Origin of the sequence: Collinsella sp. LCP19S3_B11 (assembly GCF_052121915.1) — a bacterium.
In the GTDB taxonomy this organism is placed as follows: Bacteria; Actinomycetota; Coriobacteriia; order Coriobacteriales; family Coriobacteriaceae; genus Collinsella.
This window is the reverse complement of record NZ_JBQKDI010000001.1, coordinates 115,344-346,029: the sequence shown is the minus strand read 5'-3', so window position 1 is coordinate 346,029 and position 230,686 is coordinate 115,344. Positions and strand designations below refer to the sequence as shown.

The following is a 230,686-nucleotide window of genomic DNA, read 5'->3' as shown; positions in this document are numbered from 1 at the left end:
CACTCTTATGGCCGGCTTGGTCTCGAGTGGCGGCGAGCGTTTGACCTCGCCGGGCCTTAAGGTGACGCCCGGTCTGCCCCTGCACGTGAAGGGCCGTATTCCCTACGTGGGGCGCGGCGGGCTCAAGCTCGAGGGCGCGCTCGATGCGTTTGGGATCGATCCCATGGGCCTTGCTTGCCTCGATGTGGGCTGCTCCACGGGCGGCTTTACCGATTGCCTGCTCAAGCGTGGCGCCGCAACGGTTGTTTCGGTCGATGTGGGTCGCGCTCAGTTTGATTGGTCGCTGCGCCAAGACGAGCGCGTGAGGCTCCATGAGCGCACCAACGTGACACAACTGCCCGAGCTTGGCTACGGCGGCGCTATCGACTTGGCTGTCTGCGATGTGTCGTTTACGAGTATCGCGAATATCATCGACGCCGTGTTGGCGTGCCTGAAGCCTTTGGGTTCGTTCTGCACGCTCGTAAAGCCGCAGTTTGAGGCGCCGGCTGCGCTGGTGGGCGAGGGCGGTATCGTGACCGACCCCTCCGTCCGCCGCGATACGCTTGTGGCGGCGATTGAGCTCTTTGCCGCCAAGGGCCTGTTCCCGCTCGACGTGTGCGTGTCGCCCATCCATGGCGCCAAGGGCAACGTCGAGTTTTTCCTGTACGGCACGAGGTTTTCCTCTGGCGAGCGCGCCGACGATGAGCTGCAATCACAGGTAACGGCTTTGAGCGAGAAAGCTGCAACGCTATGAAGGTCTTTCTGGTTCCCAATTACTACAAGCAAGAGGCGGTCGAGAGCGGCCTGATGCTCGAGCTTTGGCTTTCGCGCCAGGGCTACGAGGTCGCATGGGCTGCCGATCAGCGTTCCAAGATCCAGCGTGCGCCCGATGTTGACGATGCCGACCTGGTCATTACGCTCGGCGGCGACGGCACGCTGTTGCGGGCCGCCCGCATTCTCAACTACCGCGAGATCCCCATTCTGGGCCTTTCCTATGGTCATTTGGGTTTTTTGACGGCTGCGAGCCCCGAGGATCGCGATATTTTGCAGGTCGTGAGCGATGCCCTTTCCGGTGAGCTCCATGTGAGTCGCCGCGCCACCCTCGCCGCGGATATCGTTTCGGTGCGCGAAGATGGCACGAAGGATGTCGTGCGCACGTTTGCCCTTAACGATATGGCGCTTACGCGCGGGCCCCTGTCCGATATGGTTGAGTTCGACATCACGGTGTCCGGCCATCATATCGACCGCCTGCGCGGTGACGGCGTCGTCGTTTCGACAGCGACCGGTTCCACCGGCTACGCGCTTTCCGCCGGCGGCCCCATCGTCAGTCCCGATTACACGGGCATGGTTTGCGTGCCCATCGCCCCACATACCATTCAGGCTCGCGCCTTTTTGACCTCGCCAAGCGATGTCGTCGAGATTTTTATGTCCGATGACCGCCCGAGCGTGCCTGCGATCGCCATCGATGGACAGTTTATTACCTGCGATGGCACGGTCGAGAGCGTGGCCGTGCGTCGCGGTCCCGGCGATGTTCTGCTGCTGGATTACGGCCCCGAGAGCTTCTATAACTCGGTGAGCCGCGTGTTCTACGGAGTGCGTCATGATCGATGAGCTGCAGGTTTCCAACATTGCCCTCATTCGCGAGGCGACGTTGGTTCCGAGCGCGGGCTTAACGGTTCTGACCGGAGAAACCGGCGCCGGCAAGACCGCTTTGCTCTCGGCGCTTAAGCTCATTCTGGGCGAGCGCGCGGATTCGTCGACGGTGCGCGAGGGCGAGACGCTCGCCAACGTCGAGGCGCGCCTGTTTGACGGTCCGCACGACACGGAGGGCTTCACCGTGCAGCGCAGCCTTTCTGCCGAGGGCCGCAGCCGCGTAAAAATTGACGGCCGCATCGCCAGCGTGCGTGAGCTTTCGGAGCGCGTCGGCGTGATGATGGATCTTTGCGGCCAGCACGAGCACCAGCGCCTGCTCGACCCCGCGCATCATGTTGCCATGGTCGATGCATGGGCGGGGCGCCCGGCGCTCGAGGCGCTCGATCGCTATCGTGCTTGCCTTAAGGCATCGCGCGCGGCTGCCAAAGAGGTCCGTCGCGTCGAAGAGGCCTCGCGTGCGCAGGGGAGTCGTGTCGAGGAGGCGCGCTTCGCTCTGGAGCGCATCGCCGAGGTCGACCCCAAGCCGGGTGAGTATGAGGAGCTCGAGGAGCTGCTGCCGCGCTCCGAGCATGCCGAGGTGCTGGTGGCAACGGCCAACGATGCCCATGCGTCGCTTGCTGCCGAAGGGGGAGCACTCGATGCCGTGAACAGTGCCGTCGCGGAGCTTTCGCGCATGGCTACTGTCGATCGCAAGTTGGGTGATATCGCCGATGCGCTTTCGGATGCCTGCATCTCGCTCGAGGATTGTGCCAACGAGCTGCGCGCCTATCGAGATGGGGTCGCCTTCGATCCGCGCGAGCTGGCTCGTATGCGCGAGCGGTATTCCGATCTTAAGGGACTTTTGCGTCAGTGGGGTCCCACCATGGACGACGTGTTTGCCATGCGCGATAGCTCGCGAGAGCTGTTGTCGCTGGTAGACGATGGTGATGAGCAGATTAAGAAGGCGCGCGAAGCGCTTGGCGCGGCGGAGCGCGAACTGTTCTCCGCCGCCAAGGCACTTAAGCGCGCACGCAATACGGCAGCCCCGCGCTTTTGCCACGAGGTTGGCCGTCAGATGGCGCGCCTGGAGATGGGCGGCGCCGAGCTCGTTTGGGACTCGCGCGATCTTCCGCGCGCCGAGTGGACGCCGGCGGGCCCTTCGAGCTACGAGCTTTTGTATCGTAGCGGTGCCGGATTGACGCCGCGCCCCCTGCGCCGCATTGCGTCCGGCGGCGAGCTGAGCCGTGTCATGTTGGCGAGCAAGGTTGTTTTGGGTAACGCGGACGGCGTGGATACGTTGGTGTTCGACGAGGTCGATGCCGGTGTTGGTGGCTCTACTGCACGCGCCCTTGCGAGCGTTCTGGCAGATCTTGCCGCAACGCATCAGGTGATTGTCGTAACGCACCTGGCGCAGGTCGCCGTCATGGCCGACAAACATTACGTGGTGAGCAAAGAGCCCGGCGACGTTCCCCAAACCCATCTGGATGAGGTGGCCGGGGACGCCCGTACCGCAGAGATCGCCCGTATGCTGAGCGGCGATCAATCGGAGGCAAGCTTGGCGCACGCAAAGCAGATGCTCGAGGAAGCGCATGCTTAGGCCGAGCCGTTACATGTATGTTCGACCCGGCCGCCACGAAACCGGCCCATCTACTACGTTTAATAGGCTGTCGGCAACCACGCCTTGAATTGCAAAAAGAAAACCGCAGGTAGAACGCCTGCGGTTTTTCTATTTTCGGTTTGTGGTTGGGCCATACTGATAAAACGTAGTAGATGGGCCGGTTTCGTGGCGAGTGGCGTTTGTCGGCTTGCCATAATTTCTATTCCACGACCTTATCCGGCTGGATAAGCTCCTCGTAGTAGCTGATGTGCTCTCGGGCGTCCTCGATTTCGGGCAGCAGGAAGTTGTAGATAACCTCGATGATCATCGTGGCGCTGATCTTGGAGAACGCAAAGTCGCCCGTGGTGAGCAGCGCCTCGTGGTTCACGGTATTAAAGGTGTAGTCGGCTAGGCGGGCAAGCGGAGACTTGCTGTCGCTGCTGATGACGACTACGGTGGCACCACAGCCTCGAGCCGCTTTTGCCATGCGATTCAGTCGACGCGACTTGCCAGAGTTCGAGATCAGCACGATAACGTCGCCGGGGCGCAACGTGAGCGCAAAACCAATCGAGGTTTCACTGATGGTGCTTGACATACAGCGAAGGCCCAGTTGCGAAAACTTAAACGTCGCGTCAAGCGCAACGGCGTTGGTATTACCTACGGCTGCAAACTCGATAGCCCCTGCGTTCTTAAACGCGTGCACGACGGCTGCCAGTGTATCGTGATCAATGCCATCGATGGTCGCATTGAGTTCACTGACCTTTGCGGCGAGGATGTTTTTGAGGCTCTGCTCCATGTTATCGAGCGAGACCTCGTCTGTGAGGCCTTCACTGCGCTGACTCTCCAGATCGCGCGCCAGCGAAAACTGAAAGCTGCGAAAGCTTCCAAAGCCCAGCTTGCGGCAGAAGCGCGAGACGGTGGCCTCGGAGGTTGCGGCGGCGCGCGAGAGTTGCGCGGCTGTTAGGAGCGGTGCCTCGGACTGGTGCTCTAGGATATAGTCGACAATGCGCTGCTCGGACTCGCTGTATCCCTTGTGCGTGCTAATAAGGGAGAGTGCGCTCTTGCTGCTATCGGACATGGATGACTCCTGGTTGGCATTAAAACCTGTCTTGTTGTGTGCCGCTCTAGTATACGGGGATTTCAATTACAAGATACACCTTGCTGTTTCAAAAGTTGATGGTAAACTTTCATCGACCGTTTACGGTTGTGAAAGAACCTTTCACCGGAGAAATAGGCTTGATTGCTTCTCATATAAGCGGTGGCTTGGTATCTTTCAGGAGTGGAAAAGCGCGCACCGTAGCGCGTGTAGGGGAGCGCCCGCGGGCGCAGTACTCAAGAAGGAGGGACACATGGCTAAGTTTGACATCATCGCCGCCACCGGTTGCCCGACCGGCATCGCGCACACCTTCATGGCGAAGGAGGCGCTGGAGAAGGCAGCTGCCGAGCGCGGTCTGACCATTAAGGTCGAGACCCATGGCCAGGTCGGTGTCGAGAACGAACTCACGAAGGGTGAGATCGCCGGTGCTAAGGCCGTCGTCGTCGCAGCCGATAAGGATGTCCAGGCGGAGCGTTTCGCCGGTAAGCCCATGGTTTCCGTCGGTGTTTCCAAGGCCCTGTCCGTCGAGGCTGCCGGCAAGCTGATCGACCGTGCTCTCGCCGCCAAGGGCGACGACACGGTTGCGGCTGCTGCCGATGTCGAGGATGAGGTCGAGGAGAAGGAGTCCATCGGTCACATCATCTATAAGCACCTCATGAACGGCGTCAGCCACATGCTGGTCTTCGTCGTTGCCGGTGGTGTTCTGACCGCCGTTTCGTTCCTGTGGGGCATCACGTCCTTCGACTCGACGGCTGCCGACTACAACAGCTTTGCCGCTATGCTCAAGATCATCGGCGGCATCGCCATGAACCTCATGGTTCCCGTGCTTTCCGCCTATATCGCCGAGTCCATCGGCAAGCGCCCGGCGCTCGTTCCCGGCTTTGTCGCCGGTATGATCGCCATCCAGGGCCTGCCCGTTAATGCCGAGACCGGCATGATCGATGCCGGCGGTGCCGGCGTGGGCTTCGGCTTCCTGGGCGGCATCGTCGGCGGCTTCCTCTCTGGCTATGTCATCCTGCTGCTCGAGAAGGTTTTTGCCAAGCTGCCCAAGAACCTGGACGGCCTCAAGGCTATCTTCCTGTACCCGCTGTTCTCGACCGCCATCGTCGGCCTGGTCATGCTCGGCATCTCCGGCCCCATGGCTGCCATTAACACCGCCATGATGGACTTCCTCAAGGGTCTGTCTGCCTCTGGCGCTGTTGTCCTGGGTCTTGCCATTGGCTGCATGTGCGCCTTTGATATGGGCGGCCCGGTCAACAAGGCTGCTTACGTCACCGGTACCGCTATGCTCACCGAGGCCCTGGCTGCCGGTGTCGGCACCGACACTTATAACTTCGGTACCAACTTCATGGCTGCCGTCTCCGCCGCCTGCATCGTTCCGCCGCTGATCACCACCTTCGCCGTCATCGTCGGCAAGAAGTACTTCAGCCAGGAGGATCATGACGCCGGTATCGTCAACCTCATCCTTGGCTGCACCCACATCACCGAGGGCGCCATTCCGTTCATGACCAAGAACATCTGGCCCGTCATGCCCATCATGATGCTCGGTTCCTCCATCGCCTCGATCCTGACCATTATGTTCAACGTCCACGATCCGGCGCCTCACGGTGGTTTCCTGGTCCTGCCCGTTGTCGAGAACGGTCCGCTGTGGGTCCTCGCGATCCTCATCGGCGCCGTGGTCGGTGGCATCCTGTTCGTTGCTTTCAAGAAGTATGACTTCGAGAAGAAGCAGAAGGCCGCTCCCGCCGCTGCCGCTAAGCCGGTCGAGGCTCCCAAGGCCGCTGCCGTCGAGGCCCCCAAGGCTGAGGCTTCCGACTTCGTGAAGGTCGAGAACGTTTTTGTCGCCGAGGATTTTGCTTCTCGTGACGAGGCCCTGAGCTTTGTCTCCAACCAGGCTGTCAAGGCCGGTATCGCTGACGACGCCGACGCCGTAATGAACGCCTTCCTGGCCCGCGAGGCCGAGGGCACCACGGGCATGATGGAGGGCTTCGCTATTCCGCATGCCAAGTCTGATGCCATTACCGAGGCCGCCGTCATCGTCGTCAAGGACGACTCTGGCGTGACCGGTTGGGACACTATGGACGGCGCTCCCGTCAACGTGGCTATTGCCCTGCTCATCCCCGGTGCCCAGGCCGGCACCACGCACCTCAAGATCCTGTCCAAGGTCGCCGAGGCGCTCATGGACGAGGGCTTCCGTGCCACCGTTAAGGGTTCCACCGACGCTGCCGAGATCGCTAAGACGATCAACGCCCGTCTGGTCTAATCCCGCAGCTTGCGAATAACATCGCCCCCTGTATATAAGGCGGAGACTCCATCAGGGGTCCCCGCCTTTTTTCAAGTTACCCGGTACTGAGGGACATTTCCTTCCTGCCGACAGTTCGGGATACTCCTCAGTTCACAGGAGGGTATAGACAACCGCATCAACCAGATCAACCAGGCGAACAAATTATCAGCCAGAATTTCGTTCGCACGATATTGCTCTGGACCGACCGAGTTTCCGCAGCTCGCCTGCCGGGCGGGGCGGTTAAGTTTGTCGCGAGTTCCGCACGCAAAGGAAAGCACTTGATGTGCTTTCCGTCTTGCGCAGGACTGTAGAGCAGCAAACTTAACCGCCCCGCCCGGCAGGCGAGCATGCAGGAACGACATCTGTCCAACAATTCGTGCGAAACATAATGAAAAACCGTTTGATGTGAGTTAATATAATCAACGTCGTGAATATGGCTCCTGTCGCATTGCTGATAGGGGTTAAACACAAAAAAGGAGTCAATTATGGTTTCTGAGAAGGCTACCCTCGTTAATCCTCAGGGTCTTCACATGCGTCCGGCTGGCCTCTTCGCCTCCACCATGGGCAAGTACGCCTGCGACGTGACGGTCGTCACCCCCGAGAAGGAGGTCAACGGCAAGTCCCCGATGGCCCTCATGGCTGCCGGCATCCCCTGCGGTACCGAGGTCGAGGTCAAGTGCGACGGCGCTGACGAGGCCGAGGCTCTGGCTGCTGCCATCGAGCTCATCAAGAGCGGTCTTGGCGAGTAGAACTCAAACGGGTCGCATGTTGAACAACTAAGTTCATATTTGGGGGCGCAGTGACCTGTTTAAAGGGAACTGCGCTCTTTTGTCATGGATATGGCAAAACGCTTTATCACATGACACGGAGAGAGGAATAGGAATGTATCAGGGAGTCAACGCTTCCGAGGGCATCGGTATCGGCACCGTCATGGTTGCCGTCGAACCCGACTTGACGTTTGAGCCGCACGAGGTTGCTGATTCGGCAGCAGAGAAGGAGCGCTATCAGACCGCCCTTTCGGTCTTCTGCGAGAAGACCCAGGCTCAGGCCGACCACATGAAGGAGACGGTGGGCGAGGCCGAGGCCGAGATCATGAGCGGACACATCGTCCTGGCTCAGGACCCGGGCATGACCGACGCCATCAACGCCGCCATTGACGGCGGCACCTGCGCCGAGCAGGCGCTCATGGACACCTCGACCATGTTTGAGAACATGTTCCTGTCCATGGACGATGAGATGTTCCGCCTGCGCGCGGCAGACATCGCCGACATCCGCACCGGTATTCTGGCCGAGCTTTTGGGCAAGGAGGTCGTCGATCTTTCCGTCCTGCCCGAAAACACTGTCGTTGTCGTGCATGACCTTACGCCGTCCATGACCGCCACGATCGATAAGGCCCACGTTGCCGGTATCGTCACCGAGACCGGTGGCCGCACGTCGCACTCCGCGATCATCGCTCGCGCCCTCGAGATTCCGGCTGTCCTTTCGGTTGCCAACAGCTGCACCGCGCTGCGCAACGGCATGACCGTTGTCGTCGACGGTGGCAAGGGTATCGTCGAGGCCGATCCCGACGAGGAGACGCTCGCCGCCTACACCGCCAAGGCCGAGGCTTTCGCTGCCGAGAAGGCAGCCCTCGAGGCTTTCCGTGGCAAGCCGTCCGTGACTGCCGATGGTATCAAGAAGATCATTGCCTGCAACATCGGTAACCCCGATGACGTGCCCAACGCGCTCGATCACGACGCCGAGGCCATTGGCCTGTTCCGCTCCGAGTTCCTGTTCATGGATTCCGCCGAGCTTCCTTCCGAGGAGGAGCAGTTCAACGCCTATCGCAAGGTTGCCAGCGCGCTCAATGGCGCTCCGGTCATCATCCGCACGCTCGACGTGGGTGGCGACAAAGAGATCCCGTACCTGCATATGGTCAAGGAAGAGAACCCCTTCATGGGCTTCCGTGCCGTGCGTTACTGCCTGGCCAACCCCGACCAGTACAAGGTACAGCTCCGCGCTCTGCTGCGCGCCAGCGCCTTCGGTGATGTCAAGATCATGATCCCGCTCGTCACTTGCGTCGAGGAGGTCTTGGCCGTTAAGGAGCTCGTCGAGGAGTGCAAGTCCGAGCTGACCGAAGAGGGCCGCAAGTTCAACGAGAACATCGAGGTCGGCATTATGGTCGAGACGCCGGCCGCATCGCTGATCGCTGACCGCCTGGCCGAGGTCGCCGACTTCTTCTCGATCGGCACCAACGACCTGATCGGCTACACCATGTGTGCCGACCGTGGTAACGACACCATTTCTAACCTGTACCAGGTGTACTATCCCGCCGTGCTTCGCTCGCTCAAGAAGATCATCGAGAGCGGCGTCAAGGCTGGCATCATGGTCGGTATGTGCGGCGAGGCCGCTGCCGATCCGCTGCTTGAGCCGCTGCTGATCAGCTGGGGCCTCGAGGAGTTCTCGATGAGCGCTCCGTCTATCCTGCGCGCCCGCAAGACCATCAGCCAGTGGACCAAGGCCGAGTGCGACGATCTCGCCGAGAAGGCGCTCGCCTGCACCACTGCCGAAGAGGTCAAGGCGCTGCTTGAGGCTGCCGCTCGCTAATTTGGTATCAGAGGTAACCGCGTGGTTGGAATGGGCTGGCCGCGCGGCCCTCAAATATACAGGGGGTACTGTAAATGTTCTACACGCTAACCGCTAACCCGGCTGTCGACATGACGGTTTCGAGCTCTCCGCTCGAGCCCGACGAGAACGTCCGCACCGGCTCGGCCAGCTACACGGCTAACGGCAAGGGCCTCGACGTGTCCTTCGCCTTTAAGAAGATGGGCGTCGACACCGTCGCGCTCGGCTTCTTCGCCGGCTTCACGGGCAAGTTCATCGTCGAGGAGGTCATGAACCTGGGTTGCCTGTGCCGCCCGGTTTGGACCGACGGCATCACGCGTATCAACACCTATGTCAACGATGGCCAGCACGAGTACGGCATCCTTAACCCCGGCGCCCCGATTACGCCGGAGCACCAGAAGGAGCTCTACAACATCCTGGACACCGCGGGCGATCTTGAGTGCCTGATCGTCTCCGGCTCCGTGCCTCCCAAAGCTACGCCCGACTTCCTGGCTCAGGTCATGGATCACGCTCAGGCTCGTGGCGCCGACGTCGTCCTGGACCTGTCTTCCGACAAGCTCAAGGAGCTCGCTCACAAGAAGCCGCTGCTCATCAAGCCGAACCATCACGAGATGAAGGCCATCTTTGGCGTGCAAGTCGACACCGACGACGAGGTCCGCGTTGCTATGAAGATGGCTCACGATGCCGGCGTCCAGAACGTGCTGCTCACCCGTGGTAGCCGCGGCGACGCTTACTTCTCCAACGGCGAGGACATCTGGTACGCTAAGCGTGAGTTCAACATCAAGCTGGTTTCTTCCGTCTGCGCCGGCGACTGCACGCTCGCTGCGTTCCTGCACAAGTGGTACAGGGATCGCGATAACGTCGAGGAGGCCATGAAGCTCGCTATGGCCACTGGCGCCAACGTTGCCGAGTCCGTGGGCATCGGCGACTTCGGTCACGTCGATGAGTATAGTAAGCGCGTTGCTGTCCGCAAGCTCGATCGCAAGTAAGCGAAACGCTACATATTCGTGGCTATATGGCGCCCCGGTTTAAGCCGGGGCGCTTATTTGTAAATTGCAAATGAGCTTCAGGGCAAGCACTCCTGATTTTTTTGCCCCGCCTTGCTGCTTTTCTGTCGACCTGCACGCGTTCTACACCGTTCGCCGAGTTGCTATGGTCTTTTCACAAGGTGTGGAATATACTTTCATTATCACGTTGCTTTGTGAAAGGAACATTCATGATTTACACGCTCACTGCAAATCCCGCCATTGATTACAACATTTCCTGCGACGGACTTTCCGCCAACACCGTCACCCGCACGCGCAACGCGGTCTATACGCCCAATGGCAAGGGTCTCAACGTTTCGTTCACCCTCGATCACTACGGTGTCGACACCACGATCTTGGGCTTTTTTGCCGGCTTCTCAGGCGAGTATATCGTCAAGGGCGCCGAGGCCCTGGGTGTGCCCGTCAAGCCCGTGTGGACTGACGGCATCACGCGCGTCAACGTTTTCCTCAACGCCGGTCCCGATACCGAGTACAACATGGTCAATGCAGGCGCTGCCATCAATGCTGCCAACGAGCAGGAGATGTTTGAGCTCATCGACTCGCTCGACGACATGACCTGCCTGGTCATTAGCGGCTCGCTGCCCCCCAACACCTCCGAGGGTTTCCTGGCCGAGGTTCTTCGCCGTGTTAAGGCAAAGGGTGCCGAGTTCGTGCTCGATATTTCGAGCCATCAGCTGGCCGATCTCATTGCCATGGAGCCGTTGCTCATTAAGCCCAACGACGACGAGCTGCTCGACATCTTTGGCATTAAGGTGAGCGGTGGCGACGACGAGTCCGTTAAGTGCGCTATGGCTGAGCTGCACGCCAAGGGCGCTAAGAATGTGCTGCTGACCCTTGGTGGCGATGGCGCGTACTTCTCCAACGGCGAGCACATTTGGTTTGCCAAACGCACCTTTGAGGTCAAGCTGCTCTCGACGGTCTGCGCCGGTGATTCCTCGCTTGCCGCCTTCCTGTCCGTGTGGCACGATGCCCCCGAGTGCGTCGAGGACGCCCTGCGCCTCTCGATGGCAACCGGTGCCAACGTGGTCGAGTGCCCTGGTTTGGGCGATTTTGCCAAGGTGGACGAATATAAGAAGCACATCGACGTTCGCCAGGTCTGCTAACCGTTTAGACACATCGTTGCCGAACACCCGCTTTGGATCTCCGAGGCGGGTGTTTTTATCTGTTGGCCGCATGGGCTCTGCTGTCTCGTTCGCGCGAACCGACGATGTGATTTCATGTGCGCTCATGCTTGTTTCTTGCTAGACTGCTTGAGAACCATCGTTTAACGCTCGCAAGCGTAGGAGGCCATAGGTATGTGTAATGTTTCGCTCAACGGTACGCAGCCCACAGATGCCTCCCTGCGTGTGCTACGTGCGCTTGAGGACGCCGGTCTCGAGGCCTGGTTCGTAGGCGGTTGGGTGCGTGACGCCCTGATGGGACGTCCCAGCCACGATGTTGACATGTGCTGTAGCGGCCTGTGGCAAGAGTCCAAGGCAGCGCTCGAGGCAGCCGGCATTGCGGTGGTTGAGTCGGGCATAAAATTTGGCGGCATTACCGCCCTTTGTGACGATGAGCGTATTGAGGTCACGACGTATCGCCTGGACGGTTTTTACACTGATGGTCGCCATCCTCAGAGTGTGGAGCGTGCGGCGTCGCTTGAGGACGATCTGGCACGTCGTGACTTTACCGTTAACGCCATGGCTTGGCATCCCCAGCGCGGTCTTGTCGACCGTTATGATGGCCAGGGCGACCTGGAGCGTAAGCTGATTCGTGCCGTTGGAGATCCCAAGCGTCGCTTTAACGAGGATGCGCTTCGTATGCTGCGCGCCGTGCGTTTTGCCTGCCGTCTGGATTTTATGATCGAGCCTAAGACCAAACAGGCGCTTGCCGAGTGCTCGCCGCTGCTCGATGCCGTGGCTCGCGAACGCGTGGGCATTGAGCTTGAGGGGATTCTATCGACCGGTCACGGGGGAGACGCGATGCTACGCTACCCCGAGCTTGTTTGCGCCGCCGTGCCCGAGCTTGCGCCGGCTCGTGGGTTTGACCAGCGCAGCGTCTACCACGCCTTTAATGTCTACGAACATATCGCTCGCGTTTTGACGGTAGCGGGGGAGCTGGCACTGTGTGACGGCGTGGCGCCTTCGTCGAGCTTAATGTGGGCAGCGTTTTTGCACGATGTCTCCAAGCCCGATTGCTTTACGGTCGATCATGCGGGCAGCGGCCACTTTTACGGTCATCCTGAGCTTGGTGCCAAGAAAGCGCGCGCTATTATGGATCGCTTGGCGCTTTCGCACGATTTGGTTCGCGACGTGTGTCTGCTTATCAGGTATCACGATAAGCCGTTGCGCCCCGAGCGCTCCTGTTTGCTCAATATGATGCGCTCGCTTTCGGGTGAGGGCGTCGACACGCCGCGTTTGATTGACGAGCTTATGGACCTTAAGCGTGCCGATACGCTGGGTAAGGCACCGTCGTGCTTCTATTACGTCGAGACGATCGAGGAGATGCGTTCGCTCGCCCACGAACTGTTGGAAGCGGGGGAGCCCTATACGCTTAAGATGCTTGGCATCAACGGAGGGGACCTGATTCGCGCCGGCGTCAAACCGGGGCCTGAGCTGGGACAGCTTCTCAACGTCGCCCTCGACGCTGTGATCGAAGACAACGTCCCCAACACCCGCGAGGCCCTTCTGGCCCACCTCAACCTGGGGTAGCTCTTTTGGGACGGGGCTTTTTTAGCTACCCCCGCTGTCAATAGGACGAACAATCGTGATTCTGGCAGGGGTAGCTAAAAAAGCCCCGTCCCAAATTAGCTACCAGGTTGACCTGTGTGTTCCATAACCTCACGACAAAATTTGGCCAATTTGGAATTTCTTCTTGCGTTCGCGTTTTTTGTCCCGTAATATATGTCCTCGCAGCACGGCAGTGCAGATGTCATGTGGCCCGTTCGTCTAGCGGTTTAGGACGCCGCCCTCTCAAGGCGGAGATCACCAGTTCGAATCTGGTACGGGCTACCACTTCTTTTCTGCTGAGGCTTATGGCCCGTTCGTCTAGCGGTTTAGGACGCCGCCCTCTCAAGGCGGAGATCACCAGTTCGAATCTGGTACGGGCTACCAAGTTTTGGATACCCGACCTTCTTTTCGAAGGTCGGGTTTTTTATTACATGCGGGCTTGTCTGTTCATCCCATTTGCCCCATAGCTTTACGTTTTGCTTATCTCCCATACGGGTACAATAGGCCAGATACATTGACGGTCAGAAGGAGCCTCATGACGGAGTCCTCTCAGCATACCCCAAAGCCTCAAGTCGATGTTTCGGGCGGCGATGACAACAAGAGCGCACGTCGTGGTGCCATCTTTATTGGCATTGTGCTGGTGGGCTATATCGTCTATTTGGTCGTGACCGGTCAGATGGGTCAGTTCTGGGCCGCCATGGCTAGCGTTCAGGCGCCGTGGCTCGCTGCCGCGTGCTTCTGCATGTTCCTATACTTGTTTTTTGGCATCGTGGCGTACGCGATTGCCGTATGGCTCGATCCCAATTCGCCTGTCGGCATCCGCGACCTCATTTCGGTCGAGGCGAGCGGCATCTTCTTTGGCAACCTGACGCCCATGATGATGGGCTCCACGCCTGCCCAGATTTATCGCCTGACCAAAGCCGGCCAAAATGTGGGCGAAGCGGGTGCCACGCAGTTCACCCGCTTTATCGTGTACCAGTTTGGTTTGGTGGCATGGGGTGCCATTCTGCTGCTCGCCCGCATGCCGTTTTTCGCCGAGCGCTATGGCGACATGACGCTGCTTTGCGTCTTTAGTTTTGGCGGCCACTGCTGCATTCTTCTCGGCATCTTTGCCGTGGCGTTGATGCCCAAGACCGTCACGCGCGTCGCACATTGTATTATCAATTGGCTCGAGCGCATGGGCGTTTCAGCTACTAAGATCGAGGGCTGGCGCACCTTTGTCGATGGCGAGATCTACTCGTTCTCCGAGAAATTCAAACTCTCTGCCGGCCATTTTTCGTCCATGCTGCTCACGGTCGTCATCACCATGTTGCAGCTGGCGTTTTTCTACCTGGTTCCGTATTTTTTGATGCTTGCCTTTGGTCAGTACGACGTTGACTTTTTCTCGGTCATGGCGGCGAGTGCTTTTGTACAGCTGTTGAGTTCCGCCGTCCCGCTGCCTGGCGGCACTGGTGGTGCCGAGGGCGGCTTCGCGCTGTTCCTGGGTCACTTTTTTGGCACGGCAGCGACTGCCGGCTATCTGCTTTGGCGTCTGATCACCTTTATCGCGCCTACCATTTTGGCCGCCCCTCTTTTGGGCCTTAAGAGCGCTCATAACGAGAGTATCCATGCGCGCTGGGACCGTATGATGTGCAAGCTCGGGCGCACTCCTCAGAAGCCTTCTGCGTCCGTTAAGGCACATCCAACCTCTCAGGTTACCGTGGACCCCAATCAGCATGCTCAAAAGACTGCTGTGGCCTCTAAACCGGCACGGAAGACCTATGTTCGTCAGACTGGCGACGGTATCCGCGTTTCCCCTGCGGCGCTCAATAAAAAGAAGCGGCCTTAGAGCCCAGTTGGTGAGTCGTGCGTTCTTAATGATGCTCGTCATTGCGATGCTAGATGTAGGATAATCCTCTTACGTTGATTATCTCCCACTTGTACAGGAGCTATAGGTGGGCAGTTGACATGAAGGGGACACGTCTATGGCCACCACTAAACCGCGCCTTGACCGCCGTATCGTTCGCAGTCGCAATGCGATTCTTTCGGCATTTGAGCGACTGCTGATGGAAAAGCCCCTCGCCGATATTACGGTGAGCGCCATCGCGCGCGAGGCAAATGTCGACCGTAAGACCTTCTACGTGCACTTTGGCACGGTGGACGGCTTGCTCGATGCCATTGCCGTGGATGTGGTCGAGATGATTGTCGACTCAGTCGAGAAGACGCTTTCCTCTATGGGCGGTAACACCAACGAGCGAGCACTCGGAGCGGCGGCGACCTTCTTCAAAACCGTTAACGAGGCGCTGTGCAACAATTTGGTGCTCAATCGCCAGCTGATTGAAAACATTCCGCTCGACGATTTTATGACGCGCTTGCGTGTGCCGCTCGAGAACGAGATTGCCGAGCGCGACCTGCTGCCCGATGGCTTAAAGGACGAGCTGTTCGACTATTATCTGGCGTTTTTGCTTTCGGGCATTATCGGCATTTACCGCACGTGGGCACTCTCCGATGGCTCGGTGCCCATCGAGCGCATTTCGGAGGTCGCTAACAATCTGACGTTGAACGGGCTATCGAGTCTGGAATCTCGTTTCGAATAGCACTAGCGCCTTATCCCCTCCGAGTTGCGGTGAAATAAGGACTGAATAGGCCTTTTAACGGCTAAAACACTCCCTATTTCACCGCAACTCAGGGGGGGGATTGCATTACTGGTAGCGCAGGCACTCCACGGGGTCGAGTTTTGCGGCCCGGCGGGCGGGGTAGAAGCCAAAGATTACGCCGATGCCGACGGAGACCGCAAAGGCCAGCAGCACCGTGGCGATCGAAAAACTCGGCGTTATGGTACCGCTGGCACCGAGTTCGCCAAGCACGCCGGAACCCGCGGCGAACATCGCTAGGCCCCAGGCAAGCAGGTAGCCAATCAGGACACCTAGCAGACCGCCGGTGATGCACAGCGCCGAAGACTCGGCCAAAAACTGTGCGGTGATATCGCGACGGCTGGCACCCAAGGCTCGACGAATACCGATCTCGCGGATGCGTTCGGTCACATTGGTGAGCATCATGTTCATGATGCCGATACCGCCCACGAGCAGCGAAATGCTGGCAACGGCGCCCATGATGAGCGAAAACGCGCCCATAAAGGAGTTGAGGGCGTCGATGGCGCTTTTCATTGAGGTCGCCGACACGCTGTCATATTCGTCGTCATCCGCGATGTCCTTCATGCTGCGCACCTTGGATTCAATCGTCTTGCACAGCTCATCCATGTCCGTACCCTCGACGGTGAGCGCCGTTACGCTGGGAAAAGACGGGTTCTCGTCGCCAAAGAGGCCCGAGATGGTCTCGCGCGGCATGTAGAGCGTGAGTGAGCCCATGGAGTCGCTGCCGCCGTCGATAACGCCGATAATCTGCACCTCGCCGTTCGACACCTTGATGGTCTTGCCGAGCGCGTCCTGTTCGTTGCCGTACAGCTGGTCCGCGCCGCCGCGGTTGATGAGCGCCACGCGTGCGCCAGATTGGGACTCAGCCTGCGTATAGGTGCGCCCCGCGACGAGCTTGCTGGCGCCCACTGCGTCGAGCATGTCGCTATCGACGCCCTGCGCCATGACGTTATAGCTTTTGTCACCGGCCTTGTACTCGGTATAGGCACTGTCCACGATACCGATCTGCTCGATCTGCGGCACCATCTTGCGAAGATTCTCAACGTCCGACTCGGTGAGCTCTTGCGACGAATAAATCTGCACCATACGCGCGGCGTTGAGGCCCAGGCTGTTGACCAGGCTGTTTTGGATACCGCCGATAAGCGAGGTCATGGCAATGACGGAGGCGATGCCAATAACAATGCCCAGGATGGTGAGTAGGCTGCGTCCCTTGTTGGCCTCGAGGGAGTGAAGGGCTTCTTGGATAAGGTCGCGCGTGCTCATGCCTTCACTCCTTTCGTCGGATTGGCGTGTGCGGAAATCATGGGCAGGTTATCAATGGCGCCGTGCAGGGTCTGCGGTGCGTGCGCGATGTACGCGCCGTCGTGGATTCGGCCGTCGCGAATGGTTACGGCACGGTCGGCCTCGGCGGCGATACCGGGATCATGCGTGATGAGCACAATGGTCTTGCCACGTTCCTGGAGTTTGTGGAAGGTCTCCATCACGAGCGCTCCGGTGGCGGAGTCCAGGTTTCCCGTCGGCTCGTCCGCCAGGATGATGGGCGGGTCGTTGACGAGGGCGCGCGCGATGGCAACCCTCTGCATCTGTCCGCCTGAGAGCTCGGAGATGCGGTGGTCCCAGTGGTCGACCGGCAGCGTGACGGCTTGCAGCGCATGAACGGCGCGCATCTCACGCTGAGCCCGCGGCACGTTGGTGTACGACAGCGGCAGCATGACGTTTTCGATGACCGATAGGCGCGGCAGCAGGTTAAAGCTCTGAAAGACAAAGCCGATGCTCAGGGCGCGGACTTCGGTGAGCTCGTCATCGTCGAGCTCCGCCACGTTGAGGCCCTGCAGGTAATAATCGCCTGCCGTTGGCTTGTCCAGGCAGCCCAGGATGTTCATGAGCGTTGACTTGCCCGAGCCAGAAGGGCCGGTAATGGCCACGAATTCGCCGGGATTCACTGCCAGGCTCACGTTATGCAGGATATGGGCGCAGCCGGCTTCGCTCTCAAAAATGCGATGAACGTTGCGGATGTTGATGACGGGACGCATTACAAGCCCTCGTCGGCAGACATGCTGCCAGAGTCGTCGCCGTCGGCCGTCATGCCTGCGCCGGTGTCCACGATGAGGGTGTCGCCGTCGCGCAGCTTGGTAACCGGTACGTCTGCGTTGATCTCATTGCCCTGGTCGTCGCGCTTGACCTGCGTCTTGCCGACCACGGCGTCGTTATCGTTTTGCGTCACAATGGTCACCTTCACGCGGCACATCTCCTTGCCTTCACCGTCGGTTGCCACTTTGACGTAATAGTGCTCGCCATCCTCGGTCATGAGCGCCATGGTCGGCACCATCACCACATCGTCGAGCTGCTCGGTTACCACCGAGACCTCGGCGGTCATGCCCGGCTTGAGGCGCGCGTCGGGCGCGTCGATCAAAATATCGACGTTATAGGTCACGCTACCGCCGCCACCGTAGGTGGAGTCGGAGTTTGCCACCGAAGCGATTGTCGTGACCGTTCCCTGGCTCACGATATCGGGAAAGGCCGGATAGGTGACGTTGGCGCTCTGGCCCACTGCGATCTTGGCGATATCCTTTTCGCCCACCTGAACGGTGACCTTCATCTTGGAGAGGTCAGCGATCTGCATGCACTGCTTGCCGCCGGTCGTATCGCCTTCGCCCATAATCATGCCGCCCGTCACCGTGGCGCCGACCTTGGCGTTGAGCTCGACGATGCTGCCCGAGCTGGGCGCGGTCACAGTGCGCTCGGCGGCTTTGGCGTTGGCCTGGTCCAGGGTCGCCTGGGCCGAGGCCAGGTTACGTTGGGCGCTCGAGATGGCGCTCGTGTCGGCACTCGTGCCGGTGCTGCCGCTGGCGCCACTTGCGCCTGCCGCATCTGTGTCAGTCGCCGGAGCGGCTTGGGCGGCAGCTACCGCTTTCTGCGCGTTGGCGAGGTCTTCCTGTGCCGCCGCCACCGCGCGCTGCGCCTCGGCAACGTTGCGATCGAGCTCGTCATTTTTAATGGTCATGAGCACATCGCCCTCGTTAACGGACTGGCCGGCTGATACGTTGATCGATGCTACCGTGCCGTCGACAGAAGGGGAGACCACCGAAGCCGAGATAGGCTTGAGCTGGCCTTTAGCCTCGACGGTGGTCGTAAATGTACCCTCGGTGACCATGTCGGTCACCGGCCCGTTGGTACCTGCGGGCCGTGCGTTAATGACGAAGGTTACGACAACGGCGATGAGCACAATGGCGGCCACGACGCCGGCCGCAATGCCGCGTCGGATGAGCTTTTTGCGCCGACGCTCGGCACGCTTCGCCTTGAGCTTGGCGTAGGCCTCTTCGTCAGAAATCTCGGTTGCATCGCTTGTGCTGCCGTTTTGCTGTGTGGCGCGCATGTTTGTTATGAGGGGAAGCGTTTCGGTGGCACCCTCGGGCGCTCGCTCGGTATCATTCGGTCCCGGGGTGATGGTGGGGACATTCGACATGGCGTCTCCTTTATAGAAAGTTCTTCGATAAGTATATGCGCCCGTCGCGAGAAGCGGGCGCATATGGCGGATTCTTTCGGAACTGTTAGATTGGAGCGTCAGTTCCCCGTTGTGCGAAGGCGTGTTTCCCTACGAGTGCACGACCACGCATAGGCCTACGTTGATGCAATCGTGGAGTGCCTTGGCGTCGGCCAGACGCAAGTTGATGCAACCGTGGCTGCCGCACCATTTGTACGAATTTGGGTCGTTAAAGCTCTGATCGTTTTGCCATGTTGCATCATGGAAACCAACCATGTTGCCTTCAAACGGCATCCAATATGACACGGGGCTTTCGTATTTTGGTTTTCCGGTCTTTGGGTCTTTGGCACCGATGAGCTTGCTTGCGCCGTCATTGCTATTGATCTGCCAAACTCCCTCGGGGGTGGCATCCTCTCCCGGTTTGCCCGAGATAAAGTTGGCTTCCCAAACGATATTACCGTTCTCGTCATAGTAGCGCGCGTGCTGCTCGGACAGGTCGACGTCGATATACGCCTTCCAGTCGGGCTCTCCCTTTGCGGTATAGGTGTCGGCCTTCTGGGAGTACTTAATCTCGATTTCGCCGGTCTGCTTGTTGTTAATGGCGTCCTCGACCTGCTTGGCAAGCGCGTCGCTATCGACGGACCAGCCAAAGTCACCGCCCTCGACGGCACATTCTTTGCCGTCGGCACGCGTCCACCAGCGGGTGGTGCCCACGGTATTAAAGCCGTTGGCGAGCTCGGCTGCCCAGCTACCGATCTGCGACGTATCGAGTGTGGGGTTGGCCGGATCGGCAAAGCTGATCCACTGCAACACGGAGCTGCCGTCGACCTTGCCGGCATCCTCGCCGTTGAGCTTGAGGGTCACGTTGACGCCCAAGAAGTTGTTGGCGGCATCGCATGCGGCCTGAATCTGATCATTGGTCAGCGTTCCATTGAGCGGCTCATAGGCATCGTTGCCGAGCTTGGTAAGATCTACGGTCTCGGCCAGCGAGGCAAGCTCGAGCTCGGCATACTTAATGACATGCTCGCGGTTGAGTTTTTCGTTGGAGCGCGCCTTCTCGACGGTAAACTTGCCGGCTTGCTCGTCATAGGAGCTATTGGCCTCGAACGTGCCCGAACGGCCCTCGTTAAACTCGTCAATGGCTGCGCCCAGATCCTCCTCAAACTTCTTTTGGTCAAAGGTGTCAGAGAGCATGGACAGGTCGACGTCTTGTTCAAGATCGACTTCGTTGGAGGTAGCGGTTGTTTTGGTCTTGCCGCTTAAGGATTCCACAAGGCGGACCGGCCATATAAAGGCTTCGTTGCGGCTGATGATTTCTTTTGCGGCAGCTTCGCCGTCGACGATGGGTTCATCGGACTCGGGCTGATAGGTCCAGTTAAAGTCATCGCCTGTCACGGTGAGCTTATAGTGCTTCCATGCCGAGTTGACCTTAGTGGCAGCAGACGAAGCGTTGGAGAACGAGACGTCGACGCCGGCAATGGTGGTGTTGGGGTAGGCTACCTGCGAAAATGCGACAACGCCAACAATGTAAACGACAACAATGAGGCCCAGAGCAACGTAAAGGGTCATTTTGGCCCCGGATTTTTTCCCGTTGGCGTGGTTCTCTGACCCACGGGGGCCCTTGTGATGGTTTTGCGTGTGTGAAGGCGCGTGCTTAGTCGCTTTATTGCTCTGACGCTGCTGATACGCATGGGGGTTCTGGCGCTGTGAGGTGTTTCCCGAACCATGCTTTGTGCTATGCGTTGGCGTAATGGGGCGCGGCGACTGAACGCCGCCGGTAGGCCTAGAAGGCTGCTGCGGATCGGGAATCAGTTGAGTGCGGTCGTTTTGCGACATCGTATGCATATCCTTCGAGTTTCGCCTTGCGGCTCATCGTGTTTTTACTGGGCTTGCATTATAGCGATTACCTAGTTGTTTGTGGTATTGAAACGGTGGCATTGGCAAGAGGTTGGACATTTGTCCCACCTCTTGTTTTGGACTGCTCTTTATCCGCACACACCGCATTTTGCACAGGCCGAAAGCGCGGCCGGAGCCTGCGCGATGCCGCCCTTTGCCGTCTCGCGCAGCGTGGCCGGCAACGCGTGGCCCACCGAGAGCATGACGTGTGCCATCTGGTCAAACGGCACCAGGCTCTTAATGCCGGCAAGGGCGAGCTGCGCCGAGCTAAATGCGGCCGCCACGCCGATCGCGTTGCGGTTTTGGCATGGCACTTCGACAAGGCCGCCCACGGGATCGCATACAAGACCAAGCAGATTGCTCAGTGCGATAGAGCTAGCGTCGAGTGCCTGCTCGGGCGTGCCGCCCAGCATCTGGACTAGCGCGGCAGCGGCCATGGCGGCGGCGCTGCCCACCTCAGCCTGACATCCGCCTTCGGCACCCGCGACGCAGGCACTTGTGGTGAGGTTGAGACCAATCGCGGCAGAGCAGTAGAGTGCGTCCATGACCTGTTCGTCATCGAGCTGTAGATGGTCGGCGAGCGCCAACACGCAGCCGGGCACGACGCCCGCAGAGCCGGCCGTGGGGGCGGCGACGATGACGCCCATGGTGGCAGAGCGCTCAAGCACGGCCATGGCGCGGGCTACGGCTTCGGTTTGGACGGCGCCCATCAGGTTTGTGCTCAGATCGTTGCGGCGTGTGGCGTCGACGAGTTTTGCCTCGCCGCCGATAAGCCCGCCGAGCGAGCGCTGCGGTGCGGCGATGGGCGCCGTTGTCTCCTCGCGCATGACCTCGAGTACGCGGCGCATGGCGGCGACGGCGTGCTGCTCGCCGGTCAGGCGGGCTTCGCGTACGGCCATGACGGCGCCGATGTTGAGGCCCAGTTCGGCGCAGGCGTCGAGGAGCTGTTCGCCATCGTCGAAGATTTCCTTGGCGGAAACGCCGGGGGAGAGCGATGAGGCCGAGCCGGGAAGCTCAATGAAGGTGGCGTAATCGACATTGTCGAGCATGCGTAGCATGGGAACGACGATGTCATCGGGGGTGCCGTCGGTCTCAAAGACGGAATAAGCTTGGCCGCCCACCTCGGTGCGGTAGGTGCGGCAGAAGGCAATGTTTACGTGTGCGTAGGCGAGCTGGTTCGTGAGCGCGGCGAGAACGCCGGGGACGTCCTGGTGCGCCACAAACAGGGTGGAATACATGCCCGAGATATCGACGCCGACGCCGTTGATGCGGCTGATGCGCATCTTGCCGCCGCCAAGGCTCTCGCCGCGGACCTGCGCCGTGGCGCCCGTGTCATCGACCATGTCGATGTCGACGGTGTTGGGGTGGATGGAGGCGTCGTCGCCCTTAATGTCAAAGTGATAGCTGAGGCCCTGCTCGCGCGCGAGGTCAAAGGCGTGCTTGATGTTCTCGTCGTCGGTATCGAGGCCCAAGATGCCCGCGACGAGTGCGCGGTCGGTGCCATGGCCGCGGTAGGTGTGGGCAAAGGAGTTCCACAGGCCAAAGGTGACTTTGGTGACGCGGCCTTCCAGCAGGCTGGCGGCAACCTGGGCGCAACGCAGGGCGCCGGCGGTGTGCGATGAGCTGGGGCCGACCATGATGGGGCCCAAGATCTCGAATGCCGAGGTCGTAGCTAGTGTTTGCGGCTTGCCTGCCATGGCTGCTCCTTCTCTATCTCGTCGTCCCGAGGGGCGGGGCATACGCTGTCCCGCCGTTCCGAGGGCTTTAGTATTTGGTCGCCTGCTCGGACAGTCCTGACTCGCACGGAGAGCACATTAAGTGCTCTCCGGCTCGTGCGGAACTCGCGATCGACCAAATACTAAAGTCCTCGGAACTTAGGATACATGGTTGGAGTCGCTCTGCTGCAAAATTTATCGGCCTGTGACCTATTCCATGTCCCAGGTCGGCTCATCTTCACCACCTTTAAATAAAAAAGAGGTACCGGTTGTTCCGGTACCTCTTTTTGGTGCGTTTTTATTTGGCTGTGGCTTTTGCCGCTGGCTTACAGGCCGCAGGCAGCTTTGAGTTCGTCGACGCGGTCCGTTTTCTCCCAGGTAAAGTCGGCGTCTTCGCGGCCAAAGTGACCGTAGGCTGCCGTCTTTTCATAGATGGGGCGACGCAGGTCCAGGTCGCGGATGATTGCGCCCGGGCGCAGGTCAAAGGTCTTCTCCACGGCCTCGACGATCTTGTCCTCGGCAATATGCGCGGTGCCAAAGGTGTCGACCATGATCGACAACGGCTTGGACACGCCGATGGCGTAGGCCAGCTCGACCTCGCAGCGATCGGCCAGGCCGGCGGCGACTACGTTCTTGGCGACCCAGCGAGCGGCGTACGCGGCAGAGCGGTCGACCTTGGTGCAGTCTTTGCCGCTAAAGGCGCCGCCGCCGTGACGGCCGTAGCCGCCGTAGGTGTCGACGATGATCTTGCGGCCGGTCAGGCCCGTGTCGCCCATGGGGCCGCCCACGACAAAGCGTCCGGTGGGGTTCACATAGATATCGGCGCCATCCCACGGCATGTTCTCGGCATCCATGACGGGTGCGATGACATGCTCGATAAGGTCGGCCTTGATCTTGCCCATGTCCTCAACTTCGGCAGCGTGCTGCGTGGAGATGACGATGGTTGTGACCTCCACGGGCTTTCCGTCCTCGTAGCGCACGGTGACCTGGGTCTTGCCGTCGGGGCGCAGATAGGGCAGGGTGCCGTCGTGGCGCACGGCGGACAGGCGTTCCGCCAGGCGGCTTGCCAGGTAGTGCGGCATGGGCATGAGGGTCTTGGTCTCGTTGGAGGCGTAGCCAAACATCATGCCCTGGTCGCCGGCACCGATCAGGTCGATCGGGTCGGTGGTGGCGCCGGTCTGGGTCTCAAATGACTCGTCGACGCCCTGGGCGATATCGGGGGACTGCTCGTGGATGAGGCTCATGACGCCGCAGGTATCGCAGTCAAAGCCAAACTTGGCGCGGTTGTAGCCGATGCGGCGGATGACGCCACGGGCGATTTCCTGCACGTCGACGTATGCCTGGGTGCGAATCTCTCCGGCGACGATGACGGTGCCGGTGGTCACGAGGGTCTCGCAGGCGCAGCGGACGTTTTCCACGTTGGCGGGCACGCCGTTGGGCGCAATATAGCCCTGCTCCTGCAGCTCTATTTCTTTGGCGAGGATTGCGTCGAGGACGGCATCGCTGATCTGGTCGGCGATCTTATCGGGATGGCCTTCGGTCACCGACTCCGACGTAAACACAAAAGACCCCTGCTGGGGCGGGATGGAACGAAGCTCTTCTGACATGATTGTCCTTTCGAATAACGTGTCCCAGCGACCGTTACCATTCCGCTGGGCTCTGTATGCAGGGGCACATCATAGCGCGTAAATCCAACATTCACACCCTTTCCGCACCTACTCATGAGGTAGCTAATTTGGGACGGGGCTTTTTTAGCTACCCCGGCTGATTGTTTGCTGGTTTAGCCGATAGCCTGCCGGGGCAGCTAAAAAAGCCCCGTCCCAAATTAGCTACCCAGCTTCGATGGCTGGGTCGGTGCCCTTTGTGCGGAGGTGGGCATTGTTGCTTTATACTGGTGCGGTTAGACATCCATCCTGCAATCGAGGAGATTTCCATGGCATCAGACGTTCGCGTCCGCTTTGCACCCTCACCGACGGGCAAGCTGCACATCGGCGGCGCCCGCACCGCTATCTATAACTGGGCTTTTGCCCGCGCAAACGGCGGCACGTTCATCCTGCGCATCGACGACACCGATCCCACCCGCTCTACCGACGAGAACACGCAGATCATTCTGCGCGCTATGCGTTGGCTGGGCTTGGACTGGGACGAGGGTCTCGAGGTTGGTGGCGACTATGGCCCCTATGCCCAGACCGAGCGCCTGGACCTGTACAAGCAGGCCGCCCAGAAGCTTTGGGACGAGGGCAAGGCCTATCCCTGCTTCTGCACCAAGGAGCAGCTCGAGGCCGACCGTAAGGCCGCCCAGGAGCGTAAAGACCCCTTCCAGGGCTATCAGCGCCGCTGTCGCGATCTCGATCCCGAGGAGGCACGCCGCCGCATCGAGGCCGGCGAGCCCTACGTCCTTCGCATCAAGGTGCCCGAGGACCGCGGCGATGTCGTCATCCACGACGCCGTCCACGGCGAGGTCACCTTCGATGCCAAGGAGCTCGACGACTTCGTCATCTTCCGCTCCGATGGCACGCCCACGTATAACTTCGCGACCGTCGTCGATGACGCCATGATGAAGATCACCCATGTCATCCGCGGCGACGACCATCTGTCCAACACCCCGCGCCAGGTCATAGTTTACGAGGCCCTCGGCGCCCCCGTTCCCACATTCGCCCACATCTCCATGATCTTGGGTGCCGACGGCAAGAAGCTCTCCAAACGCCACGGCGCCACCTCGGTGGAGGAGTACCGCGACGCCGGCTACCTGTCCGACGCGTTCGTTAACTACCTGGCGCTGCTCGGCTGGTCGCTCGACGGCGAGACCACGATCATCCCGCGCGATGTTCTGGCCAGCAAGTTCTCGCTCGACCGCATCTCTAAGAACCCGGCGACCTTCGACCCCAAAAAGCTCGACTGGGTCAATGCCGAGTATATCAACAACATGTCCGACGCCCAGTTTGCCGACGAGATCATGGTCCCTGAGCTGCACGAGGCCGGTATGATCGAGGGTAACATCGAGTACGGCGAGGACTGGATCGACGCGCTTGCCGCCATCGTCAAGCCGCGCACCAAGATGCCGGCCGACGCCGTGACCGTCGCCGCTCCCATCTTTGCCACGGCCGAGACGCTCGAGTATGACGAGAAGTCTGTCAACAAGGGTCTGGCCAAGGAAGGCATGGGCGCCATTCTGGATGCCGCCAAGGCCGCGCTCGAGGGCGTGGATGAGTGGGCGGCTGACAACATCGACGCCGCGCTTGAGCCGCTGCCCGAGCAGATGGACCTCAAGAAGCGCGTGGTGTTCCAAGCTGTGCGCGTCGCCGTCTGCGGTAACATGGTGAGCCCCCCGCTGGGCGAGACCATGGCGCTCGTCGGTCGCGACGACTGCTTGGCGCGTATCGACCGCGCCCGTACGATGGCGCTGTAGCAGCTGCGTAAACGCATGTATCCGAGCCCCGTTCACCCGAGCGGGGCTCTTGTTTCTAAAGACGTATGGGATGGGAGGTACAGAGACCATGGCCGAGCAACTGTCGCTGTTTGGTTCGCCGGAACCTAAGGAAGCTCCGAAGTCCACGGCCCCTGCCGCCGCCCCGGCGCAGCCCGAGCTCGCACCCGAACCCGTCTCCGCCTACGCGAGCGTGGTCCTCGACATCCCGACCCGTGCGCTCTCCGAGCCATTCGACTACGGCATCCCGCAGTCCCTTGCCAACGATGCCCAGATCGGGTCCACGGTCCTGGTCTACTTTGGCAACCGTGCGGCCGCGGGCTATATCGTCGATATCGCGCCCGAGCTGGGCGACCTGCAAGGCAACGACACCCTCGACCCCTTGCGCATCAAGCCCATCGAGGCCATCCTCAGCAAGCCGCTCTTTACCGCCGAGGCTGCACGCATTGCGCGCTGGATGAGCCACGAGTACGTCGCGACGCTTTCCGAGTGCCTGCGTCTGTTCTTGCCTCCGGGCGGCAGCCCGCGTGTCGTGAAGGGCGATGACGGCGTGTGGACCGTTGAGCGCCCCGCCGTAAAACCCATCCAAAACCGTTGGGTCATGCTCACGCCCGAGGGATTCGACTACACGCCGCCCAAGACAGCGGTCCGTCAGCGTCAGCTCATCGACGCGCTCCAATGCGGCCCGGTCACGACGCGCGACCTCAACCTGCTCTACAACAGCATGTCGGCGACCATTAAAGCGCTCGAAAAACGCGGCGTCGTGGTGGTGGAGGAGCGCCGCGCCTGGCGTGGGTGTAGCGAGCAGACCACGTTGTCCTCGGCAAGCGGCAAGGCGCCGGTTTCTCTCACCAACGGCCAGCAGCAGGCGCTCGCCCAGATTGAACGCGCCCGCCTTGATGCCCATGGCGACGTGGTCCTTGTCGATGGCGTCACCGGTTCCGGCAAAACCGAGGTTTACCTCTCGGCGATTGAGCGCGTGCTGGCGGCCGGCCGTTCGGCCTGCGTGCTCGTGCCCGAGATTTCGCTGACGGCCCAGACCGTAGGCCGCTTCCGCTCGCGCTTTGGCGAGACGGTCGCGGTCTTCCACTCGCGTCTTTCGGCCGGCGAGCGTCTGGACCAGTGGGATATGGTTGCCAGCGGTGCCGCGCGTGTGGTCGTGGGCGCCCGCTCGGCACTCTTTTGCCCGCTCAGCGATCTTGGTCTCATCATCATCGACGAGGAGCACGAGACCAGCTACAAGCAGGGCTCCAGCCCGCGCTACCATGCGCGCGAGGTGGCTGCCGAGATGGCGCGCCGCTATCGGTGCCCGCTCGTGTTGGGCTCCGCCACGCCCTCGGCCGAGGCCCTCGACCGCTGTCGCCGCGGTATGTATAACGGTGCCACCTGGACGCGTGTCGAGATGCCCGAGCGCCCGGGACACGCCGTGCTGCCCACGGTCCGCATTGCCGACCTACGCCGCGAGTTCGCGCACGGCAGCCGCTCCATGTTCTCTAAACCGCTGATGGAGGGCTTGGAACGCTTGGTCGAGCGCCGCGAGAAGGCCGTACTGCTGCACAACCGCCGCGGTTTTGCTCCGTTTTTGATGTGCCGTGAGTGCGGCTGCGTCCCCACCTGCAACCACTGTTCTACCGCGCTCACGTACCACGAGCGCACGCACACGCTGCAGTGCCACACCTGCGGATCGTCCTGGCGCGTGCAGCCCTATCCGGCGCCCACGAGTCGTTGTCCCAAGTGCGGCAGCCGCTACCTGGCAAAAATGGGCCTGGGTACGCAGCAGATCGAGGACGCCCTACACCAGATACTGCCCGAGGATGTCGCCATCATTCGCATGGACGCCGATTCCACACGCGGCAAGGATACGCACAAAAAACTACTCGAGCAGTTCGATGCCGCCGATTGCGCGGTGCTGCTGGGTACCCAGATGATTGCCAAGGGCCTCGATTTTCCTGAGGTCACGCTCGTGGGCGTGGTCAATGCCGACTTTGCGTTAAAGCTGCCCGATTTTAGGGCGGGGGAGCGCGCCTACGATTTGCTGGAACAGGTCGCCGGTCGCGCCGGTCGCGGCGATCGTCCCGGCGAGGTTATCATCCAGACGTATCTGCCCGAAGACCCGGTCATTCGCGCCGTCGCAGAGCACGATCGTTCGATCTTTACCGACTACGACCTGGACCAGCGCCGAGACGCGCTGTACCCGCCGTTCGTGCGCCTGGCCAACATCTTGGTATGGTCGACGAACGCGGATGACGCGCAGGACTACATTGGGCGCATCGCAAAGCTTCTCAAGCGCCGCTGGCATGCCGCCGCGCCTGACTTTTTGCGGGCCGGAAGTGTCGTGCCGCAGGTGCTGGGCCCCGCTTCGTGTGTAATCGAGAGAGCCAAAGACCGTTACCGCTTCCATCTGCTTGTAAAGTCGCCGGTAGGGTACCATGTCTCTGATGATATCGACGCCTGCCTCAAAGAGGTGGGCTCCGTGCGCGGCGTGAGCGTGAGCGTTGACGTCGACGCCTATGATTTGATGTAACAACCCGAAAGGATGGCCATGGAAGCCAACGGAATCGTATTGTCGCCCGACCCTCGTCTGCGCCAGGAGTGCGCCGTCATCGAGGAGATCACCCCGGCGATCGAGGCGCTTGCCGAGAAGATGAAGAAGATGATGTTCGACAACGGCGGTTGCGGCCTGGCCGCCCCGCAGATCGGCGAGCTCATCCAGCTCGTCACCATCGACTGCGACTACACCGACAAGAACGACTATGACCCGTACGTGCTCATCAACCCTGTCATTGTTGAGCAGAGTGACCATCTGGTGCCGTTTAGCGAGGGCTGCCTTTCCATCCCTGGCATTAGCTGCGAGATCGAGCGTCCCGACCATGTCGTTGTCGAGGCATACGATCTGGACGCCAATCTGATTCGCTATGAGGCCTCGGGCGACCTGTTCTGCGTGTGCCTGCAGCACGAGATCGATCACTTGCACGGCAACACCATGTTCGAGCGACTCAAGCCGATGCAGCGCATCAAGGCCGTCAAGGAGTACCAGGACGCCCTGGCCCGCGGCGCTCGACCGGGCGAGACTGAATAAGGTCGTCCGTCCCTGGGGCTGGCCGCCTATATATCGTCCCGCGCGCAGTTTCGCAGCGCAGCGAGAATGTTTGAGCACGGGATGATATATAGGCGGCCAGCCCCAGGGACTACTAGTTCTTGGCTCGGTTCGCCCGGGTGTCGTCGGGCCAGGGAGGGGCGTCTTCGCTGATAATTGCTTTGTTGGAAGAGCTGCTTTTATTGCGGCTCTTTCTTTGGTTTTGGGTATATTTGTTCTTGTTGAATTGTTATTGCGGATGGGCTGGCGACTTGGCTTTCCGCTGTTATTTGTAGCCGTCTCGGTTTTGTTTGAGGGGAGACGTTCTTGATGCGTATTGTGTTTATGGGTACGCCCGATTTCGCGGTGCCGTCGCTGACTTCGCTTGTTGAGGCTGGGAATGAGATTGCGCTGGTAATTACGCGTCCCGATGCTGTTCGCGGGCGTGGTAAAAAGCTGGAGCCGTCTCCTGTTAAGGCCAAGGCGCTTGAGCTTGGTCTGCCCGTTGTTGAGGCAAATCGTATGACGCCGGATGTTATTGATCGGCTTAAGGCTGCTGATGCCGATATTTTCTGTGTGGCTGCCTATGGCTGCATTTTGCCCGATGAGGTGCTGCATATGGCGCCGCTCGGTATTGTGAATGTTCATGCTTCGCTGCTGCCCCGTTGGCGTGGCGCTGCTCCCATTCAGCGTGCCATTCTTGCTGCTGACGAGGTTGCCGGCGTTTCCATTATGCGCATTGGGCATGGCGTGGATACGGGCGCTTATTGCGCGCAGGTGTCGACCTCGGTTGCCGGTAAACATGCCGAGGCACTGACCATGGAGCTTGGTGAGCTGGGCGGTAAGTTGCTTGCCGATACGCTTCCCTCGCTTGCCGATGGCTCGGCCGTTTGGACTGAGCAGGATGAGTTCCTTGTCACGCATGCTGCCAAGATTTCCAAGCAGGAGATGCGTCTGGATCCGCAGATGGGGGCGCTTGATTGCGTGCGTCATGTGCTTGCCTCTTCCGACACCGCTCCCGCTCGCTGCGTGATTGCCGGCAAGACCGTGCGCGTGCTCGATGCCGCACCGGCAGATGTATTGCTTGGCGAGGGGCTCGTCGCCGTTCGGGCCAAGCGCGTCTACCTGGGCCTGTCCGATGGCGCGGTCGAATTGCTCGAGGTTAAGCCCGATGGTAAGCGTGCTATGGCTGCTTCTGCCTGGGCTGCCGGCCTGCAGGGTGCGGATCTTTCGTGGGGTGTTTTGTCATGAGTAGGCTTTCCCCCGCGCGCAAGCTCGCGCTTGATGTTTTGATGGAGGCCGACCGCCGCGGCATGTACGCGCGTGACGTGCTCTCGTCCCGTGCCTCGGCCAAGGCCATTGACCAGCGCGATTCTGCTTTCGCCGCTCGTTTGGCGCTGGGCGTTGCAGCCACCCAGGGCATTTTGGATGAGCTGCTCGACCAGTTTCTCGATAAGCCCAAAAAGGTCGCGCCCCGTGTGCGCATGGCACTTCGTATCTCGGCCTTCGAGATGCTCTACCTGCATACCCCGGGTCGCGTTGCGGTGAGTCAGGGCGTTGAGCTCGTGCGCAGCGGTGCTAAGTCTGCCGCCGGTCTGGCGAACGCCGTGCTGCATAAGGTTGCGAACAACGTCGAGGACTTTGCCACTGCGGCGGATGCGGATGAGTCCGAGCGCCGTTTGGTTCGCCTATCTCGCCTGATGGGCATGCCGCGCTGGCTGTGCACTCGCATTATGGCGTCGTTCGATACACCCGAGGGCGCGCTCGGCTTTGCCGGCAATCTGGCGCCCGCGCCGCTGGCTTTGCACGAGAATGCCTTTGCAACCAAACCCGATCCGTACATTTCTCAGCTTGTGGCACCCGTGTTCCCGGGTTGCCATGCGCCGGTCGACGCGCAGGCCACGGTTGCGTCGGGTGTGTTTGAGCGCGCAGCTGCCGTGGCCTCGGACCTTAACGCCCAGCTCATCGCTACCGCGGCGACCCGTCCCGGGCGTTGTCTAGAGATTGGCGCCGGTCGTGGCACCAAGACCTATGTGATGATGTGCCAGGCCAAGCGTGCCGGTTACGACCGTCAGCACACCGCACTCGATTTGCACGACCGCAAGTGCGACCAGAATCTCGCACGTCTGCATAAGGCGGGTATTACGGGTGTTCGTACCGTGTCGGGCGATGCCTGCGAGCTCAATGAGGTGCTCACGTCCTTTGACGCGATGCTTGGCGAGCCTGCCCTGTTCGACACGGTGTTTATCGATGCTCCGTGCTCGGGCACCGGCACCATGCGCCGTCATCCCGAGATACCGTGGCGCCTTGCCGAGAACGACGTTACGACTGAGTTGCCCCGCCTGCAGCTGACGATGCTCAAGGAAGCAGCCGCGCGCGTGGCTGCCGGCGGTGAGCTTATCTATGCCACCTGCTCGGTCTTCGATGAGGAGAACACGCAGGTCGTTGATGCCTTCCTAGCCTCTCCCGAGGGCGCCGGCTTTACCGTGGCACCGCTCTCCGAAGCCCAGATTCTGCAGCTGCCCGAGTTCGCCCAGGCCAAGAAACTCGTCACCCTGCGCCAAAACGCTCGAGGCCTCTTCCAAAGTGTGCCCGTTAATGCGGACTCCTACGACGGCCACTTCTGCGCCAGACTGGTCCGCAAGTAAAACGGATTCCAAGGGTAGCTAATTTGGGACGGGGCTTTTTTAGCTGCCCTGGCCGCCAGTCGGCCAAACATTTGCGTTATCAGCTGGGGCAGCTAAAAAAGCCCCGTCCCAAATTAGCTAAAGAGTGGGAAAAATAGCCCCGTTTCATATTTGCTGCTATCAAAAGTAGAGCGGATTACGGGGCAAGATTGGTGATGCCTGACCACAGCAAAAATGGCCTAAATAAAACCGCAGGTAGATGGTTTGTTGAAATTTGCAAATTACCGGAATGGATAGAGGTTGCCAATTCGGCCCCGTAATCCGGCAGGGTTTTGAAATGTTACAAACTTAGCATCAGCCCGAAATCCCATCTAAAGAAAAGTTGCGGTGAAATGGATCCTGTTTGGCCGTTGAAAGGGCTGATTCAGGAACTATTTCACCGCAACTCATCAGGAAGCCTGGGTGTCAGGACCGCTTGTCGCTAGTGGTTATGTGGGCAGTCGGCGCAGCAGCCACTGGTGGCGCTGGTGCTGGACCCGCCACTGCGCTGGTCGGTGTTGTAGAAACCGCTGCCGTCGAACTTAATGCCGCTGGCCGAGAACGTCTTGGATGCCGGGGCGCCGCAGCTGGGGCATACGACCTCGGGAGTCTCGGACATGGGGTGCTCAACCTCAAAAACGTTGCCGCAGCTCGTGCACTTGTATTCGTAGCGCGCCATAATACTTCCTTTTCAGCACAAAGCGGGCAGATCGCTCTGCCCGCAAAAATTCAAACAGCAGTAACTGTACCCTATATCGAGGGTTTTATCACGCTTCGCCCCAGAATCTATGGGTGCTGCGCAGGAGCTTCGCAGTTTTCTCTTCGGCCTCCGCAACGTCTGCCTCTTGTGCCTGCCACGTCCAGTTGCCTGTGGCTACACCCGGCACGTTCATACGTGCGTCGTCGCCCAGCCCCAGCACATCCTGCAGCGGCATCATCACCAGGGGGGCGTCGCTTGCGAGCGCGTCGCCCATCAGCTTGGCCGCCACCTCAGCACCGCTCGACTCGTCGCCGCCTGCAAAGGAGCGCGTGCACCAGCCAGCGAGCGTCGAAGTGTCGTGCGTCGAGGTGTACAGGATTTTGCCCGGCGTGGGATGAATTCCGCAGCGAACGTCGTAGTCACTAAACTCCAGTACGTCCATGCCGGGAAAACCGCAGGTCGAAGCCATAGCGCGAACGCCAGGCGTCAGATAGCCCAGATCCTCGGCAATAAAATTGAGCGGACCCAGCTCGTCGTAGGCGGTCTGGAACAGGTCCTTGCCCGGACCAGCAAGCCAGCGGCCGTCGGCACAGGCTTTGCCAGCGGGAATGCTAAAGTAGTTGTGGAAGCCCAGGAAGTGGTCCAGGCGCACGCGGTCGTAGAGCGCGAACGCTCGGCGCAGGCGATCGAGCCACCAGCGATAGCCGCTCTCCTTCATGTGGTCCCAGCGGAAGGTGGGATTTCCCCACACCTGACCTTCGGGCGCAAAGTTGTCGGGCGGCGCACCGGAGATCTCGATTGCCTTGCCGGTATCGGACAGCCAGAAGTTCTCGGGCTCGCTCCACGCATCTGCCGAATCGTCCGATACATACATCGGGATATCGCCGATGACCTCGATGCCCTTCTTGTGCGCATAGTTCATGAGCTCGCACCAAGCCAGGTCAAAGCGGTACTGCATGTACGCCTGAAGCTCGGTCTCGTCGTGGAAGCGCTTGTCGTCGATCAGATGCTCGTTGTAGCGCGCGACATCTGCCGGCCAATTGTGGCGCGACTCGCCCTCAAAGTATTTCTTAACGGCCATGTAGACGCAGTACTTCTCGAGCCAATCGGCATTGCGATGTTTAAACGCGGTGTACAGCGGGTCGGCATCTTCGCCACCGTGGGCCTTCCAAGAAGCGAAGTCGGCGGCCAGCTCCTCGTGACTCTCGGGCAGCAGGTCGATGTTACCCGCAAAAGCCGAGGGTCCGGCATAGGGGGAGCGGAAGAAATCCGTCGGGTTGACGGGCAGGACCTGCCAGTAGCGTATGCCCATGGCGGCCAGGTGGTCGATAAAGCGGCGCGTGGGTGCGCCGATCGTACCCGGCTTGCCATCGTCAGTCGGCACCGAGGTAATGTGGCACACGACGCCCGCGCCATGATCGAGCGGCTCTTGCAGGCGCCTCTCGGCATGGTGATAGATGATCGAAGAGCCCAGCGGGCACAGGTCGAGCGTGACCGTGCCGTTGTGGATCTCGCACTCGTGGCCGCTGATCACGTCACTCGCGCATTCACCGAGCGCCGGAATCGTCACGCGGTGCGAATTGCGCAGGCTGCGGTTGACGATAACGGTCGCAGCCTCGCCGTCTTTGCCCGTGCGGGTGTAGGCTAGGACGTCATCGTTAAGCGCGAAGGCCTTGATCTCGCCGTCAACCATAAAAGGCAACGCGCGGCGCAGGGCGGATGCGTTCTTCACGATGGCCAACGTATCGAAATCGTGGAGCTGGTCCTTTGTCGGCAGGGTACGGCGGTTGCCCGGATCGGTGAGGCCCTCCAGGCCGTACTCATCGCCATAATAGATCGAGGGCACGCCGGGGAAGGTCATCTGCATGAGCGTCGCCAACCAAAAGCGCCTCTTGGCCAGGTCCATGGAGTTCTCGTCCAAGCGCCATTTGCTACGCTCGCTCTCGGGTAGCTGCGACTCGTCGGGACCACCGCCGAGCACCGAGATAATGCGCGGACGGTCGTGGCTCGAAAGCAGATTGAGCGCGCAGGCCAGTGCCTCGCGCGGGTAGTTCTCGCGCAGTGTCTCGATGTCCTCGGCAGCCTGATAGGCGTTCTTGTAGCCCATCAAAAAGCCGATGACCATGTCGCGGAAGGGGTAGTCCATGACGGAATCGAGTTCGGAGCCCTGCAGATAACGGCGCAGATGGTCATAGCTGATCTTGTTGGAGGCGTCCTCCCAGACTTCGCCGAGCAGCAGCGCATCGGGCTTCTCTTCGAGCACGGCGGCCTTGATATCGGCCAGGAAGTCATCGGAAAGCTCGTCGGCCACATCGAGTCGCCAGCCGTGGGCACCGGCGCGCAGCCACTTGCGAATGACGCCGTCCTTGCCCAGAAGCTTTTTACGCACGAGCTCGGAATTCTCGTTGAGGGCGGGCATGTTGCTCACGCCCCACCAGCAGTCATACGTGCCGTCCTCGTGGAAGGTAAACGCATCGCGCCACGGGGAGTCCTCGCTCTGCCACGCGCCGACGCCGGGATAGTTGCCGTAGCGGTTAAAGTAGATTGAGTCGTCGCCCGTATGGTTGAAGACGCCGTCCAGGATGATGGAAATGCCGAGCTTCTCGGCCGCCTCGCACAGCTCCGTAAAGTCCTGCTCGGTTCCCAGAATCGGGTCGATCTTGGTGTAATCGGCTGTGTCGTAGCGGTGGTTGCTCGCGGCCTCAAAGATCGGGTTGAGGTAGATGGCCGTAAAGCCCAGCTCGGCGATGCGGGGCAGGTCATTTTGGATACCCTTGAGAGAGCCGCCGTAAAAATCCCAGGTCTTGATGGATCCGTCCTCGGCACGCTCGTACACGGGCGGCTCGTTCCAGTCCTCGACCATGCGACGCTGGATTCCCTTACGCGGTTTTTCGACCTCGGCCAGCGTGCGTTCGCGCCAGTTTTCGTCGCGGGCGTAGCGGTCGGGGAAAATCTGGTAGACCATGCCGTGCTCGTACCAGGTGGGACGGTTCTCGCGGTGCTTGTAGACGGTAATCTGGAAGGACGGAACCTCGGCGTAGTTGTATACAACGCCCTCGCCGCCGGTGCGACCCTGCGGCGCACCCAAGCGGACCTCGGGCTGGCCTTCGATATTGCATATAAAGCTGTACCATACAAGACAGGGCTCGGCGCAGTTGAGCTCCCCGGTAAAGATGCCATCGCCCTTGTGCTCCATGGGGATTAAGGTCTCTCCGATGCCGTCGACCCAGGTGCGCAGGGTGAGCGTTGCCTGGTTGGGGTCGGCATCCTCCAAAATCACCGAAAGCGAAACGGAAGTTCCAGTGGTCACAGCGCCAAAAGGAGTGCGAAACTGCGTCAGGCGGCTGTTGTGTATCAATCTCATAGTACGGTCCAGTTCTATACAATCATGGCCAGCGGGTCATGGGCTTAACGCACAGTGCATAAGTATATCCGTTGCACTTTAGTTGTATAAACTACAGTCGCTCACTATCGGCGAACGGTTTTCCTAGAAAATCGTTTTACCAACTATCTACAGAGAAGGGGCGCCCGGTTGGAGCGCCCCTTGTTTAGGGTTTTTATTAGGTTTTAGATCGTCTGTGGACTAGCGGCGCTTGCGGGTGGCCGTTGCCTTGCGGACGGAGGTCTTCTTGGTCGGAGCCTTTTCCTCGGCTGGAGCGGCGGGGGAGACCGGGGCCTTCTTGGCGGGTTCGGTCTTTACCGTAGCCTTTGGAGCGGCTGTCTTGGTCGTAGCCTTTTTGGCCGTTGTCGTGGCGCGCTTGCGTGTGGTGGTCTTGGCGGCCGGCTTTGCCTCGACAGCTGCCTCGGCCTTGGGCTCGGAGGGCGCCTCCTCGACCTTGACGGCGGGCTTTGCATCAGCCTTCGGGGCCGTCTTCGCGGCGGCCTTCGTCGTAGCAGCCTTGGTCGCCGGCGACTTCGTAGCCGTGGCCTTCTTGGCGGTCGCGGTCTTGGTCGCGGTCGTCTTCTTGGCAGCGGTCTTGGCCGGAGCCTTTGCCGCGGTCTTTGCCTCGGCAGTGGTAGCCTCAGCGGTGGCCTCGGCCTTTACCTCGGGAGCGGCCTCGGCTTCGACGGCCTTCTTGGCAGCGGCGGTCGTACGCTTACGCGTGGTGGTTGCCTTGGCAGTGGTGGTCTTGCTCGTAGCGGCCTTCGTGGTCGTGGCCTTCTTAGCCGTCGTCTTGCGGGTCGTCTTCTTGGCGGCAGGCTTCGCCGTGGGCTTTACCTCGCCGTCGACAGCCGGCTTCTCCTCGGCCTTGGGCTCCTCGGCAGCAGCGGGCTCCTTAACGGGTGCCGCAGGCTCGGCCTCGGCAGCAGCGGGCTCCTTAACGGGTGCCGCAGGCTCGGCCTCAGCGGCAACCGGCTCCTCCACAGCCGCAGCAGCTTCCACTGCCACCGGCCTCTCAATCTCTGGATGCATAAAGAAGTACAGGTCCAGATACTTATCGGCCGAACGTGTCCAGCTAAAGTCCTGGCTCATGGCCTGCGTGACCAGCTGATTCCAGGCCTCGCGGTTATCCCAGAACAGGCGAGCCGCGCGGAACACCGCGTCGCCCATCTCGTCGCCGTTAAAGTGACTAAATGAGAAGCCCGTGCCCTCGCCGGTAAACTCGTTGTACGGTTGCACGGTGTCCTTCAGGCCACCGGTCTCGCGCACAATGGGCAGGGTGCCGTAGCGCATGGCGATGATCTGCGACAGGCCACAGGGCTCAAACTTCGAAGGCATCAGGAACATATCGGCGGCGGCGTACATGCGCTGCGAAAGCGCCGGGTCAAACTCGATACGCGCCGCCATGGTGCCGGGGTATTTGCCCTGGAAGTAGCGAAGGCCGTCCTCGTAGTCGCGGTCGCCGGTACCCAGCACGGCCACCTGAACGCCACCGGACAGGATGCGGTCGAGCGCGTACATGACCAGGTCCATGCCCTTCTGTCGCGTCAGGCGCGTGACCATCACCATAAGCGGGCGGTCGTCGCGAATCTCGAGCCCCAACTCCTCCTGCAGTTTGGCCTTGCATACGGCCTTCCCCGCGCGGTCATCAACCGTGTAGTTGGCGGCAATGCGCTTGTCGGTCGCCGGATCAAAACCCACTACGTCAATGCCGTTGAGGATACCCTGCAGAGCGTACGAACGCTCGCGCAGCACGCCGTCCAGGCCCTCGCCAAACTCGGGCGTCTGGATCTCGCCCGCATAGGTGGGGCTCACCGTGGTGATGGCATCGGCATAGTGCAGCGCGCCCAGCATATAGTTAATGCTGCAGGCGTCACAGCGCAACTGCGTGGCGGCTGCCGGAATATGCGCCATACCCAGTATGTCTTCCATCACGGTATCGCTAAACTGACCCTGGAACGCCACATTGTGGATCGAGAACACGGTCTTGACGCGGTCGTACAGCGGCAGGCCTTGGTAGAACTCTCGCAAGAACACGGGCGCCAGCGCCGTCTGCCAGTCGTTGCAGTGCAGGATGTCGCACTCAAAGCCTTCGGGCAGGTGCTGCAGGCTCTCGGTGATGGCCTTGGAGAAAAACGCGAAGCGCTCGCCGTCGTCAAAGAAGCCGTAGGGATAGTCGCGCGCAAAGTAGTGCTCGTTGTCCACGAACATATAGGTGACGCCGTCGTGCTCGAGCTTCTCCAACCCGCAGTACTCGTTGCGCCAGCTCAGGCTCACGTAAAAGTCGGCAAAGTGCTCCATCTGCGCCTTGTACTCGTCCTTGATGGTGGCGTACTTGGGCACCATCACAATGACTTCGGCGCCAGCGCGCACGAGTGCCGCAGGCAGCGAGCCCGCCACGTCACCCAAGCCACCGGTCTTAACAAACGGCGCGCACTCTGCCGAGGCAAACACGATCTGCATCTTTTTGCTGGTTTGTGCCATTTTGTCTCCCATGTTGCAATTCTAGAATAGCCGCCTGGCGCTAACCGGGCGACTATTCTACAAGTTACGTGCGATTATGTGGTGCCAACGTTAACGAGCGATGGTGGTATCGGAAGTTAACGGAGCCTTGCCCAGCACCAGGATGTTCTCGGGCGTACCGCGAAGCTCGGTGTTGGTGGGAACCACGTTGTTCTTGTCCAGGATGGCGTTCTCAACACGGGCGCCGCTCTTGATGATGCAGCTCTGGTTGATGATCGAGTTGGTCACCGAGGCGCCTTCCTCGATCACAACGCCGCGCGACAGGATCGAGTTGCGCACGGTGCCCTTGATGATGCAGCCGGCCGAGATGATCGAGTTGCAGGCGTGGCTGCCGGTCGCGTAACGCGAAGGCGGCACGTCGTGGGCCTTGGTCAGGATCGGGCGCTCGGGGTCAAAGAGCTGATCGGCCACGGTCTGGTCGAGCAGGTCCATGCTGCGACGATACAGCGACTTCTCGCTAAACACGCCCACGACCTCGCCCTTGTACTCATAGCTGCACACGTCGATGTTGCCAAAGTCGCCCTGGAGCGCCTCGAGCAGGTCCAGATAGTCGGCGGCCTGGTAGTGGTCGATGATCTGGAGCAGCGTCTCGCGGTTGACGATGCAGCAGTCCATAGAGGCGTTGTCGCCGTACGCGACGCCGGCGCTCACGCCCGTCAGGCGGCCGTTCTCGTTGATATCGAGCTTGGTCTCGTCTTCGATGTTGTGCGTGGCCTTGCAGTACACCACGGTCATCTGGGCACCGGATTTCTCGTGCGCCTCGATAATGGTGTTGAGGTCCATGTTAAAGATGACGTTGGTGCCCATCATCACAACATAGGGCTTGTCCGAGCGCTGGAACAGCGTCTTGTTGGAGATGATGTCGCGGAGCAAGAAGCGCATGCCGCCCTTGGTGGTGCCATACGCGTTGCCGGGCACCATGAACAGGCCGCCGTTCTTGCGGTCCAGGCCCCAGTCCTTGCCCGAGCCCACGTGGTCGATCAGCGAGCGGTAGTTGCCCGGCATGACAACGCCGACGGTCTTAATGCCGGCATTCATCATGTTGGACAGCGGAAAGTCGATCAGGCGGTAGCGGCCCAAAAACGGAACGGACGCGATGGGGCGATCCTTGAGCAGCACGCTGCCGTAGGTCGAAGAGTAGTTAGCGGTGATATAGCCGATGGCCTTGCGATTGATCATCGGATCATTCCCCCTTCCCGACAACGACGTCATTTCCAACGACGGCCGTATCCTTGGTGGTATCGACAGAGCCGAGCTTCACGCCCTCTTCGACCGTGGAGTTCTCGCCCAAAATAGCGCGGCAAATGTGCGCGCCGCTCTTAACATGCGCACCCGGCAGCAGCACGGAGTCCTCGACCACGGCGCGCTCCTCGATGATGACATCGGTCGAAAGGATCGAGTGGCGAGCGGTGCCGTAGATCTTGCAACCATTGGAGACCAGGCAGTCGTCCAGGCGACCGTCCGGGCCAATGTAGTGCGGCGGACGCGTGGTGATGTTGGACATGATGGGGAAGCTCTTGTCAAACAGATCGAACTCGGGGTTGTTGCCCAGCAGGTCCATCGAGGTCTCGTGGAAGCTGGCGATGGTGCCAACATCCTTCCAAAAGCCGTGGAACTCGTAGCTGTACAGGCGCTTGTTCTCGCCGAGCAGCTTGGGGATGATGTCCTTGCCAAAGTCGTGGCTTGAGCGCTGGTCCAGAGCGTCCTCCTCGAGCGCCTTGATCAGCACGTCGGCCGAGAAGATGTAGATGCCCATGGACGCGAGGTTCGAATCGGGCTTCTCGGGCTTCTCCGTGAACTTGGTGATGCGGCCGTCCTCGGGGTCGGTGGTCAGGATGCCAAAGCGGCTGGCCTCCTCCCACGGCACGGGCATAACGCTCACCGTGAGGTCGGCGTTGTTCTCAATGTGCGTCTTGAGCATCTTGCGGTAGTCCATGCGATACAGATGATCGCCCGAAAGAATCAGGACGTACTTGGGGTCGTTGGACTTGATGTAGTTGAGGTTCTGCGTGATGGCGTCGGCCGTGCCCGCATACCATGCGCCACCGGTTTGCGTTTCGTACGGCGGCAGGATCGACACGCCACCGTCGCGGCTGTCCAGATCCCACGCCTCGCCAGAGCCCACGTAGGCATGCAGCAGGTAGGGACGATACTGCGTCAGAACGCCCACCGTGTCGATGCCCGAATTGGAGCAGTTGGACAGCGAAAAGTCGATAATGCGGAACTTGCCACCAAAGCTAACCGCCGGTTTAGCGATCTTTTGGGTGAGTGCCCCCAATCGGCTTCCCTGTCCTCCTGCGAGGAGCATCGCGATGCATTCTTTCTTACTCATCGAATTCTCCTTCTGTCATCGATGTTCCTAAACCCATTAGCGACGGGCGCGGCGCTCGGTCGCGCCCGTCGAGTAATGCCGTGCGGCAAAGGGAACTCGCGGCCTTTAAGCGTGCCAGATCTCGTCGCGGTACTCGCGAATGGTGCGGTCGCTCGAGAACCAGCCGCTCGAGGCGGTGTTGAGCAGCGCCTTGCGGTTCCAGGTCTCCTGGTCGCCATAGCTGCCCGTGAGCTTCTCCCATGCATCTACGTAGCTGCGGAAGTCTGCCATAACCAGGTCGGGGTCGTTGTTGTTCATAAGCTCGTTGTAGATGCTCTCAAAGTTACCCGAAAGGCCGGCAAACGTGTTGTCCTTGAGCTCATCCATCACGCGGCCCAGACGTTCGCGATCATTGTTGAGCGTATCCCACGCAAAGTAGCTGTTCGATGCCCAGAGCTGCTCGACCTCGGGAGCGGTCAGGCCAAAGATCGCCTCGTTCTCGCGGCCGGCTAAATCGGCGATTTCGATGTTGGCACCGTCGAGGGTGCCCAGCGTAATGGCACCGTTCATCATGAGCTTCATGTTGGACGTGCCCGAGGCCTCCTTGCCGGCCGTGGAGATCTGCTCCGAGATCTCGGCGGCGGGGTAGATGAGCTGGGCGTTGCTCACGCGGAAGTTGGGGATAAAGCAGACCTTCATGACTTCGTTGACGCGCGGGTCGTTGTTGATGACCTCGGCCACCGAGTTGATCAGGCGGATGGTTTCCTTGGCAAAGGTGTAGCTCGAGGCAGCCTTGCCGCTAAAGATAAAGGTCGTCGGTGTTACGTGGAAGTTGGGATTGGCGATGCGACGGTTGTAGATGTCCATCACCTTCATGATGTTCATGAGCTGGCGCTTGTAGGCATGAAAACGCTTTACCTGAACATCGAAGACGGTGTTGGGGTCAATGACCAGACCGGTCTCGGCCTTAACGTAGGCGGCAAGACGCTCCTTGTTGGCGCGCTTGGAGGCACCCACGGCCTTAAGGAACTCGGTGTCGTTCTGAAAACCTTTAAGTTTCTCCAGCTCAAAGGCGTCCTTGAGCCAGCCGTCGCCAATGGCCTCGGTCACGAGCTTGGCGTAGGTGGGGTTGGCCTCGGCAAAGAAGCGACGGTGCGAGATGCCGTTGGTCTTGTTGTTGAACTTCTCGGGCGTTAAGGCATAGAAGTCCTTGAGCACATTGTTCTTGATGATATCGGAGTGAATCTTGGCTACGCCGTTGACGCTGTGGCTGCAGATCACGGACAGGTTGGCCATGCGAACCTCGCCGTCCCATAGGATGGCGGTCTGGCGCAGACGCTCCTGCCAGCCTTCCTGCGTCGTATCGAACGACTCATGCCAACGACGGCTGATTTCGTCGATGATCTGGTACACACGGGGGAGGAGCTTGGAGAACGTGCCGATGGGCCACTTCTCCAGGGCCTCGGGCAGGATGGTGTGGTTGGTGTAGCTCACGACCTGCGTCACGATGTTCCAGGCGTCATCCCACTCGAGCTTCTTCTCGTCGATGAGGATGCGCATGAGCTCGGGGCCGCACATGGCGGGGTGCGTATCGTTGGTGTGGATGGCCACAAACTGCGGCAGCAGCTCCCAGTTCGCGCCGTGTTCCTTCTCAAAGGTGTCAAGCAGGCTATAGATGCCGGCCGAGACAAACAGGTATTCCTGCTTCAGACGAAGCAGACGGCCGTGCTCGCCGGCGTCGTTGGGGTAGAGGATGGCGCTGATGGCCTCGGCCTCGGCGCGCTCGGCGTCGGCCAGGGCGTAGTCGCCGCGGTTGAAGGCCTCCAGATCGAAGTGCTCCTCGACCGGCTCAGCGGCCCAGACGCGCAGCTTGTTGACGGTCTCGCCGGCATAGCCCACCACGGGGATGTCGTAAGGGACGGCCAGGATGTCCTGCGTGTCCACGGTTCGATAGAACGTGCGGCCGTTCTCCTCAAAGCCCTCGACGCGGCCACCAAACTTAATGGTCACGGCCTTGTCCTGACGACGGACCTCCCAGGGATAGCCGTTGGTGAGCCACTCGTCGGTGGTTTCGACCTGGCTGCCGTTGACGATCTCCTGTTTAAACAGGCCGTAGCGGTAGCGCATGCCGTTGCCGTAGCCGGCAATGCCCTCGGCTGCCATGGAATCCAGGAAGCATGCGGCCAGACGACCCAGGCCACCGTTGCCCAGCGCCGGATCGGGCTCCTGGCTCTCGATGACGGACAGGTCAAGGCCCATATCGTCGAGCGCCTCGGCGACCATGTCGCGCACGCCAAAGTTGAGCAGGTAGTTGTCGAGCAGGCGGCCGATCAAAAACTCGATCGAGAAGTAGTACACGCGCTTCTTGCCCTCGGCGGTGGCGCGGGCGTCGCTCTTGGTGGCAACGGTGCGGGCCTTCTCGGCCACGAGCTTGGCCAGGGCGTTAAAGCGATCCAGATCGCTGGCTGCCTCGACGCTCTTGCCGCTAATGCTCATGACGGCATCGCGATAGAGCTCGGTAAACTCCTGCTTGTTGTCGAAGATCTTATTCATACGTTCCTTTCCCCCGGGGATGTTTCTCCCGGAACGGTTGTGACTTGTATCCTACGCCCCGCTAGGGCGGGTAATTACAGCTGTAACGGCTTTGTTACGCATCCTTAGGTGATGACTTAACAGAAGCAGACTTGGCTTTGGTAGCGGCCTTTTTGGCAGCCGGCTTCTTGGTCGCGGTAGCCTTGGCAGCGGGCTTTGCTGCGGCCTTAGCCTTGGCCTTGGTCGTCGTAGCCTTTGCCTTGGCCGGAGCCTTCTTGGCGGCCGCTGGCTTGGGCTTTACCGAGGACGCACGCTTGCGGGTCGCCTTCTTGGGCTCCTCGACCACGGGCGGCTTATAGCTGCTGGGGCCGCGACGCTTAAGCACCACGCCTGCCAGGCTGGGCACCTTAATCTCGATGGAGTCCATCTGCCCGTTCCAGGGATAGGGCTCGCTCGAGCAGGTGTAGGGCTCCTCGCCAGCATAGCCGCTGCCGCCAAACTCGGGACGGTCGGAGTCAAAGATGACCTCCCAGTCGCCCTCACGCGGCACGCCCACACGGAAGCTCTCGTAGGCCGCCGGGTCAAAGTTGATCAGGATCACGAGGTCGTCATCGACGTTCTCGCCCTGACGCACAAAGCTCACGATGGACTGCTTGGAGTTGTCCGCGTCGATCCAGGTAAAGCCGTCGTCGTTGTAGCCGCGCTCGTACAGGGCGGGCTCGGCGGTATACAGGTGGTTGAGCGCCTTAATGAACGCCTGATGGTGTGCATGGGTCTCATACTGCTCGGTCAAGAACCACTGAATAGATTCGTAGTAGCGCCACTCGATAAACTGGCCGATCTCGTTGCCCATAAAGTTGAGCTTGGCACCGGGGTGCGTCATCTGGTAGAAGGCGAGCGTGCGCAGGCCGGCAAACTGGCGCCACCAGTCACCCGGCATGCGGCCGATGAGCGAGCACTTGCCGTGCACGACCTCGTCATGGCTCAGCGGGCAGATAAAGTTCTCGGTAAAGGCGTACATGATGGAGAACGTGAGCAAGCCATGGTTGCCGGGGCGCCACGGAAAATCGGTCTGCATGTAGTGCAGGGTGTCGTTCATCCAGCCCATGTCCCACTTGTAGTGGAAGCCCAGGCCGCCGTCCTGCGGCGGATAGGTCACAAGCGGCCACGCGGTGGACTCCTCGGCCATCATCATCACGTCGGGGTAGTGCGCCTCAACAGCGCAGTTGACCTGACGGATAAACGCGCTGGCGTCCAGGTCCTCCTCGGTACCGTACTTGTTGAACTTCTTTTGGCCAGGATCGTCAATGCCAAAGTTGAGGTACAGCATGCTGGACACGCCGTCCATGCGAATGCCGTCCACATGGAAGTTCTCGATCCAGTACAGCACGTTGGAGACCAAGAAGGAGCGGACCTCGCCGCGGGCGAAGTCAAACTTGTGCGTGCCCCAGTTGGGGTGAATCTCGTGCTCAAACAGCATGTGGCCGTTAAAGGTGGCAAGGCCGTGGGAGTCGGCGCAAAAACCGCCGGGCACCCAGTCCATGATCACGCCGATGCCCGCCTCGTGGCACGCATCGATAAAGTGCATGAGCTGCTGCGGGTTGCCGTAGCGCGACGTGGCGGCAAAGTAGCCGGTCGTCTGGTAGCCCCAGGAGCCATCGAAGGGGTGCTCCATAAGCGGCATGACCTCGATATGCGTGTAGCCCATATCGCGCACGTAGTCCACGAGCTCCACCGACAGGTCGTCGTAAGTGTAAAACTCGCCGCGCTGCGCAGGGAAGGGGTCCATGGGACCGGGGTAGTTGCCGTACTCGTCCGGCTCGCCCTGTGGCTCGTCTCCGTGGCGCTTCCACGAGCCAATATGCACCTCGTAGATGTTGAGCGGCTGCGACATGTGGTTGTGGCCGGCGCGGCGCTTGAGCCACGCGGCGTCGTTCCACTGGTAGCCATCGAGGGTCCACAGCACGCTCGCCGTTCCCGGAGGGCACTCGGCCTTAAAGGCGTACGGATCGGCCTTGTAGAGCTTTTCGCCCTCGTTGGTCTCGATGAGGTATTTATAGAGCTGGCCCTGCTCGGCGCCAGGAATAAAGCCTTCCCAGATAGCGCTCGTGTGTACGGGCACCAGCGGGTTGGCTTGTTCGTCCCAATTGTTGAATTCACCGATAACGTGGACGCTCTTAACGTCGGGCGCCCAAACGCAAAAACGCCAGCCGCGCGTGCGCTGCTGCGTGTCGGGATGCGCGCCCATCTTTTCCCAGCTGCGCTCCCACATTCCAATGCCAAACAGATAGACATCGTCCTTGGTGAGCTCCGGTGCGTGCGGGGCGGCTTTACGGGTAGCGGGCTTTTTGGTTGCTGGCTTTAGCTTTGTATCGCTCACGTTTGATCCCATCATGACGCGGCAGCGTGTTGCCTTGGTGACTAGATGCGAAAGGTCCAAGGCTGCACGAATCGAAGGGACGGCGATAGCTCTATGAGTCGTCCCACCTCGCGTGCACGGTGGAACTTTCGGCAAAAACCACAATAACACCTGTCCGTTACTTTTATGGACGAAAGTGGATTTACGGTGGCGTTTAATCGGTGAGCGCCATGTTTATGCCACTGACAGAATTGCGATGGTAAAACTCTTGACAGTTTTACCAATTAGGGTTTCAAGATTTGTAGATTTACGTTTGGTAAAACGTTTTTAGCAGGTTGTTTACCATTTGACATTGAAAGGTTTGCGAATGAACCACACAGCCGCCTCTAATGTTGCTTTTATTTTTGATTGCGACGGCACACTGGTAAATAGCACCCCCGTTTGGGGCTATGCGCAGCCCGAGTTATTGCACCGTCACGGCATTGATGTAACGGTTGACGATTTTGCCCAGTTTGAGCATTTGTCGCTCGAGGACGAGTGCCAGGCCTATCACGACACCTGGGGCATTGGCGAAAATGGCGAGGAGCTGTATCACGAGCTGAGTGACATCCTGATCGATGGCTACTCCAAGGTGCCGCCGCGCGAGGGGCTCCTCGCGTTTCTGGAGCAGGCGAAGTCGGCCGGCATTGCTATGTGCGTGGCCACGTCCACGCCGGCCGAGCTGGTGCAGTCCGCACTCGCGGGTGCGGGGCTCGACGCCTATATGGAGTTTATTACCACGACGGGCGAGGCGGGCCGCTCCAAGCAGTTCCCCGATGTGTACGAGCTGGCGCTGCGCCGCCTTGAGGAGCGCCACGGTCACCAGTTTGAGCGCGCGTGGGTGTTTGAGGACGCCGTCTTTGGCCTTAAGAGCTCTGGCACTGCAGGCTTTAAGCGCGTGGGCATTTATGACCCGCACGGCCGTATGGAGCGCGACGAGGTTCGCGACAACTGCGATATCTTTATCGATAGCTATGAGGACCTGGATCGAGCCCGTGTGCTTGCGTTTAAGGGCTAGGCGAGGGCCGTGGCTTGCAAAGTATTAGTTGTTTGCGGCTCACCGGTGGTGGCGAGCGCGGATCTGTTGCGTCGACTAGCGGGGGAGTGCGACCACGTTGTCGCCGTGGACCGCGGGCTCGACGCGCTGCTAGGCGCTGGCCTGGGTTGCGACGTGTATGTAGGAGATGCCGACACGGTGAGCGACACCGGTCGCGCGTTGGTCGATACCGCCGAGGCCTTTGAGGTAGAGGGTCACGACCCCTACAAGGACTATACCGATCTAGCGTTGGCACTCGATTCGGTCCGACGTCGCTGGCCGGGCGCCGAGGTGGTTGCGACCTGCGCCACCGGCGGTCGCCCGGACATGGCCCTGTCTGTGTTAGGGCTACTGGCAGGCTATGCGGACGCCCCCGTCTGGATCGAAGAAGACGAAGTGACGGCCAGAATCCTGCACCAGGACGAGACCTGGACCATCGAGGGTGCCGAGGGCAAAACCTTCTCCATCATTTCCGTAGCCCCTGGGACAGTAGTAAGCGAACACGGCCTAGAGTGGGAACTGGACCACAGCCCTCTAGGCCTGTTAGCTGACACGGGCATCTCTAATGTCGTAAGGAAAACGGCCAAGATCCAAGTCCACCAAGGCATCGCGATCGCCTTCCTCTACAAGTGAGGCATCGCCGCGTGAGGGTTTTATCGGGACGGTGGGTTAATTAGCTGGTTTTGGCTTAGCCAAAACCAGCTAATTAACCCACCGTCCCAGGAAAACCCGTAAGAAAAAGTTTCAACAAAAATCTCTTGCATCAAGCAAAACATTCCCCTATAGTACTGCCTCGTCACGGGGGCGTAGCTCAGCTGGGAGAGCGCTTGACTGGCAGTCAAGAGGTCAGGGGTTCGATCCCCCTCGTCTCCACCATCGTGAATGCAAAGGCCTTCGGAAAACCGGAGGCTTTTTTTCTTATAAAGAGGCTCAATTGGTTGACTGTGTTCGCGGCGGGCGTTTCGGCGCGAGTCTATAAAAAGGTTTAATCATTTCAATAAATGGTGGTGTGGTCCAGCGGGATTTACGAGTACGAGCATCCCAAGATCTTCGACACCTATTACGAGAAGGTCTTGCCGTATGAAAATTGGTTTAGCTGCTGGTTTTGACGACGAGTGTAGGAACAGGTCGTTGTGCTGCAAGTATGCCGTAAACACGGATTGCTCCGGAGCGGTTTGGCATACGATTTTACAATCGAAGCCAAAAAGTTCTTGGTAATCCTCGCGTTGCTATGTTAGTATCTCTTTTGCCGAAAGGCGACGGGCGATTGGCTCAGGGGTAGAGCATATCCTTCACACGGATGGGGTCACAAGTTCGAATCTTGTATCGCCCACCATCAAAAGCACAGGTCAGAGGTGATAAGCCTCTGGCCTTTTTCTTTTTGACACAGAGAGTGTGATCAAAAAAGTTTCTTCAAAATTGTTCTTGCACCCTTGGAGGAGTTCCCGTATAGTACTTCTTCGCACGGGGGCGTAGCTCAGCTGGGAGAGCGCTTGACTGGCAGTCAAGAGGTCAGGGGTTCGATCCCCCTCGTCTCCACCCGAGCATTGAATGAGGCTCCAACGCAAGTTGGGGCCTTTTTTCATATAGGCACACAAGGTCAAAGGCAGGACCATGATCCTTCCGATCGAAAAGATCGTGCGTTGAATGACCATTGCGCGCATGGTAGTATTTCACGTCGTGGTGCAACGACACGCTAAATGGAACTTCTCCATTGCCTTTGCAACCACTAATATAAAGGGCTCTTGGCGCAACGGTTAGCGCAGGGGACTCATAATCCCTGGGTTCTGGGTTCGAATCCCGGAGGGCCCACCAGGTTTTTCAACAGGTCAGGCAATTTGTCTGGCCTGTTTCTTTTTCATGGCAACATTTTCTTGCAAGTAGCTTGTTTGCCCACTTCCAAACGCCTTGGGTCGCGTTCATGGCGGGAGGTCCCCGGGGGCGACCGGGCTGGAGCCGGAAAGGCGGGCTGCGGCAGCACCGCACGCCTTAGGGCGCGCCCCGCGGGCATGGCCAGGCATCGCGGACCCTCGATCCTGTGCGGGTCCGCGCCCCCGCGCCGCGACGGCGAAAGTTTTTCTAAAATTGTCCTTGCATCGCCGTCCGAGTTCCCGTATAGTACTTCTTCGCACGGGGGCGTAGCTCAGCTGGGAGAGCGCTTGACTGGCAGTCAAGAGGTCAGGGGTTCGATCCCCCTCGTCTCCACCCGAGCATTGAATGAGGCTCCAACGCAAGTTGGGGCCTTTTTTCATATAGGCACACAAGGTCAAAGGCGGCACCATGATCCTCCTGGTCGACAAGATCGAAAAAAGCTTCGGCGCGCGCGTCCTCTTTAGCGGCGCGTCCTTTCAGATCAACCCCGGCGAGCGCTTTGCGCTCGTGGGACCCAACGGCGCCGGCAAAACCACCATGCTCAAAATCATCATGGGTATCGACAGCCCCGACGCCGGCCAGGTCCAGTACTCCAAGGACTGTCAGGTGGGCTACCTCGAGCAGGAAACCAACCTGGAGCACAAGGACACGACCATCCTCGCCGAGGTCATGGCCGCCGCCAAGGAAATCCGCCGCATGGGCGAGCGCGCCAACGAGCTGCAGGCCCAGATCACCGAGCTCTCTGAGCAGGGCAAGGACGTCGACGCGCTCCTTAACGAGTACGGCCAGGTCCAGGACCGCTTTGAGCACTTGGGCGGCTACGAGCTCGAGAGCAATGCCCGCAAGATCCTGTCCGGTCTGGGCTTTAAGGTCACCGACTTTGAGCGCCCGTGTTCCGAGTTCTCGGGCGGCTGGCAGATGCGCATCGCGCTGGCTAAGCTCTTCCTGCGCCATCCCGACCTGCTGCTTCTGGACGAGCCCACCAACCACCTGGACCTCGAAAGCGTCCAGTGGTTGCGCGGCTTTATCGCCAACTACGACGGCGCCGTGCTCATCGTCAGCCACGACCGCGCCTTTATGGACGCCTGCGTCGACCACGTCGCCGCGCTCGAGAACCGCCGCGTGACCACCTACACCGGCAATTACAGCAGCTACCTCAAGCAGCGCGAGGACAACCTGGAGCAGATGCGCGCCAAACGTGCCGCCCAGGAGCGCGACATCGCCCACATGCAGGTTTTCGTCGACAAGTTCCGCTACAAGCCCACCAAAGCCGCCCAGGCGCAGGAGCGCATCCGCAAGATCGAGCAGATCAAAAAGGAGCTCGTCATCCTGCCCGAAGGCCACAAGCACATCGACTTTAAGTTCCCCGACCCGCCGCGCTCGGGCGACATGGTCGTGGGCCTGGAGGGCATGTCCAAGTCCTACGGCAACAAGCACATCTATAGCGATATCGACCTCAAACTCTACCGCGGCGAGCACGTGGCGCTCGTCGGCCCCAACGGTGCCGGCAAGTCCACCCTCATGAAGATCATCGCCGGGCTGGAGCCGCCCACTACCGGCGCGCGCGACCTGGGTACCAACGTGGGCGTGGCCTATTACGCCCAGCACGCGCTCGAAGGCATGACCGAGTCCAACACCGTCCTGCAAGAAATCGACACCGTCACGCCCAAGTGGACCGTGCCGCAGCAGCGCAGCCTGCTGGGCGCCTTCCTGTTTAGCGACAACGATTCCATCGAAAAGCAGGTTCGCGTTCTTTCCGGCGGCGAAAAGGCACGTCTGGCCCTGGCTAAGATGCTCGTGGCCCCCGAGGCACTTCTGTGCCTGGACGAGCCCACCAACCACTTGGACATCGACTCGGTGGACATGCTCGAGAACGCCCTGCAAAACTTCCCCGGCACCATCGTGCTGATTAGCCACGACGAGCACCTGGTGCGAGCCGTGGCCAACCGCGTGATCGACATCCGCGATGGCAAGGTCACGGTCTATGACGGCGACTACGACTACTACCTCTACAAGCGCGAGGATCTCGCGGCCCGCGCCGCCGAGGCGGCAGGGGAGAGTACGCCTTCCGCGGCCAAGCCCACCAAAGCCAGCGCCACCCAGGCCGATACCCCCGCTGCGGCCCCCAAGCCTGCCGAGGGCAAAAAGACTAAGGAGCAAAAGCGCGCCGAGGCCCAGGCCCGCGCTGCACTCAACAAAAAGCTCAAGGGCGTGCGCAACCAGCTCAAGAAGATCGAGGCCGAGCTCGACAAAAAGCGCGCCCGCTATGACGAGCTTATGGAATTGATGGCAAGCGAAGAGCTTTATGCCGATCAGGATAAGTTCAACGCCGCCCTGGGGGAATATAACGGGCTTAAGCAAGAGCTGCCCAAGCTCGAGGACGAATGGCTCGAGCTTTCCACCCAGATCGAAGAGGAGACCGCGCGTGAACTCTCGTAAGGCCGCTGCCGTGGCGATGAGCATCATCGCCATCGCGTGCCGCATCTGCGGCATCTTTATGAGCGCGATGACCGTGCTGCTGTGCTTTAGCGGCCTTACCGCCAAGCTGCAGATTGTGGGCTTTGTCGTTGAGCTTTCGCGCGCGCTGCCGAGCGCTATCGCGGGCTACGGCGTCATCACATCGCCCTTTGGCGGTGTGTTCCGCCTGGATTACGCCATCGTGGCCGTCATCCTGTTTGTGGCCGACTACCTGCTTTCGCGCGCCTCGCGCCGCGTCCGCTAGGGGAGCGCCATGTCCAGCAGCTACCTCATGAACCTGCTTGCCAGCGCCGTCGCCGTCATCGTGGGCATCGTGATCCACGAGAGCGCACACGCCGCCGCGGCCTGGGCGCTCGGCGACAAAACGGCCCGTTCGCGCGGCCGCGTCTCGCTCAACCCGCTCAACCATATCGACCCGTTTGGCACCGTCCTCCTGCCGCTGCTCATGCTCGCGGCCGGCGGCCCGGTGTTCGCCTTCGCCAAGCCCGTGCCCGTCTACCTCAACAACCTCAAGCACCCCAAGCGCGACGAGGTCTTGGTGAGCGCGGCCGGCCCCGTATCGAACATCGCACTGGCGTGCCTTGCCGCGGCCCTCATGCACGCAGCATACGGCAACCTCTACACCAGCATGTCCTTTGCCGTAGCGTCCCAAATCATGAACTTCGGCGCCACCTTTATCGTGGTCAACCTGTCGCTCGCGTTTTTTAACCTCATCCCGATCCCGCCGCTTGACGGCTCGTCGATCATCGTGCCGTTCCTCAAAGGCAAGGCGCTCACCAACTACTACCAACTGCAGCAATACGCCATGCCGATTCTTATCATCGTGCTGTATCTGCTGCCCATGTGGACCGGCATCGATGTGATCGGCCGGTATTTCGACGTTACCGTGTATCCGCTCGCTGGGCAGCTGCTTAACTTCGCAATCGCCGGCATCTAGGGTAAACTTACAGGTCGACCGTGCAAAACGGTCGCAACATGCACCCAAACCGCGCCGCGAAGGCGCCGTCAAAGGAGGTCGAAGATGTCGTATCGCGTGTCGACGCAGGTCTACAGCGGACCGTTCGACCTGCTGCTGCAGCTGGTAACCCGCCAAAAAGTTGATATCGGCGCCATCTCGATCAGCGAGGTGGCCGAGCAGTACCTTGCCGAGGTCGAGCGTATTGAGGCGCTGGACCTGGACGTGGCGAGTGACTTTCTGCTGGTCGCGGCAACCCTTTTGGACATCAAGGCCGCCTCGCTGGTGCCCCAGGAGGCCCCGCACAAAGCCGACGACGATGACGAGATTGACGAAGACCTCGAGGAACTCAGCGCACTCGACGGCGACGCCCTGCGCGAGGTCCTGATCCAGCGCCTGATCGCCTACAAGCAGTTTAAGGGCGCGGCGGCGGCCCTTGGCGCGCGCATGCAGGCCGAAAGCCGCATGCATCCGCGTGTGGCCGGCCCCGACCCCGAGTTTTTGGGCCTTATGCCCGACTACCTGGCCGGCATTACCCTGCGCGGCCTCGCCGTCATCTGCGCCGACCTGGACGGCAAGCGCCAGACCTTCTTGCTGGAGGCCGAGCACGTGGCACCGCATCGCGTGCCGCTCGACTTGACGGTGGCCTCGGTCGACCGCTTTACCATGGCGCACCAAACCTGCACCTTCCGCGAGCTGTTGGATGGCGACGCCACCACCGAGCAGCTCGTCGTCACCTTCCTGGCCATGCTGGAGCTCGCCAAGCGAGGCTCGCTCACCCTGAGCCAGGACGAGATCTTTGGAACCATCTGCATCAACCGCGTCGAGGGCGCCGAGGCCTACGTACCCGGCGAGGGCCCCGAGCTCACCGAATAGGAGCGGCAACCATGTCAACCCTTTCTACGCTAGAGGCAAACAGCCTCAAAGGCGCCCTCGAGGCGCTCCTGCTGGTTTCGAGCGATCCGGTGAGCGCGCCCGCGCTGGCAGATGCGCTGGATATCGCCCCGGGCGAGTGCGCGTCGCTTTTGGCCGAGCTCAAAGTTGAGTACGAGGAGGCCAATCGCGGCTTTCAGCTGCGCGAGGTCGCCGGCGGCTGGCGCCTGTTTACGCACCCCGCCTACCACGATGTGGTCGAGTCCTATGTGCTGAGCTGGGACACGCAAAAGCTGTCGCAGGCGGCGCTCGAGACCCTTGCTGTGATCGCCTACCACCAGCCCGTCACGCGCGAGGTGGTCAAGGGCATCCGCGGCGTCAACTCCGACGGCGTCATCGCGTCGCTCGTTGACAAGGGTCTGGTGCGCGAGCTCGGCCGCGACCCCCAGCGCGGTCAGGCCATCATTTACGGCACGACCAACGCCTTTTTGGAGAAGTTTGGTCTGCGGTCCACCCGCGACCTTCCCGATCTGGAGCAGTTTGCCCCCGACGAGCAGTCGCGCCAGTTTATCCGCGAGCGCCTGAGCGGCCGCAGCATTCAGTCTACGCTCGAGGAGCAGGTCGAGGACCTAGACGAAGAGCGCGAGCTGCTGGATACCGATGTTGAGGATGTCGAGGCAGTCGGTGGCGAGGAAACACTTGCCACCGACGACGCTGCGGAGGATACGCATGACGAGGACTAGCGAAGCAGGGGAGACGCGCGCCGCCGGTGCCACGGGCGCACCCGCGACCGACGCCCAGCCCGTCTACCCGCACACCATGCGCCTGCAGCGCTTTTTGGCGCGCGCGGGCGTGGCGAGCCGCCGCGGCTCGGAGGACCTGATGACCGCCGGCCGCGTGACCGTCAACGGCCAGGTCGCGACCGAACTGGGCACCAAGGTCGATGTGGACCGCGACCATATCGAGCTTGACGGCATGCCCGTCAAGCTCAACCAGGGCGCCGTGTACCTGATGCTCTACAAGCCGACCGGCTATCTCACCACCATGAGCGATCCGCAGGAGCGCCCCTGCGTGGCCGACCTTGTCCCGCGCGACCGTTTTCCGGGGCTCTTCCCGGTGGGTCGCCTGGACCGAGACACCACGGGCCTTTTGCTCTTTACCACCGATGGCGACCTGTCGCAGGACCTGCTGCACCCCAGCAAGCACGTCTACAAGACCTACCAGGCGCTCGTTGACGGCCACCTGACCGATCGCGACTTGGAACCGCTGCGCCGCGGCATCGAGCTCGACGACGGCCTGTGCCAGCCGGCGATCTGCCGCGTCATTACCGCGCGCGAGGCCGAAGCGGTGGCCCAGCAGGGTGTGAAGCCCGGAACAACCGCCGTGGAGGTCATCATCCGCGAGGGCCGCAAGAACCAGGTCAAGCGCATGCTGAGCAAGATCCACCATCCGGTGATCCGCCTGCACCGCTGTAACTTTGCCGGCCTGGAGCTCAAGGACGTGGCCAAGGGCTCGTGGCGCGAGCTCACCGACCGCGAGGTGCAGATCCTCAAGGCCGGCGGCATCCCGCCCAAGCAGGCCGGCGCCAAGCGCGGCGCTGCGCCGGCGACCAACACTGCGACCCGCACGCGCCACCACGGCAGCCACGGCTCCGCGCCCAAGCGCAACACCTACCGCGAGCGCTACACGGGCTAGCCAGTCCGCCAAGCCCCAGCGCCCGCGTCCCATACCAGCACGTCAACCACCGAAAGGAAGCATTGCATGATCGTCGCCATCGACGGCCCCGCCGGATCCGGCAAGTCCACCATCGCCAAGGAGATCGCCCGCCAGCTGAGCTTTAACAAGCTCGACACGGGCGCCATGTATCGGGCCGTCACCTTCGCCGCGCTCGACCGCGGCATCGATCTGGACGACGAGGCTGCCATCGACGCCCTCGCCGAGCAGATCGAGATCCGCTTTACCAACGGCACCGGCGAGGACACGCGCCTGACCATTGACGGCCAGGACGCCTCGGCTGCCATTCGCACCCCGCAGGTGGACGCCAACGTCTCCAAGGTCTCGGCCTACCCGGGCGTACGCGCCGCCATGCTCATCCATCAGCGCCGCGCCGCCGAGGACCGCGATATCGTGGCCGAGGGTCGCGACATCGGCACCGTCGTGTTCCCCAACGCGCAGGTCAAGGTGTTCCTGACCGCCGATCCGCGCGAGCGCGCCCGTCGCCGCGTGCTGCAGCGCCACCAAAACGACGCCCAGCCGCCCACCGAAGAGCAGCTCGAGGCCGAGGTCGACGAGACGCTCGACGCCCTCAAGCAGCGCGACAAGCTCGACAGCAGCCGCGAGGTCGCGCCGCTCGTGCCCGCCGAGGACGCCATGCACGTCGACTCCACCGCACATACCATCGACGAGGTCGTCTCGATAATCGAGGACCTCATCAACCAAAGGAGGTAGCTCATGCGCCTGTTTAAGCAGACGCCCGAGGATTACTACAACGCGCCATATGCCGAGTTCCCCGTGCTCATCCGCGGCACCGTCTTTGTGGTCATGGGCATCCTGTGGGTCTTCTCCAAGCTCATGTGGCGCTGGAAGGTAGAGGACGCCGACCTGCTGTTTGAGCGCCAGGAAGGCCGCGGCAGCGTGGTCATCTGCAACCACACCTCGATGGCCGAGCTCCTGGCTGTAGAGACGGCGCTATTCTTTGGCGGCCGCCGCATCCGCCCCATTTTTAAATCTGAGTTTGCCAAGAGCAAGATCGTGCGCTGGGCCTTTAGCCGCGTGGGCGGCATTCCCGTCGAGCGCGGCACCGCCGACATGAAGTGCCTACGTGCCGCCCAGCACGCGCTGCAGCGCGGCGAGGACGTCCTGATCTTCCCCGAGGGCACGCGCATCCGCTCGCGCGAGATTAAGCCCGAGGTCCACGGCGGCTTTGCGCTCATCGCCCAGATGGGCAAGGCACCCGTCAACCCGCTCGCCATCTGCGGCTGGTCCGATATCACGCCTGCGGGCAAAAAGCTTATGCGCCCCAAAAAGTGCTGGATCCGTGCCGGCAAGGCCATCTCACTATCCGATGCACCGGCCGAGCTCAAGCGCAAGGAGCGCCTGGCATGGTTTGAGTCCGAGGCCATGAGCCGCGTCTACGCCATGCGCGACGACCTGTGCGCCGAGCACCCCGGCAGGTTCTAGCCATGGGCGAGATCGTCATGAATACCGCCGCGACTGCGTCCGACCAGGCCGCCGCCCCCACCATCGAAATCGCAGCGCATGCCGGCACCTGCTACGGCGTGCAGCGCGCGCTCGACATGGCATTGGCCGCCGCGCCGCAGGCAGGGGAGAGCGCTCAGGTCCACACGCTGGGTCCGCTCATCCATAACCCCATCGTTGTGCGCGAGCTCGCCGAGGCAGGCGTTGATCTGGCAGACACCTTGGACGACGCCGCATCGGGCACCGTGGTCATTCGCGCGCACGGCGTGGTGCCGCAGGTCATCGAGGCTGCTCGCGAACGCGGCCTTACCGTGGTCGATGCCACCTGCCCCTACGTCAAGAAGGTCCATGTGGCGGCCGAGCGCCTGGTGCGCGAGGGCTACCGTGTGATCGTCGTGGGCGAGCCGGGCCACCCCGAGGTCGAGGGCATCCTGGGCCACGCCGGCGATGACGCGCAGGTCGTGAGTTGCGCCGCCGATGCGGACGCGCTGCCGCTCAAGGGCAAGGTGGGCCTGGTTGTGCAGACCACCCAAACCGCGCAAAACCTGGCCGAGGTCGTGGCCTCCATCACCCCGCGTGTGCAGGAGCTGCGTGTGATCAACACGATCTGCGCTGCCACGAGCGAGCGCCAGCAGGCGGCGGCAACCCTCGCCAACCGCTGTGATTGCATGGTCGTCGTGGGCGGCAAAAATTCGGGCAATACGCGCCGCCTGGCACAGATTTGTGCCGATGTCTGCGAGCACACCCATCACATCGAGGAAGCATCCGAGCTTGAGGCCGCATGGTTTGCCGACGCGCGCCGCATCGGCATCACCGCCGGAGCCTCAACTCCGCAAGAACACATCGAACGCGCCGTTGCGCGCATCAAGGAGCTTTGTCGCTAATCATGGACCAGACCGTACCCGCATACGCCGCCGAGGTGGCCGATTACGGGCGCAGCCGCGACCCCGAGCCGGGTGAAGGCGCGCTCGTAAAAAACGTGCGTCCCGAATCGCCCGCATGGGATGTAGGTATCGAGCCGGGCATGCGCGTGCTCACGGTCAACGGCGAGCAGCTGACCGATATGATCGTGTGGCTCTGGGAGGCCGACGAGGACACCGTCGAACTTGAGGTTCTCGACCCGCGCGACGGCACCGTCACCCCCGTTGAGCTCGACCGCTTTCCCGGCGAGGACTGGGGCCTTGAGTTCGATGGCCCCATCTTCGACGGCATGCGTACCTGTGTGAACGCCTGCGTGTTCTGCTTTATGACCATGCTGCCCAAGGGCGGCCGCTCCACGCTCTATATTCGCGATGACGACTACCGCTTGAGCTTTTTACAGGGCAACTTTGTCACGCTGACCAATCTTTCCGACGAGGACGTGCAAAACGTTATCGACCGCAATATGAGTCCCATGAACGTGTCGGTCCATGCCGTAAGCCCCGACGTCCGCCGCCGCATGATGGGCCGCAACGCCCAGCGCGGCATGGACGTGCTCGAGACCATCATGGCCGCCGGCATCGAGATCCACGCGCAGATTGTGCTGTGTCCCGGCATGAACGACGGCGAGGAGCTGCAAAAGACCCTACGCTTTTGCGAGGAGCACGAACAGATCACGAGTCTGGGCATTGTGCCACTGGGCTTTACCAAGCACCAGAGACGCTTTACCTGGTCATACAGCGACAAACCTGAGCTCGCGCGCGAAACCATTGCCATGATCCGTCCCTTCCAGGATCGTGCCTACAAGCGCTTTGGCCGCCACACCTTCCAGATGAGCGACGAGTTCTATCTGGACGCCGGCATCGAGCCACCCCAGGCCGATTTTTACGACGGCTACCCGCAGTATTACGACGGCATCGGTATGATCCGCTCGTATCTGGACGAGACTGACGATGTGCTCACCGCCGATGCCGAGCGTCTGAGCCTCGTTCGCGAGGCAATCGCCGCCCGTGGCCAGCGCCTCCTGTGCCTCTCCGGCGCCAGCGCGCGCGACACCGTTGCCCGCTTTGTGGAGTCGCCACGGGGCCTTGCCGGCACCGTCACCGCTATCGAAAACCGTTACTTTGGCGGCAACGTGGACGTGACCGGCCTCATCGTCGCCTGCGACATTCTGGAGCAGCTGCCGCAGGACCTCTCGGGGGTTATGCTCTTTGTGCCTAAGCTCATGTTCAACGCTGACGGCATGACGCTTGACGAGTATCATCGTGACGATTTACTCGCAAGCCTTGAAGCTCGCGGCGCCGAGGTTCATGTGGTATCGACCATGCCGCATGAGCTGCTCGATACCCTGGAGCATATCCTTGGCATTGTGCCCGCAGGCTCTACTAATTCCGCTGACCCTACCCATTAAAGGAGTGCAGATGAAACCTATCGTCGCCGTCGTCGGACGCCCCAACGTGGGCAAGTCCACGCTCGTTAACCGCCTGGCCCAGACCTCGGACGCCATCGTCCATGAGTCCCGCGGCGTAACGCGCGACCGCTCCTACCACACGGCCGATTGGAACGGCCGCGAGTTCACCATCGTCGACACGGGTGGCATCGAGCCGCTCAAGAGCGATGACGTCTTTGCCACGTCCATCCGCGACCAGGCCCTCGCCGCCGCCGAGGAAGCCGCCGTCATCCTGTTTGTGGTCGACGGCCGCACCGGCGTCACCGAGGAGGATGAGTCGGTCGCCCGCATGCTCAAGCGCTGCGACAAGCCGGTCTTTCTGCTGGTGAACAAGCTCGACAACCCCGATCGCGAAAACGACAGCATCTGGGAGTTTTATTCGCTCGGCATCGGCGAGCCAACGCCGCTCTCGGCCCTGCACGGCCACGGCACGGGCGACCTGCTCGACGACATCGTTGCCCTGTTGCCCGAGGAGGAGGACGAGGTCGCCGACGAGTTCCCCGACGCGCTGAACGTCGCCATCATCGGCCGCCCCAATGCCGGTAAGTCCTCGCTGTTCAACCGCATCCTGGGTGCCGACCGCTCTATCGTGTCCAACATTGCCGGCACGACGCGCGACGCCATCGACACCGTCGTGGAGCGCAACGGCAAGCACTACCGCATGGTCGACACCGCGGGCATTCGCAAGAAGAGCACCGTGTACGAGAACATCGAGTACTACTCCATGGTCCGCGGCCTGCGCGCCATCGACCGTGCTGACGTGGCACTGCTCGTCGTCGACGCCTCCGTGGGCGTTACCGAGCAGGACCAGAAGGTCATGGGTCTTGCCATCGAACGCGGCTGCGCCATCGTCGTTCTGCTCAACAAGTGGGATCTGCTCGACGACGACCGCAAGCGCGAGGCCTGCATGGAGACCGTCGACCGCCGTCTGGGCGTCATGGCTCCCTGGGCCCAGTACCTGCGCATCTCTGCCCTGACCGGCCGTAGCGTCGAGAAGATCTGGGCGATGGTCGATGCTGCCGAGAAGACGCGCTCACAAAAGATCACCACCTCGCGCCTCAACACCTTCCTCACCGACCTGCGCGAGTTTGGCCACACCGTGGTGGACGGCAAGCGTCGCCTGCGCATGCACTACGTGACCCAGACGGGCGTCAACCCGCCGACGTTTACGTTCTTCGTCAACCACAGCGACCTGGTCAACGACACCTACCAGCGCTACGTGGAGAACCGTATGCGCTCGACCTTCGACTTTTCCGGCACGCCCATTCGACTCTTCTTTAGGAAGAAGGAGCAAAAGGATGCATAATCCGATTCTGCTGACCGCCATCTGCGCCGTGGTCTCGTTCTTTATCGGAGCGATTCCGTTTGGCCTGATCCTGGGCCGCGTGTTCAACCACACGGATATTCGCAAGGCGGGCTCCGGCAACATCGGCACCACCAACGCCCTGCGCGTAGCCGGCCCCAAGGTCGCCGCGCTCACGCTGCTGCTCGACTGCTTGAAGGGCGCCATCTGCGTCCTTATCGCGCGTCCGCTCATCGCGAGCGTGGGCTATGGCTTCCCGGTGAGCATCATGGCTCCCGGTGCCGCCGGCGACTGGATGCTCGGCGTCATTTGCCTGGCTGCCGTGTGGGGACACATCTTCTCGCCCTACCTCAACTTCCGTGGCGGCAAGGGCATCGCTGTGGGGCTGGGCGTCATACTCGCCTGGTACTGGCCCATCGGACTTTCGCTGCTGGGCATGTTTATCGTGGCCGTCGCCATCACCAAGTATGTGTCGGTGGGCTCGCTTGCCGCGGCCATCGGTCTTCCCATCGCCGCCTGCGCGGTCTTTCCGTACAGCAGCCTGGGCCTCAAGTTTTGCATGGCGATGATCGGCATCACCGTGGTGTGGGCTCATCGCGCGAACATCAAAAAGCTCATGACGGGCAAGGAGTCCAAGCTCTCGTTTACCAAGCGCGTCACCGAGCCCGACGATAAGTAGGAGAGAGTCATGAATGTTGCGCTGATTGGCTCCGGCTCCTGGGGAACCGCCGTCGCCGGCCTTGCCGCCGGGCGAGCCGAGCGCGTGACCATGTGGGCCCATAGCGAGCAGACGGCCGTCGGCATTAACGGCGAGCACCGCAACCCGCGCTATCTGGTGGACTACGTGCTGCCGGAAAACGTTGTCGCCACGACGGACCTGGCCCAGGCGCTCGACGGCGCCGATGCGATCATCTTTGCCGTGCCCTCCATGCACCTGCGCGACGTCTGCCACCAGGCGGCACCCTTTATCGCCGCCGACACCCCCGCCTTGTGCCTTACCAAGGGCATCGAGCCCGAGTCCGGCATGCTCATGAGCCAGGTCATCGCCAGCGAGATCGGCAACGAGGCGCGTGTGGCGGCGCTCTCGGGCCCCAACCATGCCGAGGAGATATGCCGCGGCGGACTTTCCGCCGCCGTCATCGCCAGCAAAGACTCGCAGGTAGGGGAGACCTTTAAGGACCTGCTCCTATCCACGGCCTTCCGCATCTACCTGTCGCAGGACATGACCGGCGTCGAGGTTTGCGGCGCCATGAAAAACGTCATCGCCATCGTGTGCGGTATTTCCGCCGGTACCGGCGCGGGCGACAACACGCTCGCCCTTATCATGACGCGCGGCCTGGCAGAAATCAGCCGTCTGGTGCACGCCCGCGGCGGCCAGGCCATGACGTGCATGGGTCTTGCCGGCATGGGTGACCTTATTGCCACCTGCACCTCCGAGCATTCGCGCAACCGCACCTTCGGCTACGAGTTTGCCCACGGCGTATCGCTCGACGAGTACCAGGCGCGCACGCATATGGTGGTCGAGGGCGCCGTCGCCGCCCGCAGCGTGAGCGAGCTCGCCCGTTCGCTGGGCGTAGACATTCCGCTCACCTTTGCCGTGGAGCAAACGCTCTACAACGGTGTTACTTTGGATAGGGCGCTCGAGATCCTTACCGACCGCGTCCCCTCTCAAGAGTTCTACGGACTCACCGACTAGCGCAGAAAGGCTACTACCATGGGTTCCATCAAAATCGCTCCGTCCGTCCTTTCGGCTGACATGGCCAACCTCAAGGGCGAGCTCGACAAGATCGCCGGTGCCGACTACGTGCACTTCGACGTCATGGACGGACACTTTACCGGCAACCTCACCTTTGGCGTCGATATCCTCAAGGCCGTCAAGCGCTCCACCAAGGTGCCGGTCGACGCGCACCTGATGGTGTCGAACCCCGACGAGACCGTCGATTGGTACGCCGACGCCGGCGCCGATATGATCACCGTGCACTACGAGGCCTCCACGCACCTGCACCGCACGCTCACGCACCTACAGCAGCGCGGCGTCAAGGCCGGCGTGGTGCTCAACCCCGCCACCCCCGTCTGCGTGCTCGAGAGCATCATCGAGGTCGTCGACATGGTGCTGCTCATGAGCGTGAACCCCGGCTTTGGAGGCCAGAGCTTTATCCCGGGCACGCTGCATAAGCTCCACGAGCTCAAGGCCATGTGCGAGCGCCACGGCGTGTCGCCCATGATCGAGGTCGACGGCGGCATCTCTTCCAAAAACATCGCCGAGGTCGTCAAGGCCGGTGCCGATGTCCTGGTGGCCGGCTCAGCCGTATTTAAGTCCGAAGACCCCGCCGCCGAGGTTGCGCTGCTGCAGAAGCTGGGCAACGAGGCCGCACAGGAGGCATAAACCCTTATGACCGCAGGTCAAAACCGCATACCCGTGAATCTTGACTATGCCGCCTCGACGCCCATGCGCGCCGAGGCGCTCCTTGCGCAGCGCGAGTACGACGAAAGCGAGCTTGCAGGCGTCAACCCCAACTCGCTGCACTCGCTTGGCCGCAAGGCTGCCGCACGTCTGGAGGTTGCACGCCGCGAGATCGCCCGCAGCTTTGGCGCGCGCGTTCGCCCGTCCGAGATTGTCCTAACCAACGGCGGTACCGAGGCCAACCAGCTGGCGCTCCTCGGACTTGCCGAGGGTGCTCGTCAGCGCGATCGTAAGCGCGAGCGCGTGATTGTGTCTGCGATCGAGCATGATTCGATCCTGGACAACCTATCGCTGCTGCGAGCCGCGGGCTTTACCGTCGACCTGGTGCAGCCCTGCCGTGCGGGCTACATCGAGCCTGCCGCGCTGAGCGACTTGTTGGGCGACGACGTCGCGCTCGTGAGCATCATGGCCGCCAACAACGAGACCGGCGTGGTGCAGCCTATCCGCGAGCTTGCCGCGGCTGCGCACACCGCGGGTGCCCTGTTCCACACCGATGCCATCCAGGGCTATCTGCATATTCCGCTCGATGTGACCGAGCTGGGCGTCGATGCTATGACCGTTGCAGCACACAAGATTGGCGGCCCCGTAGCCTCCGGCGCGTTATACCTAAAAAGCCGCACGCCGCTGCGCCCCCGCATCTTTGGCGGAGGACAGGAAGCCGGACGTCGTGCCGGCACGCAGGACCTGCGCACGCAGCTGGCCTTTGCCGCTGCCGCCTCGTCTCTGGCGCCCCATGTGGCTCAGGAGCGCGAGAAGCTGCAAGCCCTTTCCGACAAGCTCTACGCCACGCTTACGGCCCATCCACGCATTCACGCCACCATGGGCGACTACACGCAGGCCGACCGTCTGCCCGGCATGGTATCGATCTATATTGACGGCATGGACTCCGAGGAGCTCATCATCAAGCTCGACGCCGCCGGTTTTGAGGTTTCGGCCGGATCGGCTTGCTCGAGCGGCAGCATGGATCCGAGCCACGTGCTCAGCGCCATGGGCATTGGTCGCGAGCAGGCGCTGGGCGCACTGCGCATCTCCTTCGATGACCGCGTGAATCCGAGCGATCTGGACGACTTTGCCCAGACGCTGCTCTCGATCGTAGGTGCCGCATGATCGTCGCCGAGCTCGAGCGCGCCCTGCTGGCACGCTATCCCAAGACGGACGCCGAGCCCTGGGACCACATAGGCTTATCCGTTGGCGACCCCGACGGCGAAATCCGCGGCGTTGCCTGCGCGCTTGACGCTACCAGGGACAACGTGCAGCGCGCCTTGGAAGCCGGAGCCAACGTGTTGCTCACGCATCATCCCGTCTACATCAAGGCGCCCGAGTCGTTTTGCCCGCCCAGCGCAACGCGCCCCCAATGCAGCGCGGCGCTCTACGAGGCGGCCCGCTGCGGGGTGAGCATTATCTCGCTCCACACCAACCTGGACCGCTCGCACGAGGCACGTATCTGCCTAAGTAAGCTGTTGGACGCGGCGCCTGCAAGCTCATTGGAGCACGTGGACGACCCCGAAGCCTGCGGCCTGGGAGTTTTTGCGACACTCAACGACCCGTGCCCGCTGCGCGATCTTGCCGCCCGTGCTGCCACGGCCTTTGGCAGCGACCCACGCGTATGGGGCGATGCCGAGCGCCCGTGCCGCACCGTCGCCATTCTGGGCGGCTCCCTCGGCGACTTTGGCGAGCTTGCCATCGCCGCCGGTGCGGATGTCATCGTGACGGGCGAGGCGGGCTATCACGTGGCGCAAGACCTTGCCTTGCGCGGGCTGAGCGTGATCTTGCTCGGCCACGATCGCTCCGAAGAGCCGTTCGTGGATATCTTGATGAACTCTGCGGTTGACGCCGGGGTCGACCCCCGTCATGCGATTAAAATACTGAACCCTTGCCAATGGTGGACTGTGACAAAAGGAGAGAACTTATGAGCGCCGGCGCTACGCTACTCAAGCTGCAACAGATCGATTTGGAGCTCGCCCGCAACAAGAGCGAACTTGCCAATATGCCGGAGCTCAAGGAGCTCGCCTCAAAGCGCAAAACCTATGTAAAGCTTAAGTCCGAAATGACCAAGCTCTATGCTCAGCGCAAGGACCTCGACATTGAGCTGGACGATCTCAACACCACCGAGATCCAGACCAACAACGCCATCGAGGCCGCCAAGAAACGCCACTTCGACGGCTCTGACTACCGCGAGGTCCAGGATCTGGAAAACGAGCTCGCCACCCTGGCCAAGCGCCTGGACAAGATTGAGCACACCCGCAAGGATGTCGTTGTCGCCCACAAGGAGGCGCTCGACCGTGAGGCTCGCGCGCAGGCCATCATCGCCAAATTCGAGGAGGGCGTGAAGGCCGACACCAAGGCTGCCCGTGCCAAAGCCGCCGACCTCCAGGCCCAGATTGATGCCGCCACCAAGGAGCGCACCGCGCTTGCCGCCACGCTGCCGACCGACGTGCTCACCGACTACGAGCGTCTACTCAAGCAGTTCCGTGGCCTGGCCGTCGAGACCATCAAGGGCAACATCCCCACGGTCTGCCACACCGCGCTGCAGGCGTCGTCCATGAGCGACCTCAACCACGACGGTAGTGAGATTACGCACTGCCCGTACTGCCACCGCCTGCTCGTGCTCCCCAACAAGGAAGCCTAACAATGACGACGGCACCCGACAATTCAATGCAACTTGAGGGAAAAACGATCCTGCTGGGCGTTACCGGCGGGATCGCCGCCTATAAGACGTGCAATATCGTGCGCCTGTTGCAAAAGCGCGGCGCCCGCGTCAAGGTCGTTATGAGCGAGCATGCCACGGAGTTTGTGGGCCCGCTCACCTTTCGCGCGCTCACGGGCGAGCCGGTCGCTGTGGGTCTGTTCGACGACCCCTCCGACCCCATCCACCATATCTCGCTGGCGCAGGAGCCCGACTTGGTGGTCGTGGCGCCCGCGACGGCCAATATCATCGCCAAGATGGCCAACGGCATCGCCGATGACCTCATCTCCACTACGTTGCTTGCCACGCCGCGTCCTATCGTGGTCGCACCGGCCATGAACAATGGCATGTGGAAGGCGCCGGCCACGCAGGCCAACATGACCACGCTGCGCGAGCGCGGTGTCCACGTTGTGGGCCCGGGCAGCGGCTACCTTGCCTGCGGCGATGTGGACACGGGACGCATGAGCGAGCCCGAGGACATCGTTGAGGCCGTCTGCAAGCTGCTCGACCCCGCTCCTCAGGACCTTGTGGACAAGCGCATCGTGATCACCGCCGGCCCCACGCACGAGCCGATCGACCCCGTGCGCTTCATTGGCAACCGTTCATCGGGCAAGATGGGCATCGCCCTGGCGGGGGAGGCCGCGCGCCGCGGTGCCGCCGTCACGCTTGTGCTGGGACCGACATCGCTCGACGTTCCCCGTGGTGTAGCGTGCGTGCGCGTACAAACCGCCGCAGAAATGCTCCAGGCTGCGCTGAGCGCCTTCCAGACGGCCGACGCGGCCATTTGTGCCGCCGCCGTCGCCGACTACACGCCTGCGGCCCCGGCGAACCATAAACTCAAAAAGGCCAACGAGCGCCTGGATCGAATTGAGCTCGTCGAGACCGTTGACATCCTGGCCGAACTCTCACGCCAAAAGGGCGATCGCCGTGTGATCGGCTTTGCGGCCGAGACCGATAACGTCGTGGAGTACGCGCAGCGCAAACTCGTGCGCAAGGGTTGCGATGCCATTATCGCCAACGATGTCTCGCGCGCCGATTCGGGCTTTGGGACCGATACCAACAAGGCCTGGATAGTGAGTACAGCGGGCACGCAAGAACTTCCCGTACTAACAAAACCCCAGCTCGCAGATACAATTTTAGACTTGCTTCAAAATTTGTAAAAAAAGTTCTTGCACAAGGACAAAGTTTCGGGTTACTATACTCCCTGTTGCGAGCGAGAGCAGAGCAACAAACAAGAGCTTCGGGACGTGGCGCAGCTTGGTAGCGCACTTGACTGGGGGTCAAGGGGTCGCTGGTTCGAATCCAGTCGTCCCGACCAGAAGTTTGCAGGTCAGGCACCTAGTGCCTGACCTTTTTTTATCAGGAATCATCAGGGAATCACCGGAGAATCACCGGCTGTTTTTTAGCCAATAAAGACACGCCCTTCTACCTGCACTTTTGTAGAATCTCGGTTTTAATGGATCCCCCCTTCACTTTCTTTCCATATTTGTTGAATTCACTGATTCGTTTTGATTCCACATTTGTAGTCTATCTAGCCTAAATTTTTCTACATACGCGAAAATCACCTACCTGTGCCTAGCTACTGCGGCTACGACATCCAAGCCAACTGTCCCGCCCTGCTTCACTAATTCCCCGCACGTTCGCACGGAACCCCGACACCGCCCAAGGGCCGCGATACTTTTTCGATTTCTTTCGGCAGCGAGAGGAAGGCTTCCGTGCCTGCCGAAACAAGGCACTGCGCTCCAAAAAGCTAACGCCGCGGGTATTAAGCCGACACCGCTACGGTGCCACCGGCCATCGCTGCGGGCACCTGCGGCGTAATCGCCCCAGAGTCCGCCATCTGGGCCGCCATGCCGGCGAAGTCCTAGGCGACGGCGTGAGCGTGCGGCTCAGGGCGGCGTTCGCGCCGTCATTCTCGTGCGACCTCAAGAGGGTGCGTCGGCGCGGGCTCGACTAGGGCGAGCTCGCCACCGTCATCGACTTCATCGTCGAGAACGCCCCGAAGCGCTGGAGGAACTACATAGACGCCGCATGCGCACGCTCAAGGGCGCATTGAGGGGCAGGGCTGAGGGCTTGAAGATCGAGGCATGGGACTAGAAGGGAGCTCGGAATTCGCGGGCCAGGATCCGAACATCGACCCGCGCGCTTGGCGATTCTTACCAGTTCAGACGGTTTGCAGGCTATTCGCGCTGCGGGAGAGACTCGCACCACTGCAGCAATGCGCTCAACATAGTGGGCTTGTCTTGCACGAACTGCTCACGCTTCACACCGCGGCGCGGCTCAAAGCGAATGTCGTAACCCCTGTTGTCCAGGTACACGACATAGCTTTCGGGGGTGCCGGGCAGGTTCAGCGCTGCATGGCGCGTGCTGCCAATGCGCTGCGGCGCTTCCATAAGAGACTCGTTGGGCAGCTGACCGCCGTATACCTCCTCTAGTGCGCGGAAGCGGCGCCTAAATCTCAGGTAACCGTGGCAGCCCTCGTCTGCATGCCCGGCACAACAGGTCTGCGTTTCATAACCCTTATCGTTCAGCATGCGCACGTGGGGCTGCAGCTCGTGGTCGATCGCTACCAGGTGATCAGGGCGCTTGCCGCATTCGCATTCGCCCAAGGGCTTAAAGCACTTCGGGCACACGAACAGCATGCACTTCATGGTTTGCTCGGGCGTGAGCTCCCTGATTCCCAGGGCTGCGATTTCTGCCGCAGGGGCTTCGGGCTGCACGCAGGGGCAGCCGCTTGCGCGCAGAATTGCGTCGATGCGAGCCACGGTGGTGCGCTCCATTTTCAGGGCGATGGCTTCGTCGCGCATCGCGCCAAACGCTTCGATGTCTTTCGTAACTGCAGAAAGCGGGGTTCGCCGAGAGATGTACACGAATGCGTTCTTTTCCCTCGCAGCGGGTTCGCCCTCAATCTTCACCGTGACGCCGGCTTTTGCATAGGTGCCGTACTGCACGCCATTCGCTTTGTCCAGCGTCTGGACCTCGCCCCGCGTGAGACCATGCCACAGCACGCCTTCCACAAACGATCCTTCCATGCGCATGATGGTGGGACGGCCCTTCGCGTCGCACGCCAGCGTGTAGCCATAGAGCTTCGCCTTGGTTGCATAAACATGGTGACCGCCCTCGAGCTTTTTGGCAATGCGGTCATGGCTGATGTCAAATCCATATGCGAAGTACGGGGTTTCCGCATACTCGCGGGTGTCGGCGGAGTGTTCGCGCGCGCTGAACACCGGGACAGAGGGACGATTAAAGTTGTGCACGTCAAACTCAGGCAGGCTGTTGCACCAGCCGAGCAGGGTGCGCAGCAGGGCCTTGCGCTGCTTTTCGAACTCATCCAGCGTAAGGGAGTAACTAAGGTCTGCCTGCAGCGCAGGGTCGCTGCTGCGCACTGCGCGGAACCCTTCGGGGACGTCAATCTTGTAACCGAACTCGCCTGGGGTCTTGATTGCCAAGTAGATGCGGTGCGACCCGCAGAAGGTGGCCTCACTCGCTTCCATCACCTGGTAGCGCTTAGAGCGCAGGATGCGTCCATGCTGCTGAAGGCCACGGGGGAAACGGCGTGCGTAGTAACCGGTGTAACGGCATGTGCAATCGGCGATCTGGTGACCTTCACCGCACACGAAGTCGGCGTATTCGCGTGCAGCGGGGAGGTCGATCTTGGCTGCGCCATACGCCGCCGACTCTTCTTGCGCGCGCAAGCGGTCCAGGCTGTCGGCGCGCATGTCGGACATCTGCGCCAAGGTTGCCTCATCAAGCTGCATCACGCGGCCGGCTTCGACCACGCGGTCGATGTAATCGTACTTTTCGGTGTACCTGCGCAGCGGGGTGCGCTCAGAGATGTAGACCATCGCCTCAAGGGTTGCGGGAACCACATCGCCTTCGCGCCCGACGGTCACGGTTTCCTTGCGGTAGCAACCAGATGCAACGCCTTCGTAGCGGTCGAGAGACGCCACGTGAGAGCTATCGAGCGCCCACAGCGCGCCTTGCACATGCGACTCCTCGCGCTTGGTGATGGTGAGGTATCCGGCGGTATCGAACGCCAGCTCATAGCCGTTCAGGGTCGCTTTGCCCAGCAGCACCGCGCCGGGGCAGCGGGTTTCAACTTGATGGATGTCAAGGTTGCTGCCGTACGCGAAGTTGATGGTCGAGGGTGCAGTCTCGGGGTGACGGGCTGAGGCGTTGTTGCGCTTCTCGTTGTACTTCATGGTTCATGCCTTTCGGTGTTGCGATGGGCTTCGGTCGCTCGAGCTGATTGCAGCATACGACCTGAAGCCGAAAAGGCGTGAAAACCTGAGGTTGACATTTTAAGAAATAGAACGAAAAGGACGGCCATGCACGAAATCGCGCAGGCAGAAAGCGCTGTTCGAGGCGCATCCTGCGAAAGGATACCCGTTCAGAAGGGTTGTTGCCAGTTTTTATCGATTCGTTTTTTTTTACGAGCGCACGAAGAGGTTGCGTTTAGAAAAACGCAAGGGCGGCTGTTTCGCCTGTAAGCAAACATGAAATCGGCCGCAGCGGTACCGCCTGGGAGGGCGGACGAGGGACTTGGCCGCAACCTAATCCCCGGGTGCGGCTGCTACGCTCACTACTTGAGAATCGTCGACCGCCCAGTATCTGCCATCCAAAAGTTTAAACACGATATAGCTGCCGTCTTTGCTTATTTCGGCGGCGTTTACGCATTTCTGAAGATCGGCGTGGTGCGCGAAGCAGCCGACGAGCACATCTCCATTTACAAGCCCGACTTTAAGATTGAGACCCATCTTCTCATACATAACGATACGATCCGAATCGTCCACGCCCTTGCTTGAGTCGAAGTCGGGCCTTAGCCCAGCGAGGCGAACCCCTCGCTCATCCAACGCTTTGTCGATTCCGCCCTTGGCGTAGTCGCTCAGCTGGTAATAGATTCTGCGCGCGAGATCATCTGCCACGACGCGCTCTGGGTCCCCGCCTGACCGTTCCGCTCGAAACTCGCCTAATGCCGACAGCATCAGGTACACCTCATGCAATCGCAGCGGCAGAAAGATTGGGTGGGCCGTCGACTTCAGGCCGCCGCGGCTTGTCGGCTCGGCCTTGATGAAGGAGTCGCCAAAACGCACGCCGTCTGCCAGGGCGCTCAGGCGCTTTTGCACCGCCGTGCGCGAGCAGCCCAGGTACGCGGCGATCGCTTGCTGGGTCATTCCCTTATGCGCCGCTTTGAGCAGCATGAGATTTGCCTCGTCCGTGCCTATGAACGATTTGTCCAGGTTGTAGTGGCGCTTTTTTGGGGCGCCGCCGATCTCGTTGCCCTTTTCGAACAGCTCGTGCACGCTCAGGAACAATTCATGGCGGCCGTTGCTTTGGGGGCCTTCCTCTGAGTTGGCATAATCTGCCAGCGCCTTGCAAAACAAGCGATAGTTTTCGTCAGTGACGAAAGTGGGCCACTGCATGTTGTGAAAGCGTGTGCCTTCACGTGTGTCGGCGAATTTCGCATACGCAGACTCAGGATCGCAACCGACCCTTTCCGCAATTTCCGCAACTCTCATGCCAATCCCTTCCGCAACCCAATCACACGCACGAAAAACCTATCAAGCCAGAAGATTGATGTGGCAAAAAAGAAGAAGAGGCATTACACCCCTCCTTCTGGACAGCCTGCACCCCGGTTCCCTGCCTGCCAGTTCGCCCCCCGAAGCCCTCGGGGCGCTGTGGGGTCGAACCCCTCCGCATGGAAAATTCTATCGCGGCCATGCCCGCTATGCGTGTCACGCACACCACGCCAAACGTCAGGTTTACCAGCCGGGACTGAGCCCTCTTTCGAGAGCAGGGTTATATTAGCATCTACAAACTCGAAAAACCCTGCCGCATTTGAGGAGTACCAAGAAAACGGTCTACACCTTGAATATCAACCTCATCCGAACACCTCCCGCATTCACACGAACATGTACGGATGAATGCGGGAATCCGATACCCTGAGGGCCGGATCGGCCGGCCCACTGGGCACGAGCGGGACACGGTCCAGAGGATGCCGGAGCGCAGGGTCCCGTGCAGGGAGATCGCGGGGGAGCCGGGCAGGTCGCCCTAGACGGTGAGCGCCGAGGTGCCGTCGCGCCCACCCATGAAAAGAGGGTTTCTTTGCGGGCGCCGCATCCGCACGCCCCCGCAAAGAAACCCTCGCACTCGCATCTCTACCTGCGAACCCGCACGCGCCCTCGCGCACGCGCCGCGGCAGCTGCTAGTCGCGGTAGAACGAGCCCATGTAGCGGATGTACTCGTCCTCGGTGTGGTTGGCCTTCCAGTCGTGGACGGAGTCCTTGTTGCGCTGGCCGGCGATGACGGAGAGCTCCTTACCCAGCTTCTCAAAGGCCTCGTCGACGCACTCCTCGGGGGTGAGGGCGATCTTCATGACGGCCTCGCCCTGCGGGCCGCCGGGGAGGTTGGACAGCAGGCTGGGGGTTAGGGTGGTGCCGAGGGTGATAACCTCGACGTCGACACCGGTGCCCTCGCACTCGCAGGCCACGGCCTCGGTCATCTTGAGGATGAAGGCCTTGCCCGCGCCGTACTGGCCGTTCCAGGGGCTGGAGCTGATGCCGGTCATCGACGAGACGTTGATCACGGCGCCGCGGTCCTGGGCGGCAAAGATCCGCATGTAGTGGTGGAAGCACTTGAGGAAGGTCACGACGTTGACGTTGATCATGGCCTCGTGCTTCTCCCAGGGAGTGTCCTGGATCTTGCCGAAGCTGTGCAGGCAGGCCACGTAGCTCATGAAGCCCATGTCCAGGCCCTCGGTCGCGGCGAAGACGGTCTCGGCAGCGTCGGGCTGGCTAAAGTCGGCGCGCACGACCTTGGTCTCCACGCCGTAGGTCTCACGGATCTCGCCGGCGAGCACGTTCAGCTTCTCCTCGCGACGGCCGACCATGACGACATTCATGCCGCCGGCGGCGATCTTCTCGCAGAACGCCTTGCCGACGCCCTCGGTCGCGCCCAGGATCAGGCCCCACTCACCGTACTTTTCCCTCAGGTTCATACTGCATCCTCTCTCTCGATGCCCATGCGGGCACCTCTCCTTTAGCGTGCGGCCGCTCAGCCGCATACGGTGCGCCATTATGCGCTGAACAAGAGGGGAGTGCGTTCACGACTTTGCGAACGAGCCCGAAACAACGATGAACGGTGTCGGTCTATCACCACAATGAAACCCTTGCAGTATCAAGAGGGGAGGTGCTGGCGGGTGGAACCAAAAGGTGAACGCCGCCCTGGCGTGAGCGGCGTTCGATGTGGTTTTACCCACCTTGGTAGCTATTCACCAGGAGGGCATTGCGACCTCCGGTCGCCTTTGCTGTATCCCCTTGTGTGCCCATGTACAAAGGGATGCATCGCTATTCTGCGCCGGTGCTCGACGTCACCGCTTCGGTAGGCTCGGCAAATACGTTTCTCGCAATGTTCATGGTCGGCGTGATGCTCGATGTGCACATCGATACCGAAGACCTGGGACCTCATGCGCCTCATCGACTACGTTGCGGCGCGCGGCGCGTGGAGTCTGCGCGAACTCGGCTGCGTCGGCTTTTCCGGCGGTGCCATGCAGACGCTCTGCCTCGCTGCGCTCGACGAGCGCGTGCGCTGGGCGCTCATCAGCGGCTACCTCTACGGCGTGCGCGACGCGCTGCTCACCCTCAACAATAACTGTAGCTGCAACTACCAACATAGCCCTCGCGGCTACTTCCTGTGAGAGTTTTTTGTTAAAGCAACGGCACGAGAGTCCTCGTGGCACCCAGCAGCGTCCTCCACATGTCTGGACTCTCTATGCTTACGCTGGATAGACATCGCCAGAACGGGTATAGTATCGAGAGTTTTGTCGTTTACCAGCGGGGGAGTCCTGTGGGCATCAAAAAGAAGATCAAAAAGGAGCTTATCGGCACCTCCGATTACCCGTCGAATAAGATTTTCACGATCTCCAATTTCATTACCTTCACGCGCCTGATCCTCACGCTGGTCTTCCTGTACCTGTTTGTGACGGACAACAACCGTGTCGTCGCCATTGTCATCTATGCCATCGCGGCCTCCACCGACTGGATGGACGGTCAGATTGCCCGCATGACTAAAACGGTCTCGTGGCTCGGCAAGGTTATGGATCCCATCTGCGACCGTGCTCTGCTATTTACAGGCGTTTTAGGTCTCGTGGTTCGCGGCGAGCTTCCCATCTGGGTCTGCGTGCTCATCATCGGTCGCGATATCTACCTGGGCATCGGCACGCTCATCGTGCGCCACTACCACCGCCGCCCCATCGACGTAGTGTTTCCCGGCAAGATTGCCACGGCGCTGCTCATGACCGGCTTCTCGCTCATGCTGCTGGGCTTTCCCACCGTGGATGGCTGGCATCTGCTGCCCGCCACGTTCACGGCCTTCCCGGGCCTCAACGGCAGCTCGGTACCGCTTGGCATCTTCTTTGTGTATGGCGGCGTCATCTTCTCCATGCTCACCGCTGTCATCTATTCCATTAAGGGTGGAGCGGCCATTAAACAGGCTGTTGCGCATCCAGAGGACGAAGACGTCGACTTTCTTAACCCCGAAATCGAAGACTAAGCCATTGGGGTATTATTACGTACAGTTCATTCTTTGCGGCATGTCCGCGTTAAGTTAGGGGTTGTCATGGACAACATGGTTAACAATATGCCTCAAAACGATAAGACTGCCGACGCAACCTGCGTCTTCCGTGTGCCTTCGAGCGACGTTACCGTTCCCGATCTTATGGCGAACGTTCGCATCACTGCCCCCGTTCTGTCTATTGTCAAGGGGCCGCAGACCGGTGCTGCCTTTGAACTCGAGGATGATGTGACCACCATTGGCCGCGATCCGGCAAACGGCATTTTCCTCAATGACATGACCGTATCGCGTAGCCACGCACGCATTATTCGCGAGGGTCTGGCTGCTCGCATCGAGGACTTAGGCTCGCTCAACGGCACGTGGGTTGACGGCGCTATCGTCAATGCCGCCCCGCTGCACGACGGATCTTCCGTCCAGATCGGTACGTTCACGCTCATCTACCACGAGAGCACGCCGGAGCGCATCGAAACCGGTGAGTAGGGCATGGCCGAACGCAACTATCTGAGTATCGGCCAAGTCGTCAATTTACTTCGAGGCGCATACCCCGATCTTTCGAACTCAAAAATTAGATTTCTAGAAGATGAGGGGCTCATCACCCCTCATCGTACGCCAAAGGGGTATCGCCAATACTCCAAGGAGGACGTTGACCGTCTAGAGGTCATTCTGCACCTGCAGAAGACTCGCTACATGCCGCTCAACGTGATCAAGCAACGCCTGGAAAACGCTACAGATCTCTCCACGCTTGCCTACGAGGTGGGTCTGCTGTCCGATGTTCCGCTCAAGACGGAACCAAAGGAAACCAAGCAGAAACTGCACCCCATCGAGACCATTCCGGATATGTTGGGCGTCGAGATCTCGTTTATTCGCTCCTTGGCCGAAAACGACCTTATTCGCATTATCAAGAGTCCGCAGAACCGCGAGCTCGTCGACGGGCGCGATTTTCCGATTATCCGCTACTGTTCTGAACTGTCACGCTTTCATATCGAGCCGCGAAACCTTCGTCAGTACGTGTCATCCGCCAACCGCGAGTCTTCGATGTTCGAGCAAGTGCTCGTGAGTATGCTTGGCATGGACACCTCAGATGACGAACGTGATGCCAAGCTCGAACGCGCGTTTAAGAAGTTACATGACCTCACCGAGGGCGTGCATACTGCGCTGCTCAAAAACCGCGTATTTGAGTCACTCAACGCCGTAGTCGAGGACGCCGATATCGATGCCCTCGATGAGGAGATCGCACGCTCCGAATCAACCAAGGCCAAAAGCGAAGAGGCATCTGCCTCTGCGGTCCCCGTGCGCGAGGAATCCCTCGTGCAGCCGCTTAAGGTTGTCGCCCCCTCGCACACCGGCACCGCCAGCGCGGACAAATAAACGCTTCTACAAACCAGCCTCCCATGAAAGGTCACGCCATGTACGACTTCGAATCTCACATCGTCGACATCCCCGACTATCCCGAGCCCGGAGTCGTCTTTAAGGACATCACGCCGCTCTTTAGCAATCCCGAAGCGCTTAAAGCCATGGTCGACGCGCTAGCGGAGCATTTCTCCGGCATGGGCATCACTAAGGTTGTAGGACCCGAGGCTCGCGGTTTTATGGTAGGCGTGCCTGTTGCCGTGGCACTCGGCGCGGGCTTTGTTCCTGCACGTAAACCGGGAAAACTGCCACGTAAGACCGTTAGCCAGGAATACGAGCTCGAATATGGAACCGATTCGATTGAGATTCACGTCGATGCCATCAGCTCTAAAGATACCGTGTTGATTCTTGATGACTTGGTCGCGACAGGCGGAACCGTTGAGGCAACAGGTAAACTAGTGCGAGATATGGGCGCAAAGCTCGTAGGTTATGGTTGTATCCTTGAGCTTGCGTTTCTTAATCCGCGCAAGAAGCTCACGCCTTCTAACGAGGACGTTGAGCTCTTTAGCCTGGTAACGGTGGACTAGCCGCTACCCTTAGATACTGGAAAGGAAGCTCCATGCGCACAGCAAACACGCACAAAAACATGGCACGCTGCGCAGCTACGGCAACCCTCGCTTGTGTTTTGGGCTTGGGCCTCGCGGCTCCTGCCTATGCCGATACCGCGTCCGATCTTGCCGCTGCTCGTACCAAACTCGAGCAGATCGGTACGCAAACCCAGCAGATTCATGAAGAACTCTCCGCTCAGACGCAGGAGCTTGATCAGACTGCAGGCGAGATCACGCAAAAGCAGCAAGAGATTGCCGAGGGTCAGGCAAAGCTTTCGAGCTACGTTGCCGGTGAGTACAAGACCGGCGGTCTGAGTCTCCTTCAGGTTCTGACGGGCGTCGACGATCTGGGCGATATGCTCAACCGTTTGTTCTACTACGGCAAGGTTTCCGACAAGCAGGCCCAGACCATTCAGGAGGTCAAGGACCTTAAGCAGCAGCTCACCGATAAGCAGGCCGAGCAGGAGAAGAACGTCGCCGCGACGCAGAAGAAGGTCGACGAACTCAACGCCCAGCAGGCTGAGGCCCAGAGTGTCGTGAACTCCCTGGATTCACAGCTGCAGGCCGAGCTTGCTGCCGAGGCCGAGGCGAACGCCGCGCTGCAGGCTGGCATAAATGCCAGTACCGCCGAAAAGGCCACGGTGAGCAACGACACCGCCGGTACGACCGAGAACACCAACAATGGTGGCGGTACGACCAACAACGGCGGCGGCAACACGCCTGCGCCCGCGCCCGCTCCTGCTCCCACGCCGCAGCCCTCGACGCCCGCCCCGGCACCGGCCCCTTCCGCGCCGAGCCAGTCCGTTGACGGCGGCAGCGTTGTCTCTCGCGCTTATAGCAAGCTTGGTTGCGCTTATTCCTGGGGCGGTATTGGCCCGAACAGCTTTGACTGCTCCGGCTTTGTAAGCTACTGCCTCACCGGTCGCTACTGCCGCCTGGGCACTACCGGCACCTTCATGGGTTGGCCCCGTGTTTCTGATCCTCAGCCTGGCGACGTCGTGGTTAACTCTTACCACACCGGCATCTACATTGGTAACGGCCAGATGATCCATGCTTCCGACTACAGCACGGGCGTTATCATCAGCTCCGTTGCCGCTGGCATGAACAACAATTATATTTTCGTTCGCTATTAAGTGTTTTTAACTCAGCTAACGAAAGTGGACCTCGTATCCTTTGGGAGCGAGGTCCATTGTTTTATCTCGACCGCTCATTTTGTGTGTAAACTACAATCTAGTTTTGAATACTAGATATGCGCAGCATCTGTCCAAAAGATAGCTATAATTGTTGAGGTACAACTAGAAAGGACCCTCAATGAGCTGGGCACTCATCTCAGATTCGAGCTGCAATCTTCGCGATTGGCAACCAACCGCACCTCATACCACCTTTGCATTTGCACCCCTTAAGATCCGAGTGGGGGAGCGTGAATTTGTCGACGATCTCTCGCTCGATGTTCACGAGCTTAATTGTGCCGTGCAGGCGGAGTCGAGCGCTTCTTCGAGCTCCTGCCCAAGCGTAGGGGAGTGGGCTGAGCTCTTTAAGCTCGCCGACAAGACGATCTGCATGCCCATCTCCGAGGGCGTCTCGGGAAGCTACAATGCCGCGGCCACTGCGCGTGACATGGTGCTTGCCGAAGAGCCCAATCGTAAGATTCACCTGGTTAATTCGCGCGCAGCAGGCGGCAAGATGGACCTGATCTTCTTACTGTTTGATCGCTATCTTGCAAGTAAACCGGATGCCTCCTTTGAGGAAGCCTGCGCCTACTTCGATAGCTTGGAGCAGAACAGCAAGATCCTCTTTAGTTTATGCAATTACGAAAACCTTGCGAAGGCCGGACGTATCCCCAAGGCGGCCGGTGTTATTGCCAACAAGCTCAACATCCGCATTTTGGGCACGGCGAGCGAAGCGGGCGAAATTGAACTCGTTGGGCATACGCGAGGCGAAAAGAAGATGCTCACCAAGATTGTCGACACCATGGAGGCCGAGGGTTTCACGGGCGGCGAGGTCATCATCGATCACGTTGAGAACGAAGCTGGAGCCCAGGCGCTTGCTGACCGCATTGTGGAGCACTGGCCAGGCTCCAAGACTATCATCATGCCCTGCAACGGCCTAGATTCCTATTACGCCGAGATGCATGGTCTCATCATCGGCTACGGCATGGGCGTGGCTTCGGGCCAATAAAGCCCAACCAAGCAAAAACGCGGACGGGACAAAGTGACTGATGGCTCTTTATCCCGCCCGCGTTATACGTCGCCTAGCTATTAAACCCATTAAACTTTAGGTAGCTCATCAGATACGCCTTCGATACAAAGGACGAAACCGCACTGCGTACGAGCAATGACTCGCGCGTAACCTGATGTGCGGTATCGGGCACCGGAGTCTGCACAAGGGAAAAAGCCGCACGAATCGATGCCTCAAGTTGATCGACTACATAATCGAAAGCCGTCGGAGCGTCGTAGCTCAAGCGCTGAATATTAAAGAGCGCCTGAACCGCAGCGATGGGCAGCACCTGCTTAAAGATACAAATGGCGATGAGACGCGCAATCTGCTCACGGCCATACTGCTTTTTAACCGGAGCAGGAACGAGGCCGACCTTTACGTAGTTATTGATCATCGAAGGCGTGATAACGGGCTGCTCTACGCAAATCGAAAGCGGCTCCATCCACAGCGCAACATACTCAATGACCTGATCGCGATAGAGCGTTACGTTGGGCAGCTGGTCATAGCGCGGCAGGCAGAGCGTATTGAGCTTGCGAACCATATCGGACTGAATAAATGCATCCGGCAGCACCGTCGGCTGAATATCCTCCGGCTTAATGCTGACCGATGTATCGGACATCGGGATAACATGTTTGACGTGGTTCATAAGAGACCTCCGTTCGTTTTCTATATTGTATTCTAGATTATCTAGTTTTGCATACCATATAGCCGCTAACTAAAAGTGGTTGGACAGCACATTAACCACCGTCCAACCACTTTGTATAAAGATAGCAACCTTACATAAGATATATTATCGTACTTATCCTCGTAAGAAGGTGTATGCGCTGGTTGCCGCTATGGCTCCGTCCGAAACGGCGGTCACAACCTGGCGTAAACGCTTGGAACGGATATCGCCGGCAGCAAACAAACCCGGCGTGCGCGTGGCCATCGAGTCGTCGGTAACGATACCGCCGTCAGGCGCCAGATCCACCAGATGCTGTACAAGCTCGGTATGGGGCTGTGTTCCGGCAAAGACAAAGATACCAAACGAACCTGGATCGAAGGACTCGGAATAGGTATCACCGGTGGCGTTGTCCTTAAACGTGATAGTTGTAGGCATGGCCTCGCCCGATAGCTCCACAATACTAGTTTGGTACCTAACAGAAATATTATCTTTAGCGAGCACCTTTTGAACCACGCCATCGGGAGCACGGAACCGATCGCGGCGCAAGACGATGGTCACGCTGCTGGCAATTTCTGATAAGAACAGGGCTTCCTCGCAGGCAGCATTACCGCCGCCAATGACAAAGACCTGTTTGCCACGAAAGAACATGCCGTCGCATGTGGCGCAATACGAAACGCCGCGACCGCGATACGTATCCTCCCCAACAAAACCAGCAGAGCGCGGCGTGGCGCCCATGCAAGCGATAACACTCGAGGCCAGCGTATCGCCCGTATCGTGATGCACCGTAAACAGCGCCGCATCCGCATCGTAATCGATACCCGTCACCACGCTCCATGCAACCTGTGCTCCCAGGCCCTCTGCATGCTGCTGAAAACGCTCGCCGAGTTCGGCACCGCTCAAGAGCGGAATGCCCGGATAGTTTTCGACCTCATTGGTTGTGGCGATCTGTCCTCCCGACATGCCCTGTTCAATCACGGTCGTCGTTAGATTGGATCGCGCAGCATAAATGGCTGCAGCATAGCCCGCTGGGCCGCCGCCGATAATCGCAACATCGATCGGCTGAATGGTAGTCATGGAGTGTCCTCTCATCGAAACATTGGCGTTCTTTGCGCTCATACCCAAATTTAGGAGAACATGACAGTCATGCACTACAATGATTCTTTGCGAAACAACGATGAAGGGGAGTTATCGATGGATCAAACGCAGATGGGCAATGACGCTCCCCTGCCCACGCAAAGCGCCCCTCAATCGGAGCAATTGATGCCGTCACCTGTACAAAAGCCCTTAGTGACCATTGTCCATGCATCGGTTGGTTCGGGACACAAAGCGGCAGCCAATGCTATCGCGCAAGCATTCGAGCTTATACGCGGCACCAAGGGCATACCGCAGGATGTCGAGATTGAGGTCTTGGATATCCTCGATTTTGGACGCATAAAATTCGACGGCAACAAAACGGCCGCATCGTTTACCGGCGCCACACGCCCAATTTATGACTTGACCTGGCGATATACCCTTACCGGACACCTGCTTTGGGGCGGCGGCACGGCATGGTCGCGCATTATGTTCCCCGCATTTAACGAATACGTTCGCACTCGTAGGCCTATTGCCGTGGTCGCCACACATATCACGGCAGCCAACGTTGCGGTTGGTGCGCGCGTCATTACGGGCATCGACTATCCCGTCATTTGCGTGCCGACCGATTACGAAGTCGAGGGCTGGTGGCCCCATAAGGATACTGACTTATTCTGCGTGGCAAACGAGTTTATGGCCGAGACGCTCCGCCCACGCAAGGTACCTGAGGCAAAGATACGCATTACGGGCATCCCTATTCGCGCTGGATTTGACACGGATTACAATCGTGAGGAAGAACTCGAGAAGTTCAATCTCCCTACCGACAAGACCATTGTGCTGGTAATGGCCGGCGCCAGTTTGCCTCAACCGTACGTTCGCTTTCGCGCGGCGATGGACCAAACCCTCCCCTTCCTCCGTAGCTTCGAGGACATGCACTTTGTCTTTTTGCCGGGCAAGGACACGGAATACGCCACGCGCCTGAAAACGCTCTTCGAAGCCATGAAACTCGAAAACGTCACGGTCCTTGACTATGTCGATGACATGGCAGCGCTCATGCACGGCTGCGATCTGGCAATTCTCAAATCGGGCGGACTCACTGTTACCGAATGCCTGTGTGCACACCTGCCGATGATTCTGCTGGGCAAGTCCTATGGCCAGGAAAAGGCCAACACCACCATGCTCACCGACTTGGGCGCCAGCATGCATGTCACCACCGCACGCGAGCTCATCGTGACGCTGCGCCATCTCCACGATCATCCCGAGTCGCTCAAGGCACTGCTCATCAATGGCGAAGTGCTACGCCGTCCACACGCGGCCGAGGACATCGCCATCGCAACCATGGAACTTGTAGGCAAGCCCCAAAAGCGCAAACGAGCCTTCTGCCGCTTCTACTGGGGCGGAAAACCAGCCCATATCCGCTAGGCGAAAGTCCGCTGCTCGGCGGGAGCCGCCCATATATCATTCCATGCTCAAACATTCTCGCTGCGCTGCGAAACTGCGCGTGGAACGATATATGGGCGGCTCCCGCCGAGCAGCTACGTTTACGTGCTAGCAGCTATGCCAGATTCCCCACCATTAGAATCTGCAAAGGCCAAACCGGAAAATATAAATACAGTAAGCCGACACGACAAAGGTGGCGTCCCTTTGTCGCGTCGGCTTACTAGAAAGATTGTTATATCTCAAGCATGTAGCCCTTTCGCCTGAGCCCCATACATATCGTCCCGCGCGCAGTTTCGCAGCGAAGCGAGAATGTTTGAGCACGGGATGATATGTATGGGGCTCAGGCGAAAGCGGAATCCATGCGCCCCTGCGATGCGAGAATGTTTGAGCATGGAATGATATGTGTGAGAGGCGGGCGGGAGGGATACGAGCGCCCCCGCGAGAATGTTTGAGCATGGGATGATATATAGGCGGGTCGGGCCGGTCAGCGGACAGTACGTAAACGACTAAGCGACGCCGCTGGAGCCGAAGCCTCCGTTGCCTCGGTCGGTTTCGTCTAGTTCGTCTACCTCCACGAGATTGACCGTGGGAACTTCTTGGATGACGAGTTGAGCGATTCGGTCACCCTTGTTGATCTGGATTTCATTGGATGGATCCAGGTTGATAAGGATGACTTTAAGCTCACCTCGATAGTGGGCGTCTATAAGACCGGGCGTGTTGACTATAGACAGACCCTGCTTAATAGCCAGGCCACTGCGAGGCTGAACGAAGCCAGCGTATCCATCGGGCAGCGCGATCGCAAGACCAGTAGAGACCAAGCGTCGCTCGAAGGGCTTAAGGGTACAGTCCTCATTGGCACGGAGGTCCAAACCGGCATCTGAGGGATGGGCGTATTTGGGAAGCTCGATCGTAGGGTCGAGACGCTTAATGTTGACCGTAATGTTGGACATAAAATCACCTTAGCTTGTCGAGCTCTTGCAAAAACTCATCGATGTCTTTGAAATCGCGATAGACCGAGGCAAAGCGAATGTAGGCCACCTTGTCGATCTTGGCCAGGCGCTTAAGCACCATGTCGCCCAGGTCGTGGGACGTAACGGCCGTCAGTGTACGGGAACGCAGCTCAACCTCGATGTCATCGATAAGCTCATTGAGCTTTTTCGTGTCGATGTCGCGCTTAATCGTAGCGCGCATTAAGCCGACCAGCAGCTTATTGCGATCGAACCGCTGCCTTGACCCGTCAGATTTGATGACCTCGATGGGGTCTTCGCATCGCTCGAATGTTGTGAAGCGATAGTTGCACGAACAACATTCACGACGGCGTTTAATGGTGTTATTAGATTCCTGCATACGGGAATCGACAACACGGGTATGTGCATTGCCGCATCTGGGACAGCGCATGGTACCTCCTCCAAAACGATAACAAGGGTACCATGTGCCGGAGTATAAATCTTACGAACGCGCAGGAACTTTAAGAACGTCACCCGCATCGAGTGACCCATGCACCAGATGATTAACACTGCGAATTATGTCAGAAGTCTCCTGCGTAGAAAGACCGTCAACGGAATGCTCCTGAGCAAGCGACCACAAGGAATCGCCAGGCTGAACACGGACGGTCTCATAGGTAACGTTAGATGCCGACTCGGCATATGCGGCGTGACGAGCGCTGAAGATCGAGGTAGCAAGTACAAAGAAGAACGTGAGCGCAACGGCCAGGGCGACAATCGTCGAGGCCTTCAGAGCAACGGGGGCCGAAGTCGTGGCGACGCACTGGCTGCGGACGGGCTTGCCAGGCAGTGTTTGAAAACCAGATCGGCCGCCTTTGACAACCGTGAAAGCCGGCACCGCAGGCGACTCGAGCTTAAGGGCGAGGTTTCCCTGGACCATATCCGTTGCATTCATCATGTTCTCCTCTCGCGTTTTTTGACGAGAACTGTTTTATCAAGCCGCGAGGACAAAAAAGTCTAGCGCGGGAACGAGTGTTCGGTTATTATTATCTTCGAACAGTTGTTCCTGTCAAGCAAACATAGAACATTTGTTTGGGTTAGGTAGAGAGGAATCCCTGATGGCTCGCAAAATTACCAAGCGACAGCAGCAGATTTACGACTTCATCAAGGAGTATCAGCAGGAAAAGGGCTATCCGCCCAGCGTGCGTGAGATGGCTTCGGCTGTGGGTCTTTCCTCCCCTAGCACCGTACATGCACATCTCTCCGCACTGGAAGCACGCGGCCTGCTCAAACGTGACGCCACCAAGCCTCGTGCCCTAGAGCTCTTTGACGAGGACGGAGCCTCCGTCTCCATTTCAAAGTCCGATGAGCCCACGGCACCCCGCGGAACCGTATCGCTACCCCTCGTGGGCCGTGTTGCCGCAGGGATCCCCATCCTTGCCGAGCAGAATATCGAGGACACCTTTACCATCCCGACCGAGATCGCAACGGACCAGGGGTCTTTTATCCTCGAGGTCCACGGCAATTCGATGATTAACGTCGGTATCCTTAACGGCGACTATATCATCGTTCGCGAACAGAAGAGTGCCATGAATGGCGAGATCGTTGTGGCCATGATCGATGGCTCCGCAACGGTCAAAACGTTCTACAAGGAGCAGGGACGAGTTCGCTTGCAGCCCGAAAACGACACCATGGAGCCCATCTATGCGACAAATCCGACGATCCTGGGCAAGGTCGTTGGATTGATGCGCCGGTTCTCGTAATGCAAAACCGCATCACGGTCTTTGATACCATTCGCGGATTTACCATGCTGTCGATGGCAGGATTTCATGCTTGCTACGATCTTGCCTATCTTTATGGTTGGGATATGCCCTGGTTTACTCAGACCATCTTCCAAGACATCTGGCGTGCCAGCATCAGTTGGATTTTTTTGTTTATTGCCGGCTGGATGTGCACCCTCTCGCGCAACAACATCAAGCGTGCCGTCAAATATGCCGCTGCCGCTTTTGTTGTATGGGTCGCGACGACGCTCGTCTCAGTCGATGACTCGGTGAACTTCGGCATCATGTTCTGCATGGCGGCCTGCACCGCCATTGTCGCGCTCGCGCGTCCGGTGATCGTTAAAGTGCCGTCGGTATGGGGTATAGCAATTTGCCTCACACTTTTTACCCTTACCTGGAGCATTCCTAAAACGGTTTATCCTATCCCCTATTTAGCTTGGCTGGGTTTCCCAAGTCCAGACTTTGTCTCTGGTGATTACTATCCAGTCATACCATTCTTATTTATGTACCTTGCAGGCTTCTTTGCCGCCCACACGACTCAGGAAGCAAACTATGAGGCGCCGGGATGGGCCTATGCGAATCCCATCCCGGCGCTCGCAAGTCTCGGGCGCCATGCGCTGCCGTTCTACCTGCTTCATCAACCGGTTATCTTGGGTATACTGGAGCTGATTTACTCTGTTCGATAACGCTCGAGACGCGGTGCGATACGGGCTGGAAGCTTTGCCACAATACGAACGCCGTCCTCGAGGTATTCCTCGTGCAGAAGGGTTCCCTGTTCGTGCACAAGCGTGATTAACGCGCCCTCTCGATACGGGATATCGGCCGAGAGCAACACGTCCGTAGCGGCCGCTTCACGAGCAATGCGATCGACTAAGTCATCAAGGCCCTCATCCGTCTGAGCCGAGAACAATACCGCCTCGGGATAGCGCCGGCGAAAGCTCAAGCGGTCGACGCTATCGAGCAGATCGATTTTATTGAACACGGTAAGCGTCAGGCGCTCACCGGCACCAATCTCGTCAAGGACACGATCAACCGCCTCAAGCTGACGCTCGTAATCCTCATCGGAAGCATCCACAACTTTAAGAACCAAATCGGCGCCGAGCACCTCGGAAAGCGTAGATTTAAACGCGTCGACCAGGCCATGGGGCAGCTTTTGAATAAAGCCAACGGTATCAGTGATCGTCATGCCACGGCCACCGGGTAAACGATACGAACGCGTCGTGGGATCGAGCGTGGCAAACAGCTTATCCTGCGAAAGTACCGTGGATCCCGTCAATCGATTAAGCAACGTCGACTTACCGGCATTGGTGTAGCCAGCCAACGCTACGCGAAACGCCGGCGATTCAATACGGCTTTTCGATTGCACATCACGACGTTGTTCAACCTGTTTCAATTCGCGGCGAAGCGCAGCGATCTTATCGCGAATCAGGCGACGGTCGACCTCGAGCTGGCTTTCGCCCTGGCCAAAACGCGATCCAATGCCGCCACGCGTCTGTTCCTTAGCAAGGTGGCTCCACATACCTCGCAGACGGGGCAGCAGATACTGCAACTGAGCCAGCTGCACCTGTAAGCGACCCTCACGCGTCTGAGCATGCAGGCCAAAGATATCCAAAATCAACGCCGTACGGTCAATAATCTTGACCGGTTCGCCCACGGCTTTCTCAAGATAGGACTGCTGTGAAGGAGTCAAGTCGTCGTCGAAGATTACAACATCCGCATCCATACGATGCACCAAACCGCATAGCTCCTCGACCTTACCGGAGCCGATAAACGATTTGGGATAAGGTTTGACCAGACGCTGAGACAAGCGTGCCACGCATTGGGCTCCAGCAGTGTGAGCCAAGCGCTCGAGCTCGTCGAGCGAACGGTCGAGCGGCCAGGCGTTATCGCGCCACTCAACACCAACCAAGACGGCACGCTCAGGTTCAGGCGCCGTGGGAACCAAGGGAAAACGTGCCATTAGGCAGCCTCGATACGACGGTAGATATCATCGACGACCTCATCGATCGTAAACTCATCCATATCGAACCACACGATGCGATCGTCACGCTTAAACCAGGAAAGTTGGCGCTTGGCATAGCGACGTGAGCGCATCTTAATAAGCTCGCGGGCCTCATCCATGGTAATAGCGCCTCGCAAGGCATCAATAATCTCTTTGTAACCGATTGCCTGCATCGACGTGAGTGCATCACCCAGGCCCTGGTCAATAAGGCCACGGACCTCATCAACCAGCCCCTGCTCAAACATAAGGTCGACACGCAGGTTAATGCGCTCATACAGCACTTCACGGCTACGCGTCAGACCAAACCACAAGGCATGATAACGCTCACGTGGAACGCTGAATTTCGACTTCTGCTGGGCATACGACACACCTTCATCGTGCATCTCGAGCGCACGGATCACGCGGCGCACGTTATGAGGATGAATCACGGCAGCCGATTCCGGATCACGCTCGGCAAGCAGGGCATGCATAGCTTTCTCGCCAATACGCTCGGCAAGCTCCTGATAACCCGCGCGACGTTCGTCCTCGAGCTCTCCCGAAGGAAAATCCATTTCATCGAGTGCAGCCTTAAGATACAAGCCCGTGCCACCGCAAAAGACCGGAAGCCGTTGCTCACCAAGCAAACGCTCGATATGCGCCCGGGCATCAGACTGATAGAGCGCAGCAGAATACGCGACGCCCGGGTCCACGATATCGACAAGGCGCAGGGGCACCGAGCACTCCTCGGGCATCATCTTGGCCGTACCGATATCCATACCGCGATAGATTTGCATCGCGTCACACGATAACACTTCAGACGACAGACGAGAGGCCAGGCGGTCGGCAACATCACTCTTGCCGACCGCCGTCGGACCGACGATCGCTACGGCAGAAAGGTTTGTGCCGGGGGAAACCATTAGCGAGGCTCACCCACAACGGAGCCAGACAGATACCACGTCTTGGCGACATCCACATCGACGTCGACGATTTTGCCTATAAGCTGATCGATGCTATAGCCAGCGGGAATCGGCGCATGCACTGTCTGGTTCTTAGGACTTTTACCAAGAAGGACAGCGTCGTTTTTCTTGCTCGTGCCCTCAATAAGCGCAGGCACCACGGTGTGAAGCTCGCCCTGGTTATACTCGTATGCCGTCGTCTCGATAACCTTGACCAGACGGTTAAAGCGCTCAAGGATAACCTCATGCGGGGTGGGATCATAAATCTCAGCTGCCGGGGTACCGGCGCGCTTGGAGTAAATAAACGTGTAGGCCTGGGCATAGCGCACCGTCTCGGCAAGCGAGAGCGTCTGCTCAAAGTCTTGCTCGGTCTCGCCCGGGAAGCCCACGATGATGTCGGTCGAAAGCGCAATTTCGGGCATACGGTTACGAATGCGATCGACCAGGCCCAGATAATCCTCGCGCGTGTACCGACGATTCATCTCTTTAAGGATACGCGTGGAACCCGACTGAACGGCTAGGTGAAGCTGCGGCATAACGGCAGGTGTCTCGGCCATAGCATCGATGGTCTCGGGAAGCAAATCCTTGGGGTGCGAAGAAGTAAAGAAGATACGCTCGACGCCCGTATCACCCACGGCGCGCAGCAGGTCGGCAAAGCGCGGCTTGCCAAAGAGATCGCGACCGTAGGAGTTAACGTTTTGTCCCAGCAGCGTAATCTCGCGCACACCCTGACGCACCAGACCCGTCACCTCGTCGACAATCTCCTCGAAGGGGCGGCTCTTCTCGCGACCACGGACGTACGGCACGATGCAGTACGTGCAGAAGTTGTTGCAGCCCGTCATGATGGGCACCCATGCATGATACTGCGTCTCGCGATGCCACGGCATACTCATGGCGTCCGTATCTTCATGCTCATTCGTGCGGATATGGCGCTTGCCATCCATAAACGCCTCGGCGATAAGCTCCGCCACGTGCGCAATCGAATGCGTACCAAAAATAACGTTGACGTTATCGACGTTGGTGAGCAAGCCCTCGCCATCGCGCTGAGCGATGCAACCACCCACGGCGACCACACGCTTGCCCGAAGGAGAAGGAGGAAGACTCTTGCAGGAATTGCACTGACCGTACAGGCGCGTATCGGCAGCCTCGCGCACACAGCACGTCATGAATACGACAATATCGGCATGTTCCGGATCGAGCGCCATAAGACAACCATAGGAATCGAGCAAACCGCTCACGCGCTCGGAGTCGTGCTGATTCATCTGGCAGCCGAATGTGCGGATAAAATAGGTTTTACCGGCAAGAATATCGCGTACGAAACGCTGGTCCATGAGCTTACATCCTAACGATGATATCGACGGGGCACAAAGGTGCTACAAATGTGCGAAAACTCGCTTACGCAACAGGCTTAACGTCGTCCATGACGACATTGTCCACAGCAGCCCGATTAATCTGGTGAACGTAGATAGAGAGACGGATTGCCGTGCGAGACTCCCCGTTAATGAGGATGTCAGAGAACACCGGCGCACAAGAGACATCAAAGCCAGTCGGAATCAGAAAACCTCGCGCAATGGCAACGGCCTTTATGGCCTGGTTGACGGCGCCGGCACCGACGCACTGAATGTTGACGGGAACGCCATCTTTGACCATACCGGCAATGGCGCCGGCAACGGACGCGGGCGATGATTTGCTTGATACCTTCAGGCAATCCATGAAGAAACTCCTGCGTTTAAAAGTACGTTTTAACTGCAATAACTGTATCGTACCGAGCGGACTCGGTAAAGATGCTACTCCTCTTTGGCAAGATCGAACGTCACGGTGATGCGATCACGTGAAACGCGAATCTTAGGGTCGCCGCACAGATTGAGGTAATACCGGGCGGCGAGGTCATTGAAGTCGCGCTCAACAGCACGCGAAAACTGCGCCATGTCATCCTTGGCAATGCGAAGGCCTCGACGGTCCTTGGCAAGATCGACTGGAGCCGGCAAATGCGAGGTGGAATCGCGCTCGCGCAGCAGACGCGCGCACACACCGCGAACGGGCTTAATCTGTCCTGACAGAATACGGTGGGCAGTACGCTCGGACATCTCGAGACCCAGCCCGGAGCAAATCCGGATAAAGTCCTCGGCATCCGAGGCAAGACCTAAACGATCGATAACCGGAAGCTCACACTCGTCATCGATAAAGAGCAGGCGTGACGTATCGAGACGACTGGAAGCCTGGGCATACAGGGTCGCAGCGATCTCGGACGGAGAGCCCAGATACACGTCGCAGTCGCGCAGCTCCTCAAGGGCAAACTCGCAGGCTGCGCGAATGATGTTGTGAGGACCGCGAGCGCATACATAGCGGCCGTCTTCGTCTTTAACCGCCTGAGGCCAGCTCGACTGATCGGCGCGCTCAGCCAAGCGATCGGTATCAACACACACCTTAAACGCTGAGCCCAAATCGACGCCCGATGTAACAACGCGTGCCTCATCGGTGTTCTGCTTGATAGAGAACAGCGCCATACCACGACCGTGAACACCCCAACGGTCCATCTTCATGCTCTCGAGCTTGGAGGTGACACGGGCATCGAAGATACGCTCCTGCATATCCTGCGGCACACCCGAACCGTTATCCAGGAAGAGGAGGGTACGAACACCCTCCTCCTTGGTCGTGGCTAGATAGACCTTATCGGCTCCGGCATCGCGAGCATTACGCAGCATCTCGATGACAATGTCCTCTACATGCTGAATGTCATGCTTGGCCTGACGGCGCTCGGCCTCCGAAACGCGGAGGCGGACATACCCCTCGCCAAGGTTTTCCTCGACGCGAAGGTTGCCCTCCCCCGACATCGACGCGATAAATGAGATGAGCTCGTTCGCGTCGTTCATGTTATTTAGCGATATCGACGGCACGGCTCTCGCGAATCACGACAACGCGCACCTGACCGGGATACTCCATCTCTTCCTCGATCTGATGGGCGATATCGTGCGCAAGCACCGTGGACTGGGCATCGGAAATCTTGTCCGGCTGAACCATGACATGGACCTCGCGACCGGCCTGCATAGCATAGGTACGCTCGACGCCGTCATAAGAGTTGGCAATCTCCTCGAGCTTCTCAAGGCGCTTGATGTAGCTCTCGGCCGACTCGCGACGGGCGCCGGGACGAGAAGCGGAAACAGCATCGGCAGCCTGGACCAGAACGTCGAGCACCGTGTTGGGGTCGACATCGGCATGATGGGCCTCGATTGCGTGGACGATAACGGGCTTCTCGCCATAACGGCGGGCAAGCTCGGCGCCAATCACAGCATGCGGACCCTCAACGTCGTGGTCGATGGCCTTGCCCAGGTCATGCAGAAGACCCGCGCGCTTGGCGGTCACAACATCCAGACCAAGCTCGGAGGCCATGATGCCGCACAGGTCGGAGACCTCAAGCGAGTGCTGTAGCACGTTCTGACCAAACGAGGTGCGGTAGCGCAGAGCGCCCAGGGTTTTGACAATCTCGGGATGCAGGTCGTGGATTCCGGTATCGAAGGCGGCCTGCTCGCCGGCTTCGAGCACACGCTGCTGAACCAAGTCAGCGGCCTTGTGGTACATCTCCTCGATGCGGGCGGGGTGAATACGACCGTCGGCAATGAGGTTCTCGAGCGCCACGCGGGCGGTCTCACGACGGACCGGATCAAAGCTCGAAAGCACGACGGTCTCGGGGGTGTCGTCGATCACAAGGTTGACGCCGGAAACCTGCTCGAAAGTACGGATGTTACGACCCTCGCGACCGATGATGCGGCCCTTAAGGTCATCGGAGGGAATATGAACGGACGTGACGGTGACCTCGGCGGTATGGTCGGCGGCACAACGCTGGATCGCCAGGGAGAGAATCTCCTGAGCGGTCTTGTGGCACTCGGCGCGGACCTGTTGCTCGGACTCACGGATGATGGTGGCCGCCTCATGGGTAACCTCACCGCGGACCTTGTCGAGCAGCTCCTTGTGAGCATCCTCGCGCGTAAGGTCGGCAATACGCTCGAGCTCGGAGGTCTGCTTGGCGCAAAGCTCCTCAAGTTCGCGAGAGCGCTTCTCGACCTGACCGGCCTGGCTGGACAGCTGATGCTCGCGCTTATCGAGCGCATCGTTGCGTCTGTCGAGCGATTCCTCGCGCTGCATCACGCGATTTTCGAGCGCGCGAATCTCGCTCTTACGCTGCTTGTCCTCGGCCTCGGCGGCCTGTTTGTTCTTGATGATTTCTTCCTTAGCCTCGAGCAGAGCCTCTTTTTTGAGGGTCTCGGCCTGACGCTTAGCATCACCGATCAGGGACTCTGCCTGCGCGTGTGCCGACTGAATCTTTTCTTCGGCCTCGTGAAGACTACCCTGCTTGGCGGTGCGCATGTAGACAATGGCGACGATGGCACCCAAAACAATGCCAACGAGCGCTGCAATGATAGGCGGCATGCTCACTCCTTTTTATGGATTCGTTACACAACAAAGCGAACCGTCCATACGAACGGCTCGCGACATTTGAGTAATATGGGCGCAGCTTATGCGGGTCGGATACAGATAAACATATAAACAAACTCATCGCAGATGAGCACATATCACAATGCAAATGACAGTAATTATCCTACGTTGAACCGCAACAACTGTCAAATTAACGCACCCAGCACGGCGCCTATCGAGCGGTGAACGGCAGGAGCGTAACGTGCGCATGCTTAAACGTCGCATTTCTCGCTTAAGGCATCGAGGCGCGCCTTAACGGCATCGGCGGCAATGTGATAGGAAAAGCCCTTGCCCATCAAAAATCTGACGAGCTTTTCGAATGCACGTGCCTCGGGAACGCGACGCTTAGCGAGCAAAGCCGATGCGCGAGCCAAGTCGTCATCCTCGGCAAAATAAGCCTCGGGATACCCTGGAATCTCATCAAGTGCAACATGGCGACGCTTAAGTTCAGTCTCGATTTTGCGCTGTCCCCAACCACGACGCTTACGCTCCTCGATAAAGTACGAGCTAAAGCGGTTCTCATCTAAAAAACGATACTCGATGGCACGATTGACGGCAAAGTCGATCGCGGGCTGACGAAAGCCATAGCGCGCCAACTTATCGCGCACCTCGCCCGTAGCATGATCGCGACGCGAAAGCATCTCGGTCACCATGGTAAGCGCACATTTGCATTCGATAAGCTGCACCGCCTCGCGAAAGTCATCCCAGTCGCAGGGAAGATCGAGACGGTTCTGAACGTACACACGTGCCACACGCACGGGAATCCAAATGGACCGTTCAAAACCGCCCTCCAGATCGCAATCGATATGTGCACAGGGCTTTTTAGACGCATAACCGCTCGAGAACGAGGAGGCCGTCTTCTTATCCGGAAAAACGACCCTAGCCTCGGTCACCGTATACGACATGTCGGCATCCGTTACTCGTCGTCATCGTCGAGCATCGCGGAGCCATCGATGGCATACAGCTCGTCAAACTCCTCGGGGGCGGGCTGATCGGTCAACTCAACCTCGGAGGGGGCATCATCGTCATACTCAAGACCGCAGGCAAGACGAACCTTGTGCTCGATCTCGTCGGCGCAATCGGGATGCTCGTGCAGGAACGTCTTAGCGGCCTCGCGACCGTTGCCGAGTTTGTCCTCACCATAGGCAAACCAAGACCCCATCTTTTTGCATATGCCGCACTCGACAGCCATATCCAGAATCGAGCCCTCTTTAGAAATGCCGGTGCCATACATGATGTCAAATTCGGCCGAGCGGAACGGAGCAGCCACCTTGTTCTTAACGACCTTGGCACGTACGCGATTGCCGATAACCTCGTCCTTGAGCTTGATGGTATCGATTTTGCGAATATCGATACGCACGGAAGAGAAGAACTTGAGTGCGCGGCCGCCTGTGGTGGTCTCGGGGTTGCCGAACATGACGCCGATCTTCTCGCGCAATTGGTTAATGAAGATGCAGGTTGTGTTGGACTTGGCAAGCGAGCCGGCGAGCTTGCGGAGCGCCTGACTCATCAAGCGAGCCTGCAGACCCACCGTCGTGTCACCGATCTCGCCCTCGATTTCGGCACGTGGAGTCAAAGCGGCAACAGAGTCGACGACGATGGCGTCGATGGCACCGGAACGCACAAGCATGTCAACGATCTCGAGCGCCTGTTCACCCGTATCGGGCTGGGAAATCAGCACCTCGTCGATATCGACGCCGATGCGCGCGGCGTAGGTGGGATCAAGCGCATGCTCAGCGTCGATAAAAGCCACGACACCGCCCATGGCCTGAGCCTCTGCAAGAATCTCGAGCGAAAGCGTTGTCTTACCGGAGGACTCGGGGCCATAAATCTCAACGATACGGCCGCGTGGCACGCCGCCGATACCCAAGGCGGCATCGAGCGCCAGAGAGCCCGTCGGAATAGCCTCGACCTCGAGCTCGGGACCGCCGTCGCCATACCTCATAATAGAACCCTGGCCGAACTTCTTCTCGATCTCGGCCTTGGTAGTGGCGATCATCTCGTCGCGCTCTTTACCCGTCGTGCGCGTATGAACGGTACGTACGGGACCTGAATTCTTGGCCATGAATAGCCCTCCTCTTAACAACCTGAATCGATGATAAACGAACGGCTGTTCGTGGTCAACCGTTCAGGTTCATCATATGCACCCGTCCATTCCAAAACCCGACCAAACGCCGACCAAACGCCGACCAAACGCTTGACCATGCCAATCGCAAATACGAGTGCTCGTACAAATTAAAGACATGTGCCAGCGCAAGCGCATTCCTTACCAAAGGTCCCTATCTCCACAATTAAGGGGCCCTAAGGCCCCTTAAAACACGTCTATTCCATGGAATTGAGCACGCGGACAATGCGTTCCAAAGCCTCAGCGACCGCATAGGCACGGACGCACGACCGATCACCCTCGTAGTGACAGCGCGCAGACTCAACGACCGTCGCTCCCCCATCGGCCGCACGATACGCCCAGCCGATATAGAACGTGCCGGCGGGGTCTTGCTCGGTACCGCCGCCGGGCCCAGCGTAGCCCGTTGCGCTCACGGCGACATCGCTCTGATAGAGGTCCAGCGAGCCCGCGGCCATCTCGCGCGCCGTCTGATGCGACACGGCGCTAAACCGATCGAGCGTTTCCTGCTCGACGCCGAGCACGCGATGTTTGATCTCATCGCAGTAGGTCACCGCACCGCCACGAAGTACCGCCGAGGCACCCGGGATATCGGCAATCGTCGAGGCGATCATGCCCGCCGTCAGCGACTCCGCCGTCGACACCGTCACGCCACGGGCACTCGCGCGCTTGACAATATCGCGTGCCAGCTCCTCGTTGTTTGCGGCGATCTGCAAATAAGACTCCGTCATGCCCACCAGGACCTAGACCGAAAAGACGATCTTGCGGCAGTTCCAGAAGTACTGGGCACCCGAGATAATGGTCAAAATGACAGCGATGACGTACAGGACGCGCGACACCGAATAGACACCGAGCAGCAGCGACGCCGGCCCCAGCTGAAGACCGGCCATCGCAAAGACGCACAGATAGCCACAGATGGAGACCATCGTGGTCGCCGTCTTGTACTTGCCGAGCTTATCGGCGGCAACGACCACACCGGCAGCACTCGCGACCATGCGAAGTGCGCTCACCAACAGCTCGCGGAACAGGATAATGAACACGGACCACACGGTCACCGCGCCAAAATCCAAGAACAGCAGCAAGGCCGAGAACACCAGCAACTTGTCGGCGATGGGGTCCAAGAACTTGCCGAAATCGGTGATCTCGTTGCGTGAGCGCGCCAGATAGCCGTCGACCTTATCGGTGCACGACAGGATCACATACAGAATGAAGGCAGCGGCGGCGAGCGGGCCGTCAAAGGTGCTCCAGTCCGTACCGGCAACGCTCGCGTGAGACAGGGCCGAGACGATCATGAACACCGGAATAAAGACGATGCGAACGCACGTCACGATGTTGGCGGGCGTCCAAACGCTCGTCAGTTCCTTATTGCTCTCGTTTGCCACGACGCTCTCCTACTCCACAACATGGCCGATAAGCTCATAGCAGAAGCTATCGGTAAACTCGACGGTCAAAATATCGCCCACGGACGCCTCGCTGGCGTCCAGATGCACCGCGCCATCGGAATCGGGCGCCTGGAACCAGGCATGACCGATCAGCTCGGCGCCGTCCTCGGTCTCCTCGATACCGTCGACGATTACCTGGGCGCGCTCGCCCACATGGGCTGCCGTGGCGGCAAAACCCAGCGACTCGGCCAGATCCATGGCCTCCTGGGCGCGCTCGAGCTTGACCTCCTCATCGACCTGGCCCTCCATATTGGCGGCCAGGCTGCCCTCCTCCCGCGAGTAGGCAAAGACGCTCGTATAGTCAAAGCCGACGGTGTCCATAAAGTCGATAAGATCACGGAACTCGTCGTCGGTCTCGGTCGGAAAGCCGACCATGGCCGTGGAGCGAATCACGATGCCGGGGATACGATCACGAAGATCGCGGAACAGTTCCTCGAGCTCCTGACGCGAACCGGAGCGACGCATGGCCTTGAGGATGCGCGCGTCGCAGTGCTGCACGGGGATATCGATATAGGGCAATACCTCGGGCGTATCGCGAATCGTCTCGATAAGCTCGTCGGTCATGCCCTCGGGCTGCAGATAGAGCACGCGAACCCAGACGTTGTGCGGGCGCACAGCCTCGGCGACGGCGCGCAGCAGCTGCGCCAGATTGCGCGGTGAGGCCTCAGCGGCGTCCTCATCGGCAAAGTCGGTGCCCCAAATGCCCGTGTCCTGGCCGATCAGCACGATCTCGCGCACACCGCCGGCAACCAGGTCGCGCACCTCGGAGATAATGCTTTCGGCATTGCGCGAATGATAGCGACCGCGAATGTAGGGAATCATGCAGAAGCTGCAAAAACGATTGCAGCCATCGGAGATCTTGACGTAGGCGACAGCGCCCTCGACGGTACGCTTGACCTGCGGGATATAGGCAGCGATTTCACGCTCCACACCAAGAACGCCATCGATGACAGAGACGATACCGTCTTCCTCATCGGCCTTCACAAATGCCGCGACCTCGGGCAGCTCGTCGGGCAGGTCGTCGCCGTAACGAGACGGCACGCAACCGCACATGACAATGGGGCAGGAGCGAACGCCGTCCTGCACCTCGTTAGCGAGCTCGAGCGTGGTCTCGATGCTCTCAGACGTCGCCGAGGTAAGAAACGAGCACGTATTGACAATGGCGATATCGGCATCCTGAGGATCGAATGCCTCCTCGTAGCCCGCAGCGGTCAGCAACGAACGCATGCGGTCGGTATCGACCTCGTTCTTGGCGCAGCCAAGCGTGATATAGAGTACGGAACCCAACGGAGTATCCATGTTGGAGAGCGGTCCTTTCGAGTAAATTAGCGGTAGTTGGTAAACTGCAGCGGCTGGCCGTAGTCCTGGTCGCGCAGGAACTGAATCACCGTCTGTAAAGCGTCCTTAGAAGCCGAGGAAACGCGCAGCTTATCGGCCTCGATGGTCACCTTGACCTTAAGCTTTTGATCCTTGATGTCTTTATTGATCTTCTTTGCGGTCGCCTGGTCGATGCCCTCGACGATATGACCGAGCACGCGCACGGTACCGCCCGAAGCCGCCTGCGGGGCGTCCCAAGAGACAGCCTTGAGGTCGATACCGCGCTTGATGAGCTTGGAGCTCAAAACATCGATGATCTGCTTGGAGACAAAATCGGCCGGAGCGTTAATCGTAAAGAGCTTGTCGCCCTTCGAAAGCTCGATGGTGGCGCCGGAGTCTTTAAGGTCATAGCGCTGGGAAATCTCGCGGGCGGTCTGCTGGAAGGCGTTATCGACCTCCTGCATGTTAACCTCGGACACAACGTCGAAGCTGGAATCTTTAGCCATGGTTCTTCCTTTCGGTACGGGGAGCCTTAGTAGCTGTCGTACGAATAGTCATCTGTATCGTTCACTGTCTGGCCGTCGGATGCCGTGTCGGTGCCGACGGTAGACTGGACATCGGTGCCGTCGGCATTATCGGTACCGCCGGCATTATCGCCGTTCGCGGAGTCAGCGGTCTCCTTCTTGGGAACGGTAATGGTCACGCGCGCCACACCCGATGTCTTGGTGTCATAGCGAACCTTTTCACCATTCTTGGTGACCGTGACATCGGAGGGCTTGGACGTGGTGATCTCAATCGAGGACTCGGGCGTGTACTCCTGCTCAAAAGGACCGGTCGCTTGAGCGCCATAGACCGATTTACCGTCGACCTTGACCTCGATCCAGGCGGTCTTGCCCTTGGCAACAGAGACCTTGACCTTGGTGACCTCGTCCTCTTCCTTTTCCACCGTCGCCTTGGCGGAATCGGAACCGGCCGCATCCGTCGCCTCGTCGGCGTCTTTGTCCTCGTCAGTGGATTCGGTCTTCTTGGAAGATTTCTTAGTCGTCGTCTTGGTAGCCACGGGTGTCTCGGGCGTCGACTCGGGTGCAGCAGAGCCGCAACCACGCAGGAGTACCACGATGAGCAAAATCAACAGTAGCACCACGGCACCGATGCCAACGTAAATAATGCGCGGATCGATCGTGTTGTATTGAGAGGCGCGCCCAACGCCGCGTCCGCGATTGGAGCTACCACGACCATTACCCTGCGGTATGCGGCCGCGACCGCTATCGGGACGACCACGATAGCTACTCTGGCGCTGAGAACCCCGCCGGCCCGGACGCGGCGCAAGCTCGCCACGGCCCTGATAGCCGCGCTGGCCAGAGCGAGGCGCCGAAGAGCGCTGCCCATAGGGCTGGGATTGCGAACGGAGGCGCGGCGTCACCTGCGTGGTATCGGCGTCGGAATAGCCATCGCGGGAACGCCCGGCGGGTACTCCGCGATAGCTACGACCGGAGTATCCACCGTCGCCGTAACCGGCGCGAGGATCGCGACTCAACCCGCGAGCGGCGGGAAGCGCACGGTCATCTGGCAGGGGCGTACTGCGAAAACGATCTCGCTGAGAACGAATTTCCTCGCTGGAGCCCGTCTCGGTGATATAGCCCGCTTGCGGAGGGCGCTGGCCGTACCGTGTCGTACGACCACCCTGAACCATCAAAAAACGACCGTTATCGACCGAAGAACGCGAGTTAACGTAGCCGGCAGCATCCTGAAAACGACCGCCCTGCTGCGAGGTATCGCGTTCATATGCCATGAGGTCGTCAAAATAAGCGTTGACGACCTCGCGCGGGTTAAGCCCCAAAAAGCGAGCGTAGCTCGAAATCATGCCCTGCGCATAGCCACGCGGGGGCATCGATGCAAAGTTACCAGTCTCGAAAAACTCGATGATCTGCGGCCTGATTTTGATGGTGTTGGCGACCTGCTGGATGGAAAGGCCCATCCGGCGACGCTGCTCGAGCAGCATGTCACCAAAGCGTGCAGCCATCAGAATCCTCCAAACTCACGATCTTCACGTACCATCTCGGCGTCGACAGACTCCAGCGCGGCAAGCCCTTCGTCATCCAGCAGGACCTCGCGCGGCTTGGAACCGTCGGGCGGGCCGACGACGCCCTTTTCTTCCAGCATGTCCATAATACGCCCGGCGCGCGCATAGCCAACCTTGAGGCGGCGTTGCAGGCCAGATGTGGAGCCAAGCTGCGATTCCACCACAATATGAGCGGCCTCCCAGATAAGCGGGTCGTCATCCTGCGGTTCGGCAACGCCCGTGCGGACAATACCGCCGCCACCAGCCATGGACATGGAAGCAGGCGCCACGGCAGACAGAATCTCCTCGTGGTAGTCGGGCTCGCTTTGCGACTTAACGAACTCGACGATCTCGTTGATCTCATCATCCGAGACAAAACAGCCCTGGATACGGCGGGGCTTGCCCCAGTCGACCTTGGAGAACAGCATGTCGCCCAAACCGGTGAGCTTTTCGGCGCCCATCTGGTCGATAATGACGCGGGAATCGATGCCCGTGGCCACGTTAAAGGCGATACGATTGGTGATGTTGGCCTTAATGAGGCCCGTCACCACGTTGGAGCTGGGGCGCTGCGTAGCCACGATAAGGTGAATACCGGCGGCACGGCCCAGCTGGGCGATACGAACGATCGAGGCCTCGACATCCTTGCCGGCAACCATCATCAGGTCCGATAGCTCGTCGATGATAATGACCAGATAGGGCATCTTTTGCGGCGGGTTATCGTAGTGTTCGAACTCGCCGGCAGCCTGCTTTTCGTTATACGTCGAGATCTTGCGAACGTTGAGGCGCTCGAACACCTTCAGGCGACGCTCCATCTCGGAGACAGCCCATTGCAAGGCACTCGCAGCCTGCTTGGGTTCGGTCACCACGGGCACATAGAGATGGGGCAGGCCGTTATAGCCGGCAAGCTCAACGCGCTTGGGATCGACCATGATCAAGCGAACGTCCTCGGGAAGCGCGCGCATGAGCAGGGTCGTAATGATGGAGTTGATCATAACCGACTTACCGGAGCCGGTGGTACCGGCAATAAGCAGGTGGGGCATCTTGGCGAGGTCGGCGACGACGGGCGTGCCCTCGGCATCGCGGCCGATGGCCAGCTCGAGCGGACCGCCCTTCACATAGGGAAGCACGTCGCCCAGGTTAACGTTCTGGCGCTTGCGATTGGGAATCTCGATACCCACAAGCGAGGTGCCGGGAATCGGCGCAAAGATACGCACCGACTGGGCGGCAAGCGAAAGCGCGATATCGTCCTCGAGGCTCGAAATCTTGCTCACGCGCTCGCCCTCGCCGGGCTGCAGCTTAAAGGTCGTCACCGTGGGACCGGCAATCCAGCCGACGACGCGAGCGCTACGGCCAAACTCCAGCAACGTGGACTGCAGCGACTCGGCCGTCTGCTCCAACTCCTTGTCAGAAGACGCGGCGGACGCCGACTGCGGGTTGGCGTGCAGGATTTCGAGCGGCGGGAGTTTGAGGCCATCCTCTTGCTCGCCCTCGACATCGGCAGCAGTGCCGTCAGCTCCCCCATCGCCGGCTGCAACAGGAGCAGCGGAAGCCGTTGGGGTGGAGGCGTCGGCAACCTTGGGATGCTTCAGGAAATCGGGGATCTGCGGGGCAGCAGACACGGGGTTCACGGCAAACGGCGGCTCGGACTCGTCGACCTTGTCCGGGTCGTCTTCCATCGAAAGCTGTCCGGTGACCTGTCCTCGCCTGTCTTGGCGACGCGGCAGCAAAGTTGTCTTGGCGGTCTCGAGCGGACACTCGTCATCCTCGTCATCGCCCGCGGTGAGTTCGATTTCGCTATCGGACCAAGACGGGTCGGGCTCACTCGTGTTGAGCTTGGGCGCGGCCTTGCCCTTGTTGGCATGGCGACGCGGCAGCAGCGTGGTCTTGGCGCGCTCGGCCTCCACAGCCTCGGACACGTCGACAAACGGATCATCGTCCTCGTCGTCATCGTCCAGAACAGGGTCCGCATCATTGCCCATGACCGTGGTCACGGCCATATCGGAGCCCTTCTGACGAAGAATGCTCAGGTGCGGACGGGCGATGCCGGGAACCGACAGGGCCTCTTCGTCGCCCCACGGGCTCGCATTGACATCGGCACGACGGCGCTCGGCAAAATCGGCAGCGCGATCGCGCGCAGAGCGCAAAACGCCACCCACCGAAAAGCCGATGATGACAAAGCCAACGACGGCCAAACCCAACAGGACCACCATCGCGATAGGTTTACCCAGGGCATTCTGCAGCGCACTCGCAATAAACGCACCGATGTAGCCACCCGAAGCGGACAGGTTTTGCGGCACAAACATGAGGTCGCACGAATCGCTCGTGCCCGGCACCATCAACGAAAGAATGGAGACGACGGCGATAAAGACAACGGCGCCACCCGCGACCGAGCGAATGTTGAGCGGCGAGTCCTCACCCAAAAAGAGCGTGGCGGCAAACAGCAAAATGACGATCGGCAGCACGTAGGCGCCCAGGCCAAAGCCAAGATGGTAGAAACCGGCAACCACTGCCGTCACGGGTGCCGTTGCCGGAGAAATCACGGCAATGAAAGACGCAATCGCCAAAACGGCAATAACCACGCCGGCGATATCGCGGTTGGCCGAAGGCTCGACCAGGGGCTCAAAATCGTCGAACTCGGCCTCGTGGCCCTTATTGGCACGAAGATGGGAACCGGCACCCTTAGCAGATGCCGGTTGGTTGTTGGCTTTATTGCCTTTGGCGTTTTGTGCAGATCCGCGCGCCAAACTAAACCTCCATGACGACCGGGATGATCATCGGACGGGTGCGCGTACGGCTCCAAATGAAGTTGGAGAGCGAATCGCGCACGGCCTTGCGAATGGCATCGGAGCCGCTGCTCGTAAAGCTAAACTTGCCCTTCTCGATTGTCTTCATGATGGATGCGGAGGCATCCTCGGAGAACTGATCGTCGATAGCAAATGAAACGCCACGGCCCGAGAACTCGATAGCCTCGATTTTCTTATGCTTGAGCGAGACGATGGCGACAGCCGTGACCATACCGTCATTGGCGAGCTTCTGACGATCGCGCAGGACGATGGGGTCGGTATCACCGATGCGCAGGCCGTCGACGTAGACGACGCCGGATTCGACGGGCGTGCCGCGCTTGACAATACCACCGCGCATCTCGAGCGTGTCACCGTTATCGAGGATAAAGATGTGATCATCCTTAATGCCCATCTTACGGGCAAGCTGGGCATGGGCACGCAGGTGCACGGCCTCGCCGTGAACCGGCATAAAATAGGTGGGCTTGGCCATGGCCATCAGGAGCTTGAGCTCCTCCTGGCTGCCGTGACCCGAGACATGGACGAGGGCACGGTTCTTGTCCCACACGTCGCAGCCAAGCTTGGCCAGGCTGTTGACGACCTGCTGGACGGCCTTCTCGTTGCCGGGAACAGGCGTAGCGGACAGGATGACGGTATCGCCCTCGTGGATGGAGAGCGTCTTGTGCTCGCCGTTGGCCATACGGGACAGCGCCGACAGCGGCTCGCCCTGAGAGCCGGTGCACATGACGACAATCTTGTCGTCAGGCAGGTTATCGATATCGAAGGCATCGATGATATCGGCATCGTCGATGTTGAGGTAGCCCAGCTCGCGCGCCACGCGGGTGTTGGTGAGCATGGAACGTCCGGTCACGACGACCTTGCGGCCGCACTTGCGGGCGGCGTCGCAGATCTGCTGCAGGCGATGGATATGGCTCGAGAACGACGCGACGAACACGCGGCCCGGGGCATTCTTGATGGCGTGCAGCAAGTTGGGGCCGACTTCGGCCTCGGACTTGGTAAAGCCCGGAACCGTGGCGTTGGTGGAGTCGGAAAGCAACAGGTCGATGCCCTGCTTGGCAAAGCGACTGATGGCGGCATAATCGGGCGTGACGCCATCGATGGGCGTCTGGTCGAGCTTAAAGTCGCCCGTGTGCATAACGGTGCCCTGGTTGGTGCGAATGAATACGCCCAAAGCGCCCGGAATTGAGTGCGTCATAGAGAAGAAGTCGAGCGAAATGCCACCAAGATTGACATGGCTACCGCCCTTGACCTCGCGGAACTTGGGCGCGCGGATGCGGAACTCGGAAAGCTTGCCCTCGATGAAACCAAGCGTCAGCTTGCTCGAGAAGATGGGCACCTTGTTGTTGAGGTCCTGCAGCAGGTACGGAAGCGAACCGGTATGGTCCTCGTGGCCGTGGGTGACGATGATGCCGCGGAGCTTCTCCTCGTTCTCCAGAACATAGGTGTAGTCGGGAAGCACCAAATCGATACCGGGCTGGGAATCGTCGGGGAACATAAGGCCGGCGTCGACGAGCACCATGTCGTCGCCGCACTCGAAGACCGTCATATTCTTGCCGATGCCGTCAAGGCCTCCGAGCGGAATGATCTTCAAGGGAGATGATTTTTTAGCTGCCATAGGTTCGTGCGGTTTCCTTTCTTCGAAACGGGTCTGGAACAACCGACGGGGCGCTTCTGGCAAACCGACCGCCGGGAACGTACAAACATGCATCACGGAGTCGATGCAGTAACCGCATTATGATACCCATTTGCCCACCAACAGACCACCCATGCATCAAAGCCCCATCCAAACCGGTCTATCCCGCCGGTCTGGGGCCGTCGGGGGCCGGGGCGGGTTAAGTTTGCTGCTCTACAGTCCTGCGCAAGACGGAAAGCACATTAAGTGCTTTCCTTTGCGTGCGGAACTCGCGACAAACTTAACCCGCGCCAGCCGGCCCCGGAGACCCTCCCTGCCGTCACTTTGTTCGAAGACTTTGTTGCTCGCCGCTTCGCGGCTCGGGACCCCCGTTCTCCTCGGCGGGGTTGCCTGATGGTTGTTGTTGAACTTCGGCCTTTGGCTCAAAGAAAAACGGGAGATGCAATCTGCATCCCCCGTTTTTGTTGCGTTTACTCTAGGTCAATAAATTTGGTGCTGAGAATCTTGCCGTCCTTGACGAGCATTCTGGCCATGGTGGGGCCTCGGGTGCCTCTGGGGTAGCTAGCACTGCCGGGGTTGAGGACTAGACAGCGGCCTACTTGAGTTTCTTTGGTTACGTGAGTGTGACCGTTGATGGCTACGTCCACGGATCCCACCGGGAGGTCTTCGCGGTAGTGGGCTACGGCAAACTTAAGGCCCTCGTAGCTAAAGAGCGCCAGACGGTCCACTTCGGGGCCGTAATCACGGTAGTAGTCGTTATTGCCCAGAACCGCTCGCACGGGGGCAATGGTTCGCAGATGTTCGTAGTCCATCTCCGACGTAAGATCGCCGGCATGGATAATCAGGTCCGCGCCGCTCAACTCATCTAAAAGCGCGGGCGACAGATAACCGTGGGTGTCCGAGATGATGTCGATACGCTTGGCGCTTGCACTGTTCATGGGATCCCTTCCGCAAAACGATTTGGTGCATTCATACAAAAAGCCCCGCGGCTCCGCAGACGATTTTGGTCTACAGGGCTGCGGGGCCGGTGTGCTAGAGGCTCAGGGCCTTCTTGAGCGGTACGACGCGACGGCGCGAAACCGGTACGCGTTCGTCGACGCCCGTAATGCCCAGCTGGATAGCGCCCGAGGGAACCGTCTCGACGTCGGTAACACACGCCAAGTTAACGATATAGCGGCGGTGAACGCGGAAGAAGCCAAAATCACAGAGCTTGGCCTCGAACTGTGCCAGCGAGGTCGTCGACAAAAAACGGTCGTCGACGGTATAGATACAGGAGTAATCGTCCTTGGCCATAATGAAGCGAATGTCGTCCACGGGGATGAGCACCTTGCGGCCGCCCTTCTCCACCGGGATGCGCTCGATGGTCACCTTGCTGTCCGCAACGGGCTTCGTGCGCTGCATGACCTTCTCGATTGCACGATCCAGGCGGGCTTCCTCTACCGGCTTCATCAGATAGTCGACGGCATCCACATCAAACGCCTCAACCGCATGATCGCTGTACGCGGTCACAAACACGATCGCCGGCGGATTCTTAAGCTTATGCAGCGCCTCGGCAAGTTGCAGACCCGAAGCGCCAGGCATCGAAATATCGAGGAACACGACATCAACGCGACTCTCCATAAGCATCTCGATGGCGGAGCGAACGCTCGACGCTTCTGTGATCGTGCCGATCTTGCCCGTCTGCTCGAGCAAGAAGCGAAGTTCCGAACGGGCCGGGGCCTCATCATCCACAATCATCGCACGCAGCATGGGGATAAAACCTTTCGTCAACAAACTACATCGGGCATACGCCAACCGGCGTTAAGCCCGTGACCAATTATTCTACTCTTGAATGTCGAAGATGCTCTCCGACAAATCGAGATGTAGGAGCACTTTAGTGCCCTTACCCGGCGCCGATTCGACGCGCGTATAGGAGTGCGGCCCATAAAAGCGATAAATGCGCTCCGAAATATTGTGCATGGCAACGCCGGCGCCGCCACCCTGCGGGGAGCTGGCGTCGGGACGGGCAGAGCGCTCGTCAAACAGTCTGGCAGCGATGCCCTCGTCCATGCCCACACCGTCATCGGCCACCGAAATCAAAATCGCATCGTCACCATCCCTGCGCACCGTCACGTCAATCTTCAGCGCACTGGCATCACCCATGCCGTGACGCACGGCGTTCTCGACAATCGGTTGGATCACAAATGCCGGAACCAGCGTGTCCTCGACGTCCTCGGACACGTCAAAGGTCGCCAGCACGCGATCCTCGCCAAAGCGCGCCTTCTCAAACGTCAGGTAGCGCTTGGTCTGTGCGACCTCGCGCGACACGGGAATGAGCGAGCCCGAATTGTCGAGCGTTGCGCGATAGAACGAGGAGAACTCGCGCAGCAGCTCGCGGGCCCGCAGCGGGTCGGTACGCGTAAACGATGCGATGGTGTTGAGCGTGTTGAACAGGAAGTGCGGGTTAATCTGCGCCTGCAGGGCACGCACCTCGGCACGGGCCGTGAGCTCCTTTTGCACCTCGAGCTCGTGAATGGCGAGCTGCGTGGACAGGATTTCGGCAAAACCCGAGGCGAGCGCATACTGGGTACGGTCGACGGCACGCAGGGTCTTGTAATAGAACTTGAGCGTGCCGACGGTGCGGTCGCCCACCTTGATGGGTGCGATGATGCCAGCGGGGACCTGGTTGTGTGAGCCATCCGAACCCACCACGTCCACCACGCGGTTGAACGACTGGACGATACCGTGTTCGATGACGTAGCGCGTGGCGAGCGTATGAATGGGAGAATTGGGCAGCAGCTTTTCCTCAAACTCGCCCGCGCAGGCCAGTACGTTGCTCTCGTCGGTAACGGCAACTGTCATGGCGCGTGTCTCGGGCAAAATGCGCTGGCACACCAGACGTGCTGACTCCTGCGTCAGACCGCCTTTAATGTCCTCGAGCATGGCCGAGGCCACCGAGAGCGTCTCCTCGGTGTACTGCGAGCGAACCGAATCGGGATTGAGCGTCAAAAAGATAAAGATACACAGGAAGATGCATAGCAGCGTACAGGCGACCACGGTCGCGATTGGCTCGATTCCAGTCGCCAGGGCAAAAACAAAGTACACCAGCACACAAATGGCGCAGGATACGGCAATGATGCGAAAGATTGACATTGAGCTATCGCGCTGGGCGCGGCGGTCGATCATTCAGTCCCCTCCAGGATGCTGGTCAGCTGGGCGTCACGCCAGAGCTCATCCATAATCTTGGGCCAGAAGCTCTGGAAACGCAGGTAGCTTGCGGCGTTTTGGCGTGCGTAGGTCCTGGCCTCGTCAATACCGTGGCGCCAAATGCGTAGGTATCCCTCGTGCTCGCGGGTAAACATGCTGCGGACCATGGCAGTCTTACGCACGCGATCGTCAAGCTCGCGCGAAATCCACGGGCCCGGATAGGGCATGAGAGACGCGGCTGTAACGGGAACGAGCTCTTTCTGGTGCGCGGCAAACGTTAGCTTGGCACGTTCGTAGTACCAACGGTACACGTCCTGCATAAAGCGCGGCGAGCGTTTCTCGGACTCGGGCGGCAGATGGCGCACGGTCCACTCGTTATCAAACCATACGTCGTAGCCAAACATGCGCATATTAAAGAGGTAGTCCAGGTCCTCGCCACGAGTGATAAACGGGTCAAATGCCACGCGGGTAAAGGCGCGGGCATGGAGGGCCATAAGGCCGCCGCACACATAGTTTGAACGCGAAATACGGGTGCCCGAGAGCGCCTTTTTCATCCAGCGATTGAACTCAATACGCTTGGTCCACCAACGGTGGCAGATGCCCACCTTGTCCGTGGGGGCCAGCGGCGATCCGTCTCGATCGTAAAAGTAGCCGCTCTTAACCAAGATTGGCAGGCCCTGACGCGTCTGCTGCCCCAACGCGTAAGTCGCGCGTTTCATAAAGTCGGCATCGATGACAGTCTCGTCGTCATCCAAAAAGATGACGGCATCGTGACCCAGCACGGCGGCACAGGCAAGTCCCATATTGCGGATGGCGCCATAGCCGCGCAGGCTCACGCATTCTCCCGAACCCTTGGGCGCAATCTGCGCTACGCGGTCGGCGACACGCGATGCCTGGGTATTGGTGACTACGGTAACTTTGAGCGTAGGGTGCGCCTCGACGATTTCGCGTACGCGCTTCGACACATCCGCCGTGGCCGAGATGGGGCAGACCACCAAAAGGATGATTCGCGGAATATCGCGTACCTGCTCGAGCGAAGCAAGACAGTGATCGAGCTCGGGATTGGCGGCGTTGAGATTCGTCGAGTGGTCATAGACACCGGGAGCGTTTGCATGGGCATCATCGCCCGCCCAATATGTTGGAATCACAACCGTGGCGTTCATGCCTTCCCTCCCTGCAACACAAAAACGAGGCGCCGCCAAACACAGGCGACGCCCCGCGACCTAGCTGATTCCATCATACCCACTTGGGCAAATCATTGCTCGCAAGTCGCAATGTTTATTGCGGATAACCCCAAAAGAGTACCGCAGACAGGCACAATAGCCGCTCGCTCCTATGCGGCATGCTCTGCCGCTCGAGTCATGCGAGACAGGCGGGCCAGCAGCATAAAGCCAACGACCAGCAGCACAGCAATGGAAAGAACGCCCAGCGACGGGTTGCCGGTCAGCGAGGTGACGACCGACACCAGAAAGGTGCCCATAACGCTTGCATAGCGCCCAAAGATGTCAAAGAAGCCGTAGTACTCGTTGGACTTTTCCTTGGGGATGATGCGGCCAAAGTAGCTACGGCTGAGTGCCTGCACGCCACCCTGGAACAGGCCGACCATAATGGCAAGCACCCAGAATTCAAAGGCGGTCTTGAGGAAAAACGCGGCGAACAGCACAATGCCCATGTAGGCGGCGACCGCCACCAGGATCATGTTGAGCGTGCCCACGCGTCCGGCGAGCTTGCCGTAGATGATGGCGGACGGAAAGGCCACGAACTGTGTAACGAGCAGGGCCAGTACCAGCTGGGTCGAGTCGATGCCCAGAGCCGAACCGTAGCTGGTTGCCATGGAAATGACCGTGTGCACACCGTCGATGTAGAAGAAGAACGCAATCATGTAGACCAGCACGGTCTTGTTGTGGGCGATCTCGCGCATGGTGTGTACGACTTCGGAGAACACGCCGCCCACGATGTGGCCGATGGTGTCCTCGGGACCGCGCTCGCGACCGTACTTTTGCTTATAGGTGCGAATGAGCGGCAGGGTAAAGATGAGCCACCAGGCGCCAGTGATGACAAACGACAGACGCGTTGCCAGCATGGTGGGGACACCAAGAGCGGGACCACCCATGATAAGCGCCAGGCAGATGATGAACGGCACGGTGGAACCGATGTAGCCCCAGGCATAGCCCGAGCTGGACACGGCGTCCATGCGCTCGTCGGTGGTAATGTCGGGCAGCATGGCGTCGTAGAACGTCATAGAAGAGTTAAGGCCGATGGTGCACAGCACGTACACGGTCAAAAATGCCATGGCGGACATTGGAATAGCCTGCGCCAGGCAAAGAACCAGGCCCGTGAGGAAGAAGCCCAAGAAGAACTTGATCTTGTTGCCGGCGTAATCGGCAAGCGCGCCCAGAATGGGCATGAGCATGGCAATGACCAGCGAGGCAATCGTCTGCGCGTTGCCCCAAGCGACCACCAGGTCGGCCGAGGAAGCACCGGTATTGATGGCGTTAAAGTAGATGGGCACCACCGAGGTATTGAGCAGCACGAGGGCCGAGTTTCCCACATCGTACATGACCCAGTTACGCTCGAGCTTGGTGTATTTCATGGACAGGGACCCTTCGTATTCGCCCGATATGCAGTCAGTTCATCGTACCCCAATTGCACAGAGGCACCGGTAAGGATTCGGCAAAGGGGCACGCACGAGCCCTACTCCTCGCGGTCGAACTCTTCGTCAGCGCCGAGCACGCGACCGCTGTAATTGACATGGTTGGTCACGGCCTCCATATCGCCGGTCTCGATAAAGCGGGTGACCGTGCACTCGTAATCGACCAGCGCGCGGTCAAAGACCTCGGGGAAGCTCTCGTTCGAGACCTCATCGGTAAAGGGATTCTTCCACGTCAGATGGCCCAGATTGCCGGTGCGCTCGGGCGGCTCGGTCGTCACGCGGTGAGCAAGGCCATCGAGCAGGGAGTAGTCGTGTACTAGGCCCTCGACCAGGGCAATTGCACGCGTCTTGGCCGAGCCCGCCGGTTCAATGGCGCGATAGAGCAGCTGCATGTCGGCAACGGCGGCCCCGTACTCCCCCGCCGGGATGTCGATACCGTACACACGCCCGGCGACATAGCTCATCAGCACGCCGGCCACGCGATTGATGCGGTCGGTGGTGACGATCTCGCCCGCCGGCGGATAGTCCTCGGCCGTGGCCCCGTCGCGCTTGAGCTGCAGCATCAACACGTCCAGGTCACTTTCGAGCACCGCATGGACCTGGCTGCCCGAATCCTCCAGCTCGGGATCGGACTCGACAATGCCAAACTGCTGCTCGTAGACAAAGGGGTGGGCATTACGGTCGAGCACGTAGTGCGACAGCAGGCCCAGTGCAAAGGCGCGGCCCAAGTTGGCATCGCGCGGGAGCAAATGGGACACGCCGTCGCGCAGGCACGAGAACTGGCGCGACATGCGCGAGCGATGCATGACCTGCGCTAGCAGCGTGCAGTCGGAAACGCGCGGCGTCAGGATGTGGAAGAAAAACGGGTCGGGACCCTGGTTGCCCAGGATAAAGGCGATGCGTTCCTCGTCGGACGCAATGACGCCCTGCGGAAGACGGTCGATGCTTTCCTCGCCAAACAGATGATGCGTAATAAGCGCGGGCATAATGATCCTTTCGATTTCATTCGATGTCACCCATTATGCCCACCGTGCGGCCATGCCAAACCCGCGTCGGCAAACGATGGCATGCGGACCGTCTACACAAGCCCCAGGCGCGCCTTAACCTCGGCAGCGCGACGACGGGACACGGGCACCGTCGAGGTTACGCGATCGAGCCTGAGTTCCATAAGACCCGTAGAACCGATCTCGACATTGTGCACGTCTTCCAAATTGACCAGATAGCTGCGGTGGACACGGATAAAGCCCTCGGAGGCCAGGCGCCGCTCGAGCGATGAAATCGACTCATTGATCAGATATGTTCCCTCGGCGCAGACGGCGTTGCAAAAATCGGCGCGCGCCTCAAAGTAGCAGACATCCGCCACGGGAATGAACACCTTTTTACCCCCACGATCCACCGTCAGGCGCAAAGGCTGGCGCGGAGCATGGACGACACGGCGAGCGCCCAGGGCGGTCTCGATCTTGTCGAGCGCCTTTGACAGGCGAGCATCCTCGACCGGCTTTACGATGTAATCGACGGCATCGAGGTTATAGGCATCGGCCGCATACTCGGCAAATGCCGTCACAAACACCACGACCGGCGGTGTCTTTAGGTTCTGAAGCGTCTCGGCAAGCTCAATTCCCGAGCGACCGGGCATGGTAATGTCTAAAAACAGCACGTCGGGCTTGTTCGACAGAATCGATTCCACGGCTTCGGTGACATTGCCCGCCTCGGCAATCTGGCCCACACGCGCATCCTTTTCCAACAGATAGCGTAGCTCAGCCCTAATTGGGGGCTCGTCATCAACCACCAAGATGTTCCAGCCTTCGGACATATGCACTTCCCCTCTTTTTTCTCTCAATCCAACCGCGTGCTACACCGTTAGCGGCGCCGGCTCATGCGGCTCGCCGTTCAACTCAACGATGACCTGCGTTCCCACGCCCTCCTGGGACTTCACGCGCATGCCGGAATCTTCTCCGTAAAAGAAATGGATGCGCTGAAGCACGTTGAAGAGCGCCAGGCCGCAGCCTCGCTTGACGGAGCCGTCGGCGGTAATGCTTTCGGGCTCCTCTCGGCGATGCTGCTCAAACAGATGCGCGCAGACTTCTTCGCTCATACCGATGCCGTCATCTTCGACGATGATCTCCAAGCCGTCATCGGTCTCAAAAGCCCTAACACGAATGGAAAGCGGCTCGGTCTCGCGCTGCGCATGCTTGATGCAGTTTTCGAGCAGCGGCTGCAAGATAAACGGCGGCACCAGGCTGTCGCGCACCTCAAAGTCGATGTCGACCGAAACGCGCAGACGGCCGTCGCCATACCGGGCCTGCATAAGATTGATATAACGCGTGCCCTGTTCCACCTCGTGCTCGAGCGTGGTGAGCGTATCGGAGTCAGAAAGCGTCTGACGATAGTAGTTGGAAAAATCGATCAGCAGCGATCGCGCCTTGTCGGGCTCGGTTCGAACGAGCGAAACGATCGTGCTAATGGTATTGAATAGAAAATGCGGATCGACCTGCGACTGCAGAGCGCGGAGCTCAACGCGGGCCGTGAGCTCATCCTGGCGCTCGAGCTCAAAGCTGGCGAGCTGCGTGGAAATGAGATCAGCGAAACCCGAGGCAAGCGCCGTCTGGCGCATATCGATGCTGCTCAGGCGGGGGTAATACAGCTCGAGTGTGCCCACGCAATGACCACGCACGGTAAGCGGCGCGACAATACCGGCACGCAGACGGGGAAAATAGCCGCCCGTCTCATTGGAGGCATCACGCGAAAACACGCTCTGTTCGCCCGTCTCAATCACGTTGAGCGTGGTCTTGAGCACTACCGGGGTTCCGGCAGGGCACTTTGCCGAGTCCTCGCCCCAGCTTGCCAGCACCTGCCTGCCGTCAGTAAAGCAGATGGCAGAAGCGATGGTCTCGGACAGGATAATTTTAGAGGCACCCAGGGCCGCTTCGGGCGTAAGGCCGCGCGACGTGTAGGCAAATATTTTTGATGCGATGGCGAGCGTGCGGTCGGTTGCGCTCGATGTGAGGTCATCGGGGACCACAAAGACATACGAGAAGAAGAAGCACAGCATGACCAGGCCGGCAATAACGACAACGCCTGGAACGGGATTGGGATTATCGGTTAAATCCCAGATAAGCAGCAAGATAAGCGCCGGAACGACAACACCGAGTAGGATGGCCTGAACCACATGCTGGGCCGTACGAAAGACCTTGGTAGAGTTGTAACTCTTGCCCAGATTCAGCCTGTTTAAATCCACCGTCATCCCCTCTTGTCCGTAGTACCGATAGCAATAAAGAGGGCCGCAAGCGACCCTCTCCATTGCATTATGCAATCAAAAACTGTGTTTTACATCCAGCCATCGACAAACGGTAGCTTAGGCGCTGTACTTGTTTGGCTCGCCGAAGGTGCCGGCCTCGACAATCCAGCCGTCCTTCATGATGACGTCCATGTTGTCGGTGTTGAGCACGTGGATGTCGGCGGCGACGTCACCGTTGACGACCAGCAGGTCGGCGCACTTGCCGGCCTCGATGGAACCGGTCTCGTCCTCGATGTGGCACATCTTGGCACCGTTGAGGGTGGCGCAGGTGATGGTCTCGACCGGGGTGAAGCCGATCTTGTCGACGAACTCGTACATCTCCTCGATGGAGCAGGTGCCGTACGGGGTGACGAAGGAGAAGGAGTCAGAGCCGATCGTCATGACGACGCCGCGCTTCTTGGCCTCGCGCAGGCAGTCATAGTTGCGCTGCAGCTCCTTCTCGACCAGGGTACCCTCGTACTTGTCGTGCAGCTCGGGGACATAGACGGGAGGATAGGTGGCGTACCAGGTGGGCAGGAAGGCGATCGTCGGGGTGAAGAAGGTGCCCTGCTCGGCCATAAGGTCCATGGTGCGCTCATCGATATCGAAGCCGTGAATCAGCTGCTCGCAGCCAAAGCGAACGGAATCGTAGGCAGCGGCGTGGTTGTTGTAGCAGTGGCTCCACACGGGGATACCGACCATCTTGGCCTCTTCGACCACGGCCTGGATCTCCTCGGAGCAATAGTGCTGGTCGCGACCGGAGTCCCAGCGCCAGATGCCGCCACCGGTAGCCCAGATCTTGATGGCATCGGGGTTCTCGCGCAGGCGACGACGGACGGCCTTGCGCAGATCCCAAGGACCGTCGACCTGGTCGCCCCAGGGATGGGATTCCTTGTTGAGCTCCTGGGTGCAGTGGTGGGAGTCACCGTGACCGGCAACACGGCAGAAGCCGAGGCCGGTGGCCAGAACGCGCGGGCCCTTAAAGACGCCCTTGTCGATGCAGTCGCGAATCTGGATACCAAAGCGGCCGATCTCGCAGACGGTGGTGAGGCCGTGGGTGAGGCAGTCGTAGGCCTGCTTGACGGCGACGGCCTGCTTCTCGAGGAGCGGCTGCATGACCCAATCGGTGTCATCGTCGGTCAGGTTGCCCGAGAAGTGCAGGTGGGTGTCGATCAGGCCGGGAAGGACAGTCTTGCCGGCGGCGTCGATAACCTCAACGCCCTCGGGAAGGTCCTGCATAACACCGGCGTACTCGATCTTGCCGTTATCGTCGACGAGAACGAGGGAGTTCTCGACCGGCTCGGCACCGGTACCGTCGATGAGCTTGCCGCCAACGATTGCATACTTAGTGGACATGGTTCCTCCTTATGGATCCATATAGTGGGTGAGGCCGTGTTGGGTTAAGGCCTCACAAAGCTACCCAAGTGATGCCGGGTTCGGTACGCGGGAGAGAGGGCACCGCGCACCCAATCCGCCCCGGCTCGGCGTTACTTTTTACGGGAATTGGTGAAAGCCATGAGAGCCAGGCCAATAGCCAACCAGCCGATCACGATGCTCCACTCCACCATGTTGAGGGAGGCGGGAGAGAACGGAATCACGAGCAGGCCGATGATGATGGCGCAGGCAGCGATGGCGAGGCTGATGCCAAACTTGCCGCCGGGCACCTCGTAGGGACGAGGTAGGTCGGGCTCGGTGAAGCGCATGCGCAGGCAGGCAAGAGCGACCATGCCGCAAGAGAAGATGAAGGCGAGAGCCGACACATTGGTCAGAGGGATGAGCATGTTCTTGCCCAGGAACGGACCGACGACGGTGATGATGGCCAGAACGACGCAGGCGAGCTTGGGAGCGCCGGAATTGGGATCGACCTCCGCAAACTTCTCGGGCAGCTGGCCCTTGCGGCCCATGGCGAGCATAATGCGGCTCGTGGCGCCGTAGAAGGAGTTCATCGGGCCCATGGGTCCAAGCGTGGCGATGACGAGCATGGCCAGGTACAGGAGCATGTTGATGCCCTTAAGACAGGCAAGCGCGGGAACCGGGCTCTTAACAAACTCATGCCAGTCAAGGATAGTGCCGAACGAGTAAATGCAGACCATGTAGAAGCCGCCGGCGGCCAGCAGGGCCAGGGAGATGATCTTGCCGAACTTGTTCCAGTTAAGACCCTCGGCTGCTTCCTCAGCCTGCTGAGGAATGGTGTCGAAACCGGCGTAGAAGAACGGGGTCAGAACCAGGACCGACACGATACCGGCGAACAGGCTGGTGCCCTCGGTGGCGGCCTTACCGCCGCCAGCACCGGCGACCTGGGAGAACACAGGCATGGCGTTGTTCGGCGAGCCGGTGAACAGCGAGACGCCCATGGCGAGTAGCATGCCGCAGAGCAGGGCCTTGGTCAGGAAGGCTTGGAGCTTGGCGGCCGAGCTGGCACCGCGGAAATTGAGGAAGATGACGTAGACTGCAAAGCCGAGCGCGATCAGCGTCGGGAACAGGTAAACGTCGGCGCCCAGGATGGTGTAGAGCTTGATGGCGCGCAGCCACTCAAGACCGGGCAGGCTACCGAACATCTCGGACACGAGAGTCGAAATGGCAATGGCCTCCCACGGGCACAGGATGCCGTTGCCCAGGGCCAGGAGCCAACCGGTAATGTAGCTCATTGTACGGCCAAAGCTACGATCGACATACTCGACGATGCCGCCCGAGATGGGGATAGCAGCCGTAAGCTCACCGAAAACAGCTCCGACGGGCACGAGGAAGATTGCACCCAAGAGGAATGCGATCATAGCGGGAACGGGACCGCCGCCCACGACCATCCAGTCGCCGACCTGCAGAACCCAACCGGTACCGATGATGGCACCGAAACCGATGGTGAAGAAGTTCCAGAGCGAAAGCGTTTTCTTCATGCCGCCGGTATCCTCGACTGCAACTTCTGCGTTCTTGTCCGCCATTGTTCCCCTCCTTTCCTTTCTGACGCCCCTTGGCGTCACCCCTTGCACGGCCTGTTTTGCCGCGCACTTTTTATTTCATGGCTTTAAGATACGGCCTTGGCACAGCAACGCCACTCGTAGCTCGACCGAAGGCAGAACTGCAAAACGAGCGGCGCCGTTTTTGGGACGAACGGCGAGGGGCGCCACTCGGTGCGGGCGTCCGTTTTGATGATGCGACTCAATCGCTCGCGGAGGGCGTCGCTTTATGACGCCAGGCTCGCTCCCGTCCATGCCGCTTACCGAGGTTTTGGTGTATGTCCTCATTTGCTGCACGTCTTTTTTGTAGGATGGACGGGTTATACATGAGACGAGGCGGTGCAAATGGCATACGAATACAACGGCGGCGAACGACAGCGAAACGTTCGCCTTGCCGGGCGTACCACGCCAGCATCCAGGAGTGTTTCTGACAACGACGGGCCGCAGCGTCCGCAGGATCGCCCCTTGTCGTCTATGCCGCAGAATACCAGCACGCGTCAAGCGGATCGCCCACGCTCGGGCACCCGTCAACGCCGGGCCGAAGTGCCTCGGCGGCAGAAAATCGATCGGCGAAAGTCTGACAACCACATCAGCCGTTTCTTTTCGAAGCCCCGCGGCGGACGCGGCGCAAAGCAGCCACGGCCGCTGGGACGCGGCCGGGCCGCCAATCCGCAGATTCATCGTCTCTTTCTTGCCCTGTGCTCCATCATGGCATGTCTGGCCTTTGTGTATCTGGGGTCGTGTGCCTCGCATGGCTCTGCCGGCCTAGAGCCCACCGCCGAGGAAAAGCTCCTCAAAGCCCCAGTCGCACCCGGCCACTCGTTTGCTTTTTCGACCCCACGTTCGCAGTGGAGTGCCGGCACCATGCCGCATATCTACCAGATCGACCCCGCATGGTCGGAGCTGCCCTACGCCGGTGGAACCATCCGCCAAAACGGCTGCGGACCCACCTGCCTCACCATGATCTACATCTTTAAAACGGGGCGCACCGATATGACACCGGTCGATATGTGCGCCCTTTCCGAGGCGGGCAACTATGCCCCCACCGGTGCCACCGAGTGGTCGTTTATGACGAGCGGCGCCGCGCAGCTGGGGCTTAACGGGACGCAGCTCTACAACGACCGAGACTCGATGGCCCAGGCCTTGCGCTCGGATGCTCCCGTAATCGCCGTCGTGCGTCCCGGCACGTTTACCAACGTGGGTCATTACATCGTCCTCTACGGCATTGACGACGCCGGCCACATCGGTGTCTACGATCCCAATTCGCCCAGCCGTAGCGCCCGCCGTTGGGGCGTCGTAGAAGTCCTCAACGAAATCGAAGCCATGTGGGCCTACTACTAGTCATTGGGGACAGACTTAAATGACCAGCCATTAAATGACTAGCCACTGGGGACGGTCTTTGCAGACGACCGCTCGCACTGCCGAAAAGGACTGTCCCAAGATGCCGGCAGAAAAGGAACGTCCCCAAGTGCCGGGTTTCCGCGGTCTTCAGCGCTTCTCATGAACAGTCACCTCAATAGCAAAAGCCCCGCAGTCGGAGCGGACTGCGGGGCTCATGAAGAGAGGCTAGTTTGTGGGCGCTTTGCCTGGCGCCCACAAGAGAGGCAACAGAGTAGAGACTACTCGTGGATGCGGGTACCAGAGAGGCCGGCCATGGTCTCGGCGGCCTTGTCCAGGGCGCCGATAATGCAGGTGCGGCCCTTGCGGGAACGGGCGAACTTGATGGCAGCACGGACCTTGGGCTCCATGGAACCCTTACCGAACTGGCCCTCGTCGGCCAGGCGCTCGGCCTCGTCGGCGGTGAGGTCCTCGAGCTCCTCCTGGTTGGGCTTGCCAAAGTTGATGGCGACATGCTCAACGGCGGTCAGCAGGAACAGAACGTCGGCGTCGCAGTCCTCGGCCAGCAGCTCGCCGCCCAGGTCCTTGTCGATGACGGCGGGAACGCCCTTGTAGCAACCCTTGTTCTCGTAGTCGCGGACGACGGGGATGCCGCCGCCACCGCAGGCGATGACGATGAACTCGTTGTCGAGCAGGTTGAGGATGGAGTCGGCCTCGACGATCTTCTTGGGATCGGGGGAGGCGACGACGCGGCGCCAGCCGCGGCCGGAATCCTCGACGAAGACCTTGGAGGGATCCTCGGCCATGAACTCCTTGGCCTGCTCCTCGGTGTAGAAGGGGCCGATCGGCTTGGTCGGGTTCTTGAACGCGGGATCATCCGGGTCGCACTCGATCTGGGTGACGACGGTGGCGGCGTGCCAACGCTTATAGCGCTTGTGCATCTCGCGGCCGATGCCCTGCTGCAGGTGATAGCCAATGTAGCCCTGGGACATGGCGCCGCACTCGGGCAGCGGCATCTCGGGGGTGCCGATGGCGTCGTGGGCGGCGGCGAAGGCATTCTGGATCATGCCGACCTGCGGGCCGTTGCCATGGGTGATGATGATCTCGTTACCCTGCTCGATGAGGCCGAGGAGAGCGTGGGCGGTGTTGCTCACGGCCTCGATCTGCTCGACGGGGTTGTTGCCGAGGGCGTTGCCGCCAAGGGCGACGACAATACGATCGGGCTTGCCAAGAGGCTTAGACATTGCTGGAATCCTTTCTGTAAAAGGCCTACACCCCATTAATAACCCACGTCCGTGCAATACGCGAGTTTATTAAGGTTTATATTCTCTTTATCGCTCATTTTATTCATTTTGAAAACAGTTGAACGGTGAACGGTCGTTTTTACCCGTTCAGCGTAAAGATGCCCAGCTCAAGCATATCTAAGCTATTTACGTGCGACTTTATTATGATATAGCAGGGATTAGACTAGATTATGCAAACTATATCTTTGCTAAACACAAAACAGACAGCGCAATATCTTACTCGCACTATACGAGATTCTATACATTTTTAAGACGAGTATGCACCCCAACAAAAACATGGGGCTTTTCATCCAGCATAAGGAATATAGATGAGCTCCAAAAAGCAACCAGCCCCAAAGCACGGGGACAGAAGGCAACAACAGCTAAAACCTCCATCCATCCCCAAAGTGGCGCGACTTTCGCGGCAAAGCCGCGAAACAGCGAAGGGGACAAAAGGCCCCCTCAGCCACGTCCTTCATTCAGCCCCACAATCCGAGGACGTAGTCGTAGCAGGATCTGAGGGCTAACCTTCGCGGACATTCCGCAGGACGAAAGAACCCCCGCCGCACGTAGTGCGCAGCGGGGGTTCTTTCATGTCCGAGGACGTCCGCGAAGGTTAGCCCTCAGATCCTGCGGTGGGAGACCTAGGCCTCGTTGTACACCGTCTTGAGCTTCAGCAGGTGAGCGTAGCGGTCCATAGCGGCCTGCTCGTTCTCCTTGAAGAGCTCCTCGGCGCGCTCGGGGAAGGAACGCGTCAGCGAAGCGTAACGGGCCTCGTTCATCAGGAACTCCTGATAGCCGCCCGCGGGCTCCTTGGAATCGAGCGAGAACTTCTTGCCGGCAGCAGCCTCGGGGTTGAAGCGGAAGAGGTTCCAGTAACCGCACTCGACAGCCTTCTTCATCTCGGCCTGGCAGTTCTGCATGCCGCCCTTCTTGATGGAGTGCATCTCGCAGGGGCTGTAGCCGATGATGAGGGACGGGCCGTCGTAGGCCTCGGCCTCGTGGATGGCCTTGAGAGTCTGAGCCGGGTTGGCGCCCATGGCGACCTGCGCCACGTAGACGTAACCATAGCTCATAGCGATCTCGGCCAGAGACTTCTTCTTGGTCACCTTGCCGGCAGCGGCGAACTGAGCAACCTGGCCCAGGTTCGAAGCCTTGGAGGCCTGACCGCCGGTGTTGGAGTAGACCTCGGTGTCGAAGACGAAGACGTTGACGTTGTGGCCAGAAGCCAGGACGTGGTCCAGGCCACCGAAGCCGATGTCGTAGGCCCAACCGTCGCCACCGAAGATCCAGAAGGACTTCTTGGTGAGGTAAGCCTTGTCGGCGAGGATCGCCTTGGAAGCGTCGCAGCCGCACTTCTCGAGCTCGGCAACGTAGGCGGCGGCAGCAGTCTTGGAGGCCTCGGCGTCGTTGACGGAGTCGATCCAAGCCTGACCGGCGGCCTTGAGCTCGTCGGACGGACCGTCAGCGGCGATGAGCTCCTGGGTGGCGGCGATCAGCTTATTCTGGACGGCCTCGTAACCGATGGCCATGCCCAGACCGTGCTCAGCATTGTCCTCGAACAGGGAGTTGTTCCACGCCGGGCCGTGACCGTCCTTGTCCTTGCAGTAAGGAGCGGTGGCAGCGGGGTTGCCCCAAATGGAGGAGCAGCCGGTGGCGTTGGAGATGAACATGCGGTCGCCGGCGACCTGGGTCACCAGACGTGCATAAGCGGTCTCGGCGCAGCCGGCGCAGGAGCCGGAGAACTCCAGGTAGGGCTGCTTAAACTGGCTGCCCTTGACGTTGGCCGCGATGAGTTCCTTCTTCTCGGAGACGTTCTTGACCATGTAGTCCCAAACGGGCTGCTGATCCATCTCCTGCTCGGTGGGAACCATCTCGAGGGCGCCCTTGGGGCAGACCTTGGCGCAGTTGGTGCAGCCCATGCAGTCGAGCGGGGACACAGCCATGGTGAACTTCATGCCCTTGGCCTTGGGACCCATGGCGTCGAGCGTACGGGTAGCCTCGGGCGCGGCGGCAGCCTCGTCCTCGGTCATCGCGAACGGACGGATGGTGGCATGCGGGCACACATAGGCGCACTGGTTGCACTGGATGCACTTGGTCTCGTCCCAGTGAGGAACGACCACGGCGACGCCGCGCTTCTCGTATGCGGAGGCGCCCAGCTCAAACTGACCGTCGGCACAATCGACAAAGGCAGAAACGGGCAGGCTGTCGCCATCCATGCGATCGATGGGCTCGAGCAGGTTCTTGACCTGCTGGGCGATAGCGGACTTGGTCTCCTCGGAAAGCTCGACAGGAGCGGCGTCCTCGGCGGTAGCCCAGTCGGCCGGAACCTCGAACTTACGGAAGGCGGTAGCGCCGGCATCGATGGCCTTGTGGTTGGCGTCGACGATGGCCTGGCCCTTCTTCATGTAGGACTTGGTAGCCGCGTCCTTCATGTACTGCAGGGCGTCCTCGGCGGGCAGGACCTTGGCCAGCGCGAAGAAGGCGGACTGGAGCACCGTGTTGGTGCGCTTGCCCATGCCAACCTTGGCGGCCAGGTCGATCGCGTCGATCAGGTAGACGTTGACGTTGTTGTTCGCGATGTAGCGCTTGGCCACGGCGGGCATGTGCTCGGCGAACTCCTCATCGCTCCACTGGCAGTTGACCAGGAAGGTGCCGCCCGGCTTGACGTCGCGGACCATCTTGAAGCCCTTGACGATGTAGCTGGGGTTGTGGCAAGCGACAAAGTCGGCCTTGGTCACGTAGTACGGCGAGCGGATCGGGGAATCACCAAAGCGCAGGTGCGAGACGGTGACGCCGCCGGTCTTCTTGGAGTCGTACTGGAAGTAGGCCTGAACGTACTTGTCGGTGTGGTCGCCGATGATCTTGATCGAGTTCTTGTTGGCGCCGACGGTACCGTCGCCACCCAGACCCCAGAACTTGCACTCGATGGTGCCGGGAGCTGCGGTGTTGGGCGCATCCTCGGCCTCGGGCAGGCTCAGGTTGGTCACGTCATCGACAATGCCGATGGTGAACTCGCGCTTGGGCTCGTCCTTCTTGAGCTCCTCGAAGACGGCAAACGCGGACGCGGGAGGCGTGTCCTTGCTGCCCAGGCCGTAACGGCCGCCGACGACCTTGATACCCGTCTTGCCGGCCTCGTAGAGAGCGGAGACGACGTCCTGGTAGAGCGGCTCGCCGATGGAACCCGGCTCCTTGGTGCGGTCCATGACGGCGATCTTCTGGACGGTCTCGGGGAGAACGTCCACGAAGTGCTTGATGGAGAACGGACGGAACAGGCGAACCTTGACCAGGCCGACCTTCTCACCGTGAGCGTTGAGGTAGTCGATGACTTCCTCGAGCACGTCGCAGAAGGAGCCCATGCACACGACGACGCGATCGGCATCGGGAGCGCCGTAGTAGTTGAACAGGCCGTAATCGGTGCCGAGCTTCTCGTTGATCTTCTTCATGTAGCCCTCGACGACGGCAGGGAGCTCGTCGTAGACCTTGTTGCAGGCCTCGCGGTTCTGGAAGAAGATGTCGCCGTTCTCATGGCTGCCGCGGGTGTGCGGGTGCTCAGGGTTGAGCGCGTGGTCGCGGAAAGCCTGGACGGCGTCCATGTCGCACATCTCGGCAAGATCCTTGTAGTCCCACATGGCGACCTTCTGGATCTCGTGGCTGGTGCGGAAGCCGTCGAAGAAGTTGAGGAACGGGGTCTTACCCTCGATGGCGGCAAGGTGAGCCACCGGCGAGAGGTCCATGACCTCCTGGACGTTGCCCTCGGCGAGCATGGCGAAACCGGTCTGGCGGCAGGCCATGACGTCGGAGTGATCGCCAAAGATGTTCAGGGCGTGGGAAGCGACGCAACGCGCGGAGACGTGGAAGACGCCCGGGAGCTGCTCGCCCGCGATCTTGTACATGTTCGGGATCATCAGGAGCAGGCCCTGAGAAGCCGTGTAGGTGGTGGTCAGAGCACCGGCGCCCAGCGAACCGTGAACGGTACCGGCTGCACCCGCCTCAGACTCCATCTCGACGACCTTGACCGGGGTGCCAAAGATGTTCTTGCGACCCTGGGCCGCCCACTGGTCGACATGGTCGGCCATCGGGCTGGACGGCGTAATGGGATAAATTCCCGCTACCTCGGTGTACGCATACGAAACATATGCGGCCGCCTCGTTGCCGTCCATAGACTTAAACTTACGCGCCATATACCCCTCTCCTCTCATATAGGTATACAGGCCCCGGCGATTACCGGGATGTTGGCGTGATGGGATTTTCGCTGTTGCTTCCAGTCATCTGACAGGCGGACTCAGCAGCAGATACATGGCGTGGAGAGAAGGCATGCCGAGGCGAGGAGGCTGCACGCGCTCCACAGGCCCAGCTACCCGTCTTGCACATGATCGAGCGCCGCAAAGGCCGCATGCCGGATGCTCCCGGGCACGCCCCGGTGATGGGAAGCGCCCGCAACGGAAATCCGCATGCGAGTTTATTGTACCCCGCCGTCAAGTGTAATTTCGACAAATATAGGCGGGCGGTAAAGGTTTACCCCGAGCGACCATCAAGGGCAAAAATAATCCTTCCGTCACCGAGGGACCAAATGGCAGTTGCGGTGAAATAGGGACTGTTTTTGCCGGCCGTAGCCTTAAACAGTCCCTATTTCACCGCAACTTATTTAGGAGATGAGTCAGAGGGCGCCGAGGAGGATGGCGTAGGCTGTGGATTCTCCGAGCCTGAGCTCGTCACCGGGGTTGAGCTGAGCGGAGCGGCCGGGCTCGACCTGGGTGCAGACGTTCGTCGCGCCGTTTACCACCACAGTTCCGTTGGTGGACGACAGGTCCTCGACGTACCAGACATTTTGGTCATCGCACCACACGTGGGCATGGCGAGCCGAAACGTCATCGCCCACATCGGTGATATCGCCCTCCCCCGTCGCCAGCGCGCCGATCTCGACGCCCTCCTCACTCGGCTGAATCCAGCGCGGGGCGCTCACCACGTAGCCGTTTTGCACGCGCAGCAGTCCCAACGGGTGCGCAGGCGCCGCCTCGCGCTCGCCCGTGACCGTCGAGGTGCTCAGCGAGCGCGGCGTCGACGTGGCGCCGCCACAGGTCGCATGAGCGTAGTCGAGGGCATAGGTCACCGACGAGCGGACATCTGCCGAGCAGCCCACGGCGACAAACAGCACCAGGATGGCCTCGGCGCGCTCGGCGGGCATGAGCTCAGCCGCCTGCGACAGGCGCTCGAGCGCATTGCGATAGAGATTCGTGTCCTGATGGCATTCCTCGAGTGCCCGCACCATGGGCTCGCCAGCGGGGCCGCACACCATGTTGGTCACGGCCGCGGCGTCCATGGGATTGCGGCGGCGCAGGGCCAGCTGCGACATAATGCGCGCGGCCGAGGTGCCGTAATCGGCAAAATAACGTTCCTGCAGCGTGCCGACCGGCGCGCGCACGATAAAGCGCGAAACCCAAGAGCGATCGGCAGCACGGCTCTGCGGACTACGGCCGTCGACGAGCGGGCGGCTCGAGAGCACCAGGCCGCACAGTTCGATATGACTCAGGTGCGCTGCGCGCTTAAAGATGTCAAACATTGCCCCGCACGGGGTGAGCTCAGCTTGAGAAGCCATGGCTTAGCCCTCCTTGGTCGCAGAGATAGTGTCGGATACTTCGGCCGGCCCGCCAAAGGCGCGAGCAGCCGCGGCTCCGCCGGCAAGCGGCGTCGCCATGGAAATTTTCGCACGTCGCGCTGACACGACGGGAAGCTCAAAGGCAAACCCCATCGCCAGCAAAAACCACGTGAGCGCATAGGTTGCAATTAAGGCGGCAACGAAGCCGCTCGCTACGGCGCGCTGGGAAAACACGGTGCATGCAACCGCGATCAGCACCGGAACCTCGCAGGCAGAAAGCGCCAGTACGCCATGCAGGAACCCCGTGCGACGATCGTGTGCCATGGCGCCGGCAGCGATGCCCACCATGCCCGGCGGTGCCAACGCCAGTGCGGCGATAATGGCCGGCAGCTTCCCGGACCACATAAGCGGTCCCACGACGAGTGTCACATGGGCGCCCGACGCCAACAGCGCAGCTGATACCACGACCACAGCCCAAAGCACGCCGCATACCGCCGTCGCCCCAACCATCGCCGCACGCCGGGCTGTGTGCCCCGATACCTCCATCGGGCACGGCAAGAGCGGCTCGGCGCGAAGCGAGCGGGCGACATTTTGCGCATAGTGGTCGCAAAATGCCGAGAGCGCCGCCTCCACCGCAGCCGGCTCGGGACGATCTTCCTGATGGCAGGACAGGCAGGCCATGACCACGTCGAACAACTGGGCATCGACAAACGCCAGCGCATCGCGCAGATCCTCGGAATTTGGATCGAGTCCCAGCTGCTGAGCCTGTTCGGCCGCGGCAAGTGCCACATCGGGCTCGCGTCGCAGCAGTTGCGTCAAGTCGCAGCCGGGCGCGTGGGCGCCAACGGGATAATCGGGCAGCGTATCCATCTTGAGGCGATAAGGGCTGGCGATATCGCACGTCTTTTTGCGCGAGCCCGAAGTACCCGACGCACCCGGCGCCACTTCGTACGGCGCGACACCGGCGATGAGCTCGTAGACCGTACTCGCCGCTGCATAGACATCGATTGCCGGCGACATGCGAAGCATGCGCAGGTCGGGGATATCGTCGGTGAGCATCTCGGGCGGGGCGTAGGCCACCGTCGCGCGGCGCAACGTGGCATAGCGCTCGGTAAACGACGCCTTGCCGCCGGTGCCGGCCACCGCAGAGGCGGGCTCGAGCGCCAGCGAAGAGCCAAAGTCGATCAAGCACAGGTCGAAGGTGCCTTCGGCAAGCTGTCGGTCGAGCGGCAGGCGCGCCGTGCGCACCATAATATTAGCGGGCGAGATATCGCGATGGACGAACCCCTCGCCTACCAAGCTCATGCGGCAGAGCAGATCGAACAGGTCGCGACCCAGGCGCGCCGCCACGAGCGGCGACAGACGCCCGGCATCGTCCACGGCAAGGCGCGAGCGCAGGCGAGCGAGCGTCTCGCCCTCGACCCACTCCATGACAATCGCGGGCACGCCGTCAACCTCGCCCCATCCATACAGGCGGGGAAAGCCTCTAAGGCCCGAAAGGGCGCGATGGCATTCATATTCCTCGCGAAACGCCGCCTTGAACTTGGTGACCAGCGCCTCGTGGGCGACATCGTCATCAAATTCGTCGCGCGTTGGTAAGATGAGCTGCTTGAGTGCCACGGCCTCGCCCTGCGCGTTGACGGCACGCGTCACGCGGCCGATACCGCCGCGGCGCATGGTGGCGTCATCGGCAAACAGCATCGTAAAACGGCGCAGGTAGTCGGGAAGCTCATCCGGGCCCAGCGCAATGGCGGGCTCAAACCCTCCAACGCGCGCCAGGCGCAGGCCCACCATGGGATCACGGCTGAGCGACTGGGTTGCCACAGAAGCAAGGCTATTCGTCATAGGGCGATCGCCGCCACTTTGGTATTGAAGTTGTTGAGCGCGACGTCGTCATCGCCGTAATGCCCCACCCATTGGCACAGATTGGTGTAGCAGCCCCATAGGTTGGCGTATTGCTGATACCACTTTGACTTGGGAGAAAACGTTTGCCGGCCAAACTCGGCACGGATGACAAACATATCGTTGGCCAGGCTGTCGCACGGCCCGGTATCGCCTGTTGCGTTATAGGTCGAAACCACGCTATTGGCGCGGGCGACATAGCCATCGAGCATGTTGTATTTGGTCACGAGCCAGCTGTGAATACTCTCCTCCTCGGCAGCCGAGAGACCACCCGAGCCCGTGTCGCCGCCGGCACCGCCGTCCGTCGAGCTGCCACTCGAAGATCCACCGCCAGAGGCGGAGCCCGAACCGGAACCGCCGCCCGACGAATCGGAGCTGGAGCCAGACGAACCCGAACCGCCGGGCTTGCCTGTCTGTTGGGCGTCCTGCCCCTTCTGCTGCTCCGCCTCGTTAACGACAGAAGCCACGCTGTTATTGGAAAGCTTCGTAATGACCTTGTTGTTGGTGAGCACGATAGTCTTGCCGTTTGCCAGCGTGATCTCGTTGGACGCCCGCTCGCCCTCGTCCGCGGGATCGACGCCAAACACGGTGCGCCCGAACACGCTCGCCCACGCATATCCGGTTGTCGTTCCCAAGTCGCTTTTGGCCTTGCGCCCAATATACAGCTCGCGCGCAGCATACGCCTGTACCATGGACGGCACCGGCATGCCATAAGCCGAAACACCGGCTATGACCAGCACGAGCGAGCAAGACAGCAGCACGTACGCCCGAGGCGCCAGGCCCAGCCGGCGTCGCATGCGCACCGCGGCGCCATGCTTTGTCTGAGTGCTAGCGGGCCGCATGCGTTCTCCTCCAACAAAAACACGCCGCTTAAAAGCGGCGCATTCTTTCATATCCACATTTGAGTGTATCAGCGAACCCAAAAGGTTGTGCAACGAATGGGCAAATACGAGGTGCGAGTGGACCCATCCACGCGATAAGCGGATGAAAAGCAGGTTTGTTGCGCAACAAATGCATGAACGCGTGCCCAATTATGAGCGCCCCGTGCGGCAGGCCGACGGGACATGCCGCGGAGCTGACGTCGCCTAGATCGCACGACGGGCCTCGATAGCACGGCCGAGCGTAAGCTCGTCAGCATACTCCAGGTCGCCGCCCACGGGCAGGCCGCTCGCCAGACGCGACACCTCGACGCCCAGAGGCTTGATGGTGCGGGCAAGGTAGCTCGCCGTGGTCTCGCCCTCAATGTTGGGGTTGGTGGCGATAATGACCTCGTGGATGTCCTCGTGGCCCAAGCGCGCCAGCAACTCGCGGATGTGCAGCTGCTCGGGGCCGATCTTGTCCATGGGGCTGATCACGCCGCCCAGCACGTGGTAGAGGCCGTGGTAGCTGCCCGTGCGCTCAATCGCCTGGACATCGCGCGGCTCACCCACCACGCAGATGCGGGTGGTGTCGCGCATCGAGTCTTGGCAGATGGAGCACTCGTCAGCGGTGGCGTAATTAAAGCAGCGGCTGCAAAAATGCACTTCCTGCTTAACCTCTAGAATGGCCTCGGCCAGGCGGCGCGCCTCCTCGGCGTCGGCCTCGAGCAGGTAGTAGGCGATGCGCTGGGCCGATTTGGGGCCAATGCCCGGCAGACGGCCCAGCTCATCGAGCAGTTTTTGCAGACTATGGTTGGCACTCATATATGTGCGCGTCTTAGAACGGCATGCCCGGGATGTTGAGGCCGCCGGCGATGGCGCCCATCTGCTTGTTGGCGAGCTCGTTGACGCCGCGGACGGCCTCGTTGACGGCAGCCATAATCATGTCCTGCAGCATATCGACGTCCTCGGGATCGAGCGCATCGGGGTCGATGGTGAGGTTGACGAGCTCCATCTCGCCGTTGACAGTCACCTTGACCATGCCGCCGCCGGCAGAGGCGTCGACGGTCTGGGACTTGAGGTTCTCCTGCGCGGCGGCAAGCTGCTCCTGCATCTTGCGGGCCTGCTTCATCATCTGCTGCATGTTCATACCGGCCATGATGGCTCCTTTACGTGTGGTCGCGCGACAAGCTGCAAGGGCAGCCGGGCACGGCGGGACTTTCAAACTCAAAAATCGTACCACGGCGCGGGGCAAACGAGCGGGGCGGTCGCGCTAACTCAGTCGATGTACATGTCCTCTAGCGTGACGCGCCGCCCAAGACTATGCAAGGTCGAATTATGCAAGGTCTCACAACTCGGCGTATATACCCGCCCGCATAGTTACTCCACCGGCTTGAAGATGGTGGACTGGCCAAAGACACTACGGATGAGGGCTTTGGCCTCGTCCTCGGTCTGCGGGATGCCCGGGGCTGCACCCTGGTGGCCGAAGGGACTGCCGGCACCGGGGTTGGACTCCCAAGGGGCAGCGAGGGCGTCGTCACTTGCAGGAGCGGACGTCGCAGCCGCGGGAGCTGCGGCCGAAGCGGCAGGGCTGGGCGCAGGCGCCGCGGCAGGCACGTCGAACGGAGGAAGATCTTCCCCGCTCGCATCGCCGGCGAAGCCGCCGACCACGGCGTCGTCGTAGGGTACCTGCTCGGATTCCCATGGCGCAGCCTGCACAGACGGCTGAATCTTGGGAGCAGACCCGCACTCGGACACTCGGGGCGCGGGCTCGGTCGGGAGCTTGCCCGTGGCAGGAGCACCGGCAGGGTTGTCGGAGCGCAGCCAGGGGGCCTTGGCCAGGTTGGATGACTTGGGTGCAGGCGCGACAGCGGGCTTGGACGCGGGGATCGGAGCAGCCGGTTTGGGCACGGCGGGTTCAGTCACCGACGGGATCGGTGCCGCTACTGGTGCCGCTTTTGGCTGCGTCGCGCTGGCGCTCAAGGATGCAGGGGCCGCCGAGGACACGGGTTGCGGGTCCGCAGATGCCGCAGCCCGTGCAGATGGAGAATGCTCCTCATGTTGAGGAGCCGGCCTGACACCCCCATCCAGGACATAGTCGACGGTGCGACGACCGAAGACCGCACTGACTGTCGGCAGGACCACCGATTGCGTGTCAGCGCGGCCGAGCATCTTGATGGCAAAGGTCGAGCCCGCAGGGAACGAGACGGTGAGCTTGGAGCCGTCGTCGGCCGTGGCGCGGGCGTTGAGCAAAAGCCCTGCGCAGGAAGCCTGACGCGCCTTGACGCGCTCGACGACCTCGGCCCATTTGCGCTGCAGCTCTCCGGCATTCTCGACCGCGGGCGTCTCGGCAGTACCGACGGCGGCAACCTGGGCAGCATTGTTGGACTGGGGCTTAGGTGCCGGAGCGGTGGCAGGCACGGGGGCCGCAACGGGCTGAGGCGCCGGAGCCGGCGCAGGCTGAGATGCCGGCGCAGCGGGCTTGGGGGCCGGCGCGGGCTGGGCCGCCGGAGCGGCAGCGCCGCGGTCCCAGGGCATGCCGCCCTGGTGCGCAGACGCAGCGGCGGGAGCGGCAGATGCCGTCGGAGCGGCAGCTCGGGCACCCGAGATCAGTGTCGGCTGCTGGGCAGCAGCGGGTACGGATGTTGCAGGCGCGGCGGCCTGAGCAGCAGCCACGCTCGCCGGCACCGCGGCGTTGGCGACCATGGCCTCCAAGCGTGCCACGCGCTCGGCCAGGGCCTCAATGGTCAGATCGGCCTCGGGACGTGCCAGGCGCGTGCAGGCGATCTCGAGCACCAGGCGCACGTCGCTCGCACCCCTCATCTCCAACGCGGCATCGTCGAGCACTGTCAGCACGCGGGCCAGACGGTCGGCCGGATGCCCGCCAAAGGCAGCGGCCTCGGCAGCAAGCGCCTCGGCCTGCTCGGCCCCGCCCTCAAACAGCTCGGCACGGGTACCGGCAACGCAGGCCACATACACGTCGCGCACGTGCGCCACCAGGTCGCGCGTCAGCTCAAGCAGGTCATTGCCCTCCTCGACCTGTGCGCGAATGAGCCCATAGAGTTCAGCAATATCACGCTCGGCGATGGCACGGGCAAACTCGCCCAGGATCTGGTCCGAAACCTCGCCCAAAAGCGAGCGGGCATCGTCCGCATGCACGGCGCCGTTGCCAAAAACGCTCAGCTGCTCCAGCGTGGAAAGCGCGTCGCGCATGCCGCCCTTGGCATGGCGCGCCACGATGGCCAGCGCCTCGTCGTCGTAATCGAAGGCCTCCTGCTCGCACACGTAGGACAGACGATGCTCGATATCCTCGTTGCCGATGCGGTGGAAATCGAAGCGCTGGCAGCGCGAGAGGATGGTCTCCAGAATCTTTTGCGGATCGGTGGTGCACAACACAAAGATCACGTGCGCCGGCGGCTCCTCGAGCGTCTTGAGCAGCGCGTTAAACGCCGCCGTCGTGAGCATATGGACCTCGTCGATAATATAGATCTTGTACTTGCCACGCACCGGGGCAAAGTTAACGGAGTTGATGATCTCCTCGCGCACATTGTCCACGCCCGTACGGCTTGCGGCATCGAGCTCGTAGACATCGGGGTGGTTGCCCTCGGCGATGAGCTCGCACTCTTCGCAAGTGCCGTCGGGCATGCAGCCGCTTGCGCCCTCGGCGCGCGCCGCCTCGGCATTGCGGCATAGCAGCGCCTTGGCCAGAATGCGCGCCATGGTGGTCTTGCCCGTGCCGCGCGGTCCGCAGAACAGGTACGCGTGGGACAGGCGTCCCTCGGTGATGGCGTGCTCGAGCGTCGAGACGATATGCTGCTGGCCCACCACGGAGTCGAAGGTGAGCGGGCGATACTTTCGGTACAACGATTCCATGGGTGCTCCCCCGGGTATACTGAGTTTTGTTGCCGCGACGGCCATGCGGTCGCACGGCATACTGCACTCATAATAACCCGTACGGCGAGCCCGCCGCGATAGGAGTCCAAAGAGCATGGCAGACGCAGAGAGCAACCTCGTTCCCTCCGAAGCAGCCGACCAGGTCGAGGTCGCGCTCGAGAAACAGGCAGCAGCCGACGACGGCATCCTGTACCTCAACGAGTATCAGTACGAAAACGACCTCGTCACCGACTTCGCCCGCTTGGTCGCCTCGCCCAGGCGTCGCGGCTCGCTGTATGTCGCCGCGGCAATTGCCGCGCTGCTCGGCATCGGCATGTTGGTGGCCGGCGGCAACTGGATCAAGTTTGGCGTCGTCCTGATCGTGTTCGGCGCCTTTTTGGCCTGGTGGAGCAAAAACCTGCACCACACGCTCGCCCGCGACTTTATCGACGCCGTCGAGGCCGACAAGTCCATGGGTGGCCGCTATCGCCGCGTCGCCGCCAACGAGGACGGCTTGATGGTTTGGGGCAAGAGCGGCAAGTCGCAGTTCTTCCCGTTTGAGAAGCTCGACCACGTACTCGACGGCGAGCGCATCTTTGTTGCCATGTTCGCAGACCAGGGCGTGACGATCCCCAAGGACACCTTTGTTCGCGGCGACGCCGAGCAGTTTGGCTCCTTCCTTAAGGCGCGCATCAACAAAAAGCTCCGCATCGAGACCAAGAAGAAGAAAATGAAGGCCGAGAAGGCTGCAGCCGAGGCCAAGCAGGGAGACAAGGCAGACAAGCCCCAGGACAACAAGGGCAAGCAGTGCAAGCAGAAGAAGGGCAAGAAGAAGCGCTAAGGCCAAGTCAGACAGGCAGCCTCGCATCCCGCTATCCTCCCCATGCACCAGAGCGTGCTACACTAGCAGCATCTATGCCACCGCGAATGGCTCGGCCCCGCGCCCGCCGCTCGCAAACGAACTTTAAACGCACGAGGGTTGGCCATGCCGCTTTTCTCGCAACATACCGCCCGGTTCTCGCCGGACGTCCCTTTGGAGGGCACCAGCTCTCGCGAGCTGCTCAAGCGGTACCAGCCGCTCGAGACGCTTGCGACCGGCGGTTTTGGCTCCATCGAGATTTGCCGCGACACGCACCTGCGTCGTCGCGTGGCCATTAAGCGCATCCCTCTTATCAACGGCTCCGGCATACCCGCCAGCGACATCATGGATGTACTGCGCGAGGCACATACCGCCGCCATGCTTCAACATCCCAATATCGTGCAGGTTATCGACTTTACGCATGACACCGCCTATGCCTACCTGGTCATGGAGTATGTCGACGGCATGTCGCTGGCCGAGTTTTTGCATCGCGTGGACGGCCACTCGCTCACCTTTGACGAGGCAGCGACCATTGCCGACGCATTGGGTCAGGCGCTCACCTTTGCCCATGCAAACGGCGTGCTTCATCTGGACATAAAGCCCGCCAATGTGCTCATTGACCACTCGGGCAATGTAAAGCTCACCGACTTTGGCATGGCGCGGCTGTCATCTGCCGGCGGCTTTGGCGGATCGCGCGGCGGCACCATCGGCTACATGCCGCCCGAACAGCTCGATATCGAGACCGGCACGGTCGACGAGCGCGCCGATGTCTTTGCCCTTGCCTGCGTGATCTACGAGAGCCTGTGCGGCAGCGCCCCCTTTATGGCGGCAACGCCTGCCGACTCGCTCGACCGCATCATCGGCGGCGCCACCTACCCCAGCGAGCTGATCCCGCACTTTCCCCCGGGAGCCGAGGCAGCGCTCATGAGCGCCCTCTCCCCTATGCCGCAAGACCGCCCCGATAGCATCGAGGCATTCTGCGACCAACTCCTTGCCGGCTTGGGGAGCGTGCGCGAAGGCCGTCGCAGCTTGGAGCAGATGGTAAGCGAGCTTTCGGACGACGAGCACGCGGCAGACGATATGGAGTCGCCGCCTTACGAGGATAACGCCATCGAAGTCGACCCCGCGCTCGGTTGGGCGGGCACGCGCTGGAGCTGCGCGCGCGATTACACCATGCGCGGTATCTCGGCGCTAACGTGTGCAACCTTCAGCTTTTTGCTTATGCAGACAGCGGGCGTCGCGGCGCTTCCCGGGCTGGTCGCCGCGGCCATCGCTATTGGCGCGGCGGCAGGCTTGGCACCGCAGATCGGCTCGGCTATCTCGGCCGTGGGCTTTTTGGTGCTCATGGCCAACGCCACCATGCAGGCGCAGGGCATCCTGTCGATGCTGCCGGTCGCGGTCATTTTTGCCGCCGCCATGTCCGGATGGTGGATTGCCTGGGGACGCACCGAAGCGGCCGCGAGCGCGGCACTCACCTGCGCGCTTGCGCTAGGTTGTCTAACCGGCGACGCCATCCTTGCCGCCGGGGCCGCCGCGGGCTTCGCGGCGTTTTGGCTCGGCCCGGCAAGCGCCGCTGCCGCCACGGGTATAGGCGCGCTTTTTGCCCGCCTGGCCGCAGCTGCCCTCCCTACGGGAGGCGTGCTGGGGCTTGGCAATGTCGCCGCAGCGCTGGGCGACGCGTTCCTCTGGGCCGCCTTCGCACTGATTGCAGCAGCAGCCGCGGCAACGTCGCTGCTGCTCAATGCCCATGCCAAGCGCGCCGAGCAGGGGTCAAACCTCGCCGCCATCGTCGCAATTGCCGTCGCCGGTATCGGCTCGGCCGTATCGTTTTGTCTTGCACACCATATGGAAATTGCCAGCCTTGCGGGCACGGTCGTCGCCAAGGCGGCGGTTGCGGGAATCCTATCCTCTATAATCGTTGGGATATGCCTGTATTTGCTCGGATACCAAAGAACCTATACGGAGAGTGATCTTTCGTGAACTTCCTGAACATCTTCGAGGACCACGTGGCCGGCATCTTCGGTGCCACCCGTGCCCCGTTCTCCTTTAAGAAGCTTGCCAAGCAGGCTGCTCGCGACATGGAGGATCAAACTCTGGTGATCAACGGCGTCAACACCGCGCCGGCGCTCTATACCATCCTGATCGCCACCGATGACGATCCCATGCTTGCCCCGTTCTATCCCGAGCTTTCGCGCGAGGTGCGCGAGTTTGTGAAGGCGCAGGCCGAAAAACGCCGCTACGTCTTTGTCGGCGAGCCCCTTGTTCGCTTTATGATCGACCCTCAGCTGCGCGCCGGCAAGTTCTCGGTCTTTGCCGAGAACGTCGACGCTCCCACGCTCGGCCGTCTGTACGAGGAAGAGCGCGCCTATCAAAACGGCCTGGGACAGAACAGCTCGGCCACAAGCCGTGCCGCAAGCGCCCCCCGCGCCGGTCAGCAGCAGTTTGCATCGCCGCAGCAACACCCGGCCGCCATGCCCCAGCAGCAGCCGACACCCCGCGCTGCCACTCCCGACCCGCTCGCTGTGGCCGACCCCTTTGCACCCAATGTCCCCGATCCCGCAGCCCCCATCCCTGTGCCGCAAACCGTCTCGCGCGACGCACTTGCCGGTATGGGCGGAGCGGCTGCCACTGGCGCCGCCGTGGGCCTTGGCGCTGCGACCAGCATCGCCTCCAACATGGCAAGCCCCCGCGCCCCGCAGCGTCCGCTCGCCCAACTCGTCGACGTCGTGAGCGGCGAGAGCCACAACATCACCTCCGCGCAGGTGACCATCGGTCGTGAGCGCTCGGTATCCGACATCGCCCTGCGCGACCCCAACGTGTCGCGCCGTCATGCCCAGCTCACCTTTACCGGCTCTGACTGGTCGATCGAGGACCTCAACTCCACCAACGGCACGCTCGTCAACAACCGCCGCATCACGCGCTGCCCGCTGCGCAACGGCGATCTGCTAACGTTTGGCCTGAGCACCTTTGAATTTAGGGGTTAATCGCTTATGAACATCGATATCGTCCTTTTTGCAGGCCGCATCGTACTGGTCGTCCTGCTTTATATCTTCTTGTTCGCCGTCATGAAGACCGGCGTGGGGCTCGTGCGCGGCCAGCGCCGCGACTCTGCCATCTGGACGATCGATGTGGACAAGGGCCCGCGCGGCATCCGCGGTATTCACGTGGATATGCTTGGCCCCGTCATCGTCGGTCGTTCGCCGTCATCTGACATCTGCATCAACGAGCCGTTTGTCTCTGCCTCGCATGCGCGTTTTTCGCTGCAGGGCCCGGCACTTATTATCGAGGACCTCAACTCGCTCAACGGCACCCTTGTTAACGGCCGCCAGCTGGTGGAGCCCGCAACGCTGCGCGAGGGCGACGAAGTCCAGATTGGCGACGTGGTCATGAAGGTGAACCGTCGATGATCGACGAGGAGAACAAGTCCGCAACCATGTCCGAGGCACTGGCTGCCCCCGCGGCCGTGCCGGCTCATGCCGCCCCGGCGGGCCCTGCGCCCGTTGAGCCCGAGGACACCGTGTTCTCCCTGCCTCTTTCGCATGTAACGCAAGACCATCCGATGCCCATCGATGGCCAGGATGAAGATAATTCCACCGATGCCCCCATCGGCGCGCACGCCGTTGCCGATCAACCTTCGGCACCGGAAACTACACCTGCGCCGGCCCACTTTGCCGAGTCTGTCGCCGCGGCAATCGATGAGAGCGCCGCGGTGTTTTTGGCCCCCGAGCCCACGGCACCGGTGTTTCCCGTAGTTCCAGCACCCACCGCAGCGCCCGAGCCCGCATCTACACCGGCACCCGCGGCGGCATCCTCCCCCGCGGCCGCATCGGCGCCCGAGGCCGTTCAGCCTACGGCCGAAGAGATGCCCGTCACAGCGACGGAGGGCGCCTCTCAGCCCCACAGCACGCCCGCGCCCGCGCACTTCGCGGCACCCGAGCCCGCAGCCGTCGCCCCGCAAGACGAAGAGCCTGCCGACAACACAACCGAAGTGCCCGCCACGTCTAAAGTCGACGATCCGAGCAACGAGGCCAACGCCGTCTCGCCCGGCGACACGGCCGAGATTGATGTCGCCGCCGTGGAGGCCAAGCTCAAGGACCCTGGTTCGACCATGAGTTTTGAGCCGCTGGCCGACGAGCGCATCGAGACCGATTCGACCTACGATGCCGGCACCACCACGCAACTCATGTGGGGCGCCCGCTCCGATGTTGGCTGCGTGCGTCCGCACAACGAGGACTCCTACCTGGTACAGTCGCCGCTCTTTTGCGTGTGCGACGGCATGGGTGGTCACGCCGCCGGCGAGGTAGCCTCATCCATCGCGGTCGAGACCATCGCCAAGACGGCGCCACAGGCTGCCGACGCCGCGCGCCTAGCCGCAGCCGTCGAAGCTGCCAACGCCGCCGTCATCGAGGCCGCACTCAACGGCCTGGGCAAGCCCGGTATGGGCTGCACGGCGACCTGCGCCTATATCGAAAACGACATGCTCGCCATCGCCCACGTGGGCGACTCGCGCGCCTACCTGCTCCACGAGGGCACGCTCATCCGCGTGACCCGCGACCACTCCTATGTGGAGGAGCTCGTGGACGCTGGCGAAATTACGGCCGACGAGGCGCGCGTCCATCCCAACCGCTCGGTTATCACACGTGCACTGGGTTCGGACCCCGCCATGTATGCCGACCACTTTACCCTGCACATCGAAGAGGGCGACCGCCTGATCCTGTGCTCGGACGGCCTTTCGAGCATGATTCCCGATAGCGAAATCGAAAACATCGCCACGCAATCGTCTACGGCGCAGATTTGCGTCGATAACCTGGTGGACGCCGCGCTCGCTGCCGGCGGCCACGACAACGTGACGGTAGTCGTTGTGGACCTGGTCGACGACGGCGTCATGCGCGAGGCGAAGCGTGTTCGCCGCCGCAACGTCACCATTGCCGCCATCCTGGGCATCGCTTTTGTGCTGGCGGCAGCCATCTGGGCCTACGCGGGCGTCACCGGCTCGTATTACCTGGGCACCTACAAGGACACCGTCGCGGTCTACCGGGGCATTCCCGGCAAGCCGCTCGGCCTTAAGCTGCACTGGCTCGAGAGCACGACCGCCATCAAGCTATCCGACCTACCCGAAGACACGCAGAATCGTCTGAAAGCAGGCATTCCGCAAACGAGTGTTGACGACGCGCAGGACACTATCTCCAAGTACCGTCATCAAATCGATGAGGAACAGACCCGCCAGGTGATCGACGCGCAAACGATTCGCGACAACACCGACCAGGAATCGACTTCCAAATCGAATTCCGAAAAAACCGCCGAACAGTCCGCCGAGGCCGAAGCCTCCGATAAGAATTAGAAAGGGAGTGCCGCTTATGAGTCGCCGCAACACCGAAATGCTCTTGCTCATCGCCTCGGCGTTCCCCGTCATCCTGCTGTATGCGATGTACGTGCTCACCGCAGGCGCTTCCATCTCGTTTGAAACGCTCGCCGTGCCGATCGGTCTTTTTGCCGCCTTCGCCGCGGCGCATATCGCCGTGCGCATCCTGGCGCCCGGTGCCGATCCGGCCATCCTGCCCATCGTCTTTGTGCTTTCGGGCATCGGCATCACGTTCGTAACGCGTCTGGCACCCGCCCTCGCCATCTCGCAGCTCGTCATTCTGTTTGTCTCGGTGGCACTGATGGTGGGCACGCTCGCGATGATCAAGAATCTCGATGTGGTCATGCGCTACAAGTACACCTTTGGCATCATCGGCATCATCTTGCTGATGCTGCCCATCTTTATCGGCACCACCATTTCGGGCTCCAAGCTGTGGATTCGCATCGCCGGCTTCACCATCCAGCCCGGCGAGTTCGCCAAGATTTTTATCGTATTGTTCTTGGCCGGATACCTAGCCGAGAACCGCGAGCTACTCTCCATCTCCAATCGCAAGATCTTGGGCCTCAAGGTCCCGCGCCTGCGCCTGCTGCTACCGCTGTTCGCTGTGTGGGGTGTATGCCTTCTGGTCGTTGTCTTCGAGCGCGACTTGGGCTCCGCTGTGCTGTTCTACACCATCTTCTTGCTGATGCTCTACGTCGCCACGGGACGTTTCTCGTATGTCGTCATCGGCCTTGCGCTTTTGGCAGTGGGTGCCGTGGGCGCCTACAAGTTCCTGTCGCATGTCCAGGTACGTTTCCAGATCTGGGCCGACCCCTTTAAGGATGCCCAGGGCCAGGGCTACCAGATTGTGCAATCCCTTTTCTCGTTGGCTGACGGCGGTCTTATCGGCGTTGGCATCGGTAATGGCATGGCCAATAACATCCCCGTCGTCGAGTCCGACTTCATTTTCTCGGCCATCGGCGAGGAAATGGGCCTTTTGGGCGGCGGCGCCGTACTCGTCCTGTTTATGCTCTTTGCCGTGCGAGGCCTGACCACGGCCGCCCGCGCTAAGTCCGACCTTGCCGCATTTAGCGCCACGGGCCTCACGGCCGCCATTAGCTTCCAGGCCTTCTTGATCGTTGGCGGCGTTACCCGCCTGATTCCGCTGACCGGCGTCACCCTGCCCTTCATGAGCCAGGGCGGCTCCTCGCTGCTGGCGAGCTTTATCATTGTCGCGCTTTTGCTGCGCGCCGGCGATGAGGCCACCGGTCGCGAGGCCGAGCTCACCGGTACCGGCACCATGGCCGCCATCACTGACGACCAGGTCGCTTCTGCCGCGGCGCATGCCGGCACGCGCTTCGCTTCTTCGTCTTCCTACGGCCGTGGCAGCCACTCCACCGGCTCGCGCATGCGTCGTCGCCTGCTCGATACGCCCGAATCTGGCGTGCTCGGCCGCGTGGCGCTCGCCAACCGCCTAACCCGCGCGGTGTTTGCCTTTACGGCCCTGTTCGCCATCCTCATCGGCAACCTCACCTATGTCCAGGTCATCAAGGCCAAGGATTACCAGGATATGCCGACCAACAATCACACCATCGCCCGTTCCAAGTACATCCAGCGCGGCTCCATCATCACGTCCGACGGCGTGACGCTGGCCGAATCGCTGCAACAGGAGGACGGCACCTACGTACGCTCCTACCCTAACGGCAACCTGGCCGCCCATGTGGTTGGCTATGTGAGCCAGCAGTACGGTACCGCCGGCATCGAGAGCGTGATGAACGACACGCTCACCGGTTCCAAGGATTACTCCAGCTGGAACAACGCCATCGCGTCGCTCGCGGGCCAAAACCAGCCGGGCAACACCGCCAAACTTACCATCGACTCCCGCATCCAGACGGCCGCCGAACAGGCTCTCAAGGGCTTTAAGGGCGCCGTTGTGGTCATGGACCCGCGCACTGGCGCGGTGCTCGCATGCGCCAGCTCGCCCACCTACGACAACACCAACATCGACGCCCTGCTGCAATCGGGCGGCGGTGAGGATGGTTCTATGTACGACCGCGCCATGGACGCCCTCTATACTCCGGGCTCCACGTTTAAGGTCGTCACGCTTTCGGCGGCACTCGAGACCGGCACCGCAAGCCTTTCGAGTACTTATCAGGCGCCCGGTTCCATGGATATCGGCAATGCACCGGTCACCAACTCCGCCAATGAGAGCTACGGCACGATTAGCCTGCAGCAGGCCTTTGCCGTGTCGTCCAACGTCGTCTTTGGTCAGGTGGCAAACGAGGTCGGCGCCAGCTCGCTCGTACAGTTCGCCAACGCCTTTGGCTATGGCCAAAAGCTCGGTCAGGACCTAACCGCCGCGGCGTCCATCATGGCCGACCCCTCGCTCATGACCGAATGGGAAACCGCCTGGGCCGGCGCCGGCCAGCCCGTCGGCATGGACCACACGCCGGGCCCGCAGACCACCGTCATGCAGAACGCCGTTATCGCGGCGGCCATCGCCAACAGCGGCGTCGTCATGGACCCGTTCTTCGTTGCCCAGGTGCTCGCCCCAGACGGAACCGTGGTCAAGACCACGCAGTCCCGCTCACTGGGCCAGGCCGTCAGCGCCACCACGGCCGAACAGGTCAAACAGGCCATGCTCGACGTCGTTCAATCCGGCACCGGCACCGATGCCCAGATTCCGGGCGTCAAGGTTGCCGGCAAGACCGGCTCTGCCGAGACCGTCGGCACCAAGGTCAACTCGATGTTCGTCGGTTTTGCGCCTTACGATTCACCCACGGTCGCCATCTCGGTAGCCTTGGAGGATTACGACAAGCACGACGTCGAGGCGGCAAAGATCGCCGGCATCGTCCTGACCGCGGCGCTTGCCGCCCAGGGAGCGTGATGCCCGTGATTGATGCGCAAGCATGGGGCGTGCCGCGGCCGATAACACTAGCGGCAATGCGCCACACGGCCCCAGCGGCCTCAAATTTGGTACTACACACATCGTTGAGCGAATAGTCATGTTAGGAGCAGGAATGGAACAGAGGGTCCTCGGGGGAAGATACCTCCTCAAGGATAAGGTAGGGACAGGCGGCATGGCGACCGTCTACCGTGCACAGGACCAGGTCCTCGACCGCACGGTAGCTATCAAAATCATGCTGCCGCAATATGCCGGCGACGCCACCTTTGCCGCACGCTTTAAGCAGGAGGCCCAGGCAGCCGCCGGCCTCTCCTCCCCCTATATCGTCGGCGTCTACGATTGGGGCAAGGACGGCGACACCTATTACATCGTCATGGAATACCTGCGCGGCACCGACCTTAAGAGCGGCATCAAGAGCCACGGCGCCCTTGATCCCAAAAAGGTCGCTCAGATCGGCTCGCAGATCAGCTCCGCACTTTCGGTCGCCCACAAGCACGAGATCATCCACCGCGATATTAAGCCGCAGAACATCATGGTGCTGCCCGACGGCAACATCAAGGTCATGGACTTTGGTATCGCGCGCGCCAAGAACAGCCACCTTACGCAGGACAACAACGTTTTAGGCACCGCCCACTACGTAAGTCCCGAGCAGACCCGCGGGCAGGATCTAGGCCCCACCTCGGACATTTACTCGCTGGGCGTCGTGATGTACGAGTGCGCCACCGGCCGCGTGCCTTTCGACGGCGACGATGCCATCTCGGTCGCACTCAAGCAGGTCAACGAGCTGCCCGTGCCGCCGAGCCAGATCAACTCCGGTGTCGATGCCGATCTTGAGCGCATTATCCTCAAGTGCATGGAAAAAGATCCGGCTAACCGTTTCCAGACGGCCGACGAGCTGCGTCAGGTGCTCAACAGCTACCTGTCTGGTCGCGCCGTCAACGTGCCGGAGCCTACGCGCGTTATCGGCGCCGTTGGCGACCTGGGTGCCACCAAGACCCGAGAGCTATCCGACCAGACGCGCGCCATGGTACGCCCCGTCTCGGGCGTGAGCGGACAAAATAACGCTCGCAGCTCCGTCTCGGGTTCAACCGGCTCTTACGCCACCGAGCAGCCCAAATCCAACAAGAACAAGATCATCGCCGCCGTAGTTGCTGCGGTAGCCGTAATCGGCGTCATCGTGGCCTTTGCCACCGGACTCTTTGGCGGCGAGCAGGTCCCGGTTCCCGATGTGTTGGGTAAGGACCAGGAGACCGCCGTCGAACTGATTAAGGATGCCGGCCTTGACGTCGGAACCATTGACCAGAGCTACAACGACGACGTCGACGAGGGAAAGGTTGTCGAGCAGACTCCTAACGGTCACACCAAGAAGCCCAAGGGCACCAAGGTGAATCTGGTAATCTCCAAGGGTCCCAAGCCCTCCGAGAAGGTTGATGTCCCGCAGCTCGTTGGTCTGACCAAGGACCAGGCAGAGGCGGCGCTGGCAAGCGTCGGCCTTAAGGGCAATGCCACCGAGGAAGCCAACGAGGCCGAAAAGGGCGAAGTCTTTGAACAGGGCACCGATGCGGGCAAGGAAGTCGAGAAGGGCACGACCATTTCGTACAAAGTCTCGAGTGGACCCGACACCACCTCCGTTCCCGATCTGACCGACATGACCGAGGCTCAGGCACGCAACGCCCTCGATATGGCCGGCTTCGGCGTCGATGTGACCTACCAGGAGAACGATTCCGTCACCGAGGGCACCGTCATTAGCTGGAACCCCAGCGGTAAGCAAAAGCCCGGCGCCACGATTACCGTCGTCATCGCCAAGAAGTCCGGCAAGGCAAACGTTCCGGGCAACCTGTACGGCAAGAGTATCTCCTCCGCCGTCACCGCGCTCAACAACGCCGGATTCTACAACATCGCATTCTGCGATCAGAACGGCAACCCCGTGAGTGGTAACGAAAACGCCACCGTGACGGGCGTCTCCCCCACTGGCAAGCAGTCCACCGACAGCACGATCACGCTGACGGTCGCACTTTCTGGCTCTGGCACCGATTCAGGCGACGATTCCGGCACGACCAACTAGTCATCGAGACATTGCCCACAGCGGCTGATGCCGCAAACATATTCGCTCACAGGCGCCCGCTTGCTCCCCCAGCAAGCGGGCGCTTTCTTTATCCGAAGCAGCGAAAACTACGGCATGCCTTTAAACCAGAAGAGCCCGGTACCGCAGCGGTACCGGGCTCGATATTGCTCTGGTGCCCCCGGGCGGATTCGAAAACTCCCCCCGCGGGGAAATCGGTGACGCGGGTGTCGACGGCCCGAATCCGCCGGCGGCCCCCCACAAACCAGAAACGGCGCCGCTCCCGCGACGCCGTCATATTCCCTGGTGCCCCCGGGCGGATTCGAAAACTCCCCCCGCGGGGAAATCGGTGACGCGGGTGTCGACGGCCCGAATCCGCCGGCGGCCCCCACAAACCAGAAACGGCGCCGCTCCCGCGACGCCGTCATATTCCCTGGTGCCCCCGGGCGGATTCGAACCGTCGACACCCGCTTTAGGAGAGCGGTGCTCTATCCCCTGAGCTACGGAGGCATGTTGTACTAGTGTAGCAGATTTGCGCCACTGCCATGCAGCGCATAGCCACTCTTCGAAGTTACGGTGGAGCAGCCCTCCGGAAAGCGTGTCCCACTATCCAGACGAATTCTGGGACGGGCTTTCCGGATGGGGCCTCTCTAGGAAACTACGACCCGAAATTTGAGCTCGAAACGGGATATGGTTTCCCAAATGAGCCTGTTCCGGAAACTGCATCCCAGAATAGGCGCTCAAACTGGGATGATATTTCCCCAGCGAATCCCGCGAAGAGCTACAGGTAGTCATTGGGGACGTTCTTTAATGACTAGTCGTTTGAGAACGTCGCAGGCGACTAGTTGCCTTTGTGGAAAAGGCCTTTGATAACGGAGGGTATGCTCTTGGCGCCCTTGGCCGTCACATCGATAAAGTCGGGCGAACGCACAAGCTTATCCTCGTCGACGTACTTGCGAACTGCACGAAGCGTCTCTTTGTCGTCGCGCGTCGAAAACGTAAAGTGGCCGTTATCCTTGGTAAAGATAGCAAAACGCGTGATCTTCTTAGTGCCGCGCAAAACCTCGGCGGCAATATAGTCGACCTCGTCCCACGGAATTTGAATAAAATCCTCGGGATTGCGCTCGTTGTAATACTCGAACGCCTTATTGCCCACCATCACGTTACCGTGGCTGGTAAGCCCCATCAGACAGGTTGCCGGTGTTGCCAGATCGACCGTGCTGTTCTGAGATTGCGCCATGCGCGCCTCGCCCTCCAAATAAAACAATCGGACCGCATCCAGTGTACCCACCGGGTGCGGTCCGTTTCAATGGCTCAAAAGCCCTTGCCTAGCAACTCTCGGTCTTAAGCCGAAACGTGCTTACATGAAGCCGCAAACGCGACCGATGATACCGACGGCGAAGAGAGCCAGGATGATGACGATCGGGCTGACCTTCTTCTTGAGCAGCTTGCAGACGAACAGCGTCAGGCACACGGCAGCAAGGCCGGGGATGAGCTGATCGAGGTTAGCCTGAAGCGTGGTGACCTTCACCTGATCAAGGGCGGTAGCACCGACGGAGTTGTACATCGTCAGCGCTTCCTTGATGCCCTCGGCACCGGAAGGCAGGTTAGCCCAGTCAATGAAGGCGCCGGCAGACTGCGTGACCTTGGAGACGACCGGGGTGAAGGAGATGGACACCCAGCGCTCGACCAGGGCGCCGATGATGAACATACCCAGGATGGAAGCACCCTCGGTGACCTTGCCCATCAGACCGCCGGAGAGGTCCTTGGCGATGGAGGAGCCGACCTTATAGCCAAACTCCTGCGTGTACCACAGGAAGGCGTAACGGATGATGTTCCACGCGAAGAAGAACAGCAGCGGACCGGCGATGCTGCCGGACAGGGCCAGGGAAGCGCCCAGAGCGCCCAGGATCGGGCGAAGGGTGAACCAGAAGGCGGGGTCGCCGACGCCGGCGAGCGGGCCCATCATACCGACCTTGACGCCCTGAATGGCGACGTCATCGATCGGTGCACCGTTGGCGCGCTCCTCCTCGAGAGCGAGGGTAACGCCAATGACGGGGGCGGAAACATAGGGATGGGTGTTATAGAACTCCAGGTGGCGCTTAAGCGCGGAAATCTGGTCGTCCTTGCTGGTGTAGAGCTTCTTGATCGCAGGGATCATTGCGAAGCACCAGCCGCCATTCTGCATACGCTCGTAGTTCCACGAGCCCTGAAGGAACTGATGACGGAAGCAAACCTTCTTGCGGTCAGCCTTGGTGAGCTGAATCTTGTTCTCTGCCATATGTATCACTCCCCTCCTACTCGTAATCGTTCAGAATGTCGCCGAGCGGGTCACCGGAGCCACCGCCCATGCCGCCACCCTGCTTGGCCAGATCCTTGAGGCCAAGGTAGATGAGGGCAAGGGAGATGCCGATGAGGCCAAGAGCGATCAGCGTGAGCTGAGGGATGGCAGCAAGGACAAAGCCGAGGATGAAGAACGGCCAGGTCTCCTTGGTGGCCATCATGTTGATGACCATGGCGTAACCGACGGAAGCGACCATGCCGCCGCCGACAGCCATGCCGCCGGACAGCCAGTCGGGCATAGCGTTAAGCGCGTTGGTAACTGCCTCGGCCGGGATGATGCACAGAAGTACTGCCGGGATGGCGATACGAAGGCCCTGCATGAGGATGGCGGCGTACTGCCAGCGCTCGATGCCGGAGAAGTCGCCCTTCTCGGCGCAACCGTCCATGGCGTGAGCGATAGCGGTAGCCAGGGTACGGCAGATCATGGTCAAGAACAGACCAGCGACCGACAGCGGGACGGCGACGGCGATGGCGGCGGTAACGGCCTTGGCCGAATCGGTGGCGCCACCGTTGAGGGCGAGCACCATGATAATCGAAGAAGCGACCGAGGCCAGAGCGGCGTCAGGCGCGACGGCTGCGCCGACGTTAGCCCAGCCAAGGGCCATCATCTGGAGCGAACCGCCCAGGAGGATGCCCTCCTGAAGGTGACCGGTTACGAGACCGATAAGCGTGCATGCCACGAGCGGCTGATGGAACTGGAACTCATCCAGAATGCCTTCCATACCGGCAAGCAACGCGACAATCGCAACAAGCAGAATAGTGATTGCAGACATGTATCGGACCCTCCTTTACTATGCTTGAGCGGCCAGTTCGGCCTTAGCTTTCTTCAACATGGCGTCGAGATCCTCGGAGGAATCCGAAGGAACCTTGCGGACCTCGAACTTGACGCCCTTGGCCTTGAGGGCCTCGAGAGTCTTAACGTCGTCATCGCCCATAGCGACGGCGTTGGTGACGACGACCTTGCCCTTGGAGTGAGCCATGGAACCGATGTTGACTTCCTTGATGTCGACGCCGGCCTCGATAGCCTTGAGCAGATCCTGCGGGTTCTCAAAGAGCAGCATGGCCTTGGTGTCACCAAAGCGCGTGTCCTTGACAACCTCGGCCATCTTCTTGATGGGCACGACGTTGGCATGGACTCCCGGAGGGGCAGCCTGCTCGATCATGGTCTTGCGGAGCTCGTCGTGAGCAACGCCGTCGGAAACCACGATGATGCGGTTGGGGTTGATCTGCTTGGTCCACGTGGTGGCCACCTGACCATGCAGCAGACGGGTGTCGATACGGACGTGGGCGATCTTGATGTGCCCATCGCCGATGACCGTTCCCGGAGGGATGGCGCCTGCAGGAGCAGCGGCGGCCGTGGCCGGCTTCTTCTCCTCGGGCTCCAGAGACTCGGGCTTGACGCGCACGCCAGCCTTAGCCTCAGTCACGAGATGTTTTGCGATCGCATGTGCAGTGTTCTTTGCGTCAAAGCGCTGCGAATATGCCTCGATGAGCATAGGCAGGTTGACACCGGTGACGATAGCCCAGGAATCGTGGCCCTCGATGAGACCGCTGATCTGGTTGAACGGCGTGCCGCCCCACAGATCAACGAGGAAGAGCACCTGCTCCTGGTCCTCGAAGGAAGCGATTGCTTCCTCGACCTTGGCACGGAAGTCGTCGGGGCCCATGCTCGGCTCGAGCGAGACCACGGCCACAGACGGCTGATCGCCAAAGACCATCGAACCCGTCTGCTTGATTCCGGCTGCCAAGTCCCCGTGGCTAGCAAGAACAATACTTACCATCACATAACCTCCTCTTTGTCTACGTATTTCCTACACGACATGAAAGGAGTATACCTGTTCGTCCTGTAAAATTATAGAGAAAAATGCGAATGATTGGATAATTTGTTTAAACGTCTAGGTTTGTTACAAGTTGATTACGTTACTGCTTTTTGACGGATTACACGCCAAGGCGTCACTTATCAAGCCATTCATTTTACAGATACAAGCAGGCTGGTCATTAATATCGATTTTAGGCAAGCGCGAATGCGCTTGTACTGCAGCTATTTTGTTTAAACAGACATAACTTGACTATTAGCGTGACTTATGCACTAACGTAAGTAGTCATTGGGGACGTTCTTAAACGACTAGTCAAACAAGAACGTCCCCAACGACTAGGGGCTAGACGATGTGGAGGGGGTTGGCAGCGTCGACGGCATCGGGGGCGTCGGAGAGGCCGTCGGGAGCAGCATCTGGCGGGTCCTCGTCGGGGGTCTCAATCTGCTTGATCATGACCTCCTGGCCCTGCAGCAGGTATGTCTCGCCGCTACCGCAATGGGGGCAGATCTTGCCGTGCTCGACTGTCGCATAGTCGCGGCCGCACGCCTCGCAATGCGTCACGGCCTCGACAGGCTCCACAATAAGCTCCGTGCCCTCGGTGATAGGCTTTTTATCTGCCGCCCAGCGCCAAGCGTCGAGCAGCAAGTCGGGAACGACGCCCGAGACCTCGCCCAGCAGCAGCGTGACGCTCGAAACGCGACTCACGCCATTGGCGCGCGCCACGTTCTCGACATCGCGAATAATGTGATAGACGATTCCCAATTCATGCAAGGTAGAAACCTTTCAGCAACGGTTGATGCGATGTCAGCCAAACGTCAGCGAGCGGCGATCCAGGTGCCCCAGGTTGCCCCGAAACAAGGCATCCGCTGGGCTTTTGCCCGCGGCGCCGCAGTTGAGGGGCAAGATGGGGTATCTGGGCGCCGCGCAGCGTCGGCAGTGCCGCCGTTCGTTAGAACGGCGGAACCTCATTACTTCTTACCGAATTTGATCTTGATGGCACGCTTGAGCGCGTACTTGCCCAAGCTGGGGAGCTTTTGCTCGTATTTGACCATCGTGGAGCACTCGGGGCGGTCGCGATCCAGGTGGATGGCATCGAACGCGCACTTGGTGGTGCACAGACCGCAGCCGATGCACTTGTTGGGGTCGACGATCGAGGCGCCGCAACCCAGACAACGGGCGGTCTCGGCGCGCACCTGCTCTTCGGTAAAGGTCTCGACGTACTCGCTAAACGGCGCGGCCTTCTCGCGCTCGCGGTCGACATGTGCCACCTCGCGGCTCGCGTTGTCATAGCTCTCGATCACGACATCGTCGCGGTCGAGCGCGATGTAGCGGCGCTGGTTGCGGCCGATGGTGAGCGTGGAGCCCGGTTGCACAAAGCGGTGGATGGACACGGCGGCCTCGTGACCGGCAGCGATGGCGTTGATGGCAAAGCTCGGACCGGTGTAGACGTCGCCGCCCACAAAGATGTCGGGCTCGGCGGTCTGGTAGGTCTGAGGATCGGCAAGGGCACCCTGGCCACGGCCAAGCTCCACCTTGGAGCCAGCCAGCAGGTCGCCCCACACGATGGACTGACCGATCGACATGACCACGCGGTCGGCGTCGACACGACGCAGGTCGTTCTCGTCGTACTCGGGCGCAAAACGGCCCTCGTCGTCAAAGACACGCGTGCAGCGCTTGAAGGTGATACCGCACACACGACCGGCCTCGTCCAGATGGACCTCCTTGGGGCCCCAGCCGCAGCTGATGTGGGCGCCGTCCTCAACGGCCTCGCGACGCTCCTCCTCGCTGGCGGGCATCTGGGCCTCGCTCTCCAGGCAGAATATCTCAACGTGCTCGGAACCCAGACGGCAGGCGTTGCGCGCGACGTCGATAGCCACGTTGCCGCCGCCCACCACGATGGTGCGGCCGGACAGCGCGTCGATCTTGCCACTGTTGACCTTGCGCAAAAAGTCGACGGCCACGGTCACGTCCTCGGCATCCTCGCCCGGAATACCGGCGAGGCGGCCGCCCTGGCAGCCAATGGCAACATAAAAGGCCTTAAAGCCCTGCTCGCGCAGCTCGTCGAGCGTCACATCGCGACCGACCTCCACGCCATAGCGGAACTCGGCGCCCATCAGGCGAATGACCTCGACCTCGGCCTCGATAACATCCTTCTGCAGCTTAAAGCTGGGAATACCATAGGTGAGCATGCCGCCCGGGCGCTCATTCTTCTCGAACACGACGGGCTTGTAGCCCTTCTCGGCCAGGTAGAAAGCGCAGGACAGGCCGGCCGGACCGGCACCGATGATGGCGATCTTCTGGTCGAAGCCGCCGGCACGCGTCGGGGTCACCACAGGTGGGACATAGCGGGTCGCGGCATCCAGATCGCGCTGGGCGATAAACTTCTTGACCTCGTCGATGGCCACGGCCTCGTCCACGCGACCGCGGGTGCAGGCATCCTCGCAGCGGCGATTGCACACACGGCCGCAGATAGCGGGCAGCGGGTTCTCGCGCTTGATGAGCGCTAGCGCCTCGTCATAGCGGCCCTGCGCCGCGAGCTTCAGATAGCCCTGAACGGCAATGTGCGCGGGGCAGGCCGTCTTGCAGGGCGCGGTGCCGGAATCGTGTGTCTCGATGCGGTTGTCGTTGCGGTAGTTGGGCGACCACTTGGTGTGGTCCCACTTGGTGGCATCGGGCAGCTCCTGGCGCGGATACTCGGGCACCTGTCCGCCGGCCTTTTTGCTGCAGAGCTTCTGGCCGAGCTTGACGGCACCGGCCGGGCACACCTCAACGCAGCGACCGCAGGCTACGCACTTGTCCTTCTCGACCTTGGCGACATAGGCCGAGCGCGACAGGTTGGGCGTGTTGAACAGCTGCGAGGTGCGCAGGGCGTAGCACACGTTGACGTTGCAGTTGCAGATGGCGAAGATCTTGTTCTCGCCGTCGATATTGGTGATCTGGTGCACAAAGCCGTTGTCCTCGGCCTGGCGCAAGATGTCATAGACCTCCTCACGCGTCACATAATGACCGCGGTCGGTCTCAACCACATAGTCGGCCATATCGCCCACGGCAATGCACCAGTCGGCGGGGTCGTCGGCGCAGCCCTCGCCCATCACACGACGGCTCGCGCGGCAGCTGCAGGTGCTGGCGGCATATTTGCCATCGTATTTGTCGAGCCAATGCTCGATATGCTCGATCGGCACCGAGGTGCTCGAAGCATCGATAGCCTTCTCGACCGGAATGACGTGCATGCCAATGCCGGCGCCTCCGGGCGGCACCATCGGCGTGGCTTTGGACAGCGGCCCCTTGGACGCCTGCTCAAAGAACTTGGCATAGACCGGATGCTCCTCGAGCTGGCCCACGCGCATGTTGAGGAACTCGGCGGAACCCGGCACCAGCATGGGCAGTACCCACTGCTTGGCGCGCTCGGGATTTTCCCAGTTGTACTCGAGCAGACCCGTGTAGCTCATGTCGTCGAGCATCTTCTCGATCTGGGCCTCGGGCATGCCGGTGAGCTTGACCATCTCGGGCAGCGTATAGGGACGGCGCATCTTCATCTTGCAGAGCACTTCGGCCTGCTCGTCGGTTGCGGCCTCGGCAAACGACCAGTACTCGTAGCCCAGCAGCTCGTCGCGATGCAGCAGACGGTTGGTGCAATGCTCGCACAGCTTGACAATGGCCTCGCGCGGATGCTCCGGCAGCGGCGGCACGAACTCCGAACCGATGTCGGGCTCGGTGTAGCTAATTCCCGGTCCGTTGAGAATCATGGTTGTCCCTTCTCTTGCCGCAGCCCGACGAGGTCGCAGCGCCCCTCTTTTTTGCAGGCCGGGCATGCCCCCATGCCGTTCACCCGCCATTGTTGACATTATGTCAAAAATAGTATTGACGAACCGTCAACACTATTCAAGACTATTAGGCGAACGGTCGGGCCCAAACGGATGAAAGGCGGCAAGCGCATGAGCGATAACGCAGCGAACACCCCTGTGGCCGACGCCGTCCCCACGCCCGACAGCGCGGCAAAGCGCCTGACAGGTGACGAGCGCCGTCGCGAGATTCTCGCCGCCGTGCGCGCCGTGAGCTCCGAGCTGGGCGTGTCCCATCTATCCGTCTCGGCCGTGACCAAGCGAGCCGGCTGCACGCGCTCGCTGTTCTACCACTACTTCGTCGACATGGACGCCGCCGTCACCGCCGTCATGGACGAGGCAATCGACGGTTTTATCTCCGAGCTCGAGCAGTGGAATGCCAGCCGCATCGTCGGTGATATCGAGGGCGCACTCGACACCGTCGCCCCGCTCTTTAAGCGCCTGGTTGTGAGCGGCCACGAGCTGCCGAGCACGCTCACCTCGAGCAGCGGCGCGCTCTACGGCGGCTTTCTGCACAACGTGGTCCAGCGCGTGGCGCAATACATCTGCGACACCACCGTGGTGGACTTTGTCGCCCATCATGACCTGCGCATCGACCATGTCTACGAGACGTTTTACACCCTCATCATGGGGCTGTTGATGTACATCCGCACGCACCCCGATGTGCCCGACGAGACGGTTAAGGAGATTATCGCCTCGACACTCCACATCGAGGGCTACACCGCCAAGTATTCCGAGCGCAAGCCCAGGAACTGATGACATTTGGCCAAACTGCCCGCGACGGAAGAGGGGCCGCGGGCGTATGAAAGGAGAGCAGCATGCTGTTCGATGTTTGGGGTAGCGATACCCTTATCCACTGGGCCGGCTGGGCGATGGTCTTTATCGGCTTGATCGTACTCAACGAGGTCGGCCGCCGTACCAAGCTCGGCGCGGCCATCATCTTTGGTGTGGCTCCGCTGGCCATGACCATCTACTGCATCGCCATCGCCGTCGGCGTTTCGCAGGGTGCCGAGTGGGCGCTCACCAACCCCACCCATGTATACCAGAACAGCTGGTTCCATTACGCCAAGGTATACGCGGCGCTGGCCGGCTGCTGGGGCTTCATTGCCATTAAGTACCAGTGGGGCAAGATCGGCAAGGCGCATTGGTTCCGCGCATGGCCGTTTGTGATCGTCGCCATCAACATCTTGATCGCCGTCGTGTCCGACTTTGAGAGCGCCTATCACTTCTTTGTCCTGGGCGAGTCCACCTGGGTCACCTCCGAAGGTGCTACGCAGCTGGCCGGCTGGAACAACGTGTTCAACGGCATCGCCGGTATCATCAACATCTTCTGCATGACCGGTTGGTGGAGCGTCTACGCCTCCGAGGACAAGACCGACATGCTGTGGCCCGACATGACCTGGGTCTACATCATCGCCTACGACATCTGGAACTTCTGCTACACCTACAACTGCCTGCCCACCCACTCCTGGTTCTGCGGCTTTGCGCTGCTGCTGGCGCCCACCGTCGCCGCCTTTATCTGGAACAAGGGCGGCTGGATCCAGAACCGCGCCTTTACGCTGGCCATTTGGTGCATGTTTGCCCAGGTGTTCCCCTACTTCCAGGAGGAGTCCATCTTTGTGACGCACTCCACGCTCGACCCCAACGCCGCCACCGCGGTCTCGATCGTCGCACTGGTCGCCAACATCGCCGCGATCATCTACGTCGCCTACCGTGCCAAGAAGCTCGGCCGCAACCCCTACAAGCAGGATGTCTTTGAGGGCACCAGCGATTGGGAGAAGGCCACTGCCCGTCGCGCCAAGGTTGATTACGCGCACGCCGAGTAACGCGCCTGACGCAAACACCGCTTGAGCACGAAGCGGCATAGCCGGCTCCGCGCAACTCAACGCACTGCAGAGCCCCCGAAACGTGATTCGTTCGCGTTCCGGGGGCCTTTTGCTGCCGCGAGGATGCGGCCGAACGATACGCTCGGGTTAAACCGGATCTTATATTTCGCATGCGCTTTATATGGCTCCATTTTTGGGTACAGTGTTGAGCCGATATTGCATTGGGGGATATATGAGCGATGAGACACGTGGCCGCGAGGATGCGGCCCAGGATGCGGAAGCATGTGCCGAGGCCCTGGAGAGCCTTGACCGGATTGCGCTAGACGAGCTCTCGTTGAGCGATTTGGCCGTCGACGCGCAGGACGAGGTGCGCGAAGGCACTGAGGACGAAGGCAGCGACGCCAAAGACGCTTCTGACGAGGCCGAAGCCGAAGAGGACGATAGCAAGGACGACGTCCAGTCGGAATCCGCCTCGGGAGAAGAGACCGCCCTGCTTGGCAGCTTGCCTGCCGATGACTCGCTCACCCGCGAGCTTCCTGGCCTGGGTTCTGCGCCGGCCGTCGACGAGACCATCGCCATGGGCGATATTCCCCTGCCGTCCGTTCCCTCGGCACGCGAAGCCAAGGCTCGCCATCACAAGATGTCGCCCAAGCGACGCAATTTGATGGTTGCCGGCGTCGTTGCCGCCGCGCTCGTTGCCGGCGGCGCGGGCTATGCCGCTTGGAACGGATACCAACAAGAACAGGCTGCCGTCGCTGCCGTCAACGCCCACACCATGATGTCGGTGCAGATTGGCGTACATGCCGCAGGGCTCGACTGTTCCACCGGCTCCAAGATTCCCGTGCAGGTGAGCGGGCAAGACTCTGACGGCTCCTCCGTGAGCGAGACGCTCTATGTTGATGAGCACGGTCGCGGTATTAAGCTGCTGCCTGGCGACTACACGCTCTCCATTGCTGGGTCTCCCATCGCAGCTGACGGTACCATTTACACCGTGCCAACCACCAAGGCGCAGGTTAGCGTAAAGAGCGACGGGCAGGACCTGAGCGCTCAGGCATCCTTTAAGCTTAAGGTACCTTCGGCAGACACGGTGACCGACGACCAGATCGATGCCGCGGCCAAGTACGCCGAGGAGGGCGGCGCGAGCTCTGCCGCGGTCGCAAAGGTGCTCCAGCAGGCGGCAACCGCGCGCCGTGACGCCGCCGTCAATGCCATGAGTTCCCGCGAGGCGCAGGCGGCCCGCGACGCCGATGCTCGGCATAAGGCAACGAACCTGTATCAGCTCGATATTCCCGTTGAGTGGTACGGCAAAGTCGCGACTTGGCAAAACGGCAATACGCTGTGCATCTATCTTGCCAGTGACAGCAATACGCCGATCGCGACGCTTGTCGCAGTGCGCGACGGCGAGAGCTTTACGCCCGATAAGGGCGATACGGTTTTAGGTGCGGCAAGCCTTGGCAACGGCTACACGGTCTACGCCAGCGGCCCCGTCTATCCGTATGTGGTGCCCCAGACCATCAACGGGCGCACGCAAGACCCCGTGTCGACCTACCCCATGGACACGGCCATTGAGCTTGTCGAGCTTACAACCGGCAACCGCTATACCTATAGCCAGATCAAGAACGTACTGGTCGGCAAAGACGGCAAGGCCGACGCTGCCACCAAACTCGAGACCGACTACCTCGCCCAGATTCTGATGCCAAGCATCAAGGCCCAGGACTAGCCGGCCTCAGCGAGGGTAGCTAATTTGGGACGGGGCTTTTTTAGCTGCCCCGACCGTTAATCGACTAAACCGGCACATTACCAGCCGGGGCAGCTAAAAAAGCCCCGTCCCAAATTAGCTACCCTGCAGGAGTTAGCGCCACGGATCGGCTTCGAACATCGGCTCGCGCTCGGGGCGGCGATCGCTGTAGGGATCGTAGCCGTCGTCGTCCTCGTTCTCGGCACGGATGTAGGGGTCGCGCGGCTTGGGTGCCGGCTTAGGCGCAGGCTTGGGTGCGGCGGGCGCTGACTCAGGCGCCGGTGCGTTCGTCTCGTTCTCGTCTTTCATCTGCATAGCTCCTTGCCATGTACTCATGTTCAACACCATCGATTGTCGCACGAAAAAGGGCGGCGGACCCAATTGGATCCGCCGCCCTTGGCGTTTGGCTCAAAAGGTAGATTTTAAGGCATGGCCCAACAATCTACTCGGCGTCAGGCACCTCGTACGTGGCAGACGGCGTGTTATCGCACACGACGGTAAAGGCACCGTCCTTGTCGACGTCAACCGTCACCTGATCACCCTCGCGCACCGTACCGTCGATGATAGCGGCGGCGATGGCGTCCACGACCTCGCGCTGCACCAGACGCTTGAGCGGACGGGCACCAAAGACCGGGTCCAGACCGCCCACGGCGAGCATCTGCTTGGCCGCCGGGGTGATGGCAAGCGTCATGCGCTCCTTGGCCAGACGTGCGCGGACGTCGGCGAGCTGAATATCGACGATCTTTTCGATCTGCGCCATGCCGAGCGGATGGAACACCACGATATCGTCGATACGGTTGAGGAACTCGGGGCGGAAAGTCTGAGCCATGGCCGCGTCGACCTGATGGCGCATCTCCTCCTCGTCCTTGCCCGAAAGATCGGCGATAGCCTTGGAGCCCACGTTGGACGTCATGATGATGATCGTGTTCTTGAAGGACACCTGACGACCCTGACCATCGGTCAGACGACCGTCGTCGAGCACCTGCAGCAGCACGTTGAAGACATCCGGATGAGCCTTCTCCATCTCGTCGAGCAAGATCACGGAGTACGGGCGACGGCGCACGGCCTCGGTGAGCTGTCCACCCTCGTCGTAGCCCACGTATCCCGGGGGCGCACCGATCAGACGCTGAACGCTGAACTTCTCCATGTACTCGGACATGTCGATACGCACGAGCGCGCGCTCGTCATCGAACAGGCACTCGGCCAGCGCCTTGGCGAGTTCGGTCTTGCCCACACCGGTGGGGCCCAGGAAGAAGAAGCTGCCGATGGGCTTGTCCGGATCGGAGAGGCCCGCACGGCTACGGCGCACGGCCGCGGCGACGGCAGAGACGGCCTCATCCTGGCCGATGACGCGCTTATGCAGCTCGCCTTCCAAGCCCTTCAGCTTGTCGAGCTCACCCTGCATCATCTTGGAGACGGGCACGCCGGTCCAGGCGCTCACGACCTCGGCGATCTCGTCGGAGGTCACCTGCTCGTTGAGGCCTTCACCGTCCTGCTGCTTTTGTGCCTCGAGCGCGGCCTCGGAATCCTGAATCTGCTGCTGCAGACCCGGAATCACGGAGTAACGCAGCTCGGACGCACGGCCCAAGTCTCCGTTGCGCGTCGCACGTTCCTCTTCGCTCTTGGCCTCATCGAGCTGGCCCTTGAGCTCCTGCACATGGTCGATGGCGTTCTTTTGGTTGAGCCAACCGGCCTTTTGCACGTTGAGCTTTTCCTGGACCTCGGCGATTTCCTGGCGCAGGGTCTCCAGACGCTCCTTGGAGGCGTCGTCGGTCTCCTTCATGAGCGCCTGCTCCTCAATCTGCAGCTGGGTGAGCTGACGCGTGGTGGCGTCGATCTCGACCGGCATGCTGTCGAGCTCCATGCGCAGGCGGCTTGCGGCCTCATCGACCAGGTCGATGGCCTTGTCGGGCAGGAAGCGGTCGGCGATGTAGCGATCGGAGAGGTCGGCGGCGGCCACGAGCGCGCTATCGGTAATGTGCACGCCGTGGAAGATCTCGTACTTCTCCTTGAGGCCACGCAGAATCGAGATGGTGTCCTCGACGGTAGGCTCGCTCACCATAACGGTCTGGAAACGACGGGCGAGCGCCGCGTCCTTCTCGATGTACTTGCGGTATTCGTCGAGCGTGGTCGCACCGATCGCGTGCAGGTCGCCGCGGGCGAGCGCCGGTTTGAGGATGTTGCCGGCGTCCATGGAGCCCTCGGTGGCACCCGCGCCCACAATGGTGTGGAGCTCATCGATGAACAGGATGACCTTGCCTTCGGACTTCTGTACTTCCTTGAGCACGGCTTTCAAGCGGTCCTCGAACTCGCCGCGGTACTTGGCACCGGCGACCAGCGCGCTCATGTCGAGCTCGATGAGGTCGCGGTCGCGCAGCGTGCTCGGCACGTCGCCGGCCACGATACGCTGGGCGATGCCCTCGACGATGGCCGTCTTGCCGACACCCGGCTCACCGATGAGCACAGGGTTGTTCTTGGTGCGACGGGACAGGACCTGGATAGTACGACGGATCTCGTCGGTACGGCCGATGACCGGGTCGAGCTTGCCGGCACGGGCCAGGTCGCAGATGTTGCGGCCGTACTGCTCCAGTGCCTCAAACTGGGTCTTGTCCTCGGCGGACGTCACGCGGTCATCGCCGCGCAGCTCCTCGTAGACTTGCTCGATACGCTCCTTGGTAACGCCGGCGTCGCGCAGCACGCGGCCCGCCTCACCTTTGTCCTCGGCAAGCGCCATCAGCAGATGCTCGGTCACTACAAAGCTGTCGCCCATCTTGGTGGCCTTTTTCTCGGCCTTCTCGATGACACGGACGAGCTCGTTAGACAGGCCCATCTGCTGGCCCTCGCCCGAAACCTTGGGTGCGCGGTCGATGGCATCTTGCGTGGAGTGTGCAAGCTGGGCTGGGTCGGCGCCGATGCGCTCGATAATCACGGAGATATTGCGCTCGCCGGCACCGAGCAGGGCGGACAGCAGGTGAATCGGCTCCACCGCGCCGGCCTGCGCGTCGGCAGCCGTGCTCATGGCGGTCTGCAGCGCCTCGCGCGACGTCATTGCTAGCTTATCGATTCTCATGGAATCACCTCTCTTGGGGCGGCCGCCCTACGGGGCGGCTTCACGTTGTCCGAGAAGTATTGTTGCCAGCTTTGTACGATCTTATACACAAATCTAAGTCTCTATATATAAGATTTTCTGAGTGATTAAGAGATAGGGAGCAGGCACGCTCACCCGCTGCGGTCTCGCCCCCTTACTATCTCAATCTGTAACATCTAGCAGCTGTTTATGGCTCCAGATGTTACAAATCAAGATGAAATGGCCAGCGGCACCCGTTTGTCTCAATCTGTAACATCTACTCGTCAAATAGAACTCTATCTGTTACAAATCGAGACGAACAGAAGACACCCGAATCGAAAATCTAAATCTGTAACACCAGGCCCACTTTTAGCGGCCAAGATGTTACAGGTCGAGACAAACGGGACCACCACAAAGGTACCTGTCCCTTTGTGGCGGTTCTCGACAAAAAAGAAGCCGCCCCATTAACAGAGGCGGCATCAAGCAGGTCTATTTATTAGCGTCCCTCAAGACCCAACGAGAACGCAGAAATGTAGCCCGGGGCTTATCCTTTCCCGAACGCGACCCTCGCGAAGCGCGTGAGCGGGCGGGAAAGGATAAGCCCCGGGCGGACAATTAAGTGCGTTACTCGGCAGCGGCCTTGAACTTGTTGTAGTTGATCAGGCAGCCGGCCTTGACGATGGCACGCTCCTCAGCCGTCATATCGGCAATGTAGAGCTCAATCTGCTCGACCGCACCATCGGCGCGCACCACGTAGGCGGCGATGTCCTTCAGGTCGCCATCGAGCGCGGCACGGATACCCGGCACGAAGACGTAGTCGCCCACCTCAAAGTTGGGCTCGGCCTCCATCTGGAAGGGCACCATGCCCCAGTTCATCACATTGGAGCGATAGCGCTTGGTGGCGTACTCGTGGACGATGTTGGCCAGACCGCCAATCACGCGCTGGCAGCTCGCGGCCTGCTCGCGGGCAGAACCGTCACCGGGCTTCTTGGCATAGAGCATGGAGCCGTACTCGGTCGCCTTGGCATCGGCCACGACGCCGGCGCCGGCCAGCGCCTCAAACACGCCGGCAAGCTCGGCATCGAGTGCCGCCAGATCGCCCGCCGCCTCGCCGGCAACGCGGCGCTTCTCCACGGCGTCGACCTCCTTGGAACGACCCACGTAGGCCGGATCGCGGCGGCTGAGCGTAAACTCTGCCAGGCCCAGCGGGTTGGAGCGGAAGGAGCTCGTCTCGCCCGAGGGAATGAGCTCGTCGGTCGTGGTGACCGGGTCCATGATCTTGGAGCACACCTTGAGCAGGATATCGTCGCCGAGAGGCTCCATCGCGGGCCACGGCTTGATGTTGGGGCCTTCGACCAGCTCGTCGGCAGGCTCGGCCTTGCCAAAGCCCCAGTACACGCGCTTTTTGTACGGCGCGTCGTCAAAGGTGTACTCGCAGGCCTCGTCCCAAGTCTCCTCGGGCAGGTCGGTCGCCGGCGTCAGGACGCCTCCGTTGGCGGCCGTCGCCGCAATGGAGCGAGCGTCCATTAGGGCCACGGCGCTCAGCTGACCATTGCCCGGCTTGGAACCCTCGCGGTTGGGGAAGTTGCGCGTGGTGTGGCGGATGGACAGGCCGTTGTTGGCAGGCGTGTCGCCGGCGCCAAAGCACGGACCGCAGAATGCCGTGCGCACGATCGCGCCGGCCTCCATAAGGTCGTAGATATAGCCACGGCGCGTAAGTTCGAGCGCCACGGGCTGGCTCGTGGGATAGACCGATAGCGAGAACTCGCCGCAGCCGGTGTTGGCGCCCTTGAGCACGCGGGCAGCCTGGACCACGGAGTCGTAGTTGCCGCCCGAGCAGCCGGCGATAACGCCCTGTTGCACGTGAAGCTTGCCGTCGACGATCTTGTCGAGCAGGCTAAAGTGCGTCTTGCCCTCGCCGATCTTGGCGGCCTCGAGCTCCACCTCATGCAGGATGTCCTCGAGGTTCTCGTTGAGCTCCTCGATCTCAAAGCCGTTGGAAGGATGGAATGGCAGCGCGATCATGGGCTTGATGCTCGACAGATCAACCTCGACGCAACCGTCGTAGTAGGCGACATCGGCGGGCTTGAGCTCGCGGTAGTCGTCGCCGCGACCGTGCATGGCCAAAAACGCGTGCGTGTCCTCGTCGGTAGCCCAGATGCTCGACAGGCAGGTGGTCTCGGTGGTCATGACGTCGACGCCGTTGCGGTAATCGGTCGTCATGCTCGCGATGCCGGGGCCCACAAACTCCATGACCTTGTTCTTGACATAGCCCTTGGCAAAGACGGCACGGATGATGGCGAGCGCCACGTCGTGCGGGCCGACGCCGGGACGCGGGGCACCCGTGAGGTAGATAGCGACGACGCCGGGATAGGCAACGTCGTAGGTGTCGCGCAGCAGCTGCTTTGCCAGCTCGCCGCCGCCCTCGCCCACGGCCATGGTGCCCAGGGCGCCATAGCGGGTGTGCGAGTCGGAGCCCAGGATCATCTTGCCACAACCGGCGAAGTTCTCGCGCATAAAGGAGTGGATGACGGCGATGTGCGGCGGAACGAAGATGCCGCCGTACTTTTTGGCCGCGGAAAGGCCAAAGACGTGGTCGTCCTCGTTGATGGTGCCGCCCACGGCGCACAGCGAGTTATGACAGTTGGTGAGCACGTAGGGCAGCGGGAACTGCTCCATGCCCGAGGCGCGCGCCGTCTGGATGATGCCGACGAAGGTGATGTCGTGGCTCGCCATGGCATCGAAGCGAATCTTGAGCGCCTCGGGGTCGCCGGACGTATTGTGTGCCTGGAGGATCGAATACGCGATGGTGCCGCGCTTGGCATCCTCGGGCGTCTGCGTAATACCGCGCTCGGCAGCCTCGGCCGCAGGCACAACCTCGCTGCCGCCGCGCAGGTAGATGCCGTCTTCGTACAGCTTGACCATACTGTCTCCCACTCTGCCCAAAAAATTTGGGCGCATAGCATGCATTCGTTCAATATCGTGCCATAGAACGGTTGCGAATGGGTTACGAATCTGCACGTTCACTTTATCTTGGTAAAGTACAGGACGAGCCCGATGTGGGTCAGCAGATTTGGTGCAAGAGCGTCCCTTTCGACTAGTCATTTAAGAACGTCCCCAATGACTACCCATAACAACGCCGATGCTTTGGCAACGACAGCGAGCGGGCCCCAATGACTACCAACGACTACCGCATCCGGAGCAAGGCAACGCCGCAGGTAGAGGACGGACAGCGAGCGGGCCGCATTTCCAAAGTGAGGAACGTCCCCAAGTGCCGCATCCGGACCATGGCAACGCCGCAGGTAGAGGACGGACAGCGAGCGACGTCCAGAGCGAACAAGTTGGCATGAAAAAGGCAAGGCATAGACCTTCTGGTCATGCCTTGCCTTTTGAATGACAAATTGTCGCTCTGGGCGGCGCGCAGCGTCGGCCGGTCCGCCGTTCGTTAGAACGGCGGAACCTAGAGATCCCCGCCGGCGCCCAGTAGCTTGCGCATGACCTGTTCGGGATTAACCGAGCCATCGCGCGGGGCCAGGGAGGTGATCTTCTTCTGCATCTTGTACTCGTGCAGCTCGTCCTCGAGCTGGCGCATGCGGGCGCGGAGCTTTTCGTTCTCGCGCTCGCGCTCCTCGGCACGCTCCTTCATATCGAGGATGCGCACCACGCCGGCAAGGTTGATGCCCTCGTCGGTCAGCTGGTTGATGAGCTCCAGGCGCTCGATATCGGCACGCGAATACAGGCGCGTGTTGCCGCCCGAGCGCTGGGGGTTCACCAGACCCTTGGACTCGTAGACGCGTAGAGTCTGCGGATGCATGCCGGTCAGCTCGGCCGCCACGCTGATCATGTACAGCGGTTTGTTCCTATTGTCCTCGGCCATGCTACCTGACCCCTTTCCGTCTCGTTATCGTCCATCATAAGCCCGAGGGCGTGGGCGTGCACCGCGACCGCCCTAGAACGTCGCCTTGTAGCGGGTAACTTTCTCGCGGTAGTCGCGCGTGTCGGCCTCGCGCAGCTCGGTCATGGCATCGCGCTCGTCATCGGATAGGTTCGTGGGAACCTGCACCTTGATCTCGACGAGCAGCGCGCCCGTACGGCCACGGTGCTTAACGTCGGGCGCCCCCATCTCCTTAAAGCGGAACTTCTTGCCCGTCTGGGTACCCGCAGGCACTTTCAAACGGACCGTCGCACCGCCGGGCGTGGGCACGTCCACCGTGCAGCCGAGCGCCGCCTCGTAGACCGAGACCGGTACCTCCATGGTCACGTCGGCGCCTTTGCGCTTAAACAGCGGGTGCTCCTCCACATGCGTGGTCACGACCAGGTCGCCGCGCTCGCCACCGGCGACGCCATACTCGCCGCGACGCTTGTAGCGTAGCTTGCCGCCGTCGACCGCGCCCGCGGGCACCGAGACCGTAATGGTCTGCTGCTCGCCTGTCGAGGGAATGCGATAGGTGACCTTGTGCGTCACGCCGCGAAACGCGTCCTCGGCCGTCACATCGACGGTCAGCGACAGGTCGCCGCCCTTGCGAGCGCGGCTACGACCCGCGCCGGCGCCGGCAGCGCCCGCAGCCCCGGCAAAGCCCGAGCCCCAATCGCTGCCCCAGGCGCCGTTGCCGCTAAAGATGCTGTCGAAGATGTCGCCCCAGCCGCTGGCACCCGCGCCGGCACCGTAGCCGCCGCCATACGCGCCGCCTGCGCCCGGCATGCCGCCAAACATGAGCATCTGGTCGTACTCTTTGCGCTTCTTCTCGTCCGAAAGCGTCTCGTAGGCCTCGCTGATCTCCTTGAACTTGGCCTCGTCGCCGCCGGCGTCGGGGTGATATTTTTGCGCGAGCTTGCGAAACGCGCTCTTGATCTCTTTGTCGGAGGCGCTCTTGGATACGCCCAGGATGTCATAGAAGGTTTTGCCTGCAGCCATCGTAGCTCCTCTCCTGTTTTATCCGTCGCCCAGCGGGCGGCGGTTCATGCTTTCATATGGCACTAGGCCAGAAAGGGCCCCGGGTGTTGCCCCGGGGCCCTTCTCAATTACTCCTCGGTGCTCTCGGCCGTATCGGCCGCAGCATCCTCGGGCGCCGCTTCGGGCTCCGGTGCGGGGCGCTTTTCGCCACCGTAGGTCACCGTCACCATCGCGGAACGCAGGATGCGGTCCGCCATGCGGTAGCCCTTCTGGTACACGTCGTTGACGGTCTCGTCGTACTGCGACGAGTCCTCGACACGACCCACAGCCTGGTGCTCGAGCGGATCGAACGCCTCGCCCTTGGGGTCGATGGGCTCAACGCCCTCGTGCGCAAACACATCGAGTAGCTTGGCATGCACCGCGTCGACGCCGTCGACGAACTGCTTAAAGTCGTCGGCAAGCTCTTGGCCGCGGGCATGGTCGATCGCACGCTCGATATCGTCGACCACCGGCAGCAGCGCAGTGACGAGCTTCTCTGTCGCGCGCTCACGCTCGGCGATACGCTCGCTGGCGGTGCGGCGACGGAAGTTCTCCCAGTCGGCCTGCAGACGGGCGGTGCGCTCGGTGGCGTCCTTCGCCTTGTCCTCGGCAGCCTTCTGAGCCTCTGCCGCGGCATCGAGCTCATTGCGCACGTCGGCAAGCTCCTTCTGGGCCTGCTCGAACTTGAGCTTAAAGTCGTTGTCGGCGGCTTCCTCACCGGCGCGGATAGCGGCTTCCACCATCTCGTCCTCGGTCATCGTCGCCTCCTTGTTGGAATCCTCTACCTGGTTCTCGACAGCCTCGGCGGCCTCGGCCTCGTTGGCCTCGGTATCGTCGACGGCCTCTACGGGAATCTTCACGTCCTTCTCCTCAGAGTCAACGGGGGCGGCTCCAACGGCAGCCGCCTCCGTGCGAGCTTTACGGGCGGACATGATTACTTGTCCTCGTCGTCCACAACCTCGTAGTCGGCGTCGACGACGTCATCGTCGGCAGGCTGGGCGCCGGCGGCACCGTCGGTCTGCTGCTGAGCGTCGGCGTAGACAACCTGAGCCAGCTCGTAGGCCACGGACTGCAGGGACTCGCCAGCGGCCTTGATGGCCTCGACGTCAGAGCCCTCGAGCGCCTTCTTGGCATCGGCGATAGCGGCCTCGGCCTTGGACTTCACGTCGGCGGAAACCTTGTCGCCCAGCTCGTTGAGGGTCTGCTCGGTGGAGTAGCACAGGCTGTCGGTCTGGTTGCGGACCTCGACCTCTTCCTTCTGCTTCTTGTCCTCCTCGGCATGAGCCTCGGCGTCCTTGACCATACGATCGACTTCTTCGTCGGACAGAGCGGTGGAGCCGGAGATGGTGATCTGCTGCTCCTTGCCGGTGCCCTTGTCCTTAGCGGAGACCTTGACGATGCCGTTGGCGTCGATGTCGAAGGTGACCTCGATCTGCGGCACGCCGCGGCGGGCAGCCGGGATACCGGTCAGCTGGAACTTACCGAGCGACTTGTTGTCGCGGGCAAGTTCGCGCTCGCCCTGGAGCACGTTGATCTCGACGCTGGTCTGGTTGTCGGCAGCGGTGGAGTAGACCTCGGTCTTGGAGGTCGGAATCGTGGTGTTGCGGTCGATCATCTTGGTCATGATGCCGCCCATGGTCTCGACGCCCAGCGACAGCGGGGTAACGTCGAGCAGCAGGATGCCCTCGACGTCGCCGGTGAGCACGCCGCCCTGGACGGCAGCGCCGTCGGCAACGACCTCGTCGGGGTTCACGGACATGTTGGGCTGCTTGCCGGTCATGGTCTTGACGAGCTCCTGGACGGCGGGCATACGGGTAGAGCCGCCGACGAGGATGACCTCGGTCAGATCGGAGAGCTTAAGGTTTGCGTCGCGCAGGGCGTTGGTGACAGGCTGCTTGCAGCGCTCGAGCAGGTCGCGGGTGATCTTCTCGAACTCGGCGCGGGTCAGCGTGTAGTTGAGGTGCAGCGGGCCGGACTGGTTCATGGTGATGAACGGCAGGTTGATAGTGGACTGCTGGGCGGCGGAGAGCTCCTTCTTGGCGTTCTCGGCGGCCTCCTTCAGACGCTGCAGGGCCATGGGGTCCTGACGCAAGTCGACACCGTTCTCCTGCTGGAACTTATCGGCCATCCAGTCGATGACGCGCTGATCCCAGTCGTCGCCGCCCAGGTGGTTGTCGCCCGAGGTGGACAGAACCTCAAACACGCCGTCGGCGAGGTCGAGGATGGAGACGTCGAAGGTACCGCCGCCCAGGTCGAAGACCAGGATGCGCTGGTCGGAGCCCTGCTTGTCCAGGCCATAGGCCAATGCGGCAGCGGTCGGCTCGTTGACGATACGCTTAACGTTGAGGCCGGCGATCTTACCGGCGTCCTTGGTGGCCTGACGCTGGGCGTCGTTGAAGTAGGCCGGGACGGTGATGACGGCGTCGGTGACGGTCTCGCCCAGATACTTCTCGGCGTCGGCCTTCATCTTTGCGAGCGTCATGGCGCTCACCTGCTCGGCGGTGTATTCCTTGCCCTCGATGTCGACGACGGCACGGCCACCCTGGCCCTCCTTGACCTCATACGGCACGGTCTTGAGCTCGGAGGTGCACTCGGAGTACTTGCGGCCCATGAAGCGCTTGATGGAGAACACGGTGTTCTTGGGGTTGGTGACCGCCTGGTTCTTAGCGGCCTTGCCCACGACGCGGTCGCCGTCGGCACGGAAGCCCACGACAGACGGGGTGGTGCGGTCGCCCTCGGCGTTCACGATGATGGTCGGAGAACCGCCCTCGAGAACGGCCATTGCGGAGTTAGTAGTACCAAGGTCGATACCAAGAATCTTGCCCATTAGAAATTCCCTCTCTCTTGTGCGTTTGCACCGACTCGGCGGTCTGCCAAGCGGTCTTTCGGTTTGTCTTTCAGGATGTAGTGTATCCCCTTATGGACCGGAATATACAAAATCTAAGTCAATTCATATAAGATTTCTTATCACTTAGAGTTTAGGTTCTCGAATACGCAGGTAGATGCGCTGATTGAGTTCTCGGCAAATCTATCGAGATCTATGTAGAGATGGCTGAGGTTTGGGCCGGGGGTGCCTGGGGCTGCTTTACGGAAAGCTCGTCCCGGTTTGAGTGTGGATTCCGGGTCGTAGTTTCCGTCTGAAGGCTCAACCGGAAACCATATCCCGTTTTGAGAGCTGATACCGGGTCGTAGTTTCCGCTAGCGGGCCCAACCGGAAACTGCGACCCGTTTTTCGACCAGATAACGGGATGCGCTTTCCGAAAGCCCACTCAATTGCTCAATAATTCGAGTCACCTTTAGTTAACATTTGCACAGCTCACCAGCCTCACCTGTGCGTTTCTTAGTAAGCCGTGGCATACTCGGCGAATGGTATGAAGATGCCGGCCAGAGGGTATTGCAAACGGTCGCTCACGTGGTATGTTTTTGCCCGAATCAAACCGGCGCGCATCGCCTGTAGCGTCGGTCAACAGAGAGGAAACTACCATGGCTCATCCCGTAATTGATGCCGACGAGTGCATCGCTTGTGGCGTTTGCGTCGACTCCTGCCCCGCTGGCGTTCTGGAGCTCCAGGACGTCGCTACCGTTGCTGACGAGGACTCCTGCGTCGCCTGTGGCGCTTGCCAGGACGCTTGCCCCGCCGGCGCGATCACCGAGATCGTCGAGGAGTAACAGCTCTTCCACCTGCACACACTCAAAAGTACACCGTGCACAAACAAAAAGGAGGCCTCCGCATCGCCGCGAAGGCCTCCTTTTTGTACGGATAGCTAATTTGGCACCGTCGCAGGTTGAGCATAAATCAGCGAAAACGCCCCTAAGCGAGCAAGGTGACGTGAAAGAGAAGGGAAGCGTACTTTTGTACGCGACCGACGATTGAACGTCAGATTGCCGCTTAGGGGCGTTTGCAGCATCGGCTACGATAGATCGTCTTCGTAGGGCATCAGGTCTGCCAGATAGCCCTTCTCCTTGAGCATAGCCTCGATCTCGTCGAGGGTTTGCTCATCCTCTGCCGCGATGCGATGGAAGTGATAGCCGCTCGTCACCGTTAGTAGCGGAAAGCTCTTGCCGCTCTCGATATCGTGCAGGTAGCGCTCAACATCGCGACGATTGCGGATGTCCAGGTCGGCCGTGATCTTACCGTACACGCGGTGATTGACGATCACGTTGAGCACGGCGCCTCCGGCGTCGACGATGCTCGTGAGCTCATCGCCTGCCTGCTCCATGCTATGGCGAACCTTGACCAGGCGCGTGGGCACGGCGGGGCTGCTGGGAGCCTCCTGCAGCACGTAGCCGCGATTGGTGGCCACGATATCGTGCCCATCGGCGCGCAGCAGGGCGATGTCTTGCACGACAACCTGGCGGCTCACACCCACCTCGCGAGCAAGCGTACTGCCGGAGACGGGGTCTTTGGCTCGCTCGAGCACGCCCATGATGGCACGGCGACGCTCGCGGGCGTCCATTATTTACCGTCCAGCAGACGCAGGTGCTTAAGCGAGAGGTCGAGAATCGGCGCAGAGTGCGTCAACGCCCCCGAGCTAATAAAGTCAACGCCCAGGTCGGCAAGCGCACGGATATTGCTGGCATCCACGTTGCCCGAACACTCGGTCTTGGCGCGACCGGCAATAAGCTCAATCGCGGCAGCCATGTCATCGTGGGTCATGTTGTCGAGCATGATGATGTCGGCGCCGGCCTCCACGGCCTCGCGCACCATGTCCAGGTTCTCGCACTCGATCTCGACCGTCGCGGTAAACGATGCATGGGCGCGCGCCATCTCGATCGCACGCGTCACGCCGCCGGCGGCGTCGATGTGGTTGTCCTTGAGCATGACGGCCGTCGACAGGTTGTAGCGGTGGTTGCTGCCGCCGCCGATCTCGACCGCGGCCTTCTCGAAGACGCGCATACCCGGCGTGGTCTTGCGCGTGTCGACGAGCACGGTCTTGGTGCCCTCGAGCGCCGCAGCCATCTGGTGCGTATAGGTAGCGATACCGCTCATACGCTGCAGGTAGTTGAGCGCCACACGCTCGCCCGAAAGCAGCACGCGCGCATCGCCGCGTACCTGGCCCACATGGTCGCCGGCGTGCACCTCGTCGCCATCGGCAACATCAAACAGCACCGAGCTCTGCGGATCCAGCAGCTCAAAGGTACGAGCGAACACATCCAGGCCCGCGATGATGCCATCGGCCTTGGCGATGAGCTCCACCGTGGCGGGACGCGCCGTGGGGCACACGCTCGCCGTGCTCACGTCCTCAAACGTAATGTCCTCGCGCAGAGCCTGCAGAATCAGATCATCGACGACGAGCTTCATGGTAATGGGGTTCATGGTCTACTCCTCCACGGCCTTCGTGCCGGCGGCACGGGCCAAATCATCGATTGCCAGGGTGTCGGCGCTCAGGGCGCGATGACGGCCATCGAGCGCGGGCTCGCCCGCCTGCTCCACGGCGAGCGACTGGCCGGTACGCATGTGCCACGCGGCGCGACGACCCCAGACCAGCGCCTCGAGCAGGCTGTTTGATGCAAGGCGGTTCTTGCCGTGAACGCCGTTGCAGGCCGTCTCGCCGGCGGCATAGAGCTCGGGCATCGAGGTGCGGCCGTCCTTGTCGACCCACACGCCGCCCATAAAGTAGTGCTGCGTGGGTGTGACGGGGATGGGCTCGTCCAAGATGTCGCGGCCGTCCTCCAGGCAGCGTGCGCGAATGTTGGCAAAGTGTCCGGTTACCACGTCGCGCTCAACGGGGGCAAAGCTCAGCCACTCGTGCTCGGTACCATCCTGCTTCATCTGCTCGCGGATGGCGGCAGCGACCACATCGCGCGGCTGAAGCTCATCGGTAAAGCGCTCGCCGGCGGCGTTGAGCAAAATCGCGCCCTCGCCGCGGCAGCTCTCGCTGATCAGGAAGGTGCGGCCCGGCTGCGGCGAGAACAGTCCCGTGGGGTGAATCTGCACGTAGTCCAGGTGCTCCATCTTAATGCCGTGCTCCTGGGCGATGTAGCAGGCATCGCCGGTGAGCTGCGGGTAGTTGGTCGAGTGGTCGTATACGCCGCCGATACCGCCTGTCGCCCACAGCGTGTGGCGGGCATGGATCTTAAACGGCTCGCCGGCATGCACGCCCTCGGCGGCATTTGCCAGCTCGTCGGCGGGGCGAACCGAGTTGTCCTCGTCCACGGGAACGGCGACGACGCCGAGGCACGCCGTGGCGCCATCACGCTCGCCCGTCAGGATGTCGGTCATGGCCACGTGCTCCAAAATCTGCACGTTATCCAGCTTGCGAACGGCCTGGAGGAGCTTGGTCGTGATCTCCTTGCCCGTAATGTCGGCATGGAAGGCGATGCGCGGGCGACTGTGCGCACCCTCGCGGGTAAAGTCGAGGCTGCCGTCGGCCTTGCGCTCAAAGTCCACGCCCATGGCCAGCAGGTCGTTGATGACCGAGCGGCTCGAGCGGATCATGATGTCGACGCTCTCACGGCGGTTATCGTAGTGGCCGGCGTGCATGGTGTCCTCAAAGAAGGCGTCGTAGTCAGAGCCTTCGGGAAGCACGCAGATACCGCCCTGCGCGAGCATCGAATCGCACTCGTCGACAGCGCCCTTGGAGAGCATGATCACGCGCGTGCTCGTCGGCAGATTGAGGGCCGCGTATAGGCCCGCCACGCCGCAACCGGCAATGACGACGTCGCACTCCATGTCGGGGCATTGTTTGGTTTCCACAGGAATCCTCTCCCTTGTAATGTGACATAAGGGATGGTCCCTCATGTCACATTGGCTTAGCGCGCCGCGTATTCGAGCATGCGGTCGAGCGTGAGCTTGGCCTGGTCGGCGGCCTCATCCGACACGCCGATCTGCACCTCGCCCTCGCCCGTCTCCAGGCAGCGCACGAGCTTTTCGAGCGTGATGAGATCCATGTTGACGCAGGTGGGCTGCACCGCGGGGAAGTAGAACTTTTTGCCGGTGCCCTGGCAGCGCCGCTCGAGCTCGTAGAGCACGCCGCGGACCGTCACGATGATGAACTCGCTCGCGTCCGACTCCTCGGCATACTTGATGATGCCGGCAGTGGAGCCGATGTAGTCGGCCTCGGCCAGGACGTCGGCCTTGCACTCGGGGTGCGCCAGCACGAGCGCGTCGGGGTGCGCCTCCTGTGCGTCGACGATCTGCTCGACGGTGATGATGTGATGGCGCGGGCAGTAGCCGTTGTTGAGGATGACGTGCTTTTGGGGCACCTGCTCGGCCACAAAGCGGCCCAGGTTCTGGTCGGGAATGAACAAGACGTGCTGCTGCGGCAGCTCGGAGACGATCTTGACGGCGTTAGAGCTGGTAACGCACACGTCACTCCAGCTCTTGATCTCGACCGTCGAGTTGACGTAACACACCACGGCCAGGTCGTCGCCATATTCGGCGCGCGCCGCGTCGACCGTCTCGTGCTTGACCATGTGCGCCATGGGACAGTCCGCGCCCGGCTCGGGCAGCAGCACGGTCTTGGTGGGATTGAGCAGCTTGGCACTCTCGCCCATAAACTCCACGCCGCACAGCACGATAGTCTGCTGCGGCAGGCTCTTGGCGAGCTTTGCCAGGTAGAAGCTGTCGCCGACGAAATCGGCCACAGCCTGAACCTCGGGCGCCACATAATAGTGCGCCAGGATCACTGCGTCACGTTGGGTTTTTAGCTGATGAATGGCCTCGACGAGCTCTGCGGGCACCAGTGCCGCGCGCTCCGTTGCCGTCGTTGCCGATGCCAGGCCGGCCGCGATATCGCGTGCAAGCTCCGATGCATCCATGTTCGCGCTCTGTGCCATCAAGGCCCCTCTCTTTTGGCGAATCTTGGGGCTTTAGTATGACACCCGGCTTTACAGCTGACAAGACAGCTGTAAAGCCAGGTGTAAAGTTGGAATAAAGATTCAATCTTGGGGCGGGTCCATTTTCGAACTGGCAAGCTGAGGACAGTCGAGCTCTCGATAACGCAGGAGGCATCTTTGGGCGCCCGCCGCGCATGGTCGACGGCATGCCCGTGGCCGAGCACACCGGACACGGCTTTGACACCAAGAGCATCAAGTTCGCCGTCGAGCGCATGAACGGCAACTGCCAGTTTCGCATTCACGGCAATCGGTTTGAGCTTCGCGCAGTGATGTAAGGGCGCGACAAGTCGGCGCCGCGCTCGACCCATCAGGACCGCCTTGCCGGCGCCAGTCCGCTACAGCGGTGCGGCGGCCGGGGTCAGCTGCTTGATGTAGGCCCACATGCGCTGCTTGGCGGCCTTGTCGGTCAGCGCGGCCTCAAAGCCGTCGAGCGCGAGTACGCGACGACCCTGCACGTGGGCGACCAAGCCGGGCTTGAGCATGGCGGTATCAAAGTCGTCGATCGCCACGAGCATGTCTGCGTAGGTCTCGCGCATGGTATCGGCCGCGCGATCGTCCAGCAGCAGGACCGCCTCGGGGTCCAAGGCCTCGAGCGCCTCGCGGAACAGCTCGCACGGCAGGTCCTCGCCTATCGCAACCGCTCCGTCGCCCGCGCCGGCAACACTTGCCAGCACGCAGAAATCCTCGGGCGCGTAACCGATGGCGCCGAGCGCCTTACGCAACGCGGCGCCGTCTGGACCGGCAGCCAGCTCGCCACCCGCACGCTCGGCATCGTCTAAATCACCTTTTACCAGCACAATCGGCGAGCACGCGTTACCCGCGATACGCACGCCGCGGCCCGCGAGCGATGCGAGCTCCTGCTCGGCCGCCTGGGCGATGGCTTCTTTTTTCTGGCTTTGTGACGTGGGCATGCGCTCTCCAATCGTTTGCGTGCCCACCATTATATAAAAGAGCCGCCTGCGAGTGGTTGCATTGCGGGCCGTTGGGTATAAGCACGGTCGTACTGAGTTTTACGCGGCCGAGCCGCGTCGCACTATGGAGGTCACCATGGCTGACATTAAGCAGATTACCCCCGAGAATTTCGATTCCGTCGTTAACGGCAGCCTTCCCGTGCTGGTTGATTTTTGGGCACCGTGGTGCGGTCCCTGCCGTTCGCTCTCGCCCATTGTTGACGAAGTGGCCGACGAGCTGGCCGGCAAGATTACCGTCGCCAAATGCAACGTCGACGACAATCAGGACCTGGCCATGAAGTTTGGCGTTATGAGCATCCCCACGCTGGTTGTCTTTAAGAACGGCGAGGAAATCGACCGCTCCGTCGGTGCGCTGCCCAAGGCCAGGCTGCAGGCGCTGCTTGAGAAGCACCTGTAATACGCCGGTCATGTGTTGCCGTCCATGAGTGGTTTTGTGCCGCTCGCCGGAGAGCCGGGTGTTGCGCCCGCGACCACGGATAGTATGGTAATCACAAACAGCCCCCAGTGAACGGGTGCGGGTCAGACGGACTCGCACCCGTTTTCTTATGCGGCGATGCGTAAAGCGGGCGTAGTAGAATCTGAACCACTGATTAGACCCGTACAAAAGGAGATTTCCCATGCATGACGTCGGAATGAACATGAGCCAGCTTGCCATGAGCGTCAAGCAGGTCGACGACACCATTGAGCTCGCCCACGAGTGGAGCCATCAGCTGCTGCATGCGACCGAGAACTTTGACATGGAGCGCATTGGCGCCAAGCTCGAGGCCGCCATGGCGGCGCTCCACGAGGCGCACGACGCACTCGAGGGCTACGAGGAGGCCATCGAGGCCGACCATAACTCCGTTGGCTCCGTAAAGCTGGTGTAGCGTGGCCGAGCACGAGCACGCCTGCGAGCACGAGCATCCGCACGGGCCGACCGGCGACGTGGGCTGCCGTTGCAGCAGCTCCGCCTCCGAGCTGGTCCGTTTTTCGGTCACCGCTCCCGACGACCTGTTGCGCCGCTTTGACGAGCAAATCGCGCGCCGCGGCGACGTTGCCAACCGCTCCGAGGCCGTGCGCGACCTGATTCGCGCCTCCATTGCCAAGGAGCAGATGCGAACGCCCGACGAGCAGGTCATCGGATCGCTCACCATGATTTACGACCATCACACCGGCGATCTGACACGCCGTCTGGACGAGGTGCAGCACGACTACACCGACGAGATTGTCTCGACCATGCACGTGCATCTGGACCACCACAACTGCTTGGAGATTCTGGCGCTTAAGGGTCGCGGCGAGCGTGTCTACGAGCTGGCCGACCGTCTGCTGGGCCTGCGCGGCGTTAAACACGGCGAGCTCACCTGCGCCGCCACCGAGCAGAGCCTGGGGCTGTAGCGGGTCTTTGCGCGGCGCACCTGCCAAGAAGGGACAGGTTTGTTTTGGCAGGTTTAACGTTTTACCTACCAAAATAAACCTGTCCCTTTTTGGCAGGTCTCGATGAAGGAGGGTCGCATGCGACATGCGCATATCCATGTAACGGGCATTGTGCAGGGCGTCGGCATGCGACCGTTTGTGTATCGCGAGGCCATGGCGCACGGCATTTGCGGCTGGGTGCTTAACGCGGGCGATGGCGTGCATATCGAGGCGCACGCTCTAAGCGAGGCGCTCGACGAATTTGTCGCCGCGCTTTCCGAGCATACGCCTGCGGCGGCTCGTGTGGAGCATGTCGAGGTTATGGACCTAGCGCCCGGCGACTGGGACGCCGCCAACGAGCGGGGCTTTCGCATTGTGGCATCGCAGGATCAAACCGCCCACACGACGCTCGTCTCGCCCGACATCGCCACGTGCGACGACTGCCTGCACGAGCTGTTCGACCCCGCCGACCGACGCTTTCACTATCCCTTTATCAACTGCACCAACTGCGGACCGCGCTTTACCATCATCCGGTCGCTGCCCTATGACCGAGCGGCCACCTCGATGGATTGCTTTCCCATGTGCCCCACCTGTGCCGCAGAGTATGGCGACCCGCTTGACCGGCGGTTTCACGCGCAGCCCGATGCCTGCTTTGATTGCGGGCCGCACATTACGTGGCGCGAGGCCGGCGAAGCCGCCGCGTCGCTGACCGTCGGCACCACGCGCAAGACCAGCGACGCCATTATCGACCGCTGTGTTGAGCTGCTGGCCAACGGCGGTATTGTTGCCATCAAGGGCCTGGGCGGATTCCACTTGGCATGCGACGCCTCCAACGAGCAGGCGGTGGTCGAGCTGCGCCGTCGCAAGCGCCGCAGCAACAAGCCGCTTGCCGTTATGGTACGCGGCCTTGCCGATACTGAACGCCTGTGCCATGTCAACGACGTTGAACGCGGCTTGATGACCGGCAGCATTCGCCCCATCGTGCTGCTGCACCGACGTGCCGTTTGCGAGAGCGGCGGCTCCCCCAACGCGCTCGCGCCGTCCGTCGCGCACAACCTTCCTGAGCTTGGCGTTATGCTCCCCTACACCCCGCTTCAGCATCTGTTGCTTGCCGCGGCAGAAGCCCGCGGTATGCACGCGCTCGTCATGACCAGCGGAAACCTGAGCGAAGAACCCATCGAGACCGATGACAACCTTGCCTGGGAACACCTCGTTGCCGCCGGCATCGCCGACGCGTTGCTCGGTAACGACCGCGCAATCCTCTCGCGCTACGACGACTCTGTGGTGCGCGCGGTGAACGGCGCCGTTATGCCCGTTCGCCGCGCTCGCGGATATGCACCCCAGCCGCTGCCGTTGCCGGCGCTCGACGGCGCTCCGTCCTGCGTGCTCGCCTGCGGGCCGCAACAAAAAGCTACGATTGCGCTCACTCGCATGGACTCGGACGGTCATACGACCTGTTTTGTGTCGCAGCATATCGGCGATATCGAAAACGGCGGAACCTTCGATGCCTGGAGCGCCGCGCTCTCGCGTCTGGAAAACCTCTTTGACCTGGCGCCTGCCGCCTTGGCATGCGACATGCATCCCAGCTATCTGTCGAGCCAATGGGCGCGCGAGCAGGCACGGGAGCACAATCTGCCGCTCGTCGAGGTCCAGCACCATCATGCGCATATCGCGAGCGTAATGGCCGAGGCGATTGCCGCGGGCCAGCTTACAACCGACGCGCGCGTCCTTGGCATCGCCTTTGACGGCACCGGCGCCGGCACCGATGGGACCATTTGGGGCGGCGAGTTTCTTGTTGCCAGCCTTGGCGGCTTTGAGCGCGCCGCGCATTTGCGCACCTGGACGCTCCCCGGCGGGGCGGCCTCCGTGCGCGACGCCCGCCGCAACGCCTTTGCCCTGCTCAGTGAGCTCGGCCTGCTTGAACATCCGGGGGCCGAGCGGCTCTTGGACGGCCTAGACGAGCAAACACGCAGCGTGACGGCAACGATGATCGAGCGGAACATCAACAGCCCACGCACGAGCAGTATGGGGCGTCTCTTTGACGCCGCCGCTGCAGTTTTGGGCATTTGCGGGCAGGCAACCTACGAAGGCGAGCCCGCCATCGAACTCGAAGCCGCCGCCTGGCGCGCGCTCGGCAGCAAAATTACCCATGTTCCCGGCGATAAAGACGGCTGTTCCGCATCTGACCCATTGCGACTGGACAGTTTGTTCAGATTTGTATTAAAAACAGACCCTCTAACCAACGGTTTTGGCTCAGATTACCCCGAAGAGGGCTCTCCAGGCACCTCATTTGCGGTTAATTCGCCCGCCGGATACCCCAAATCAACCCATTCGGGGTCCTCGCAGACGATCTATACCACCCATTACCACTCTAAAAAGTACAAATCTGAACTAACTGTCCAAGCAACCTCGAGCAGGTCTCTCGTCCTGAGCCCCAGCTCACTTTTTGCGGCGCTTTTGGAGGGAACCAGAGCCAGTGTGCCCGCCGACAGGCTCGCACTCGACTTCCATGTCGCCGTCGCGCGCTCTTCGGCACGCATCGCCAGCGAGATCTGCACCCGTGAAGGCCTCGACACCGTCGCGCTCTCGGGCGGCGTGTTCATGAACCGACTTCTGCTCCAGCTCCTCACCCGCGAGCTCAAAAGCGCAGGTCTTACTGTCCTTATCCCGCATACCGTGCCCGTCAATGACGGCTGCATCGCCTACGGTCAGGCGGCGGTCGCAAGCGCTCGTCTTGCGCAAATCGCATCGCAGTAGCTCGCTCTCGCACGCCGCTGTGCCCAGCCGTCTCACAGGCGTAACGCGTTTGCCCGCGAACCCCGCGAGCGCTACCATCAACTGATGGATTATTGAGCGCCCATCCAGCGCAAAGCGTCTAAAAGGGGAACAATATGTGCCTTGCCGTCCCCGGTAAAGTAGTCAAACGCGACGACGGCCTCAAGGCCACCGTCGACATGATGGGCATCGAGCGCCCCGTGTCGCTACGACTCGTGCCGACGGCGCAGGTTGGCGACTATATTCTCGTGCACGCCGGCTTTGGCATCCAGATCGTCGACGAGCAGGAAGCGCAAGAAACGCTCGAGCTCGTTAACGCCATGACCGAACTGGCCGAAGAAGACCAACTGGCCAGCAACCCGGCCGAGGCATACTAGTGGCGGCCGGACAGCCGGCGCGCTCCGGTATCGACTTTTCGGCATTTCGCGACCCCAAGCTGGCTCGCGAGCTCATCGATCGTATTCAAGAGCTTGTCGGCAACCGCAGCATCAACCTTATGGAAGTCTGCGGCACGCACACCGTGAGCATCGGCCGCTATGGCTTTCGCTCCATTATGCCGGCCGGGCTCAAGCTGCTGAGCGGCCCGGGCTGCCCCGTCTGCGTTACCGCCAACCGTGACATCGACCACGCGATCGCGCTCGCTAACATAGACGGCGCCATCATCACCACCTTTGGCGACATGATGCGCGTGCCCGGATCGTCCACCTCGCTCGCAGCGCAAAAGGCGGCAGGGCGCGATATCCGCATCGTCTACTCCCCGCTCGATGCGCTTGACATTGCCGAGCAAAACCCCGATCGTCCGGTCATTTTTATGGGCGTGGGCTTTGAGACTACGACGCCCACCATCGCCGCTGCCATCTTGGAGGCCGAGGCGCGCGGGCTTTTGAACTTTTCGGTCTATTGCGCCCACAAGACCACGCCGCCGGCGTTGCGCGCCATCGCCAACGATCCCGAGACCGCCATCGACGGCTTTATCCTGCCGGGCCACGTCGCCACCATCACGGGTTTGGCGCCCTTTAGCTTTTTGGTCGACGAGTTCGATACCCCGGGCGTGGTCACGGGATTTGAACCGGTCGATATCCTGCAAGGCATCTGCATGCTGGTCCAGATGGCTGTCGAGGGCAGGCCCGCGATCGACAACGCCTACCGCCGTGGCGTCAACGCAGACGGCAACCCCGTGGCGCGACAGCTGGTCGAGCAGGTGTTTGAGCCATGCGACACCACATGGCGCGGGCTGGGGCCGATTGCCAACTCGGGCCTTTCCATCCGCCCTGAGTTCTCGCGCTTTGATGCCCGTACCCGCTTTGACGTGCCCGTTGAGGCGACGGTCGAGCCGCGTGGGTGCCGCTGCGGCGACGTGCTGCGCGGGGCCATTACGCCGAGCGGCTGCCCGCTCTTTGGCCGCACCTGCACGCCCGAGCACCCCGTCGGCCCGTGCATGGTGAGCTCCGAAGGCAGCTGCGCGGCGTACTACCGCTACCGCGACTATTAGGTTCCGCCGTTCTAACGAGCGGCGGACTGGTCGACGTTGCGCCTCACCCATATAATTCCACCCACGATTGGAGTTTTGGATATGTCCCATAGCATCACCGATAGCACCGTCCTTTTGGGCCATGGCTCCGGCGGTCAGATGATGAAACGCATCATCGATGAGGTCTTTTTAGATGCCTTTGGGGCGCCCGAGTTGCTCGAAGGCAACGACGCCGGCGTCGCCGCGCTGCCCGCGAGCGGGCGCATCGCCATGTCGACCGACAGCTTTGTAGTCTCGCCGCAGTTCTTCCCCGGTGGCAATATCGGCCGCCTCGCCGTGTGCGGAACCGTCAACGACGTCGCGACCTCGGGCGCCAACGTGCGCTACCTATCGTGCGGCTTTATCCTCGAAGAGGGCTATCCCATGGATAAGCTCCGCCAGATTGTGCAGACCATGGCCGAGACGGCGCGCGAGGCGGGCGTAGCGATCATCACCGGCGACACCAAAGTTGTTGAGCGCGGCGGGGCCGACGGCGTCTACATCAATACCGCCGGCGTGGGCGAGGTTCCCACGGGCGTGGCGCTCAGCGGCGCCAACTGCCGCCCCGGCGACGTTATCCTGGTGTCAGGCACACTGGGCGACCACGGGATCGCCATCATGAGCCAACGCGAGGGCCTGGCATTTTCGAGCACGATCGAAAGCGATGCCGCGCCGCTCAACCACCTGATTGCCGCCGTTTTGGCCGCCGCCCCCGACACTCGTTGCTTCCGCGACCCCACGCGCGGTGGCCTGGCATCCACACTCAACGAGTTTGCCCAGGCCAGCGGCGTTGCCATGGAGGTCGACGAGGATGCCGTGCCCGTGCGTCCCGACGTGCAGGCCGCATGTGAGATGCTCGGCTACGATGTGCTGCAGGTGGCAAACGAGGGCAAGATGGTTGCCGTCGTGCCGGCCGAGCAGGCCGATGCCGCGCTGAGCGCCATGCGCGCCGCCCGCTACGGCGAGAATGCCGCCATCATCGGCCGCGTGCTGCCGCTTGGATCGGACGCCCGTCCCGCCGTGCGCGTGCGCACCGGCTGGGGCTCGACCCGCATCCTCGACATGCTCGTGGGAGAGCAGCTGCCAAGGATTTGCTAGGGCGGAATCGCATGAGTGGCGCGATGTCACCTGATATCCCTGGAGATGTTCAGATTCCAAGCACACCCAACGCGTAAGCCCAGTATTATGGGGTGCGTTTTGAAACCCAATGACGGGAGCTTTCATGGCAGCAGCTTTTTCCCATGTGATCTTTGATCTGGACGGCACCATCCTCAACACGCTCGAGGACCTGGCAGCCGCCGGCAACCATACCTGCGAGGCGCACGGCTGGCCTACATTTGCCGTTGACGAGTACCGCTACAAGGTGGGAAACGGCATGCTCAAGCTGGTTGAGCGCTTTATGCCCGCCGAGTACGCGGGCGACGGCCGTATGTTTGAGCAGACGCTTGCCGAGTTTAGGGCTTATTACGGCGAGCACAAGGAGGACCACACCGCCCCCTATGCCGGCACGATCGAGATGCTCGACCGCTTGCGTGCCGCGGGTGTGCAGCTTGCCGTGCTCACTAACAAGGACCACGTCTCGGCGGCCCCGCTTATCGAGAAGTATTTTGGTTCCGAGCGCTTTGCGCTGGTACAGGGCCGTGTCGATGCGTTTCCGCCCAAGCCCGAGGCACCCGTCACGCTGCATGTGATGGAAGAGCTGGGCGCCTACCCGGCGACCACGCTCTACGTAGGCGATTCCAATGTCGATATCCTGACCGGCCACAACGCCGGTCTTAAGAGCGCAGGCGTCAGCTGGGGCTTCCGCGGCCGCGCAGAGCTGGAAGCCGCCGGCGCCGACTACGTGGTGGACACCCAGGCAGAGCTCACGGCGCTGGTGCTGGGCGAGTAGCGGAGCCGCTGCTCAACGTAGCTGCGACAATTCTTCCACGCGGAAACGGCATCCCGTTTTGGAGCTCCGGAATGGGGTGCGCTTTCCGTTTGAGGTGCGTCGGGGAAACGGCATCCCGTTTTGGAGCAATATTCCGGGTCGAACTTTCCGCAACCCACCCCATCCGGAAACCGCAACCCACTATTCGGCCAAAAACTGGGCCGCATTTTCCCAAGCACTCGATGTAACGCCGGTGCAAGGAGTGTCCCCAGCTGCCGGCAGAAAAGGAACGTCCCCAAGTGCCGCAAGAGTGTCCCTTTTGACTAGTCATTTAAGAACGTCCCCAATGACTACCATGGCAACGTCGATGTTTCGGCAATGTCAGCGAGCGGGCACCAGAGCAAACAAATTGGCATGAAAAGAGGACGGCATAGACCTTCTGGTCATGCCGTCCTCTTTGAATGACAAGTTGTCGCTCTGGTGCCCACGCAGCGTCGAGCAGTTGCGGCGTTTGGTAAAACGCCGCAACGAACTAGTTCATCATCGCATTCATCATCTCGGTGGTTGCGGAATCGTCGGCAGACCACTCGTTATCCTCGTTGGCGGAATACTTAAAGGTGACCTTGGTGTCCTTGGTCTTAGCGGCCTTGGTCACGTCGACCATCACCTGGCCGGCCATCTTGTACAGCTCGTCCTCGGAAGGCATCGTATCGAGTGCGGCGATCTTCTCCTGATACTGGGTGGCGAAATCTTCGACGATCTTGTTCATGGACTTGCAGGTGATGGTGACCTCGGCGGTCGCGGTGCCCTTGTCCTCATCGACCGTCACATCACCGATCTTGTAATCAAAACCCTCGAGATAGCTCTTGGCATACTCCTTGGGATCGATGCCCAGCTGCTCAAACTCGTCGCCCGAAGCCTCTTCCAGGCCGGAGAGGAAATCATCGCCGCCGTTCTTGATCTCGTCAAACTGACTCGTAAGGTCGTTGGTGATGAGCTCCTCCACCGAAGGCCCTCCGCAGCCGGAAAGCAAAACCACGCACGCGACCAGGGCAGCCATCAGGGGCGCAAGCAGCAGCTTCTTTTTCATGACATTCCTCCAAACAAGCGGCGCTGCGTTTCCCGCGCAGCGCACGTCGTAACAGTAGGTCCATATTAGCGGCTCCGTTCAACCCCCTACGTCGCAAAAGCGTAGGCGGCTCAATTTGACGAGTGAATGGCCCATAAAGCAAGCCCCCTGCAATAAAATGCGCCTACTCGGCCTACTAAAAAAGGGTGGCCGGATAACCCGACCACCCTTGTGCATCTTCTGGATGCCGCAGACTACTTGCGGACGACCTTAACGATGGCGTCACCGGCGGCGACGGCAGACTCGGCCTCGACAGCGAGCTCGACATCGGCAAACTCGGCGGTGTTGGACACGGCCACGACGACGCAGTCCTTGTAACCGGCGGCAGCGATCTTGGCGCGGTCGATCTTGAGCAAGGGCTGGCCGGCCTTCACGACGTCGTCGGCCTTGACGAAGCCCTCGAAGCCGTCGCCATTCATGTTGACGGTATCGACGCCAACGTGCACCAGAACCTCGATGCCGCTATCGGACTGCAGGCCCACGGCGTGACCCATGGTGACGGTCACCTTGCCGTCGCAGGGAGCGTAGACCAGGTCGTCCTCGGGCCACACGGCGCAGCCCTTGCCCAAAACCTCGCCAGCAAAGACGGGATCGGGCACGTCGGCCATCTTGATGACCTTGCCCTTGACGGGCGAACACAGCACGTCGGCGCCGGCAGAAGCAGAAATGGAGGCCGGAGCAGCGGCAGCCACGGGCTCAGCCTTCTTCTTGAACATATCAAACAGACCCATACGTTTTCTCCTCTTGATTAAGCGCAACGTTATGCGCATACCTATGGTGATTATAGTGCCAAATGGCCAAAATGCTAAGGCAAGGGCCCGAATCACAAGCCCTTCCAAGCCCTTCCAAAACCTTTTCCCCAGTGGCACTCATATTGTCGATTAAGCCTCGATAAGCCCCGGGTGAACAAAAGCGTTCCAGATGCCGTCGTCATCGACGTCGGTGGTCACGTAGTCGGCGGCCGGTCCGGCGTTCGGCGGAACGCCGGGGCTCAATTATTCCAAGCCCTCGGTGCCGTTGGACTTGATGATCTCTGGTATGCGAAGAAGCTGTCCTTGCGGCGGCGCTCGTAGGTACCGGTGCCGTCGTCGTACTTATCGACGTGAATGAAGCCGTAGCGCTTGCGCATCTCGCCAGTGCCGGCGGAAACCAGGTCGATGGGACCCCACCAGGTGTAGGCTATCAGGTCAACGCCATCGGCAATGGCCTCGCCCATGGCCTTGATGTGGCTCTGCAGGTAGGCGATGCGATACGGGTCATGGATGGAGCCGTCCTCCTCGACCTCGTCGTAGGCGCCCATGCCGTTCTCGACCACCATCAGCGGAATCTCGTAGCGGGCGTAAATCTCGTTGAGGGCGATGCGCAGGCCCAGCGGATCGATCTGCCAGCCCCAGTCGGTGGGGACGTTCTTAAACGACTAGTCAAACAAGAATGTCCCCAACGACTAGTCGTTTAAGAACGTCCCCAATGGCTACTCTGGCAACGGCAGCGAGCGGGCCGCATCCGGAGCAAGACAACGCCGCAAGTAGAGGACGGACAGCGAGCGACGTCCAGGGAGAACAAGTTGGCATGAAAAAGGCGAGGCATTGACCTTCTGGTCATGCCTCGTCTTTTGAATGACAAATTGTCGCTCTGGGCGGCGCGCAGCGTCGGTGGGTCCGCCGTTCCGCAGAACGGCGGAACCGATAGGGTTGGTAAACCCACGTAACTACCTACTCCCGAGCTCCGTACTGCTCGTAGTAGGCGTCGATGGCGGTCTTAAGTTCGTCATCGATGACGACCTTGCCATCGATCTCGTGGTTGTAGAGGGTCTCGACGACCTCGGCCATGGAGACGATGCTCGCGACGGGGAAACCGTACTTTGCCTCGATCTCCTTCTGAGCGGTGGTCACGCCACCCTTGCCGACCTCCATGCGGTTGAGAGACACGATCAGGCCCTTGATTTCGACGTCGGCGGCAGCCTTAACCTTGGGATAGGTCTCGTCGATGGACTTGCCGCTGGTGGTAACGTCCTCGACCATGACCACACGGTCGCCGTCCTGGGGCTCATAACCCAGCAGGTTGCCCTTATCGGCACCGTGGTCCTTGGCCTCCTTGCGGTCGCAGCAGTACTTGACCTCCTTGCCGTACAGCTCGTGGTAGGCAATTGCGGTCACGACGGCCAGCGGAATACCCTTGTAGGCCGGTCCAAACAGCACATCAAAGTCGTCGCCAAAGTTATCGTGGATGGCCTGGGCGTAATACTCGCCCAGCTTCTTGAGCTGATAGCCTGTCACGTAAGCGCCGGCGTTCATAAAAAACGGGGACTGACGACCACTCTTGAGCGTAAAGCTGCCGAACTTAAGAACGTCGGACTCAACCATAAACTTGATGAACTCTTGCTTGTAAGCCTCCATGCGGGCTCCTCTCGTAATCGCGTACGTGCCCTCCAGTTTAGCGCAGGCGAAGCGTCGATGCGGGTGCGCTTTGGAGCCACATCCCCCCGTTAGAGTAAGGAACTGGGCGGCGCCTCATACGCTAGTCCTTGGGTGCCCAGGACCAGAAGAAGTTGATAAGGGCCACACGCGAGTCGGTACCGGTCTTTCTGTTGATCGAGGAAATGTGGCGGTAGAGCGTAGAGCGCGAAAGGAAAAGCGTTGCGGCAATGTCCTGAACGCTCAACTGTACTCATTTAAGTACGCCCCCAATGAGTGGCCAATGAGTGGCCGAAAATGGGCCATGTGTCCCAGTTGTGGAGACTCCTTGAGCCGTCTGGGTATCGTGAAAGATCGCGCGCTCACCCATCATCAAAAGTGACACACGCTACCTGTTGATGGGAGGCAGCCATGGGCTTCTTTGACAAGATGTTCGAGAAGAAAGAGTGCGCGATTTGCGGTACCGAACTGGGGCTTTTGGGAAAGACCAAAATCAACGAAGGCTACCTGTGCAAAGAGTGCGCAGGCAAGCTCTCCCCCTTCTTTAGTGGTTGGCGCTCCAGCACCGCGGACGATATCCGCGAGCAACTCGCCTACCGCGAGGCCAACGCCGAGCGCCTGGCCTCGTTCAACCCCACGCGCACGCTCTCTGCCGGGCGCACCAACATCATGCTCGATGAGGACGCGGGCCTGCTGATCATCACTTCGCAGAGCCGCTGGCGCGACGCCAATCCCGACATCATCGAGTTCTCACAGGTACTCGGCTGCGACATGGATATCGACGAGCATCGCACCGAGATCTATCGCGAGACCAAGGACGGCGAGCGCGAGAGCTACAACCCGCCGCGCTACGACCTGGATTACGACTTTAACCTGACCATTCACGTCAACACGCCGTACTTTACCGAGATCAACCTGCGCGTGAACGACTCCACCATCGATCAGCGCGGGTCCATCGAGTACCGCGAGGCCAAGCGCCAGGCAACCGAGGTCCGCGATGCACTGGTGCAGCTTCGTCAGGAAACGCGCGACAGCGTCGTGGCCGCCAAGGCCCCCAAGACCGCGGTCACCTGCCCCTTCTGCGGTGCAACCACCATTCCCGATGCCAGCGGGCGCTGCGAATACTGCGGCGGCGCCATCGGCGCATAGTCTCCGGCACGGAAAGGACCGGTCATGGCCTTCGAGAGTGTCAACTATCAGTGCCCCGCGTGTGGCGGCCCCCTTCACTTTGCCAGTGCCGAACAAAAGCTTGTCTGCGACTACTGCGATTCGCGTTTTGAAGTCGAAGAAGTCGAGGCCCTCTATCGCGAGCGCCAGGACAAGGCAGATGCCAAAGCCGATGCCGCAGCCGCGGCCCCCAAACCTGCTGTCGACGATGCCGTGCAGGATCTGGCCCAAAACGCCGGCTACATCTGCTCGTCGTGCGGCGCCGAGCTGGTCTCGGACGGCACCGTCGCCGTTACCACCTGCCCATACTGCGGCAACTCCGCCGTGGCGCCCGGCCAGCTCTCGGGCGACTTCTCACCCGACCTGGTGATTCCGTTTAAGCTCGGGCGCGATGATGTTATGGCAGCACTCAAAGAGCACTACAAGGGCAAAATCCTGCTGCCCAAGAGCTTTGTCACCGGCAACCACATCGACGAGGTCCAAGGCGTTTACGTGCCGTTTTGGCTCTACGGCGCCCGCGTGGACGGCGAAGTGTACTTTGATGCGACCAACGAGACCGTGACCGAGGAATCCGACCGCACCGTCACGACCACCGACCACTACGACGCCTACCGTAAGGGCAAAATCTCGTTTGAGCGCGTGCCCGTCGACGGATCGTCCAAGATGCCCGACGGCCACATGGATGCCATTGAGCCGTTTGACTACGACGCGCTGCGCCCGTTCTCGGTCGCGTATATGCCCGGCTACATCGCCAACCGCTACGATGAGGATTGCGAGACCTGCAAGGCGCGCGCCGAGCGTCGTATGGAAGAAAGTACGATTTCGGCCCTGCGCGAGACCGTCGTCGACGAATATGACGATGCCACGGTCGAAAGCAAGCAGCTCGACTACACCTGGGAAGACAGCAACTACGCTCTGTTCCCCGTGTGGATGCTTTCCACCTCGTGGAACGGCAAGAGCTACCTGTTTGCCATGAACGGCCAAACCGGCCGCATGGTCGGCGAGCTGCCCTGCTCCAAGCCCAAGCTCGCCATCGCCTCGGTGCTGTTCTTTGTGATCGGGTTTGTCCTCTCCCAGATTCTCTTTATGGGCGAGAACGCCTTCAATCCGGACTACCTCACCTTTGATATCGAGGGCATCCTCATCAACATCGTCGCGCCGCTGATCATCGTAATCATCGCAGACGTGCTGCTGGTAGGCCAGCTCAAGACGGCCAACGAGGCCACCCACGCCGATTGCTACTGCGGCGAGCTCGACTTGACCGAGAAGCACGACACCTTCAGCCACACCGAGACCACCGTTGTCATGAAGGACAACAAGGACGATTAGCCATTCTGACCAATACCACCCGGCCTTTGACGAGAAAGGAAGATCACCATGGGACTCTTGAAAGCTGGATTGGGTGCTGCCGGCGGCGTCATGGCCGACCAATGGAAGGAATTTATCTATTGCGAATCGATGCCCGCTGACGTCTTGGCCTGCAAGGGCAGCAAGCGCACCGGCGGCCGCAGCTCCAACACGCGCGGCGAGGACAACGTCATCTCCAACGGCTCCGTCATCTCCGTCAACGACGGCCAGGGCATGCTCGTGGTGCAAAACGGCAAGATCATCGAGGTCGCGCTGGAGCCCGGCGAGTTTGTCTTTGACACCGGCAGCGAGCCGAGCGTCTTTAGCGGCAACCTGGGCGACTCCATCAAGGAGACGTTCGCCAATATCGGCAGCCGCTTTACCTTTGGCGGCGACGCAGGCAAGGACCAGCGTGTCTACTTCATCAACACCAAGGAGATCATCGGCAACAAGTACGGCACCGCCTCGCCTGTGCCCTTCCGCGTGGTCGATAACAACATTGGCCTGGATGTCGACATCTCCGTTCGCTGCAACGGCGAGTATTCGTACCGCATCACCAACCCGCTGCTGTTCTACACCAACGTGTGCGGCAACGTGACCGATAGCTACACGCGCGATAAGATCGACAGCCAGCTTAAGTCCGAGCTGCTCACCGCTCTGCAACCCGCCTTTGCCAAGATCTCGGAGATGGGCATCCGCTACAGCGCTATCCCCGGCCACACCACCGAGCTCGCCCGCGCGCTCAACGAGGTTCTCTCCGCCGACTGGCGCGACCTGCGCGGCGTCGAGATCGTGAGCTTTGGCGTCAACTCCATCGCCGCCTCGCAAGAAGACGAGCAAATGATCAAGGACCTGCAGAAGGCCGCAGTCATGCGCGATCCCACCATGGCAGCCGCCAACATCGCCAGCGCCCAGAGCGATGCGATGCGCGCGGCAGCCGCCAACCCCAACGGCGCGATGGCCGGCTTTATGGGCATGGGTATGGCGGGCGGCATGGGCGGCATGAACGCCAGCCAGCTGTTCGCCGCCGGCCAGGCACAGCAGCAGGCTGCCCCACAGCCGGCTCCGACACCCGCCCCCGCGCCGGCTCCTGCCGCTGCCCCCGCGGCCGGCACGTGGACCTGCAGTTGCGGTGCCACCAACACCGGCAAGTTCTGCCCCGAGTGCGGCAGTCCCGCACCCGCCCCGGCACCGGCCAAGTGGTTCTGCCCCAACTGCGGTAGCGAAAACGGCGGCAAGTTCTGCAGCAACTGCGGAACGCCCAGGCCCTAGCCCCTCTACCTGGTAATTGGCGGGGAGGTCCGCCACCCCCGCATTTGCTTCTATGGGTTTCGTTCGATAAAGGAGGACACCATGAAGACAACGTTCAAAAAGTCCGTACTCGCATTTCTGACATGCGTCCTGGCGCTCGCCTTTGCCCTGACGGGCTGCAGCGGCGGCGGCAAGGACCCCAAGGCCAACTTCGTCGGCAGCTGGGAACTCTCGGGTGGAACCCTGGAGGGCGAAGAGCTCACCGATGAGTACATGGATATGCTCAAGGAGTGGGGCCTCAACTGTATCCTGATCCTCGACGAAGACGGCACGGGCGTCCTCGACATGTTCCTTGAGGTCGCCGACCTGAAATGGGAGGCCAAGGACGCCACCACTGCAACCATCACCGCCGACGGCGATTCGCAGGACATGAAACTCAAGGACGGCAAGCTCGTCCTCGAGGTGGAAGGCGACAAGCTTATCTTTACGAAGTCCGACAAGGATCTGTCCGGTACGCTAAAAAAGGATCGCGAGGCGGCCGAGAAGGAAGAGGAGATCGATGAGGCCGTCGAAGACGACGATGTCCAGAGCGTCGAAATCTCCCCCGCCGTCACCGTCGCCGATGACGATCTGTGCACCATCACCATCACCGAGAAGTTCAAGGACGAATGGGGCGACATCGGCTTTGTCGTCAACATCACCAACAAGAGCGACAAGGACCTGACCTTCTACGCTCCCTCCGGCAAGACCAACGTCAACGGCACCATGAAGGAACCCTGGTTCTCGGCTAACCTGATGCCCGGCACCAACGCCACCGAGGAATTCACGTTCTCGAGCGGCGAGCTTGACAGCCTTGACGACCTGGTCAACACGACCATCGGCATCGACGCCTACCTGACCGATTCCTACGAGGACGTCGCCTCCTACACCGCAACCATCGCGTAGCGGCACGTAACATCAGCCGCGGATTGGCGGACGCATCCGCGCACTTGCCAGGCGGGGCCGCAGGAGTTGATCCTGCGGCCCCGTCGTTTTTATGCCGACAGCACAGCCGCACAAGCAGGCCGCCCGTCGTTTTCTGATGCAAAACGGCGGACGGCCTATCTTTACGGCGCCAGAACACGGCGAGCGCGTCGATTACGGGCGCTCCATGTTGGGAACGATGCTGCCCTCCGTTACCGCGCGCACGGCAAGACGCATGATGTTGTCGTAGCCGGTCTTGCTCAGAATCTCCGAGATGCGACGCTTGATGGTACCCTCACTCATAAACAGCTCGGCCGCGATCTCGCGGCGGCTTTTGCCCTCGCAGGCAAGGCGCAAAATCGACAGCTCGACATCGTCGAGTGCCGCCGTGCCCGAAAAAATGCTTTCGGGCGGCTTGGGAAACGTGCAGTAGCCCGCCAGCGTGGAGCGCATCACGGCGAACAGCTCGTCGATACCAACGTTCTTGTACACAAAGCTATCGACGCCCGCCTCGCGAGCCTGATCGACAAAGGTGATCTCGGGCATGCCTGTCATGATGATGACGCGGCACTCGGGCAGCTGCTCCTTGATGCGTGCCGCCGCCACGATGCCGTTTGAATCGTGTTCGGTGCACACGTCCATCAATATCATGTCCGGGCGCTCCTTGAGCGCGACACCCAAGGCCTCGGAGGCATCGGCGATCGCGGCGACGACGGTCATATCGGGCTGGTCGCCAACGGAGCGCGCCAGGCTTTCGCGTAGAATGGCCTGATCTTCGACAATTAACACGCGGATCATGAACTTCTCCTTTGGACCGTGGCGTTGGGGCTCAGCGGGATGGACACCGCAAGCGTAAAGGGCTGGGCGGCGTGGACTTCCAGGCCGCCGCCCAAATCTTGCGCGACATGCCTCATACCTGGGATACCCGTTCCCTCGCGATACGATACGGGGGCCGGGGACCCGTCGTTAGAAATCGTCATGCGCGCGACGGCGCTAGCATTCGTCCCCTCCTGCCACAGGCGCACGTGGACCCGATGCGCCTGCGCATGCCTGGTGGCATTGGTCGAGGCCTCGCGGATAATCTGCAAAAATGCGGCGGCGACACGCGCGTCCTCAGGCAGCGCACCCTCAACATCGATCTGCACACTCACCAAGCCAAAGGCGTGGACGATATCGCTCAGCTGCTCTGCAGGCTCGCTGGCACCGCCACTGCGCAAATCGGCGGCGATTGAGCGCAGCAACGGGTCAATCTGCTCGAGCGACTCATCATCCAGACGTCCCTCCTCCAAATAGCGATGAAGAATGGACAGGCGCTGGCCGATCACATCGTGAACGCGGGCACGCATACGTAGGTAGGCTGCATTGTCGGCAACCTTTTTGGCTTCTTCGATCTGGGCCTGGAGCTCTTGGCCAGCACGCTCAAGCAGGTGGTTGGCTTGCGCCAGACGGTCGTAGGCGTGTGCGTATTCCGTCACGTCCAGGCCGACGACGCGCTCGAACGGACGGCTCGAGACCGTAACGGAGTCACGCACGAACAGACGAATCTCGGAAGGAGAGATCTCGACCACGGCGCGATCCCTACCAAAGCGATCAAGGTCGATATGGGCGCGATTAGCGCTGCTTTCGGGCATTTGCATGCTCAGTTTGCGCAGGTCGTTCCATGTGCTGCTCATGTCGCCCAGGTCGGTGGGCATATGGAGCTCTACGAGGTTTTTGCGCATGCAGCGGTTCATGAGCAGCGGACGGCCCCTCGGGTCTAGATACAGGATGCCCACGGGAATCACGTTGATGGTCTCGATCGTCGAGAACATGGTGATATCCTCTTGGCGGTTACGGACGTCCATCAAGAGCGCCGCGATGGAACGGAACAGGAAGAACGCTCCCTCTGCGATAAGGACAACGGTCCACGCCGAGCCCATGGCAAAAACCACCGGTGGTGTAACGGCGACAACAAGCAACAGCTCGACCAGCATGACGGGACGACGATAGTGCACCATAAGTACCACGCCATAGGCAAAGATTGCGGCATTGAGCCACAACGCTCCGCCCATTGCCCTGGCGCAAACGTCAAGCGGCGCCACCAGATACGAGCCAGACGACGTGAACAAGATGAGCGCCGAAATCATCAGGTGAAGCACAAGACTCGCCTCGTAGGCGCAAATCACCTTACGGTTATAGGACGAGCGGCGCGATGCGATGAGCGGGACGTGGATCGTCTGCAGACACGCAGCCAGGGCAAAGACAACATCGAGCGCAACGATTTGAGGAAGTATGAGCGAAATCTGCATCGTCACTCACCCGCCCTCGGCATCAAGACGATCATGCGCAGCTGACCGGACTCGCCCTCAAGGCGGTATGCCACGTTGCGCCCTTGCAAAGCGCTTTCGAGCTCTTGCGCAGCGGGCGTCTGCGAAAGATCTTCATCATCGTTGGAAAAAAGTGTGGCGCGCAGCTCGACGCTGCATCGGTCATGGTCGCCCAAGTGATACATAAGTGCCGGATGATCGGTGGCGTAGGCAAAAAACGCAAAGTCATACACGCAGTCGTACAGCGCGCTTACCGTACTGGCGTGCATCGGGCGCCGTATGGCAATAATCGAGGCGCAATCGACATCGATCGTGCGCAGGTCGCTTGCGAGCTCGTTGGCAATGAGCTGAATGCGGTCGCGGTCAAAACCGCTCTCCCCGTGCTGTGCCAACGTGAGCGACCCCTTCCGTTTGCAATAGGCAACGAGCATCTTGGCGCGCTGCAGCATGCGGTAACGCTCGCGCGAAGATTCCTCGTCAGTCAACGGCGGCAGCGAGCTCAACAAGTCGTACATCTCTTCGAGCGCGCGGGCAAGCGCCTGGTCCACGTCTTGGACTAGCAAGGTCTCGGCCTCTTGATCTGCCAAATGTGTCTTAAGGTCGTAGTCGGCGGCAAGCAGCTCGTTTTGGCGCTGCAGTTCCATGCGCCGATGCGCCAGTTCGCGATTGAGCTCGTTGAGCTCCGATACGTCTTGGGCAAGCAGGGCCGATCCCCCCAGCAGCGGAAAAGCACGATACATCACATCGGGATCGGACGCCACGGTAAAGGCATGGGCGCGGCCGTGCTCCTGGGTCCGCAACTCCTCGCGCACGCCTACCGGCATTGGCTTTGACGCCGGCGTGGCATAGACCTCCTGCAGGTCGCGCGTTAGAACTTTGAGGTCAAGCGGCAAGGTATCGAAGATGCCGGCGATATCGTGGTACGACGGAATGACACCGCAATCGAGACAGATTTCCATCGCCACCACGCACAGGATGCAATAGACGAGCGAAAAGTTGAGCCTCCATGCCCAGGGCACGCGCAGAGCATATGAGATGCCAAAGAATGCGCCGCCCAGCAGCACGAGCGCCGCCGTGCCCGAGAAACGTTGGATGCGAAAGGACGAGGACCGACCAACCAGGATAAAAAAGGCCACGAAGTTAAAGGCCGTCCACACGAGGAAGGCGAAATAACCCCGGCCGTACGTGTAATCGTTGCTCCAGGTGTCGCTTGTACGGTCAAAGCGGAAGACCTGCTGGTGAAAATCGTTGGTGAGCACAAATCCGATAAGCAGGATGGCCACAATCCACAGCGCAGCACGGTAGCGGCGACCCAGGCGGCGTTGCTCCAGGCCCGCAAGGCGCAGGCCGCAGAGCTGGTAGAGCAGCGGAATGAGCGTCATGGGCACGTAGTACAGGTACCACAGCAAGGTGGCATAGAACGGCGTGTACGACTTGTACTTGAGAATGACCTCGATCATCCACAGGGCACAGATGGTGGCGATGGCAACAAGGCGGCGGCGCAACACATAGTCCAAACAACGCAGATAGACCAACACGCCCCAAATCGAAACTACAATTGCGGCGACAAGCAGCGGGAGAGGGCTCGAATGGGTGAGCCCATCCACGACCTCTTCGGACACCTCGCTATAGGCGGGCACGGCGTTAGAAAGTTTGGGGTCGAAGGCGAACAGCACCGGCAAGATCGCCAAAAGCATGAGGAACAGCGCGGTGATGGCGCCGGCGATAGCAAAGACGCGGTGACGGTACACCTGATGTGTTATGCCAACAAGGAATCGCGGCATGGCGAAGAGCCTGCCGCCCCCGGGATCCGCAACCGGAGCGGTCCGGGCGGCCGCGTGGCCGATATGTCGCTCGCGGGTACTCATAGTCCCTTTAGTGTACCGACAAGCGGGCCCAAAAAGCGGGCCGCATGTCCCAAAATCCGCAGACGGCAAGACGCCCGGCGAGCAATAACTACTCGCCGGGCGCCTTGGTTAGAAGGCTATGAAGTTGAGTGTCTCAGCTTCCTTAGGACAGGTCCTCACCATTAGAAGCAATAACCTTCTTGTACCAGTCGAAGCTCTTCTTTTTGGAACGCTTGAGGGTACCGTTGCCTGCATCGTCGCGGTCCACATAGATAAAGCCGTAGCGCTTGGACATCTCACCCGTGCCGGCAGACACCAGGTCGATCGGGCCCCAGGTGGTGTAGCCCAGCAGGTCAACGCCGTCCTCGGTCACCGCTTCGCGCATCGCGGTGATATGCTGGCGCAGGTAGTCGATACGGTAGTCGTCGTTGATGGAGCCATCCTCCTCGACAACATCCTTGGCGCCCAGACCGTTCTCGACCACAAACAGCGGCTTCTGATAACGGTCGTACAGGTCGTTGAGGGTGATGCGGAAGCCCAGCGGATCGATGGCCCAGCCCCACTGGCTCTCCTGCAGGTAGGGGTTCTTGGCGCCGGCGAAGGCGTTACCCTGGGTGCGCTCGACATCGGGGTTATCGGCACCGGCAGAGCAACGGGTGCTGTAATAGCTAAAGCTGATGAAGTCGACGGTGTTAGCGGCCAGGATCTCGCGGTCCTCGTCCGTCATGCCCACATCGATGCCTAGACGCTCGAGCTTCTTGACGGCATATGCCGGGTAGTAGCCGCGGCTCTGGACGTCGACGAAGAAGTAGTTGTCCTGGTTATCGAGCTGCGCCTGGCGCACGTCGCCCGGACGGCAGCTGTAGGGGTAGTAGCTACCCGCGGCGAGCATGCAGCCGATCTTGATCTCGGGGTCGATCTCGTGGGCGATCTTGGTTGCCCAAGCGCTGGCGACGAGCTCGTTGTGGGCGGCCAGGTACTCGACGGCCTCCTTGTTCTCGCCCTCCTCAAAGACCAGACCGGCACCCATAAACGGCAGGTGCAAGATCATATTGATCTCGTTGAAGGTGAGCCAGTACTTCACCAGCCCCTTGTAGCGGGTAAAGATCGTGGTCGCGAGGTTCTTGTAGAAGTCGATGAGCTTGCGGTTGCGCCAGCCGCCGTACTCCTTGATGAGGTGAATCGGGCAATCGAAGTGCGTGATGGTCACGAGCGGCTCGATGCCGTGCGCCTGACACTCGCGGAATACGTCCTCGTAGAAGGCCAGGCCAGCCTCGTTGGGCTCGGTCTCGTCGCCGTTGGGGAAGATGCGGGTCCAAGCCAGGCTCATACGGAAGGTCTTAAAGCCCATCTCGGCAAAGAGAGCGATGTCCTCTTTGTAGTGGTGATAGAAATCGATGCCGGTCTGCGCGGGATAGTAATAGCCGTCCTCGAAGTCGAGCATTTTACGCTGGCCGGAGACCACCGCATAGCGCTCGGGGCCGTGCGGAGCCACGTCCACGTTGGCCAGGCCGCGGCCGTCCACGTCGTAGGCACCCTCGCACTGGTTGGCAGCCGTTGCGCCGCCCCACAGGAAGTTATTACGGAAAGCCATGTATCAATCCTTTCGCACGCTGTTGTCATAGGCTCAGTATCCCTGCAAACGGGGTACCGCTCAACGGCAACGGCACAGGCCGATACTTCTTTTCGCGTGCAGGCGCCCGGCAGCCACCCCGCCTGACACTTTTTGATACCCGCCTGCCCAATCCACCACAAAGGGGACAGGCGCCTTTGTGGCGGTTTGGGACGGTTTGTCTCGATCTGTAACAGGTAGGCCGCCAAAACCGGGCCTGGTGTTACAGATTGAGATTGTTCGGCCAGTCCCTTGCAGTTTGTCTAAATCTGTAACAGGTAGAGACGATTTAGCCCGCTAGATGTTACAGATCGAGACAGAAGATTCTAGTCACAGGCGATGTCGAGGTTTTTGCCGATGAGACCTACGTAGCCGCCTTCGCTCAGCAACTCATTTGACTGAATAGGAAAAAAAGGAAAAAATAGGAAAAAAAGGAAAGGAGACTTATGACTGAAACCATCTTCTCCCCCTCATTTGGAAATCGCCCGTCCTATCTGGTGGGGCGCGGGAACGTGATTTCGACATTCATCTCCGGTCTTGAGCAGGAGCCGGGCAATCGCGACCGAGCCACGCTCATGCTTGGACAGCGAGGCAGCGGCAAGACGGTTCTTCTGTGGGAACTTGCCGACCGCGCACGCAAGCTCGGCTTTGTTGTCGCCACGCCCACCGTAGCCTCCGAGGATATGCTCGAGCGCATTGTTGAGAAGATCCAGGAAGCAGGCGAGCCTTACGCCAACAAGCATCGTCTCCCCAAACTTACAGGTGGCAGTTTGAGCGTCTTCGGTTTCTCGGCAGGCCTCGAGTTCACACGAGACGTGCAGGAGACCAAAAGCTTTCAGTTCAAACTCACACAGCTGGCGCGCAAGCTGACCGAGCAGGGACACGGCATCCTCATCCTCATCGACGAGCTCCAAGCAAATTCACCCGAGATCAGACAGCTCGTCACCGCCTATCAAGAGCTGGTCGGCGAACGGCTCAACGTCGCGCTCGTCATGGCGGGCCTCCCGGGAGCAGTCTCCGCGACACTCAACGACCGCGTACTGACATTTCTCAACCGCGCACGCAAAGTCACGCTCGAACCGCTTTCAGTCGGAGATGTCGATGCCTATTATCAGCGGGCTTTCGAAGAGCTCGATCTTGATATTCCAGGCGATCTTCGGTTGGACGCCGCTCGCGCAACTCAAGGCTCGCCCTACATGCTGCAGCTCATCGGCTACAACATCGCCAATCGTTGCCAGGCAGGAGAACACGTAACGCCAGAGCAAGTCGACGGAGCTATCGAAGCGTCAAAGGCCGATTTCGAAAACGATGTTTGCGAGACGACGCTCGCCGCGCTATCGGACCAAGACGTCGCGTTTCTCGACGCAATGGCTGATGACAAAGACGGCGTGTCGCGCATCTCCAATGTGGCCGAGCGCATGTCAGTCACACCGGACTACGCGCAAAAGTATCGCCGACGCCTCATCGACGCCGGCGTTATCGAACAGGCACGCCGCGGTTACGTGCGTTTCGCTGTTCCATATATGGCTGACTATCTGCGCAGCCAGCTCTAGACAGCCACCACAATGGGGACAGGCACCTTTGTGGTGGCTGGGGGCGGTATGTCTCGATCTGTAACAGGCAGAGACGATTTAGCCCGCTAGATGTTACAGATCGAGACAGAAGATTCTAGTCGCAGGCGATGTCGAGGTTTTTGCCGATGAGACCTACGTAGCCGCCTTCGGCTGCCTTGGGGCTGTCAGCATGGCAGAGAACCCACTTGTCGGCCTTCCAGTAGCAGTAGCCGTCGCCGGCAGCAGGCATATCGGCCGCAGCCTCGGGACGCGGACCGTTGGTGCCGGCGGGCAGCGCCACCATCACCTGGAAGCCACCATCGTCGACCATGCACGGCGTGTAGTGGAGCGTGGTGTTGAAAACCTCGACAACCTTGCCCGCCGGCACGCGAAACGCCTTGACGCACGCGGTGTCGAGCTTGCCGCCCTCGATCTCCCAGCGATGCGCCACGAGCAGGATAAAGTCACGCGCCCCCAGGTTGAACTCGCTCGCGCGGTGGTACTCCAGGCAGTTGAGACACGTGTTGTGGCCATTGCACCAGCCGAGCTGGAAGGGGCGGCCGCCAAACATGAGAAAGCCCAGTTTATCGGCATCTTTGACGCCCTCGAGCTCCGGCGCGCTCGCTACGTACTTACTGCCCTCGGGGATGGGCGTAGCGGAGAGCGCCTCGACGAGTGGGGCGGTCAGGCCGGACGGGACGTCGTCCCACACGCGGCCATAGGACTTGAACTCGGAATCCTTAACAGAATAGATATGCATGTTCGCTCCTATTCGTAAATATGACTATACGAACATTCTAGAACAAACATGAGCGATTTTGAACGCTCGTCCAGACCACTCAACAAAAAGGCGCCCCCGCATAAGCGAAGGCGCCCAATGTGCGCGTTTTGGGCGATAAGCCCTTACGCCTGCTGATAGTGCAGGTGCTTCTCGTCGATATCGGCCAGGTCACGGTTGAGGTAGCGGCGCGCGAGCCAGTTTGCCATGGGAAGGTTCTGGTCCAGGTAGTTGCCGCACTCCTCGGGAGCGGCACCGGGGACATCGCCCTCAAAGCCGGCGACAAACTCAAACAACTCACGCACGAGCGGCAGGATCTCCTCGCTCGTCACCTCGCCAAACACAACCAGGTAAAAGCCCGTGCGGCAGCCCATGGGGCCAAAGTAGACAATGCGGCTCGACCACTCGGCATGGTTGCGGAGGAACGTCGCCCCCAGGTGCTCGATGGTATGGCACTCGGCGGTGTTCATGACCGGCTCCTTGTTGGGCGTGGTCAGGCGCAGGTCAAAGGTGGTGACGGCGGCGCCGGTCGCCGGATCGCGGTCGATGCGGCTCACATACACGCCGGGCTCAAGCAGCAGATGGTCAACGGAAAAGCTCGCGATGCGCTCCATGGCAGATCCTCTCGATAGTCAATTTGGGACGGGGCTCTTTTAGCTGGTTCGAATGGTCGCACCAATCATACCAGTCAAAAAAGCCCCGTCCCAAATGAGCTGCCCGGGACGGGGATCAATGAGTTTTTAATCCCCGTCCCAGGAAAATCATGCTAGGCAGTGTACGAGATGGTCGCGTCGACGGCATGGCGCCAGCCGGCGATCTTTTTGGCGCGTTCGTCAGCGGGCATCGACGGTTCCACGATGCCGCGGGCGCCGTAGACATCGACGACATCGCGCGTATACATGCCCAGCGCGATACCGCAGGCCCAAGCCGCGCCCAGACCGCTCATCTCGTCGTTGCTCGCAATGCGGATGGGCGAGCCGACCAAATCGCTCTCAAACTGCATCAGGTACGCGTCGCGCGTGGGGCCGCCGTCAACACGAAGCTCGGCAAGCGCCGCGCCCGAATCCTCGACCATCGCATCAATGACGTCAAAAATCTGATAGGCGATCGACTCGTCGGCAGCCTTTACGAACTCCGCGCGGCCCGTGGTGCGTGTCATACCAAAAACGCATCCCTCGGCATCACTTGCCCAGTGCGGCGCACCCAGGCCGGTAAACGCCGGCACAAAGTAAACATGGCTCGCCGGGTTGGCGGCGTAGCACAGGTCGGTGACCTCCTCGGGGTTGTTGATGAGCTCCAGGTCGTCGCGCAGCCAGGTCTTGACGGCGCCGGCGTAGCTCACGTTGCCCTCGAGTACATACTCGGTCACGCCATCCATACGCCACGCAAGCGAGCTCGAAAGCCCGTGCGAGCTGGCGACAAACTCGTTGCCGACGTTCATCATGACCGAGCTACCGGTGCCATAGGTCGCTTTGGCCATGCCGCGGCTGGCGCAACCCTGCGCAAACAGGGCCGCATGGCTGTCGCCCAGCACGCCGTGTACCGGCACGGGTGCGGGCAAAAAGCCATCCAGGTCCGTTGTGCCAAACAGACCGTCGGAATCGGTCACCTGCGGCAGGCAGGCCGAATCGATGCCAAAGGCCTCGCACACCGGCTCGCTCCAGCAGCCACGGCGCAGGTCGAAGAGCTGCGTGCGGCTGGCATTGGACCAGTCACAGCGAAACTCCGCGCCGCCCGTGAGCGTCCAGACCACCCAGGCATCGATGGTGCCCAGACACAGCTCACCCGACGCCGCGGCCTCGGCAGCCGCCGGAACGTTCGCGAGAATCCAAGCCATCTTGCCCGCCGGATAGTAGGGCGAGAGCACCAGGCCCATTGTGTCACGCACCAGCTCGGCCACACCCTCGCGCGCGTCCAGTTTGTCGCACAGCTCGCGGGCGCGGGCGCACTGCCACACTACGGCGTCGCACAGCGGCTCGCCCGTCTCGCGGTTCCAGGCAACGGTGGTCTCGCGCTGGTTGGAGATGCCGATGCCGGCGATGTCGGCAGGGTCGACCCCGGTCTCTTCCACCACGGCACGCGCCACGGCCAACACGTTAGCGGCGATCTCGACCGGATCATGGCTCACCCAACCGGCCTCGTTGACAATCTGGCGATGCGAGCGATCGGCACGATGAATCAAATGGCCGCCCTCGTCCACCAGCAGTGCCTTGGTGCCCTGCGTGGATTGATCGATTCCGATGATGTATTTGCTCATGTACTCTCCCATTCCTTCCGCCAAATCAAAGACGACTGGCGGACAAGGAGCGAGCGGCCGTCAAGTGCCGCAGATTGCCGTGAAAGAGGAGCGCCGCGTACTTTGCGTACGCAAGCGACGGTTTGAACGGCAAGGTGCGGTGCTTGGCGGCCGCGCAGCGTCTGTATCTACTAGTTGCCGAGGAACTCGGCGACAGCCTTGGCAATGCCTTCGCCGGTGAGGCCGTAGTGCGCAAAGACCTCGGGGCTCGTGCCGGTGATGACCGGCGCGTCGGGCAGGCTCAGGCACCTGACCGGACGCGGGCAATGCTCGCCCACCACCTGCGCGACCATAGAGCCCAGGCCTCCGAAGGGACTGTGCTCCTCGACGGTCACAACGGCGCGCGTGGCACCGGCGGCCTCAATCACGGCCTCGGCGTCAAGCGGCTTGACGCAATACATGTCGAGCACCGTTGCCGAGATGCCCTGCTCGGCCAGCAGGTCGGCAGCGTCCACGGCATGGCGGACCATCTCGCCGGTGGCGACGAGCGTCACATCGGTGCCGCGACGCACCCAGGTGGCGCGATCCATCTGGAACGGGCACTCGTCCTCGGTATACACGTCCTCGACCGGGTTGCGGCCCACGCGAATGTAGGCCGGCTTGTTGTCGGCGACCAGAGCCCGCACGAGCTCGGCGGTCTGGAAGCGGTCGCTCGGCAGATACACGCGCATGTTGGGAATCGCACTCATGGCGGCGATATCCTGCGCGGAGTGATGGCTCATGCCCAAGGCGCCATAGGACACGCCGCCAGAGATGCCGATGAGCTTGACGTTGGTGTTGGAGTACGAGACGTCGACCTTGCACTGCTCATACGAGCGCGTGGTCACAAAGGACGCCGGCGAGGCGGCCCAGGCCTTCTTTCCGCACGAAGCCATGCCGGCGGCGATGCTCACCAGGTCCTGCTCGGCAATGCCGACCTCGACGGACTGTTGGGGATACTGATCAAAGAACGGCGTGAGCGATGCGGAGCCGCGGGAGTCGGAGCATAGGACGACGATGTCCTTATCGGTCTTCGCGGCCTCGAGCAGCGTGTCGCAGATAACCTTGCGATTGGCGATCTTGTTAGCCATTGACGGCCTCCTTATGGGCAGCGAAATCGGCGATGATCTGAGCATATTCCTCATCGTTGGGCAGGTGATGGTGCCAGGCGGCCTTGTCCTCCATAACAGGCGAGCCATAGCCCTTCACCGTGTTGAGGATGATGACCGTGGGCTTGCCGCAGGTCTCGGCCGCAAGCGTCAGCGCGGCGTCGATGGCCCGGACGTCGTTGCCCGGAATGGAGAGCACGTTCCAACCGAAGGCGGCCCAGCGCTCCTCCTGCGAGTCCTGCTTCATAACGTCCTCGGTGCTGCCGCTGATCTGCAGGCGGTTGCGGTCCACGAGCGCGCACAGGTTATCGAGCTGGTAGTTGCCGCCGCTCATGGCGCCCTCCCAGACCGAGCCCTCGGCAAGTTCACCGTCGCCCATGATGGTGTAGACGCGGTAGTCGCGGCCGTCCATCTTGCCGGCGAGCGCCATGCCCACGGCCACCGGCAGGCCGTGACCCAGCGAGCCCGAGTTCATCTCGATGCCCTTGAGCTTGTTGTTGGGGTGGCCGATGTAGGGGCTGCCGAACTTGGAGAAGCGGGCCTTGACGTCGTCGAGGTCAAGATAGCCCTCGTGGCAGTGCACCGCGTAGTAGGCTTCCATGGCGTGGCCCTTGGAGAGCACGAAGCGGTCGCGGTTGGGATCGTCGGCGGTCTCGGGCGAAATGTTGAGGTGGTTGGCGTAGAGGGTCATGAGGGCGTCGATCACCGACATGTCACCGCCGATGTGGCCGCCAGCGCCAGCCATGATGATATCGACGCAATCGCGGCGAAGGTCCCAACGCAGGGACTCAAGCTCTTCGATAGTTGCCATTTCTACTCTCCTCGCAGGTAGGCTTTAACGTCTTCTTCGATGGGGTCGTACAGGTCGGGAGCAATGCCGAGGTACTTGCACGCCTCGTAGAGCACCGGCACCACGTTGGCGTGAATAGCGACGCAGTGGTGGATGTAGGGACCCTCGACGATCTTGGCCTCGAGGCGCTTGAGGTTGTCGACCTCGACCCACAGATAGGTGCCCATGCCGGCCGGGCCGTCGATGCCGCGGGCGTTGCCCAGCAGCAGCGAGCACTCGCCGTTGTCGCCGTCAAAGCGGGCAAGGGTGAGGTCGCCGTGCTTGGCCTCGGCCGTCAGCGCACCGGGATGATCGAAAGCCAGCGGGTAGGTGAGCTTGGGCTTGACGGCCGCGCAGCTGCAGGGCCAGGGGCCGCAGTGCTGCAGCAGCTCGCCGTTCTCGTTATCGGGATGGCGCACGGTCCAGTCGGCGAACATGCCGCGGTGACGGCCCAGGTCGGCGGCCTCGACCATCAGCGCAGTGATGGCGCCGTGGATATCGGTCTCGCATACGATAGGAATACCCATCTCGTTGAGGATGGCGTTGGCGGCGCAGGGCATAATGCCTAGCTCGTCCTGCAGAGCGTTCCAGCACCGAATGGCGCCGGCGTTGCAGCCGTACTTCTCGACCAGGCGCTTCATGGCGATGGCAAGACCGGCGACCGCGGGAACCTTATCCTCGGGGATGCAGATCTCAAAGCTGTCGTTGATGTGGGCAAGCATGGTAGCCATGGCCTGCTCGTCGGCCTGGGCGTCGCGCACGGCCTGGACAAGCTCGGTCATGGGAATGGGCGAAAGCTGGATGTTGAACTTCTCGAGCAGCTCGCCCTCGTTGCACATGGTCGACCAGAAGTCGAACGGACGGGTGGCCATCTGCAGGATGCGGGTGTGCTTGAAGGTCTTGACCACGTTGCACACGGCCAAGAAGTCCCAAACGCCGCGCTCGAACTCGGGATCGGTCAGGCGGCAGTTGGTCATGTAGGTGAAGGGAACCTGGAAGCGGCGCAGGACCTTGCCGGTGGCGAACAGGCCGCACTGGCTATCGCGCAGGCGGGTGCCGTCGGGCTCGGGGCGCTCGTCGCGCGGGCCCCACAGCAGCACGGGTAGGCCGAGCTCGCGGGCAAGGCGAGCGCAAACGTACTCGGTGCCAAAGTTGGCGTGGCACAGCATAATGCCATCGACGCCCTCGGCGCGGAACTTCTTGACGATAGGCTCAATGTGGCTGTCGTCGAACAGCAGGCCCTCGTCATTGATGTCGTCGATATCCACGATGTCGACGCCGATCTCACGCAGGCGATCAGCCGTCAGGCCGCGATACTTGATTGCGTCCGGCGCGCTAAAGATACTGCGGCGCGTGGGCACAAAGCCGAGCTTAATCTTATCCATGTACGTCCTCCCCTAGTTGTATGTTCAGTAAACAGACGCGTATTTCGTTTTGTTCTGTTTACTAAATGTTTTACTCTTTTGTTTAGAAGTGTAACGCGAAATACCCGTAAACGGTAGAGAAATCAGCCTAAACGGTATGTAAACAAACTGAACATACAAGGGCAACAAAAAGAGGGCCCCGAAGGACCCCTTTTGGATGACGTTATTTTTCTGCCTTGGCGAGCTTTGCCGCCCTGCGGCCCGGCGTTGCCTTTGCCTAGATCTCACGCACGCTCTGACGCTCGACAAAATAGGTCGATACGGCTGTCTTGCAGGTATAGCTCTTGGGATTGCGGATGTTGCCCACCAGGCGGCGCACCGCGATCTCGCCCACCTCGTGCTTGGGAACGTGCACCGTGGTGAGCGGCGGGTTGGAGAAGGCGCCCAGAGATAGGTCGTCAAAGCCGATGATCGAGACATCCTCGGGCACGCGAATACCGTGCTCGTTGAGCGCGCGCATGGCACCCACGGCGAGCACGTCGTTTTCGGCAAAGAAAGCCGTCGGCAGGTCGTCGCGCGAGACGCTGTCGAGCCATGCGCCCATGTCGCGATAGGCGCCCTCGAGCGTGGTGCCCAGCGTAACGCGCCATGTCGGGTTGGCCTCAAGGTCTGCGTCCTCAAGCGCTTGGCGATAGCCGCGCTCGCGATCCTTAAAGTTGCGGATGCGAAGGTCGCCTGCCAGATAGCCGATCTGCCTGTGACCTTTCTCGATGAGGTGATCCACGGCGCGCAGCACCGAGTCGGTGTTGGCAATGACCACGGCATCGAAGTACTGACGATCGCTCCAGCCATCGAGCACGATCAGGTGGGCGGCAGCGTTGGCAAACAGGGCGTAGTCTTCCTCACCCAGCTCGGTACCCATCAGCACGATAGCGGCGGACGGATCGGCGATCAGGCCCTCGACCTGCGGACGCACGGCGTCCAAGTCGCTAAAGTCGAGCGAGACAAAGCTCGTGCTCATGCCGTGACGACGCGCCTGGCGCTCCACGCCCTCGATGACCGCGGGATGGAAGGTGCTCTCGTCCAGAATGGCGCCCGTCTTGCGCGCGAGCACAAACTGAATGCTCTCGAGCTGCGTCGACTGCTGATAGCCAAGCGATTGCGCGCACTCCATGATGACCTTGGCGGTCTCTTCACTCACGCTGCGCTTGCGGTTGAGCGCGTTGGACACGGTCGCAGGCGAAAAACCGGTGATGCGGCTGATCTCGCGAACACTTGCTTTGGCCATTGTTCCCCCTAGCAACGGCCGTGGCGGAGCATCGCAACTTGATGACTCGACAACTAAACGACCGCAAATTCAATCTAAACAGAATAGTAAATGTTTATGAGCTAGTTTAGCCTGTTGTCAAGCGAAGTGGCACGACTATTCCCCCAACGGGCACATTTACTCGGTAGCTAAAAAAGCCCCGTCCCAAATTGACTACATGGGGCGGGGCACGGAAATCATCTAGCCAAGAACACGGGCCATGCGCGTCTTGAACTCGGACAGGAAGCGCGGGGCATCCACGGTCAGCGCCACAAGCGCGCTCTTGTCCGGATCGGACAGGCGATGCTCGTCGCAAATGGTGCGGCCGCGATACTCTCCCAGCAGATCAACACGCAGATTGCAGCCGAGCGCACCCACGAGCGTGGGGTCGATCGCCACGGCGACGGCCAGCGGATCGTGCAGCGCACAACCACCCAGGTAGGGTGCGTTCATCTCGTACGAGCCAATGTAGTGCTCGACCATGCTCGCAAACGCACAGCCCGCCATGGTGCCCGAGCCCGTCCATCCGGCAATGTCGCGACGCGTGAGCACCACGCGATGCGTCACATCCAGGCCCACCATAGTGAGCTTGCGGCCCGAACGCAGCACGGCATCGGCCGCTTCGGGATCGCTTGCCATGTTGGCCTCGGCACCCGCGCTCACATTGCCGGGCACGGTCAGGGCGCCGCCCATCACCACCACGCGGCCAATAGACATCACCGCCGCCGCATCGCGCTCCAGGGCAAGCGCCAGGTTGGAGAGCGGGCCGGTCGCTACGTAGACCAGATCGGGACCATAGGTGCGCGCGGCATCAATCAGATAATCGACTGCAGCGTTGCCATCGGCCGACGTCGCCCCCACCGGCTCGTAGGGCGACGCGGGCACACTCGCGCCGCCGATGCCATTCTTGCCGTGAATGAGTACGGTGGACGCCGGCGGCGTATAGGGCTCAGTCGCCTGCAGAGGACGGTCGGCACCCAGGTACACCGGCACCTCGGGACGGCCCAACAGGTCAAGCACCGCCAGGCAGTTGCGCGCCGACTGGTCGACGCGCACGTTGCCAAAACACGTGGTAATGCCCACGAGCTCAACCTCGGGGCTCGCGATGGCATAGGCAAGCGCCATCGCATCGTCCACACCCATATCCAGATCAAGGATCAGCTTCTTGGTTGCCATTGTTCTACTCCGCTTCTCCGTCTTGTACTAAATCGTCTAAATCAAACACGCGCTCAACTTCGGCACGCGTGGGAATCGACTGCTGCGCGCCCAGGCGCGACACCGTCACCGCCGAGGCGCGAGCACCCGCGGCCATGCACTCAAAGAGCGGCAGGCCCTCCAGACGAGCCGCGGCAAGCGCACCGATAAACGTATCGCCCGCGGCCGTCGTATCGACCACCGCGCTCGAAAGCGCCGGCATGCGCAGCAGATCGCCGTCGTCGCCGAGCGTAACCGAGCCGGCGCCGCCCAGCGTGATGACCGCAGCGCCGGCACCTTTGGCGAGCAGGGCATTGAGCGCCGCGACGCAGCTCGCATCGTCTGCAGGCAAGATGCCCGTCAGTACCTGGCACTCAGTCTCGTTGGGACAGACCAAGTCGACTGCAGGCCAGACCTCCGCAGGCACTTCGCAGGCAGGCGCTGGATTAAAGACCGTATAGAACCCCAGCTCGCGAGCGCAAACAAGCGCCTCGACAGTCGCCACAAGGTCACATTCGCCCTGGGCGATAAAGACGCTTCCGGCAGCCGGGGCAATCTCGCTGGCGTTGCCATCGAGCTCATCGGTCACCAGACGCCTCAGCGCGCGGGCAACGTCCTCGCCCGCAAGTGCATGGTTGGCGCCCGGCGACAGCACGATGCGGTTATCGCCCTCACAGCGAATGATGGTCGCCGTTCCCGTCTCCACATCGTCGCGACACGCCACAAAGTCACAGTCCACGCCAGCATCTTGGAGCCCCGCCACGAGCGACGAGCCAAACGCGTCGCGGCCGACCGCGCCGATCATGCGCGTGCGCGCGCCCATGCGCGCAGCTGCTACGGCCTGGTTGGCGCCTTTGCCGCCGGCGTTGGTGATAAACCCGCTGCCGCCGACGGTCTCGCCCGCACGCGGCATGCGCTCGCACGCCACCGAAAGGTCCATGTTCATGCTGCCAAACACCGCAACGATGCCGCAATCTGCCATGGAAACCTCCTCGTCCGCGGGCTCTGCACCCGCTGTCGGCCGTCAATCGTGCACTCTCGCACCTCTATAACTTTAGTTCACTTTGATGTGGACGCGCGCTTGAGCTTACGCCAGCAGCAAGCATTCACAGGAGTAGGCGGCTACAATGAAAGCGTGCTGATTATTCTCGTCATTGGATGATGTTTTATGGATCAATTCCCGCGATCGAGCTCGCGCAGCTCACGCCATGCGAGCGATCAACAAGCGCCGCACGAACGTTCGCGCACTAACCGCCAAACCACCGAGCCGCGCCGCGCTGCAGGCTCCCATCGCTCGCCCGCCAACAAGGGCGCCCGCACCGACAGCGCCGCAAAAGAACAGGCGCCCACGCGTCCCAAATCTCGCTACATCCCCGCCCTCGACGGCCTTCGCACGCTCGCCGTTGTCGCGGTGGTGCTCTATCACCTCAACCTCACGTGGGCTCAGGGCGGCCTGCTCGGCGTCACGATCTTCTTTGTGCTCTCGGGATACTTGATCACGCGCCTGCTCCTCAACGAAATCGCAAAGACCGGTCGTATCGATCTCAAGAGCTTCTGGATCCGCCGCATCCGTCGCCTGTTCCCCGCCGTGGTAACCGTCGTGGTGGTGACCTGCGCACTGTGCACTGTCTTTAACCATGTGATGCTCACCAAGATGCGCCCCGACATCCTGCCGTCGCTGCTGTTCTTTAATAACTGGTGGCAGATCATGCAGGACGTTTCGTACTTTAACGCCCTGGGCGACCCCTCGCCGCTCACGCACTTTTGGTCGCTTGCCATCGAGGAACAGTTCTATCTTATTTGGCCGCCGCTGCTGCTCGCCATGGTGTCGGTGCACATGAGCAAGCCCAACACGCGCCGCGTGGTCCTGGGCCTTGCCGCGGTATCCGCCCTCGCCATGATGGTGCTCTACAACCCCGCCACCGACCCCAGCCGCGTGTACTACGGCACCGACACCCGCGTGTTCTCGTTGCTGCTGGGCGCCTGGATGGCCTTTATCCCCGACCGCGACCTGGCGCCTGCGCGCCTTGTCCGCCATCTGGGGCTCGACCGACTGGCCGGCGCCGCCAAGCACGGCAAGTCAAAGAGCGACACCGCCGAGGCCGCCACGACAAAGCCAAGTGAGCTCGCACGCTTTTGGTCCTCCCCCGCATCCATCGATTTGATGGGCGTCGTTGGCCTGGTCGGACTCGCCGCCATGGTCGCGCTCACCAACGGCTATACCGCGTTTCAGTATCGCGGCGGCACGCTGCTGTGCTCCATCCTCACACTGATGGTTATCGCGGCATGTGTGCAGCCCCAGGGCATGGTCGCACGGGCCTTGGCCGCCGAGCCGCTCGTATGGATCGGCAAGCGCTCCTACAGCATCTACCTGTGGCATTATCCGCTGCTGCTCCTCATGAACCCGGTCGCCAACATTAACGACACGCCCTGGTGGCAGTACATTTTGCAGGTGTTGTTGGTGGTCGCCGTGGCCGAGTGCTCCTATCGCTTTATCGAAACGCCGTTTAGGAAGGGCGCTTTTGGGCGCACCGTTGCCGAGCTCCGCGACGGCACCACCACGCTCGCCGGCTGGATGCGCGCACATGTCCCCACCTGCGCCGTTTGCGCCGTCGCGCTTGTTGTGGCGCTGGGCGGCCTGGTCTTTGTGCCCGACACATCCGCACTGAGCGGCGAGGGCGCCGAAATCCTAAACAAGGAGGCCAAAAATGCAAAGCCTCAAGATCAGCGGGCGGCCGATGACACCGACAAAGATGACGACGGCTTCCCCGACGGAGCCTACGACCTGCTAATGATTGGCGACTCCGTGTCCCTGCGCGCCGTCGATGCCTTTGACGGCGTGTTCCCGCACAGCCACATCGATGCCGAAAAGGGCCGCCAGTTTGATGCGGGCCGCGCGACATTTGAGGGCTATATCCAGCAAAATCTTGCAGGCAGGATTGTGGTCTTTGCCCTGGGCACCAACGGTTTGGTAACGGACGCCCAGGTCGACGCGATCATGGCCGACGCCGGTGATCAGCGTATTGTCGTGTTTGTAAACACGCGTAGCCCGCAGCCGTGGGTCGGGTCCACGAACCAGGCCATCGCCAACGCCGCTACGCGCTACAAGAATGTACGCGTTATCGACTGGTACGGGCACAGCGCCAACCGCAACGACCTGTTCGATGGCGACGGCACGCACCTGTCGACTACCGGCGTGACCGAGTACCTTAAGCTCATCCACGATGCCGTCAAGAAGGACCTACCCGTGCACCCCGAGGACCACGTTAACGATCCGCAGCCGGCGGCTGTCAAATCCGCTGCCGAGGCACTCGTCAACGCCCTCGCCTACAAACCGCACAAGCTAGGCACCGACAAGTAACGCACAGCCAAATCTGCTTACAATCCGGCACTTGGGACCACTTCCGCAACTTACAAAGCCGTCTCTGGGCCGTTAATTCACCCCAGAGGCGGCTTTATAGCTGCACATCGGTATATAACTAACACCCTATAGCATACAAAAACAGGCCGCAGCCCATGGCGGCGGCCTGTTTAGAGTCCAAGAGAGGTGCTACGCGCTGTAGCCCATCGCTTGCAGAGCAAACATAACGACCGTCAGCACCGTAATAACGCCGATAGTCGCCCACGTGAGCACATTCCAAACACGGCCGTTGCGGTTGGCGCCCATAATGTGTCGATCGGCGGCAATAACCACCTGGAACACCAGAACCACGGGCAGCAACACGCCGTTGATGACCTGCGAGGTCATCATAATCTGGAACAGGTCGACGCCGGGCATGAGCACCAGCACGGCAGAAATGCCAATGATTGCCGTAATGATGCCGCGATAGACCGGGGCCTCGTCCCAGCTGCGATCGGCACCACGTTCCCAGCCAAACGCCTCGCAGATAGCGCTGGACGTAACGCCCGGCAGCACACAGGCGGCCAAGAAGCTCGCCGCGACCAGGCCCGAGGCAAACAGCACCGTGGACCACTGGCCCGCAATGGGCTCCAGCGCGCGGGCAGCGTCTGCAGCGTCGCTAATCTGAATGCCCGCGGGGAACAATACCGTACCGGTCGTGATGATAATAAAACCGGCAATGACATCGGCGGCAATCGAGCCGCTCACGGTATCGATGCGCTGCAACACGATATCGTCCTCGCCCGCATTCTTATCGACCACGTTGTTCTGTGCCAGGAAAATCATCCAGGGCGCGATGGTGGTACCGATCGTCGCGACCACAAGCGACACGTAGCTGGGGTCATTTTGAATGTTGGGTACAACCAGATCGACCGCCACCTCGCCCCAACTGGGACCAGCCATAAATGCGGCGACAATGTAGGTCACAAACACGCAGCTCACCAGCAACAGAATCTTCTCGATGCGCTGGAAGCTACCCGACATGGTAAGCATCCAAACCATCAGCGCCACAAGCGGCACCGAGATGCTCGCCGGCACGCCAAAGAGGGCAAGGCCGCTCGCGATACCCGCAAACTCCGAAATGGTCACGGCTGTGTTGGCAATCAGCAGCGCCGCCATGGCCAGCACGCTCTTGCGCACGCCAAAGCGCTCGCGAATGAGCGAGGCCAGGCCCTTGCCCGTCACGCAGCCGCAACGCGCCGCGGTCTCCTGCGTCACGATGAGCAGCACGGTCATGACGGGAAGCATCCAGAGCATCTTGTAACCATAGCTGGCACCGGCGCTGGAATACGTGGCGATGCCGCCGGCGTCATTGCCCGAAAGCGCCGCTAGAAGGCCAGGGCCCATGGCACCAAAGATGGCCGCGATGGTCAGCTTTTGCTTGGTGCCCTGCTTTTGCTTGCTATTTTGCACGCGACCACCTAACCCATGACCGACATGGTGAGCAGCACCGCAGCGGCACAGTACGCCACGCACGAGATCATGACGGCAATGACGTTCATGGCGGTACCCGACGTATTGAGGTCGTGCTCGTCACGCCAGAACAGCACCATCAGGTAAATCACAGCGCTCATGTTGCCAATCAGGCAGACGATAGCCGCGATGTTAAAGCAGCCGGTAAAGAGCTGCTCCTCAAGCATGGGCGCGTCGGGGAACGCCGTGGTGCGCACCAGCTGAGCGCACAGGTAGGTCACGAGCGACAGGATCAGGCCCATGCCCGTGCTCTGGAAGAAGAATCCCAGATACGGCTTGGGTTCATCGTCATGGCCGTCGTACTCCAGGAAGTAGTTCTTGACGAACGACACCATACGCGAGGCAGCCAGCAGCACGAGCGGCATGGCGCACATGGGGAACACCACCAGATGCGCGGAGCCCAGCGCCGTCCCCAGTACTGCCGCCATGATGCACGAGGCAATGCCCCACACGACAACCCAGTACTGGCGATGCACAAACCAGCTGAGCACATTCGTCGAGTCGTCGGACGCGCTATCGCCCGAGCCGACGCCTGCGATCTGCAGGTCCTCCTGGTGCTCCTCGGCGATAACGTCCATGGCGTCGTCGAAGGTCACAATGCCCAAGATGTGGCGGTTCTCATCGCAGACGGGGATAGCGACCAGGTCGTACTTGGTCATCTCGTCCGTTACGTCTTCCTGGTCCTCGTCGGGCGACACATAAACCAGGTCGCGGTAGGCCAGCTGGCCCAGCGTGGCGTCGCGGTCGGCCACGATCAGCGTGCGCAGCGAGAGCACGCCGGTCAGCATACCGCTCGGGTCCTCGGTATAGACGTAGTAGACGCTTTCGAAATCCTCGTCGAGCTTGCGGATCGCCTCGATGGCGTCACCGACCGTCGCCGTGGCAGGCAGGGAGACAAACTCCGAGGTCATAATGCGGCCGGCAGTGTTTTCCTCATAGCCCAGCAGGTTACGAATCGCCTTCTCCTCCTGAACGCCCATCAGGCGCAGAAGCTTCTCGGCCTTCTCGTAATCGAGCTCGTCGATCAGGTCGGCGGCGTCGTCCGGGTCCATCATGGCCAGCATCGACGACGCATCCGTGTCGGACAGGCCCTCGAGCATCTCGGTCATGAGCTCGTCGTCATCGAACTCCGAGATGGCCTCGGCGGCCTGGGCGGTGTCGAGCTGCGCGAACACCTGCGCGCGCAGGCGAGGATCGAGCTGCTCGATAATGTCGGCAATGTCGGCAGGATGCAGCTCGCCGAGCGTCTTATGCGACACCGACAGCTGGATGTTCTTAGTCGAGCGATCGAGCAGGTCCATGTAGGACCAGGCGATGATGTCCTCGCCGAGCGGTTTGCCCAGGTGCTTCATAAAGCCCTCGACGACATGTTCAAGAGCGGGGCTGATTGCGCGCAGCAGACCGCGGGCACCGACTTCGGCACCCAGCAGGCGCAGCTGATTTTCGCCCGACATGGAAAACTTGATGTCGTTTACGCGCACGACCTTCATGCCCTGCGTGTCGACGATTTGTTTATTGAGCACGTCGCGCGCGAGCAAGAGTTCGGTCGGCTGCAGGTACGAAAAACGGATTTCGGTGGCCGACGTCTTAAGGTATACGCCCGTCTCGTCGATACGGTCGACCCATTTTCGCCAGCTGATCATAAACGGCGTCTTGCCGGGACCGCGGAACGCGAGCGACGTCACGTGCGGAAAAACTTCGCCGGTAGCAATGCCAAAATCGTTCACAACGCCGAGCTTTTCGCCATCGACGTCCAAGACCGGCAGCTTGAGCATCTCACTCAGATAATTCACTGGTGCTCCCCATCATTATTCCTTCGGACCGTGGCCATGCCGGCGCGCCATCCGTGGACTTTTAGATATGTATACGCATGCGCGGGCGGCACACCGCTCGGCGCTCACACCCCGTGCATGCGCAAGAAGCACCTGCAAGGGGTCATCGACTGTATGGTCGAGGTTTGGATTTCACCTGCAACCTTTCTCTTGACCCTTGTTATCCGCAGTAACTATAGCATCAGCATCGCGCCGTGACGCCAAATTTATGCTCCAAACATCGCAGGCATATCAAACGCTGACGCATCCGTAACATAGTCGTTTAAGAACGTCCCCCATGACTAGTCTGTGGTGTCGTTATCTTCGGCGAGCTGGGGAAACACGGCGTTCTTGGGCATGGAAGTCTTCGTTAGCGAGGTGAGTTTTTTGCTCAGCGACGTATCCGTCTTCACCAAATCGCTCAGCGTCACGATCTTGTAGCCCTTGGCGACAAGGCCATCGATGATCTGCGGCAGCGCTTCGAGCGTCTGTTCGGAGCACTCGTCGCTATCGGTGAACAAAACAATGTTGCCCGGAGTCACCGATTCGAGCACTGTCGAAACCTGTTCGTCGGCGCCGTTGAGCAGCCAGTCGCCCGAATCGACATTCCACGAGACCACGGCAGACACCAGGTCCATCGCATCGATCCAGTTTTGCTCGTCAAACGCGGCGTAGGGAGCACGCAGCAACATCGTCTCGACGCCGGTCGCCGACTTAATCGCCTCGGTGCCCTTCGTGATCTGCTTGCGCACCGCCTCGCGATCCTCACCCTTGAGCGAATCATCGCTGTAGCTGTTGGAGCCGATCTCGCATCCGGCATCGACAATCGCTTTGGCAGTAGCGGGCGAGGCTTCCGCAGCATCGCCCGAAAGGAAGAACGTCGCCGTGACGCCCTTTTCCTTGAGCACCTGCAAGACCTGCTTGGTCGCGCCGCTCGGACCCTCGTCAAATGTCAGGGCCACGTACTTTTCGTTGCCCTTGGGCGCTACGCTCGCGCACTCGACTACACAGTCGGTGGCGGGCACGACCTCGCCGCGGTCCTGCGTCTTGCCCGACTGCTCGCCGACCCATACCTCGGAGCGGCCCTGAACGCCCCAGGTTTTAACGTATTCGATAGCGCCCGTGCCCTCGACCTTCAACTTGGGCTCAATGGTCGTGACCTGGACCTCGTGCTTCTCGTACGTGTCGCGGCCGTCTTTGACCGTCACTTTCTCGCCGCCCGTTAGCTCGCGGCTATTCCACTTGCCCTGCTTCACCCGTTTGCCGTCCACCTTCACCGACAGCTTTTCGCCGCCACGGCGGGTAAGCACGCTATCGTCGACAGCCAACAAGTCGCCGGCATCGTAGGTGTCGGTCAGGCCTTGATCATCGATAAGGTTCTGCAACGTGGAGCCCACGCGCACCGAAGCCTGCTCCCCATTGAGCACAATGTCCACGCTGCGATTGACATAGCCCACGACGGCAGCGATAAACAGCACGAGCGCACAGCCGACAGCGATGAGCGCATAGGGCAGGCGGGACGGTCGGCGCGGTGAGCGCCCGTTGCCGATGCGCGCGCTGCGATCGCTAAACCCACGGCTATGGTTGAGGTACATCGCGCCGGGTTTACGGCGACGTCGACGCTGACCGCTGGGCAGCTGCCCCAGGTCGCGTCGCGCCGTCGGACGCGCACCCGAGCGCCCGTTTAAGTTAGATCCGTTTTGGCGCATGTGCCCTCCCCCATAAACACAGCGAGCCGGAGCAACATGTCTCCGGCTCGCCCCCGTCATTTGGTACGTCGCTATTTGCTAGCTTTTGACGAGCCCCCGCTCGCCTTTTGATATTCGTCCTTAAAGGCCTTGAACATACCGCGCGTCTTGCCGAGCTGCTTGCCCAGTGCGCGACTGCCCTTGTCCACGGCGGCCGATCCCTTGTCATCGAGCACCTTGGCGCCCTTCTTGACCTTATCGCCCACCACGACACTGGCCTCGGCAGCCTTGGCGGCCGCGCCGCCCGAATACCCGAGCGACTTGACCTCGTCCGAGACAATCATCGCGCCGTTCTCGTAGCCGCGCAGCATCGTCGGCGGCATCTGTGTGTCGCCCACCAGCACACTCGAGGCAGTGCCGGCGGTCACGTAGAACGTCTGCACGATACCCGAACGCGGCTTGAACTCAACGTCCGAGCAGTAGCCCACGACGTCGCCCGATTCCGTGCGCACGTCCATGCCAACCCAGATGATGCAATCGTCCAGGTTGATATCGAGGCGCTTGGCCGCGGCGGCATCGTAGGTGCCCTTGACATCGTCGACCGCGACAGCACCCTCATAGACGCCGATGGCATCGAGCGCCACAAATCGATCGGGGCGCTCGATCATGCCCGCGATATCGGACTGGCGAACCATAAAGCCCACCACGCGCGTACCGCCCGGGGTAAAGACCGGAAAGTGAATCTTGCCGAGCTTTTTGGGGCTGCGCGGCGTGCCGTCCTTTTTGGTGCGCTTGTCTTCGGCAGGCTTACGATAAACCTTGACGCCGACAAAATCCCCTGCGCGCATTATGCCTCGGTCGAGGGCTCCGTGGCCTCGGTGTCGGCCTCAGTGACGTTCTCGACCACGACGTCGGCAGCGGGCGTCACGTTGCCGCCCGAGATGGCGTCGTTGAGCTGCTCGCGAAGCTGGTCCATGCGCTCGCGGGCCAGGTCGACCTTGGCGCGCAGGTCATCGGTCTTGGCGTCGACCATCGGACCAAAGTCGTTGACCGCGGCACGAGCCTCCTCGGCACCGTGCTCGTAGGTGTCGCGCATGTTGTCCCAGGCATCGTTGGCGATATCGGCGGCCATGGCACGGGTCTCGGCACCCGAGCGCGGGGCCAGAGCAACGCCGATGATAGCGCCGGCGGCAGCGCCAAAGAGCGCACCGGAAACAAAGCTGAAAGTCTTTCCCATGATCATTCCTCTCCTGCGGGCACCTCGATGCCCACCGTTTGAATGCTGTCCATTATACCCGCAGCGCAACACTTGCCGTCGCGCTCATCTGCGTACGGTAAAAGCGCAGGTACATGATGGTGATAAGCGAGTGAGCCTACTCCTGCGGCATGGCAGGCATGGCCACCGTGGCGGCCGGGTCCTCGCCGGCGCCATCAACGAGCGGAAGCGCACCTTCCTGTGCGGGGCCTGCCGGAACCGTCGCCGCGCCACCGTAGACGGCAGCGGGGGCCTCGTGGCTCTCGGCGGTCGCGCCCTCGGTATCGATTGCCTCCTGCAGCTCATCGTCAAAGCTCGGGACACCCTGGGGCTCCGCGGGCTCGGACTCGACAGCTTCCTCAGCAGCTGCCTCGACGCCGGGTTCGGAATCGGCAGGAGCCTCGCCTTCGGCCCCGTCCTCGGCGTTTGCGGCGGCGATGGCCTCGTGCGGATCCTTGCCCTCGGCCTCGGCGCGCATGCCCAGCACCAGGTTGCGCAGGCCCGCGACCGTGCCCTCCACGTCAGGGGTAGGCTGGTCGGCGTGCAGATAGGCCCAGTCCATCATAAAGGTCGCCGAAGACAGCGCGCCGATGGCCAGCGCGTCATCGGGGCATGAAAGCTCAACCTCAAAGACACGCTCATCGTGCTCGCTTACGCGGGTACGGCCGCACGAAATGCTGCCGGCGAGACCGGTCTCGTTCATGAGCTCCACTGTCACGTGCTCCAGCAGATGGCAAAGCTCGGTCTGGCCCATGCAGTCCTGGAATTCACGACCGGAATCGCCTAGGCACAGGTGCTTGGCAATCGCGGGCACCAGATAGTACACGCGCGCCGTGGCCTCGATGTCCTCCGAGGTCATGAGCGGCATGCCGGGGTTCACCAGCACATGCGCGCAGATCTTGTCCTCGCTGACGGTGACCTTAAGGATGTTGAACAGGCCTGCCATAACTCTCCCCTACTCTTCCTTGCCCTACTCGTCGCCGTCGTGCGGGCCCGCAGAGCCCGCGCCCGGCGTCGCCGGCTTATCTGCCGAGGACTCGGAATCCTTCTTATCGGTTTCGGCCGGAGCGATCACGCGAATAAGCGAGATGCGCTGGCCACGCATCGACTGCACCTTGAACTTGTACCCTGCAACCTCAAACACCTCTCCGATGTCGGGCACCGAGTCGCAAAGTTCCAAAATCCAGCCGGCGATGGTCTCATAATCATCGCTTTCCTCGAGCGGCCAACCAAGCTCAATCGCATCATCGCACGAAAAACGCCCATCGACGAGCCACTCACGGCGCGAAAGACGCGTGAGGTACTTGTTGTCGGGGTCGAACTCGTCCTCGATCTCGCCCACGATCTCCTCGACGATGTCCTCGATGGTAATGATGCCAGCCGTGCCGCCGTACTCGTCCACGACCACCACGATCTGGTCGTGCGAAGTCTGCATCTCGGACAGCAGCGGCAGGATGTCCTTGGTGTCGGGCACAAAGGTGGCGTCGCGCAAATAACCGGCGATGGGCTGGTCGCCCTCGCCGTCGAGCGAGGGCTGAATCAGGTCCTTGATGTGCGCGATGCCCGCCACGTTGTCGGGATCTTCGTGATAGACGGGGATGCGGCTAAAGCCGGTCTGGCGCATAGTGGACAGCACGTCGGCGACCGTCTCGTCGTCCTCGCACATGGTGGTGTCCACGCGCGGCACCATAACCTCGCGGGCAACGGTATCGCCCAGGTCGAAGATCTCGTGGATCATACGCTTTTCCTCGTCGAGCAGGTCGTCCTGCTCCGAGACCATGTACTTAATCTCTTCCTCCGAGACGTTTTGGCGATCGTCGGCGCTCTTGATGCGCAGGATGCGGGCCAGACCATCGGAGCAAGCACCAGTCAGCCACACGAGCGGACGGGCGATCTTTTGGAAAAACGACAGCGGCCCCACGACCTGCTTGGACACGCCTTCGGCATTGGCCAGACCAATGCGCTTGGGCACAAGCTCGCCAATCACGATGGACACGAAGGCGACCGCAACGGTGATGATGACCGGCGCCAGTCCGCGCGCGATGGCAGAGAGCGGCGCGATGCCAAAGCTCATGAACCACGTGGCGAGCGGGTCGGACAGGCTCGTCGAAGCAACGGCGGACGAGGCAAAGCCCACGAGCGTGATGGCGACCTGGATGGTGGCGAGCAGCTGGTCGGAGTCGGCAGCCAGCTTAACGGCGCGCTCGGCGCGTTTGTCGCCTTCCTCGGCCTCGTGCTCCAGCACGGCGCGCTTTGCCGTGGTGAGCGCCATCTCGGACATAGAGAAGTAGCCGTTGATGAGGGTCAAAACGAGGGTGGTGATAAGGGAGATGGTTATGTCCATCGGGAGTTTCTCGAACCTCCAAGATTCGGGACGTTAGGTAGTAAGCGTAGATAACGGATAGGGCAGTTGCATCCGGCGGCCGCTTGGATGGGTCCGCAGGCACAGACGTGATCGCTAGATTACGAAGAGGATCACCGCCATGAACTGGAAGATACTGCCGGCGAGCACCCACAAGTGAAACACACTGTGCAGGTAGCGCACGTTTTTAGCGATGTAGAACGGCACGCCCACGGTGTAGCACACGCCGCCGACAGCGAGCAGGGCAAGTGCCACGGGGTTGAGCAGCGACACGAGCTCGGGCAGCTTAAAGACGACGAGCCAGCCCATCAGCAGGTAGACCAGGCCGCTTACCCAGTGCGGTTGACGCTCGCGCATAAAGCACTCGAGGGCGATGCCGATAATGGCGATGGCCCATACGGCAAAGAACAGCATAGGGCCGCCATCGTTTGCGAGCGTGATGAGGCAAAACGGCGTATAGCTGCCAGCTATGAGCAGGTAGATGCAGCTGTGGTCGATGATGCGAAACACGCGCTTGGCGCGTGCGGGCTGAATCGCGTGGTAGAGCGTAGAGGCTAGGTATTCGAGGATAATACTGACGCCATAGACAATCGCCGCGGCCATGTGGGCTGGGCCTCCGCCGCGAAGAGCGGAAAATACGATCAGGAGCACCAGGCCCGCGATGCCCAGCAGGCAACCGACACCATGGGTGACGGAGTTCATGATCTCCTCACCCACCGTGTAGTGTGGAACGGCCGCGGTCTTGGGTCGCGGCTTAGAACTGTCGCTCGAATCGGACATGCCGGTTACATCCTCCAACGTAAAGAGCTCTCAACACTATATCAAAGCGTCTGGGTACGTGCGAAATTTGCACCATACGTGACCCCTTGTTTACCCATTCTTTGCTTGTTGACGCATCAACGGCGAACAATCATGGTTGGTTACAGCGCTGGAGGACCGTTTTGGCTCCCGCCTTCGGAAGTATGCGGCAAAATCTGGAACTGCCGACCAGACCGCAGTTTTACCAACAATTTATCAGGGGTTTTGTTGCCAAAAAATGTCGTGTGCTCGGCGGTCTCGAAATTTGCCGCATACTTCCGGAAAGCCGCCCGTGAGCGCTGTGCTCGCGAGCGGCTTTTGCTCGAATTACGCCACAAAGGCGCTTATATTGTCCAATAGCTAGGCGCTATTTGACCTCGATAAGCTCGTACTTGCTCGTGCCCAGGCCGATCTTCTCGGCGTGCGCGATGCACGCGCGCCAGTCGGTGTCGGGATGCGTGATGCAGAAGGGGTCACGCGCCTGCTCGCCCTCCAGATGCTCGTGGTTATGCTCCATCTTGGCCGCGCTATCGGTGAGCTCGGTGTTGGGCAGCGGCTCGGACGCCATGACGGCATCGGCACAGGCCTGGTCGATGGCGACCGGGTCGAAGCTCGCGAACATGCCGATATCGTTGACGATAGGCGTATCGTTTTCGGGATGGCAATCACAGTTGGGGCTGATATCCATGGCAAGCGAGATGTGGAAGCTCGGGCGGCCGTCGACGACGGCCTTGGTGTACTCGGCGATCTTGCAGTTGAGCACGTCGGCCGCGGCGTCATAGACGGGCTTGATGGCGTCCTGGTTGCACACGCCGATGCAGCGTCCGCAGCCCACGCAGCGATCGTGGTCGATGGCGGCCACGTGCACCGTGCGAGTAGCGCCGCTGGCAAGCTCGCGCTCGCGGGTGTCATCGAACGAGATAGCGTTGTGCGCGCAGATCTTTTCACAGGCACGGCAGCCAATGCAGTGCTCGGTCGCGACGTTCGGCTTGCCGGCGGCATGCTGCTCCATCTTGCCGGCACGGCTGCCGCCTCCCATGCCCAGGTTCTTCATGGCACCGCCAAAACCGGCCTGCTCATGGCCCTTAAAGTGGGTGAGGCTGATCACGATATCGGCATCCATGAGCGCCTGGCCGATCTTGGCCTCGCGCACGTACTCGCCGCCCTCGACCGGGACGAGCGCCTCGTCGGTGCCCTTAAGGCCGTCGGCGATGATGATCTGGCAACCCGTGGCATACGGGGTAAAGCCGTTCTGGTAGGCGGTATCGATGTGCTCGAGCGCGTTTTTGCGGCTACCGACATAGAGCGTGTTGCAGTCGGTGAGGAAGGGCTTGCCGCCCAGCTCCTTCACGACATCCGCGACGGCGCGGGCGTAGTTGGGGCGCAAAAAGCTCAGGTTGCCCAGCTCGCCAAAGTGAATCTTGATAGCGACGAACTTGTTCTCAAAGTCGATCTGCTCAATACCGGCGCGGCGGATGAGGCGCTTGAGCTTGTCGAGCTGGCTCTCGCGAGCATGCGTACGCAAGTTGGTGAAGTACACCTTAGCGGGTGCTGCGGGTGAAGTTGCGGTCATAGATCTATCCCCTCGGTCTATATGGCGTTACAGACATAGAGGATGGTACCCGTTAAAGCGGGGTCAAAGTCAAGTACGGCGCCTAGTCATTGGGGACAGACTTAAATGACTGAAACCACTCATTGGGGACGGACTTAAATGAGTGCCTCGCCACCTGGCGGCTAGGGACGTTCCTTTCCTGCCGGCAGCTGGGGACAGCCCTTGCCGACCCTGCCGGCGAGCCGGCGAATCGGCAAAGACTGTCCCCGATGACTAGTCGTTTAAGTCTGTCCCCAATGAGCACTCAATGACTAGGTAGCTAGGCATGGAATTTGGCGCGTGCGAGAGCTAGGCCTACGGCAGCGATGGCCGCGGCAAAGAGCACCGTGACGCCCAGATCGCAGGCGATGTCTCCCAGCACGGCGGACGTCAGATCCGCGGCGAGCGCCTTGCCGATCGCGTCGTTCACCCAAAACGTCGGTACAAAGTGCGCCACCGTCTGCACGGCCGGGCCCATCAGCGACAGCGGCATCCAGGCGCCGCCCAAAAACGTCATGAGCATGCCGAGCAGGTTACCCACACCGTTGAGCAGCTCCTCGCGCGCGCCCAAGCCCGACAACGCAAAGCCAACGGCCAGCGGCGTGCACGCCAGGGCAAACGTTGCCGCCAGCGCCAGGCATACACGACCTACGCCGACCTCGGCGACCGCGCCGGCAAAGCCCACGACGCCCATCATGCTCGACACAAACCAGATGCAGACGGTGATCACGGCAGCGGCCGCAAACACGGCAAGGGAGCGCTGGCGCTCGGAGATTGGGCCGGCCTCCATGCGGCGCACGCGCTCGGGTTCGTTCATGCCCGAGAACACCAGCCCCACCGACACGATGACCGACGAGATAATCGCGTACGCGCCAAAGTTGAAATACGACTCAAGCGTGGCGGCGGCTGTCGAGTCGACCTTGACCTGCTCGATCTCGACCTCCGCGCGCTTGGCGGCGGCATGCTCGGCGGCCTTGGCGACGTCACCGTCGGAGGCAGTAGGATCAAGTGCGGCCGCAGCGCCCGCGAGCGAAATCCAGCGCGAGGCCTCGGCAGACGAAAGCGCCGCCGCCATGGTGCCGGCACCGTAGGTCACATCGAGCTTGGGCAGGGGCTCCCCCGCTCGGGCGGCTGCAACGAGGTCGTCCTCAAACCCCTCCGGAATAAAGAACACGCAATCGGCGCTACCCTTGGCGCTGTTGCTCTTGGAGAGCGCGTCCGCAAGGTCGTAGGTGTCCTCGCCGATACCCGTGACCAGATCAAAGCGCGAGCCCAGGTGCTTGGTAAGCGCACGCGAAAGATCGCTGTTGTCGCGGTCGACCACGATCACGTTGGTGTCGTAGGGCTCGTACTCGGTGAGCTGCGACGAGTTCCAGCTCACCGAGGCCGCGATGAATACGCCCATGAGCGAGATGAACACCGTATAGATGAGCAGGTAGAACGGGTGCGCCAGCGCCATGCGAAGCGCAGTCTTAAAGGTGCTCATAGCGGCTCCTTCCAAAGATCAGCGTGGCGGCGGCAACGAACAGCAACGCCATAAGGACCAGCGCGCCAGCGCGAACGGCAAAGGGGCCCAGGTCCTCAAAGAAATACAGGCGGTTGAACATGTCGCAGATAAGCTTGACGGGGTTGAGCCAGCACTCGGCCGGACAGGCGCGGGCGACGTCGTCGGCAAGCGCCATCGCCGGCTCGCCGTAGAGGCCGGCGAACAGGGCGCACGTGGTGGCGAAGCCCGTGAGGATGCCCGACTTGGATGCCTTGCCGCCCTTAACGGGAAGCGTGCCCACAAAGAGCCCCAGGCCCGTCGCGGCAAGCGCGGAGGCAGCGCCACCCACCAGGCAGAGCCCCTCGCGCCCGCCAAAGCCGACGCCCACGACCAGGCGCACGTAGCCGATCGCGATCGTCATCGAGGCAAAGGAAACCAACCACGAGCCCACAAAGATGCCGGCCAGCGACGCCGTCTTGGAAAGGCCGCCCACGCAGCGACGCGCACCAAGGCCAGACAGATTGGTCTGCAGGTCGACGACGCTCAAGGCAGCAAACTCGGCAGACATCATCGCGACCAGGCCAAAGAGCGCGTAGTAGTAGATGACCGTGCCATCGGGCGTGGCACGCGTCAGGCTCACACGGCGAGTGCCGCCCTCAAGCGACAGGGCGCGCGCAACCGCCTCCGGGTCGGTGAGCGCCGCCGGGTTGTCTTGGGCAATCTGGCGCATGAGCTCGGCATTTTGCGTATACGAGCTTGCCACCGTCTCCAGGATGCTGCGGTCGGTGAGCACCGACGTCGCACGCGAGCTGTCATAGCTCGAAAGCAATGTGAGTTTGGGCGTGCCCGCGGCATCGACCGCATAGATGCCCGCGACCTCGCCAGCCTTAAGCGCACGGTTCGCATCGACTGCGTCGTCGAACTCGTGGATCTCGAGCAGTTGGTCGTCGCCTTCCTTGGCAAGCGAGGCCGCCACGTCCTTAAAGGTTGAGGCGCCCCAGGCCTCATCCGCCACGACGGCCACCGGCACCGGGTCGACCGTGCCGTCGGAGCTCAGGTTCGCAAACATAAACATGAACATCGTGGAAAGCGCGACGGGAAAGATCGCGCCCCAAACCCACGTGCTCGGCCGGCGCAGCAGCGTCTTGACCGTGATAATAATGGTGTTGAACATGGCCGCCCCCTAGTCGCGCAGCTCGCGGCCGGTGATCTCGAGGAACACGTCGTTGAGGGTCGGCGGCTCGCTCCACACGCGGCCGAGCGCAACGTCGGCAGCGCGCAGCGTGTCGAGGATGTCGACCAGATTGTGCGGGCTCGCTTCGCAGGTGCAGACGAGCTCGCCGCCGGACAGCTCGACGCTGAGCACGTGCTCGAGGGCGCGCAGTCGCTCGACCGTGGCGAGATCGACGGCGCCGACCTCGACGGTCACGCGCTCACCCATCTGAATCATGCGCTTGAGCTCGTCGTTGGTGCCCTGCGCCAGCACGCGCCCGCCGTCCATGATCATGATGCGGCTGCAGATCTGCTCGACTTCCTCCATGTAATGGCTGGTATACACCACCGTGGCGCCTTCGTCGCGCAGGCGGCAGATGCCCTCCAGGATGGCGTTGCGGCTCTGCGGGTCGACCGCCACCGTGGGCTCGTCGAAGAAGATGAGCTCGGGCTTGTGCGCGACGCCGCAGGCGATGTTGAGGCGACGCGCCAGACCGCCCGAGAGCTTGCCGGGGCGAAACTTGGCAAAGTCGCCCAGCCCGACAAAGTCGATGGCCTCGTCGACCAGCTCGCGACGGCGCTTGCGGTCGTTGACGTAGAGGCTGCAGAAATAGTCGATGTTCTCGCGCACCGTGAGCTCGTCGAACACCGCCACCTGCTGCGGCACCACGCCGATGCGGCGCTTGAGGTCGTAGCGGGCGGGCGTCATGGGCTCGCCGAACAACTCGATGGTGCCTTTGTCGTAGGCGAGCAGCTGCAGAATGCAGTTGATGGACGTAGTCTTGCCCGAGCCGTTGGGGCCCAGCAGGCCAAAGATCTCGCCGGGGGCGATGCTCAGGTTAAAGTGGTCGAGCGCGATAAGATCGTCATAGCGCTTGACGAGGTTTTCGACGTGGACGATGTCTGTCATGAGGTGGCCCTTCCGTTGATTTCGGCCCGGTACGATTGCATCATCGCAGGTGCGGGCGGCGCGCACCAGTGAGCTTTGTCACGAGTGCGGCGGGGGCGGGCGGGAGGAATGTCACGGTTGCGGCACCTGAGCAATCGTCGCGCGCACCATCGCGTACAATACCCGTATGAACAGGCTATTCGACAAATCGATCGTGCTGGCGTGCTGCATTGCGGCCGCTCTGGGCCTTGCTGTGGATGCTTGCTTGGTCGCGGCGTTTTGTCTTGGCGTCGTAGTCGCCTCGCTTACGGAAATTGCGCAAGGCGAACGTGCCCGCCGCGCCGGTGAGGCCGCGAGCTACGCTTACATTATGGTGACCGTCTTTGTGCCGTCGTTTGTGCCGTTTGCGCCCCTCGCCCTCTATGACATCGCGCGATACGTGCGCCGTGAACACGTTTGGGTCGCGCTGGGCGCCGGCGCCATCTTTGTCTGCGCACTCGTCGCATATGCCCACGCTGGCGCGCTTCCCACCCGTGCGCTGCTGTTGACCGCCATCCTTTCAGTCGCCGCCACCTTGCTGTCTCTGCGCACCGCTCAGCTGGAGCGCGAGCAGGAGCGCATGCGTCGCACCCGCGACGAGCTGCAGGAGCGAGCCCTCGCGCTCGAGGCGCGCAACCGCGACCTTGCCGACTGCCAGGACTACGAGGTCGAGCTCGCAACGCTCGCCGAGCGCGCCCGCATCGCACGCGAGATCCACGATAACGTGGGGCACCAGCTCACGCGCGCCTCGCTGCAAACCGAGGCCCTACGCGTGGTCCACGCCAACGAGCCCGGCGTCGCCGCCGACTTCGCTGACGTCAAGCGCACCGTGGACGAAGCGCTTCAGCTCGTGCGCTCGAGCGTCCACGCGCTCAACGACAACGCGGCGAATCTCTCCGTACAGCTCGAGCGCATCGTGGAGGGCGCGCGCTCAGATGGCGGGCCGCAGATTGAACTTGAGGTTTTGGCCGAGCATGCGCCCGCAAATGTCGCCAACTGCTTTGCGGCGGTCCTGCGCGAGGCGCTTTCCAACGCCATACGCCATGCTTGCGCCCATACTGTCACCGTACGATGCATGGAGCATCCGTCGTTTTACCAGCTCATCGTTACCGACGATGGCGCAGGCGGGGCTCAAGCAAGCGGCCGCAACGTCACAGGAGGCATGGGGCTCGGCTCCATGCGCGAGCGCGTCGAGGCGCTTGGCGGCACCTTCACCGCCGGCCCACGCGCCGGCGCCGGCGGCTGGCGTGTGTTTGCCACCGTTCCTAAACAGCAAGGAGATGAGGGCCGATGAGGCTCATCGTTGTCGACGACGACCGCTTGGTGGTCGATTCGCTCAAGATAATCCTGGGCGCCCAGCCGCAGATCGAGGTGGTGGGTACCGGCGCCGACGGCAACGACGCAGTGGCTCTTTATGCCGAACACGCACCCGATATCGCGCTGCTCGACATTCAGATGCCGGGGCGCGACGGACTTTCGGCGGCCCGCGAGATCCTTGAGCGCGACCCTGCGGCGCGCGTGGTGTTTCTGACGACATTCTCGGATGACGAGTACATTGTGTCGGCGCTCAAACTGGGTGCCCGCGGCTACCTGATCAAAACCGATGTCGCCGCCATCCCGCCGGCGTTGGCGCAGGTCATGGACGGTAAACGCGTGCTCGAGGGTAAGGCGATCGAGGATATCAACTTTGATGGGGCGGGCGTCGAGGTGGGCACGACCCGCCGGCCCGCGGCCTTCGTCAGCCTGACCGACCGCGAGTTCGAGGTCGCCGAGCTCATTGCCCGCGGCCTCGATAACAAGGAGATTGCCGCCACCGCCTATATGGGCGAAGGCACCGTGCGAAACCACATCAGCTCAATCCTGGCCAAAATGGGCCTGCGCAACCGCACGCAGATCGCCATCGCCTACCTGCGAGGGTAATTGCCCGAAGACCGACCGCCCCGGCATAACAAAATGTCTGCTACCTGTTTAATGCCATTTCAAAACTATGCCGGTTTACGGGGCCAAACTCAGGACCCCCATCCATACCCGCTTTTTCTGTAAAATGACGGCTCGTCTACCTGCGGTTTTATTTTCACGAATATCAGCATGGTTGGGGACTCGTGACTCAGCCCCGTAAACCGGCCTAGTTTTGTCCGAGCGGCCACGTCAAGTGTCTCCGCAAGCCGCTTCAAGCCAAAAATGATCCGTTTTCCTCCGTCCCCAAGGGATCAGCCGGAACCGCTCCACGAAATCGGCCCATCTACTACGTTTAACTCGATACCCCTGACCATACCTTCGTTTTGAGCAACACCGCAGGCGTTCTACCTGCGGTTTTGTTTTCGCGCTTTTTGACATGGTTGGGGGTAAGGGACTAAACGTAGTAGATGGGCCGGTTTCGTGGCGAGCCCTCCTCGCCTACGCACAAAAGCGCCGCCACGGAGGAGGGAGATGCCTCCGTGGCGGCTGGGGGTGGGGGGTGGGGCTATGTTCTGGCTCCCCGCCGGCCGCCCGGGGCTTTTTGGCCCCGGGCGCCGCCAGCGTGCCTAGCGTTTACGGATACCCCAGACCAGGGCTCCGACACCGGCCATGGCGATAACAAATGCCATGAGCAGTGCGGCGGTCTGCTGGTCACCCGTGGTGGGCAGGAAACCCTTGACCGTCTTGACGATGTTCGTCACGGTCTTGGGCGTGCCGGGATCGGGCGTCGGCACGGGCGTCTCGGGCTTCTTGTACGTGTTGTTGAACACGATGCCCTCGACGCTCTTGTCGCCCTTGGTAAAGGCGACATTCGCCTTGAGGTTGCCCTCGCCGTCATCGGCCACGTTGACGGTCGCGGTAAAGACGGACTTGTCATAGGTCATACCGGCCTCGTCGCCCTTGACCTCGCTGATGGTATAGACGTACGTTCCGGGCTCGTCGTACTCGAACTTGTCGAAGTTGATCTTGCCGTCGGCATCGTTGGTGACAGTGGACTCGATGTCCTCGCCAACGAGCTTAAAGCTAAACTCGTCCTTCTTGAGCTCGCGTCCCTCGAGCACCTTGATGGCACCGATGGAGACCTGCGTGGGCATGGCATGATACTTGTTGGTAAAGCCAGCCGACTCAGTAGTTCCCTCGAGCTTGTGCGTCGCGGTCAGCGTGCCGTCGCCGTTGTCGGAGACGGTGGTCACGACGGTGTAGGTCGTGCCGTCATAGGTGACGCCCTTGTACAGGCCGAGCGCGTTGGGGCAAGCCTCGCGCAGCATGTACGTGTGCGCGCCAGGTGCCTCGTAGCGGATCGGGCTCAGCGCGACGGTGCCATTGGCGTCGTTGGTGCCGGTCGCGACAACCACGCCGTCCTCGAGCAGCTCAAACGTGAACTCGCCTGCTGCAAGGTCGCGTCCGGTCAGGCGCTTGACCGTCTTGACCTGATCGGTCACCACAGAATCGGTAGGCGTCACGCTGTAGGTGTTGGTGAACGTGAAGGCAGCGCCGTCGTCACCCTCGCGCACGACCTTCAGATGTCCGGCACCGTCGTCAGTCACGGTGTAGGAAACCTTACGCGTGGCGTTGGCGTCGTTGGTCACGCCAGGGGCGCTACCGGACTCGGTCACCGTGTAGGTAAAGATGTGCGAGCGCGGGGCGGTGGGGGCTGCGGGCTCGGACTCGCCGCCGGACTCGTCGTCATTGGCATCAGCGTCGACGTCGGCCTCTTCAGCCTCTGCCTCGTCGGCCTCGGCTTCATCAGCTTCGTCTGCCTCAGCCTTATCGGTCGCATCATCCGTCACGCCCAAGGCGCGGTTGAGGTCCTCGAGCGTAAAGTGGATCTTGCCAAAGTCCACGTTGCCGGCCGCGTCGTTGGTTGCGGTCGTGTGCTCGGGCATCGGGGCGCCCGCCTCATCGGCGGTCACGGTAAAGGTGAACTTACCCGTGATATCGACCGGGGTCAGGCCCTCGGCAGCCTGGAGCTTCTTGGCGCCGGCGAGCGCGGCGTCAACGGCATCGGCGCCGTAGACGTTCTCGAACACGGGCTCGACGCCACCGTAGTCAGGATTCGCCGTCAGAGTGCCGTCGCCGTTGTCGACGACGATGACCTTAAAGCTAAAGCTCGACTTCGCGGCAGTAATACCCTTTGCTGCGAGCGGGGACGTGTACTCAAACGCCGTGTAGTTGATAGTCCACGCAAGCTTGGCGTCCGTGTCGGTACGGATGGCGCGTTTGGCGTTTACCAGGTCGGCAAGCATCTCGGTCGTGTAATGCAGCGTGCCAAAGCTCACCTGGCCGTTAACGTTCCACGCCGTAGTGCCGTTGATGGCTTCCGTCTCACCTGCATAGGCAATACCGAAGCAGAACTCGCCGTCGGCCATCGGACGACCGGTCAGGGTCTTGGTTGCGACAACCTGAGCAGCGGTGCCCGGGTTATCGGTCGATGCGTGGTAGCTGTTGGCGAACGGGACCACGGCGCTCTCGACCTTGTTCTCGCCGCTCTTGTGGACCGTCGCATGCGTGCCCTCGGGTCCGCCGGAAACGATCGTCGTGGCGGTGAGCGTGCCGGCACCATCGTCGGCGATAGCGATCGTCACGGTGCGCTCGGCGCTGTCGTAGGTGTAGCCGGGCTGGCCGTCGTTCTTCTCGGCAACGGTGTATGTAAAGGTCTTGCCCGCGTCAGCCTGCGTAAACTTGACCTCATGGCCAGCCAGGATGTCGATCAGGCCAACCGTTGCCTCTGCCGTTGCAGGGGACTTGTACACGTTGGCGCCCTCGTGCAGGCCGAGCGCGATGGCCGAAGCCTCGTCGGCGGGCGTCACGGTAAAGGTGAACTGACCCTCGGTCATGGGACGTCCGGAGAGGGTCTTGCTGAGCTTGAGGCCGCCGGCCGCGGCGTAATCGAGCTCAGAGCGGTACGTGTTGGTGAAGCGGCCGCTTTCCTTCTTGGTGACGTTGGCGGTCAGGGTGCCGTCGCCGTTCTCGGTCACGGTCACTTCGGCAGTTGCGACATGCGCGTCATACGTCATACCGGCCGCGCTGCCCGCGTTCTCGCGGATCTCGTACTTGTAGGTTCCGGCAGCCGTGTAGTGGATCTTGCCGAACTTGACGGCGGCGATGCCTTCGTTGTCCGCATCCTGCTTGGTCACGGTTACGGTTGCCGGGTCGGGCAGTGGGGCGCCCTCGGGGGCCGTGATGGTAAAGCTGAACTTGTCTGCATCCGTCCAGTCGCGACCGTCGATGGCCTTGCTCAGGTCAAAGTCGAGCTCTTCGTCGAGCGGGGTCACGCTGTAGGTGTTCTTGAACTCGACGGGCTCGTCGTCCTTCAGGACATGCTCGGCCTTGAGGGTACCGTCGCCGTTGTCAGTGATGGTGGTCTCAACGGTGTACTTGGCGCCGCTGTACGTGACGCCCTTGCTGGTGGTTCCGCCGTTGACCTCGCGCAGTGTGTAGGTGTGCTTGCCGGGCTTGTCGTACTTCACGGCGTTCATCGTGATCTTGCCTTCGGCATTGTTGGTGCCGGTGGCGACGGCCTTGGCGTCCTCGCCCTCGCCCTCGACGAGCTCGAAGGAGAACTCGCCGTCCTTGAGGTCGCGGCCGGTCAGGGACTTGGTCGCGGTAATCTGGTCGGTGACGCTGAACTCACCAGGATTCGGCTTGTAGCTGTTGCTGAACTTCGCCTCGTCGTCGCCCTTCAGGACATGCTTCGCCTCGAGCGTGCCGTCGCCCTTGTCGGTGATGGTGGTCTCGATGGTGTAGGTCTTGCCATCGTAGGTGATGCCGTTACCGGCGTCGCCCGGGACCTCGCGCAGCGTGTAGGCGTGCTTGCCGGCAGCGGTGTACTCGATGGGGCTCATCGTGATCTTGCCTTCGGCATTGTTGGTGCCGGTGGCGACGACCTTGGCGTCCTCGCCCTCGCCCTCGACGAGCTCGAAGGAGAACTCGCCAGCCTTGAGGTCGCGGCCGTCCAGAACCTTGGTCGCGGTGATCTGGTCGGTGACGCTGGAGCTAGACGGCGTCAGGTTGTAGGAATTCTTAAACTCGGCAGGCTTGTCGCCCTGCAGCTTGTGCTCCACGCTGAGGGTGCCGTCGTCGTTGTCCTTAACGGTGGTCACAATAGTGTGCTCGGCGGTGCTGTAGGTGATGCCGTTCTCGGTGGCGCCGGCCTTGGTCTCGCGCAGTGTGTAGGTGTGCTCGCCGGCAGCGGTGTAGGTAACGGGATCCATCACGATCTTGCCGTCGGCATTGTTGGTGCCGGTGGCGACCACGTTATTGCCCTCCACGAGCTCAAAGTGAAACTCGCCGGCCTTGAGGTCACGGCCGTCCAAGGACTTGATCGCGGTAATCTGGTCGGTGACGCTGGAGCTCTTGGAGCCAGGCTCGTAGGAGTTGGTAAACTTCGCCTCGTCGGCGTCCTTCAGCTCGTGCATGGCGCTGAGCGTGCCGTCGCCGTTGTCGGTGACGGTCGTCTCGATGGTGAACTTGGCATCGCTGTAAGTGATACCGCCGGCGCTGCCCTTGACCTCGCGTAGCGTGTAGGTATGCTTGCCGGCCTTGTCGTACTTCACGGAGTTCATCGTGATGCTGCCGCTAGCATCGTTCTTACCGGTGGCGACGACATCGTTACCCTCGACGAGCTCGAAGGAGAACTCGCCCTCCTTGAGGTCACGACCAGCCAGAACCTTGGTCGCGGTGATCTGGTCGGTGATGCTGGAGTCCTTGGGCGTCACGTTGTAGGCGTTCTTGAACTCGGCGGGCTCGGTGCCCTTCAGGACATGCTCGGCCTTGAGGGTGCCATCGCCCTTGTCGGTGATGGTGGTCTCGATGGCGTACTCGGCATCGCTGTAGGTGATGCCCTTGCTGGTGGTTCCGCCGTTGACCTCGCGTAGCGTATAGGTGTGCTTGCCGGCAGCAGTGTACTCGATGGGGCTCATCGTGATCTTGCCGTCGCCATTGTTGGTGCCGGTGGCGACGACCTTGGCGTCCTCGCCCTCGCCCTCGACGAGCTCGAAGGAGAACTCGCCGTCCTTGAGCTTGCGCCCGGCCAGGGACTTGGTCGCCTTGATCTTGTCGGTGACGCTGAAGCTCTTGGGGGTCAAATTGTAGGCGTTCTCGAACTCAATCTTCTTAACGTCCTCGGCGCCCTTCAGCTTATGCGTAGCCACCAGCTGGCCCTTACCGTTATCGCTGATGGTCGTCACAATGGTGTAGACGTTTTCGTCGTAGGTGATGCCACCAGCGTTGCCCTTGACCTCGCGCAACGTGTAGGTGTGCTGACCGATCTCGGTGTACTTGATAGCGCTGAACGTAACCTTGCCGTCAGCGGCGTTCGCAACGGTCTCGATAAGCTCGGAGTCCTCGCCCTTAACCTCGCGCAACTCAAAGCTGAACTCGCCGGCCGTAAGGTCGCGCCCGGTCAGGACCTTGGTCACGGCAATCTGGTCGGTAACGCTGGATTCAACAGGATTCGTAGCGTAGGTGTTCCTGAACTCGGTCACGTCGGCTTCGCTCCAAGCCACCTTCACCTCAGCGCTCAGCTCACCCTTCTTGTTGGGCGTTACCGTCACGGTAATCTTCGCAACGTTCTTGCTGTAGGTGATGCCATCGATAGTTTGACCAGCGTTCTTCTCGCGGACCTCATAGGTGTACTTGCCCGGCTCGGCATAAGTAATCTTGCCAAAGTTAATGGCTGCCTTGCCCTTGTCGAGATCGGCATTGGTCACAGTTACGGTCGCGGGGTCGGGCATCGGGGCATTGTTGTCGGACGTCGCGGAGAGCTCAAACTCAAACGCATCCGTACCCGTCCACTCGCGGCCCTCGAGCACCTTGGTCAGACCAAACTCCGCCTTGGTATCCACCGTTGCCGGCGTCATGCCGTACTTATAGCTAATCTTGCCGTTATTGCCCAGGTGAACGTCAACCTCTGTTGCGTTCGACTTGGCGGATGTGTTGTTCCACTTGGAATTGAGCACGTCAGTCGCGGTACCAGTGCTGTTGCTCTTCTTGGTGGTATGGAGCTCGTCGATAAAGGCCAGACGCGCGGTTCCCGCGCTAAACGAAAGGTTGTCGTCCTCGTCGGCAACAAGAGCGTCGTCAAACTTCGCAGCGTCGCCGCCGATAAACTCGATGACGGCAGAGGCGGGCTTGGCCTCGCCGTTTTCGCCCTGCTCCTCAAACTCGTCCTTGTAGTAATAGATGTCGTCGGCAGCCAGCGAATCCTTCGCAGGCTGCGTGCAATCCTCGTCCACATAAATGGGAGTCTGCTTCTGGAAATAGTAATAGCGGTTGGTGTCGGCAGGCTCAAAGTTTGCGATCGTATCGCCCAGCGCGCCAGCATTCCACTTGTTCGCGTAGAAGTTAACGGTCTTGGAACCGTTCTCCGCGGTGGTCGTATTGCTCTTGATGTAGTCCTCGAGCCCCTTTACGTTCTTGGGCGTAAACAGGTTATCGAGCGCTTCTTTCTTGACGCTTGAGGTGTAGTTCACCTGAATGGGCTCAGTATTGTCGACCGTAAGCACGCCGTCGGTGATCTTAAAGTGGCGCAGCGGAATCAGCGACGCAGGAATCTTAACCGTTACGATATCGCCGGTCTGAGGCTTGCCCTCTTCGGCATGCTGAACGGTGATGACCAGGTTCGCAGCGGCACCAGAAAATGTGTAGGTGTCGACGTTACCCTCGGGCTTCTTTGACGGTTTTTCAAACGTCTCGCCGCCATACACGACGGACGTAAAGTCGTCGACCTGCATAAAGTCGCCCAGCTCATCGGTAAACGTAATGTAGCCAGACTTATGCTCGCCATATCCACTGTGAGTTTTGGTTGGGTAACCAGCCTGGATAATGCTTCCGGAGATATCTTTGAAGATTTCCTCGAGCTCGGCGGCGCTGGTTGCCGACTTGTAGTAATTGGCGTTTTCTGCGCGCGCACCAAAGTTGATGGTCCATTTGCCCAAGAAAGAAATGCTGGATGAGGCGGCAGGATAGTTGCTCGACACGGCATGCATGAACTTATTCTCTTTGATTGTGCCATCAGCCGTGGGATCGGCATTGGGATTTACACCGTCAAAGATGCCGATCGTGTAAATGTCGGCACCTTTATTCTTGAGGTTCTTGGCGCTAAGGATGGCGCTATTGGCAACCTTGGCCTCGAATCCATTAGAACTCGTAGGTGAGCCATCGGTGAAGAAGACAACGACCTTCTTGGCATCAGCGCGCCCAGACGAAATGCCCTCGGCCAGCTGTAAGCCATAATCGGCTCGCGTGGCGCCAGCGGGACTGATGGAGTCGATCGTACTCTTAAGGCTCTCCGCGTCCTCGCCCTTGCAGAGCGTCAGCTTCTTCATGGTCTGCGAGTAGTTATAGCCGTTTTCATCCCTGTCGTTGCCGACCGTGGTAGACCTCTTTGTTCCCGCAAACTTTACGATGGCAACCTGATGCTGCTTGGATTCATCTGTGATGCTTTGGTTTTGCGTGGCGATGGTGTCAATAAAGCGATTGGCGGCCGTCTTCAGCGCGTCAATACGCTTGGTACGGTCGCTTCTACTCATCTCATCATCCATCGAGCCTGAAGCGTCCAACACCATCACGATGTCGAGCGGCTTGCCGGAAACCGTCGTATCGGATGTCGAGGAAATAGCAGACAGCGTGGTCAGGAAATCTGAATCTCCGTTCTCGATTGCCTTGACCGTCTTGTCGGTCCAGATTCGGCCGACGTTTTGAGTTGTCACTTTCTTGCCTTCATAGCCACCGGCCCAGAACTTCCAGTAGTTGCTGGTGTCAGGGTCGACGACCTTTCCGGTCATTGTCGGTCCGTCCATTCCGGTGCTGGACCTGGCGTTGGCCTCGGGCAGCATGGCAAATGCTGCAGCCGGCAACACCAACACTACGGCCAGTATCACCGCCAAGAGACCCCTCGTGTACCTACTCATCGCGTCTCCCTTCTCGCGGTCTCAAACCTTGCATCAGCCTAAAGTTACGGAATGAGACACAATTTGAGCAGGTGACACACGTTCCAGATTCGGTTTTGAACGTGAGACAAATGTCTCACCAAAGTTAAGACACGAGGGTTTTCGCAGGAAAACAGGTGCGACTCAAGATCGACGGCCAAAATCGCCCGTTTTCTTCCACCCCCGAGGGAGTGACCGATGGCGCTCGCCACGAAATTGGCCCATCTACTACGTTTGACTCGATACCCCCGACCATACCCGCTTTTCATGCAAAATCGCAGGCGTTCTACCTGCGGTTTTGTTTTTGCGGTTTTCAGTACGGTCGGAGGTTCGCTATCTAGCCCCGTAAACCGGCATAGTTTTGTTAACGGCAGCCTAACCGCGCGTTTAAGCGCGGGGCCGGCGGGGCATTTTTGCCCCGCCGGCCCCTATTCCAGCTCTATTCCAGTGCTACTCCGGCTTGGTTTCTACCGTGGGAGTCTTGTCCGCTGCGACTGGAGTGCGGGCGGTGTCCATAGTCAGGCAGTGTTTGGGGCAGCTCTCGATGCACTCACCGCACACCACGCAGGCGTACGGATCGATCGACCAGGTACCGCCCTTGCGATCGACCGCGAGCGCGCCCGCCGGGCAACGACGCGCGCACATCCCGCAGCAGATGCACACGTCCATGTCGTTAACGATATGTCCGCGCAAACGCTCGGGCGCCGAGAGCTTCTCCTGCGGATAGCACACCGTTACCGGCTGCTTGACCATAGAGCCCAAGGCCGTCTTGGCAAATGTCAGCAAACTCATGCCGCGCCTACCTTTCCGTGCAGCTAATGCAGGGGTCGATGGTCAAGATAATCATGGGCACGTTGGCAATGAGCACGCCCTGCAGCGCATGCGTCAGACCCGCCAGGTTTTGCGATGTCGGCGTGCGCACGCGGAAACGGTCCAGGTTCTTGGTGCCGTTGCCGCGCACATAGTAGTACGCCTCGCCGCGCGGCTGCTCAATCACAACCTCGCCGCGCGCGCCGTCGGCCGGCGTAAGCTTGGTACGCCCGCCGATACCGTCATGCGGAATCTTGCCCACAAGCTCCTTGATAATGTCCATGGCCTGCGTAACCTCGGCACAACGCACCTGGCAGCGGGCATAGCAGTCGCCATCGGTAGCAACGATGGGCTCAAATGCAGCCAGGTCCGCATAGGCGCCGTCGCCGAACATGCGCACGTCGTAATCCACGCCCGAGGCGCGACCGAACGGACCGACCATCGTAAGCTCCAGCGCGTCCTTCTTGCTGATCACGCCCACACCATGCAGGCGCTCGCCGCAGCTGTCGTCGTCCAAAAAGGTATGCACCAGGGCCTCGTAGTCGGGTCGCATGGCGTCGAGCGTCTGGGCAATGCCCGCCAGCTCGGAGTCCTCAATGTCGTGCTTAAGGCCGCCGATCTCGTTGATCGACAGAATCACGCGACCACCGCACGTACTCTCAAAGATCTTGAGAATCTGCTCGCGCAGGGTCCACGACCGATAGAACAGCGCCTCAAAACCAAAGGCGTCGGCGAGCAGGCCCAGCCACAGCAGATGCGAGTGGATGCGCGAAAGCTCGTGCAAAATGGTGCGGATATACTGCACGCGGCCGGGCACCTCGATGTCGAGCATGCGCTCGCAGGCGCTGGCATAGCCATAGCTGTGACCCACGGCGCAAATGCCGCAAATGCGCTCGGCGATGTAGCCAAACTGGTGCATGTCACGCTTTTCGGTGAGCTTCTCGAGTCCGCGGTGCACAAAGCCGATCTGCGGAATTGCCTCGATAACGCGGTCGTCCTCGAGCACCAGGTCCAGGTGAAGCGGCTCGGGCAGCACCGGGTGCTGCGGGCCAAACGGAATAACGGAGCGATGTGCCATGGACCTTACGCCTCCTTTTTCTGCTTATCGCGGGCGGCTTTGGCGGCAAGCGCCGCGCGAACCTTGGCCGCTTTCTCGGGATCCATGGCGGCG

The 230,686-nt window shown here is 60.8% G+C and carries 182 protein-coding genes, 9 tRNA genes and 1 pseudogene (2 of these 192 only partly in view); 83 read left to right on the top strand and 109 right to left on the bottom strand.

The features are described 5' to 3' along the window. The 3 genes in view from ACTQV4_RS01475 to ACTQV4_RS01465 are tightly spaced (each overlapping or abutting the next) and all read left to right on the top strand, a layout consistent with a single transcriptional unit that may run on beyond the window. Positions 1 to 733: the 3' portion of a TlyA family RNA methyltransferase gene (locus ACTQV4_RS01475; RefSeq protein ID WP_441569139.1), read on the top strand. Its footprint begins 71 nt before the window's first position; the window shows 733 of its 804 coding nt (coding positions 72-804); the start codon falls outside the window, past its left edge; the stop codon is at positions 731 to 733. Continuing rightward, positions 730 to 1,590: an NAD(+)/NADH kinase gene (locus tag ACTQV4_RS01470; protein WP_427728169.1), complete on the top strand. Its 861-nt coding sequence runs from the start codon at positions 730 to 732 to the stop codon at positions 1,588 to 1,590. Before ACTQV4_RS01475 ends, ACTQV4_RS01470 begins: the two co-directional genes overlap by 4 nt. After that, positions 1,580 to 3,208: a DNA repair protein RecN gene (locus ACTQV4_RS01465; RefSeq protein ID WP_441569119.1), complete on the top strand. Its 1,629-nt coding sequence runs from the start codon at positions 1,580 to 1,582 to the stop codon at positions 3,206 to 3,208. Before ACTQV4_RS01470 ends, ACTQV4_RS01465 begins: the two co-directional genes overlap by 11 nt. A 220-nt stretch (positions 3,209 to 3,428) precedes the next feature. Here the strand turns inward: ACTQV4_RS01465 and ACTQV4_RS01460 are convergent, their stop codons facing one another. Beyond that, positions 3,429 to 4,286: a MurR/RpiR family transcriptional regulator gene (locus tag ACTQV4_RS01460; protein WP_427795869.1), complete on the bottom strand. Its 858-nt coding sequence runs from the start codon at positions 4,284 to 4,286 to the stop codon at positions 3,429 to 3,431. 271 nt (positions 4,287 to 4,557) lie between these two features. Here ACTQV4_RS01460 and ACTQV4_RS01455 point away from each other — a divergent pair, with 271 nt between their 5' ends. The 10 genes from ACTQV4_RS01455 (at position 4,558) to ACTQV4_RS01410 (ending at position 15,522) form a co-directional block, all read left to right on the top strand. Beyond that, positions 4,558 to 6,567 (top strand): fructose-specific PTS transporter subunit EIIC, encoded by a 2,010-nt coding sequence (locus tag ACTQV4_RS01455; RefSeq protein WP_427728173.1) that lies wholly within the window; start codon positions 4,558 to 4,560, stop codon positions 6,565 to 6,567. Between the two features lie 506 nt (positions 6,568 to 7,073). Next, complete coding sequence (locus ACTQV4_RS01450; protein WP_022094575.1) at positions 7,074 to 7,337, top strand: HPr family phosphocarrier protein; 264 nt, start codon at positions 7,074 to 7,076, stop codon at positions 7,335 to 7,337. A 133-nt stretch (positions 7,338 to 7,470) separates the two neighbouring features. Beyond that, a complete protein-coding gene (ptsP, locus tag ACTQV4_RS01445) occupies positions 7,471 to 9,174 on the top strand; it encodes a phosphoenolpyruvate--protein phosphotransferase (protein WP_441569117.1) in 1,704 nt (567 codons plus the stop codon). Positions 9,175 to 9,248: 74 nt separating this feature from the next. After that, positions 9,249 to 10,181 carry a 1-phosphofructokinase family hexose kinase gene (locus ACTQV4_RS01440; RefSeq protein ID WP_441554500.1) on the top strand — a complete coding sequence of 311 codons (933 nt, stop codon included), beginning with the start codon at positions 9,249 to 9,251 and terminating at the stop codon, positions 10,179 to 10,181. A 227-nt stretch (positions 10,182 to 10,408) separates the two neighbouring features. After that, entirely contained in the window at positions 10,409 to 11,341 is a 933-nt protein-coding gene (locus ACTQV4_RS01435) for a 1-phosphofructokinase family hexose kinase (protein WP_427717343.1), read from the top strand. A gap of 192 nt (positions 11,342 to 11,533) precedes the next feature. After that, complete coding sequence (locus ACTQV4_RS01430) at positions 11,534 to 12,928, top strand: CCA tRNA nucleotidyltransferase (protein ID WP_427717346.1); 1,395 nt, start codon at positions 11,534 to 11,536, stop codon at positions 12,926 to 12,928. A gap of 226 nt (positions 12,929 to 13,154) precedes the next feature. After that, positions 13,155 to 13,231, top strand: a tRNA-Glu gene (locus ACTQV4_RS01425). A gap of 22 nt (positions 13,232 to 13,253) precedes the next feature. Further along, positions 13,254 to 13,330: transfer RNA gene (locus ACTQV4_RS01420), tRNA-Glu, on the top strand. Positions 13,331 to 13,481: 151 nt separating this feature from the next. After that, on the top strand, positions 13,482 to 14,774 hold the full coding sequence (locus ACTQV4_RS01415) for a lysylphosphatidylglycerol synthase transmembrane domain-containing protein (RefSeq protein ID WP_154515563.1): 1,293 nt from the start codon (positions 13,482 to 13,484) through the stop codon (positions 14,772 to 14,774). A gap of 136 nt (positions 14,775 to 14,910) precedes the next feature. Then, positions 14,911 to 15,522, top strand: a complete 612-nt coding sequence (locus tag ACTQV4_RS01410) for a TetR/AcrR family transcriptional regulator (protein WP_441540837.1) — start codon at positions 14,911 to 14,913, stop codon at positions 15,520 to 15,522. A gap of 105 nt (positions 15,523 to 15,627) precedes the next feature. Here ACTQV4_RS01410 and ACTQV4_RS01405 read toward each other — a convergent pair whose 3' ends face one another. The 6 genes from ACTQV4_RS01405 to metK all read right to left on the bottom strand — a co-directional run bounded on the left by ACTQV4_RS01405 (position 15,628) and on the right by metK (position 24,281). Then, on the bottom strand, positions 15,628 to 16,842 hold the full coding sequence (locus ACTQV4_RS01405; protein ID WP_441540836.1) for an ABC transporter permease: 1,215 nt from the start codon (positions 16,840 to 16,842) through the stop codon (positions 15,628 to 15,630). Beyond that, positions 16,839 to 17,612, bottom strand: a complete 774-nt coding sequence (locus ACTQV4_RS01400) for an ABC transporter ATP-binding protein (protein WP_427717357.1) — start codon at positions 17,610 to 17,612, stop codon at positions 16,839 to 16,841. Before ACTQV4_RS01400 ends, ACTQV4_RS01405 begins: the two co-directional genes overlap by 4 nt. After that, positions 17,612 to 19,045, bottom strand: coding sequence for an efflux RND transporter periplasmic adaptor subunit (locus tag ACTQV4_RS01395; RefSeq protein ID WP_441560361.1), 1,434 nt, complete (start codon positions 19,043 to 19,045; stop codon positions 17,612 to 17,614). The genes ACTQV4_RS01400 and ACTQV4_RS01395 overlap by 1 nt, the downstream gene beginning before the upstream one ends. A gap of 129 nt (positions 19,046 to 19,174) precedes the next feature. Further along, positions 19,175 to 20,632 carry a L,D-transpeptidase gene (locus tag ACTQV4_RS01390; protein WP_441569115.1) on the bottom strand — a complete coding sequence of 486 codons (1,458 nt, stop codon included), beginning with the start codon at positions 20,630 to 20,632 and terminating at the stop codon, positions 19,175 to 19,177. Between the two features lie 416 nt (positions 20,633 to 21,048). Continuing rightward, on the bottom strand, positions 21,049 to 22,656 hold the full coding sequence (sdaAA, locus tag ACTQV4_RS01385; RefSeq protein WP_441540832.1) for an L-serine ammonia-lyase, iron-sulfur-dependent, subunit alpha: 1,608 nt from the start codon (positions 22,654 to 22,656) through the stop codon (positions 21,049 to 21,051). Positions 22,657 to 23,000: 344 nt separating this feature from the next. Next, the gene (gene metK / locus ACTQV4_RS01380; RefSeq protein WP_441540831.1) at positions 23,001 to 24,281 is read right to left on the bottom strand and encodes a methionine adenosyltransferase; all 1,281 of its coding nucleotides are present in this window, start codon (positions 24,279 to 24,281) and stop codon (positions 23,001 to 23,003) included. A 326-nt stretch (positions 24,282 to 24,607) separates the two neighbouring features. Between metK and gltX the strand changes: the two genes are divergently transcribed. From gltX to ACTQV4_RS01355, 5 genes are all read left to right on the top strand, one after another. Then, positions 24,608 to 26,083 carry a glutamate--tRNA ligase gene (gltX, locus tag ACTQV4_RS01375; protein ID WP_441569113.1) on the top strand — a complete coding sequence of 492 codons (1,476 nt, stop codon included), beginning with the start codon at positions 24,608 to 24,610 and terminating at the stop codon, positions 26,081 to 26,083. Between the two features lie 88 nt (positions 26,084 to 26,171). Beyond that, entirely contained in the window at positions 26,172 to 28,625 is a 2,454-nt protein-coding gene (priA, locus tag ACTQV4_RS01370) for a replication restart helicase PriA (protein ID WP_441569111.1), read from the top strand. 18 nt (positions 28,626 to 28,643) lie between these two features. Beyond that, the gene (gene def / locus ACTQV4_RS01365) at positions 28,644 to 29,180 is read left to right on the top strand and encodes a peptide deformylase (RefSeq protein ID WP_118449363.1); all 537 of its coding nucleotides are present in this window, start codon (positions 28,644 to 28,646) and stop codon (positions 29,178 to 29,180) included. 327 nt (positions 29,181 to 29,507) lie between these two features. After that, positions 29,508 to 30,428, top strand: coding sequence for a methionyl-tRNA formyltransferase (locus ACTQV4_RS01360; protein WP_441569109.1), 921 nt, complete (start codon positions 29,508 to 29,510; stop codon positions 30,426 to 30,428). After that, positions 30,425 to 31,825, top strand: a complete 1,401-nt coding sequence (locus ACTQV4_RS01355) for an RsmB/NOP family class I SAM-dependent RNA methyltransferase (protein ID WP_441569107.1) — start codon at positions 30,425 to 30,427, stop codon at positions 31,823 to 31,825. Before ACTQV4_RS01360 ends, ACTQV4_RS01355 begins: the two co-directional genes overlap by 4 nt. A 460-nt stretch (positions 31,826 to 32,285) precedes the next feature. Here ACTQV4_RS01355 and ACTQV4_RS01350 read toward each other — a convergent pair whose 3' ends face one another. The 7 genes from ACTQV4_RS01350 to glgB form a co-directional block, all read right to left on the bottom strand. Continuing rightward, positions 32,286 to 32,522 (bottom strand): FmdB family zinc ribbon protein, encoded by a 237-nt coding sequence (locus ACTQV4_RS01350; protein WP_154518065.1) that lies wholly within the window; start codon positions 32,520 to 32,522, stop codon positions 32,286 to 32,288. An 88-nt stretch (positions 32,523 to 32,610) separates the two neighbouring features. Beyond that, a complete protein-coding gene (locus ACTQV4_RS01345; protein ID WP_441569105.1) occupies positions 32,611 to 35,907 on the bottom strand; it encodes a 4-alpha-glucanotransferase in 3,297 nt (1,098 codons plus the stop codon). Between the two features lie 219 nt (positions 35,908 to 36,126). Continuing rightward, positions 36,127 to 38,409: a glycogen synthase GlgA gene (gene glgA / locus ACTQV4_RS01340; protein ID WP_441569103.1), complete on the bottom strand. Its 2,283-nt coding sequence runs from the start codon at positions 38,407 to 38,409 to the stop codon at positions 36,127 to 36,129. Between the two features lie 90 nt (positions 38,410 to 38,499). Then, a complete protein-coding gene (gene glgD, locus ACTQV4_RS01335) occupies positions 38,500 to 39,627 on the bottom strand; it encodes a glucose-1-phosphate adenylyltransferase subunit GlgD (protein ID WP_441569101.1) in 1,128 nt (375 codons plus the stop codon). Between the two features lie 4 nt (positions 39,628 to 39,631). Then, on the bottom strand, positions 39,632 to 40,780 hold the full coding sequence (locus ACTQV4_RS01330) for a glucose-1-phosphate adenylyltransferase (RefSeq protein WP_441569099.1): 1,149 nt from the start codon (positions 40,778 to 40,780) through the stop codon (positions 39,632 to 39,634). A gap of 105 nt (positions 40,781 to 40,885) precedes the next feature. Then, positions 40,886 to 43,312, bottom strand: a complete 2,427-nt coding sequence (locus tag ACTQV4_RS01325; protein ID WP_427747385.1) for a glycogen/starch/alpha-glucan phosphorylase — start codon at positions 43,310 to 43,312, stop codon at positions 40,886 to 40,888. A gap of 94 nt (positions 43,313 to 43,406) precedes the next feature. Next, entirely contained in the window at positions 43,407 to 45,686 is a 2,280-nt protein-coding gene (gene glgB / locus ACTQV4_RS01320; RefSeq protein WP_427729048.1) for a 1,4-alpha-glucan branching protein GlgB, read from the bottom strand. A gap of 331 nt (positions 45,687 to 46,017) precedes the next feature. Between glgB and ACTQV4_RS01315 the strand changes: the two genes are divergently transcribed. The 26 genes from ACTQV4_RS01315 to ACTQV4_RS01190 all read left to right on the top strand — a co-directional run bounded on the left by ACTQV4_RS01315 (position 46,018) and on the right by ACTQV4_RS01190 (position 66,240). Then, the gene (locus ACTQV4_RS01315; protein WP_441560347.1) at positions 46,018 to 46,707 is read left to right on the top strand and encodes an HAD family hydrolase; all 690 of its coding nucleotides are present in this window, start codon (positions 46,018 to 46,020) and stop codon (positions 46,705 to 46,707) included. A gap of 9 nt (positions 46,708 to 46,716) precedes the next feature. Next, a complete protein-coding gene (locus ACTQV4_RS01310) occupies positions 46,717 to 47,358 on the top strand; it encodes a thiamine diphosphokinase (RefSeq protein ID WP_441560346.1) in 642 nt (213 codons plus the stop codon). A gap of 167 nt (positions 47,359 to 47,525) precedes the next feature. Then, positions 47,526 to 47,601, top strand: a tRNA-Ala gene (locus ACTQV4_RS01305). Positions 47,602 to 47,986: 385 nt separating this feature from the next. Then, positions 47,987 to 48,061 (top strand) — tRNA-Val (locus tag ACTQV4_RS01300). Between the two features lie 130 nt (positions 48,062 to 48,191). Further along, positions 48,192 to 48,264 (top strand) — tRNA-Ala (locus ACTQV4_RS01295). A 200-nt stretch (positions 48,265 to 48,464) separates the two neighbouring features. Continuing rightward, positions 48,465 to 48,540: transfer RNA gene (locus ACTQV4_RS01290), tRNA-Ile, on the top strand. Between the two features lie 317 nt (positions 48,541 to 48,857). After that, positions 48,858 to 48,930 (top strand) — tRNA-Ala (locus tag ACTQV4_RS01285). Positions 48,931 to 49,005: 75 nt separating this feature from the next. Beyond that, on the top strand, positions 49,006 to 51,036 hold the full coding sequence (locus tag ACTQV4_RS01280) for an ABC-F family ATP-binding cassette domain-containing protein (RefSeq protein ID WP_441569097.1): 2,031 nt from the start codon (positions 49,006 to 49,008) through the stop codon (positions 51,034 to 51,036). Continuing rightward, the gene (locus ACTQV4_RS01275) at positions 51,023 to 51,319 is read left to right on the top strand and encodes a hypothetical protein (RefSeq protein ID WP_441560877.1); all 297 of its coding nucleotides are present in this window, start codon (positions 51,023 to 51,025) and stop codon (positions 51,317 to 51,319) included. Before ACTQV4_RS01280 ends, ACTQV4_RS01275 begins: the two co-directional genes overlap by 14 nt. Before the next feature lie 9 nt (positions 51,320 to 51,328). Beyond that, positions 51,329 to 52,012: a site-2 protease family protein gene (locus tag ACTQV4_RS01270; protein ID WP_441560875.1), complete on the top strand. Its 684-nt coding sequence runs from the start codon at positions 51,329 to 51,331 to the stop codon at positions 52,010 to 52,012. 84 nt (positions 52,013 to 52,096) lie between these two features. Next, entirely contained in the window at positions 52,097 to 52,906 is an 810-nt protein-coding gene (locus ACTQV4_RS01265; protein WP_441569095.1) for a segregation and condensation protein A, read from the top strand. 11 nt (positions 52,907 to 52,917) lie between these two features. Then, positions 52,918 to 53,646 (top strand): SMC-Scp complex subunit ScpB, encoded by a 729-nt coding sequence (gene scpB / locus ACTQV4_RS01260; RefSeq protein WP_441055625.1) that lies wholly within the window; start codon positions 52,918 to 52,920, stop codon positions 53,644 to 53,646. Then, positions 53,633 to 54,598, top strand: a complete 966-nt coding sequence (locus ACTQV4_RS01255) for a pseudouridine synthase (RefSeq protein ID WP_441569093.1) — start codon at positions 53,633 to 53,635, stop codon at positions 54,596 to 54,598. The genes scpB and ACTQV4_RS01255 overlap by 14 nt, the downstream gene beginning before the upstream one ends. A 66-nt stretch (positions 54,599 to 54,664) precedes the next feature. Further along, on the top strand, positions 54,665 to 55,351 hold the full coding sequence (gene cmk / locus ACTQV4_RS01250; protein ID WP_441569091.1) for a (d)CMP kinase: 687 nt from the start codon (positions 54,665 to 54,667) through the stop codon (positions 55,349 to 55,351). 3 nt (positions 55,352 to 55,354) lie between these two features. Beyond that, a complete protein-coding gene (locus ACTQV4_RS01245) occupies positions 55,355 to 56,083 on the top strand; it encodes a lysophospholipid acyltransferase family protein (RefSeq protein WP_427795887.1) in 729 nt (242 codons plus the stop codon). 2 nt (positions 56,084 to 56,085) lie between these two features. Continuing rightward, positions 56,086 to 56,985 carry a 4-hydroxy-3-methylbut-2-enyl diphosphate reductase gene (locus tag ACTQV4_RS01240; RefSeq protein WP_441569089.1) on the top strand — a complete coding sequence of 300 codons (900 nt, stop codon included), beginning with the start codon at positions 56,086 to 56,088 and terminating at the stop codon, positions 56,983 to 56,985. A gap of 2 nt (positions 56,986 to 56,987) precedes the next feature. Then, entirely contained in the window at positions 56,988 to 58,430 is a 1,443-nt protein-coding gene (locus tag ACTQV4_RS01235; RefSeq protein ID WP_441569087.1) for a DUF512 domain-containing protein, read from the top strand. 10 nt (positions 58,431 to 58,440) lie between these two features. After that, positions 58,441 to 59,775, top strand: a complete 1,335-nt coding sequence (gene der, locus ACTQV4_RS01230; protein ID WP_427748050.1) for a ribosome biogenesis GTPase Der — start codon at positions 58,441 to 58,443, stop codon at positions 59,773 to 59,775. Then, complete coding sequence (gene plsY / locus ACTQV4_RS01225) at positions 59,768 to 60,451, top strand: glycerol-3-phosphate 1-O-acyltransferase PlsY (protein WP_427748049.1); 684 nt, start codon at positions 59,768 to 59,770, stop codon at positions 60,449 to 60,451. The genes der and plsY overlap by 8 nt, the downstream gene beginning before the upstream one ends. Before the next feature lie 9 nt (positions 60,452 to 60,460). Beyond that, positions 60,461 to 61,468 carry an NAD(P)H-dependent glycerol-3-phosphate dehydrogenase gene (locus ACTQV4_RS01220; RefSeq protein WP_441569085.1) on the top strand — a complete coding sequence of 336 codons (1,008 nt, stop codon included), beginning with the start codon at positions 60,461 to 60,463 and terminating at the stop codon, positions 61,466 to 61,468. A gap of 18 nt (positions 61,469 to 61,486) precedes the next feature. Then, a complete protein-coding gene (rpe, locus tag ACTQV4_RS01215; RefSeq protein WP_441048417.1) occupies positions 61,487 to 62,158 on the top strand; it encodes a ribulose-phosphate 3-epimerase in 672 nt (223 codons plus the stop codon). Between the two features lie 6 nt (positions 62,159 to 62,164). Further along, entirely contained in the window at positions 62,165 to 63,343 is a 1,179-nt protein-coding gene (locus ACTQV4_RS01210; RefSeq protein WP_441569083.1) for a cysteine desulfurase family protein, read from the top strand. Further along, positions 63,340 to 64,149 carry a Nif3-like dinuclear metal center hexameric protein gene (locus ACTQV4_RS01205; RefSeq protein WP_441569081.1) on the top strand — a complete coding sequence of 270 codons (810 nt, stop codon included), beginning with the start codon at positions 63,340 to 63,342 and terminating at the stop codon, positions 64,147 to 64,149. Before ACTQV4_RS01210 ends, ACTQV4_RS01205 begins: the two co-directional genes overlap by 4 nt. Then, positions 64,146 to 64,865 carry a zinc ribbon domain-containing protein gene (locus ACTQV4_RS01200; RefSeq protein WP_427726754.1) on the top strand — a complete coding sequence of 240 codons (720 nt, stop codon included), beginning with the start codon at positions 64,146 to 64,148 and terminating at the stop codon, positions 64,863 to 64,865. Before ACTQV4_RS01205 ends, ACTQV4_RS01200 begins: the two co-directional genes overlap by 4 nt. Before the next feature lie 2 nt (positions 64,866 to 64,867). Continuing rightward, a complete protein-coding gene (coaBC, locus tag ACTQV4_RS01195; protein ID WP_441569079.1) occupies positions 64,868 to 66,082 on the top strand; it encodes a bifunctional phosphopantothenoylcysteine decarboxylase/phosphopantothenate--cysteine ligase CoaBC in 1,215 nt (404 codons plus the stop codon). Positions 66,083 to 66,163: 81 nt separating this feature from the next. Then, positions 66,164 to 66,240 (top strand) — tRNA-Pro (locus ACTQV4_RS01190). Between the two features lie 862 nt (positions 66,241 to 67,102). Here the strand turns inward: ACTQV4_RS01190 and ACTQV4_RS01185 are convergent. From ACTQV4_RS01185 to ACTQV4_RS01175, 3 genes are all read right to left on the bottom strand, one after another. Continuing rightward, positions 67,103 to 69,124: a gamma-glutamylcyclotransferase family protein gene (locus ACTQV4_RS01185; RefSeq protein ID WP_441569077.1), complete on the bottom strand. Its 2,022-nt coding sequence runs from the start codon at positions 69,122 to 69,124 to the stop codon at positions 67,103 to 67,105. Between the two features lie 351 nt (positions 69,125 to 69,475). After that, positions 69,476 to 70,441, bottom strand: a complete 966-nt coding sequence (locus ACTQV4_RS01180) for a helix-turn-helix domain-containing protein (RefSeq protein WP_441569075.1) — start codon at positions 70,439 to 70,441, stop codon at positions 69,476 to 69,478. A 686-nt stretch (positions 70,442 to 71,127) separates the two neighbouring features. After that, complete coding sequence (locus ACTQV4_RS01175; RefSeq protein ID WP_154516391.1) at positions 71,128 to 71,919, bottom strand: 7beta-hydroxysteroid dehydrogenase; 792 nt, start codon at positions 71,917 to 71,919, stop codon at positions 71,128 to 71,130. A gap of 435 nt (positions 71,920 to 72,354) precedes the next feature. Between ACTQV4_RS01175 and ACTQV4_RS01170 the strand changes: the two genes are divergently transcribed. The 7 genes from ACTQV4_RS01170 to ACTQV4_RS01140 all read left to right on the top strand — a co-directional run bounded on the left by ACTQV4_RS01170 (position 72,355) and on the right by ACTQV4_RS01140 (position 77,629). Then, positions 72,355 to 72,618: a hypothetical protein gene (locus ACTQV4_RS01170; RefSeq protein ID WP_441038634.1), complete on the top strand. Its 264-nt coding sequence runs from the start codon at positions 72,355 to 72,357 to the stop codon at positions 72,616 to 72,618. Between the two features lie 149 nt (positions 72,619 to 72,767). After that, entirely contained in the window at positions 72,768 to 73,472 is a 705-nt protein-coding gene (locus ACTQV4_RS01165; RefSeq protein WP_427726787.1) for a CDP-alcohol phosphatidyltransferase family protein, read from the top strand. 66 nt (positions 73,473 to 73,538) lie between these two features. Then, positions 73,539 to 73,973: an FHA domain-containing protein gene (locus ACTQV4_RS01160; protein ID WP_195838557.1), complete on the top strand. Its 435-nt coding sequence runs from the start codon at positions 73,539 to 73,541 to the stop codon at positions 73,971 to 73,973. A 3-nt stretch (positions 73,974 to 73,976) separates the two neighbouring features. Beyond that, a complete protein-coding gene (ftsR, locus tag ACTQV4_RS01155) occupies positions 73,977 to 74,861 on the top strand; it encodes a transcriptional regulator FtsR (protein WP_154516382.1) in 885 nt (294 codons plus the stop codon). A gap of 38 nt (positions 74,862 to 74,899) precedes the next feature. Further along, a complete protein-coding gene (locus ACTQV4_RS01150) occupies positions 74,900 to 75,430 on the top strand; it encodes an adenine phosphoribosyltransferase (protein WP_195838556.1) in 531 nt (176 codons plus the stop codon). A gap of 59 nt (positions 75,431 to 75,489) precedes the next feature. Next, positions 75,490 to 76,584, top strand: coding sequence for a coiled-coil domain-containing protein (locus ACTQV4_RS01145; RefSeq protein ID WP_441547586.1), 1,095 nt, complete (start codon positions 75,490 to 75,492; stop codon positions 76,582 to 76,584). A 178-nt stretch (positions 76,585 to 76,762) separates the two neighbouring features. Then, positions 76,763 to 77,629: a DegV family protein gene (locus ACTQV4_RS01140; RefSeq protein ID WP_441569073.1), complete on the top strand. Its 867-nt coding sequence runs from the start codon at positions 76,763 to 76,765 to the stop codon at positions 77,627 to 77,629. Positions 77,630 to 77,702: 73 nt separating this feature from the next. Here the strand turns inward: ACTQV4_RS01140 and ACTQV4_RS01135 are convergent, their stop codons facing one another. Next, complete coding sequence (locus ACTQV4_RS01135; RefSeq protein WP_441569071.1) at positions 77,703 to 78,314, bottom strand: DUF1836 domain-containing protein; 612 nt, start codon at positions 78,312 to 78,314, stop codon at positions 77,703 to 77,705. Positions 78,315 to 78,467: 153 nt separating this feature from the next. Beyond that, positions 78,468 to 79,406 (bottom strand): NAD(P)/FAD-dependent oxidoreductase, encoded by a 939-nt coding sequence (locus tag ACTQV4_RS01130; protein ID WP_441569069.1) that lies wholly within the window; start codon positions 79,404 to 79,406, stop codon positions 78,468 to 78,470. 117 nt (positions 79,407 to 79,523) lie between these two features. Between ACTQV4_RS01130 and ACTQV4_RS01125 the strand changes: the two genes are divergently transcribed. After that, positions 79,524 to 80,825, top strand: coding sequence for an MGDG synthase family glycosyltransferase (locus ACTQV4_RS01125; RefSeq protein ID WP_441569067.1), 1,302 nt, complete (start codon positions 79,524 to 79,526; stop codon positions 80,823 to 80,825). A gap of 524 nt (positions 80,826 to 81,349) precedes the next feature. Here the strand turns inward: ACTQV4_RS01125 and dut are convergent. Genes dut through ACTQV4_RS01110 form a run of 3 tightly spaced genes read right to left on the bottom strand, consistent with a single transcriptional unit; the run spans position 81,350 to position 82,742 of the window. Beyond that, complete coding sequence (gene dut, locus ACTQV4_RS01120; protein ID WP_427794758.1) at positions 81,350 to 81,793, bottom strand: dUTP diphosphatase; 444 nt, start codon at positions 81,791 to 81,793, stop codon at positions 81,350 to 81,352. Positions 81,794 to 81,797: 4 nt separating this feature from the next. After that, positions 81,798 to 82,241, bottom strand: a complete 444-nt coding sequence (gene nrdR, locus ACTQV4_RS01115) for a transcriptional regulator NrdR (RefSeq protein WP_427717459.1) — start codon at positions 82,239 to 82,241, stop codon at positions 81,798 to 81,800. A 51-nt stretch (positions 82,242 to 82,292) separates the two neighbouring features. Further along, on the bottom strand, positions 82,293 to 82,742 hold the full coding sequence (locus tag ACTQV4_RS01110; RefSeq protein WP_441569065.1) for a LysM peptidoglycan-binding domain-containing protein: 450 nt from the start codon (positions 82,740 to 82,742) through the stop codon (positions 82,293 to 82,295). Between the two features lie 163 nt (positions 82,743 to 82,905). Here ACTQV4_RS01110 and lexA point away from each other — a divergent pair, with 163 nt between their 5' ends. Further along, the gene (gene lexA / locus ACTQV4_RS01105; RefSeq protein WP_427717464.1) at positions 82,906 to 83,550 is read left to right on the top strand and encodes a transcriptional repressor LexA; all 645 of its coding nucleotides are present in this window, start codon (positions 82,906 to 82,908) and stop codon (positions 83,548 to 83,550) included. After that, positions 83,550 to 84,254 (top strand): heparan-alpha-glucosaminide N-acetyltransferase, encoded by a 705-nt coding sequence (locus tag ACTQV4_RS01100; RefSeq protein WP_441569063.1) that lies wholly within the window; start codon positions 83,550 to 83,552, stop codon positions 84,252 to 84,254. Before lexA ends, ACTQV4_RS01100 begins: the two co-directional genes overlap by 1 nt. Here ACTQV4_RS01100 and hflX read toward each other — a convergent pair. The 25 genes from hflX to ACTQV4_RS00975 form a co-directional block, all read right to left on the bottom strand. Beyond that, positions 84,239 to 85,528: a GTPase HflX gene (hflX, locus tag ACTQV4_RS01095; RefSeq protein WP_441569062.1), complete on the bottom strand. Its 1,290-nt coding sequence runs from the start codon at positions 85,526 to 85,528 to the stop codon at positions 84,239 to 84,241. The genes ACTQV4_RS01100 and hflX overlap by 16 nt on opposite strands. After that, positions 85,528 to 86,466 carry a tRNA (adenosine(37)-N6)-dimethylallyltransferase MiaA gene (gene miaA / locus ACTQV4_RS01090; RefSeq protein ID WP_441569060.1) on the bottom strand — a complete coding sequence of 313 codons (939 nt, stop codon included), beginning with the start codon at positions 86,464 to 86,466 and terminating at the stop codon, positions 85,528 to 85,530. The genes hflX and miaA overlap by 1 nt, the downstream gene beginning before the upstream one ends. Beyond that, positions 86,466 to 87,836, bottom strand: coding sequence for a tRNA (N6-isopentenyl adenosine(37)-C2)-methylthiotransferase MiaB (gene miaB, locus ACTQV4_RS01085; protein WP_441067716.1), 1,371 nt, complete (start codon positions 87,834 to 87,836; stop codon positions 86,466 to 86,468). The genes miaA and miaB overlap by 1 nt, the downstream gene beginning before the upstream one ends. A gap of 64 nt (positions 87,837 to 87,900) precedes the next feature. Next, a complete protein-coding gene (locus tag ACTQV4_RS01080) occupies positions 87,901 to 88,218 on the bottom strand; it encodes a stage V sporulation protein S (protein ID WP_441569058.1) in 318 nt (105 codons plus the stop codon). A 74-nt stretch (positions 88,219 to 88,292) separates the two neighbouring features. Beyond that, positions 88,293 to 89,378, bottom strand: coding sequence for an ATP-binding protein (locus ACTQV4_RS01075; protein ID WP_427717475.1), 1,086 nt, complete (start codon positions 89,376 to 89,378; stop codon positions 88,293 to 88,295). A gap of 1 nt (position 89,379) precedes the next feature. Further along, positions 89,380 to 90,933 (bottom strand): ribonuclease Y, encoded by a 1,554-nt coding sequence (gene rny / locus ACTQV4_RS01070; protein ID WP_441569057.1) that lies wholly within the window; start codon positions 90,931 to 90,933, stop codon positions 89,380 to 89,382. 257 nt (positions 90,934 to 91,190) lie between these two features. Further along, entirely contained in the window at positions 91,191 to 91,883 is a 693-nt protein-coding gene (locus ACTQV4_RS01065) for a regulatory protein RecX (RefSeq protein ID WP_441569055.1), read from the bottom strand. An 11-nt stretch (positions 91,884 to 91,894) separates the two neighbouring features. Further along, on the bottom strand, positions 91,895 to 93,043 hold the full coding sequence (gene recA, locus ACTQV4_RS01060) for a recombinase RecA (RefSeq protein ID WP_441569053.1): 1,149 nt from the start codon (positions 93,041 to 93,043) through the stop codon (positions 91,895 to 91,897). Between the two features lie 257 nt (positions 93,044 to 93,300). Next, positions 93,301 to 93,831 (bottom strand): CinA family protein, encoded by a 531-nt coding sequence (locus tag ACTQV4_RS01055; RefSeq protein WP_441569051.1) that lies wholly within the window; start codon positions 93,829 to 93,831, stop codon positions 93,301 to 93,303. A gap of 12 nt (positions 93,832 to 93,843) precedes the next feature. Further along, positions 93,844 to 94,392, bottom strand: a complete 549-nt coding sequence (gene pgsA, locus ACTQV4_RS01050; RefSeq protein ID WP_441569138.1) for a CDP-diacylglycerol--glycerol-3-phosphate 3-phosphatidyltransferase — start codon at positions 94,390 to 94,392, stop codon at positions 93,844 to 93,846. A 99-nt stretch (positions 94,393 to 94,491) separates the two neighbouring features. Continuing rightward, positions 94,492 to 95,841 (bottom strand): 30S ribosomal protein S12 methylthiotransferase RimO, encoded by a 1,350-nt coding sequence (gene rimO, locus ACTQV4_RS01045; protein ID WP_154516325.1) that lies wholly within the window; start codon positions 95,839 to 95,841, stop codon positions 94,492 to 94,494. A gap of 26 nt (positions 95,842 to 95,867) precedes the next feature. Then, entirely contained in the window at positions 95,868 to 96,365 is a 498-nt protein-coding gene (locus ACTQV4_RS01040; protein ID WP_118079877.1) for a YajQ family cyclic di-GMP-binding protein, read from the bottom strand. Positions 96,366 to 96,391: 26 nt separating this feature from the next. Further along, positions 96,392 to 97,882 (bottom strand): RodZ domain-containing protein, encoded by a 1,491-nt coding sequence (locus tag ACTQV4_RS01035; RefSeq protein WP_441569049.1) that lies wholly within the window; start codon positions 97,880 to 97,882, stop codon positions 96,392 to 96,394. Continuing rightward, positions 97,882 to 100,665 (bottom strand): DNA translocase FtsK 4TM domain-containing protein, encoded by a 2,784-nt coding sequence (locus ACTQV4_RS01030; protein ID WP_441569048.1) that lies wholly within the window; start codon positions 100,663 to 100,665, stop codon positions 97,882 to 97,884. The genes ACTQV4_RS01035 and ACTQV4_RS01030 overlap by 1 nt, the downstream gene beginning before the upstream one ends. A 1-nt stretch (position 100,666) precedes the next feature. Continuing rightward, entirely contained in the window at positions 100,667 to 102,337 is a 1,671-nt protein-coding gene (locus ACTQV4_RS01025; protein WP_117654800.1) for a ribonuclease J, read from the bottom strand. Positions 102,338 to 102,825: 488 nt separating this feature from the next. Further along, positions 102,826 to 103,293, bottom strand: a complete 468-nt coding sequence (locus ACTQV4_RS01020; protein ID WP_441569046.1) for a YfcE family phosphodiesterase — start codon at positions 103,291 to 103,293, stop codon at positions 102,826 to 102,828. Between the two features lie 94 nt (positions 103,294 to 103,387). Beyond that, positions 103,388 to 104,104, bottom strand: a complete 717-nt coding sequence (locus ACTQV4_RS01015; RefSeq protein WP_154518646.1) for a LytR/AlgR family response regulator transcription factor — start codon at positions 104,102 to 104,104, stop codon at positions 103,388 to 103,390. A gap of 72 nt (positions 104,105 to 104,176) precedes the next feature. Further along, positions 104,177 to 105,520, bottom strand: coding sequence for a histidine kinase (locus tag ACTQV4_RS01010; RefSeq protein WP_441569044.1), 1,344 nt, complete (start codon positions 105,518 to 105,520; stop codon positions 104,177 to 104,179). Further along, a complete protein-coding gene (locus tag ACTQV4_RS01005; protein ID WP_441569042.1) occupies positions 105,517 to 106,704 on the bottom strand; it encodes a glycosyltransferase in 1,188 nt (395 codons plus the stop codon). The genes ACTQV4_RS01010 and ACTQV4_RS01005 overlap by 4 nt, the downstream gene beginning before the upstream one ends. Before the next feature lie 170 nt (positions 106,705 to 106,874). After that, entirely contained in the window at positions 106,875 to 108,134 is a 1,260-nt protein-coding gene (locus ACTQV4_RS01000) for an MFS transporter (RefSeq protein WP_441569040.1), read from the bottom strand. A gap of 101 nt (positions 108,135 to 108,235) precedes the next feature. Then, the gene (locus ACTQV4_RS00995) at positions 108,236 to 109,180 is read right to left on the bottom strand and encodes a zinc dependent phospholipase C family protein (RefSeq protein ID WP_441569038.1); all 945 of its coding nucleotides are present in this window, start codon (positions 109,178 to 109,180) and stop codon (positions 108,236 to 108,238) included. Positions 109,181 to 109,272: 92 nt separating this feature from the next. Continuing rightward, entirely contained in the window at positions 109,273 to 110,007 is a 735-nt protein-coding gene (locus ACTQV4_RS00990; protein WP_154518631.1) for a LytR/AlgR family response regulator transcription factor, read from the bottom strand. A 39-nt stretch (positions 110,008 to 110,046) separates the two neighbouring features. Continuing rightward, a complete protein-coding gene (locus ACTQV4_RS00985) occupies positions 110,047 to 111,432 on the bottom strand; it encodes a histidine kinase (RefSeq protein WP_441554265.1) in 1,386 nt (461 codons plus the stop codon). A gap of 117 nt (positions 111,433 to 111,549) precedes the next feature. Next, positions 111,550 to 112,827 (bottom strand): metal-dependent hydrolase family protein, encoded by a 1,278-nt coding sequence (locus tag ACTQV4_RS00980; protein WP_154518625.1) that lies wholly within the window; start codon positions 112,825 to 112,827, stop codon positions 111,550 to 111,552. Positions 112,828 to 112,958: 131 nt separating this feature from the next. Beyond that, on the bottom strand, positions 112,959 to 114,410 hold the full coding sequence (locus tag ACTQV4_RS00975) for an APC family permease (RefSeq protein WP_441031882.1): 1,452 nt from the start codon (positions 114,408 to 114,410) through the stop codon (positions 112,959 to 112,961). Positions 114,411 to 115,133: 723 nt separating this feature from the next. Here ACTQV4_RS00975 and ACTQV4_RS00970 point away from each other — a divergent pair. Further along, positions 115,134 to 115,766: a C39 family peptidase gene (locus ACTQV4_RS00970; protein WP_441569036.1), complete on the top strand. Its 633-nt coding sequence runs from the start codon at positions 115,134 to 115,136 to the stop codon at positions 115,764 to 115,766. Between the two features lie 278 nt (positions 115,767 to 116,044). Here ACTQV4_RS00970 and arcC read toward each other — a convergent pair whose 3' ends face one another. The 9 genes from arcC to dnaX form a co-directional block, all read right to left on the bottom strand. Beyond that, positions 116,045 to 117,007 (bottom strand): carbamate kinase, encoded by a 963-nt coding sequence (gene arcC / locus ACTQV4_RS00965; RefSeq protein ID WP_006235166.1) that lies wholly within the window; start codon positions 117,005 to 117,007, stop codon positions 116,045 to 116,047. A 297-nt stretch (positions 117,008 to 117,304) separates the two neighbouring features. Next, complete coding sequence (locus ACTQV4_RS00960; protein ID WP_441569034.1) at positions 117,305 to 117,499, bottom strand: hypothetical protein; 195 nt, start codon at positions 117,497 to 117,499, stop codon at positions 117,305 to 117,307. 191 nt (positions 117,500 to 117,690) lie between these two features. Then, positions 117,691 to 121,230, bottom strand: a complete 3,540-nt coding sequence (gene nifJ, locus ACTQV4_RS00955) for a pyruvate:ferredoxin (flavodoxin) oxidoreductase (RefSeq protein WP_427794097.1) — start codon at positions 121,228 to 121,230, stop codon at positions 117,691 to 117,693. A gap of 476 nt (positions 121,231 to 121,706) precedes the next feature. Next, positions 121,707 to 122,645 (bottom strand): FHA domain-containing protein, encoded by a 939-nt coding sequence (locus tag ACTQV4_RS00950; RefSeq protein ID WP_441563579.1) that lies wholly within the window; start codon positions 122,643 to 122,645, stop codon positions 121,707 to 121,709. Positions 122,646 to 122,648: 3 nt separating this feature from the next. Beyond that, positions 122,649 to 124,490, bottom strand: coding sequence for a serine/threonine protein kinase (locus ACTQV4_RS00945; RefSeq protein ID WP_441563578.1), 1,842 nt, complete (start codon positions 124,488 to 124,490; stop codon positions 122,649 to 122,651). Beyond that, on the bottom strand, positions 124,487 to 125,389 hold the full coding sequence (locus ACTQV4_RS00940) for a hypothetical protein (protein ID WP_441569032.1): 903 nt from the start codon (positions 125,387 to 125,389) through the stop codon (positions 124,487 to 124,489). Before ACTQV4_RS00940 ends, ACTQV4_RS00945 begins: the two co-directional genes overlap by 4 nt. A 243-nt stretch (positions 125,390 to 125,632) precedes the next feature. Beyond that, positions 125,633 to 126,229 (bottom strand): recombination mediator RecR, encoded by a 597-nt coding sequence (gene recR / locus ACTQV4_RS00935; protein WP_099432550.1) that lies wholly within the window; start codon positions 126,227 to 126,229, stop codon positions 125,633 to 125,635. A 13-nt stretch (positions 126,230 to 126,242) separates the two neighbouring features. Then, the gene (locus ACTQV4_RS00930) at positions 126,243 to 126,563 is read right to left on the bottom strand and encodes a YbaB/EbfC family nucleoid-associated protein (protein ID WP_427719331.1); all 321 of its coding nucleotides are present in this window, start codon (positions 126,561 to 126,563) and stop codon (positions 126,243 to 126,245) included. Positions 126,564 to 126,784: 221 nt separating this feature from the next. Further along, positions 126,785 to 129,277 (bottom strand): DNA polymerase III subunit gamma/tau, encoded by a 2,493-nt coding sequence (dnaX, locus tag ACTQV4_RS00925; protein WP_441569030.1) that lies wholly within the window; start codon positions 129,275 to 129,277, stop codon positions 126,785 to 126,787. Positions 129,278 to 129,392: 115 nt separating this feature from the next. Here dnaX and ACTQV4_RS00920 point away from each other — a divergent pair, with 115 nt between their 5' ends. From ACTQV4_RS00920 to pknB, 7 genes are all read left to right on the top strand, one after another. Then, positions 129,393 to 130,118: a hypothetical protein gene (locus ACTQV4_RS00920; protein WP_427719328.1), complete on the top strand. Its 726-nt coding sequence runs from the start codon at positions 129,393 to 129,395 to the stop codon at positions 130,116 to 130,118. Between the two features lie 144 nt (positions 130,119 to 130,262). Then, entirely contained in the window at positions 130,263 to 132,116 is a 1,854-nt protein-coding gene (locus tag ACTQV4_RS00915; RefSeq protein ID WP_441540406.1) for a serine/threonine-protein kinase, read from the top strand. Then, a complete protein-coding gene (locus ACTQV4_RS00910; RefSeq protein ID WP_427719325.1) occupies positions 132,113 to 133,120 on the top strand; it encodes an FhaA domain-containing protein in 1,008 nt (335 codons plus the stop codon). Before ACTQV4_RS00915 ends, ACTQV4_RS00910 begins: the two co-directional genes overlap by 4 nt. Before the next feature lie 6 nt (positions 133,121 to 133,126). Then, positions 133,127 to 133,543, top strand: a complete 417-nt coding sequence (locus tag ACTQV4_RS00905) for an FHA domain-containing protein (RefSeq protein WP_055250779.1) — start codon at positions 133,127 to 133,129, stop codon at positions 133,541 to 133,543. Further along, positions 133,540 to 135,477 carry a Stp1/IreP family PP2C-type Ser/Thr phosphatase gene (locus ACTQV4_RS00900; RefSeq protein WP_441540405.1) on the top strand — a complete coding sequence of 646 codons (1,938 nt, stop codon included), beginning with the start codon at positions 133,540 to 133,542 and terminating at the stop codon, positions 135,475 to 135,477. The genes ACTQV4_RS00905 and ACTQV4_RS00900 overlap by 4 nt, the downstream gene beginning before the upstream one ends. A gap of 16 nt (positions 135,478 to 135,493) precedes the next feature. Beyond that, the gene (locus ACTQV4_RS00895; protein WP_427719320.1) at positions 135,494 to 138,364 is read left to right on the top strand and encodes an FtsW/RodA/SpoVE family cell cycle protein; all 2,871 of its coding nucleotides are present in this window, start codon (positions 135,494 to 135,496) and stop codon (positions 138,362 to 138,364) included. Between the two features lie 133 nt (positions 138,365 to 138,497). Further along, positions 138,498 to 140,447 carry a Stk1 family PASTA domain-containing Ser/Thr kinase gene (gene pknB, locus ACTQV4_RS00890; protein ID WP_441569028.1) on the top strand — a complete coding sequence of 650 codons (1,950 nt, stop codon included), beginning with the start codon at positions 138,498 to 138,500 and terminating at the stop codon, positions 140,445 to 140,447. Between the two features lie 431 nt (positions 140,448 to 140,878). Here pknB and ACTQV4_RS00885 read toward each other — a convergent pair. From ACTQV4_RS00885 to ACTQV4_RS00855, 7 genes are all read right to left on the bottom strand, one after another. Then, positions 140,879 to 140,954, bottom strand: a tRNA-Arg gene (locus ACTQV4_RS00885). Between the two features lie 331 nt (positions 140,955 to 141,285). Beyond that, positions 141,286 to 141,684 carry a DUF956 family protein gene (locus ACTQV4_RS00880; protein ID WP_427719318.1) on the bottom strand — a complete coding sequence of 133 codons (399 nt, stop codon included), beginning with the start codon at positions 141,682 to 141,684 and terminating at the stop codon, positions 141,286 to 141,288. A gap of 120 nt (positions 141,685 to 141,804) precedes the next feature. Then, a complete protein-coding gene (locus tag ACTQV4_RS00875) occupies positions 141,805 to 142,725 on the bottom strand; it encodes a PTS system mannose/fructose/sorbose family transporter subunit IID (RefSeq protein ID WP_154518429.1) in 921 nt (306 codons plus the stop codon). Positions 142,726 to 142,741: 16 nt separating this feature from the next. Beyond that, entirely contained in the window at positions 142,742 to 143,560 is an 819-nt protein-coding gene (locus ACTQV4_RS00870) for a PTS mannose/fructose/sorbose transporter subunit IIC (RefSeq protein WP_055285302.1), read from the bottom strand. A gap of 18 nt (positions 143,561 to 143,578) precedes the next feature. Beyond that, complete coding sequence (locus tag ACTQV4_RS00865) at positions 143,579 to 144,568, bottom strand: PTS sugar transporter subunit IIB (protein ID WP_154518426.1); 990 nt, start codon at positions 144,566 to 144,568, stop codon at positions 143,579 to 143,581. Between the two features lie 378 nt (positions 144,569 to 144,946). Continuing rightward, a complete protein-coding gene (locus ACTQV4_RS00860; protein WP_441015388.1) occupies positions 144,947 to 145,375 on the bottom strand; it encodes a hydrogenase maturation nickel metallochaperone HypA/HybF in 429 nt (142 codons plus the stop codon). A 197-nt stretch (positions 145,376 to 145,572) separates the two neighbouring features. Further along, positions 145,573 to 148,350 (bottom strand): FAD-dependent oxidoreductase, encoded by a 2,778-nt coding sequence (locus tag ACTQV4_RS00855; protein WP_427748175.1) that lies wholly within the window; start codon positions 148,348 to 148,350, stop codon positions 145,573 to 145,575. Between the two features lie 189 nt (positions 148,351 to 148,539). On the opposite strand from ACTQV4_RS00855, the gene ACTQV4_RS00850 reads away from it, so the two are divergent. The 3 genes from ACTQV4_RS00850 (at position 148,540) to ACTQV4_RS00840 (ending at position 151,992) form a co-directional block, all read left to right on the top strand. Beyond that, entirely contained in the window at positions 148,540 to 149,202 is a 663-nt protein-coding gene (locus ACTQV4_RS00850; RefSeq protein WP_441560223.1) for a TetR/AcrR family transcriptional regulator, read from the top strand. 62 nt (positions 149,203 to 149,264) lie between these two features. After that, the gene (locus tag ACTQV4_RS00845) at positions 149,265 to 150,272 is read left to right on the top strand and encodes a DUF5692 family protein (protein ID WP_427794084.1); all 1,008 of its coding nucleotides are present in this window, start codon (positions 149,265 to 149,267) and stop codon (positions 150,270 to 150,272) included. 232 nt (positions 150,273 to 150,504) lie between these two features. Further along, positions 150,505 to 151,992 carry a hypothetical protein gene (locus ACTQV4_RS00840; protein WP_441569026.1) on the top strand — a complete coding sequence of 496 codons (1,488 nt, stop codon included), beginning with the start codon at positions 150,505 to 150,507 and terminating at the stop codon, positions 151,990 to 151,992. A 132-nt stretch (positions 151,993 to 152,124) separates the two neighbouring features. On the opposite strand, the gene ACTQV4_RS00835 is transcribed toward ACTQV4_RS00840, so the two are convergent. From ACTQV4_RS00835 to dnaK, 7 genes are all read right to left on the bottom strand, one after another. Beyond that, positions 152,125 to 152,319: a hypothetical protein gene (locus tag ACTQV4_RS00835; RefSeq protein ID WP_229770727.1), complete on the bottom strand. Its 195-nt coding sequence runs from the start codon at positions 152,317 to 152,319 to the stop codon at positions 152,125 to 152,127. A 133-nt stretch (positions 152,320 to 152,452) separates the two neighbouring features. Beyond that, positions 152,453 to 155,080 carry an ATP-dependent chaperone ClpB gene (gene clpB / locus ACTQV4_RS00830; protein WP_154518122.1) on the bottom strand — a complete coding sequence of 876 codons (2,628 nt, stop codon included), beginning with the start codon at positions 155,078 to 155,080 and terminating at the stop codon, positions 152,453 to 152,455. Between the two features lie 621 nt (positions 155,081 to 155,701). Continuing rightward, the gene (locus ACTQV4_RS00825) at positions 155,702 to 158,002 is read right to left on the bottom strand and encodes a hydratase (protein ID WP_441537701.1); all 2,301 of its coding nucleotides are present in this window, start codon (positions 158,000 to 158,002) and stop codon (positions 155,702 to 155,704) included. A 535-nt stretch (positions 158,003 to 158,537) separates the two neighbouring features. Continuing rightward, positions 158,538 to 158,954, bottom strand: coding sequence for a heat shock protein transcriptional repressor HspR (locus ACTQV4_RS00820; RefSeq protein WP_427719306.1), 417 nt, complete (start codon positions 158,952 to 158,954; stop codon positions 158,538 to 158,540). A 72-nt stretch (positions 158,955 to 159,026) separates the two neighbouring features. Continuing rightward, positions 159,027 to 159,992: a DnaJ C-terminal domain-containing protein gene (locus ACTQV4_RS00815; RefSeq protein ID WP_441569024.1), complete on the bottom strand. Its 966-nt coding sequence runs from the start codon at positions 159,990 to 159,992 to the stop codon at positions 159,027 to 159,029. A gap of 107 nt (positions 159,993 to 160,099) precedes the next feature. Continuing rightward, a complete protein-coding gene (locus ACTQV4_RS00810) occupies positions 160,100 to 160,942 on the bottom strand; it encodes a nucleotide exchange factor GrpE (RefSeq protein WP_441569022.1) in 843 nt (280 codons plus the stop codon). Between the two features lie 2 nt (positions 160,943 to 160,944). After that, positions 160,945 to 162,837, bottom strand: a complete 1,893-nt coding sequence (gene dnaK / locus ACTQV4_RS00805; protein ID WP_154518137.1) for a molecular chaperone DnaK — start codon at positions 162,835 to 162,837, stop codon at positions 160,945 to 160,947. Positions 162,838 to 163,427: 590 nt separating this feature from the next. Here dnaK and ACTQV4_RS00800 point away from each other — a divergent pair. Next, positions 163,428 to 163,679: an indolepyruvate ferredoxin oxidoreductase subunit alpha gene (locus tag ACTQV4_RS00800; RefSeq protein WP_158564522.1), complete on the top strand. Its 252-nt coding sequence runs from the start codon at positions 163,428 to 163,430 to the stop codon at positions 163,677 to 163,679. 242 nt (positions 163,680 to 163,921) lie between these two features. On the opposite strand, the gene ACTQV4_RS00795 is transcribed toward ACTQV4_RS00800, so the two are convergent. From ACTQV4_RS00795 to nadA, 4 genes are read right to left on the bottom strand one after another with little or no spacing between them, the layout of a single operon-like run. After that, on the bottom strand, positions 163,922 to 164,467 hold the full coding sequence (locus tag ACTQV4_RS00795) for a transcription repressor NadR (RefSeq protein WP_441015374.1): 546 nt from the start codon (positions 164,465 to 164,467) through the stop codon (positions 163,922 to 163,924). Continuing rightward, positions 164,467 to 165,327 carry a carboxylating nicotinate-nucleotide diphosphorylase gene (nadC, locus tag ACTQV4_RS00790; protein ID WP_441031927.1) on the bottom strand — a complete coding sequence of 287 codons (861 nt, stop codon included), beginning with the start codon at positions 165,325 to 165,327 and terminating at the stop codon, positions 164,467 to 164,469. The genes ACTQV4_RS00795 and nadC overlap by 1 nt, the downstream gene beginning before the upstream one ends. A gap of 3 nt (positions 165,328 to 165,330) precedes the next feature. Further along, positions 165,331 to 166,707, bottom strand: a complete 1,377-nt coding sequence (locus tag ACTQV4_RS00785; protein WP_441031929.1) for an L-aspartate oxidase — start codon at positions 166,705 to 166,707, stop codon at positions 165,331 to 165,333. A gap of 56 nt (positions 166,708 to 166,763) precedes the next feature. Further along, positions 166,764 to 167,789, bottom strand: coding sequence for a quinolinate synthase NadA (nadA, locus tag ACTQV4_RS00780; RefSeq protein ID WP_441569020.1), 1,026 nt, complete (start codon positions 167,787 to 167,789; stop codon positions 166,764 to 166,766). Between the two features lie 194 nt (positions 167,790 to 167,983). Here nadA and ACTQV4_RS00775 point away from each other — a divergent pair, with 194 nt between their 5' ends. After that, on the top strand, positions 167,984 to 168,124 hold the full coding sequence (locus ACTQV4_RS00775) for a hypothetical protein (protein ID WP_441560238.1): 141 nt from the start codon (positions 167,984 to 167,986) through the stop codon (positions 168,122 to 168,124). 60 nt (positions 168,125 to 168,184) lie between these two features. On the opposite strand, the gene ACTQV4_RS00770 is transcribed toward ACTQV4_RS00775, so the two are convergent. After that, a complete protein-coding gene (locus ACTQV4_RS00770; protein WP_441041769.1) occupies positions 168,185 to 168,760 on the bottom strand; it encodes a hypothetical protein in 576 nt (191 codons plus the stop codon). 136 nt (positions 168,761 to 168,896) lie between these two features. Here ACTQV4_RS00770 and trxA point away from each other — a divergent pair, with 136 nt between their 5' ends. The 8 genes from trxA (at position 168,897) to ACTQV4_RS00730 (ending at position 176,388) form a co-directional block, all read left to right on the top strand. Beyond that, the gene (trxA, locus tag ACTQV4_RS00765) at positions 168,897 to 169,217 is read left to right on the top strand and encodes a thioredoxin (protein ID WP_154518161.1); all 321 of its coding nucleotides are present in this window, start codon (positions 168,897 to 168,899) and stop codon (positions 169,215 to 169,217) included. A gap of 220 nt (positions 169,218 to 169,437) precedes the next feature. Continuing rightward, positions 169,438 to 169,686 carry a hypothetical protein gene (locus ACTQV4_RS00760; protein WP_006235225.1) on the top strand — a complete coding sequence of 83 codons (249 nt, stop codon included), beginning with the start codon at positions 169,438 to 169,440 and terminating at the stop codon, positions 169,684 to 169,686. 1 nt (position 169,687) lies between these two features. After that, positions 169,688 to 170,194 carry a nickel-responsive transcriptional regulator NikR gene (gene nikR, locus ACTQV4_RS00755; protein ID WP_441031937.1) on the top strand — a complete coding sequence of 169 codons (507 nt, stop codon included), beginning with the start codon at positions 169,688 to 169,690 and terminating at the stop codon, positions 170,192 to 170,194. Positions 170,195 to 170,311: 117 nt separating this feature from the next. Beyond that, positions 170,312 to 172,969 (top strand): carbamoyltransferase HypF, encoded by a 2,658-nt coding sequence (gene hypF / locus ACTQV4_RS00750; protein WP_441569018.1) that lies wholly within the window; start codon positions 170,312 to 170,314, stop codon positions 172,967 to 172,969. Between the two features lie 134 nt (positions 172,970 to 173,103). Next, on the top strand, positions 173,104 to 173,364 hold the full coding sequence (locus ACTQV4_RS00745; protein ID WP_154518167.1) for a HypC/HybG/HupF family hydrogenase formation chaperone: 261 nt from the start codon (positions 173,104 to 173,106) through the stop codon (positions 173,362 to 173,364). After that, a complete protein-coding gene (gene hypD, locus ACTQV4_RS00740; protein WP_441041777.1) occupies positions 173,364 to 174,479 on the top strand; it encodes a hydrogenase formation protein HypD in 1,116 nt (371 codons plus the stop codon). Before ACTQV4_RS00745 ends, hypD begins: the two co-directional genes overlap by 1 nt. An 81-nt stretch (positions 174,480 to 174,560) precedes the next feature. Then, positions 174,561 to 175,595 carry a hydrogenase expression/formation protein HypE gene (gene hypE / locus ACTQV4_RS00735; RefSeq protein ID WP_441569016.1) on the top strand — a complete coding sequence of 345 codons (1,035 nt, stop codon included), beginning with the start codon at positions 174,561 to 174,563 and terminating at the stop codon, positions 175,593 to 175,595. Positions 175,596 to 175,719: 124 nt separating this feature from the next. After that, positions 175,720 to 176,388: an HAD family hydrolase gene (locus ACTQV4_RS00730; protein ID WP_441569014.1), complete on the top strand. Its 669-nt coding sequence runs from the start codon at positions 175,720 to 175,722 to the stop codon at positions 176,386 to 176,388. Between the two features lie 511 nt (positions 176,389 to 176,899). Here ACTQV4_RS00730 and ACTQV4_RS00725 read toward each other — a convergent pair. The 5 genes and pseudogenes from ACTQV4_RS00725 to ACTQV4_RS00705 all read right to left on the bottom strand — a co-directional run bounded on the left by ACTQV4_RS00725 (position 176,900) and on the right by ACTQV4_RS00705 (position 180,157). Then, on the bottom strand, positions 176,900 to 177,457 hold the full coding sequence (locus tag ACTQV4_RS00725) for a hypothetical protein (protein ID WP_427795241.1): 558 nt from the start codon (positions 177,455 to 177,457) through the stop codon (positions 176,900 to 176,902). Between the two features lie 233 nt (positions 177,458 to 177,690). Then, positions 177,691 to 178,227: a PTS sugar transporter subunit IIA gene (locus ACTQV4_RS00720; RefSeq protein ID WP_427719835.1), complete on the bottom strand. Its 537-nt coding sequence runs from the start codon at positions 178,225 to 178,227 to the stop codon at positions 177,691 to 177,693. 264 nt (positions 178,228 to 178,491) lie between these two features. Then, positions 178,492 to 178,895, bottom strand: a pseudogene (locus ACTQV4_RS00715) (family 1 glycosylhydrolase); the annotation flags it as partial. Between the two features lie 313 nt (positions 178,896 to 179,208). Beyond that, on the bottom strand, positions 179,209 to 179,892 hold the full coding sequence (gene pyrE / locus ACTQV4_RS00710; RefSeq protein WP_006236284.1) for an orotate phosphoribosyltransferase: 684 nt from the start codon (positions 179,890 to 179,892) through the stop codon (positions 179,209 to 179,211). A gap of 121 nt (positions 179,893 to 180,013) precedes the next feature. Next, positions 180,014 to 180,157: a LuxR C-terminal-related transcriptional regulator gene (locus ACTQV4_RS00705; protein WP_427727303.1), complete on the bottom strand. Its 144-nt coding sequence runs from the start codon at positions 180,155 to 180,157 to the stop codon at positions 180,014 to 180,016. Between the two features lie 164 nt (positions 180,158 to 180,321). Between ACTQV4_RS00705 and ACTQV4_RS00700 the strand changes: the two genes are divergently transcribed. From ACTQV4_RS00700 to ACTQV4_RS00685, 4 genes are all read left to right on the top strand, one after another. Further along, the gene (locus ACTQV4_RS00700) at positions 180,322 to 181,059 is read left to right on the top strand and encodes a DUF4428 domain-containing protein (protein WP_441032084.1); all 738 of its coding nucleotides are present in this window, start codon (positions 180,322 to 180,324) and stop codon (positions 181,057 to 181,059) included. Between the two features lie 24 nt (positions 181,060 to 181,083). Next, the gene (locus ACTQV4_RS00695; RefSeq protein WP_441569012.1) at positions 181,084 to 182,406 is read left to right on the top strand and encodes a hypothetical protein; all 1,323 of its coding nucleotides are present in this window, start codon (positions 181,084 to 181,086) and stop codon (positions 182,404 to 182,406) included. 48 nt (positions 182,407 to 182,454) lie between these two features. Beyond that, on the top strand, positions 182,455 to 183,696 hold the full coding sequence (locus ACTQV4_RS00690; RefSeq protein ID WP_441032080.1) for an SPFH domain-containing protein: 1,242 nt from the start codon (positions 182,455 to 182,457) through the stop codon (positions 183,694 to 183,696). An 81-nt stretch (positions 183,697 to 183,777) separates the two neighbouring features. Continuing rightward, positions 183,778 to 184,620, top strand: a complete 843-nt coding sequence (locus ACTQV4_RS00685) for a hypothetical protein (protein ID WP_427727291.1) — start codon at positions 183,778 to 183,780, stop codon at positions 184,618 to 184,620. Positions 184,621 to 184,812: 192 nt separating this feature from the next. Here ACTQV4_RS00685 and ACTQV4_RS00680 read toward each other — a convergent pair whose 3' ends face one another. The 4 genes from ACTQV4_RS00680 to ACTQV4_RS00665 all read right to left on the bottom strand — a co-directional run bounded on the left by ACTQV4_RS00680 (position 184,813) and on the right by ACTQV4_RS00665 (position 190,385). Further along, positions 184,813 to 185,436, bottom strand: a complete 624-nt coding sequence (locus ACTQV4_RS00680; RefSeq protein WP_418825693.1) for a response regulator transcription factor — start codon at positions 185,434 to 185,436, stop codon at positions 184,813 to 184,815. After that, the gene (locus ACTQV4_RS00675; protein ID WP_441032077.1) at positions 185,433 to 186,932 is read right to left on the bottom strand and encodes a sensor histidine kinase; all 1,500 of its coding nucleotides are present in this window, start codon (positions 186,930 to 186,932) and stop codon (positions 185,433 to 185,435) included. The genes ACTQV4_RS00680 and ACTQV4_RS00675 overlap by 4 nt, the downstream gene beginning before the upstream one ends. Beyond that, on the bottom strand, positions 186,929 to 188,728 hold the full coding sequence (locus ACTQV4_RS00670; RefSeq protein ID WP_441032075.1) for a histidine kinase N-terminal 7TM domain-containing protein: 1,800 nt from the start codon (positions 188,726 to 188,728) through the stop codon (positions 186,929 to 186,931). Before ACTQV4_RS00670 ends, ACTQV4_RS00675 begins: the two co-directional genes overlap by 4 nt. Positions 188,729 to 188,954: 226 nt before the next feature. Beyond that, positions 188,955 to 190,385 (bottom strand): 6-phospho-beta-glucosidase, encoded by a 1,431-nt coding sequence (locus tag ACTQV4_RS00665; protein ID WP_441546471.1) that lies wholly within the window; start codon positions 190,383 to 190,385, stop codon positions 188,955 to 188,957. Positions 190,386 to 190,849: 464 nt separating this feature from the next. Here ACTQV4_RS00665 and ACTQV4_RS00660 point away from each other — a divergent pair, with 464 nt between their 5' ends. Next, the gene (locus tag ACTQV4_RS00660) at positions 190,850 to 191,956 is read left to right on the top strand and encodes an ATP-binding protein (protein WP_441032071.1); all 1,107 of its coding nucleotides are present in this window, start codon (positions 190,850 to 190,852) and stop codon (positions 191,954 to 191,956) included. Between the two features lie 115 nt (positions 191,957 to 192,071). On the opposite strand, the gene ACTQV4_RS00655 is transcribed toward ACTQV4_RS00660, so the two are convergent. From ACTQV4_RS00655 to ACTQV4_RS00615, 9 genes are all read right to left on the bottom strand, one after another. Next, positions 192,072 to 192,716, bottom strand: a complete 645-nt coding sequence (locus tag ACTQV4_RS00655; RefSeq protein ID WP_441032069.1) for a DUF4867 family protein — start codon at positions 192,714 to 192,716, stop codon at positions 192,072 to 192,074. 143 nt (positions 192,717 to 192,859) lie between these two features. Beyond that, positions 192,860 to 193,348, bottom strand: a complete 489-nt coding sequence (locus ACTQV4_RS00650) for an S-ribosylhomocysteine lyase (protein WP_441032067.1) — start codon at positions 193,346 to 193,348, stop codon at positions 192,860 to 192,862. 152 nt (positions 193,349 to 193,500) lie between these two features. Further along, complete coding sequence (locus ACTQV4_RS00645; protein WP_441032065.1) at positions 193,501 to 194,991, bottom strand: FGGY family carbohydrate kinase; 1,491 nt, start codon at positions 194,989 to 194,991, stop codon at positions 193,501 to 193,503. Between the two features lie 170 nt (positions 194,992 to 195,161). Beyond that, positions 195,162 to 196,100 (bottom strand): transketolase family protein, encoded by a 939-nt coding sequence (locus tag ACTQV4_RS00640; protein WP_441032063.1) that lies wholly within the window; start codon positions 196,098 to 196,100, stop codon positions 195,162 to 195,164. Next, positions 196,093 to 196,929, bottom strand: a complete 837-nt coding sequence (locus ACTQV4_RS00635; RefSeq protein ID WP_441032061.1) for a transketolase — start codon at positions 196,927 to 196,929, stop codon at positions 196,093 to 196,095. The genes ACTQV4_RS00640 and ACTQV4_RS00635 overlap by 8 nt, the downstream gene beginning before the upstream one ends. Before the next feature lie 2 nt (positions 196,930 to 196,931). Next, positions 196,932 to 198,332 carry an L-fucose/L-arabinose isomerase family protein gene (locus tag ACTQV4_RS00630; protein WP_441032059.1) on the bottom strand — a complete coding sequence of 467 codons (1,401 nt, stop codon included), beginning with the start codon at positions 198,330 to 198,332 and terminating at the stop codon, positions 196,932 to 196,934. A 256-nt stretch (positions 198,333 to 198,588) separates the two neighbouring features. Next, complete coding sequence (locus tag ACTQV4_RS00625) at positions 198,589 to 199,599, bottom strand: LacI family DNA-binding transcriptional regulator (RefSeq protein ID WP_441569011.1); 1,011 nt, start codon at positions 199,597 to 199,599, stop codon at positions 198,589 to 198,591. Between the two features lie 219 nt (positions 199,600 to 199,818). Beyond that, a complete protein-coding gene (locus tag ACTQV4_RS00620) occupies positions 199,819 to 200,793 on the bottom strand; it encodes a nucleoside hydrolase (protein WP_441032057.1) in 975 nt (324 codons plus the stop codon). A gap of 4 nt (positions 200,794 to 200,797) precedes the next feature. Continuing rightward, entirely contained in the window at positions 200,798 to 201,793 is a 996-nt protein-coding gene (locus tag ACTQV4_RS00615) for a ribokinase (protein WP_441032055.1), read from the bottom strand. 186 nt (positions 201,794 to 201,979) lie between these two features. Between ACTQV4_RS00615 and ACTQV4_RS00610 the strand changes: the two genes are divergently transcribed. Beyond that, positions 201,980 to 204,172, top strand: a complete 2,193-nt coding sequence (locus ACTQV4_RS00610; RefSeq protein ID WP_441569009.1) for an acyltransferase family protein — start codon at positions 201,980 to 201,982, stop codon at positions 204,170 to 204,172. A 189-nt stretch (positions 204,173 to 204,361) separates the two neighbouring features. Here the strand turns inward: ACTQV4_RS00610 and ACTQV4_RS00605 are convergent, their stop codons facing one another. The 12 genes from ACTQV4_RS00605 to ACTQV4_RS00550 form a co-directional block, all read right to left on the bottom strand. Then, complete coding sequence (locus ACTQV4_RS00605; RefSeq protein ID WP_441569136.1) at positions 204,362 to 205,558, bottom strand: Nramp family divalent metal transporter; 1,197 nt, start codon at positions 205,556 to 205,558, stop codon at positions 204,362 to 204,364. 74 nt (positions 205,559 to 205,632) lie between these two features. Then, positions 205,633 to 207,477, bottom strand: a complete 1,845-nt coding sequence (locus ACTQV4_RS00600) for a magnesium transporter (RefSeq protein WP_427718082.1) — start codon at positions 207,475 to 207,477, stop codon at positions 205,633 to 205,635. A gap of 320 nt (positions 207,478 to 207,797) precedes the next feature. After that, a complete protein-coding gene (locus ACTQV4_RS00595) occupies positions 207,798 to 209,204 on the bottom strand; it encodes a polysaccharide deacetylase family protein (RefSeq protein WP_441569007.1) in 1,407 nt (468 codons plus the stop codon). A gap of 71 nt (positions 209,205 to 209,275) precedes the next feature. Beyond that, positions 209,276 to 210,031 carry a PRC-barrel domain containing protein gene (locus tag ACTQV4_RS00590; RefSeq protein WP_154516592.1) on the bottom strand — a complete coding sequence of 252 codons (756 nt, stop codon included), beginning with the start codon at positions 210,029 to 210,031 and terminating at the stop codon, positions 209,276 to 209,278. Next, positions 210,031 to 210,420: a YtxH domain-containing protein gene (locus tag ACTQV4_RS00585; protein WP_154516595.1), complete on the bottom strand. Its 390-nt coding sequence runs from the start codon at positions 210,418 to 210,420 to the stop codon at positions 210,031 to 210,033. Before ACTQV4_RS00585 ends, ACTQV4_RS00590 begins: the two co-directional genes overlap by 1 nt. 136 nt (positions 210,421 to 210,556) lie before the next feature. After that, complete coding sequence (locus ACTQV4_RS00580; RefSeq protein WP_441560261.1) at positions 210,557 to 211,384, bottom strand: cyanophycin synthetase family protein; 828 nt, start codon at positions 211,382 to 211,384, stop codon at positions 210,557 to 210,559. Positions 211,385 to 211,408: 24 nt separating this feature from the next. Continuing rightward, positions 211,409 to 212,782, bottom strand: coding sequence for a hemolysin family protein (locus tag ACTQV4_RS00575; RefSeq protein ID WP_441569005.1), 1,374 nt, complete (start codon positions 212,780 to 212,782; stop codon positions 211,409 to 211,411). A gap of 114 nt (positions 212,783 to 212,896) precedes the next feature. Next, positions 212,897 to 213,580 (bottom strand): PAQR family membrane homeostasis protein TrhA, encoded by a 684-nt coding sequence (trhA, locus tag ACTQV4_RS00570; protein WP_441569003.1) that lies wholly within the window; start codon positions 213,578 to 213,580, stop codon positions 212,897 to 212,899. Between the two features lie 385 nt (positions 213,581 to 213,965). Beyond that, complete coding sequence (locus ACTQV4_RS00565; RefSeq protein ID WP_427727237.1) at positions 213,966 to 215,171, bottom strand: DUF362 domain-containing protein; 1,206 nt, start codon at positions 215,169 to 215,171, stop codon at positions 213,966 to 213,968. 298 nt (positions 215,172 to 215,469) lie between these two features. Continuing rightward, entirely contained in the window at positions 215,470 to 216,675 is a 1,206-nt protein-coding gene (locus tag ACTQV4_RS00560; RefSeq protein ID WP_441569001.1) for an ABC transporter permease, read from the bottom strand. Continuing rightward, positions 216,662 to 217,849 (bottom strand): ABC transporter permease, encoded by a 1,188-nt coding sequence (locus tag ACTQV4_RS00555; RefSeq protein ID WP_441568999.1) that lies wholly within the window; start codon positions 217,847 to 217,849, stop codon positions 216,662 to 216,664. The genes ACTQV4_RS00560 and ACTQV4_RS00555 overlap by 14 nt, the downstream gene beginning before the upstream one ends. 9 nt (positions 217,850 to 217,858) lie before the next feature. Then, positions 217,859 to 218,797 (bottom strand): ATP-binding cassette domain-containing protein, encoded by a 939-nt coding sequence (locus ACTQV4_RS00550; RefSeq protein ID WP_441054768.1) that lies wholly within the window; start codon positions 218,795 to 218,797, stop codon positions 217,859 to 217,861. Between the two features lie 166 nt (positions 218,798 to 218,963). Here ACTQV4_RS00550 and ACTQV4_RS00545 point away from each other — a divergent pair, with 166 nt between their 5' ends. Beyond that, on the top strand, positions 218,964 to 220,109 hold the full coding sequence (locus ACTQV4_RS00545; protein ID WP_441568997.1) for a sensor histidine kinase: 1,146 nt from the start codon (positions 218,964 to 218,966) through the stop codon (positions 220,107 to 220,109). Then, entirely contained in the window at positions 220,106 to 220,735 is a 630-nt protein-coding gene (locus ACTQV4_RS00540) for a response regulator (RefSeq protein WP_441054772.1), read from the top strand. The genes ACTQV4_RS00545 and ACTQV4_RS00540 overlap by 4 nt, the downstream gene beginning before the upstream one ends. 605 nt (positions 220,736 to 221,340) lie before the next feature. Here ACTQV4_RS00540 and ACTQV4_RS00535 read toward each other — a convergent pair. The 4 genes from ACTQV4_RS00535 to ACTQV4_RS00520 all read right to left on the bottom strand — a co-directional run. Beyond that, positions 221,341 to 228,687 (bottom strand): Spy0128 family protein, encoded by a 7,347-nt coding sequence (locus ACTQV4_RS00535; protein WP_441568995.1) that lies wholly within the window; start codon positions 228,685 to 228,687, stop codon positions 221,341 to 221,343. Positions 228,688 to 229,155: 468 nt separating this feature from the next. After that, complete coding sequence (locus ACTQV4_RS00530; protein ID WP_441568993.1) at positions 229,156 to 229,497, bottom strand: 4Fe-4S dicluster domain-containing protein; 342 nt, start codon at positions 229,495 to 229,497, stop codon at positions 229,156 to 229,158. Positions 229,498 to 229,504: 7 nt separating this feature from the next. Continuing rightward, entirely contained in the window at positions 229,505 to 230,593 is a 1,089-nt protein-coding gene (locus tag ACTQV4_RS00525) for a hydrogenase large subunit (RefSeq protein ID WP_441568992.1), read from the bottom strand. A gap of 5 nt (positions 230,594 to 230,598) precedes the next feature. Beyond that, on the bottom strand, positions 230,599 to 230,686 hold the end of the coding sequence (locus ACTQV4_RS00520; RefSeq protein WP_441568990.1) for an NADH-quinone oxidoreductase subunit C. 626 nt of this gene lie beyond the right edge of the window; only the last 88 of its 714 coding nucleotides appear in the window; its start codon lies beyond the right edge, outside the window — the gene reads right to left on this strand; it ends in the stop codon at positions 230,599 to 230,601.

Bases quoted from the DNA above. Each gene is read 5' to 3' on its own strand.
- ACTQV4_RS01470 (WP_427728169.1), top strand. From the start codon at position 730: ATGAAGGTCTTTCTGGTTCCCAATTACTACAAGCAAGAGGCGGTCGAG.
- ACTQV4_RS01465 (WP_441569119.1), top strand. From the start codon at position 1,580: ATGATCGATGAGCTGCAGGTTTCCAACATTGCCCTCATTCGCGAGGCG.
- ACTQV4_RS01460 (WP_427795869.1), bottom strand. From the start codon at position 4,286: ATGTCCGATAGCAGCAAGAGCGCACTCTCCCTTATTAGCACGCACAAG.
- ACTQV4_RS01455 (WP_427728173.1), top strand. From the start codon at position 4,558: ATGGCTAAGTTTGACATCATCGCCGCCACCGGTTGCCCGACCGGCATC.
- ACTQV4_RS01450 (WP_022094575.1), top strand. From the start codon at position 7,074: ATGGTTTCTGAGAAGGCTACCCTCGTTAATCCTCAGGGTCTTCACATG.
- ptsP (WP_441569117.1), top strand. From the start codon at position 7,471: ATGTATCAGGGAGTCAACGCTTCCGAGGGCATCGGTATCGGCACCGTC.
- ACTQV4_RS01440 (WP_441554500.1), top strand. From the start codon at position 9,249: ATGTTCTACACGCTAACCGCTAACCCGGCTGTCGACATGACGGTTTCG.
- ACTQV4_RS01435 (WP_427717343.1), top strand. From the start codon at position 10,409: ATGATTTACACGCTCACTGCAAATCCCGCCATTGATTACAACATTTCC.
- ACTQV4_RS01430 (WP_427717346.1), top strand. From the start codon at position 11,534: ATGTGTAATGTTTCGCTCAACGGTACGCAGCCCACAGATGCCTCCCTG.
- ACTQV4_RS01415 (WP_154515563.1), top strand. From the start codon at position 13,482: ATGACGGAGTCCTCTCAGCATACCCCAAAGCCTCAAGTCGATGTTTCG.
- ACTQV4_RS01410 (WP_441540837.1), top strand. From the start codon at position 14,911: ATGGCCACCACTAAACCGCGCCTTGACCGCCGTATCGTTCGCAGTCGC.
- ACTQV4_RS01405 (WP_441540836.1), bottom strand. From the start codon at position 16,842: ATGAGCACGCGCGACCTTATCCAAGAAGCCCTTCACTCCCTCGAGGCC.
- ACTQV4_RS01400 (WP_427717357.1), bottom strand. From the start codon at position 17,612: ATGCGTCCCGTCATCAACATCCGCAACGTTCATCGCATTTTTGAGAGC.
- ACTQV4_RS01395 (WP_441560361.1), bottom strand. From the start codon at position 19,045: ATGTCGAATGTCCCCACCATCACCCCGGGACCGAATGATACCGAGCGA.
- ACTQV4_RS01390 (WP_441569115.1), bottom strand. From the start codon at position 20,632: ATGACCCTTTACGTTGCTCTGGGCCTCATTGTTGTCGTTTACATTGTT.
- sdaAA (WP_441540832.1), bottom strand. From the start codon at position 22,656: ATGGCAGGCAAGCCGCAAACACTAGCTACGACCTCGGCATTCGAGATC.
- metK (WP_441540831.1), bottom strand. From the start codon at position 24,281: ATGTCAGAAGAGCTTCGTTCCATCCCGCCCCAGCAGGGGTCTTTTGTG.
- gltX (WP_441569113.1), top strand. From the start codon at position 24,608: ATGGCATCAGACGTTCGCGTCCGCTTTGCACCCTCACCGACGGGCAAG.
- priA (WP_441569111.1), top strand. From the start codon at position 26,172: ATGGCCGAGCAACTGTCGCTGTTTGGTTCGCCGGAACCTAAGGAAGCT.
- def (WP_118449363.1), top strand. From the start codon at position 28,644: ATGGAAGCCAACGGAATCGTATTGTCGCCCGACCCTCGTCTGCGCCAG.
- ACTQV4_RS01360 (WP_441569109.1), top strand. From the start codon at position 29,508: ATGCGTATTGTGTTTATGGGTACGCCCGATTTCGCGGTGCCGTCGCTG.
- ACTQV4_RS01355 (WP_441569107.1), top strand. From the start codon at position 30,425: ATGAGTAGGCTTTCCCCCGCGCGCAAGCTCGCGCTTGATGTTTTGATG.
- ACTQV4_RS01350 (WP_154518065.1), bottom strand. From the start codon at position 32,522: ATGGCGCGCTACGAATACAAGTGCACGAGCTGCGGCAACGTTTTTGAG.
- ACTQV4_RS01345 (WP_441569105.1), bottom strand. From the start codon at position 35,907: ATGAGATTGATACACAACAGCCGCCTGACGCAGTTTCGCACTCCTTTT.
- glgA (WP_441569103.1), bottom strand. From the start codon at position 38,409: ATGGCACAAACCAGCAAAAAGATGCAGATCGTGTTTGCCTCGGCAGAG.
- glgD (WP_441569101.1), bottom strand. From the start codon at position 39,627: ATGATCAATCGCAAGGCCATCGGCTATATCACCGCTAACTACTCTTCG.
- ACTQV4_RS01330 (WP_441569099.1), bottom strand. From the start codon at position 40,780: ATGAGTAAGAAAGAATGCATCGCGATGCTCCTCGCAGGAGGACAGGGA.
- ACTQV4_RS01325 (WP_427747385.1), bottom strand. From the start codon at position 43,312: ATGAATAAGATCTTCGACAACAAGCAGGAGTTTACCGAGCTCTATCGC.
- glgB (WP_427729048.1), bottom strand. From the start codon at position 45,686: ATGATGGGATCAAACGTGAGCGATACAAAGCTAAAGCCAGCAACCAAA.
- ACTQV4_RS01315 (WP_441560347.1), top strand. From the start codon at position 46,018: ATGAACCACACAGCCGCCTCTAATGTTGCTTTTATTTTTGATTGCGAC.
- ACTQV4_RS01280 (WP_441569097.1), top strand. From the start codon at position 49,006: ATGATCCTCCTGGTCGACAAGATCGAAAAAAGCTTCGGCGCGCGCGTC.
- ACTQV4_RS01270 (WP_441560875.1), top strand. From the start codon at position 51,329: ATGTCCAGCAGCTACCTCATGAACCTGCTTGCCAGCGCCGTCGCCGTC.
- ACTQV4_RS01265 (WP_441569095.1), top strand. From the start codon at position 52,097: ATGTCGTATCGCGTGTCGACGCAGGTCTACAGCGGACCGTTCGACCTG.
- scpB (WP_441055625.1), top strand. From the start codon at position 52,918: ATGTCAACCCTTTCTACGCTAGAGGCAAACAGCCTCAAAGGCGCCCTC.
- ACTQV4_RS01255 (WP_441569093.1), top strand. From the start codon at position 53,633: ATGACGAGGACTAGCGAAGCAGGGGAGACGCGCGCCGCCGGTGCCACG.
- cmk (WP_441569091.1), top strand. From the start codon at position 54,665: ATGATCGTCGCCATCGACGGCCCCGCCGGATCCGGCAAGTCCACCATC.
- ACTQV4_RS01245 (WP_427795887.1), top strand. From the start codon at position 55,355: ATGCGCCTGTTTAAGCAGACGCCCGAGGATTACTACAACGCGCCATAT.
- ACTQV4_RS01240 (WP_441569089.1), top strand. From the start codon at position 56,086: ATGGGCGAGATCGTCATGAATACCGCCGCGACTGCGTCCGACCAGGCC.
- ACTQV4_RS01235 (WP_441569087.1), top strand. From the start codon at position 56,988: ATGGACCAGACCGTACCCGCATACGCCGCCGAGGTGGCCGATTACGGG.
- der (WP_427748050.1), top strand. From the start codon at position 58,441: ATGAAACCTATCGTCGCCGTCGTCGGACGCCCCAACGTGGGCAAGTCC.
- plsY (WP_427748049.1), top strand. From the start codon at position 59,768: ATGCATAATCCGATTCTGCTGACCGCCATCTGCGCCGTGGTCTCGTTC.
- ACTQV4_RS01220 (WP_441569085.1), top strand. From the start codon at position 60,461: ATGAATGTTGCGCTGATTGGCTCCGGCTCCTGGGGAACCGCCGTCGCC.
- rpe (WP_441048417.1), top strand. From the start codon at position 61,487: ATGGGTTCCATCAAAATCGCTCCGTCCGTCCTTTCGGCTGACATGGCC.
- ACTQV4_RS01210 (WP_441569083.1), top strand. From the start codon at position 62,165: ATGACCGCAGGTCAAAACCGCATACCCGTGAATCTTGACTATGCCGCC.
- ACTQV4_RS01205 (WP_441569081.1), top strand. From the start codon at position 63,340: ATGATCGTCGCCGAGCTCGAGCGCGCCCTGCTGGCACGCTATCCCAAG.
- ACTQV4_RS01200 (WP_427726754.1), top strand. From the start codon at position 64,146: ATGAGCGCCGGCGCTACGCTACTCAAGCTGCAACAGATCGATTTGGAG.
- coaBC (WP_441569079.1), top strand. From the start codon at position 64,868: ATGACGACGGCACCCGACAATTCAATGCAACTTGAGGGAAAAACGATC.
- ACTQV4_RS01185 (WP_441569077.1), bottom strand. From the start codon at position 69,124: ATGAAGTACAACGAGAAGCGCAACAACGCCTCAGCCCGTCACCCCGAG.
- ACTQV4_RS01180 (WP_441569075.1), bottom strand. From the start codon at position 70,441: ATGAGAGTTGCGGAAATTGCGGAAAGGGTCGGTTGCGATCCTGAGTCT.
- ACTQV4_RS01175 (WP_154516391.1), bottom strand. From the start codon at position 71,919: ATGAACCTGAGGGAAAAGTACGGTGAGTGGGGCCTGATCCTGGGCGCG.
- ACTQV4_RS01170 (WP_441038634.1), top strand. From the start codon at position 72,355: ATGTGCACATCGATACCGAAGACCTGGGACCTCATGCGCCTCATCGAC.
- ACTQV4_RS01160 (WP_195838557.1), top strand. From the start codon at position 73,539: ATGGACAACATGGTTAACAATATGCCTCAAAACGATAAGACTGCCGAC.
- ftsR (WP_154516382.1), top strand. From the start codon at position 73,977: ATGGCCGAACGCAACTATCTGAGTATCGGCCAAGTCGTCAATTTACTT.
- ACTQV4_RS01150 (WP_195838556.1), top strand. From the start codon at position 74,900: ATGTACGACTTCGAATCTCACATCGTCGACATCCCCGACTATCCCGAG.
- ACTQV4_RS01145 (WP_441547586.1), top strand. From the start codon at position 75,490: ATGGCACGCTGCGCAGCTACGGCAACCCTCGCTTGTGTTTTGGGCTTG.
- ACTQV4_RS01140 (WP_441569073.1), top strand. From the start codon at position 76,763: ATGAGCTGGGCACTCATCTCAGATTCGAGCTGCAATCTTCGCGATTGG.
- ACTQV4_RS01135 (WP_441569071.1), bottom strand. From the start codon at position 78,314: ATGAACCACGTCAAACATGTTATCCCGATGTCCGATACATCGGTCAGC.
- ACTQV4_RS01130 (WP_441569069.1), bottom strand. From the start codon at position 79,406: ATGACTACCATTCAGCCGATCGATGTTGCGATTATCGGCGGCGGCCCA.
- ACTQV4_RS01125 (WP_441569067.1), top strand. From the start codon at position 79,524: ATGGATCAAACGCAGATGGGCAATGACGCTCCCCTGCCCACGCAAAGC.
- dut (WP_427794758.1), bottom strand. From the start codon at position 81,793: ATGTCCAACATTACGGTCAACATTAAGCGTCTCGACCCTACGATCGAG.
- nrdR (WP_427717459.1), bottom strand. From the start codon at position 82,241: ATGCGCTGTCCCAGATGCGGCAATGCACATACCCGTGTTGTCGATTCC.
- ACTQV4_RS01110 (WP_441569065.1), bottom strand. From the start codon at position 82,742: ATGAATGCAACGGATATGGTCCAGGGAAACCTCGCCCTTAAGCTCGAG.
- lexA (WP_427717464.1), top strand. From the start codon at position 82,906: ATGGCTCGCAAAATTACCAAGCGACAGCAGCAGATTTACGACTTCATC.
- ACTQV4_RS01100 (WP_441569063.1), top strand. From the start codon at position 83,550: ATGCAAAACCGCATCACGGTCTTTGATACCATTCGCGGATTTACCATG.
- hflX (WP_441569062.1), bottom strand. From the start codon at position 85,528: ATGGCACGTTTTCCCTTGGTTCCCACGGCGCCTGAACCTGAGCGTGCC.
- miaA (WP_441569060.1), bottom strand. From the start codon at position 86,466: ATGGTTTCCCCCGGCACAAACCTTTCTGCCGTAGCGATCGTCGGTCCG.
- miaB (WP_441067716.1), bottom strand. From the start codon at position 87,836: ATGGACCAGCGTTTCGTACGCGATATTCTTGCCGGTAAAACCTATTTT.
- ACTQV4_RS01080 (WP_441569058.1), bottom strand. From the start codon at position 88,218: ATGGATTGCCTGAAGGTATCAAGCAAATCATCGCCCGCGTCCGTTGCC.
- ACTQV4_RS01075 (WP_427717475.1), bottom strand. From the start codon at position 89,378: ATGAACGACGCGAACGAGCTCATCTCATTTATCGCGTCGATGTCGGGG.
- rny (WP_441569057.1), bottom strand. From the start codon at position 90,933: ATGCCGCCTATCATTGCAGCGCTCGTTGGCATTGTTTTGGGTGCCATC.
- ACTQV4_RS01065 (WP_441569055.1), bottom strand. From the start codon at position 91,883: ATGTCGTATACGGTGACCGAGGCTAGGGTCGTTTTTCCGGATAAGAAG.
- recA (WP_441569053.1), bottom strand. From the start codon at position 93,043: ATGGCCAAGAATTCAGGTCCCGTACGTACCGTTCATACGCGCACGACG.
- ACTQV4_RS01055 (WP_441569051.1), bottom strand. From the start codon at position 93,831: ATGACGGAGTCTTATTTGCAGATCGCCGCAAACAACGAGGAGCTGGCA.
- pgsA (WP_441569138.1), bottom strand. From the start codon at position 94,392: ATGATCGTCTCGGCCCTGTCTCACGCGAGCGTTGCCGGTACGGACTGG.
- rimO (WP_154516325.1), bottom strand. From the start codon at position 95,841: ATGGATACTCCGTTGGGTTCCGTACTCTATATCACGCTTGGCTGCGCC.
- ACTQV4_RS01040 (WP_118079877.1), bottom strand. From the start codon at position 96,365: ATGGCTAAAGATTCCAGCTTCGACGTTGTGTCCGAGGTTAACATGCAG.
- ACTQV4_RS01035 (WP_441569049.1), bottom strand. From the start codon at position 97,882: ATGGCTGCACGCTTTGGTGACATGCTGCTCGAGCAGCGTCGCCGGATG.
- ACTQV4_RS01025 (WP_117654800.1), bottom strand. From the start codon at position 102,337: ATGGCAGCTAAAAAATCATCTCCCTTGAAGATCATTCCGCTCGGAGGC.
- ACTQV4_RS01020 (WP_441569046.1), bottom strand. From the start codon at position 103,293: ATGAACAGTGCAAGCGCCAAGCGTATCGACATCATCTCGGACACCCAC.
- ACTQV4_RS01015 (WP_154518646.1), bottom strand. From the start codon at position 104,104: ATGCTGCGTGCGATGATTGTGGATGATGAGGCCCCGGCCCGTTCGGAA.
- ACTQV4_RS01010 (WP_441569044.1), bottom strand. From the start codon at position 105,520: ATGATCGACCGCCGCGCCCAGCGCGATAGCTCAATGTCAATCTTTCGC.
- ACTQV4_RS01005 (WP_441569042.1), bottom strand. From the start codon at position 106,704: ATGAACGCCACGGTTGTGATTCCAACATATTGGGCGGGCGATGATGCC.
- ACTQV4_RS01000 (WP_441569040.1), bottom strand. From the start codon at position 108,134: ATGAAATACACCAAGCTCGAGCGTAACTGGGTCATGTACGATGTGGGA.
- ACTQV4_RS00995 (WP_441569038.1), bottom strand. From the start codon at position 109,180: ATGCCCGCGCTTATTACGCATCATCTGTTTGGCGAGGAAAGCATCGAC.
- ACTQV4_RS00990 (WP_154518631.1), bottom strand. From the start codon at position 110,007: ATGTCCGAAGGCTGGAACATCTTGGTGGTTGATGACGAGCCCCCAATT.
- ACTQV4_RS00980 (WP_154518625.1), bottom strand. From the start codon at position 112,827: ATGTCCACTAAGTATGCAATCGTTGGCGGCAAGCTCATCGACGGTACC.
- ACTQV4_RS00975 (WP_441031882.1), bottom strand. From the start codon at position 114,410: ATGGCGGACAAGAACGCAGAAGTTGCAGTCGAGGATACCGGCGGCATG.
- ACTQV4_RS00970 (WP_441569036.1), top strand. From the start codon at position 115,134: ATGGCATGTCTGGCCTTTGTGTATCTGGGGTCGTGTGCCTCGCATGGC.
- arcC (WP_006235166.1), bottom strand. From the start codon at position 117,007: ATGTCTAAGCCTCTTGGCAAGCCCGATCGTATTGTCGTCGCCCTTGGC.
- nifJ (WP_427794097.1), bottom strand. From the start codon at position 121,230: ATGGCGCGTAAGTTTAAGTCTATGGACGGCAACGAGGCGGCCGCATAT.
- ACTQV4_RS00950 (WP_441563579.1), bottom strand. From the start codon at position 122,645: ATGGCTTCTCAAGCTGAGCTCACCCCGTGCGGGGCAATGTTTGACATC.
- ACTQV4_RS00945 (WP_441563578.1), bottom strand. From the start codon at position 124,490: ATGACGAATAGCCTTGCTTCTGTGGCAACCCAGTCGCTCAGCCGTGAT.
- ACTQV4_RS00940 (WP_441569032.1), bottom strand. From the start codon at position 125,389: ATGCGGCCCGCTAGCACTCAGACAAAGCATGGCGCCGCGGTGCGCATG.
- recR (WP_099432550.1), bottom strand. From the start codon at position 126,229: ATGAGTGCCAACCATAGTCTGCAAAAACTGCTCGATGAGCTGGGCCGT.
- ACTQV4_RS00930 (WP_427719331.1), bottom strand. From the start codon at position 126,563: ATGGCCGGTATGAACATGCAGCAGATGATGAAGCAGGCCCGCAAGATG.
- dnaX (WP_441569030.1), bottom strand. From the start codon at position 129,277: ATGGAATCGTTGTACCGAAAGTATCGCCCGCTCACCTTCGACTCCGTG.
- ACTQV4_RS00920 (WP_427719328.1), top strand. From the start codon at position 129,393: ATGGCAGACGCAGAGAGCAACCTCGTTCCCTCCGAAGCAGCCGACCAG.
- ACTQV4_RS00915 (WP_441540406.1), top strand. From the start codon at position 130,263: ATGCCGCTTTTCTCGCAACATACCGCCCGGTTCTCGCCGGACGTCCCT.
- ACTQV4_RS00905 (WP_055250779.1), top strand. From the start codon at position 133,127: ATGAACATCGATATCGTCCTTTTTGCAGGCCGCATCGTACTGGTCGTC.
- ACTQV4_RS00900 (WP_441540405.1), top strand. From the start codon at position 133,540: ATGATCGACGAGGAGAACAAGTCCGCAACCATGTCCGAGGCACTGGCT.
- ACTQV4_RS00895 (WP_427719320.1), top strand. From the start codon at position 135,494: ATGAGTCGCCGCAACACCGAAATGCTCTTGCTCATCGCCTCGGCGTTC.
- pknB (WP_441569028.1), top strand. From the start codon at position 138,498: ATGGAACAGAGGGTCCTCGGGGGAAGATACCTCCTCAAGGATAAGGTA.
- ACTQV4_RS00880 (WP_427719318.1), bottom strand. From the start codon at position 141,684: ATGGCGCAATCTCAGAACAGCACGGTCGATCTGGCAACACCGGCAACC.
- ACTQV4_RS00875 (WP_154518429.1), bottom strand. From the start codon at position 142,725: ATGGCAGAGAACAAGATTCAGCTCACCAAGGCTGACCGCAAGAAGGTT.
- ACTQV4_RS00870 (WP_055285302.1), bottom strand. From the start codon at position 143,560: ATGTCTGCAATCACTATTCTGCTTGTTGCGATTGTCGCGTTGCTTGCC.
- ACTQV4_RS00865 (WP_154518426.1), bottom strand. From the start codon at position 144,568: ATGGTAAGTATTGTTCTTGCTAGCCACGGGGACTTGGCAGCCGGAATC.
- ACTQV4_RS00855 (WP_427748175.1), bottom strand. From the start codon at position 148,350: ATGATTCTCAACGGACCGGGAATTAGCTACACCGAGCCCGACATCGGT.
- ACTQV4_RS00850 (WP_441560223.1), top strand. From the start codon at position 148,540: ATGAGCGATAACGCAGCGAACACCCCTGTGGCCGACGCCGTCCCCACG.
- ACTQV4_RS00845 (WP_427794084.1), top strand. From the start codon at position 149,265: ATGCTGTTCGATGTTTGGGGTAGCGATACCCTTATCCACTGGGCCGGC.
- ACTQV4_RS00840 (WP_441569026.1), top strand. From the start codon at position 150,505: ATGAGCGATGAGACACGTGGCCGCGAGGATGCGGCCCAGGATGCGGAA.
- ACTQV4_RS00835 (WP_229770727.1), bottom strand. From the start codon at position 152,319: ATGAAAGACGAGAACGAGACGAACGCACCGGCGCCTGAGTCAGCGCCC.
- clpB (WP_154518122.1), bottom strand. From the start codon at position 155,080: ATGAGAATCGATAAGCTAGCAATGACGTCGCGCGAGGCGCTGCAGACC.
- ACTQV4_RS00825 (WP_441537701.1), bottom strand. From the start codon at position 158,002: ATGGTCAAGCTGTACGAAGACGGCATCTACCTGCGCGGCGGCAGCGAG.
- ACTQV4_RS00820 (WP_427719306.1), bottom strand. From the start codon at position 158,954: ATGGCCGAGGACAATAGGAACAAACCGCTGTACATGATCAGCGTGGCG.
- ACTQV4_RS00815 (WP_441569024.1), bottom strand. From the start codon at position 159,992: ATGGCTGCAGGCAAAACCTTCTATGACATCCTGGGCGTATCCAAGAGC.
- ACTQV4_RS00810 (WP_441569022.1), bottom strand. From the start codon at position 160,942: ATGTCCGCCCGTAAAGCTCGCACGGAGGCGGCTGCCGTTGGAGCCGCC.
- dnaK (WP_154518137.1), bottom strand. From the start codon at position 162,837: ATGGGCAAGATTCTTGGTATCGACCTTGGTACTACTAACTCCGCAATG.
- ACTQV4_RS00800 (WP_158564522.1), top strand. From the start codon at position 163,428: ATGTTTTTGCCCGAATCAAACCGGCGCGCATCGCCTGTAGCGTCGGTC.
- ACTQV4_RS00795 (WP_441015374.1), bottom strand. From the start codon at position 164,467: ATGGACGCCCGCGAGCGTCGCCGTGCCATCATGGGCGTGCTCGAGCGA.
- nadC (WP_441031927.1), bottom strand. From the start codon at position 165,327: ATGAACCCCATTACCATGAAGCTCGTCGTCGATGATCTGATTCTGCAG.
- nadA (WP_441569020.1), bottom strand. From the start codon at position 167,789: ATGGCACAGAGCGCGAACATGGATGCATCGGAGCTTGCACGCGATATC.
- ACTQV4_RS00775 (WP_441560238.1), top strand. From the start codon at position 167,984: ATGGTCGACGGCATGCCCGTGGCCGAGCACACCGGACACGGCTTTGAC.
- ACTQV4_RS00770 (WP_441041769.1), bottom strand. From the start codon at position 168,760: ATGCCCACGTCACAAAGCCAGAAAAAAGAAGCCATCGCCCAGGCGGCC.
- trxA (WP_154518161.1), top strand. From the start codon at position 168,897: ATGGCTGACATTAAGCAGATTACCCCCGAGAATTTCGATTCCGTCGTT.
- ACTQV4_RS00760 (WP_006235225.1), top strand. From the start codon at position 169,438: ATGCATGACGTCGGAATGAACATGAGCCAGCTTGCCATGAGCGTCAAG.
- hypF (WP_441569018.1), top strand. From the start codon at position 170,312: ATGCGACATGCGCATATCCATGTAACGGGCATTGTGCAGGGCGTCGGC.
- ACTQV4_RS00745 (WP_154518167.1), top strand. From the start codon at position 173,104: ATGTGCCTTGCCGTCCCCGGTAAAGTAGTCAAACGCGACGACGGCCTC.
- hypE (WP_441569016.1), top strand. From the start codon at position 174,561: ATGTCCCATAGCATCACCGATAGCACCGTCCTTTTGGGCCATGGCTCC.
- ACTQV4_RS00730 (WP_441569014.1), top strand. From the start codon at position 175,720: ATGGCAGCAGCTTTTTCCCATGTGATCTTTGATCTGGACGGCACCATC.
- ACTQV4_RS00725 (WP_427795241.1), bottom strand. From the start codon at position 177,457: ATGAAAAAGAAGCTGCTGCTTGCGCCCCTGATGGCTGCCCTGGTCGCG.
- ACTQV4_RS00720 (WP_427719835.1), bottom strand. From the start codon at position 178,227: ATGGGTCTGTTTGATATGTTCAAGAAGAAGGCTGAGCCCGTGGCTGCC.
- pyrE (WP_006236284.1), bottom strand. From the start codon at position 179,892: ATGGAGGCTTACAAGCAAGAGTTCATCAAGTTTATGGTTGAGTCCGAC.
- ACTQV4_RS00700 (WP_441032084.1), top strand. From the start codon at position 180,322: ATGGGCTTCTTTGACAAGATGTTCGAGAAGAAAGAGTGCGCGATTTGC.
- ACTQV4_RS00695 (WP_441569012.1), top strand. From the start codon at position 181,084: ATGGCCTTCGAGAGTGTCAACTATCAGTGCCCCGCGTGTGGCGGCCCC.
- ACTQV4_RS00690 (WP_441032080.1), top strand. From the start codon at position 182,455: ATGGGACTCTTGAAAGCTGGATTGGGTGCTGCCGGCGGCGTCATGGCC.
- ACTQV4_RS00685 (WP_427727291.1), top strand. From the start codon at position 183,778: ATGAAGACAACGTTCAAAAAGTCCGTACTCGCATTTCTGACATGCGTC.
- ACTQV4_RS00680 (WP_418825693.1), bottom strand. From the start codon at position 185,436: ATGATCCGCGTGTTAATTGTCGAAGATCAGGCCATTCTACGCGAAAGC.
- ACTQV4_RS00670 (WP_441032075.1), bottom strand. From the start codon at position 188,728: ATGCCGCGATTCCTTGTTGGCATAACACATCAGGTGTACCGTCACCGC.
- ACTQV4_RS00665 (WP_441546471.1), bottom strand. From the start codon at position 190,385: ATGGCTTTCCGTAATAACTTCCTGTGGGGCGGCGCAACGGCTGCCAAC.
- ACTQV4_RS00660 (WP_441032071.1), top strand. From the start codon at position 190,850: ATGACTGAAACCATCTTCTCCCCCTCATTTGGAAATCGCCCGTCCTAT.
- ACTQV4_RS00655 (WP_441032069.1), bottom strand. From the start codon at position 192,716: ATGCATATCTATTCTGTTAAGGATTCCGAGTTCAAGTCCTATGGCCGC.
- ACTQV4_RS00650 (WP_441032067.1), bottom strand. From the start codon at position 193,348: ATGGAGCGCATCGCGAGCTTTTCCGTTGACCATCTGCTGCTTGAGCCC.
- ACTQV4_RS00645 (WP_441032065.1), bottom strand. From the start codon at position 194,991: ATGAGCAAATACATCATCGGAATCGATCAATCCACGCAGGGCACCAAG.
- ACTQV4_RS00640 (WP_441032063.1), bottom strand. From the start codon at position 196,100: ATGGCTAACAAGATCGCCAATCGCAAGGTTATCTGCGACACGCTGCTC.
- ACTQV4_RS00635 (WP_441032061.1), bottom strand. From the start codon at position 196,929: ATGGCAACTATCGAAGAGCTTGAGTCCCTGCGTTGGGACCTTCGCCGC.
- ACTQV4_RS00630 (WP_441032059.1), bottom strand. From the start codon at position 198,332: ATGGATAAGATTAAGCTCGGCTTTGTGCCCACGCGCCGCAGTATCTTT.
- ACTQV4_RS00625 (WP_441569011.1), bottom strand. From the start codon at position 199,599: ATGGCCAAAGCAAGTGTTCGCGAGATCAGCCGCATCACCGGTTTTTCG.
- ACTQV4_RS00620 (WP_441032057.1), bottom strand. From the start codon at position 200,793: ATGGCAACCAAGAAGCTGATCCTTGATCTGGATATGGGTGTGGACGAT.
- ACTQV4_RS00615 (WP_441032055.1), bottom strand. From the start codon at position 201,793: ATGGCAGATTGCGGCATCGTTGCGGTGTTTGGCAGCATGAACATGGAC.
- ACTQV4_RS00610 (WP_441569009.1), top strand. From the start codon at position 201,980: ATGGATCAATTCCCGCGATCGAGCTCGCGCAGCTCACGCCATGCGAGC.
- ACTQV4_RS00605 (WP_441569136.1), bottom strand. From the start codon at position 205,558: ATGGGCCCTGGCCTTCTAGCGGCGCTTTCGGGCAATGACGCCGGCGGC.
- ACTQV4_RS00595 (WP_441569007.1), bottom strand. From the start codon at position 209,204: ATGCGCCAAAACGGATCTAACTTAAACGGGCGCTCGGGTGCGCGTCCG.
- ACTQV4_RS00590 (WP_154516592.1), bottom strand. From the start codon at position 210,031: ATGCGCGCAGGGGATTTTGTCGGCGTCAAGGTTTATCGTAAGCCTGCC.
- ACTQV4_RS00585 (WP_154516595.1), bottom strand. From the start codon at position 210,420: ATGGGAAAGACTTTCAGCTTTGTTTCCGGTGCGCTCTTTGGCGCTGCC.
- ACTQV4_RS00580 (WP_441560261.1), bottom strand. From the start codon at position 211,384: ATGGCAGGCCTGTTCAACATCCTTAAGGTCACCGTCAGCGAGGACAAG.
- ACTQV4_RS00575 (WP_441569005.1), bottom strand. From the start codon at position 212,782: ATGGACATAACCATCTCCCTTATCACCACCCTCGTTTTGACCCTCATC.
- trhA (WP_441569003.1), bottom strand. From the start codon at position 213,580: ATGTCCGATTCGAGCGACAGTTCTAAGCCGCGACCCAAGACCGCGGCC.
- ACTQV4_RS00565 (WP_427727237.1), bottom strand. From the start codon at position 215,171: ATGACCGCAACTTCACCCGCAGCACCCGCTAAGGTGTACTTCACCAAC.
- ACTQV4_RS00560 (WP_441569001.1), bottom strand. From the start codon at position 216,675: ATGAGCACCTTTAAGACTGCGCTTCGCATGGCGCTGGCGCACCCGTTC.
- ACTQV4_RS00555 (WP_441568999.1), bottom strand. From the start codon at position 217,849: ATGTTCAACACCATTATTATCACGGTCAAGACGCTGCTGCGCCGGCCG.
- ACTQV4_RS00550 (WP_441054768.1), bottom strand. From the start codon at position 218,797: ATGACAGACATCGTCCACGTCGAAAACCTCGTCAAGCGCTATGACGAT.
- ACTQV4_RS00545 (WP_441568997.1), top strand. From the start codon at position 218,964: ATGAACAGGCTATTCGACAAATCGATCGTGCTGGCGTGCTGCATTGCG.
- ACTQV4_RS00540 (WP_441054772.1), top strand. From the start codon at position 220,106: ATGAGGCTCATCGTTGTCGACGACGACCGCTTGGTGGTCGATTCGCTC.
- ACTQV4_RS00535 (WP_441568995.1), bottom strand. From the start codon at position 228,687: ATGAGTAGGTACACGAGGGGTCTCTTGGCGGTGATACTGGCCGTAGTG.
- ACTQV4_RS00530 (WP_441568993.1), bottom strand. From the start codon at position 229,497: ATGAGTTTGCTGACATTTGCCAAGACGGCCTTGGGCTCTATGGTCAAG.
- ACTQV4_RS00525 (WP_441568992.1), bottom strand. From the start codon at position 230,593: ATGGCACATCGCTCCGTTATTCCGTTTGGCCCGCAGCACCCGGTGCTG.